Consider the following 228,041-nt stretch of genomic DNA (forward strand, 5'->3'; position numbering starts at 1 on the left):
GCCGACTTGCCAGAAAAAGCCAAGGCAGGTTAGGCTTTGCCTCCCTTCTGACGCCCGGGATGACCGCCGACGTGAACGACTAAGCCTTCCAAAATGTATCTGCAACGAGCCGCCTGGCGTGCTTGTTGGCCTGTCCGACATTTTTTTGGAGGTGCTGATGACTGACGTCAACCGGCTGCCCGTCCTGGTTTCACTGCAACACCTGAGCTTCCAATTCGCCAATGGCGAAACCTTGCTGCATGACCTGTCCCTGTCCATCGATCACACCCCCACGGGGATCGTCGGGCGCAATGGCCGCGGCAAAAGCATCCTCGCGCAATTGATCGCCGGGGTATTGCCACCCTCCTCCGGTTCGCTCGACTGTTCGGCTCGCGTGGCTTATGTGCCGCAGGCCGTGGTGGTGAATGCTGGGCAAACCGTCGCCGCTATCACCGGCACCGCCGAGCCCCTTGCGGCCCTGGCGCGTATGGCGGCGGGCGTGGCGCGGGTCGATGATCTTGAGGTGATCGATGATCGGTGGGACCTGGCCGAACGTCTGCGCACCGCCCTGGACGCCGCAGGCCTGGCCGCGCTTGGTTTTGACACGCGCGCCGATCAGCTCAGTGGTGGCCAGCTGGCGCGGGTCGCGGTGATCGGTGCGATGCTCGCGGAACCGCAACTGCTGGTACTCGATGAACCTACCAATCACCTCGACGGCGACGGCCGCACCTGGCTGTTGCAGGTGCTGCAGGCATGGCGCGGCGGCCTGGTGGTGGTCAGCCATGATCGGCAATTGCTCAACACGCTCGGGCGCATCATTGAGCTGTCGCCGCTCGGTACCCAGGTGTATGGCGGCAACTATGCTGCCTATCGCCTGCAGCGCGACACCGAGCAGCACGCCGCCATCGCCGCGCTGGAACACGCGCGCCTGGAGCGCAGCCGCGAACGCCGGCGCCTGCAAAAGGATCATGACAGCCTGCAGCGCAATGCCGCGCGCTCGCGCAGACATGCCGAGACGGCCAATGTCGACCGCTTTACCAAGGCGCGCTGGAAAGGCGCCGCCACCGAAATCGTCAGTACCGTGCGCAGCGCGCATCACGCGCACAAAAGCGAGCTGGATGATCAGGTGCGCGAGGCCTACGCACGCGTCGCGGACGAAACACCGACCCTGCTGGCCTTGCCCGGCTCGGCAGTGCCCAATGGCCGCCGTGTGATTGCCCTGGCCGAGGTTCAATTACCCTGGCTGGCACAGCCGGCGCTGACACTCGATTTGATCGGGCCGGTGCGCGTGGCGGTGCAAGGGCCGAACGGCTGTGGGAAATCCACTTTGCTCAAAGTGCTGGCAGGCCTGTGGCAGCCGGTCAGGGGCGAATGTTCAGTGCGGGTACCCAGCGCCTACATCGACCAGCATCTGGCGCTGCTCGACGACCAACGCTCGATCATCGACCAACTCAACCTGCTCGACACCCCCTTTGCCGAAGCCCAGTTGCGCACGCGCCTGGCCTTGTTGCAACTGGATGCATTACGGGTCACCCAGCCGGCCGGCCAACTCAGCGGCGGCGAGCGCTTGAAGGCCGCGATGGCGATTGCCCTGTGGCGAGCAACGCCCGCGCAACTGCTGTTGCTCGACGAGCCTACCAACCACCTTGACCTGGAATCGGTGCTCGCCTTCGAGCAGGCGCTGCAGGGGTTCGACGGCGCGATGCTGGTGGTCTCGCATGACCCGGCGTTCGTGCAGGCGATCCGGCCGACGCATCATTTACGCTGGCAGCCGGAGGGGTGGCGGCTGGAGAGTGTCTGAGGTCATTGCATGGCGCCGCAAAGCGTCCTACGGTAGTGGCCGGATAATCTCACCGAGGAACCCGGCCCCATGCTGCCTTCGCCGCGCAAGCCCTTCGCCAATGCCGCACTCGCCCATCAACAGCGCTGGCGGGGTCGCGTCGGCCTGATGCTGGTGGCCAGCCTGTCGGTACTGGCGGGCATGACCGACGCCATCGGCTTCATGGCCAGCGGTGACTTTGTGTCGTTCATGAGCGGCAACACCACGCGCCTGGCGGTGGCGATCAGCGCCGGCGATCTCGGCTTGACCGCACGCCTGCTGTTGCTGGTTGCGACATTCGTGGTGGGCAACGCCTTGGGCGTGGTGGTCAGCCGCCTCAGCCGGCGGCATGCCTTGCCTTTGCTGTTGTGCATTGCCGCCTTGCTCTGCGGCGGCGCGCTGCTGCCCTTCGCCGACACGTTGCCCGCGCTGCTGGCGGCGATCATCGCGATGGGCATGCTCAATGCGGCAGTGGAAGAGGTCAACGGCTTGCCGGTGGGCCTCACCTACGTCACCGGAGCGCTGTCACGCTTCGGGCGTGGGCTGGGTCGCTGGATGCTCGGCGAACGCCGCAACGGCTGGCGGGTGCAACTGATTCCATGGGCGGGAATGTTTATCGGCGCGGTGATTGGCGCGCTGCTGGAACAACAGCTGGGCCTACGGGCGCTGTGGGTCAGCGGCGCATTGGCGGGGGTGCTGGGGTTGGTGTCGCTGAAGATTCCCCGTCGCTGGCACCTGGGTTTTATGCCGCGCTAAGGGTTGAAAGGATGCTCGCCCGACGTTTAGGCCTCGACGTCCGTGTACTGGTAAAGAGCCATCATGTCGGGCGAGCGCGTGCATCATAAGCGAATGTCCGGCGGCTGTCCCGCCGGGCGATTCCTAAAAGCACTAAGGCAATGGATTACAGACAGGTCGCGAGGGCCGCCAGGCGGCGTTTGGCCGGCATGTTGTCTTGCGCTGCGTAGTACTTGACGGTCGAGCCGGCGCCGGCGCTCAGCACGTCGACAAAGTAATCGCCAGCGGTGGTGTAGACGGTAAAACCACCCGCTCCGGTGGGCTCCTTGAAGCCGCCGGCGTCGACGCCAAACACACTTTCATCCTGCCAACCGAACTGAATGCACTCGGCAACCACCAGGGTGGCCTTGTCCGAGGCCATGGTCTTGTAGGGGTTGCCGGCGCGCGCCTCTTTCATCTTCGAGCCCGCGCAACCGGCCAGGGCGGCCAGTACCAATGCGCCTATTACGACCTTGTGCATGCCATCGTTCCTTGGGAAAAAACGCGACTCTACCATTAGCGGAACCGTCGAGGCGAAAGCCAGGCAGAAACCTGCCCCGCACGCAGCATGAATTTAGTTTCACTGTGAGGGGCGATCGCGCCGCCTATAGTCGGCAGGCTCATTTTTAAGAAGTCTCCCTTCTGCCCGCTCTCCCGCGGGCTTTTTTTCGCCTGTGCGTCAGAGCCAACAACGAAACAGGTAGAACAACGCCATGCTCAGCAGCACGGTGATCAACACGTTACGCGTCCAGAACATCAGCCCTACCGCGCAGATGGCTGCCAGCAGGTAAGGGTTGGACGGGCTCAGGTTGAGCTGGTGGTCGGCGAGAAAAATGATCGGCCCGCAGATCGCCGTGAGCATGCCCGGCACCGCAAACCCCAGGAACTCGCGCGCCCCGCGATTGAGGCGCACCGGCAAGCGCGGCTCGATAAACAGGTAACGGTTGAGAAACACCACCAGGCCCATGGCCACAATCATCAGGTAGATCATCGCTGCCCTACTCCCAGGCGTTTGCACACAAACCCGGCACTCATGCCCAGCACGCCGGACACCACCACCGCCGATTCCCAGTGCAGGAAGCTCAACCACACTGAACACAACAATGACACGGCCACACATACCACCGTCGGCACGTCGCGCACCACCGGCGTGATCAAGGCAATAAAGGTGGCGGCAATCGAGAACTCCAGGCCCAGTTGATCCAGGCCGGGGATGCTTTTGCCGAGCACGATGCCGGCCAGGGTGAACAGGTTCCAGGCGATGTAGAACGTCAGGCCGACCCCCAGCGCATACCAGCGATTGAAGGTTTCGCGGTCGTAGTGGCTGACCAGGGCGAAGAATTCGTCGGTCAACAAAAAGCCCAGGCTCATGCGCCAGCGGCTTTTAAGCGGGGAAATAATCGGGCGCAGGTGCATGCCGTAGAGCAAGTGCTGGGATGTCAGCAGCAGCGTGGTCAGCACGATGGAGATCAGGCTGGCGCCGCTCTTGACCATGCCGATGGCGACCAACTGCGCCGCGCCGGCAAACACGATGGCGGACAAACCTTGGGCTTGCAGAGGGGTGAATTGCGCATCGATGGCCATCGAACCGGCCAGCAGGCCCCAGGGCGCACAGGCCAGGGACAGGGGAATGACGGCGATCGCGCCGCGAGCGAAGGCGTAATGAGGTAAGGCAGTAGGCATGGAGACGGCTCATCGACAGACAGTCGACAAGCATGCCAGCGCAACGAGGGGCTTGTCTTGAACGATCTTGCTCAGGCCAGGCGTACCGACACCTGCTCCACCGAATCCCGCGCTTCGCGCAGTTCGTGGGCATCCTGGTTGAGGCGGTGGATGGTATTGAGCAGACGTTGGCGCAGGACTTCATCGCCGAGTTTTTCGACGGCACGCATCAGGTCGAACGCCGCGGTTTCGTTATTTTCCGCGACGGAATCCAGGGTCTTGCGCAGGTTGCGAGTGGCACGGGTCACGCGGGGTCATCCTTCATCAGCAATGGGCAGGCACTTTAGGACATTCTTGTTTCATTTTAATTTCAAACACTTGTGGCTGATTTCCGCGGATTTGATCCACGTCAATTGAAACAAGGTTTGACCAAAATATATGGATATCCGTATATTCGAATTTCCATATATTACAAACAGGCCTGCGCATGTCGGACCTCTTCTCTCCACCCACATTGTTCAAATGCCTGGCTGACGCTACCCGCGCGCGCCTGACGTTGTTGATCCTGCGCGAAGGCGAACTTTGCGTCTGCGAACTGATCCATGCCTTGGACGACAGCCAGCCAAAAATTTCCCGCCACCTGGCGCAATTGCGCAGTTGCGGGCTGGTGCTGGATCGTCGCCAGGGCCAATGGATCTACTACCGCCTCAACCCGGCGCTGCCTGGCTGGGTGACCGAGGTGTTGCAGACCACCCTGCAAGCCAACCAACCCTGGTTGCACAGCGACGCACAACGCCTGGCGGCAATGGGCGACAGACCACAACGGGCCAGCGCCTGCTGCTGAGCCAACGGAGCGTTTATTCATGCTTGTCGCAGTTGCTATTTTTATCCTCACCATCGTGCTGGTCATCTGGCAGCCCAAGGGCCTCGGCGTGGGCTGGAGTGCCACGCTGGGCGCGATCCTGGCCCTGGCCTGCGGTGTGATCAGCCTGGCCGACATCCCGGTGGTGTGGCACATCATCTGGAACGCCACCGCCACGTTTGTCGCACTGATCATCATCAGCCTGTTGCTCGATGAGGCCGGCTTCTTTGCGTGGACCGCCTTGCATGTGGCGCGCTGGGGCCGTGGACGCGGCCGGCGCTTGTTTGCCTATATGGTGCTGCTCGGTGCCCTGGTCTCGGCGTTGTTTGCCAACGACGGCGCGGCGCTGATCCTCACGCCGATTGTGATGTCGATGCTGCTGGCGCTGCGTTTTTCCCCGAGCGCGACCCTGGCGTTTGTCATGGGGGCAGGCTTTATCGCCGACACGGCGAGCCTGCCGCTGGTGGTGTCGAACCTGGTAAACATCGTCTCGGCGGATTATTTCAAGATCGGCTTCAACGAATACGCCGCCGTCATGGTGCCGGTGAACCTTGTCAGCGTCGCCGCGACCTTGGCGGTGTTGCTGTGGTTTTTCCGCCGCGACATCCCGCAGACCTACGACCCGGCCGACCTGGAAGACCCTGCAAGTGCCGTGCACGACCGCGCCACTTTCCGCGCCGGCTGGTGGGTACTGGGCATCCTGCTGGTCGGTTGCTTTGCCCTCGAACCGCTGGGCATTCCGATCAGTGCCATCTCGGCGGCGTGCGCCGTGCTGCTCCTGGTGATTGCCGCCAAGGGCCACAAGATTTCCACGCGCAAAGTACTCAAGGAAGCGCCCTGGCAAATCGTGATCTTCTCCCTGGGCATGTACCTGGTGGTTTATGGCCTGCGTAATGCCGGGCTCACCACCTACCTGGCGACCTGGCTGGATACCTTTGCGCAGCACGGCGTATGGGGCGCCGCCATGGGCACGGGCGTGCTGACCGCGTTGTTGTCGTCGGCGATGAATAACCTGCCCACGGTGTTGATCGGCGCGCTGTCCATCGAGTCCAGCCATGCCGTGGGCGTGGTTAAGGACGCGATGATCTACGCCAACGTGATCGGCAGTGACCTGGGTCCGAAGATCACCCCGATCGGCAGCCTCGCCACGTTGTTGTGGCTGCACATCCTGGCGCGCAAAGGCATCACCATCACCTGGGGCTACTACTTCAGGGTCGGGATCGTGCTGACCCTGCCGGTGCTGTTGATCACCCTCGCCGCCCTCGCCTTGCGCCTGAGTCTTTGAAGGAATCGAGTCATGAAAGTCCTGTTCATGTGTACCGCCAACAGCTGCCGCAGCATCTTGTCCGAAGCCGTGTTCAATCACCTGGCGCCGCGCGGGTTTGCAGCGATCAGCTCCGGCAGTTTCCCCAAGGGCCAGGTGCTGCCACGCAGCCTCGGCACGTTGCAGGCGGCGGGCATCAGCACCGAGGGGCTGTACAGCAAAGGCAACGAGGCCTTTGAAGGCAGCCCGCCGGACGTGGTCATCACCGTGTGTGACAAAGCCGCCGGCGAGGCCTGCCCGGTGTATTTCGGGCCGGCGGTGAAGGCGCATTGGGGTCTGGAGGATCCCTCCGACGTGCAAGGCGATGAAGCCTCGATCCAAGCCGCATTCGATGCCACGCTGGCGATTATCGCCGCACGCTGCCGTGCATTGTTCGCCCTGCCTGTCGCCGACCTCAGCCCTGCTGAACTGAAAACACAACTTGAGCGCATAGCGCAGTTGTCACCGCAGAACCCATGAGCCCCCTTGCCAAACCTGGATGTATCGCCGCTCCCGCCCGGCCCACTGGATTCGACCCAGGCCCCGCGCATCCTGCTGCTATACGGGTCGACCCGCGAACAATCAACGGTCGATTTGAACCGCGCTGCCAGCGTATGCTGAGGCCCTCACTCCTAGCGAGCCACCTCGATGAGCGCCATGCAACACGCCTGGCTGGGCAACTACGAACTCAGCAGCACGACCTGCACCGGCCTGACCTTTGCGCGCCACAGCCATGATGAGTGCGTGATCGGCGTGAACCTGCTGGGCGAGGAAAAAGTCTGGCTGGACCGCCGCGAGTTTGCGGCGGGGCCGGGCTCGATCACCCTGTATAACCCCGGGCAGATTCAGGGCGGCGGCGCTGCCGAGGGGGCACCTTGGCAGTTTGTCAGCCTGTACGTGAGCGCCGACCAATTGGCCGGTGATCTGGGGCTGGCACAGGTGGAGTTCGACCGCTCGCTGTGTGTCCAGCCGGACCTGGCCCAGCGCCTGGCGATGGCGGTGAAAGGCGCATTGAGTGGCGATGCGCGGGTGCGCGAGTTGCACGAAGAGGCTTTGCTGCTGTTGCTCGGCGAAGTGGTCGGCCTCAGTGGTGTGCGCCTGCCCGGCACCGCGGCCACCGGCAAAAGCCTGATCGGCCGCGCCCAGGAGCTACTCGCCGAACAGCTGCATCAGTCCGTACCCCTGGAGCAGTTGGGCGATGAGCTGGGGTTGTCCAAATTCCATCTGCTGCGCACCTTCCAGAAAGAAACCGGGCTCAGTCCCCGGCAATGGGCCATGCAATTGCGCACTCGCCGTGCCAAGGGCCTGTTGCGCAACGGCGTGGCGGCCAGTGAAGTCGCGCACACGCTGGGGTTTGCCGATCAGAGCCACCTGAATCGGCATTTTCGCGCGGCCTACGGCATCACTCCCGGCCGCTACCAGAGCGTAGTGAAGCGCTGAACAGCGCAATCTGGTTCAAGACTGCACACCCATCCCTGCGCACACTGCCCGGCATCATTTGAAGGAACGCGGGCATGCTGACGATCTTCTTTTACGCGCTGGTATTCGGTTTTGTGTTTTGCCTCTCTCCCGGCGCGGTGCTGGCGGAAACCCTGCGCCGTGGCCTGTTGCACGGTTTCACCCCGGCCTTGCTGGTGCAGGTCGGTTCGCTGGTGGGCGATGCCGTCTGGGCGGTGATCGGGCTCACCGGTATCGCGTTGCTGATCCAACATGACGCGGTGCGCGTGCCGCTGACGGTGGTCTGTGCGCTGTACCTGGCCTGGCTGGGCGTGCGCAGCCTGCTCGACGCCTGGCACCTGCCCGAAGCCGACAGCAACGTAGCCCGCTCCGGTAACAATGCGCTGGCGGTAGGCGCGGCGATTTCGTTGGCCAACCCGAAGAACATCGTCTATTGGGGCGCGTTAGGCAGCGCCTTGTCCGGCATCGTCGGCGCGACACCCAGCCACGGGCAGACGCTGATGTTTTTTGCGGGGTTCATGCTGGCCTCGGTGTTGTCGTGCTTTTTGATTGCGACGTTGGTGAACCTATTGCGCCAGAACGCTTCGCCGTTGTGGCAACGCATCAGTTACGGCGCCTGCGGCGTGGTCTTGATCTATCTGGCTATTCTCGCGGCACAGGGCATATGAAGTTATATAACCGGCAACTTCAGAGTGCCTCTTATCTGAATGAACTCTGAACCGCGGGTTATTTAATTAATCATGCGTTGACATTTTGTAACTGCCTGAGTAGATTGCCCGTGCCCGCTACTGGGGCCTTTTTTAAACCTCACAAAAGAAGCCAATGGACACAGTATCTAGTCGCTGTCCGAGCACCGCGTTTGCGGGCATCGGGCGCCAAACCCAGAATATGACAGGACTCGCCTTCCAGGTCCGGTAAGCTGCGCTAGAGCTTGATGCTCCTCCGTAACTGCCTCGCCGGATGCGTATCCGGTCCCGAGGTGTGTTATGACCTTCCAAACCTTTGTTTTACCTGATGTACGCACACTGGCCGCCGCCCTGCGCGCCAAGCTGTGCCGCGAGCCCGTGGGTTTTTCGCCGACCCGCTCGCCGCTTGCCGTACCCTCCCCTCAAGTGCGCCCGGCCCACCCGCTGGCGCACTGGCGTATCTGCCCAGCCACTGGCCAATTGCAGCAGCACTGGGATCACGCCGACCCTCAAGACCCACAGAGACCGACCGTTTCCCGCCTGGCGCAAGCTGGCTTGATGCTCGGTCTGTATGTGAGCGCTCGCGCAGCTTAACCCCGCTGGAAACAGCAACTATCTGATCAATACCCTGGAGTTCCTCATGAACACTTCCAGATGTAATCGGCTGCGCGTTAGTTAACTAACGCCGCCATCAAAGTTAGGTAAACACCTTATTTGAACCGATCGCCAAGTTAGCGGCTCGGCCGGCTTTCACTCGCCTGTATGCAGGCAAGTAACGGGCCTGTTTTGTCGACAACTGGCGACAGGAGTACACACCATGAGCGCCGTAAAATACACGCCACTGCAGAAGAAAAAGGGCACCGACGCCGACACCAAACTGTCGATGCGTGCCGCCCGCGAAGCCCACAACGGCTTATCCGCCACCCTCGCTAACGTTCGCGCCACCCAGGATGGCCTGACCGAACTGGACGCCGCTGCCCGCCTGCAACGCGAAGGCTACAACGAAGTGGCGCACGACAAGCCGCCTCACGCCATCGTCCAGTTCCTGCAGGCCCTGAACAACCCGTTCATCTACGTGCTGCTGACCCTGGGCGGCATCAGTTTCTTCACTGACTGCTGGCTGCCGATGCAGGATGGCGAAGAGGCCGACCCCACCAAAGTCATCATCATCATGACCATGGTGCTGCTCAGCAGCCTGCTGCGCTTCTGGCAGGAGCACCGCTCGGCCAAGTCCGCCGAAGCCTTGAAGGCCATGGTGCGCACCACGGCGACCGTGCTGCGCCGCGAGCAAGTGGGCAGCCAGCCCGCCCTGCGCGAAGTGCCGATGCGTGAACTGGTGGCCGGCGACATCGTGCAGTTGTCGGCCGGCGACATGATCCCCGCCGATATCCGCCTGATCGAGTCCCGCGACCTGTTCATCAGCCAGGCCGTGCTCACCGGCGAAGCCTTGCCGGTGGAGAAATACGACACCTTGGGCGAGGTCACGCAAAAATCCGCCAGCGCCTTGGCCGCCAACCAGGGCAACCTGCTGGACCTGCCGAACATCTGCTTCATGGGCACCAATGTGGTCAGCGGCCGCGCCAAAGCCGTGGTAGTCGCCACTGGACCACGTACTTACTTTGGCTCGCTGGCCAAGGCGATTGTCGGTTCGCGGGTGCAAACCGCCTTTGATCGCGGGGTGAACAGCGTCAGCTGGCTGCTGATCCGCTTCATGCTGGTGATGGTGCCGATCGTGTTCCTGCTCAATGGTTTCTCCAAGGGCGACTGGGGCGATGCGTTTCTGTTCGCACTGGCGGTGGCCGTGGGCCTGACCCCGGAAATGCTGCCGATGATCGTCAGCGCCAACCTGGCCAAGGGCGCCACGGCCATGGCCAAGCGCAAGGTGGTGGTCAAGCGCCTCAACGCGATCCAGAACTTTGGTTCGATGGACGTGCTGTGCACCGACAAGACCGGCACGCTGACCCAGGACAAAATCATCCTCGAGCATCACGTCAACGCCTTTGGCCAGCGGGATGACGCGGTGCTGTCCCTGGCCTGGCTCAACAGCTACCACCAGAGCGGCATGAAGAACCTGATGGACCAGGCCGTGGTGCAGTTCGCCGAGCAGAACCCCAAGTTCCAAGTGCCATTTGCCTACAGCAAGGTCGATGAATTGCCCTTCGACTTTGTGCGCCGTCGCCTGTCGATCGTGGTCAAGGACGCCGCCGACGACCACCTGCTGGTGTGCAAGGGCGCTGTGGAGGAGATGCTGGGCATTTCCACCCACGTGATGGAGGCAGGCAAGGCCGTGCCGCTGGATGAGCACCGCCGCGAAGCGTTGCTGGCGATTGCCAACGACTACAACGAAGACGGTTTCCGGGTGCTGGTGGTGGCCAACCGTCACATCCCTAAATCGCTGGCGCGCCAGCAGTACACCACCGCTGATGAGCGCAACCTGGTGATCCAGGGCTTCCTGACCTTCCTCGATCCACCGAAGGAAACCGCCGGCCCGGCGATTGCCGCGCTGCAACAAATCGGCGTGGCGGTCAAAGTGCTGACCGGCGACAACCCGGTGGTCACCAGCAAGATCTGCCGCCAGGTCGGGCTCGATCCAGGCCAGCCGCTGCTGGGGGTGGAAATCGAAGCGATGGACGACGCGACCCTGCTGCGCCGCGTGGAAGAGCGCACGGTGTTCGCCAAGCTCACGCCACTGCAGAAATCCCGTGTGCTCAAGGCTTTGCAGGCCAACGGTCACACGGTCGGTTTCCTCGGTGACGGCATCAACGATGCACCGGCGCTGCGCGATGCCGACGTGGGTATCTCGGTGGACAGCGGTACCGATATCGCCAAGGAATCGGCCGACATCATCTTGCTGGAAAAGAGCCTGATGGTGCTTGAAGAAGGCGTGCTCAAGGGCCGCGAAACCTTCGGCAATATCATGAAGTACCTGAACATGACCGCCAGCTCCAACTTCGGCAACGTGTTCTCAGTGCTGGTCGCCAGTGCGTTCATTCCGTTCCTGCCGATGCTGTCGATCCACTTGCTGCTGCAGAACCTGATGTACGACATCTCCCAGCTGGCCTTGCCGTGGGACAAGATGGACAAGGAATACCTGGCCAAGCCGCGCAAGTGGGATGCCAAGAACATCGGCCGCTTCATGATCTGGATCGGGCCGACCTCGTCGATCTTCGACATCACCACGTTTGCGCTGATGTGGTACGTGTTCGCCGCCAACAGTGTCGAGATGCAGACCCTGTTCCAGTCCGGCTGGTTTATCGAGGGGCTGCTCTCGCAAACCCTGGTGGTGCATATGCTGCGCACGCGCAAGATCCCGTTCTTCCAGAGCACAGCCGCGTGGCCGGTGCTGATGATGACCGCCGTGGTCATCGGGCTGGGGATCTACGTGCCGTTCTCGCCGCTGGGCACCCTGGTCGGCCTGCAACCGCTGCCGCTGGCGTACTTCCCGTGGTTGGTCGGCACCCTTCTCGCCTACTGCTGCGTGGCCCAACTGATGAAAACCCTCTACATCCGCCGCTTCAAGCAGTGGTACTGAGTTTCACCCTGCCATGCCTCGTAGGAGCCGGCTTGCCGGCAAGCCGGCTCCTACACCCAGGCAGCGTTTGCATTGCAAGGAAATTTCTTATGCGCGTCTTGATCTGTGCAGGTCGTCATTACGCCGACACCAAAAGTCCCGCCAGGTGCTGGACGCTTACCACCGCCTGCGCCCGGTGCAGGTATTGATCCACGGCGGCAACCAGTTCCTCGGCAGCGACATCGAGGAATGGGCACGCGAGCTGGGCATCGACGTGGTGCGCTACCCGCCCAACTGGCAACACCACGGCAAGCAGGCGGAACGCCAACGCAACCATTTCATGCTGACCGACAGCCGCCCCGATGTGGTCATCGCCCTGCCCGGTGGCGATGACACCTTCGAGCTGGTCAGCCAGGCCAACGCCAGCGGTGTCTCGGTACTCACCGTAGAAAGCTGAATTCACGCGAGGTGCATCATGCACAAAAAACACACCCCTCAACGCCCCGACGGGTTTGCCAAATACCGTGCGCGCCACTATCGCGGTGCGCGCAATAGCCTGCTGCTGTTGCCACCGGCGAAACGTCGGGCGCTGCGGCGCAACTTGATCTTTATCGGCCTCACGCTGGGCCTGATCCTGCTGGTGGCCCTGGTGTCGAAAGCCCACGCGGCCGGCGGTGCCTACGTGGTCGACGACGGCGCGATCAATGCGCCAGGAGCATGCAACATAGACGCCTGGTACAGCGCCAATCGCCACGATGGCAGTACCCACAGCGAGACGCTGTCGCCGGCCTGCACCTTCGCCGCCATGCCCTCTGTGCAATGGGGCGCGGCGCTGTCACGGGCCGACCATGAGACCCAGGTCAACCCGCAACTCAAGGCCCAGGTGCTGTCCCGACAAGACCTGGGCGTGGAAATCGCCGTTTCCGCTGGCGCGCACCTGGCGCTGGATCGACAACACGGGTTTGATGGCGCTGACCTGAACGTCCCGTTCACCTGGCAAGTCCTTGAAGCCTTGCGCCTGAACCTCAACGCCGGCTGGACTCATGCCTACAACGACGGCGATCAGCAACATCGCCTGACCTGGGGCAGCGGCTTGGAGTACGAGCTTGCGCACGCCCTGACGCTGATCGCCGAGCGCTATGGCCAGGCCGGCGGCGACCAGGCCTGGCAGGCCGGACCGCGCCTGCACCTGGGGGAATTTGTCGACGTCGACCTGATACTGGGGCGCAACCTGACCGGCACGCGCGACCAGTGGCTGACCACCGGTGCGACACTGCGGTTCTAGGCCTTGGCCTGTTGCTCCAACCGCAACTGCAACTGCGGGTCGATCTGCAACTGCCCCGCGAGGTCATCCAGGTAGTTGCGTTCGGCTTCCTGCTGGTCATCGACCAGCAGCACACTGGCCAGGTACATCTCGGCCGCCACTGCCGGATCTTTGGCAAACTCGGCAAAATCCGCCGCATCCAGGGGCTTGGCGATTTCGGCGTCGAGCCACTGTTGCAACTGTGGGTCGTCGGTATGTTGGAGTACTTCATTCGAGATCAACTGCTGCTCTTTTTCGTCGATCTTGCCGTCGGCCTTCGCGGCCGCGATCAATGCACGCAAGACTGCGTGGCTGTGGGCTTCGGCTTCGGGGCCGTCGAGCTGGTCGACGGTCTGGAATGCAGCTTGCGGCTTGGCCGCCTGCTGGCTCTGCCAGGCCTGATACGCTTGGAAAGCCATCATTCCCAGGGAGGCCAACGCCGCATAGTTCATCCCGCCAGAACGTCCTTGGGCCGGGCGCGCGGCAGCTCCACCCCCGAGCATGCCGCCCAAGCCACCCAACAACCCACCCAGGCCGCCACCCGCAGGCGCATTGGCGCTGCTGGTGCCTTTCAACAGACCACCAAGCAGCCCGCCCAGGCCGCCGCCTGCGGCGCCACCGCCCGGCTGCCCGGCGCGTAGCAGTTGTTCAAGTAAGTCGCTGGTGTTCATGGTTTCACCCTCCCAGGGCGTGGTGTTGGCGTCTAACAACCATAGCCCGCCACTGCGGGAACACCATGACCGCCGGGCGGCCACGCCTTATGATGGCGCGACCCCGCCAACAAGAGACACACCCCGTGAACCGTATCGAACAGATCGCACTGATGGCGACCTACAACCAGTGGATGAATCGCAAGGTCTATGACGCGGCCGGCACCCTGGACCACGCCGCACTGCTGGAGGACCGCCAAGCGTTTTTCGGCTCGATCTTCGGCACGCTGAACCACCTGGTGCTGGGCGATACGGTCTGGCTCAAGCGCTTTGCGCTGCACCCTGTCGGCTTTTCGGCACTGGCCCCGTTGAGCGCCATCGAGGCACCACGCGACCTCAAGCACCTGGCCTTCGCCGATCTGTGCGCACTCGCGTCCCGGCGCGTCTGGCTGGATGAGCTGATCATCGAGTGGGCCCACGGCTTGAGCGATGGTGACCTCGACCATCGCCTGCACTACCACAACATGCGCGGAGTCGCGGCGGACAAGCCGTTTTTCAGCCTGCTGGTGCATTTCTTCAATCACCAGACCCATCACCGCGGCCAGGTGACGACGTTGCTGACCCAGGCCGGCGCGGATGTGGGCGATACCGATCTATTGGCGCTGATCGACTAGCCGTGGCCGCGTACCTATCCGTTTGGGGGGATAAACGAACGTCACACCACCGATGGGGTCGTAACTTCAGGTGCCGGGATTTTTCCGCTCCCGCCCTCCCCGCGCGCATCGTGGGTCTACCGATGCGCGTACCCCATAAGAAGGAGACGCTTACATGGTCATTCACTTCAAGGTCGCCGGGCATCTGGCTTGCGGCCATCACGGCACCAACCTCCCGTCCAGCACCGAGTTGAACCGGGTCAAATGCCGCACCTGCCGCAACACCGAAGCCTACAAGGAAGCGCGCCGCACCCAGCGCAACGCCGCTCGCCGCGCGTCACGCAAAGCCAAGACTCACACCGCAACCGACTGGCGCAGCGCGTGGACACAACGCCTGACCGACTTGCCAGGCCTGCAGCGCCTGCCACGCGGGTTCAGCGGCCAGCCTTTCGTCTAGGCTGCCCATGCAAAAGCCCCGGCCAGGCCGGGGCTTTTTTGTTGCACTCAATCATCATTGGACACCGGCCGGTTGCGTGCCTTGTACCCTGGCAAGGTAGCGGCATACGCAAATGCCTGTTCGCGGGAATTGAAGGTCGCCAACCGGTCCTGGGGCGTACATACCCGCCACGGTCCATGGTTGACCTGCACGATGTCGTAGCCATTCAGATGCAGCTTCGTCAGCATTGGAGCGCTCATAGTCACCTCGCTTTCCTGAGATTTTCTGGCGTTGCAGCCCCACCTTACACCCGCTACGGGCTCAGGGGTCGACCATGTGTCGTACCGAAATGGCTGCATTCATGAACACCAAACAGCCGCTGACTCACTGTCTGGCCGGCGAGTATGGCAAGTAGCCAAAGCTGTCATTTATGGCTCTTGTTCTGACGCCAGCGGAATCGTCCGATTAGCCTCAATACCCCCTGTAGATCACTGATCTGCCGAGCTTTTTCACTCAAGCCTTCAGCAAGAAAGCTGCCCTTCGACCTTGCGCCCGAGCGTGCGGATCTATATATTCCCAACCCTGCTACAACGCGCTGCCGCCCGAATGGCGAAACTGGTAGACGCATGGGACTTAAAATCCCCCGCTCGTAAGGGCGTCCCGGTTCGATTCCGGGTTCGGGCACCAAAGATATCAAGGGCTTGCATGATGAACTTCATGCAGGCCCTTATCTTTTTATGCTCCGCAATTCCCATCTCCCGGCCTTCTGCCGACTCAAATCAAAGTCCCTGTTTCACCACCTGCTACGCTGATACATCCACGGAGAATCAGCCATGCCAAACTCAGATCTATTGCCCTCCCTGCTATCAAAACTCTACGAGAACCAACTGGCCCTCGAGGCTTCTGTCATGGAGCTATCGAACTGGGTCGAGCAACGCGGTTCCGCTGAAGTGGCAGAAAACGTGCGCAGCGCTTTGCACACCATCGACGAAAACGAAGAGTTCATTAAGCTCACCCTGGCCGTGCTGATGTCACCGGAGTGATCCTGCGTATCAGGCCTTTACTGAGTTCTTGATCACCCAAATGCCAAGCGCAACAAATACAGCTGATTTAGCCACGGCAAACAGGGTGTCTCTTCCCGCAAACAACTCGAACGCCGAAAACAGCAGTGAGAAGGTGCCTACTATCGCCAAACCATAGCCAACCGGGCGTACGTACCTGTGGAACATTTCTTTCATCTCCCTGAAAAAACAAAAAGTGTAGATTTTACCGCCCCATACGCCATCAACCGTCATGCCTCAGCGTGAAATCACCGATGCGCTCTGGCAGGGGCCGGCACACCTTAACAGGCCGCCCGCTGTCTCCGGCTAATAAACCAACCCCACACATTGATCTTTTTCAGTAGGGAAAAACTTCAGGAGAAGCGTTTTAAGGGGGTAATGCTGCGATTTCACTTCATAAACAACGTTGGTAAAGCTGTCTGCATCAGATCCATTACCCGCGTTTGATGCCTCAGACACCTTTACCAATTTAACTTCAGAAATATCACCCACCAGCGAACGCATCTGATTCCACCCCGTCAGCGGGTCATCAACAGATTCAAGGCATAACACTGACTGCCATCGCTCTTTATCGCCTCGCTCATACGCTGAAATTGCCTGTTGCGCGAGCTTGAGCGTGCCTTGTGCACCCGCAAGATTCGGCAATGAATGTGAGTCTTTGTGCGTTGAACACCCGGTCGCGAGCATGCACATGAATAAGACGGCTTGCCCCGTCAATATCAACGACGTTTTAGAGTACATATGATTCGCTATCCTTTTTGAATCCGATCCTAGCCTGCCCTCAGGCTGCGATGCGTAGTCAGCACCCCGCTCTTATCGAACAGGAAAATCATCTGGTTTCCCCCACCATCCTGGCAAACAACGCCTTCGGTTTCTCCGTCGATGATTCCTTGGCAAGCCATGTTCCATACGTATGGACGGATTTGGCACTTGAGGGTTTTGCCATCCTGGATAATCAGCTGGTGAGTGGCGGAGACGTCTTCAGGGGCTGGTTTGGGGCAGCTGCCCTCCCCCCAATTGACACCTTGGTGATTGGGTTGCGAAGCGCAACCGGCCAATAGTAGAAGGGAAAACACGCATTTGAAATTCATGATTACCGTCCTTAGTCATGAAGAGGGAGTGGCACTACATCCGTATAGGCGCGGTTTATTGTGCGTCACTTCGCGCGGATATTTAAGATCGGGGTAGCAGTTTTCGACAACAGGCACGTTAAAACGTCTAGCGATGGATGACGGATTACCATCACCCGCCCCGGCTTGAGGGCTCAGCGTCTCTATCGAGTTGGCTCAAGAGTGGCCAGACCACACCGTCACCCAGGATTTGGTCGATAGTGCCAACCTGTGAAAAGGCTTGCTCAAGGTTGAAGTCTGCGCCGTTGCTGAACGCCTCGGCCTCATTATGCAGTGCATACGCTATGTGGGCTGCAGCCCGTACTTTCATCGGGGCATTCATGTCACTTCCAAAGCAATTGGACATCAACGCGCGGTCCGCAATTAATCCCAGCGCCAAAGCCTGTTCTGTTGTGACTGCATAATGCCCTCGGCAGTGAACGAAGCCCCTTAGCCTCCACGAACCTCGCTTCCGAGCCCGGACGAGACGCTGGTCAGCCAGGAAAGTTGGGAGCCAAGAATTATTTCGTCAACCGGTGCATCCACTTTGATCGCTGGCTCGTAGATTCAATACCCTCACCCGGAGGGCATAAGAGCCAAGGAGATACATCATGCACGCTTTTTACAAGAAACTTGCAGCAGCAGCCTGCTTCGCGATTCTCTCCGTCACCGCAACGCTCAGCTTTGCCGCCAACACAGTGATGGTCGGAGGTGCAGCGATGTACCCAAGCAAAACAATTGTCGAGAACGCAGTCAACTCCAAGGACCACACGACACTCGTCGCAGCCGTCAAGGCTGCCGGGTTGGTTGATACACTCAACAGCAAAGGCCCCTTTACGGTGTTCGCGCCAACCAACGAAGCCTTCGCAAAGCTTCCAGCCGGTACCGTCGATACTCTGGTCAAGCCGGAGCACAAAGCCGATTTGACTAAAATCCTGACCTACCATGTCGTGCCCGGCACTCACACATCGGCACAGCTCATGGCCGACGCCAAGAAGAACGGTGGCACCGTAGTATTGAAAACAGTTCAAGGTGAGTCGCTGAACATCAAGCTGCATGACGGCAAGCTTTGGGTAGTCGATGCCAAGGGCGGCAAGGCCAGTATCAGCATCGCAGACGTGATGCAGTCCAACGGCGTGATCCACGTTGTCGACTCGGTCTTGATGCCTTAAACACTCGTCATTCCCGGCAGACGCGCGGTTTGCCGGGTGTTGAGGCCGCCAGAGCCGCTGGGGTCTGAGCAATAGAGTGCGGAAATCAGCCTAGTTTTCGTAGAAATACCAAATGACCGACACCACGGCGACTACCCAGCCGAGGGTCAGCAGAAACGAGAGACCTGCAAGTCGCTTATCCATGACGTCCTGTCATCTTGTTGAAAGTCCATAATCCTTCAAACAAAGCGTAGCAGCTGCGCCCGAGATGGGCGGTGGGTCGCTGAGACTCAATGAATCAGCTCCCTGGCCTTCTCCAGGCATTCGGTGGCGCTGTCCAACGCTTCGACGGCTTTCAGGGAATCATCAGCGCCGCTCTGCGCGCGCTGCCCGGTGATGACGAACAGTACATCAACCCCGGCTTTTGCCACCTCGGCCAGGTAATCCGCGCGTGGGTGGCGGATGCCGTTCTCGTAACGCCCCTGGGCGTTCACTTCGACGCCGCCGATTTTTCCAATCTCTGACTGCGATAGACCCAGCCTCAGTCTCTCCGCCTTCAACCTTGCACCAATGCTCATGACTCATCCCAATCGAAAACATAAAACTGAGAGCGTGGCGGTGGATTTTTAGTTCCAGAGTGGCGCTCGCGTCGTCATGGCCGCCTGGGCGGACTTCAGCAGCAAAACCTGTCGCCCCAGGAACCAAGATCAAGCGAGCACGCGTCGAGCCGTTTTATCGTCGCGGGTTGAACCACGGCAAGGCCCTACGGATGCTGCTTTACTGAGGCGCGTGCTGGATCAAATCAATAGTCGCACGGCACGCGCAGATCGCACTTCATCGCTCGACCCACACCCACTCGCATTGCACTTAAGGATGAGCATCATGACCGATGATTTGAAGCAATCAGGTTCGACCACGACGTCCCAGCCCACCACCACGCTGGAGCAGGTCAAGACCGGAAGGGTGCTGGATTTCACTTGGGCGCCTAACGCGAATACGACCACCACCGTCGTTTCGGCGGACTTCATCGACTACGAGGTCGATACTTCCCAGGGCAGCCCTACCGGGGACAGTCACTCCATCGCACGGTTCACCTATGCCCAGGGCAAGGGCGGTGGCCAGATCAGCCAATTGTTTCTCGAGGAGATGCGTGCCGGTGTGCGCGCCAGCACCCAGATCGGGCTGATGGTGGGACGTAAATGGGCACTGGACGCCGACGCCGACGTCTCCGGCAGCATCGGCACCTACGTCATCGAGCAATTTGATGACATGCGCGCCAGTGTCAATTACGTCGGGACTTTCAGCCGCGTCTTTGCAGACCCCAGGATGGTCAGCTACCACGCGGGGGGACACGTGCACACCAATGTCTCGATCACCGCCAGCAGGGCCCTGACCATGGCCGACTCGGGCAAGTCGATCCTGGTCATCAGCGACACGGACGTCACGCTGACGCTGGGCGACGATGTGATTGAAGGGTTCAAGGCTACATTGATCCAGGCGGCGGCCGGCAAGATCAACATTGCGGTGTCCAGCAGCCATGTTATCTACAGCAACGCCGGGGCCCGAACGCACACACTCAACCCGCTGGACGAGCTGGAAGTCAGCACCTTTCCCTACGGCCCGGTATTCCTGGCCTTCCGGGTCAGGCCGACGGCCTGAAGCCAGCGCCATTTTTCCTGCAGGACGGGGGGTGAACACACGGGCACACCCCTTATCAATGGCCTCTACATCACGCTTTTGACCCGCCAGGCCTTGCCTCACGCAATCTTGCGGGCGATGTCATACACCGAATGTTTGGCCTTGCAATGCAGGTACGAGCGCCATTCCTTGAAGGCGCGCTGTTGCCTGGCAAAAGCCTCCAGCCACTCATCTCCGCCCACCAATTCGATGGGAATGGACATCATCAATTCGGTCGCAAGATCGAGTTCCTCAACGAGCTCGCGTCCATTCGGCATATCAAGAATTAGGGATCGCATAGCCACCTGTGATTATTCTTCGCAGTACATCGACCGCTCCAACTCTCTGATAGTGCTCATTTTCCGACGAGCGGTAACATCTGGTAACGGGTAAGGGAAACTGTCTGCACTGCAACCTACTGTCGGGTCACCAATGCGTGTACTCCCTCTATGGCAGCAGATCCGGCGCACACAGGCGTTTTTAGCCTCCAGTGGAAACCGTTAAATCCCGCCACTGAAAAAATGCTGTTTCCTATCAATGATTTGCGATGACCCAATGCGTCAGTTTTTGAGGGTTTTACGTCAAAATTGTTAATAGCACCGTGATTTGTCGCCGCCTAAACTCCAGATCGAAACATTCTGAATCATCCCGCTCGTCCCCCGCGCCGCCCCTGTTGGTGTGAGTGTCGCAGGCATAAAACCCTGCGGGCGCTGCCGTGTGCGCACGGGAAACGCGCCAGACTCGCAAAGGAACCTTCATGCAGCGCAGAGACTTCTTATCTTCGGCCATAGCGCTGGCGGCCGCCTCGACATTGCCCGCCGCCCGCGCTGCGGAAATCACCGGCGGCCAACCCTGGGAGCCAGGCACTGCCAGCCTGCCGACCCTGCCCCCGGTCCGCCAGGGTGGCCTGGCGTTTTTCAATCAACACGAGTTCCAGACCGCCGAAGCCATCGCCGAACGGCTGATCCCCACCGACGCGCTGTCCATCGGCGGCAAGGACGCCGGCTGCGCGACCTTTATCGATCGCCAGCTGGCGGGCGACTACGGCAAGGGCGCCACGCTGTACCGGCTGGGCCGCTTCGTCAAAGGTACCTTTGAACAAGGCACCCAATCGGCACTCACCCCCGCCGAGCGCTGGCGCAAAGGGTTGGTCGCGATTGACGCGGACAGCCAGGCGCAATTCGGCAAGCCATTCGTGCAGCTGCAAGGCGAGCAACAGGACCAGGTACTGACCCGCTTCGAGAAGAACGCCGTGCAGGTGGGAGCCGAGTTTGATGACGGCGCCAAGGAGATCTTCGAACAAGTGCTGGCCAACGTGCGTGAAGGCTTCCTGTCGGACCCGCTCTACGGCGGCAACAAGGGCATGGCGAGCTGGAAGATGCTCGGCTTCCCGGGCGCGCGGTATGACTTTCGTGACGTCATCGCCAAGAAGGGCCAGAAGCTCAACATCATTCCCACCAGCTTGATCGACAACACGCTTTGAGCCCCCAGAACATTTGAGCGATGAGGCCTGGCCATCATCGCCGACTGACCGTGATTTGCTGTAACGAAGAGGAATTCCCGAATGGCCAATGTACGCCCCAAAGTCGACGCAGTGATCGTCGGCCTCGGCTGGTGCGGCTCGCTGATTGCCGAAGAACTGACCCGCGCCGGCTTGAATGTTGTCGCCATTGAACGCGGTCCGTGGTTTGAGACCGCCACCGATTTCCCGCCCTCGGTGGATACCGATGAACTGCGCTGGGACACCCGCCGCAGCATGCTGCTGCCGCCCGCGATCGAAACCACCACGTTTCGCAACAATCGCTCGCAAACCGCGCTGCCGACCCGCGACTGGAGCCTGAACGAGTTGGGCTACAACGTCGGCGGATCGGGCACGCACTGGGCGGGCATGGCCTGGCGATTCCTGCCGTTCGACTTCGAGCCCTACAGCTTTACACTCAAGCGCTACGGCCAGCAGCAAATCGAAAAAGGCCTGATCGTGCAGGACTGGGGCGTGACGTATGACGACCTCGAACCCTTCTACGAGCGCTTCGAAAAAATCGCCGGCGTATCGGGCAAGGCCGGCGTATTGAATGGTGAGAAGATCGACGGTGCGAACATCTTCGAAGGCAACCGCAAGAGTGAATTCCCGCTGCCACCACTCGCCACTACCCGCCTGACCGACCTGTTCACCGAAGGCAGCAAAAAGCTTGGCTTGCACCCATTCATGGTGCCCGCAGGCCAGGCCTCGCAGGCCTACACCAACCCGCTGGGTGTGCGGATGGGGCCCTGCACCTACTGCGGCTACTGCCTGTATTACGGCTGCGGCAACTTCTCCAAGTCGAGCCCGAATGCCTGTGTGATTCCCGCGTTGATGCAGCGCAGCAATTTCACCGTGCTGACCGAATCGGCCGTGCTGCGCGCCAACCTCGCCGAAGACGGCAAGACCGCCACCGGCGTGAGCTACCTCGACCGCAACAAAATGGAGTGGGAGCAACCGGCGGACATCGTGATTTTCTCCGCCTTCCAGATGCAGAACGTGCGGCTGTTGCTGCTCTCGAAAATCGGTAAACCCTACAATCCCGAGACCCGCCAAGGCGTGGTGGGCCGCGCCTACAGTTTCCAGACCGTGTCCGGCGCCAACCTGTTTTTCGAGGACGAGCAGCTCAACCAGTACATCGGTGCAGGCGCCCTCTCCGCCCAGGTGGACGACTACAACGGCGACAATTTCGACCACACCGGCAAGGGCTTCATCGGCGGCGCCGGGATCCTCGTGGTAGCCCGTGGCGCACGTCCGATCGGCAACGCAGACGCTGTCCCACCAGGCACTCCACGCTGGGGCAGCGAATGGAAAAAAGCCTATACCCACGCGTTCCAGAACGGCACGTTCATCTTCAACCAGGGCACCAGCTTTTCCCATGACGAGTGCTACCTGGACCTGGACCCGGAATACAACGATGCCAATGGCGACCCGTTGATTCGCGTGACCTTCGACTACAACGAGAACGACCGGCGCATGGCCAAGTTCACCGAAGACAAAGCGGTGGAAATCGGCAGGGCCATGGGTGCAAAAATCGTCAACGGCTTTGACTCGGCAGCCGTGAACTATGGGCCTTACCTGCCCTCCAGCGACCACACCATCGGCGGCGCGGTGATGGGCCTGGACCCGAAAACCAGCGTACTCAACCGCTATCAGCAGAGCTGGGACGTGCACAACGTCTTCGTCCTGGGTGCCTCTTCATTCCCGAACAACGCCGGCTATAACCCGACGTCGACCATTGGCGCGCTGAGCCTGTGGACCGCCAAGGCGATCATTGACCAATACCTGGCCAAACGCGGCCCACTGGTGGAGGTACCGGCATGAATGCGCGCTTTCGCATGGCCCTGACGGCCACCGCCGTATTGTCCCTGGGTTCCGCCATCGGCCTGTATGGTGCATTCGGCATTGCCGATGCAGCGGACAGCATTGCGCAACCCGGGCAGCAATCTGCTGACGGCGCCGGGGTCAAGGCGCCTGCCACCCAGGCACAGGAAGACCCGGCGGTGACGCGCGGGCGCTACGTGGCGATTGCCGGCGACTGCGCGGCCTGTCACACCGATCCGCATCACGGCAAGCCGTTCGCCGGTGGCTACGCGCTGGAAACACCGTTCGGCAAGTTGCTCGCCAGCAACATCACCTCCGACAAGAACACCGGTATCGGCGCCTGGACCGAGCAGGAATTCACCCGCGCGGTGCGCGAAGGCAAAGGCCGGCATGGCGAAAACCTCTACCCGGCGATGCCCTACAACGCCTACGTGAAAGTCAGCGACCAGGACATGCATGACCTCTGGGCCTACATGCAGACCGTCCCGGCGGTGGACAACGAGGTGGTATCCAACCAGTTGCCATTCCCGTTCAACATCCGCCTGATGATGATGGGCTGGAACCTGCTGTTCTTTGATAACACACCGTTCCAACCGCAGGCTGAGGCGTCTGCGCAGGTCAACCGGGGCGCGTACCTGGTACAGGGCCTGGGCCACTGTGCCGCGTGTCACACGTCAAAGAACTTCCTCGGCGGTGACAAGGGCGGCGCGTTCCTGCAAGGCGGCGAGTTGGCTGGCTGGCACGCACCGGAAATTACCGGCAACCCCTACGTCGGTATCGGCGGCTGGAGCGATGCGCAACTGGTGCAGTACCTCAAGACCGGCAGCAACCACGTGGCCGTGGCGTCGGGCCCGATGGCCGAAGCCGTGACCAACTCCACCCAGCACCTGCGCGACGAGGACCTGTACGCCATCGCGGCTTACCTCAAGACCTTGCCTGGCTCGGACACCCGCAGCCCGCGGCCGCTCAAGGCCTCCGGCACATTGATGCAGCAAGGCGCGAATGTGTACTCGGCCAACTGCTCGGCGTGCCACAGCAGCGACGGCAAGGGCATCAACCAACTGGCGTCGAGCCTGGCCGGCAACCCCGGCATCCAGGCAGAAAATCCACAAAGCCTGATCACCACGGTGCTCGAAGGCGGCCGTGGCGCGGTGACCGTCGACAACCCCACCAGCGGTGCGATGCCGAGCTTTGCGTGGAAATTGTCGGACCAGCAAATCGGGGCGACGCTCTCGTATATCCGCAACAGCTGGGGCAACACCGCCCCCGAGGTGAGCGCCAAACAGGTCGCCGCTGTACGCGAAGACCGCAAGCTGCCAGCCCAACTGAGCGCCGACGGCACCTCCCGCTGAACCCGTGACGCGGCCTGCTCCAGGCCGCGTCCCTGCCTTTGAAGGAAAAATCAGATGCTACGTTTTCCACTGCGCTGCCTGGCGGCCTGCGTTGCCATGGGCGTACCTGCGACACACGCTGCGGATGCGTTCGCCAGCGACTCACCCTGGATGAGCGGCGATTGGGGCGGCCTGCGCAGCGCCTGGCTGGCCCAGGGGGTGGATATCAAGTTGGGTTACACCGGCGAAACGTCGACCTTGCTACGCGGCGGTTACCAGCACAAAGACCGCTCGACCCGCTACGCCGACCAATTCAACGCAGGCGTCGACATCGACCTGCAAAAGCTGCTGGGCTGGCAGGACGCAGCCTTTAGCCTGGGGCTGACCAACCGCAACGGCGTCAATAACCTTAATCAAAAGATCAGCGCACCCGGCGCCGCAGGCATGGGCTCGACCCAGGAGATCCAGGGCCGTGGCAGCGTGACCCGCCTCAGCGAACTGTGGTTGAGCAAGGGCTGGCTTGACGATGCGGTGAACATCAAGCTGGGCCGGTTCGCCGTCAGCGATGACTTCGCCGTGGAAGACTGCCTGTTCCAGGGGCTGGCGTTCTGTGGCTCGCAACCGGGCAACTACGTGAACAGCATCTACAACGGCCCGATCAGCCAGTGGGCCGCGCGGTTGCGCTACCGCTTGAGCCCGACGGTGTATGCACAGGTCGGCGCGTTCAATGTGAACCCGTCGAACCTGGAGAATGACAACGGCCTCAAGCTCAACACCCACGGCACCACCGGCACCTTCACGCCGCTGGAACTGATATGGAGCCCGACTATCAACCAACTGCCCGGCGAATACCGTGTGGGTTATTACCACAGCACCGCACAGGCCGAGGATGTGTACAAGGATCAGTTCGGGCAAGCGGCGGCCACCCGTGGCAACGCCTATCGCACCGATGCCACACGGCATGGCGAGTGGGTCGTGGCCAAGCAGCAGCTGACCTCGGTCAACGGCGACACTTCTCGCGGCCTGACCCTGACGGCCAGCGCCACGTTCCAGGATCGCAACACGACGGCGATCGACAGCTACCAGAAACTCAGCCTGGTCTATAAGGGCCTGTGGGATGCGCGTCCCACCGACACGCTGGGCGCCGGCATTGCACGTGTTCACGCCAGCTCGGTATACCTGCGCAATGCCCGCGCGGTAAACGCCGCTGGCGGTGACTTGCCCGAGCAGCACAGCGAATATGTTGCCGAGCTGAACTACGGGATCCAGGCCACACGCTGGTTGAACATCATGCCGAACCTGCAGTACGTGAAGGACCCGGACGGCGTTCGTCAGGTCAAGAATGCCCTGGTACTGGGCCTGCAAGTACAATCGCAGTTTTAACCGGCCACAGGATACGCACGCAGCATGGGCAACACCCTCAAGCGTCACGGCCTGATCAAGGTCGCAGAATTGGCCGGCGTCAGCCTGAGCACCGTGGACCGGGTCCTCAATGATCGCGGGGGCGTGTCCGACACCAAGCGGCGCAAGGTCCTGGCGATGGCGCGTGCGCTGGGTGTGCGTCGCGGCCTGCCCGCGCCGTTCACCGGCCCGATGATCGTCGATGTACTGTTGGCCGACAGCGCCACTGACCATTTCAAGCGCCTGGATGCGGCGTTCGAGCGCCAGGCACAACGCCTGCGCTCGGACCTCACGTTGCGCCGCCAGCGCTGGCCGGAAAACGCCCCCGGGCAACTGCTCGACGCCCTGCGCAAACCGCGTTCGCGGCGCCATGGCATGATCGTCGTCGCGCCCGACACGCCGGACGTGCACCAGGCGCTGAACACCATCGTGCAGAACGGCACGCCCACCGTCTTGCTGACCACCAACCTCAGCACAGTCGAGGGCGCGGTGTATGTCGGCATCGACAATCACGCCGCCGGGCGCAGTGCCGGGCGCTTGATGAGCGAATGGATCGGCCAACGCCCCGGCGCTGTGCTGCTGACGGTCAATTCGCTCGCCTACAGTGCTCATCAGGAGCGCGCCAGAGGCTTCATCGACGTAATGACGCAGCGTGCACCGGCTACGCGCATTGTCGGCCCGGTCGAGTGCTTTGATGACGATGAACTGACCCGCGCGGCCGTCGCGCAGTGCCTCGCCGTCGGGCCCTTGGCAGGACTGTATGACACCGGCAGCGGTTCGCAGGGTATCTATGCGGCGTTGGCGCACAGGCAGGTCGATCCGGTATGGATCGGCCATGAGGCCACCCCCCAGCACGCCGCGCTGCTGCGCCAGGGCGTGATGTCACTGGTACTCGATCAGGACCCGGAAGGTCAGGTGCAGGCCAGCATCGACTATCTGCTGCACACCCACGGCATGATCGACACGCCTGCGCTGCTGCCACTGGCGATGAAAATCATCATCGAGGAAAACCTGCCCGGCGCCTTGTGACCGCCGCGTGTGATTGCAGGCGTGCGCAGCGCCTCGGCCTTTGTGTGATGTCGATTGAACGATGCGTTGGCGCACGGGCTCTATTCACTAGAGCAGCGCGCGCAGCAGAACTTCAGCGCGTCGCGTCCACGCCCACTCACAAAAGGTCAGTCCATGTCTTACGATTACCAGGGTACCGCCAGTGTCATCACGGCCTCTCGTCATCTGGGCACCGCTTCAGATGAACACCTCAATGAGTCGGTGGAAATCCAACTGACCAGCAGCGGCAAGCCGACAATCGCGCGCCTGAACTTCGACCGGCCCCTTCAATGGCCTGGGCACCCGAATTTTGTCGCGGTCAGCCTGCCCGATGGCTCATCCGTAGGCGGGGTGATCGTCGAGATCGAACGAACCACGGACGGCCCTGGCTGGGTGACGTTCACCGTGGACGACTGACGGGTGTGCCGTCGTCAGGCATCCGGGTGTTCACTCGCGACCGAATCGGCGGCGTCCACGTCCGACATGTCTTCTTCAAGCGGCGCACCGTCTTCCGGCGGCAGCGGGATCTGACCTTCCGTGCGCTTCGGGTCCGGGCCGGTTTCGTTGTCGGTTGTGCGCGTTACCACCTGTTGGGATTGGTTGCCCGGCGCTTTTTCGTCAATGTGCATGCTGTTTCTCCAGTCTGGCGCGCGGGGAATCCGGGCTTAAACATGAGAGGCAGAGGGTGCACGAGAGTGCCGGGCAATGGACGAACGGCGAGACGCGCACTGCAGTCAAACAAATCCAGCCTCCGGCCCGCACTTGATCTACGATTAAAAGCCCACCGCCCGCCTCTCGGAGAATCCGCATGAACCCGCACACCACCGCGCTTGTGTTGATCGAATTCCAGAATGATTTCACTACCCAGGGTGGCGTGTTCCATGACGCTGTCAAAGACGTCATGCACGCCACCGACATGCTCGCCAATACCGCCACCACGGTGCAGCAAGCCCGCAAGCTCGGGGTGAAGATCGTGCATTTGCCGATCAGCTTCGCCGCGGGGTACCCCGAACTGACCACGCGCGACTATGGGATTCTCAAGGGCGTGGCCGACGGCAACGCCTTCAGTGCGGGCACCTGGGGCGCCGAGATCACTGCGACGCTGTCCCAGGACAGCAGCGATATCGTCGTTGAAGGCAAGCGCGGGCTGGATGGCTTTGCCACCACGGGCCTGGATCTGGTGTTGCGCAACAATGGCATCCAGACGCTGGTGGTGGCGGGTTTCCTGACCAACTGCTGCGTCGAGGGCACGGTGCGCTCGGGGTATGAGAAAGGCTACAACGTCGTCACCCTGACCGACTGCACGGCGACGTTTACCGAGGAACAACAGCAGGCGGCGGAAAACTTCACACTGCCAATGTTTTCGCAGACGCTGAAACACACGCAGTTTCTGCAGGCGCTGACGGCCCCATGAAAAAAACCGGCGACTCCTGGATGAGTCGCCGGTTTTTGCTTATTCGGTCGGTGCGTACTGCATTTCACCGTTGCCGAACGACCAGTCCTCGCGCTTCACGTCCACCAGGCTGATCCACACATCCTCCTTGCGCAGCCCGGTCTTGGCGTGAATGCCTTCCGCGATGAATTGATAGAAGGCCTTTTTCACCGCCACGCTGCGCCCGGCATTCCAGGTGACCTGGATAAACACGATGCTGGGGGTGTAAGTCACGCCCAGGTAGCCAGCGGCGGGATACACCAGTTCATCGCGAGCATGCCGATTGATGATCTGGAATTTGTCGTGCTCGGGCACATTCGCAACGCTGGTCATCGCCGCGTACACCACGTCGCCAATGGCGGCAGCGGTTGCTTCGGTAGTGTCGGCGGCGAGGTCGATTCGAACTAAAGGCATGGCAGAATCCTTGGCAGGTCGGTGGCCATTCCACAGCGGCGGCCCGTGATCACTACCCTAGGCCTGTGCGAACAATTCATCAATCGCATATTCAGCAATAATAGATATGATTATTACGCATATTGAAGCCGCATGACCTGTGACACTTGCATGAACCGAACGCGAAAAAGCCGTAACATGCGGCCTTCGTTCAACACCTCATGGAAGACATCACGCATGAACAACCTGTCTGGCGCGCTGCGCCTGGTAGTCTCCCTGCCGATTTACGCCGCGTCCATCCTCGCATCCCTGCTCACTCTCAAGCCGCTGTTCGATGCGGGGATGATCTTGCTGGCGGGCTTCCTGACCCCTTATCAAATTGGCCGCGTGCTCGGCTATTTACTTGCCAGTGCGATATTGACCACGATTGCCGCCGGTCTGTGGATGCTGGCTCGGTACGTGCGCACGTCGCGTTTTCGCAAACAGCCGGCGCCGGTGGCCAACCCGTTGCCGTGAGGCAGGTGCTTAGTTCGACGGGGCTTTGACTGTCGCGCTCTGCCCCGTCTCGACATCACGAATGTCATAGCTCCAGCGGCCTTTCGACGCCTCGCCATACAGCCCATAGGTTCGGCCACCGACCAGGCTCACCGTGGTTGCGAGGGGCGCGGTTCGGCCCTCCCCAATCGACCAGGTAGCTTGCAGGGTGTGGGTGCCGGCGCCGAGGCGGTATTCGTTCTGACGACCCAGCCAGAACAGCGTCCCGTTGTTATCAATACGGGTGATCGTCAGGTGTTTGTCGAACTGCTGGATCACCGCAACCTGGTCCGCAGGTTTTCCTTCTGCGCTCTGGTGCTCGTAATGAATACAGCCGGTCAGCGCCAGGCTGAAGCCCAGCATCGAGAATGCGCGAACGTGTTTGGCAAGCATGCTTTCAATCCCTTGAAAAGGGCGTGATCCTAAAGACATTCAGCACGTGCATCAACCGCCAATCAGGCCCGCGCGCCAATCAACACAACCACCCCACCCCATTGCCGCACCTTGATCGGCAGGCTCTGCTCGAGGGCCTCGAGGGTCTGCCGCGCATCATCCAGGGGAAAGCGCCCGGTCACGCGCAGACCGGCTACAGCGGCGTCCAGGCGCACGATGCCGTTGCGATACGGGCGAATTGCGTCGACCACGCTGGCCAGGGTCTGGTTGCGCACCACCAGCCAGCCGTCAAGCCAGGCGGTATCAGTGGCGGCCATGGGCACCTGGGTAAGGATGCGTTGATGATCGAACAGCGTGCTCTGGCGCATCGCCACCCGCTGCTGCGTGCCGCCTTCGAAGTGCAACACCGCGTCGGCATCCAGGGTCACCAAGCGTATCGCAGCGCCCTGCTCGCTCAGCATCAGGCGGCCGGTGCTGGCGCTGATGCGGCCGGCGCGGGTGTCGACCTGCAGCGGGCGCAGCACATTCACCAGCATTTCCCCGGCGCGCAGCTCCAGGCTGCGCGGCTCCCCCTTCAGCGTGGCGAGCACCTGGCTGCGCGCATTCAGCTTGAGTGTGCTGCCATCCGCCAGTTGCCAGGTACGCCGCTCGGCGGTACCCGTGGCATAGGACTGCCCCGCGTCGTCGAAACGCGAGACCCAGCCCGCGCCCGCCGCCAGGCCCACCGCACACAGGCTGGTACGCAGGAACGAACGCCGGCTGCTCGGCTGCTCCAGGCTGCGCAACAGCTGCGCGCTGGAGCGTCCACGCCACGGCGAGGCCTTGAGTTGGTCGAGGCCGGCGATCAGTTGCGCGTACACCTGGCGATGGTGCGCCGAGGTACTGCGCCATTCATCCAGCGCTTCTTGCTGCGCGGGGCTGAAGTCGCCGGACTGGATTTGCACCAGCCAGCCGATGGCCTCTTCGGCCACCGGGTCGTTCAACGGGTGTTTGCTCACTCACTCAACCCCAGGTAACAGGCTCGCAGGGCCTGGGTCATCAATTGGTGGATGCGCCCCAGGGACAGGCCCAGCCGTTCACTGATCTGTGTGTAGGTCATGCCATCCAGCTGGCTGTGCACGAACACCGCCTTGGCCTGCCCCGAGAGGCCATCGAGCAGCCGGTCGATGGCCAGCAGGCTCTCGATCAGGATCAACTGTTCCTGCGGCGACGGGTGCACGTGTTCGGGCACCTCGGCGAGGATCTGCAGGTACGCCCTCTCCAGGTCGCGACGGCGCCAGCTCTCGTACATCAGGCGCTGAGCGATGGTGGTCAGCAGCGCGCGCGGTTCGCGGATCGCAGTGGGGTCGGGCAGCATCCACACCTTGAGGAACGTCTCGGCGGCGATATCCTCTGCGCTGTGGCTGCAGCCGGTGCGGTAGGACAACCGCGCGCACAACCAGCTGTAGTGCTGCTGGAAAATCTGGCCGATGAGGCGGGTCTTGAGCAAAGCATTCGGGTCCATAGGTCCATAATCTTCATGGACTGCACACGCCAGCGGACAAGTGGTGGTGGGCCTGTCGGTTTGAGGTAGACCTGCATCCGGGCAGGTGAATCCAGTTTGCCCCAGTGGGCATCACCAGATAAAAGAATAAAAAAAGCCATCAAACTGCATTTTTTGCATAACCCTGGATAACCTTCCAGGCACGCAAAGTCACCGCCCGCAACCATCGCGGGCAGTGTGAAACTGCGCTTACTGAGCGGCGAGTTGCGCCTCGCTGCGTTCCTGTTCACGCAGTGGCCGTACCAGCCAGGTCACCACCACCGTCAACACCAGCAGGATCAGCGCCAACACCCACAGCACGCCGTGGAAGGCACTGTCATAGCCGCCGATAAACAGGCTGTGCACAGTGTCGGCCTGCTCGGTGCCCAGCGCCTGCAGCGAACCGGTGAGGTTGCCGGCGGCAACCTCGTCGATCCAGCGCTGCAGGGTGCCGGGGTCCGGTGCCAGGCGGCTCAAGGTGGCGCGCAATTGGCTGTCGAGCAAGGTCGCCAGGAGTGAGCCGTACAAGGCCACGGCAATCGCCTCACTGCCCAGGCGGAACGTGTTGAGCAACCCGGCGGCCATCCCGGCTTTTTGCTCCGGGACGGTCTTCAGCGCCAGCCCATCCACCAGCCCCGCCGACAGGCCCATGCCGATGCCCACCAGCAGCAAGGGCAGCGCCAATTGCCACAGCGCCACACCCACCTGGCTGACCAGCGCCAGCGCGACCACGCCGACCAGCAAGGCAATCAGGCTGGCCTTGAGGATGCCGATCGCCGACACCCCGCGCGCCGCCCACTTGCCGGCCAGGATCGGGCAAAACAGCATCGGTACCGTGAGCAGCAACATCGCCAGGCCGGCGTGGGTCGCGCTCAGTTGCAGCACGCCGAACAAGTAGCTCGGCAGGTAGGTCAGCAACGTCACGAAGCCGAACGACGCCGCGACCGTCACCAGCGCCAGGCCGACAAAGGGCCCGCGCGCCAGCAGCGACAGGTCGAGCATCGGCTGGCGATGGCGCCGCTCCTGCCAGGTGAATACCGCCAGCAACACCGCCGCCACGGCCACCAGGCCGAGTACGCCCTGGCTGCTCCAGCCCCATTGCGAGCCCTGCACGATGGCAACCATCAGCGCCAGCAACGCCAGCACGAACAGCGTCGCCCCCGGCACATCGAAGCGCGCGGTGCGCTCCGCCAATGCCCCGTCGCGGGTAATCAGCGGGCTCCCCAACAGCACAATCACCAAGGTCACCGCATGCGCCCAGAAAATCGCGCGCCAGCCGACACTGTCCAGCAACAGGCCGGACAAGGTCGGCCCCAGGCTGACGCCCAGCCCCGCCACCGTGCCGAACAAGGCAAATGCGCGCAGCCGCGCCGGGCCGCTGAAGTGGGTGGACAAAATGGCGATGCCGCAGGAGAAAATCGCTGCCGCGCCGATGCCCGCCAGCCCCCGTGCCGCGTCCAGCAGCCAGGCACTCTCGGCCACCGCAGACAGCACCGAAGCGACCACGTACAGCGACGCACCGGCGACGAAGCAGCGCTTGCGCCCGAGCCGATCCGCCAGCGCGCCCCAGGCCAGGGTGAAGCAGGCGAACGCCAGGTTGAAGGCGTTGACCACCCATTGCAGACTGGTCAGCGGTGCCTGGATATCCGCGCCGATGGCCGGCAGCGCGAGGGCCGTGCCGGAAATGGAACTGGGCACGACAAATATCGCCAGCAGGATGATGCTCAGTAGCGCCGTATCGGCAAAGGTCGTTTTCATGGGTCCTTCCAGGTCAGGTTGAAGTAAAGCCGAGCACCGGTAAACGGGCCGGACGGCGCAGGATGATGCCGTCGATCCAGGGCACCTGGTCCGCCGGCACCGCCAGGCGCAGGTTGGGAAAGCGTTGCACGAGGATCTGCAACACCGTGGTGATTTCCAGCCGGGCGAGTGCCGCGCCCATGCAGTTGTGCATGCCATAGCCGAACTGCAAATGCCGCGCGCCCTTGCGGTCCAGGCGAATCGCCAGCGGCTCGGGGAATGCCGCCGGATCGCGGTTGGCGGCAAACGCATCGGCGTAGATGATGCTGCCCTCGGGGATCAGCCCCCACGGCCCTTCCAGGTCGACACTGGCCAGGCGCGGAAAGGTCGAGATAGTGCCCAGCGGGATCAGCCGCAGCAGTTCTTCGACGGCCTCCGGAATCAGCCTCGGGTCCTCCACCAATTGCTGCCACAGCTGGGGCGCCGCCAGCAAGGTGTACACCGACTTGGTCAGCACAGTGAGGATGTTCTGGTCGCCGCCGATCAACACGCCGAGCAGGATGCCCACCAGTTCCTTGTCGTTGAGCGGCGGTTCGCTGTCGGCACGGCTGGCGACGAAACGCTGGATCAACCCATCGGGATAGGTTGGCCGCGCGCCGGTGACCAGGTCCGTCAGGTAGTTGTAGACGCCCCAGAACTGGTTCAGCAGCTCCGGCACATCCGCGTCCGACGCCACCTGCACGGTATGGCTGAGGGGTCGGTAGTACTCCCGGTCGCTCAAGGGAATGCCGAGCAACTGGCAATCCACCGTCGCGGGAATGTGGTCGAGCACCTGGGCAAACAGGTCGGCACCGGGCGCCTGGCGTTGCAGCACGTCCAGGCGTTCGTGGGTGGTTTGCTCGACCTTCTCACGCAGCACCGCCACGCCGCTCGGGCTGAAGTCACGCGCGACCACTTTGCGCAGGCGGCCGTGGTCGGGAATGTCATTGTTGAGCAGCAGTTCGGGCGGCGTAATAGTCGGCAAAAAGCTCGCGCCGTCTTCTTCGTTGCACGGGGCACGAATCGCGCGGTTATCCAACAGCAGCGCCTGCACGTGTTCATATCGAGTCAAGTGAAAGGCCAGGTGGCCGCTGGGCAGCAGGATCCTCGGCAAGCCATTGGCCGGGCTTGCAGGTTGATAAGCCGGCGGCGCATCCAGGTGCGGGATGCGCGCCACGGTCACTTCAGGTGTGGCGGTCACGGCGATATTCATCAGGCAGGCTCCACGGCAGGTTGCAACAGGCTTACACCGGTGACGCGCTGCAGTTGCGCGAGGGCCTGGTGGTTGTCGGTGAAGTGCAGCACTTGCCAGCCCAACGCTGCAGCGGCGTGAATATTTTCCGCCACGTCATCGATCAACAGGCTGTGCTGCGGCGCCACGCCCGAACGTGCGGTGGCCACCTCAAAAAACGCCGTGTCCGGCTTGCGGGTGCGCTCCTGGCTGGAGTCGACGATCAAGTCCACGACCTCATCCAGGCCGACCATCGCGCGCCAATGCAGCGACCACTCGACCACGTTGTTGGTGAGAATACCGACGCGAAAACCGCTACGTTTCAACGCGCGCACGGCGGCCACCAGTGGCGCATTCGCGGGCACCCCGGCGAACCATTGCTCGCCGAAGCCTTGCAGGCGCGCACGCGACAGGTCGATCTGCGGATCGCGGCGACGCAGCGCCTGCTCCAGCCGTGCGCCCCACTCGCGCTCGGTCAGCAAGGCGTTCTCCACCGGTGCGAGCATCGGCACGCCCAACTCCTGCGCCACGTCGCTCATGGCCTGCTGCAACACGCGCGGGGCCAGGCCGGTCTTGAGCTGGTATTGCTCGAACAATGCCGGGATCGGCGGCGACAGCACGCCGCCGAAATCGAACCAGATAAACTCCGGCGCGCTCATCGCACACCCCCTGCCACCAGGGCCAAGGGCTGGCTGGCAGCCACCGGCAGCAACTCCAGCTCGGCGGTGGCAATCACCACGCCGTCCTGCTCGACATCCAGCGCGAGGGTGATCTGGCCGTGTTCATCACGGGACAAGGAGGCGAGATCTGCACGCACTCGCGTCGGCAGACCGAACTCGCCGAACCGCGTGAACACCACATGGCAGCGCGACAGCAACAGTTGCTCGGGGGCGACCTGCAGTTGCCGGTCAGCCGCCACCAGCGCGACCTGGCGAAAGCCTTCGAGCAACAGCATGCCGGGGATATGATCCAGCGGATGGTCGAAGATCGCCGGGTTGTTGAGGTCGACGATCAGCGGCGCGACCAGGCTCTCGGCGCCCTGCTCCAGGTCCCGGCCGAGCACCACGTTATTCAGCCAATGACGCCCCACCGCCGAAGGGCTCAAGGGCGGCGGCAGTTGTGCCAATGGGTCGGCGTCCAACGGAATGGCCGCCAGTCCACGGGCACGCATCTTGTTCCAGGCCGCGCCGCTCATCCAGCGAATGCTCATGCGTTCGTGGCGCGCGGCGACTTCGCCATTGATGCTCAGCGACATGTTGAGGGTGACGCCGCTGCGCTCGCCATGGCGCAGGTATTCATCCACGACATACACATCGATCGACGCTGACGCCGGGCGATCGCCGACCACCAGCAAATGCCGTTCGGTCACGCGAGTGACACTGTCCAGGTAAATAAACTTGTCCTGGGCATTCACTTGCAGAAACGCGTGGGAGATATAAATCGACGCCTGCCGGAACACTTCAAGCAATAACAACATGTCGTAGTGCGCGGCACGGTGCGTATGTTCACTGAAGTAACTGTGGGTGCGCGGTAATTGCGCACTGCAGCGAAAGTGTCCGTCCTTGATGCGTTCGGCGCCGGTCAGGAATACTTCGCTGACGGCGGCACGGTGCACCATGCTGCGCGGAACGGTGTTTTCGCAATGCAGGCTCGGCACCGAGCCAAGCGGGTTCAAAACTGATACGTCAGACATGGGCATCTGTCTCCTGATGAGCTTTTCCGTAAGCGTGCAGACCGCCGTACATGTTCACATCGGTGAACTTTGTATGCTGTGCGCGGACAACCCGATCTGGCTGTCAGTACCCTTGTGCGAATACTCCCTTATATTTTCAGTGCGCACTTAGATCAGTTTGATCGAAGCTTATGCGCACAACAAAATCATCTAGACACCCAACTAATCGTTCTAACTTAGTGGTGAAAATCCGCCCGCGAAGTTGCTCAAGGTCGTAAAGAACATCACGACCCGGAGCAGATTTGCATGTTGAAAACAGGATTCACCCTGGCGCCGCTGGCCTGCGCATTGGCCCTCGGCGGGCTGACGCTGCCGACCCTGGCGTTGGCTCAAAACGAGGCGACGTCGGTACAGACGGTGATTGATTTCAATATCCCCGCAGGGCCGCTGGATGAGGTGCTGCTGAGCATCTCCCAGCAAAGCGGCCACCCGATTGCGTTTGACCCGCCGCTGGTAGAAGGCCGCGCCAGCCGCTCGATCCAGGGCCGCTTGAGCCAGGAACAGGCACTGGGCATTGCCTTGAGCGGCTCCCAGTTGGGCTTCAGCCAGACCGCCAGCGGTGCGGTGTTGATCCACCGACTGGCCAGCACCGCCGCCCCCGCTGCCGCCATCAACAGCGAGCCGCAGGCACCGCGATTGAAATCGGTCGAAGTGATCGGCACCCGCCGCAGCGACGTCACCGCCCTGCAAAGCGCGGCGCCGGTGGATGTGATCAGCAGCGAACAGCTGGAACGCGCCGGCACCGATAACCTCGCGAAGGCCCTGGAAACCCTGGTGCCGTCGGTGAACTACCCGCAAGTCAACGGCACCGACGGCGTGTCGTCACAGCGGCCGGTGTCGTTGCGCGGGCTGGCGGCCGACCAGGTGCTGGTGCTGGTCAATGGCAAGCGTCGGCATGCCTCGGCCTTCGTCAACACCAAGGCCACCCTGGGCCGTGGCTCCCAGGCGGTGGATCTGTCGACGATTCCGGTCAGCGCGGTCGACCATATCGAAGTGCTGCGCGACGGCGCCTCGGCGCAGTACGGCTCGGACGCGATTGCCGGGGTGATCAACATCGTGCTCAAGGAGCAGGACCACGGCGGCGCGGTGCAGAGCACTTTTGGCCAGTACACCAAGGGCGATGGCTTTCGTCGCTCGGTAGGCGGCTGGACCGGCTTCACCTTGCCCGGCGACGGTTTCCTGACCCTAAGTGGCGAAGGCCTGCGTAGCGAACGCACCTCCACCGGCGGCACCGATGGCCGGCAGTTCTACCCCACCGGCGATGCCCGCGAAGCGGATGCCGACCGTCACTGGCGCTACGGTTCCCCGGGCCTTGAGGATTGGAACCTGGCGCTGAACAGCGGCCTGTCACTCAACGACGCGGTCGACTTGTACGGCTTTGCCACCTACCAGGACCGCACCGGTGAATCCCAGGCGACTTTTCGCCGCCCCATCGACCCCAACAACCTGGTGGCCGTGTACCCCAACGGTTTCCTGCCACTGCTGGATGTGCGCTCGCGGGATGCCTCGGTCACCGGCGGCGTGAAGATCCGCGATGAACAGCTCGGCAGCTTCGACCTCAGCGCCAACTACGGGCGCAACCGCATCGACTATCACCTCAGCGATTCGCTGAATGCCAGCCTCGGCCCCGCCAGCCCGACGAGCTTCAACGCCGGGGCGCTGGTGAATGAGCAGACCAACGTCGGCCTTGATCACGTCAAGGAATTCAAGGTCGGCTGGGGCGCCGGCCCCCTGGTGTTTTCCAGTGGCCTGGCCTGGCGCAACGAGTCCTATGAAGTGATCGCCGGCGACCTCGCCTCCTGGACCCACGGCACGGCCCTGCCCGCCCGCGCGGGTGGCGCCCAGGGTTTCCCTGGCACCCAGGACAGCGACGAAGGCCGCTATGCCCGCCACGTGTTCGGCGGCTACCTGGGCCTGGAGCAGCAGGTCACCGAAAAGCTGCAACTGGGCCTGGCCGGACGCAGCGAGCACTACGACGATTTCGGCACCACCACGACCGGCAAGTTTTCCGCGCGTTATGACTTCACCCCGCAGTGGGGCCTGCGCTCGACCCTGAGCAGCGGCTACCGTGCGCCGACCCTGGGGCAGATCGGCACCTCGGCGACCCAGACCGAATTCAAGGCCGGCGACCCGACCGCCTACCAGGTCGGTACCGTCAGCGTGAACACGCCCGTGGCGCGGGCCTTGGGCGCGACTGACCTGAAGCCGGAAAAATCCACCAGCCTGTCCCTCGGCGTGGTCTGGCAACCGATTGAGCGCGCCAGCGTCAGCGTCGATGCGTACCACATCCGCATCAAGGACCGCATCGCCCTGTCGGAAACCCTCAGCGGCACCCAGGTCAGCCAGATTCTCGCCAACCAAGGCTACGGCAATTACTCCGGGGTGAGCTTTTTCACCAATGCACTGGACACCAAGACCAGCGGCGTCGACGTCGCCGCCCACTATCGCCTGGACCTGGCCGATGCCAGCCAGTTGACCCTCAACGGCGCCTTCAACTACAGCAAGACCCAGGTCACCGACATCAAGGACAACCCCGGCCCCCTGGCCGGCACCGGCATCACCCTGATCAATCGTGAAGCCTTGAGCTACGTGGAAAGCGCCTCGCCCAACAGCAAGCTGATCCTCGGTGCCGACTGGCGCAAGGGGGCGTGGCAGGCAAGCTGGAACACCATTCGCTACGGCACCTACACCCTCGACTCCAACCTCGGCGAAGCCCGCGACCAGACCTTTTCGGCGCAATGGGTGAGCAACGCCAGCGTGTCCTACGACATCAGCCAGGCACTCACCCTGACCCTGGGCGGCAACAATATTTTCGACAGCTACCCGGACAAGATCGACGTCGCCAACCGCTTTGTCGGCGGGCGCGTGGCCTACCAGAGCATCTCGCCGGCTGGTGCCGAAGGCGCCTTCTACTACGTGAAAGCCGACTACCGCTTCTGACCCTCACAAGGAGTTCCCGATGAGCTTTGATCCTGTGCGTTTTACCCAAGTGTTCGAACACGAATTTGCCCTGGCCAAGCAGTTGCTGATCAAGCACCAGGCGCTGTCGAGCAACGAGGCAGGCAACATCAGCCTGCGCATTCCTGGCGAGGAGCGGCTGGTGATTGCCTCGCTCAGCGGCGCTGACAGTGGCGTGGCGGCCATCGTCGATTTCGACCTGCGCCACAGCCAGGGCAGCCTCACCGACAACCTCCAGGAAGTTGCCGCGCTGCATGTAGCGATCTACCGCGAGCGCCCGCAAGTCAATGCGGTGATCCACACCCACTCGCCGTACCTCACCGCCTTCGCCATCGCCGGGCGCCCACTGCGTGCTCACGCCGCACAGCTGCTGGGGATCCTGGCGGAAGATGAGGAAATCCCGCTGACCGCCTGGGGCCCGCGTTACGCGCCGGAGCCGGTGGTCGCGGCGCTGCGTGAGCATCCCCACGCGCCGGCGGCGTTGCTGGCCAATCATGGGCCGTTTGCCTGGTCGGAGCGTGATGTGCTCGCGGCGACGCGCTTGCTGGTGAACCTTGAAGAAGCCGCCTACCTGACCTTCCTGGCCCAGCAACTCGGCACGCCACAGCCCTTCCCCAGCGGCGCGGCGCAGCGTTCGCGGCTGGGCTGGAGTGCGACATGAGCCGGACGGTCGCCGCCCTCGCGCTCCTGGCAGTGTTCGCCGTGCCCGCCCATGCCGAGCCCCTGCTGGAACGTGCGCAATCGCGCGGCACGCTGAACGTCTGCACCAGTGACGAATTCCCGCCGTTCAAGACCCTGGACGCCCAAGGCAAACCCGCCGGCTTGATCATGGACCTGATCGTCGACCTGCAACAGCAGCTGTCCGCCGAGGTCGGCCAGCCGCTGAAGCTGCAACTGGTGCAGGTCAACCCGTTGAACCGTTTGCTGTTCCTCGACCAGGGGCGTTGCGAAGTGCTGGTCACTTCGTTGCTCGACACCCCGGCGCGGCGACGTGAAGTGGACTTTGCCAGCCCGGGTTTCTACAGCTCGGCCGCCACGGTATTCGCGCCGAAAAGCACCGCCGTGCCGGACTGGCAAAGCCTGCGCGGCAAAACCCTGTGCGCGCCTGCCACCAGTGTGTGGGTACGCCCCTTTGAAAGCCGCTATGGCGTGCAATTCGCCTCGTTCAACGGCACCGCCGAAGTGCGTAAGGCCGTTGCCGATAGCCGTTGCCTCGGGGCGATGGGTGACGATGCGTTGTACAGCGCCCTGGCGCGCCAGCCGGAATGGGCCGATTACGAAGTCAAGTTGCCAGGCCAGGATCCGGCGCCCTGGGGTATCGCCCTGCGCAAGGGCCAGCCGGCGCTGCTGGCCGCCGTGTCGGGCATCGTCGAAGGCTGGCATGCCCACGGCGTGATCATCGACCTGGAACAGCGTTACGGCCTGGCCCCCAATGCCTGGGTCGCGCAGCAGCATGCACGGGCCAGCCATGAGTGAAATCAATCTGCGCCTGTGGCTGGAACAGCATGGGCTGTCGCTGAGCATCCTGTGGGACCCGATGGACCGCCAGCGCTTCCTGCTCGGCCTGGGGCTGACCCTGTTGTTGTCGGTGGCAAGTATCGCGCTGTCGCTGGTCATGGGAATCCTCGGCGCAGCCGGACTGGGTTCGCGCCGCCCGCTGTGGCGTCACCTGAGTGCGGCGTACATCGCGTTGTTTCGCAATACGCCGCTGTTGGTGCAGCTGTTCTTTTTCTACTTTGGCGTCGGCGCATTGTTGCCGCTGGTGGACGGCGCCAGTGTGCGCCTGCTCAATGGCACGCAGTGGGCAATCATCGTGATTGCCCTGCACAGCGGCGCATTCCAGGCCGAAAACCTGCGCGCCGGCATCGACGCGGTGCCGCGCGCCACCCTCGACGCGGCCGCCGCCCTGGGCCTGCACGGGCGCACGGTGTTGCGCCATATCGTGCTGCCGCTGGCCCTGCGCAACAGCCTGCCGGCGATGGGTAATACGGTGGTGCAAACCATCAAGTCGACCTCGATCGCCTACGCGATTGCGGTGCCGGAACTGCTCTATGCGAGCAACCGGATCTGGTCGGACAACTTCAACGTCGCGGAAATGATGCAGGTACTGCTGCTGGTCTGGCTGCTGTTGATCGGCCTCAGCAGTTGGCTGCTGCGCCGCCTCGAAGACTATCTGCGCCTGCCTGGCCAGGAGCTGCCCGATGCCGCCTGAGTCGAGCCTTTTCCAACTGCTGTGGCAGTGGGCGCCGGCCCTGCTGCAAGGCTTCGGCCTGAACATCCTGATGGGCATCACCGCGATGCTGGTGGCGACGCTCGGCGGTGTGGCGCTCGGCAGCCTGCAGGTCAGCGCCCACCCCGGCCTGCGGCGTGGCGCCGGGCATCTGAGCCGTTTGCTGCGCAATCTGCCGTGGCTGGTGGTGATGTTCTATGTGGCCTACCTGCTGCCCTATGAAGTGCAGTGGGCCGGGCGTTGGTGGCAACTGCCGGACTGGCTCAAGGTCGCGTTGGGCCTGGCCATGCCTGCCATCGGCTACGTCTCGGAGATCGTGCGCGGCGCCGTGCGTGCAGTGCCGACCGGCCAATGGGAAGCCGCCCAGGCCCTGGGCATGCGCCACGGCCAGGCGCTGCGTCACGTGATCATCCCGCAGACACTGCCGAGCCTGGTGGCGCCGTGGATGAACCTGTATTGCGCGGTGACCATGTCCACCTCCCTCGCCAACCTGCTGGGGGTGGAAGAGTTGATGACCACCGTGCAGTCGCACCTCTCGACCCAGCTGCGCAACGACCTGCTGCTGCCCGCCTACGGCTTGGTGTTCATCGCGTTCTTTATCTACATCTACCCCCTTTCACGCTGGGCCAAGCGGCTGGAACGCGCATGAGCCCCTCCTGGAGTACGCCCCCCTTGCGCGACGATACCCGCCTGACTCACCTGGGCCGCGATCCGGCCAACCACGCCGGCACCGTCAACACCCCGGTGTACCGCAGCTCGACCTTTATCTGGCCCGACACCGGCACTCTCGAAACCCACCTGCAACAGGCCGACGACCCGCACTATCGCGGACACATCTACGGCCGTAACGGCAACCCCACCACCGCCGCCTTCGAAGACGCCGTGGCACAGCTGGAAGGCGGCTTTCGCGGGCTGATCATGCCCAGCGGGCTGGCGGCGATTGTCGGCGCGGTGCTGGCAGTAGCGCGGGCCGGCGACCATATCCTGGTGACCGACAACTGCTACTGGCATGCCCGCCAGGTGTTTGACCAGGTACTGCCGCGCTACGGCATCCAGGCCACCTATTTCGCGCCGATGCTCGGTGCCGACATCGCCGGTTTGCTGCGCCCCAACACCCGCCTGGTCTACGCCGAAGCACCCGGTTCGAGCACTTTCGAAGTGCAGGACATTCCCGCCCTCGCAGAGGCCGCGCATGCCCACGGCGCGCTGCTGATGCTCGACAATACCTGGGCCACGCCGCTGTTCTTCAAGGCGTTCGAGCACGGCGTGGACATCTCGATCCATGCCGCCACCAAGTACCTGGTAGGCCACAGCGACGCCATGCTCGGCGTGATCGTCACCACCGAAACGCTGTACGCGTCAGTGCGCGAAACCGTGCGCCAGCTCGGCTATATCGCCAGCGCCGACGATGCCTACCTCGGCCTGCGCGGCCTGCGCACCCTGGGTGTACGCCTGCGTCAGCACCAGCGTTCGGCACTGGCGGTCGCGCAGTGGTTGCAGCAGCGCCCCGAAGTCGCCCAGGTGCTGCACCCGGCCTTGCCCGAGGCCACCGGGCACGCGTTATTCAAGCGCGACTTTCTCGGCTCCACCGGGCTCTTCGGCGTGGTGCTCAAGCCCGTCTACGCGCCCCAGGCCAGGGCCTTTCTGGAAAGCCTGCAGCTGTTCGCCATGGGTGCCAGCTGGGGCGGTTTCGAAAGCCTGATCCGCCCGCAACAACGCCACCCTTCCGCGCACATCGAACCCGGCGTGTTGCTGCGCCTGCATGTGGGCCTTGAAGCGGTCGAGGACTTGATCGCCGACCTGCAACAAGGCCTGGAACGCCTGAGTGTCACCCCACCTGCCTCGAGGAATCTGTCATGAGCCAAACATTGCCCACCCACTACAGCATTTGCCCGTTGTTGGTCGCGTCGAACATCGCCGTGGAATTCGGCTGGCTGGATGAGGAATACCAGCGCGTCGGCGCCGACGCCATCTATCTGCGCTCACTGCCGGAAAACCTGGGCTGGTTGCCGCACTTCACCCATGGCGAATCGCGGTTGATTCGCGACGGCGGTGCTGTGCCGGCCTTGTGGGCGCGCGCCGACCAGGCCGACACGCTCCTGGTCGCCACGACTGCCACGCAGCGCGCCGGGCAGATTCTGGTGCGCGCCGAGGGCCGCATCCGCCAGGTCGCCGACCTGTTCGGCAAGCGCATCGGGGTGCCGGTCAGCCGCAATAAGGCGCGGATCGATGTGCTCAAGGCCCTGGCCGAACACGGCTTGTTCAATGCCCTGCAACTGGCGGGGCTGGAACCGTCGCAGGTGCGGCTGATCGAGCTTGAGGACGAAGGTGATCCGCAGACGTTGCAGCCGGCGATCCGGCCTTCGGCGTTCTGGTCGCAACTGCATGGGTTGCATGGCAAGCCTGGACATGAAGTCCAGGCGCTGGCCGAAGGGCGTGTGGACGCGGTGCATGTGGCCGCCGGGCACGTGCCGGCGCTGTTGGCCAGCGGCGAATTCACGGTGATCGAGGACCTGGAACGCTACCCGGACTGGACCTTGAAAAACCACAACGGCCCCTACGCCACCACCGTCAACCGCGCGTTTGCCGAAGAACACCCCGAGGTCGTCGTGGCATTCCTGCGCGCTGCAATCCGCGCCGGCCACTGGATCAACCAGCACCGCGATGCCGCCGCCGAGCTGTTCACGCGGGTGACCTTCCTGCCGGATGCCGGGTTTATCCGCCGCGCCATCGCCGAGCTGGATTTCGTGCCGCAACTGGCCGCGCAGAACCTCGCCGCCCTGGAGTTGAAAAAGGACTTCCTGGTGCAACGCGGGTTCCTGCAGAACGACTTCAGCGTGCACGAGTGGGCCCAGCCCGAGTTTCTCGCCAAGGCCCACGCCGGTTTTTGACGCCACCTCTTTGCCAAGGACAGACAATGATTGCTCAGTACCGTAAAACCCTGCTCGCCAGCCTGTTGGTGGCCGATTCCAGTTGGGCGGCGCAGGCCGCCAGTTCCACCGAACCGCAACTGAGCAAAGTCGAGGTGGTCGGCGCGCGCGTAACCGAGGCCAGCGCCGCCATCGGCGAAGACAAGATCAGCAATACCCTGACCATTTCACACCAGGCGTTGCTGTCGGCACCGGCCGGTACCTCGGGCCTGAAAATGCTCGAGGCGCTGCCCGGTTTCAATGTGCAGGTCAACGATGCGCTGGGCTTGTATGAGTTCGGCAACTCGGTGTTCGTGCGCGCGTTCAACCTGCAGCAGATCGGTTTTTCCATCGACGGTGTGCCGTTGGGGCGCACCGACCAGTTTGGCGGCAGCCCAATCTATCGCTATGTCGACAACGAAAACACCGAGCGGGTTACCGCCTCCACCGGCGCCGGCGATGTCTCGCAATCGGGCTACGCGTCCCTGGGCCCGTATGTGGATTACCAGACCAGCAACCCCGCGGTCGAGCCCGGCGCAAGCCTCTCCTACACCCTGGGCAGCGACAGCCTGCGGCGCAGTTTCGTCAAGCTGCAAAGCGGTGAGTACCAGGGCCTGTCGGCGTATTTCAGCCGCTCTAAAATCGACGGCGACCTGTGGCGCGGTCCCGGCACCATTGACCGCGAGCACCTGGAAGCCAAGGTGCGCTACCGCTTCGGTGATCGTGATGAGGTGTGGCTGCGCGCGGTGCACAACGCGTTCTACGACTATGACTCGCCGTACGTAAGCATCGCCCAGTACGACGGCAGCGCCAACGACCCGTTCGGCCGCTCGGGCCGTTACTTCGCCTACCTCGGCAGCCTGCCCGACTTGCCCGAGACCGTGCCCGGCGTCCGCTACAGCAACACCAACTACAACCAGTTCTACAAGCAGGCGGTCAACCAGCGGCGCGACACCTTGTACAGCCTCGGCGGCCAGTTCGAGATTCGCCCCGACCTGCTCAACTACACCACGCTGTACTACGAGGCCAAGAAAGGCTTTGGCGTATCCCCCGAGGCCTACGCCACTTCCCTGGCGCTGCACAACGCCGAAGGCAACGTCGATGGCCTGTTCGCACCTCGCGGCGTGCAATACGGGTTGTCTTCCCTCAGCGGCCATCGATTTGGCGGCCGCACCGGCCTGCAATGGGAGGTCGGCCAGCACCAGATCGACACCGGCGTGTGGGCCGAGACCGATGTGTTCAACCGTCAGCAGGCGCGCTACAACCTCACCGACGGCAGCCCGGCCGGCGAACCGTTGTTCAATGAGCCGGTGCACCTGCAAGGCGATTTCAGCTCCACTCGCGACTCACTGCAGTACCACCTCAAGGACACCTGGACACTGCTCGATGATCGCCTGCGCCTGCAGTACGGGTTCAAGAGCCTGCACCTGAAATACCGCATCGAGGGCTACCGCAATGCCGGCGACTACATCAACAACCGCCAGCCGCGTATCGCGACCCAGTGGAACGACGCGTTCCTGCCCCAGGCCGGGTTGGTCTACAACCTGACCGACGACACCCAGGTGTTCGCCTCCTACTCGGAAAACATGGCGCTGCCGCGTGGTGCCGACGATATCTTCCGCGCCGCCAGCCCCAGCGCACCACCGCCGGAAGCCGAACGCGCGAAGAACTATGAAGTCGGCTACCGCATCAATCGCCCAAGCTTCAACGCTGCGTGGGCGCTGTACCGCACCGACTTCGACAACCGCCTGCAAGCCTTCGCCTCGCCGGTCCCCGGCAGCAGCCAGGTCGAAACCTACTACCAGAACGTCGGCAAGGTGCAGGCCTACGGCAGTGAACTGAGCGGGCAATGGAAGCTGCCGTACCTGGCTGACAAAGTCGTGCTCAACGGCAACCTGACCTACAACACCTCGACGTTCCAGAACGACGCCGGCGGCCTTTCGATCAAGCACAACGAGGTACCCGACAGCCCGCGTTGGCTGGCCCAGGCCGGCGTCACCTATGAGTTGGCGCCGTGGGCAGTGCTGAATTTCTCGGCGCGTTATATCGGCGAGCGCTACAGCAACTTCACCAACAGCGAATCGGTACCCGGCTACACCCTCTACAACGCCTACCTGGACCTGGGTGGCGAGCGCCTGCATTACGGGCCGCTGAAAAATGTGAAGGTGCGCTTCAACGTCGACAACCTGTTCGACAAGGACTACCTGGGCTACATCCTCACCAGCACCAGCGGCCCCGCGGTCTTCCGCCCGGGCTCGCCGCGCACCTTCCAAAGCACCCTGAGCATGGAGTTCTGAACATGAACAAGCGCCTGCTGCTGCTCGCCTTGCTGCCGTTGTTGGCCAACGCCGACACCGTGGTCAGCCCCGCGACCCTGGCCCTGCACCAACGCCTGCTGGTACTCGACAGCCACCTGGATACCCCCCTGACCCTGACCCGCCCCGGCTGGAACATTCTCGAACGCCATGACTACCGCCAGGATGGCAGCCAGGTCGACTTGCCGCGCATGCGCGAAGGTGGCCTGGACGGTGGTTTCTTCGCGGTCTACACGCCCCAGGGCCCGCGCACCGAGGAAGGCCGTGCGTATGCCAGCGCCTATGGGCTGGCGACCCTGACCCGCATTCGCGATGTGATCGACCGCAATCCCGACAGCTTCGCCCTGGCCCTCACCGCCGACGACGCCCGCCGTATCGCCGCCGAGGGCAAGCGCGTGGTCTTCATCAGTATGGAAAACGCCGACCCGCTCAGCTCCGACCCCGCGTTGCTCAACACCTACTATCGCCAGGGTTTGCGCATGCTCGGCCTGGTGCATTTCATGAACAACGACCTGGCCGATTCCGCTACCGCACTGCCCGAATGGAAAGGCCTGAGCCCCAAGGGCCGTGATTTGGTGCAAAGGGCCAACCGCCTGGGCATCCTGCTGGATGTGTCGCATGCCAGTGATGCGGTGTTCGACCAGATGCTGGCGTTGTCCAGCGCGCCGATCATCGCCTCGCACTCCAGCAGCCGCGCGGTCAACCCGCACCCGCGCAACCTCGACGACGCCCGCGTGCGCCAACTGGCGGCAAAAGGTGGGGTGATTCAGGTCAACGCCTACAGCGACTACCTGATCCCGCTGACACCCAACCCGGAGCGCAACAAAGCCATGGCCGCGCTCGGCGCACGCTTTCACAACCTCGCCGCCCTCAGCCCGGAACAAATCAAGGACCTCTACCAGGAACGCGACACGATCAACCAGCGCTTTGCCCAGCCCAAGGCCGACCTCGATGTCTTCATGCAGCACCTGCTGCACCTGCTGGAAGTGGCCGGGCCGGATCATGTCGGTATCGGCGCGGACTGGGATGGCGGCGGTGGCGTGAGCGGATTGGAAGACGTCAGCCAATTGCCGGTGGTAACCCAGCGGTTGCTGGATGCCGGGTACAACGAGCAGCAGGTGGCGAATATCTGGAGCGGGAATCTGCTGCGGGTGTTGCAGGAGGCGCAGGCGCGCGCGCAACCCTGAAGGCGCAACGTGCTGGAGCGCTGTCGAGCGCGCTCCAGCCGTCCACTGGCGGGGCTCAGTAATGCCTCACCACGCTGTCCTCCAACGCGGCGCGGCCCACCTCGACAAAATTGGAGGCAGAATGCGCATCGGTATAGCCGAATGAAATGCCGAACATCAGCTTCAAGTCCTCACTCACCCCCAACACCTCCCTCACCGTATCGGCATACATCCCCAACAAGGTCTGCGGAATTCCGCCTAGCCCGCGCGCCTGCAACGACAGCAGGAAGGTCTGCGCATACATGCCGATATCGCCCGCCGAACGCACGTGATCGCCGATGTGCGGCATGAACAAGAAGGCCACGTGGGGAGCATCAAAGAACGTCAAGTTGTGGCGCAGGCAGGCCAGGCGCGCGGCGTGGTCATCACGGCCGATATCAATCGCCTCATAGCGGGCGCGACCACTGTCTTGCGCACGTTGGGCGAACACGCCGGTATAGGCGTCGATGTCGAACTCGAAATCGGCGGTGAAGTGCTGGCGGTTGTCGGCGTCGAGCAGTGCGGCCGAGAGACGGTCACGGGTGTGGCCACTGACGATGTGCACGTGCCACGGCTGCGTGTTGCAGTTGGACGGGCTGTGCTGGGCGTCGAGCAGCACGCGATTGATCTGTTGCTCGGTCAACGGCGTCGATAAAAACTGCCGCGTTACACGACGACTGCGGGCAATGTGCTGGAAGATTTCTGGCGGGTTCATCGGAGGTCTCCTGGAAAAGGTGCTAGCCTATTCGCCACCCTGATCAAGATAAACAGACCACTAATTGACACATTAACAACTGAAAGTGATGAATGATGGATAAATTTCGCGCCATGCACGTCTTCGTCACGGCTACCGATGCCGGCTCCTTCGCGGGCGCCGCCAGCACGCTGGGGTTGTCACCCCAGATGATCGCGCGCTACATCGATCACCTGGAACAGCACCTGCAAGTGCGCTTGCTCAACCGCACGACTCGGCGCCAGCAACTCACCGAGTTCGGTCGCGCCTACTACACGCGCTGCGTGCGCGTGCTGGCGGATGTCGAAGCCGCGGATGCGCTGGCGCTGGAGTCGCATGCCCAACCGATGGGCGCGCTGAAGATCAGCGCGCCGCAGAACTTTGGCGCGCAGAGCCTGATGCCGGTGATCAACCACTTCCTGGCGCAGCATCCGCGCGTCGAGATCGACCTCGACCTGACCGACCGCTACGTCGACCTGATTGCCGAGGGCATCGAGGCGGCATTTCGCATCGGCGATCCCGGCGTAGCCGACAGCACCAGCCTGGTGGTACGGCCATTGCGCCCCTACCAACTGCTGGTATGCGCGTCACCGGCCTATCTGCAGGCACACGGCACCCCCACACAGCCGAACGAACTGGCCGACCATGCCTGCCTGGGGTATGTGTTCACCGACCGCGTGATGGACAAGGAATGGACGTTCACCCGCCACGGCAAAGCCTACCCGGTGCAGGTCGGCAGCCGGTTGCGGGTCAACAGCGCCGACGCGCAGCTCAAGGCGGCGATTGCCGGCTTTGGCGTGATGATGGCAGCACTCGACCTGTTGGCCCCGGCACTCGCCAGCGGCCAACTGGTGCGGGTGCTGCCCACGTTTGAAGGGCCCTCCAAGCCCATGAGCCTGATTTACCCCGCCGACCGCCAGCGCACCGCCAAGCTGCGGCATTTCATTGATGAAGCGATGGCGGCGTTCGGGCCCTAGAGCATCGGCGAACTGCTGACCACCCGCAACGCCAGCCCCTCATACGCATCCAGGGTGATGGTGAACTCGCCTTCGGCAGTGAGATCGCCCTCCACCCGCTCGTTGATGATGTCCACCACCATCCCCGCCGCGATGTCGGGCAGGTGCAGGGTTTCGGTGATCGGCGTGGCGCCGAAGTTCAGCGCGGTAATCTGCGTGCCTTTACCCGCCGGCAAGTCGTGGACCATCACCAGCAGGCCGGGATGCTGCACGTCCGGCACCAGGATCTGGCGGCTTGCCGCGATGTCGTAGGCACGGCGTACGGCGAGGATTTTCTGCAGTTGCGAGGCGAATGACTCAGGGTCCTGCAACTGGCTGTTCAGGCTGCCGTAGAGGCTTTTCGCGCGCGGCATCTGCCCGGCGGACAGTTCGGCCTCAGGGTTCAGGTCCACCAGGTCATAGGCGCCGCGATGAATCCAGCGTGTGTCGCCGTCCTGCATCAAGTGCGCCACCTCATCGGCAGACAAGGGCAGCGCACCCACCAGGTCCCAACCCGACAAGGCAAATACCCCCGGCTGCATGGCGTTGTACATCACCAACAGCAAATGGATCTGGCGAATCTGCTGGATATCCGCCGGGGTAATCGCCTCCAAGTCACGAATGCCCAACGCCGCCGTGATGATGCTGGCGGTGGTACAGGACACCCCATTGGTGACGAACTTGAGGTTGTAGGGCGCATGCTCGCCGGCCAGGCGCTCGTACATCTGCTCGCGGATGTGCTCGCGCAAGATGTTGCCGGGGAAGGTCTGGCCCTGGTAGAGAAAGGTGTCGTGGGCGTGCAGGGTCCAGAAGTGCACCAGCTCGAGAGTCAGTTCATCGTGGTTCTGCAGCGCGTGGATCAGCGAGCCTGGGTCGATGCCCTGGCGATGCATTTCGCGCAGCATCAGGCGCAGGAATTCGGCATCGCCCATCAGCAGCGCATGCTGGTACGCGGGACGGGTGATGAAGTCATAGGACAGGTCGGCGCCGCCATGGGACATCGATGCGATGTCATCTACGGTGAGGTTCAATTCCTGGAAACTGAAGCCGCCCGCCTTGCGAATCGCGCCGCCAAGCAGCTGGTTGCCGGTGATCGACAGCGGATGGCTTTCCGACCAGGCCGTGCCATCGAGCTTGCGCTCCACCCCGAGGAAGCCGTTGGCATCCAGGCGCAGGATTTTCGCGCCCATCACGTCGATGGCGTGCAAGGCATCGCCAATGATCATCTGCTGGGCGGCGAAGGTCGGGTCGAGCCAGTTCAGCGATGGCTGGCCTTCCTTGAAGTAATGCAGGTACACCCAGCGACGCGGCTTGCCATCCACGCCGATCACCACCTGGGTAGCACTCCAGTCGGTCTCTTTCACACCCGGCTCGAAGAAGATCACCCGCTGCAACTGGCCGACGATGTAGTGCTTGTCGCGCAGCGCATCCACCTGCACGGGGCTGAGGTTCTGCGCATCGCGCCCTTCGGCCACGTCGGGCAGCAACGGCCAGTCTTCCTCGCGGATCTCGACCATGTGGTACAGGCCGGGATAATCCTCGTAGGCCATCTCGGCCAGGCGAAAGTCTGCGCCCTTGCCGGTGTGGGACGGAATCACATCGTCGATGATCACCGCATTGTGCGCCGCGGCCATGCGCGTCAACGCCTGCAACTGCGCCTCGGTGCCCAGCTGCGGGTCGATCTCGAAGCTGATGCGGTCGAAATTGCCGTCGATGGTCGGCGTGTGCGTGCTGCCGGTCAGGCCGCCGGATTTCTTCAGCGGGCCGTTATGAATGCCCTGGATGCCGATTTTCGACAGCGCATGCCACAGGCTCTCGTCCCCCAGCGCCTCCAGCACCGTACCGCCCTCGCGGGTCACGATCGACGCCGGGTAGGCGGTAAACCACACCGACGACAACGCCGACGCATCGCGCGGCCGGGTCTGCGCGTACGGCTGCTGCCACAACCGGCCCTGCCCCGAATAGAGCTTGGCGCGCTGGCGAGCCGCATGCAGCATCGATTGTTCTACCAGCCAGTTCACATGGTTGTTTTCAGCCGCCGTCATAAGCTTGGTACCTGTCGTCGTGAAACATTACTCGTAGACATATGAGGCGTACGCGGGCCATTCGTTGCATTGCGATGTTCGGGGGCTAATCCGGTCCGCCGGTCGCCTGCCGATACTGCCTCGGCGTAAACCCCGTCGACGCCTTGAACTGGCGGGTAAACGCGCTGTGGTCGGTGTAGCCACATTGCAGCGCCACCTCGGTAATCGGCATGTCCGAGTGCAACAGCCGGTGGGCGTGTTCCAGGCGCACTTTCTGGATCATCTGCCGGGGGGTGAGGTGGAACACGCGCTTGCAGTAACGCTCCAGCTGGGCCACGGAAATGCCGGCGATCCGCGTCAGTTCACCAAGGGTCACGCGGCGGTTGAAGTGCGCGCGGATGTGCTCGTCCACCGCTGCCAGGCGCTGGTAGGCCGGGTGGGTTTCGCTGGCCGATTGCAGGTCGACCGAGAGGCCGGCCAGGCCAATGATTTGGCCCGTGTGGTTGTACAGCGGCCATTTGTGCGTCAGGCACCAGCCCGGTTCGCGGGTGCCATAGAGGTGCAGTTCAAGCTGGTCTTCGAGCACAAACCCTTCTTGCAGCACGCGCCGATCCTGCTCGGTGTAGCCCGGCCCCAACTGCGCGGGGAACACCTCGGCGCTGGTCTTGCCCAGCAGCGGCTGCAGCTGCTTGAGGCCGCAGCGTTGCACCAGGGTGCGGTTGGCGAGGAGGTAACGGGCGTCCATATCCTTGATGAAGATCGCGGCGTTGGGGATCACATCCAGCATCGGCAGCAACTGGGCGACGCCGGCCAATAGCTGCTCGATGCTGTGCGGGCGGCTGGCCTCGCTCCCTTGGCAAAGGGTCGCAAATGCGCTGTGCAGCATGGTTTCTCTCCCCACTTTCTGACGCGGACGCCGAGCAGATTGCCGCATGCCCGGGGCGCTGTCGAGCGCGGAAAACTGTGCTGAATTCGTCATTCGCGCTTGCGCAAAACATCAATCGGCACCGTGCCGATGCGTTCACGATAGCGCCACTGCATGCCTATCCAATAACTCACAAGAAGGCGACGCTATGTCAGGTCAAGGCAAGTTCAAGAAGCAACTTTCGTTGATGGACCTCACCTTTATCGGGTTGGGTGCCATCTTTGGTTCCGGCTGGTTGTTCGCGGCCAGCCACGTCTCGGCAATCGCCGGTCCAGCCGGGATTGTCTCCTGGTTGATCGGTGGTTTCGCGGTGCTGCTGCTGGGCATCGTCTACTGCGAACTGGGCGCGGCATTGCCCCGCGCCGGCGGCGTGGTGCGTTACCCGGTGTACTCCCACGGCCCGTTGCTGGGCTACCTGATGGGCTTTATCACGTTGATCGCGTTTTCCAGCCTGGTCGCCATTGAAGTGGTCGCCTCGCGCCAATACGCCGCCGCGTGGTTTCCCGAGCTGACCAAGGCCGGCTCCAGTGACCCGACCACCCTCGGCTGGCTGGTGCAATTCGCCCTGCTGTGCCTGTTCTTCGTGCTCAACTACCGCAGCGTGAAGACCTTCGCCATCGCCAACAACCTGGTGAGCGTGTTCAAGTTCATCGTGCCGTTGCTGGTGATCGGCGTGTTGTTCACCTTCTTCAAGCCGGCGAATTTCCAGGTGCACGGCTTTGCACCGTTCGGCCTCTCGGGCATCGAGATGGCGGTGTCGGCCGGCGGGGTGATTTTTGCCTACCTGGGGCTGACGCCGATCATTTCGGTGGCCAGTGAAGTGAAGAACCCGCAACGCACGATTCCGATTGCGCTGATCCTCTCGGTGCTGTTGTCGACTGCCATCTATGTGCTGCTGCAGACCGCGTTTCTCGGCGGCGTACCCACCGAAATGCTCGCCAATGGCTGGGCCGGGATCAGCAAGGAACTGGCGCTGCCGTATCGCGATATCGCCCTCGCACTGGGTGTGGGTTGGCTGGCCTACCTGGTGGTGGCCGACGCGGTGATTTCGCCCAGCGGCTGCGGCAACATCTACATGAACGCCACGCCGCGCGTGGTGTACGGCTGGGCGCAGACCGGCACGTTCTTCAAGATTTTCACGCGCATCGATGAGAAATCCGGTATCCCGCGCCCGGCGCTGTGGTTGACCTTTGCCCTGTCAGTGTTCTGGACCCTGCCGTTCCCGTCCTGGGAAGCGTTGATCAACGTGGTGTCCGCCGCGCTGATCCTCAGCTATGCCGTGGCCCCGGTGACCGTCGCCGCGCTGCGTCGCAATGCGCCGGGCATGGCGCGGCCGTTCCGGGTCAAGGGCATGGCGGTACTCGGCCCGCTGTCATTCATCATCGCCGCACTCATCGTGTACTGGTCGGGCTGGAGCACCGTGTCGTGGCTGCTTGGCCTGCAGATCCTGATGTTCGTGGTGTACCTGCTGTGCGCCCGCTGGGTGCCGACCGCGCACCTGAACCTCAAGCAACAAGTGCGCTCGTCGGCGTGGCTGATCGGTTTCTACGCAGTGACCATCCTGCTGTCCAAGCTCGGCAGTTTCGGCGGCATCGGCGTGCTCAGTCATCCGTTCGACACCCTCGTCGTCGCGGTCTGCGCCCTCGGCATCTACTACTGGGGCGCCGCCACCGGCGTGCCGGCCCACCTGGTGCGCCTGGAACACGAAGCGGATGAAAGCGAAGCCGTCGACGAGTCCCCGTCCCACGCACCGCTGGCCCCGGCCACCCATTGATTGGAGCGTTTTATGAAGCGACTGCATGTGATCGACTCCCACACCGGCGGCGAACCAACGCGCCTGGTGATGAGCGGTTTCCCCGCCCTGAGTGGCGCCACCATTGCTGACCAACTGGAGCACCTGCGCAGCGAGCATGACCAATGGCGCCGCGCCTGCATCCTGGAGCCGCGTGGCAACGACGTGCTGGTCGGTGCGCTGTATTGCGCGCCCGTCACACCGGGTGCCACCTGCGGAGTGATCTTCTTCAATAACGCCGGCTACCTGGGCATGTGCGGTCACGGCACGATTGGCCTGATCGCGTCCCTGCACCATCTGGGCAGGATCACGCCGGGCGTGCACACCGTGGACACCCCCGTCGGCCCGGTGGCCGCGACGCTACACGCCGACGGCGCAGTGACCCTGCGCAATGTGCCCGCCTACCGCCATCGCCGCCAGGTCGCCGTGGACGTGCCGGGCCATGGTGTAGTGCCGGGCGATATCGCCTGGGGTGGCAACTGGTTTTTCCTGGTGTCCGAGCATGGCCAACGCCTGCAGATGGACAACGTCGACGCCCTCACCGATTACACCTGGGCGATGCTCAAGGCCCTGGAAACCCAGGGCATCCAGGGTGCGGATGGCGCGCCGATCGACCATATCGAACTGTTCGCCGACGACGCCGAAGCCGACAGCCGCAATTTCGTGATGTGCCCCGGCAAAGCCTACGACCGCTCCCCGTGCGGCACCGGCACCAGCGCCAAGCTGGCGTGCCTGGCCGCTGACGCCAAGCTCGCACCCGGCGAAACCTGGGTACAAGCCAGCATCACCGGCAGTCAATTCGAAGGCCGCTATGAATGGGACGGCGAGCGTGTGCGCCCGTTCATCACCGGCCGCGCCTACATCACCGCCGACAGCACCTTGCTGATCGACGCGCAAGACCCTTTCGCCTGGGGCATTTGAGCCCATCCCTTTTGATTGAACGTGGTTAGGAGTTAACCCAATGAGCGACAACATCTTCACCGGCTGCATCCCTGCCCTGATGACCCCGTGCACCGCCGCGCGCACGCCTGACTTCGACGCCCTGGTTGCCAAGGGCCGCGAGTTGATCGATATCGGCATGAGCGCCGTGGTCTATTGCGGCTCCATGGGTGACTGGCCGCTGCTGACCGAAGCCGAGCGCCAGGAAGGCGTCGCGCGCCTGGTGGCCGCCGGGGTGCCGACCATCGTCGGCACCGGTGCGGTCAACAGCCGTGAGGCGGTGGCCCATGCTGCCCACGCGGCGAAGGTCGGTGCCCATGGCTTGATGGTGATCCCGCGCGTGCTTTCGCGTGGTGCCTCCGCCACCGCGCAAAAGGCGCACTTCTCGGCGATCCTCAAGGCCGCGCCCAACCTGCCGGCAGTGATCTACAACAGTCCTTATTACGGCTTCGCCACCCGCGCCGAGCTGTTCTTCGAACTGCGCCGCGAACACCCGAACCTGATCGGCTTCAAGGAGTTCGGCGGCGGCGCCGACTTGCGCTACGCGGCAGAACACATCACCTCCCAGGACGACAGCGTGACCCTGATGGTCGGCGTCGATACCCAAGTGGTGCACGGTTTCGTCAACTGCAACGCCACTGGCGCGATCACCGGCATCGGCAACGCCCTGCCGCGCGAAGTGCTGCACCTGGTGGCGCTGAGCAAGCAAGCGGCCAAGGGCGATGCCAAGGCCCGCCGCCTGGCGCGCGAGCTGGAAGCTGCGCTGGCGGTGCTGTCGTCCTTCGACGAAGGCTGCGACCTGGTGCTGTATTACAAGCACCTGATGGTGCTCAACGGTGACCAGGGCTACGCCTTGCATTTCAACCCGAGCGATGTGCTCAGCGAAGCCCAGCGGCGCTATGCCGAGGCCCAGTACGCGCTGTTCCGCCAGTGGTACGCCGACTGGTCGGCCGAGCAGAACCGCGACTGATGCGTGACGCGCCGCCGTGATGCTCACGGCGGCCATCCTCTCTTTTTCCAGGAAAACCCCATGACTCTGACGGGCAAAATGCTGATCGGCCAGCAACTCCTTGGCGGTACGCGCGATGTGATCCGGGCCATCAATCCCGCCACCGACGCGCCCTTGGAGCCGGCCTACGCCGGTGGCAGCGGCGAGCATGTCGAGCAGGCGTGCGCACTGGCGTGGGCCGCCTTTGATCGCTACCGCGAGACTTCATTGGCGCAGCGCGCACAGTTTCTCGAAACCATTGCCGAGAACATCGAAGCCTTGGGCGATGCGTTGATTGAGCGCGCGGCGGCCGAAACCGGTTTGCCGGTGCCACGGATCCAGGGTGAGCGTGGCCGCACCTGCGCGCAGCTGCGCACCTTTGCACGGACCGTGCGCGCCGGTGAATGGCTGGACGTGCGCGTCGACACCGCGCAGCCGCAACGCCAGCCACTACCGCGTGCGGATTTGCGTCAACGCCACGTGGCGCTGGGCCCGGTGGCGGTGTTTGGCGCGAGCAATTTCCCCCTGGCCTTTTCCGTCGCTGGCGGTGATACCGCATCGGCACTGGCGGCCGGTTGCCCGGTGATCGTCAAGGCCCACGCGGCGCATCCCGGCACCAGCGAGCTGGTCGGCCGCGCGGTGGCCAAGGCGGTCAGCGATTGTGGCTTGCCCGAGGGCGTGTTTTCCCTGCTTTACGGTTCGGGCCGCGAAGTGGGCATCGCACTGGTGACCGATCCGCGCATCAAGGCCGTCGGCTTTACCGGTTCGCGCAGCGGCGGCATCGCGCTGACCCAGGCGGCGCAGGCGCGGCCGGAGCCGATCCCGGTGTATGCGGAAATGAGTTCGATCAACCCGGTGTACCTGTTTGCAACGGCGCTCGAAGCACGCAGCGCAGCCCTGGCCCAGGGGTTCGTGGCGTCGCTGACCCAGGGTGCCGGACAGTTCTGCACCAACCCTGGATTGGTGATTGCGGTTCGGGGCCCGGCCCTGGATCGGTTCATCCAACAGGCGGCAGACCTGCTGTCGCGCAGCGCAGCACAGACCATGCTCACACCGGGTATTTTCAGTGCCTTCCAAGCCGGTGTCGGTGCCTTGAGCCAGCACGCCAAGGTGGTGGCCCGCGGCGTACCGGCGCACGGTTCCAACCAGGGCCAGGCGCACCTGTTCGTGACCGAAGCCAGCGCCTTCCTGGCCAATGAACACCTGCAGGCCGAAGTGTTCGGCGCGGCGTCGCTGATCGTGGCGTGCGCTGACAATGAAGAAGTGCGCCAGGTGTCCGAACAGCTCGAAGGCCAGCTCACCGCCACGCTTCAAATGGATGAAGCCGACCTGGCAAACGCCAAGGCGCTGCTGCCGGTGCTGGAGCGCAAGGCCGGGCGCCTGCTGGTCAACGGCTGGCCGACCGGCGTGGAAGTGTCTGATGCCATGGTGCATGGCGGGCCATTCCCGGCCACCTCGGATGCCCGCAGCACCTCTGTGGGCACGGCGGCGATCCTGCGTTTCCTGCGGCCGGTGTGCTATCAGGACTTCCCAGACGCCTTGCTGCCGACCGCGCTGCAACAGGGCAACCCGCTGCTGCTGCGCCGCCTGCTCGATGGCCAACGGGAGGCCTGAACAATGCCAGAGCGTACAGAGATCGCCGTGGTCGGCGCCGGCATTATCGGGGTCGCTTGCGCGTTGCAGCTGGCGCGCCAAGGGCGCCAGGTCGTGGTGATCGACTCGCAGGCGCCCGGCATGGGCGCCTCTTATGGCAACGCCGGCCACTTGGCCACCGAGCAGGTGTTTCCGATTGCCGACGCGTCGATCCTCAAGCGCTTGCCCGGCATGCTGATGGACCCTATGGGCCCGCTGCGCCTGGACTGGAAATACCTGCCACGCGCCCTGCCCTGGTTTATCCGCCTGCTGCTGAACCTGCGCCCGGCCCACTACCGGCGTACGGTGGCGGGCATCCGCGCGTTGAACGAAGCCAGCCTGGTGGCGTGGCAACGCTTGCTGCACAGCATCGACCGCGCGCAACTGCTGCGCGAAGACGGCTCGCTGCTGGTATTCGAACGCCCGGAGTCGCGCGCGGCGCTGGAGGCGGTGCAAGAGCGCATGCGCCAGCAGCAGGTGCCGGTGACCTTCTGGACCGGCGATGCAATCCGCGAGGCGGCGCCGCAATTGAGCGATGCCATTCAGGGCGGGCTGTTTTTTCCGAGTACCGGGCACTTTCTCGATCCCTATCAGGTGGTCTGCGAGCTGGTCGAGGCGGCGAAAGCTGCGGGTGTGCAGTTTCTCCAGCGTCAGGTGCTGGACGGCCGCACAGATGATCAAGGCGTTACGCTGAGCACCGATCAAGGGCCATTGGCCGCGCGCCAGGTGCTGATCGCCTGTGGCGCCCACTCGGCCAGGCTCACTGCGGCACTGACGGGCAAAACCGTGCCGCTGGACACCGAGCGCGGCTATCACCTGATGCTGCCGCATGAGCATCAGCGCCTGCCTTTCGCGGTGACCTCCCTGGAGCGTAAATTCATCATGACGCCCATGACGGGCGGCCTGCGCCTGGCCGGCACAGTGGAATTCGCCGGGCTGGAGCGCCCGGCCAACATGCAGCGCGCCTGGCAGCTGCATCGACTGAGCAAAGGCCTGTTTCGTCAGGACCTGAGCCAGGAAGGTGCGACGCCCTGGATGGGTTTTCGACCGTCGCTGCCGGATTCGCTGCCGGTGATTGATCGAGTGTGTGACGGCAAGGTGCTGCTGGCGTTCGGTCACCAGCACCTGGGGTTGACGCAGGCGGCGGTGACGGCGGAGATGGTTGGCGCGTTGGCAAACGGCGATCAGTTGCAGTCGGGCTTGGCGCCCTATCGACTGGACAGGTTTTAAGCCGCCGGGTTGTCGGTGGAGGCCTTCAACAGTGCTTCCGCCATTTCCTCGATGTCGTCACGCATGCACAATTTTTCCAGCCAGCCGGCCGGAATTCCTTGCACGCCATAGTGGGCGCCGGCCAGTTGGCCGACGATGGCCGCCGTGGTGTCGGCGTCATCCCCCAGGTTGGCGGCCGCCAACACCGCCTCGGCGAAGCTGTCCGTGTTGAGTACGCACCAGAGCGCGGCTTCCAGCGACGCCACTGCGTAGCCGGAGCCGGTGATTTGCTCGCGGGTTTTTTCGCGGTAGCCGCCTTGGGCAATCGCCAGCACTTTGGGCGCCTGCAGCCCGGTACTTGGGATGGTCAGCCATTGCTCTTTGGCGGCGCCGCCTAACGCCCCGGCGATGGCCCGCGCGAGCACCACGCAACATTCGATCGCTTCCTGGGCGCCGTGTGTGGTCCGCGAGCTTTGGCGGGAAAAGTCCTCGATACGCTGAAGGTCTGGAAAGTAAAACAGCACCACTGGCGCCAGGCGCATCATCGAACCATTGCCGGCCGAAAACGGCGCGGTCGAACCGGCAAACGGGTTGCCGTGCTGTTGGAACGCCGACAGCGCCTCACGCACGGTCATGCCGATATCGAAACAATCACCCGTCGAACTCAAGTAGCCCCACGTCCACCAGTTCAGGTACCGGGCCATCTGGTCTGCCGCGTCAAAGCCGTTCTTGCGCAGGAGGCTCTCGGCCAGGCAGAGCGCCATGGAGGTGTCGTCGGTCCACTGTCCCGGCTTGAGCTGGAAAGGCCCGCCGCCGACCATATCGGTGACCGGCGCAAACGTGCCGCGCGGCATGAATTCAACTGTCGTGCCCACGGCGTCACCACACGCCAGCCCCAGCAAGCTGCCGCGATATCGATCGATAAGCGTGATGGTCATTAGCTCTCCTTGACTGAGCATTCGTGCGGATTTTTGTCTACCGCGCCCATGCTACTTGACCAAGCGCTTCTCCTTCGAGGGGCGATATCCGAAATACGCGCTGTAGCATTTGCTGAAATGGCTCGGCGAGACAAAGCCGCAGGCCACCAGCACTTCCACCTGGGACAGCTCGGTGTGCTGCAGCAAGCGCCGCGCTTCGGTCACGCGCAGTTCCATGTAGTAGCGCTGCGGCGTGGTGCCCAGTTGCTCCTTGAACAGGCGCTCGAGCTGGCGTCGCGAGCGCCCGGCGTAGACCGCGAGCTGGTCGAGTTCCAGCGGTTCCTCGAGGTTGGCGTCCATCAGTTTCACCACCTCACGCAGGGGGGCGCTGACGCTGACATTTTCGGTCGGCTTGATGCGCCGGTAGCGCGACTCTTCGAAGGCCAGGATGTCTTCGATGCCTTCGACCAGGGCCTTGCCGTGCAGGGCCTTGATCCAGTCCAGGGCCATGTGGAAGGCACCGGAGGGGCTGGAGGCGGTCAGGCGGTCGCGGTCGATCACGTAGGGTTCGCTGGTGACGTGGGTGGCCTTGGACACTTCGGCGAGGGCCGGTCGATGTTCAGGGTGGATGGCGCAGCGATAGCCTTGCAACAGGCCCGCACGCCCGAGGAACCACGCGCCGTTCCACAGCCCGGCGAGTTTTACGCCCTGCTCGGCAGCGCTGCGCAGCAGGTGGATGAAGTCTTCGCTGGCCTTGAGTTCGGTGCGAAAGCCGCCGCAGATCACCAGCAGCTCCAGATCCTGCAGCGCCGACGAGCCCAGGCGTGCATCAGGACGAATGACCAGCCCGAGGTCGCTGATCACTTCGTCATCCGCACAAGCAAAGGTGCGCGTGGCGAACAGTTCAGGCCGCAGCAGGTTGGCGGTGACGAAGGTGTCGAGGGTCTGGGTGAAGGCCGGCAGCGAAAAGTGTTCGAGCAGCAAAAAGCCGACGCGGGTGAGCGGCACCGGCTGCCGCGAGGTTTCGTTGAGGTAGCGCAGGTTCTTGCCTTGCATGCCACCGCTGAATTGGCGTCTTTCCATCGAGGGTTGGCCCACGTTTATTGTTGATGCAGTGGGCGCCATCTTAGGGGCAAATGCAGTGGCTGTCTCACGCGCTGATCTTGAGAAAAGCGCCCCCGATCAAAGCCCGTGGCAGAACGGCGGCACACGCATCTGATACGGTTTTTTCTTTGTTATCTGCATCTGTATCGAAAAGCCGCCTGGGCGGACAATAGCGCCATCCCCACTCCCTTCCCTTCGGAGGCCTTATGACCAAGATGGCACTTTTCCTGTTCGGCTTTTTGGTATTGACCATCGGCATCGGCCTGCTGGCAACCATCTCGCCGGTCTGATCCAGCCTCAATCGCGGCAGCGGCTATCTCAACCGGCAAACAGCATCGGGTACAGCGACAGCACCAACAGCCCCGCCATCACGCCGTTGAAGAGCCGCACCCAGCGCGGCTCACGCAGCACATTGCGCAAGCCCGTGCCACACCCGACCCACACGCATACGCTGGGCAGGTTGACGACGGCGAACACCAGGGCAATCACCAGCACGTTGGTGACATAGCCCTCGGCCGGCGTATAGGTGGTGATGGCGCCGAGCGCCATGATCCAGGCCTTGGGGTTGACCCACTGGAACGCCGCCGCGCCGAGGAAGGTCATGGGCTTGCCGCGCTCATCGTTGCTGTCGGACATGCCGCCTGCCGTGGCGATTTTCCACGCCAAGTACAGCAGGTACGTCGCGCCCACGTAGCGCAACACCGTATAGGCCCACGGAAAGACCTTGAATACCTCACCCAGGCCCAGGCCCACCGCAATCACCAGCAGCATGAAGCCGATGCTGATGCCCAGCGCATGGGGAATCGAGCGGCGAAACCCGAAGTTCACGCCGGAGGCAAGCAACATGGTGTTGTTCGGACCGGGGGTGATCGAGGATACGAAGGCAAACAACACAAAAGCTGACAGCAGGCTGGTAGACATGACCATGACGCGGCATCCAAACGGGGGTGGCAGGCCTGCGACAGTAAAGCCATCCGCGCGCCGCCGCCCCGTACAGCTAGGAGCGGATCGAGCTGTACACTTTGGCGCCGCCGAGAAAGTCCCGGCAATACTGCGCGGTCAGCTCGGGACATTCGACCATCGGCAAGTGCCCCACGCCGTCGATGATCTGCAGTTGCGCCTGCGCAAGGCCGGCGAGCCAGGTCTGCGCACTGGCGACAGGCACCATGCGGTCTTCGCGGCCCCACAGAATCAAGCTGGGCACGCGCACCTCGGGTAGCCACGGCTCCATGCGGGGGCTGCCTTCGAAGTCTGCGAAAATTTCTGCAAGCTCAGCACGCCGCTTGATATACACCGCCGCCTCGGCCGCCAGCAGCACCTCGGGAATCCACGGCGGCGACGCCATGGTCATGGCGAAGAACCGATCAAACTGCGCCCGCGTGTGAATCAGGAAAGGGTTGTCGCCGGCATTGACCAGCTCTTCCACTTCATTGGGCTGCGGCAATTGCACGCCGGCCGCGCCGATCAGCACCATGGACAGCACCCGTTCCGGATACTGCGCAGCCAGCCAACTGGCGATGTAGGCCCCCATAGAACTGCCGATCACGTGCACCTGCGCGACCTGGCACGCGTCGAGCAATGCCACCATGCGCCGCGCCTGGGCTGCGATGCTGTAGTCGCCGCCGGGCACAAAGGCGTTGCTGCCGTGGCCAGCGAGGTCCGGAATGATCACCCGGTAGTCGTCGGTAAAATACCGCGCGAAATCCAGCCATACGCCCTTGTCCGCGCTGAAGCCGTGGATCAGCAGCAGCGCCGGCGATTGGGGCTCACCGCCCTGCCAGGTGGCCAGCGTCATGCCCTTGATAGGCACCACCACGCCCTTCAAGCGCGCGCGCCGCGCCTGCACCTGTGCAATCAGCACAAACAGCAGATTGCCCACCCGTGGGTAGGTCAACCACACCCCGAGCCCCACGAGGGCGAGCAAGGCAACGATCACTAGCATCTACGCGTCTCCACCAGCAGAAATGGCTCAACGCTATAGTTGCCCAGCGTGCTTGAATCCGCGCTGAACGGATGATGAACGCCTACAGTGAAATACTTGTTGTCTTTCACGAACCTTTCACAGACGAGCGCCTATGGTCAATCCAGCTCCTAATGAACATCCCTTTAGCCCGTGCCCCCATCACGGGCTTTTCTTTGCCTGTGATTTATCGCGGGCAAAAAAAACAGGCAAGTCATGGTGCATGACTTGCCTGCCTTAGTGCCTATCGGTCAGCGCGGACCGCCACCTGGCCCACCCGGGCCGCCGCCTTGACCATGGCCACCGCCATGACCGCCACCACCACCGCCGCCTCCCGGTGGCATGAACATCCAGCAGCCCGACAGGCTCGACAACAGCGCGACAACCACTGCCGCCTTGGTTAGGTAACTCAACTTCATTCTGCACTCTCTTGCTTGACGTGATTAACTTCTCGCAGGCTATGACCGTGCAAAATGAAGTGCGTCATGACTATCGTGTAACACGTGGGTAAGGTTTGTATGCATGGCGATACAACCCATTGTTTTTCAATAGCTTGGGCTCTGTGACCGTGACAGGAAACACCCGTCGAGGCTAGCCCTTGCGCAGATAGGCAAACATAGGCGGCACGTAATCCGCCTTGCCCAACGCCGTCATCAGGTGAACGTAGAACGGCGGCGTTGCCCAGTCGACCGCGTACTCATTCAGCGCGCAGGTCCCGGTGCCGAACCAACCCCTCCAGCGTAAACCGTGCCTGCATCAGCACCACGTCCCTGACCAGTTCCATCTCCTTGACGCTGACCTCGGTCCACTTCAATGCCTCAAGCAGCTTGGGCTTCTGCACCCGGAAGGCCAGGCCCTGGGTAAACAGCGCCATCGAATGAATGACCGTGCGTTCATCCTCCAGCGCAAACCCGGCCAGGCGCGCGATAAGCAGCCGGATCACCCGGGCGATGCGTGCCTTGAAGCGCTCGTCGAACGCCGTGGTTGCACTTGCCGGGCATAACCCGGCCTGGTGGCGGTCGAGGAACGCCCGCCATGCGCTGGTCTGGGGGCTGTCCTGAATGGTCGAGACCACCGCGCCGAGGATGCCCAGTGACACCTCGATCAAGGCCGCATCAGCGGTATTTTCATCCGCAAGCGCCTGTTCAGCGGCCTCGACGGTTTCGCTCATCTTGCGCCAGAGCAAGGTGATCAAGTGCTCGACGCACGCCAGGTACACGCCTTCCTTGCCGTCGAAGTAATACTGGATCGCCGGCGCGTTGACGCCGGCCGCGGTGGCGATGTCGCGGGTAGACGCACCGTCGTAGCCACGCTCGCCAAACACCACGACCGCCGCCTCGACGATGCGCGCGCGGGTTTCTTCACCGCGCTGATAGCCACCCTCGGCGGCCGGTTTATGTCGTGCCATGTGCTGCTCCCTTCGAATACCCGAAGCAAAATATACCAGTTGACAAAAATTCGCGAAAAAAGGAATTTATTCCACCTGATATAAATTCTGGAGTGACCCGATGTCCGCCGCACCTCCCTCCCCTCAGGTCATGCCTGAAGACAGCGTCACCACCCAACGCGGCAAGGCCCGGCGGATCCTGCTGACACTGGCGACCGTGGCCGTGCTGGTCGGTGTGTCATGGGCCGCCTGGTGGTGGCTCACCGGGCGCTTCATCGAGACCACCGACGACGCCTACCTGCAGGCCGACAGCATCAGCGTGGCGCCGAAGATCAACGGCTACGTCGCCGAGGTGCTGGTCAGCGATAACCAGGACGTCAAGCGCGGCGACATTCTGGTGCGCCTGGATGCACGTAAATACCAGGCCGTCAGCGACGAGGCCTCGGCAACGATTGCCGCGCGCGAAGCCGATTTCGCCAAGGCCCAGGCCGACCTGGTGCAGCAGGATTCAACCATCGCCGAAGCCCGCGCGCAGTTGCAGGGCGCGCAGGCCGATGCCCAGCATGCGCAGACCGAAGTCGCCCGCTATGCACCGCTGGCCCGCTCGGGTGCCGAACCGGAAGAGCGCCTGGCGCAACTCAACAACCAATTGGCGCAGGCGCGCAGCACGGTGGCAGCCAAGCAGGCCGCCCTGCGTTCCAGCCAGACCCGCTATGGCACGCTGCAGGCCCAGCTCAAGCAGGCCCAGGCGCAACTCGGCGTGGCCAAGGCCAGCGAGGCGCAGAGCCAGCTGGATGTGGATGACGCGGTGATTCGCAGCCCGCGGGATGGCCGCATCGCCGATCGCGGCGTGCGTGTCGGCCAATACGTGCAGCCCGGCACGCGCCTGTTGACGGTGGTACCGGTCAGCGCGATCTACCTGACGGCCAACTACAAGGAAACCCAGATCGGCGCGATGCACCCCGGCCAGCGCGTGAACGTGCACGTGGACGCCCTGCCCGGCCATGACCTGCAGGGCCATATCGACAGCCTCTCCCCTGGCACTGGCGCGCAGTTCGCGTTGCTGCCGCCGTCGAATGCCACCGGCAACTTCACCAAGATCGTCCAGCGTGTGCCGGTGAGGATTTCCCTCGACGTGCCTGACGACATTCGCGCCGCCTTGATGCCCGGCCTGTCGGCCACCGTGGACGTGGACACCCGCACCCACGGCGCGGACGCCAACCATGGCTGAGGCACTCATGGCCGGGGTGGCCGCCGAGACACCGCGCAACGCCTCGCTGACCGACTGGATCGCCGTCGCCGCCGGGGCGCTTGGCGCGCTGCTCGCTACCCTGGACGTCTCGATCACCAACTCGGCATTGCCGCAGATCCAGGGCCAGATCGGCGCCACCGGCACCGAAGGCACGTGGATTGCCACCGGCTACCTGATGTCGGAAATCGTCATGATTCCCCTTGCCGCCTGGCTGACCCGGGTCTTCGGCCTGCGCCGGTTCCTGATCGGCACGGCGCTGATGTTCACACTGTTTTCGATGTTCTGCGGCCTGTCTTCCAGCCTCGGCGCGATGATCGCCGGGCGCATCGGCCAGGGGTTCGCCGGTGGTGCGATGATCCCCACCGCCCAGACCATCGTGCGCACCCGCCTGCCCCCGCATCAATTGGCGATCGGCACCACGATGTTCGGCATGACGGTGATCCTCGGGCCCCTGCTCGGCCCGGTGATTGGCGGCTGGCTGACCGAAAACATCAACTGGCGCTGGTGCTTCTTTCTCAACCTGCCCATCAGCATCGCGTTGATCACCTTGTTGATCACCGGCCTGCCCACCGAGCGCATGAACCTGCAACGTTTCATCAGCGCCGACTGGCTGGGCATTCTCGGCCTGGCCATGGGCCTGAGTTCGCTCACGGTGGTGCTGGAAGAAGGCCAGCGCGAGCACTGGTTCGACTCGCTGCTGATCAGTTGGTTGAGCATCGCCACGCTGGTTGGTTTTTTCCTGATCGCCGTCGGGCAATTTCGTTCGAGCACGCCGATCCTGCGCCTTCAACTGGTGCTCAACAAAAGCTTCGGCAGCGTGCTGCTGATCGGCACGGCAGTCGGCGCCGGCCTGTATGGCACGGCGTATCTGGTCCCGCAGTTCCTCGGCATTCTCTCCGGCTATAACGCCCAGCAATCCGGCGCGATCATGCTGCTGTCCGGTATTCCGGCGTTCCTGCTGATGCCGATCCTGCCGAGGATGCTTGGCCGCTATGATCTGCGCTGGATGGTCGGTATCGGCCTGTTGCTGTATTGGGCCAGCTGTTTTGTCGATACCCAGCTCACCGCCGACAGCGTCGGGCATGATTTTGTCTGGTCACAGCTGCTGCGCGGTTTCGGGCAGATCCTGGTGATGATGCCGCTCAGTCAGCTGTCGATGCGTTCGGTCGAGACCCAGGATGCCGGCGACGCGGCCGGGCTCTACAACATGTCGCGCAACCTCGGCGGCACCATCGGCCTGGCGCTGTTGGGCGTGCTGATGGACCGACGCAGCCACTTCCACGACGACCGGCTGCGCGAAGGCATCCTTGCCAACAGCCAATTGACCCAGGACCACATGGCGAGCAACGCCGCCAGCTACCTGGCGCAAACCGGCGACCCGTCCACCGCGCATTTGCAGGCGCTGACCCAACTGGCCAGCGACATCGCACGGCAAGCCTCGGTGATGGCCTACAACGACGCGTTTTACCTACTGGGCCTGGCAATGCTGGCGTGCCTGCCCCTGATCTTCATTCTGAAAAAGCGCACGGTACAACGATGATTGCTCGCTCGTTTCCCCTCCTCCTGACCGTCGGGCTGCTGTCCGCCTGCACCGTGGGCCCGGACTACCATGGCGCACCCGACGTTGCGCCGAAAACCCTCGCCGCCGCACGCTTGCCACATGCCGACAGCGGCGTGCCACACGCACCTGCCGTCGCGCAGTGGTGGCAGGGGCTGGGCGATCCGCAGCTCAACGCGCTGATCAGCCAGGCCCTGCAAAACAGCCCGGACATCGCCACCGCCCGGGCCCGACTGCGCCAATCGCGCGCCAGCCTCAGCGGCGCGCGTGCGCAGGCGATGCCCAAGGTCACGGGCGATGCGGCGATGCTCAAACTGCGCTCGCCTGATACCTCGGCGCTGGGCGGTGGTGGCGGTGGGCGCGGCCCGCTGAGCCTGTACCTCGCCGGCTTCGATGCCAGTTGGGAAGCCGACCTGTTCGGCGGCACGCGCCGCGCCGTCGAGGCCGCACAGGCCGAAGCCGACGCCGCACAGGCACAACTGGCGGATGCCCAGGTGCAACTGGCCGCCGAAATCGTGCAGGCCTACACCGACCTGCGCGACCAGCAGGCGCGCCTGGCGCTGGTAGAGGCGAGTGTCGACATCGAAAACCAGGCCCTGGACCTCACTCAACAACGCCGCAACCGAGGCGTGGCCTCCCAGCTGCAACTCGAACAAGTGCTCACCCAGGCCGAAAATACCCAGGCCCAGCGCTTGCCCTTGCAAGCCGCCATCGTCGAATCCCAGGACCAACTGAGCCTGCTGTGCGGCCTGGAGCCAGGCGAACTGGATGAGCGCCTCGCCACACCGCAGGCACTGCCGTCCATTCCCGCCCAAGTACCAGTGGCCGATCCCGCCGCCCTCTTGAAAGCCCGCCCGGACATCCGCGTCGCCGAACGCAAACTGGCTTCCAGCAACGCGCAGATCGGCGAGAAAACCGCCGACTGGTTCCCCAAGCTCAGCCTGATGGGGGACCTGTCCTTCTCAGCCGGCGACCCCGGCCACCTCGCCCGAAAGGACAACGGCACCTGGCTGATTTTGCCGCGCCTGTCCTGGAACGTGCTGGATTTCGGCCGCGTCGCCGCCAGCGTCAAAGGCGCCGAAGCCGGTCGCGATGAAGCGCTCGCGCAGTACAAGAGCGTGGTCTTGAGTGCACTGCGCGATGCCGACGTCGCCCTGGCGCGCTACGGGCATCAACGCCAGAACGTGGTGCTGTTGCGCAACGTCGAATCTTCAGCGGTACGCGCGGCGGACCTGACGCGCCAACGTTATCGTGCGGGCACCGCGAGCACCCTGGATTGGCTGGATGCGGAGCGCACGCGCTACCAGGCGCAGGAGAGCCGGATTTCCGGCGATGCCGAATTACTCAAGGACTTTGCCTCGCTGCACAAGGCCCTGGGACTGGGATGGAGCCTGTGACGACGGCGTTTACACGCCCTTGCTGCCTGAGACACACTGGCGACTCGGCAGCGCAATAAAGCGCGCCGGCGCGCCACTCAGGGAAGAACATGCTCACCATTCGGCAAGCGACCCAGGCCGACCTCGACGCCTTGCGCGAAGTCGGCTGCGAAACCTACCGGCAACACTTCTCGGCCATCTGGTCGCCCGCCGGCTTGCAGGCTTTTCTCGACCAGGACTTCTCAACCGGCGCGCTCAGCCGCTCACTCGCCCAGCCCGACCAGCATGCCTGGTTTATCGCCGCCGATGCCAGCGGCCACGTCGTAGGCTTTGCCAAGGTCAACCGGTCCACCCCTGCCCCCGTGACCGGTAAACCCGGCGCCGAACTGCAAAAAATCTACTTCCTCACCAGTGCCGCAGGGCGCGGGTATGGCAAGCAACTCCTGCAGTTCATTCGCCAATGGGCATTGCAACGTGGAGAACGCTTGCTCTGGCTGGATGTCCTCAAGAGCAATGCCAATGCCCGTCGCTTTTACGCCGCGTCGGGTTTCCAGCAGGTTGCAGAAATCCCCTTCAGCACCGACCTGGCAGAAATCGGCATGGTGGTCATGGCGCTTGAACTCACGCCATCGGAGTCATAGATGAAAGACTTGATACAAGGCCTCGATGGCCCCAGGACGGCACAGCAGGAACTGTTCTACGACCTGGAAGATGCGGCAGCGGTCATAGGCTGGTCCGTAGTCGAATTGACGGCCATGGCGGCCAACGCGAAAACCCCAGACGAAGCCGTGGCGCTGATGAAGATCAGCGCGTTACTCGCGGCTCAGCAGGCGAAAATTGGCGGGTACGCCGGGGAGGTGAAGGAGCAGCGTATTCTCAGGAGCGAGGGGCCGGCTTGATGAGGTGGGCATCGGTGCTGGGCGATCTAATCATGGCGTCTATGAACCCAGCGACGATGCACTTTTACTGCGCACGGAGTTCATTCCACGTAACGGAGCCACAAATGCGTCCGACCGGAGATCGCCTGTGCAACTGCGCAAACGCGTACTTGTAGGTCTTCCTCGCTAGTGTTGTAGAGCGCACAGAAGTCTTGCGCTACGACGTTAGCCAAGGATGTATCAAGCGGCTCAGCACGAATGAAGCCGATGTAAGAAGCACCTACGCCCATCAACTCAAAGCCATGCGCTTCCGAAAAATGACGCGCAACCGCAAAGTTCTTCGCTGGATCCAGGTCGGAAGTGAAATAGCCATTCGGAAAAGCCGCGAGTGCCTGGCAAGACTGCTGAACGGGCACCACGACAGCTGAAAGGGGTTGTTCCAGAAGAGAGACAGGGTTGTTCTGATAACCGATCCACTCCTGCAGGGCCTGCTCATCCAGCGTCAAACCATGAGCGCAAGCGTCTTCGAAAGACGTGGCTGCAACCAGGTTCATGAAATTGCGAAGACAGATTGCGAACTCCGCTTTCGTAGTCGGATAGCCTATGTATTCACCATTCTCGAAGCACTCTGGCGGTAAACCCGCTATGTCCTGCTCCGATGCATCGTCCATCCCTGAATTGTTGCGCGCATGTCCCGAGGTGTAGCGGGCCTGGTGCAGATCATCGAGCGAGAACAGAGGTGTAAACCCAGGGTGCGCCTCAGCAATCTTACGACTCGCTTCGGCGAGATCGTCAAAGCTGGTAATCCCGCTCACAGCGTACTCATCGCATGTACCTACAGACGGGTTGTCAGGCATGACATTACCGCGAAATTCAATCTCCATAACCTGTTGACTGCTCCATGTTGCTACTGAATTGAGTGAGTAATCCTAAGCGTTCCGCGCTCACCAGTGGAAGATACGCTTGCAAGCGACAACAGGCCTTGGGTTACCTCCCCATGAATGGCCGATACTCCTTTTCCTATTGATGAGTATCAGCCTCCTCTGCGGGATAAAACTCGCCCTCCTTCCCGATTTTTTCCAGCCGTTCGCGCACAATTACCTCAACGCTGGCCACGGCGGCTTGATCGTCAGAGTTGACCAACTGCACGCACAGGCGTCGGACATTCTGATCGTGGGTGCCCTCGCTCATCATCTCGTGAGTGAAGACCTGTTCGCCACGCCATAGGCATAACTGGGTATGCGTCCCGACGAGCCATATTTCGTTGATTGATCTAAGGTCGGTGGTAGCTAGTTGAACGACGGTGATTGTCTTATCCATTGCGCTGTACCTTACCCATGAGTAGATACAGGTAGACTTACAGGCATAGCGGGTCGTTCCACGCGTTGGCAGTCCAACCGGGCTAATGGTGGTTGAGTACGTTCCGGTTAGAGCCAGGACGATTGACGATTGGAGGCGGACAGTACGAGCCGACAAGGGCAATCACGTGACTGATTCTGCTGTTTCACATGCAAATGTCCGCATCAAGATCAATCCTTATCTCCCCTCCTCGGGCCATTGCTGCCAGCTAAACAAATGGCGGGCAGACTACGGAACGACCGACAGCTATCAGCCTAATTTGTTGACCAAAGCTCTTCATACTCCACTTTGAATCACGACTGATGACACCACCTGCACGGTCCGTGAATTTCAGTTTCATACCCTGGTTGGCTACTGCTTTCAGCGCAGCCGAAAACAGTGAGCCACTATCCTTGTCAAGGTAGTGAAATGATTCCTTTGCCATGGTTCTACTTCCTGGCGGCCACGAGGGTGCGAAGAGTAACGGCATTATGCTATCTCCTTAAGGGTTATGTGAAAAATGGGTTTCCCCGTAGATCTTCAACACCACATAGCCGCTCACACGCATCAAGTCGCAGGAGAGTCAGCAAGCCTGGCATCGTAATTTCGGGTATTGACCAGCAACCATATGGAGCTGATCAAACAAAGAATTATGACGGCAATAGAGGCGGGCAAATGAAACTGATGCGCGCCAGCCAGAGCGAGTCCGGCATGAATAACGAATGTCAGCGCACCTAAACCAGCGCAGATCTTGGCAAAGAGCGACGCGCGACTCGTGTCCAGTAAAACATGCCGATACCCAATCAGTAACACGGGTATGGCTAAGGCATTGAAGAGCAGAAAGCCTTGAACACCACCGGGCAAGAAAAACAAATCCCACTCGCGCCAAAAGGCAGCATCTATCTGATGAAGAACCAGTAAAAGCATCGTCAAAAAGTAGCTTCTTTCCATTTAAGCAGCCCCATTGGGATTGTGATGATCGTCCATGCGTACGCCTCTTGGATGATATTAGCTACCTAGGCAAAACGCTAATGCCCCCTCTGCACCTCTACACGTCAGCACTCCTCCCCCGCGCCCATCGGCAACCAGCGGGAGGCATGAGTGTTGACGAATACAGGTGAACAACCCGCCACCTTGGAGGCGACCATGAACGCAGCATTGAAGATTTGCCAGGAGCGTTTCGACGCTAAGCTGCCTCCAGAGGTCAGCGATAGCGACGAGGTGACGGACTGGCTTGGGCATTCGGCGGAGCGCCTGGTGTGCGGCGTCGACATCAAGTGGAAGCGGCGGTACGGCCACGCAGGTGGTGACGTTCGACCGGTTCTGCACTTACCTGCAGGGCCACCTGAACCCTTCCACTGCTGTTTCGGTGTAGGAGATACAACCACCGGTGATGGTGACCATCAGCGCTAATCCTAATACTCGCAATACCCGAGCTATCGACATACCGGCCTCCAAATCCATGTGGATGAGCGCAGCATTCAACCCCAACCCAAACCAAATTGCCACCACTGGTAACGGAGGTGACAGGCTTCGGTTGCTGATCCCTGCCCTGAGAAATGGCGAGCGTGTCGGAGTTGCACCCAATCCGTCGCAGAGCCACAGCTATCGCATTTCATGTCGCAGAAAATTGAGCACCTGCGACAGACTCGCACGACACCGCAAAGCTTTACCCAGCGGTGCGAGCGAATCGTCGCATAACTCAGGAGTTGAGCGATGACAGCGCTTGGCCGAGACTGTGTAAAAAGGCTTCCATCGTGCTTAGATCTGCAGCGTTAAATCTTCCAACCTTAATCAGTCACAGGAGCGTTCGTGGCTGGGTTTATCCTAATTATCTTGTGAGGAAAGTAATGGAGGCTCTTCAACTTGCTCCCATTCCAAATACCACTCGTATGTTTCGTTGTCAGCCTTGAGTTCATGTGTAACAGTCCTGCCAAGTCTCACTAGCTTTCGAGCCATGTGAGAGGAATGTGTCTTAGTCATTCTCGGCGCTTTCATAAATGTCATCGTGTGTATGATTGCTGGAGATTTTAACGCAGGAACTGCCTGATGAAATGCTTCATTCAAGGCGAATATCGCGTCAAAGCGGACAAGATCCTGAAATGTTGGTTGTTCGATAATGCGTGTTGGAAAGTCAGCTCACTGATCGTGCCATAGGCCAGTGGAGCGTAGTCGTCTACTCTCCCTGGCCACCATCGACGGGTGTTCTGGCAGTTGAATGGCGCAGGCGTCTTCAGAACTGGTACTTGAGCCCCACCATCACGTTGCGCGGATCACCGCTGTAGTAGCTGTTGTAGAGGCCGTAGCCTGTGTAGTACTCGCGATCAAAGATGTTATTGAAATTAAGCGAGGCACTCAGGTGCTTATCGATGTCATAACGTGCCAACAAACCGACCACGGCAAAACTACCCTCCTTGGCCTCCGATTCCAGTGACTCGTTGACGAAGTATGTCTTGCCCTGCCAGATAACGTTGCCGCCAACGGTCAGGTCCTTGAGCGCACCGTTGAGCTTGTAGGTGCTTGCCAGCTTGAACTGGCGCTCAGGGCGCTGGGAGTCGATACGGTTGTGCTGCTCATCACGCGGCTGGGAATAGGTGAACCCGGTCAGTACCTGCCAGCCCGGCAATACTTCGCCGGAGGCCTGCAACTCAAAGCCCTTGGTAGTATTGGTCACACCCTCGTAAGCATCACGACCGTCGTCGGTGCTGCCTACGTACTGCGCAAAGTTGTCCTGCTTGGTCTTGAACACCGCGATGCTGGTGTTCAATGCACCGCCGTAGAACTCGGACTTGAGGCCAGCCTCGTAGTTCTTGCCGGCCATGGGTTCCAAGACTTTGCCGCTGATATCGATGTTGCTTTGCGGTTCAAAAATGTCGGTATAGCTGACATAGACCGAATGCTGCTCAGTCAGGTCATAGACCACGCCAGCGTAGGGGATGACCTTGCCGGTTTTCTTGGCATCATCATGGTCAGGGTTGGCCGGGTCAGAGTTATAACCCAGCTCGCCTTCGCGCTTGTAGTTGACGACGCGGCTACCTAGGATAACGGACAGATCGTCCGTAGGTTTGAGGCGCACCGCGCCAAAAGCGCCGACTTCCTTGATGTGATAATCCTGGGAGCTCCAGGTTACGTAGGACGTAGGGCGAGGTGCATTATTACCCCAGTTGTCAAAGTCCACGCTCGGGCGCGCAGAGGTTGCATCGGCATTTTGCGAGAAGTAATCCGAGCGGCGGTCGCTGACATTAAGCCCCAGGATCAAGTCGTGGGTGCGACCGAGCAAGGAGAACGGCCCGGTGGAATAAGCATCCACCGAATCGGTGTTGATGACGTAGGTCTTGTGGCTACGGAACAACTGGGCTTGACGGGTCGTTTGGTCTGGGTAAGGGCCCCAACCGATCAGGTTGCCTTGCAGTTGCTCGGTGGCGCCTTTCCAGTGGCTGGCTTCGACACGCAGCATCCAGTCATTGTCGAAATGATGCTCGACACCGCCAAAGTACTTGGTGCTTTCACTGTCGGCATAGGCCCATCTGGCCGCCGGGTTTTTCGAGCGGGAAAAATCGGTACGCGTGCCATCGGCGTAAAACAACGGCAACTGGCCAAAGCTGGAACCGTTGGAGTTGATCTTTTGATAGTCGATACCGCCATACACCATGGTGTTGTCGCTGATGTCGGCTTCACCGATGGCGTAGAACACGTTTTTCTTCGACGAGTAGTAATCGATGAAGGAGTTGGAGTCGTCGTACGCCGCGACGACCCGACCCCGCACTGCGCCGTTTTGCGTGAGGGGCCCGGACAGGTCCATCTCAGTGCGATAGCGATCCCAGCTACCGCCACTGCCAGACACGTACCCCTGGAATTCCGTGGTAGGACGCTTGCGCACTAAGTTGACCACGCCCGCCGGGCTGCCGACGCCGCTCATCAATCCAGTGGCGCCGCGTACGACCTCCACCCGGTCATAGATGGCCATGTCCCGCACACCCAGGCCGTTGGTGTTAGTGGTGAAATCTGAAGTAGGCACGCCGTCGTACTGGAAGCTATTCAGCGCGAAACCACGGGAATAGAAGTTGAAGCGCTCGCTGTCGTCATGCATCACCGACACACCGGGGGTTTGCCCCAATACTTCAGAGATTGTGCCCAAGCCCTGATCAGTCATTTGTTGGCGGGTGATCACCGTCACTGATTGTGGTGTTTGGCGCAGGGTAAGCGGCAACTTGGTTGCCGTACTCGTCGCGCCCGTAGTGTAGGACCCGGAGTTCTCCGTCGTCACACCCAGCGCGTGCCCCTGAATCGTGGTTGCGCCTAAGTTGAGCGCGTCATCGCTGGCGGATGGGGCGATCAAATAACTGCCGTCGTCGACCTTCTGCACCTGCAGGCCGCTTTGGCCGATCAGGCTTTGCAGGGCCTGCTCCACGGTCATCTGGCTGTGCAGCGCCGGGGCTTGCCGGCCCTCGGCGATATCCGTGGCGAACAGCACATGGCTGCCGGTTTGTTGCGCCAGCGCATTGAGGGACTTATCCAGCGCTTGCGCGGGAATATCCAAGCGGTAGGTGGCGGATTGCGCATTGGCGGCCCCCGCCAGTAACAGGCTGGAAGCCAGTAATGCCAGACGTTGCACTCGCGTGTTCTTACCCATTGTGATCCCCAGTGATGAAAGTACTCTCTATGGGCAATGGCGTATGACGCTGTAGGAATCTTGATGTCGTTTTGAAAATAATTCTTGTCTGTTAGCGAGTCTTGTTAAGAATCACGCGGCCATCGGCGGTACGTATCAGGCTCACCGGTAGAATCCGCGGCAGCATTTCGATCAGTGTCTCGACGCTTTTGCTGTCGAACTCCCCCGACAGGCGCAGTTCACCGGTGGCTGTGTTGGCCACTTTAATACGCTGCTCGCGGTACTGCTGAAGGTCGCGCACGACCTCACTCAGTGGCGTACCGTCGAAGCGCAACTTACCCTGCTGCCAGGCCGTCAGCGCCTCGCGGCTTGCCGGTGCCACCGTGCCGACCCCTTCAGCGGTGGCACGCACCTGCTCGCCCGCCTTCAGCAGGCGTGGCGCGGTGTGGTCATTGTTGACCTCGACACTGCCCTCGATCACACCCACATCCACCCCACGCTCATCGCTGCGTAGATTGAATATTGTGCCTATGTCCCGCACTCGTACGCCCTGGCTACGCACAATAAACGGCGAATCGCCATGTACCACGGTGAACATCGCTTCGCCGTTCAGCAATTCCAATTGACGGCTGCGCAGGCGTTTTTCGATACGCAGATGAGCGCCGGAATTGAGCATCGCCAAGCTACCATCCTGCAAACGCACTTCCTGACGTTGGCCGATGGCGACCTGCACATCCTCCGTCTGCCAGGCCGGATCCAACTGCCACAAGCCACCTGCCAGCGCCAGGACCAACAATCCGGCACCCAGGGATTTCTGTTTGCTGCGGCGGCTTTTGGTGAAGGCTTTACCTTCGGCCAGCAAGGTTTCCTTGGACGGCACGCGCTCACGCAAAGCGTCCGCGAACGGCTGCAGCAGATCGTTTTTGGGGTCACGGGAAGGCGAGGAATTCATGGGTTTTTCCGAAGGGCTCGGCGCGCCGGCTCCCAATGCTGACCGATGGTCTTCATGGCCCGCCCGAAATGCTGGGTCACCATGTTCACCGAAATTCCCAGCTCCTCTGCGATCTCCCGTTGCGACATGTCATGGATGCGATGCAGCAGGAATACCTGCCGCTGACGCACGGGCAACGCCTGGATGATGTCTAGCAACGCCGCCAGCTGCTGCTCGAAATCCAGCGCCTGGGCGCCGTCCCAATCGTCGACGCTCAGGTACTCGGGCACATGGCCATTTAAATGAGCCTGCCGCGTACGCTCGGCGCGAATACGGTCGATGGCGCGGTTGAACGCCGTTTTACGCAGGAACGCCAAAGGCGAGGCGATGGGGTCGCGGGGTGGTTTCTCCAGCATCTGCACGCACACTTCATGCATCAAGTCGCGTGCGAAGTCTCGGCCGTGGAAGCGACGCTTGATGTAGTCAACTAGGTCGTCGTAATGGAGAGCCAGGGCGGCCATCAGGGGGTGATGTGTGGGCATTCCGAGAACTGGCGTTTATGAGAATAGATCTCATCATAAAGGGTTGAGGGGGAGATAGCGAGGGGGAGTTCAAGGCTACTGCTGACGTGCCGATAAATTTCAGATTTAACGTAGACGCGCACACTTCAATTTTGGCGAAGCGTTTTTACACACTCTGGGCCGAAAGCTGTCGCTCCTAAGAACCTAATCTGAATGCAGCTATGGCTAGGGAGCGAAGGCAGCTCATAACAAAAACGGTGAAAGTTCTCTGTCAGCTCGATGCTAAAAACAGGCTACTTGTGGAAGCGATCCAAAAAATTGCGGAAGTGATTGCCCAAATCCCAGGCAATAAAAAACCCCGTAGACGTTAATCTGCGGGGTTTCTAAGAGTGGAGGCCGAGGTCGGAATCGAACCGGCGTAGGCGGATTTGCAATCCATGAGTAAAATCAATACTTTCAATGACTTATGCTAAAATCAGTTCCGCTTAGCCAAACTTTTTACCTCGCTGGATCCCCCTGAAAACGGCAGGTTCTATTTCAGTTGCGGAATGGATTTTCTATGCTTCGCTGGTTAGAGCCGGATAACCAACCGACTGCCTATCTTCAGTGGTACGCGTTCGGCCGGGCTATCGGCAATAAGTGAAATCAGAGCCCGGAGCTGTTTAAGCCTGCCGCCCCCTCTAGAGATCGCCAATCAAGCGAAAGGGCTATCCGACGTTGACGCAAGCTAGTTTGAAAAGACAGACGTTCCATGCTTCTTCTCGGCCTCATGCGCCTTTGCATCGGCCCTAGCCTCTTGGTATGTAGAGCGGTACGGCCCCATCCAGTTTTTCACACACTGAGCCCAATAGCGGGTAGCAGTTGTTACCGTTCCGTTCACAGCCTCCGTTCCAAGGTCCTTATCATTGGTGTTACAGCCACAATCGTGCTCGGAGGTATTCATAAAGCTCCTCGTTAAAACGATTATTTTTATGTTTGCGATATGAGAGTAGAAGCCAACAACAAGATGTCAATTCGACACCCTTCCAGTTGCTCCTGCTGAAGCACCTCCAGCTATACACCAGTTATGGATTGGACATAGCTCTCCTCGAAACCACCGCCAGCTATGCTTACCGGGCATTGAGCGGCCGGCCTTGTAGTAACTTCTAAGCAAGCATCAATTTGGCAGGCCCCTGCTATGCTTAGGCCTTTTCTATGAGATTGCACACATGTCAGGGGAATACTCACTTCCGGATTTGCTTGAACGAATGTATGAGAATCAGCTCGCGTTAGAAGCGGCTCTGATGGAATTGGCTCTCCAAAGCGAAAAGCAAGGCCTGGATGACGTTGGCAATAACGTACGTGGTGCGCTATTCGTGATCGGCGAAAACGCTGGGCACATCAAGCAGGGGCTGGCGAGGTTACGTATCAAGCGTCACTAACAAAGCACACCCCAATTGTGCTGGAGTATTTCGGTCATTAAGCCCCAACACCATGTGTTTATTGAGGCTCAGCGCATATCACTACTGCATCCACAAATGCATGGTGGGTATTGAATGGCATGGATTGGCGTACGGTTTGCCCCATTTTTGCCCCACCCTCGCCAGATCTTCCTCCCGGACGTACGGTCCGGCCAGTAATCTTAACGATGGTCAAACCAATCCCTCTGACAGGCAGTATTCGGCCAAAGCGAACCTGAACTTAGCCATGGCTAAGGCAACATCCATTAGCGATAAAATACGTTCTCGTTAGTTTTTTGCAGGGGCTGTCATGGGCACGACCAAACCGTTTGAAGTCCGCGATAACTGGGTCTTAGTCGATTCCATGGTGGACACCTATTGTGAAATCGCGGAGGAGGCATTCGGATCTTTTTTGTTCGAAAAGGGCAATCCCCTCCCAAAGCAAGAATGGCCCGGCGATTCGACAGCCTACGACGACCAGAAAACTAGAAAAAACGTCGCAGCTATAAAAACAATCGTCTTCTCCGCGATGGCGTTGGAAGCTGCGGCGTTCGAATTTGCCACCCTCCAGCTGGGAGAGCGCCTGGCAAGAGATTATCTGGATAAGCTGGATGTGGTGGGTAAATGGCTCGTCGTCCCACGCTTGGTCTGTGGTCGATCGCTGAAAGCGAATGGCCCCGCCATCAATGGGCTGAAGGGCCTGGTCAAGGCACGTAACGCTTTGGTGCATCACAAATCCAAGGAATGGAATGGCAAGCACGCGCAGCTAGATGAGATGGATGTCCACAGAAAACAGCTCGAAGAAATCCAGGCTCCTAACGCATACAAAACGCTGATCCTGCTTTCGTTGGAATTGAATGCGGTGCTGGAGACCGATGGGCCGCTCCCACCTTTTGAGGATGGTTGGATCCACGCCACCCCACGTAATTCGCTGGTAGAGCAAGTAGTCCATCGGTGCCGCGAGGTTCATCGGAATAACTGGCGAGGGGATTGACCTAACGGGGCTTATCACCCGGCAGAAACGCCAGCTAACCGCTGCGGATTTTCAGAACCTTGCTGCCGGCCGGCGGCGATCAATTGGTTAGCCCGTTCCGACATAAGGACCGACGACTTTGAGTCGAATACGGACATTGGAAACCAAATAGAGTATAGGGATTCGAACCCGACCTGCTCACTCCATAGCCCGCTACAGGCCGCAATTACCGGCAGTTTCTGGGCGACTGCAAGGCCAGAAACGGCTTATGGCGGGCTACGATTTGCCCTAAACCTTGCAGCCGGTCTCGGAGCACATTCATGGCGCAAATTAAAGTAGCGTAGTAGCCTGAGGCCACCTTTACCTATAGAGAGCTACGATGACGAGACCTATCAAGCTTGGCGAGACCCCCTTTTCAGGGCAGCCCTTCTTGTGCCAATTATGTCTGGCGCGCTGCTATTTGTTGCGTCATCTATTTCAAACAATAACTTTACCATGTGCTTTTCATCAGGCTGCATTAACAATTTCTTCGAATTATATAAATTCCCTTTATCAATCATAGGCCTTTCTGTTCCACTAACAGCAATCGTAGCAGCACTTCATCGGTCAGATGAGGCGCATCTACAAATTGAAGAAACACTCAAACAGAACACGTTCAACAACTACATAAAACACCAAGAAGAATTTTTCAAGCTATTAGAAAAAATCGAATCAAAATGCTCTTGCCGATTTACCGACCCACTAACCTTATATCGACGCATATTTCCAAAAAACAACTATTCATATTTCACGTTCGCTGCACATTCCAAACAAGAAACCGTCGATCCCAACACCAATAATTTTCTCGAATTATTACGAATACAGACATTCGACTTCAAGACTATTTTGTATAATCCTGCTACGGATGAAAGTGCGCTAATTGCCCTCTTAATCGATATTCAAGAGCTGGTGCAAATCTTACACCTGCAACCATCGACCGAAACACTAGAGCAATTCAAAAACACCAAATACGTGTGGCCTGAAGACGCTGCACGAAGCGCCACCGACAACTTAAAGACTATACAAAGAGAACTCTACTCATTCGGATTCTATAAATCTAACGCTCGCAACGATAGAGAGGTGCTAGCGACGTACACTCGACTACCAAACTCTCACACTACGTATATGAACAACACTAAACACGCGGCTCAACTCGCCCTAGAAATTGAAAATGATATTTAGGCACTTGTACAAGCAGCGATATTAGAACCCCCCTGAAGCGGAAGGCTCCCAGTTCATAGAGGCCACAAATTGACAAGCATATACCCACACGCAACTGCAATAAATGCATTCATTCCTGGTACTAACAGGAAGTGCTCTATTCATGCAGAGGGCCGAAGCATAATCATCACAGGAATAAACGGTTCTGGAAAAACCCAGCTCCTTAAAAGCTTGCACGCTTACTGCGAACAGACCTTAACCAATCCCGAGCCTCTGAGCTCTTTACAATCACACGTAGATGCCATTAATAGATACCTCGACGCTCACTCCCCCGCACACCAAGCTTACCAAGGGCATGTAGATGCACTTAAATTCGCCCTCGCAAAACTTGAAAATGCAAAAAATCCACTTATAGCTTTTTTTAATCACGAAAAATACATTGATGACTACGCCAAGGGAAAAGCCGTACTGGTACTTTTTGAAGCGACTCGCCAGGCAAACTTTAGAGAGGCAACATCAGCGATAAGCAAGGAAAAAATAATACAACAAGCAGCACATTCAAATGACACCTCAAGCTTCTTTGAGGATTATCTAGTAAGCCAAATAACACTACAAGCTTATGCAGAATCTCCAAATATAGGTAATGATCCGATTTCTGCGACTGCTATCTCAAAATGGTTCGAGAAGGTTGAAAACGACTTTAAAAGTCTTTTCGAGGATCCGACCCTGCATATCAAATTCGATGCAAAAAAGCAGTGCTTTTTCATACACCAAGACAATAAAGATTCTTACCGACTTCAAAATCTCTCATCGGGCTTTTCTTCCCTTCTCGCCATCTATACAAACTTAATAATGAAGGTAGAATTACGCGACATTCTACCTTCCGAAATGTATGGCTTAGTATTCATCGATGAAATTGATGCCCACCTTCATGTTTCATTACAACGAAAAGTTCTCTCCTTCTTGATTGAAGCATTCCCTAACATCCAATTCATAATAACTACTCACTCTCCATTCGTCGTATCTTCAGTCAGCAACGCCGTGATCTATGACATATCTACACTTGAACAGGTTGACGACCTATCAATGTACTCTTATGAGTCAATATTACGGGGTTTATTCGACACACCTCCTGTTTCTCAGATAGTTACAGACATGGTGGAAAAACTTTTTGAAATTCTTGAAATGGAATCTCCAAACATCTTAGAACTACAAAAAACACTCAGTATTGTTAGCAAGCATGAGTCGGACTTAGACCCTGAATCAGCTATGCACATTAAACGCGCGCGAATTCTTTTAAACAAGAGCCTGCGAGGTGACACCAATGTTTAATGCCATTCGGACCTACCCCGCACCAGAGTCCCTAGCTGAAGCCAGAGCCTATGATGGAGACGATGTCTACACCGCGCTTAGAAATATTTTTTTTGATAAATGCTATATCTGCGAAACAAATGACCCGCACGACATAAATGTAGAACATTTTTTTGCGCATGAGGGCAGTGCAGATTTAAAGTACAACTGGAACAATCTTTACTTTGCCTGCAGCAGATGTAACAACATTAAGAGCAATGCATTCAATGAAATCATTGACTGCTGTGATTCTGCGCAAGATGCCTTCCGATCAGTAAAGCTTTTACCACCGATGTCACCACGTGGAAAGCGGGTGATTATCACTGCCACAAATGATCACCCTCGCACAATCAAAACGACAGAACTTCTTACAAAAGTATTTAATAGCGACCACACAGTTAACAAAAAAATCTCCAGCGAATTTCTAAGGGCTAGAGTTTTCAAGCAATACAACTTGCTTCTGGATCAAATTGACTCCTATTTTGACCCAATTGCTACACCAGATGACAAAGAGCGCTCGATTGAGCGCATGAAAATACTTATTCAAAGAAGCATGCCATATTCTGCTTTTATTCGATGGTGTATTTTGGAAGACGACGTGCTAGCTCCTCTCTTAGCAGAATACATGGATTGATTCAGCGCCTTATATTGATTGACTCCAAGGGAACAAATCGACACAACAGCACATTAAATAAATGTATAAATCGTGTTCCTTTTTCGGCCTTTTTTAAGTCGCACACCCAATCTTCAACAGCAGAAGACAGTCCATAGTTGATCGAGCCGAGTTGTAAAACTTTGGCTCATCATCTCGCGCCGCATACCCCAGTGAGGAACAATCGGCACACTGGCCGAGCGAAGCGTGCCTCTACCCCACCGTTCGTTAATCTGATCCAACACCGTCATAACCCTTGAAGCTTCTTCTGGCTGTGAAACCGCGAACAGATCGTCGGTGTACTCGCCTGGTTGGCATAAACTCAGCAACATCACCTCAGCCTTGCTGTACCTAAAGCCTGGTCGAAATATCCGGTCAAGCGCACCGACGGCTGCCTGAGTAAGCAGCCGCACGTCGTCGGTGGGATATGGCATCTCCACCACCACCCCGTTGGCATACTTCGCCTCCTCCGGGTTGAACATGCCTGTGCGGATGCACACGCGAACCTTCTTGCATAGCGAGTTCTGAGCACGCAGCTTCTCAGAGGCACGCATCATATAGGTGGCCACCGCCTCTTTGATGGGCGGCAGCTCCGTCAGCCTCATGCCGAACATGCGGCTACAGCAGATCTCCTGCTTCGGCGGATCCGGCTCATCTAGCTCCAGGCAAGGCGTGCCGCCCAACTCCCTGGCCGTCTTCTCGATCACAATGCTGAACTTCTTGCGGAGCGTCCACGGATCGGCCTTAGCCAGGTCCATAGCCGACTTGATACCCATGGCATCAAGATGGAGTTTCATCTTGCGGCCGACGCCCCACACCTCCGCCACGTCCGTATTGCGTAGCACCCAGTCACGCTTAACCGGATCGGTGATGTTGACCACCCCACCGGTTTGGGACTGCAGTCGCTTCGCGGTGTGGTTTGCCAGCTTCGCCAGTGTCTTTGTGTGAGCAATGCCTACGCCGACAGGGATACCGGTGCAACGGAGCACCTGGGCGCGAATCTGCCGGCCCAAGAGATCCTGCCCACCAATACCAGTCAGATCAGCGAACGCCTCGTCGATGCTGTACACCTCAACTGCCGGCACCATCGCCTCGATCAGGCTCATCACGCGCTCGCTCATGTCGCCGTACAGCGCATAGTTTGAAGAGAACGGGACAATGCCATGCTGCTTGAGCTTGTGCTTGATCTGGAAATACGGCTCGCCCATCTTGATGAAAGGTTTGGCGTCGTAGCTACGGGCAATGACACAGCCGTCGTTATTGCTCAGCACCACGATGGGCACCTTCGCCAGGTCGGGCCGGAATACCCGTTCGCAGCTGGCATAGAAGCTGTTGCAGTCGATTAGTGCGAAGGTCGGCTGTTGCTTAGACATGGCTGCGCACTGTGCTGGTGATCACGCCCCAGATCGACAGCTCGTCGCCCTCAAGAACGTAGCGAGCCGGGAACTTGGGGTTCTCGGAAAGCAGGACCACTTCCCGGTCGCGCTTACACAAGCGCTTGCAGACAGGCTCATTGTTCAGCAGTGCCACCACTACATGCCCATGGACCGGCTCAATGGCACGATCCACGACAGCCAGATCACCATCGAAGATCCCAATGCCCTGCATGCTCTCACCGGTGATTGCTACCAGGTACACGTGGGGCGCACGGATATTCAGGACCTCATCCAATGAGATGTGCTGCTCGATGTGGTCCGCTGCCGGCGACGGAAAACCGGCCGGAACCTGGAACGAGCACAACGGCAACTTCGCGCCGACCTCAGCGATGGGACCTAGAATGGTGAAGCTCATGATGCGGCCTTTTACAATTACTGTATGAATGTACAGTTAACTTTGTAGGACGCTTGCGGTCAATTTTTCTGTAGGGGATTTCGACAAGCGGAGAGGTGTCGTATGTGTGGGCGATTCGTGCAGTACGAAGGGATGGCAATCTTCATTGAAGAGCTAAGCCCGCAGATAGAGCTGTTCAGTGGGTATGACGCTCAGCGAATTGATCGCTACAACGTCGCACCGTCAACGCGGGTGCAGGTTCTACACACAACTGAGGACGGGCTGCATATCGATGCAGTGAAATGGGGATGGGCGCCGTTCTGGGCGAAGGGTAAGCGCCCGGATCCGATCAACGCCCGGGTCGAGACGGTCACCACAGGGAAATTCTTCAAACAGCTCTGGCCGAATGGCCGAGCCCTGGTGCCAAGTGAAGGGTGGTATGAGTGGGTCAAAGACCCTGACGATCCGAAGAGAAAGCAGCCCTACTTCATTCGCCTGAAGAGTCACAAGCCTATGTTCTTTGGCGCGCTCGCTCAAGTTCATCCTGGCCTGGATCCCCACGTGGACGACGGATTTGTGATCATCACCGCCGCCAGTGATCAGGGCATGGTGGATATCCATGACCGCAAGCCGTTGGTACTGACACCTGAACATGCCAGGGAATGGATCGACCCCAGCCTTACTCCTTGCCGGGCCGAGGAAATAGCAAAAACGTGTTGTCAGCCAGTAGATGACTTTGAGTGGTTTCGGGTTGGCACCCCGGTAGGCAACGTTCGAAACCAAGGTGCAGACTTGATTACGCCGATAGCAGGCTCAGAGCAAAAATAACACAGCCAATCCCAGCACAAACAGAAGAACTGTGCGAGGGCACCTAAAGCGTAACTGTTGAATGTAACAAGGACGTTCACGCAACATTAATTAAGATATCCTTTTAGTAGCTAGTGGATATCCACTAACTACCCCTAAGATATCTTTAGATAGTTAAAAGCCAAACCTTCAAGAAAATTACGTATGTACGTAAGTAAGCAACTACGTAACTTATATAGCCTACGTAACCTAGATAACCTGTATAGCCTTAACAGCTGAGAAACTTCCATTCCTATGCCCCCCTTGACAACGTAGGGCTGCGGCTTAGCGCGCAGCCCTCATAAAAAATACTGAAGATCATTGACAGCCAAGTCGAAGTATCTATTTAATCTCCACGTCTTTTAAATCTAACCACAGCCGACGCCAATTAACGCGCCGGGTAGCCAAGCTCAGCCTGGAGAAAAATATAATGATAAAACTTATTGAACGCGTCCTCACCTTGGCCATTGAGATCGTCAGACTAATTCAAATGTTAGTGCGAGATTAAAACAGGCCACCGAGTTCAGAGGGTATCCAGTTCATGATGACAAGTTCAGCAGTTACCTCAGCCTTTCCTTGGCGTTGATTGGTGTTGCTATAACGAATGTCGAGGCACTCGAAATGAAAGCCCTCAAACACCTGCCGGATGTCCGGGTGATCGTTGATGCTGACCATCACCTTGCCTTTACACCGACGCATGAAATCAGCCATACGCTCGTAGTTTTCAAAGGAGAAATCCACGCCATAGCCTGCCGTCTTCCAGTAAGGCGGATCCATATAGTGAAAGGTGTGCGCACGGTCGTAGCGTTCAGCACATTCAAGCCAAGAGAGGTTTTCGACGTAGGTGCCGGACAACCGCTGCCACGCTGCAGAGAGGTTCTCCTCGATCCGAAGCAGGTTGATGGCCGGGCCTGTAGTCGCGGTACCAAAAGTCTGCCCCGTCACCTTGCCGGCAAAGGCATGATGCTGCAGGTAGAAGAACCGGGCGGCGCGCTGGATGTCGGTGAGGGTTTCAGGGCGGGTCATCTTCTGCCATTCGAAAACCTGGCGAGAGCTCAGCGCCCATTTGAACTGGCGCACGAATTCCTCCAGGTGGTTCTGCACCACGCGGTACAGCGTAACTAGATCGCCGTTGATGTCGTTGAGGACTTCAACCGGTGCGGCCTGGGGCCGCATGAAATAGAGCGCGGCGCCGCCGGCAAAGACTTCGACGTAGCATTCGTGAGGCGGGAAGAGCGGGATAAGGCGGTCGGCCAGGCGGCGTTTGCCGCCCATCCAAGGGATGATGGGTGTGGACATATAAAAGCAAGACCTTTGCTGTATGGATAAACAGTGCTAGGCTCGCTCCGCTTTGTGCACGAAGCGGGAGCCTTGGCTGGACTTGCAGGGGCAATCTGCAGGGAAGGTGGCCGGGCTGGATGTTGAAGCATCCGGCCCGGCCGCTCCTTTATTTCGGTGTAGAGACTTCTTTTGCGTAGGCCTGACAGGCCCGCAGGGCGATCAATCCTTGGTCGCCGGCATCGGTGATCCCGATAATTCGTTGAGCATGCGCTGGGTCAAGTTGGGCTCGACGGGTTGCATGAACCACGCCGACGGCGCCGGGGGTTGTGGGCATGTTGCAGCCACTGGCTGAATCCGTGGCGTCGAGAAGGACTGACAGCCGCACATCAGCAGTAGCAAGGCGGTCACGCAGTAAAGCCTGATTGCGCTGGGCATCGGATAATTCCTTGGTGTGTTGTTGGTCGGAGGCGGCCAGCTGCTGCTCGGTGGCCAGCCGCTTGTCTTGCTCGGTACGGGCCTGGGCTGCTGCGGCATTGCTGATCGCGGCCAGGTCCGCCTCGAACTGGGCGCCCTGCTCTGCCAGCATCTTCCCGAGGCGCCAGTCCTGCACCTGCCAGGCAGCGCCGAAGCTCGCGGCCATAGCCACCAGTATCAGCAGCACGAGGCCGGCCAGCTTCCGCACGGGCGTCATGCCAGCACCCGCAATGCCGTCTGATACAGCGCCAGGCGATCTGCCGCACCATTCGGGATCTTCCCTTTGCTACCCGTATTGATGAGGCTCCCGATGTTCTGGATGTCGCCGGCGTCGGCCAACGTGTTTAGGCCGTTTACGGACCAGTACCAGGCCGCCGACAGCGCTGCGTATTGCGGCTGCTCCAGCAGCTCGGGGTGATTGATCAGGTCGACGCCCAGGGCTTCACCGCACGCACGATGGTTGTCCTTGCCAGTAATCTGGATCAGGCCGCGCCCTCGGTAGATATAGCCCTCGCCCGACGCCTCAGGGCCGTTGCCCATACGGCCGCCATAGACGGCATTCCCCATACGTGCCGAACTGCCCGCCAGTTCGGCTGCACGCGGCACCAGGGATCGCCAGCGGGAACCTGGGCTTGCGGCATTACCCAAGGCTACGATTCGGTCCGCTCTGTAGTTGAGGCTCTCGACCAGGCGCGTCAAATGGCCGGATTCATGCCCGACTTGGGCGATGAACGCCGCGATTCGCTTGGGCGTGACGATGCCGTACTTGCTCATTGCAGTATTCAAGACACCGACAAAAAGCTCGGCCTGACGGCCAGCGTTCGGGAGGATCAACAGCAACTGCTGCAGGGTGATAGACATGTTTTCTCCAGGCAAAAAAAAACCGCCAAATGGCGGCGGTTTCTAGTTAAACGGGGGTTTCAGTGAGTCACGTCAAAGCTCCAGAACCTTGACCTCCTTGGTTTTTTTCGTTTTCTTGCTTTTGGCCTTGGCCTTACCCTTTTTGCCGCCATTGCACTCGACGGTGGTCGACCAGCCGGCTTGGGTGAATACCTGCTCAACCGAGTCGACCAGGTACTCGCCATCGATGCCGACCTTGAAGCCGGTGGCGTTTACCGAACGCTCGGCAAACAGATCGGTACGCCCAGGCATTTCAAGACGAACGCCTGCAGAAGATCGATTGAACGCGGTCAGGCGAGCCTTGGCGGCCTGGGCCGCTGCGGTCTTATTGGGGTAGATATGACGGTCTATATGCACCGCCGGCAGCCCGTCGGGCGCATCCGTGTTGTCCAGGCTGATCAGCTTCAGCTCACCGCTTTTCTTGTCCTGGTGCTTGGTGGCCACCGCCTTGTGCGTGTTCCGATCCCCTAAGCGGAATTGCCACCGACTGACATCGGCCGGCGTGATGGTGACGGCGCCCAAGGCCTCGCCGCTCGCACTGGTGCCGCCGTCGCGGGTCATGACAATCAACTTCCCATCGGCCACCTTGGCCGTGCAGTCGTGCTGCTTGGCAATGCGGGTGATGAAGTTGAAATCAGACTCGCTGAGCTGGTCAGCCCGGGGCACGTTCGTGGAGACGTTGCACACCGGCGTCCAGCCGTTGCGGGCAGCCACGTCGGCCACGATCTTGGACAGCGGCACGTCTTCCCAGCTACCGCTGCGCACCGTCTTTCCGGTACCGCGCATGTCGCCGGCCTTGCCGCGCACGACGATGGTGTTAGGCGGGCCGGATATCTCGACCTCATCCACCATATAACGGCCCAGGCGCACCATGGACGTTTCGGCATAGCCCAGGTAGATCTCAATGCCGGCGCCGCGCTTGGGCAGCGCCACGGCGCTGTCGCGGTCATCGATGCGCAGCTCGAAGTCGTCCGACTCCATGCCTGGCTTGTCAGTGGTTTTCAGCAATAACAGGCGGTCATTGATCAGCGCGGTAATATCTTTACCGTCTGCAACGACACGAAAACGAGGGGTCATGGTTCACCCAGTTACCCCGCCAACGCGGGGGAATGTTGGCGGCCGTTACGCGTAACGGAAGGAAAGGACAGCCAGGCCTGGCTAATCCCAAAGCATCACAAGTTCCTCAGTGGGTGCCGGCATGTCCGGCAGGACAATCAGCACACCAGCTCGGTACGGCTGAACCTCATCGGCCAGCCCTTGATTGGCATGGAGCACGGCCTCCACCGTGCCGCTCAGATGGCCGTAGTAGTTGTGACAGATGGTGTCCAACAGATCCCCGTCAGACGTTCTGCATGTCGTCGCCATAGCGTACAAACTCCAGGGTAAAGCCTTGCTTACGCGGGATGCCGCCGCCCAGCAGCGCGCTTTGTTCTTCCTCGACGCTGGCCATGCACCAGGTGCCCAACACGTCGCCGTAGCCGGTGGTCAGCGTCATGGGCTGCAACTTGCCACCCAGGGTTCGCAGGGTGTCCAGTTGCTTGATGCCGCCCCTGAAGCCCGGGAAGACGGCGCCCTTCAATGTCAGCTTTTCGTCCCCCATACCGATAGCCTGCTGGGCTGGTCGACGCGTCAGGCGCTCCTGAGAGGCCCAGCGGAAAGCTGTCGAGCGCCGCAATTCATCGAAGGCCGCCGTGTCCAGGTTGAAGAAGTACGGCTGCTGTTTCGGATCACGCGGCTGCATGATCATCAGGTGCGGGAAGGGTTTCACCGCCTCCGGCGCCGGTGTGGCATCAGCAGCAAAGGCCCCGGTCGGGAGAATGCCAGACAGCGAGGGGCTGACCTTGCCGGCGATATTGTTGATCGCCGTCGCAGCCCGCCCGGCCTGCTCGCTCAGCGCACCCAAGCGCTCATCAATCTGAGACGCCGCCCGGGTGGCTGCGCTGTACACCGAGACCACTTGGCCAACCTTTGCCTGGGCCGCTGTCACCCCACGCATAACGCGCTGCAGCTTCTCGCCAATGGCCGGCCCCACAAAAGGGACGCCCTCCAGCTCAGAAGCCGCACCGCTGAGTTCACTGATTGCGCCGTCGACCGGCCCAATCATCCCATCCAGGCTACGGCGGCCAGTCTCACCTGCCGCCGCCAGGGACTTCACACTTGCTTGCAGCTGCTCCATGTAGCCCATAAGTCCCCCAGGTCAAAGGTGCGCATCGTCGTAGAGCTTGCGGCTCTCCAGTTGCTGAGTGATTTCCCGCTGTTGCTGCTCGATGTACGGGCGAAGCTCTCGGGCCAGTTGCGCCGGATCCTTCACGTCCCCTTGCACGGTCACCTGAATGGGCGCGCTGATATCAACCTTCTGCTCGATCTTGGGTGCCAGCGGTTTTGGCGGTACCGCCATCAACGAAACCGCAGCGGGTGTGCTCGATGCCGGCGGCGAAGCCAGCGAACGAACCACGTCACCACCCACCGGCCCCGGCGTCTTGACGGCGCCAGGCATCAGCAGAGGGCCAGCGCCATTGGCTTTAGGCGCAAAAGACGCCGCGATATCAGCCATCACAGGCGGGATATCCTTGCCGGCATTGGCCATCATCAGCGGCCCCGCATCGGGCATTTTCTTCAGCCCGTCGTCACCGCCAAACACCGCTTTCCCCAGGTAGCCGCCCAGCGCATCGCCGCCCATGCTGCCCAGGTACGCGCCCAGCAGCCCGCCGACAACAGTGCCGATCACCGGTATCGCCGAGCCAATCGCAGCACCGGCCGCAGCCCCGGCAAGCGTGCCTGCCAAGCCCCCGGCCGCCTCGCCATACCCTTCGGCTTTTCCGTCCCGTGTGGTGGCATTGTCGTAGGTATCTTTGATCTTGAAACCGGCCTCAACGACTGCCAACGCGGCGATTCCCTTCACCGCCATACCGACCTTGCCACCCTTCCCGCCCTTCCCTCCTTTACCGTCTTTGCCACCACCGTCCACACCGCCATCCAGGCCACCCAAACCGCCTGCAGGAAGGTTGGTCACGATGACCTTTTGCGGGATATTCGGGTTGCCCATCAGCGATCCACGGCCGATGTTCAATAAACCCTTACCGATCTTGAGCGCGCTCAACGCCGCGCCCAAGGTGACAGCACCGGCCGCCACACCGGCAATCACCGCCGTTACGGGCTGGTACTTGTTGGCCAGGTCAGCCAGTGCATAGCCAACTTTGCCCAGACCATCCGCGACCTTGTCAGTCAGCGGCCGCAGGCCATCGCCCAGGCTGATCATGGACGCCTCCATGCCTGCCGTAGCCGTCGACCATTTGCGGTTAGACGTCTCGCGCGCCTTGGCCGCGTCCGCCTCGATCTTGGTCTTGCCGTCGGTGTGCTTGATCGTGACCATATCGGCCTTGATCTTGTCGCCGTATTTGATTTGCGCGAGCAAGCCCGCACTAGCGCTCTGATCGCTGACGATGTTGGCCAGCCCGGCCGCCTCAGTCAGGGCCACCATGGCCTGCTGTTCCTCGGCACTGCCGTCGGCGGCCGCCTTGATCTTGGCCTTCAGGGCCTCGATCTTCTTGGCCTTCGCCGGATCCTGACGCTTGATCATTTCCTGACTGAGCATGATGAACGCGTCGACCGGGTTGGCCGCCTTGCCGCTCTTGGTCGCGGCAATGATCGAGCCGGCCAGGTCGTAGCCTTCCTTGGCAAAACGTTCCTGGCTGGTGCTGCTGATCACCGCGCTCAGCAGGTTATTCATATTGGTCGCAGCGGCCGCCGAGTCCTGAGTTTGCGAGTACTGCGATTGCAAGCTGGCACCGAGGAAACGCACCGCTTCGGGACCTTCCATGCCCAGGCGCTTGATGTTGCCGAGCATGGCCGGCAGATACCGGGCCATGTCCTTGGGACCGAAGGCGCCGATATCGCCCGCCGCCGCAACTTGGCCAAGCATGCCGGCCATGTCCTCTTTCTTAACACCCGCCTCTTTGAAAGAGTTGATCAAGGTGGCAATGGTCTCGGCTTCCATGCCCTGGCCGTCGATCAGGTCAGCAATCTGGCCGGCGTATTCGCTGGCCTCCTGCCATTCAACGCCCTTTTCAATCAGGCCACCGACCGCCTTGGCCAGCAGCTGGCGACTCATGCCTTTGTCGTCCGCAATGGTCGAGACCATTTCGGCCATCTTGCCTTCGTCTTCAGTGCCGGCGGTGTGCGCCCACAGCGACATCTGGCGCACTTGCGCCTGATAGTCACCGGATATCTTGGTAGGAATGGCGACGGCCGCCGACAGCGCCGTGGCCTGGCCGAGCGAGCTTTTCAGCCCATCCTTACCCTGCTTGAGTTGTGTGTGGCCGAGCGCCTTAAGCTCAGCCCCACGGGCCACTTGGCCGAGTTTCTGGTACTCGTTTCGCAACTTGCTGACCTCAACGCCCTGATCCTTGAGGGTTCTGAGGTTTGATTCCAGCTTTTTCAGCAGACCGTCCGCCGAGGCCGATCCGGTGTCATGGGCTTTTTTCCACTCATCACGCAAGCGAATGGTGTCGCCGATAGTGCTTTGCAGTACCCGGGCCTTGGTGCCCTGATCACTGAGTTTCTTGATTCGCCCTTCAACGTCCTTGAAGGCCGCGCCAACGGTTGAACTGATAGCGCCGCCGATGACTACGCCAAGCGCCAGGTTGTTCGCCATGGGGGGTCACTCCGAAAAGGTCCAGGCGGCTCACTCCTTGAGCCACCAGATCATCGTCGAGAAAGACATGGCTTCGATTTCGCTGGCCGAGAAAGACATTTCCCGAGCCAGCCGCTGAGCCAGCTTTCTCTGTATTTCTTCGTTAAACCCGGTCCTCGCGCACCAGGCGAAAATAGGCGGCCTGCAGGCGCTTGTAATCACGCACGCTCAGCTCACACAGATCATTCGCACCTGCATCGGTCAGGCTAGCGAACAGAATCATTTCGCTTTGATCTTCATCGTCCGGGCAGGCCTTGGTCGCGTGGCGGACCTCTCGGACGGTTGGGGAGCGCATGACCAACTGATCGGTGTCGACCTGATTCACTTTGACGATCTTGGACAGCTTGATGGTTGCCGAGTCAACGGTGATCGTCAGCCACTCTGGAATTATGTCGATTTCTTTAGCCATGGGTACTTTTCCTTAAAGGCCGAGGTCACGGCGAACAGCCGCGAGTTGGTCAACGCCGTTGATGACGCGTACCGCGTTGACAGGGTCGATTTCGAACATCCGAACGCCAGCGACTTCCAGCTTGTAGTAACTGACACTGACGGCGTACTTGAACTCAGCGTCGCCGCCTGGCTTCCACTCGCCCGGGTCCAACTCCGAGACCATGCCGCGAATGGTGGCAACCACCGCGGTGGTGGCCCCCTTCTGCCCCTTGAACGAGCCACGGAAAACGGCGTTGAACGCCGTCTGATCCGCCAGGCCGAAAAACTTCATCGACTCACGGCGCACGCCCTTGGTGCTGAAAGACGCCTCGAGCTTTTCCATGCCCTGATCCATATCAATGGGGGCATCCATGCCGCCGCCCTGGTACTCGCCGGTTTTGATTTTCATCTTGGGCAAGCTCAAAGTCGGCACGTCGCCGGCAAAGCTCATGCCGTCGACAAACATGTTCATCATGAACAGCGTTTGGGGAATCATGGACATTGCGAAGCCTCCTTAGGCTTTGGTTTCGATGACTTCGGTGATCCACTGATTCGTGACTTCAACGAGGAAAGTGGGGTTCTCAGCCGGCGGCACGTCCGTGAAACGGATGCGCCAATAGACTTTGCCCTGCTCCAGCTGACTGGCAGTGTTCAGCTCGTCGTCCGGGAACACTTCGAAGTTGATCACCGCGCCCTGCTTTTTCAGGTCGCGCATGAAGTTCTCCAGGCCTTCAGTCACGTCGCTGACGTAGGTCTTGGTGATCGAGCGGTCAACCGCCCACTTGTGCCCGTAGAGGATCGCGTCCATGACGATATCCTGGGTACGCACACGCGTGACAAAGGCCCACTTTGGATCGCTGGAACAGGTACGGTTGCCCCACAGGCGGTAGCCATCGTCGCGAATGATCGTGGTGATGTTCGCGTTGTTGAGCAGGTTGGCCCGGCACGTTGCGTCGCCGTCCAAAAATTCAATCGGGCGCGTGGTACCGGTGATGCCGACAAACTCCTTGTTCGACGGCGAGGCCCAAAAACCGTATTCGTTATCGGTCCAGGCGAACAGGCCAGCCACCCAAGCCGACGCTGGTGCGTCCACGGTTTCACTGAGACCGGTGTCCCAGGCCTGCACGCCAGGATCCACCAGAAACACGCGCTTGCTGCCGAAGTTTTCGGCGTAGGCAATAGCCGCCTCGTCGGTGGTGTTCGGGCCATCAACGATGGCGAGGCCGCGCAACTTGCCGGCGAGCGCATCGAGCGACGTGGCCACGGCCTGGGTCGCGCTGTGGCCCGGGGTAATCAGCAAACGGGGCTGAGCATTGAAACGGCTCTTACCGTCAAGCAGCGCCTGCATGCCGGTACGCTGACCATCCGCCAGAACGCCACCGATGATGGCCGAGGTCTGCAGCGCGGGCGTGGCCAGCTTCTCGACACCGCACGCGACGATCACCGCCTTGGCCCGCATGTAGATCGCCTTGATGGATTTGGTGATCGCCGCGTCCTCACCCCAGGCCGCCACCGCTTCGCTTTCGCGAGTGATCATCAGCACCTGGTTAGGCTTGGCCGTCACCTTAGGCCCTGGGGTAAAGGTGTCGCACAGACCGATGATCGAGGACGACGGCACCGCGATAGGCCGCGCGCCGGTGTCCACGTTGGTGACGGTCACACCGTGAAAGAAACTCATAGGGCAATCTCCAGAAACGAAAAAGCCCCGCATAAGCGAGGCCGTGGGTTGTTCGTGTTACGCGTAACGGAAAAGAAAACGCCCCGTCAGTGCGGGGCGTTTATTGGGTTTGCTCGGCAATCCAGGCCGGCGGCACTGGCCGCTGCTCGATGTCGGGAAAGTCCGGCGATTGTGGCCAGTCGCGCAGATCCTGCATGTACTCCAGCAGCTCAGTGAAATGCTCAGCTGAGAGTGTTGTTTCGCGGCCGATTTCCAACTGGTCACGGTGCCGCTCACGCAGCCACATGAGACTCGCCAGTTCCCCATCACGCCACGAACGCTCGGCATCAACATCAACACCAACCGAAAGCAACGGGACATAGACCTCAGAAAACACCTCGCCGGGCAACAGCTCCTCAGGCCCACCGATAGACCGGCAGCGGTAAACGCCGTCATTACGAACAGCAAAACTCATAACCCGTCCTCCCAGCCCATGACCTGTGCAACAGCCGATGCTGCGGTTGCGCAATACAGGAAGCTCATACGCCGCAAAATAAACTCACCCTGCGCCGTAGGAACAGGGCCTGAAGCGTTGTAACCCCCAGCAAACGGGAACCCGTTCAACTGCGCCGGGCTCAGATAGCCAGTGCCAGGCGTTGAGGCGAAAGCCCCCTCAGGCGCAAAGCCCACGTAGCCACCCGTGCACCCCGCAACCAACGAAACCTTACGGGCTGTTGGCGGCACGAGGTTTGCGAGCGAAACAGACACTGGCGCACTTGCGACACCCGACACAGCCATCGGGTAATTGAGCGTATTCGACGCCGCTGTCGGATCGAAAAGGAGAAGGCTGTCGATCTGCGTGTAAGCATATGGCACCCCGTTCGTCGCCGTCAGAAACATGCCTACGCGCGCCTTTGACGTGTATCCAGCAGGCATCACCGGCTCATAGACGAAGCGCAAAGATGCCGCCGCAGTCGTAGTCAACGCCAGGGCGCTCACATTGATTTGAGACGGCGAATCAATGCTTTGCACAACCGAGCCGGCAGGGAATGCCGAACTCGACAGCTGCATGCCAACTCGCAGTGACGCGGTACTGGGCAAACCGGTAACAACCGCAGAACCCGCAGTTGTCGCCCCTGCCAGGACAGGGCACAGCGCAGCGATGAACGCCTGGGCTGCGCCGTTGACAGCCCACAACGAGTAAAAGCTCGACGCCGCCAATACCCCGACATCCAGGCCATTGGCTCCAACGGTAGCCAGATTGATCGCAGCAGAAAGCCCGCTGATACGACGCGCCACTCCGGCCCCATCTTTGACAATCACCTGATCAACGCGGCCCGAGATTATCGATCCGACGCCGGGCGCAGAGAGAAGGATTCCCCGGTAAGCACCTTGAATCGAGAGGTTTCGGGTCTTCTCGACTTCGCTGGCCAGGACCGCTACGTCGATATTCCCCTGATTGATCGGTGCGTTCCAGGCTTTGATACACCACATAACCGAAAGGTTTCGAGGTCGCGTTACCCCATAACTAATCTCAACCCGACTTGGCCTTTGTACGCCCTGACCTGTCCCCGACTGGTTAAATCGAACGTAGGGGTAAAGCGCAGGATCGACATCATCCAGACCCATTTCGGTAAATGCTTTATCCCCTGAAATTTCAGCGTAATCCGTAATGGTGTCGACTGTCGGTCCTGCACCGATGTTGTGGAACGTACCTTTTTGCCAGCTACCAACAGCACGCCCCGCATCAACCCCGCGCCCATGATCCCAGCCCCGCAGGAATTCCCCTCGCGACTCAGGCAGGCGGAAGTTGCCGGCGCCCTCGTCGCCCTTGTTGAATGCACCGCCCAGGAACGTCGCCAGGTCTGGATACGTCGCAACGCTTTTGACGCTACCGTCCAGCTCCAGAAAGCCCGGCGCGACTTTGTCTACCGGGAATCCGATCATCGAGCCAACCGGCAGAGCCGAGGCCTGGGCGATCATTGCCGTGATTTGGTCCTTGGTATACGTGTCGGTGATGCCATACCCCGCCAACGTGGTCGGGTTAGATCCAGAAACGAAAACGCCGCGATCATTGACCGTCACCTTGGTGTAGGTGCCAGCAGGCTTGTTTGCCGGCAGAAGGCCGTTAACCGCCTCATCGACATACTGACGCGTAGCCAGCACCACCGCCGGGTCGATTTTCAGCTGAATGTTCGAGGTGCCGTTGGTGATGATGTGCATACGCACCACCTGATTGCGCCCCGAGCCCTGGGCCAGCACTGGCTTGTAACTCGGCGGCGCGTTGGCCACCGCAGAAAACACGCCGTCCTTGTCCTCTAGGGCCAACTCGCGCACCCACCAACCGCCCACGTCGGGCGGCAACACCACCTCGGCAATCAGCACATTGGCATCCGTCGGAGATACCCGCAGCTGATTGATCTGCGCGCGATAAACCTGATTGACCAGCTTGGTCTGCGAAGGACTGGGCACCGGATCGGTGCCGTTGGCATCGCCGATCAACATGTAACGCGGCTCCCACGGAATACCGAGGGCATCGCAGTTGGTCTTCTTGGCGGCCCCCTGCGTGGTGATCATGCCGCCAAAAATAGAATTCTTATCAACCATGTGAGTACACATCCAGTTCGTCGAGGGTGTATTCGCTTACGCCTGCATGGCCTTGAATCACCACGTCGATATCGGGGTTGGCCCAGGGGTAAACGTCGATTTCATCACCGTCATAAACAGCGAAGCCGGTATAGGCGTTAGCGCGAGTTTCGAGCGTTATGTCGAGCCCGGTCAGATGCCGGCTCACGGGCTTGGCGTCGTCAATCAGGCGCTCCAGCTCACTGAACATTTCTTCAGTAATGCCGGTGTCAAGTACGCCGACCCTCAGGGCGAACGTCGCCGGCGGTCCTTCGGGCACCGTCTGCCACCACTCGATCACCTCCAGCAGATAGCCAAGCGGCTCCACCACGCGGCGCAGCGCGCCGATGGTTCCCTTGCGTGAGTGGATATAAAACGACGCCCGTACCGCATTGCGCTTGGCCGCCTCCGTCCAACGATCATCCCAGCGATCGACAGACCAGGCCCACGCAAGGTGGGGGAGCAAATGAACGGGGCAAGTCATGGGGTTGTAGAGCGAGCGCAGGGGAATCACGGTTTGATCCGTGCTTGCCGCCTCAATCGCCCGCTCCAGCTGAGTGCTATTGATCGGCAGTAAGCTCTTCATGTCACTCCCCCAGCGTGACGCTGTAGCCAGTGCAGAAGGCCGCCTGCGCCTCTGTAGGGGCAAGATCCTGCCACCCGGGCAGCTCAACGCGTGAAACCCCAGGAACGTGCACCTGCGCGTCCACAGCTGAACGCGCTACCTCGACACCCAAGCGGCGGCGCGGGTTGATCCAGGCGGCGAGCCGCCTTTCCGCCTCAGCGAGCGCCACGGCGCTTTCAGGCCCTGGGCCTTTCATGTACAGCACCGCGTCGACGCGGTACAGCAACACCTCGGCGCTTTGCACCGTGACCCGATCACCCAGTGGCCGAACGTTTTCATCGTTGACCGCTGCAGCGACCACCGCCAGCAATTCAGGGCTGACCGTCCCATCACCCGACAAGCCCAGCACCGTTACCGTAACGCATGCCGGCGCCGGGCTTTCAGCGGACGCATCCGCCACCAGGGCCGAAGCGTTGCGGGCATGCAACTTGTAGCTGTTACGCGGGCCGGCCGTCGTCAAGCCCTCGTAGGCCATCTGGATCCGTTCGCGGTAGGCATCGTCACCTTCTGTGATCTTCTCCACCGGCGGCACTGCACGCAGGTCTTCCGCCTGGATCACCAGGCGCGGCGTGTTGACGTTCGCCCCCAACTGATCGAGGTCGCCACGAATCGCATGCGCGAGCATCAACGCCTTGGCTGCATCGTTTACCCGGGCGCGATCACCAATGCGCGCATAAGCACCGGCTTCCAGCAACTTGACCACCGGATCACTCTCAAGGGGTGCACTCCAGTTGTCGCCCATGAAGTCACGAAAGACACCGAGCGATTCCGTGTAGACCTCTTCAAAGTCCAGGGGCTCAAGCACGTCCGGTGCCGGTAACTCCGACAGGTCAACGATACTCATACACTTACCTCCAGCAGTACGCTTTCGCCCAGGTAAACACCGGTGACTTGAATCTTGACCAGGCCGCCCAGGACAGAAATGGCCTGCACGCGTTCCAGCTTCAGACGGGGCTCCCAGCGGCTTAACGCCCTGCTTGCCTCGGCCTGAACAGCCCCTTTCCAGCCCTCGTTAACCGGCAAGTCCACGTAGCGGCGCAACTTGCTGCCGTACTCTGGCCGCTGCCGGCGACTGCCCAGCGGAGTGCTCAAAATGTCCCCGATGCATTGCCGCAAATGAGCAAGACCCGAAATGGGCTGGCCGGTGTGGCGGTCCATTCCGATCATCTAGGTCACTCCTGCAGTAGTTCGAATTCCTCATGGGCCTTGAGGTATTCCAGCGCCTCGGCGTCCGCCGCTGGTACCGACACCTGCGCCTTGAAAACCGCCAGAGGGCGGCCGCTTTCGGGCAGGATCAGGGTGCGCGAGGTATAGAGCTTGTCGCGAAACGTTGAGCCAGGCCCAGCGCCGGCAACGGGTATTTCAGAAGTCTTGGCCATGGTTTCCCCCGGGCACAAAAAAGCCCGCACGCGGCGGGCCAGTGAAATTGAACGGCTAGTGTTTGTGGTTCGCGCTGTTGCCGCCGGCGTCGATGATCTTGCCGGCACTGGTGATGTCTTTCACGGCATGCAAAGCACCCTGGATAGAGACGTCTTTCGTTACGGATAACGAACCTTCAATTGCAACGTCTGCAATCAACTTGATGTTGGTCGTTGTGACCGTCACCGAGTTATCCGTAACGACCGCCTCAGTCGCCCCTACCTTGATGCGCACCGTGCCCGTGGGCAAGGTGATGGTGTAGCTCTTGGCCTCCCAGTCATAGACCAGGGAGCCGCCATCATCGAACCGCCACACCTCAACGTGATCGCGGTTATCCGGTGGAGCACCGGCGCCACCGTACAACCCTGGAACAAACGTGCCCATCCCGGCCTGGCCGCTGGGGTTGAACAGGATTCCCTGCTCGCCCAGGCTCGGCGCGCGCCAGTGCCGGGCTTTGCCTGCCGCCTGGCTGTGCCAACGCACCCAGGCGCTGACCCAGTCACCCGACTTGACCCGCACCGCTGGGGCCATTAGATCCACCCCGACCACCACGCATGGCATCACCAACGCCGCGATCATGCGGTCGTGTTCACCCAGGGCCCAGCTCATGGCGCACCACCCGGGTGATCACCCGCACGGTATGCCTCCAGGTTGAGTTTGAGCATGCTCGGCTTCTCTTCGGGGAAAGGCCAAACTTCCACCCCCAAATAAACCTGCTGGGTCCACTCGACCACCCACACCACATAGCCATCCAGTTCAGGCTTGGTCCAGTCCTGGGTAGCGCGCTCAAATTGCGCGACGTTGACGTCAAGCCCCCAGCTTTGCTGCCGGAGCAGCACTGCCAGTTGCGACACCAGGTGCACCGCCTGCTCATGATGATTGGGCTGGATCGGGTCAACGATGATCCGGGCCTCAAACTTACAGACCAGGCTGGTTTCGCCGGTACCGACATCGATACCCGGTTCAAACTCAGCCATTTCGAGAAACACCGAAGGCAAAGGGATGCCTTGGTTTTCCGGGATATCGGGCCAAAACACCACCGCCTGAATACCCGACAGACGCTCCGTCAGGTGTTGCTCGATAGCCTGGTACAACTGGCTCAGACTGAACGCTTCATCGGACATTAGCGCTCCCCTTCAGGTACTTCTGCAGTTCGTAGTTGAGCTCTTGCTCGAGGACTACCAGCAACTGTTTATCGGCGCGTTTCATCCACGCCTCAAAGTGCGGCCGGGCCTGCTCCAGCGATACCTTGGCTTTCGCCAGAGGAAAGCGGTTGTGGTTTTCCTCAACGAAACCACTGCGCCGACGGCCCTGAGTCGCCTCAGGGTAATCATCGCTGTTGAAGTGCTTGCTCGCAGTACGGATCCAGATATCGGCGCTGCCGCCGTACACCTGCTTGTAAAATGCACCCTGATAGCGACGCCCCGCCACCGACACACCCCGGCCGGTCTGACGCACCCGACCGATGCGGCTGGCCTCAATCGCGTTGAGGCCGAACCACAGCTTGCCGCGCATCGCACCGCCACTGGTGGGGTAAGCCCGCAACCGTTGCCGGACCGCGCCAATGGCGATGCGCTCTTGCTTACCCACTGCCCTGGCGATGTGGGTACGCAGCCACCCGAGGGTTTTGTTGATCGCTCGCCGCTGTGCAGCAGCTGCTGCCTTTGGCACCAGTCGGCCGAAGTCCTGAAAGCGCTTTAGGTCTGCCAGCGAAGGCTGAATATTGATCAATCCGCCGTCGCGCTTCTGCTGTGCGTAGCTGCCGACACTCATGGACGCTTCCTCAAGATCAGGGCCACCAGACCATCACCGCCGGGCTCCAATTGCAGCAGATCGTACTCGCCGCCGCCGTCCAGTACCGGCAGATCGACGTTGACCCGCAGGCCCTTGCTGAGACCGCTCGAATCACGCACGCGGATCTCAAACCGAGGTTCCCGGATGGCGGTTTGGGTTTTGCCAAACTGCGGCGCCTTCCATGGCGCCACGAACATGCCCAGCACCGGCTCGTCGCGGCCTTCGATCTGGGCGGAGTCGCCCAGGGTTTCGAAGACCACGTCGTCGATGTCCTCGATCAGATCGCGAAACGCCACGATCAGAGTTCCAGCAGGATCTGCGCCAGGGGACGCGTGCACAGATGCAGCGGATTGGACTGGGCTTCACCTGCTACACCCTTGTTGAAGGGCAGCGGCTCGATCTTGCTGTAGTACGGGATGCCTTGAGTGTTGACCGTTTCCATGTAGTCAGCCGGTGCGAAGGACGAGATGTACAGATCAGGAACACCTTCGGGAATCAGCAGAGCCTTATCGTCGTGGACGAACGAAATGCCCGCCACCTTGCCGCGATAGCGCTCCCAGACGATCCCGCCGAACTCGAAGCTTTCCCGGGCATCGCCACGCAGGGCGGCGGCCTGCATAGTATTGAGATAGGTGTCTTTGACCGACTTGTGGACGATCAGCTTGTTCCAGAAGTTCTTACCGCAGAAGGCGCGAGAGCCAGTGCTGGTAATGCTGCCCAGCGCCTCTTCTTGCATGTCGAGCGCTTCGCCGGCGCGCACACGCAGCTCAGTGTCCGGGTTGCCCAGGCCCATCGGCAATTTCTTGCGCTGGACGCCGAAGGTTTTATAGATGTCCAGCAGCACGGTCTTACCGTCAGCATCCAACACCTGGCCGTTCAAGGCCCCCATGCGCTGGAATTCGTGAGTGGCATCCAGCTGACGGCGAGCCTTTGCCAGCCGCTTGTTGACCACATCCTGTACAGACTGCAACTCGGTACGCGAGCCAAAAGCGCGAATGCCCTGGATCTCATCAGCCTTGATGGTGAAGCGTTCCGGCAGGTGCACAGTGTTGAAAGGGATCATCTGACGCTTGGTCGCGCCGACCACCAAGCCAGAAGTACCGCGCTCACCCGCTGGCACCAGGGCCAGGGTGTCGCCGTCCTTCTCGATCTGAACGGTGATCGTGCTGATGCCCTCTTCGCGAAACAGGCCCAGGCTGCTGATGCGGCCCGGCAAGTATTCCTGATCATTGATTGCTGCGGTAAGGGAGGAAACGCTGAACGCGTCATCTTCAAAAATGGCGATATCGGCCATGGGGTACTCTCCAGAAACGAAAAATCCCGCACTCGGCGGGATAAATAAACAGGGTGATCGTCTTAGCGGACGATGATGTGATTGACGCCCAGGGCCTTCTCGGCTGCGGGATCGAGGCCGGTCAAATGCGCTTCGCTGACTTCGGCGAGCCGCACAATGGCACGACCGCGCCTTACCACATCAGATTCGCTCAACGGCCCGTAGAGGATCGCGATGGCGTTTTCAGTACCATCCTCTGCGGTTGGCTTATACGGCGCAAATTCGCTGGTCGAGGTGATCAGGCCCAGGATCTGGCCCGGTTCGAGGGCACCGCCGGCGGCAACATTGATCGCTTCGCGGGAAATGTTGCCGTTACCTTCAGACAGCAGGAACTCGCCCGCGTGCATCGATTCAGTTTTCATGCTCTTGCTCCTTTCGAGGATCCGTTCTGAGCCGCCTGACGACTGCTCCAGATTGCGTGGGTATCGACCTGCTTGGCCTTGATCGTGGGTTCGGGGTCATTGTCCAGCGGCAGGCTGTTGTTGATTTCAAAGCCGCCGCCACTGCCCACCAGCTTGTCGAACAGTCGCGCCCTGACTGCAGCCTCGTCCAGGCCGGCGGTGATGAACTCACCGGTCAGCTCTGGCAGGCGGGCTGCAACGCAGAGGCCGTGCAACGCTTTCGCATTGGTAAGTGCCGCCTGGATCACCGCTTCGCTTTCGAGCTTGGTTGATGCCAGCAGCGGTTCCACCAGGTTGCTGATGCCTGCTGCAGCGCACCCTTGCGTGACCATCAGCGCCAGTTTTGCCGCGTCCAGCACGGGAGCCGGCGCTGGTAGATCGTTCGGCTCTGGCAGTTCAACCTCTGGCTCTTCATCGAGCTGGGCGAGCAACTCAGGCGGGGCATGCTGGAAACGCTGCAATACACTTCCCTGGCCGAGACAGGCGCTAACCTTCAGGCCGTCACCCACCTCATCAGCAAGGCCCAAGGCCACCGCTTCATTGGCCGTGAGCCAGGTTTCAGCGTTAACCATGCGCCTCAGTTCTGCCTCGTCGATGTCCGGCGCCTTGGCCTTGTAGGCCGCGATGATCGCTTCCAGCGTCTGGTCCAGCACATCGGCAACGCGGCGGAAGTCTTCCGCATCGCCACCGGTGAAGGTGTAGGGGTTGTGGATCATCAACATGGCGTTGGCCGCGATAACCACCCGGTGAGCGCCGCACACTGCGACACTGGCCGCACTAGCTGCCAGAGCATCAATGCGACCGGTGCAGCGTTCGCCCAGGCGTGACAGTGCGTTGTGGATCGCCAGGCCGTCGAACAGATCGCCGCCGATGCTGTTGAACGCAACGATCACCGGCGACACGCCGTCATCCATGGCGCGCAGATCCTGCACGAACTGATTGGCCGTAACGCCCCAAGCGCCTATCTCGCCATAGACGAAGATCTCGATGTTGCGCTGCTCGGCTTCGCCGCTGGCCTGGAGCGTGTACCAGCTCTTATCTGCGACGGTGACCTGCTTACCAGCTTTGTCGTAAACGCGAGGTTTTGATTTTTTGCTCATGGTTGTTCCTTGTCATCAATCGTCTCGATGGCTTCAAGAGTCGTGTAGTTGAGTCCGAGGTGTGTCGCCCTGGCGAGATCGGCGGCGTTTTCCGCGTCGACCGTTTCCGCGTCGTAACCCGTGCGCAGCACCATCTCGCTGCGCGACGCAAACCCTGCCTTCACTTCCATGCTCCGCGCCTGTACGTCCTGCACCGGCTGGATGTAGGCCCAGCCTTGCGGTACCCAACGGGTGCGCAAGTATTCGCGACGGCGTTGCGCGTAATCCTCCAGCACCAGGGCGCCGGACAGCACCGCCATGTCCATCCATGCAGCCCGTACCGGGCGACACAGCTGATGCACGTACACGCCGAATTGCAGCTGCTCCAGTCGGCGCCGGAACTCATTAAGTACAACTCGCAGCGCCCGGTCGTTGACCTCGCGCATGTCGCCGGTGAGGATCTCGTAAGGCGTGCCCGAACCCGCCGCCGCAGCCATCAGCTGCTGCCGCATAAAATCCGGGTAGTTGTTGCCGGCATCTGGTGGCTTGGAGAATTCCACCTCTTCACCTGGCCCCAGCTCCTGCATGGTGCCGGGCTCCAAGGCGACCATCGGCGTGAAGCCGTCGCGGTCGACATTCAATGGCATGCCAGTAACGGGATCGCGAGGCTGCTGCGTTGCCTCCGGTGCCGGGCGCTTGATGAAGCCCGCGAACAGGTTCGCCACTTCCTGCCGAAACAGCACCGCGTCGTCGTAGTTATCCAAGCTGCGCAGGCGCTTCAGCACCGGGGCCAAACGTGGGACGCCGCGCAACTGCCCGGGCTCCATCGGTTCGAAGATATGCAGCACCTGTGTTGCCGGTACGCGCACCAGCTGGTTGTAACCAGCGTTCAACGACGACGAGTCGCGGGGATGCGATAGGTACATGTAGTACGCCACACGCTTTCCCGCCGGATTGAACTCGATACCGGCGCGGATCACGTTGCCGTTTTTGGCCATCTCGAATTTGTCGTGAGGGACAAATTCAGGGGCCAGCGCCTGCAGCTGAAGCGGCACAGCCAAACCTTCACTTGGGCTGCGCGGTCGCAACCTTACAAAGCATTCACCAGCCGTCTCCACGGTGCGTGCCACCAGGGCCTGCATGCCGTAGAAGTCGGTAAGCTCGTCGGCATCCGCCTCATCCACCCAGTCGTCCCACAGCTGCTGCTTCAGCTTGCGCAGTGCCGCATCGTCCGTCGTTGGCCTGGGTGTAATGCCGGTGCCGATCAGGTTGCTGACGCGCTTGTCGATGACATTGAACGCATACGGGTCATTGCGCACCGCCGCCCGCGAGCGAGCCCGCAGGTTGCGCAAGGCCGGGGTGTTGATGCTGTTGATGCCGTTGTCGGTGGCCTCCCAACTGGCCGAACGTCGGCCCTCCCCGGCGCCTTCGTAACTGGCCTTGATGTTCGACGGCAGCAAGAATCCGTTACGGGTCAGCGTCGGATAATGTCGGGCCATTAGAGTCCCTTGCCTCCGTGAGTAAGCCGAACTACGCGAGAGCGCGGCCCGGCGGCGTTGGTCAGCGAGGTGCGGATCTCGTCGCGTGCCTTGAGCAGTTCGTCGATGGAGCGGTACTCCACCGTGCGGTCGCTGTAGCGCACGGTCTTTTCACCGCGTGCAATGGCGCGCTCGATGACTTCGAGGTGCTTCGGGGTAAACGACATATCAGCGTCTCTTCAGGTAACCGCTGGTGGAGCTGCGGCGTTGTTGTGGTGCAGCGGGTCGCGGTTGGGCCTCAGACGCTGCAGGTGACGGCGCAGGTAACGACTGACGCGCCGCGACCGGTGCAGGTGTTTCGTCAGCATTGACGCGCTCGCCTTGTACGGGCTTGACGCCCAACACATCGTCGAACAAACCAGACTGAGCCAGCGCTTGGCGGACCCGCTCCCAGTCGTGTTCCTGATAGCGATTGATGCCCAGGTAATGCGCCATCGCCAGGCAGTACACCATCAGGTCGAGCGCTTCGTTACGCTCGGCCTTGCCCTTGACCCACTCGATACGCTTGTAGCCTTTGACGTACCGGGCGACCTTGCGCTCGGCCACGCATTGGGCGAAGAACTCGTCCGGCAGGTCATTGGCAAAGTGCAGCGAACCGGGTCCGTCCTCGAAGGCGTAGCGGTTGTAGATCCAGTCCTTCGCGGTGTCGGTACCGACAAACCAAAGCTCGGCGCCGCCGCGCTCGGTCTGCCCTTTCCACGTCACGTCAACCATGGATGGCCGCTGAGCGATCACCGGCTTACCGGGCTTGCTCGCCCCCTTGAGCGCGAATACGTTGCGCCAGCGCCGCACGCGGCAGAACTGGTACACCTCATCGGTGTGGTGACCACCAGAGTCGACGCCCGTCGCCAGGATCGCCAAGGCAACACCGCAGGGATGCCGGTATCGGGCTTTGAGCTTTTCATCCAACACCGCCCATGTGCGCTCGTCGGCCGGATCGCCCCAGATCACCTGGTGATCAACCACCCAGCGCTCCATACCGACGCCGAAGCCCATCACCATCAGCTCCAGGCGGTTGGCCTGGACATCGACTGCGCCGGTCAGCATCAGCACGCCCACCGGCATACTGCCAAGGGTGTAGGTCTCCAGTCGTGCCCGAGCGATCAGCACTTCAGCCTTGGTTTGCTCTTGCGCGCTGTCCCAGACTTTGGCGAGACGGGTGTTGTAGAACACCTGCATCAGGCCCATGTCGCCCTTGGCCTGGGCCTTCTTGGCGTCTTCGAACTCCTCGGCAAGCGAGGCCCAGTCCTTCCAACCAATCGGCGAGTAGAGGGCATTCAGGTGGAAACCCACCGTCTTGCCATCGCCGCTGCCATGGGCACGCCACTCGCCACGGGCGAGCATGTCGGTTTTGTGATGCTCCTCGATCAGGACGTCACATTCAGGCGCGGCGCACTGGTAGTGAACCGTGCGGTAGTCCTTGCTATAGAGCAGCCGCTCCCACTCCAAGACCTGCATATGCCCGCATGAAGGGCACGGCACGTAGTAGTAACGCTGGTCGCTGGACTCGAACAAGTCCGCGATCCGCGAGGCGCCCTTGATCGTCGGCGAGCTGGAAAAGTAGATCTTGGCATTGCGCCCGAAGTTGGTCGCCCGCGTCTCTGCCAGCACGATGGGATCACCCTCCTGGCCGACGTCATTCTCCCAACGGTCGACCTCATCGCCGTAGATGTAGCGTGCCGACAATTCGGAAAGGTTCGCAGCCGAACCCGCCGTGGTGACGTACAAGGCGCCGCCCTCAAACTCCTTTGTATCCATGGTGTTGCGGGCATCCCGCGAGCGGCTGGCCGCTACTCGCTTCGCCAGTTCTGGGGTCGCCTTAATCGTCTTGCTGATCCGTCCGGAAACCCGCTTGGACAGGCTCAGACTGGGCAGCAGCGCCAGGATGTTGGACGGTGCCATGTGGATCAGTCCGCCCATCCAGTTCAAGGCGATCTGGGTTTTCATCAGCTGCGAGGCCACCATGGTGATGACTCGCCGGCAAGGGTGAGCCGGTGACAGGCAGCGCATGGGTTCGCGAGCGTACGGCGTCCGATCCGTGCGGTACTGGCCGGGCTCAGGGGCGCCGGTATCGCGCGGGATGCGCATGTACTCGTCGGCCCATTCGTCGATCCAGAGGTCAGGGTCAGGACGTAGTCCACGGAAATACGCCTCACGGTACGCACGGTCACCGTCAGGAAATTCCGTGGTCATAGGTCAGCTCGTTGTCATTGCTCGTTCAAGGTCGGACGAGGACATGCGCTCAGCCTCTTCCAGTGATTTACGAAGTGTCGCCGCCAGGTGTTTCTCGATGTCCCAGGGATCGGTCATGGCTGCAACCTTGTGGGACAGCTGGGGCAACAGGCCGAACAGCTGGTCGCGCAGATGGCGCCCCGCGTTGTACGCCCCCATCTCGACAGCATCCCTGGCTACCAGTGAGCCCTGCGCCTTGTGCAGCTCGATCTCGGCCAGCTGCGCCAGGTTGTGTTCGCGCATGGCGCGAGCCTTCTGGAAGTCGTGGCCTTTGGCGCCGACAGCAATAGGCTGCTGCGGCGCAGCCGTGTTAGTCGGCTCGACCAGGGGGGACAGTTGGCTGTAAACGTCACGCTGGATCCGGTCCTGCTGGTGTCGAGCAGCGACGGCGGCCTTGCTGGGGTCGGCGGTTTCGACGATCAGCGCTTCAGTTGCCAGCACGTCGACCATCTTGCCGTCCGGCGACAGGACCAGGCGATTGTTGCCTTTGAGCCAGGTGATGTAACTCGGCGTCCTGCCGATGCGAGCCGCGAAAGCGCTTTTAGACAGAAACAGTGGATCCGTCATAAGCCCTCCTTTTCAACGGCTTTTCAATGGAAACCTTTCAATTTCAATGGATTGAATTTCAGTAAGCTGGCAGCCCACCCGCTAACGCTTTCCCGCGGGTTTCATGCCCCGTACCCCTCGAATTTCGCCAGGGTCCCCGGCGACTTTTCGGCGCTCCATTTTGGTGCAGTCCACGTATTCCATAGCCTCTAGCACATCACGCCTGACCATTGCCCGAGGGGGCACATCGCACACGCCCAACCGCTTGGCGGCCCAGCGTTCGTACAAGCCGATGGCTACATCAGCGCCGGCCATTGCGGTGAGGCAGCCGATGCTCCCTGCCGCCAGGACCGACATGCCCGAGGCGTGCAACAACATCATGGTGGAAAGCCCGCAGACCACGCAGGCCCCGGACCGCAGCAGCAAGCGACGGACCAGGGACCAACCGCTCACCCCCGCCTTGTCGGCCCGCCATGCCTCGCCGGAAATCCCGCCGACCAGGGACAGTAGGATCACCATCCAGACCGGCATCTCAATAAGCGCTTGCTGCTCGTTCGTCATCGCCCTACCCCATAAACGCAAAAACCCGGCGCAATGGCCGGGTTCAGTGTGGTGGTGAGTTCCGCTGCTTGCGGTCGCACCTATCGAAGATGGGTACTTTTTACAGGTCGATTCCGGTGGCAGCAAGCGGGTTTTAATGCCATGGCGCAATACGGGTGCAATACAGGTATGACGCAGGTGCAACGCAGGGACAACGCATTCAGTCGGCTATCGCTTCTGGTGCCCTGTCTGACCTGTCCCACTATTCTTGATCAAAGTAGGACAGCTACAGGCGCCTAGATTAGGGGCTCTGCCCTACTGTCCTACCTTTTTTACTTTTTTCTTGTGTATAGAGAGAAAGCTAAAATCACGCGTGCGCGCCATGGGCGCGATTACGTGCCCGCTATGCTCATGTGTGCGTGGGGCGGGTAAAGGTTGGACGGTAGGACAGGCCAACAACGGCGCGGCCTGCGCCTGTCCAACTGCGCTAAATGGCAGTCGGACAAGGGCGGACAGTAGGACAAAGGCACGCGGAGTGACGCCGAGGGTCATGCAGCCTTCCCCATCAGCATGCCGGCGATGTGCAGGTGGGCTTCGTGCAGACGCTGGTAGTAGGTATCCCGACCGCATCCGCAGTGGGTGTACTTCTGCGACAGGAAACTTTCGTGGTTGCAGTAGTGCTCGCGCACGACAACTGACAGCTGCGGCGGCAAGTGTTTGTTGACGATTAGCTCGATGTCGGCCGATTCATCCAGCAGCACCCGACTACCACGCGTGCCACGTATCAACTCTCCTTTGCACTCCATCAGCATGGCGATCATGTTGCCGCCACTCGGGCCACCTACGTTTTCCGGCACAGGCGAATGCAGATCCTGCGCCCATAGTTTGAGCATCTCGTCGATTCGCTTAATCATCGAAGCATGGCTCCTCGATCTCCGTTTGCTGCAATGCCGACGTCCGTCCCCAGGTCGTGGGCTTCTGGTAGGACCAGGGCCGTACACCACTCTTTGCCAGCGCGGGCATGCGCTTCTTCCGCCACCCCAGCCGGTGCATGATCGCCCCGACACGCATCTGCTCGGGCTTGCCCCAATGGCCGAAGTCCAGCTTGAGCGCCTGGGTCAGGATCTCGTTGCCGGTGGCGGTTTCGCCGAGCTGCGACTCTTCCAGCCAGTTCAGGATTGGGCCTTCCCATTCGTCCACCACGAAGCGTTCGTCCTGGGCCTCTGCGAACATCCACGATTCGTCCTTGGTCACCCACCAGATATCGCCGGCCTCGAAGCAAAACAGTGCCTCGGCCCACAGCTGGTCGCGGATCTCGCGTAGTTGCTCTAGATCCACCTTGTTGCAGAACACCGGCCAGTAGCGACGGTTGCCCGTGGCGTCCTTGAGGTATTCCTCTTGGTTTGTGGTGCCCACGAAAACACACTGGCGTGGCACGTCGTTCGTTCTGCGGCCGTAGCTCTCGCGGTAGGTGTCGGTGGACGCGGAGAAGAACTGCTTGGCCTTGGTACTTTCGGCCTTGTTGAAGCTGTCCAACTCCCCCAGCTCGACAATCCACTTGCCGCGAATCGCCTGGAAGCTGTCCTTGTCGCCGAGGGCAAAAGGAGTGTCCATAAACCACTCGCCGCCGAGGACGCCCATGGCCGTGGATTTACCGGCGCCCTGCCCGCCTTCAAGGATCATCACCGAGTCGGCCTTGCAGCCTGGGCGCATCACCCGCGCAACAGCTGAGATAAGCCAGCGTTTGCCGACCTTGGCCGAGTACTCGCTCGTCTGGACGCCCAACACGTCGGTCAGCCAGGTTTCAATGCGGGGTACGCGGTCCCATTCCAGCTTCTCCAGGTACTCGCGCACCGGATGGAAGGCGTGATCGTGGGCAACCACGCTGACCGCTTCGATCACATGGGAGGCTTTGACCCGCAGGTTGTACTGCTGCGCGAGCCACTTCATCACGCGCATGTCGTCAATGTCGGCCCAATCGCCGGCACCGCCACCGAAGGGCGCAGACCGCAGCTTTACGATCTTGGAGCTGAACACGCTGTAACCGATGACCCCGGCCCAGCGTTCGTCATTGCCCAGGATCAGCTCGACGTTTTGCATGTGCGAGATAAGGGAGCCGTTTTCGGTGCGGGCCAGTTGGTCTTTCCAGCCACCCGCTGCAGGAGGTTTGACCACCGCCAGCACCTGGCGGCGGACGGCCTCCAGTCCCTCGGCGATGTGCAGGTCATTGAAGTCGGTCCACTTGATCTCGCGCTCGCCGGAGAACACGGGGGCAACCACCTGGCCACCTACGATCAGCGCGGCATTGGCGGCCTTCTCCTCGCCTGGGTTCCAGGGTTCGCCGTTGGGGCGCTTGGTCTTCCAGTCATCGTCGCGACAGATGATCAGCGGGCAGCCGGGAAAGCGCTCGCGCATGGCCTTGGAGACCGGCAGCAGGTTGCCCGCGTCGAAGGCAATGGCGACAGTAAGCGACGTCGCCATGTGCAGGCTGGCGCCCGTGGCGTAGCCCTCACACACCAGCACTGGCTCGCCGGGTTCAGGGTGAGGGCCGATCAGGTGGAAGGCGCCCTCCTTCGACATGCCGTAGGGCCAGTAGGCTTTATCGCGTCCGGTATCCTCTTGCTTGCCCGGAAAGATCACCTGCAGGCCGACGATCTGGTCGCGCACGTTGCACATGGGCACTAAAAATGCGCCGGTGCGTGGCGCATAGCGAACCTTGAAGCCGACGATCTGCTTTCGATCCAGGTACGCGCTCTTGCCCTTTTCAGGCATGCGTTTGAACAGACTGGAAGCACGGCTGGCCGCTCGACGAGACGCGTTGGCCGCTATCTCAGTAGCCTTGCGTTTGGCGTCCTCCTGCCGAGCGCGCATGACCTCTCGCTCCTCGGGGCTCATACGGCCGGCCTTGACCTTGATCTTCTGAGTGTCGCCGGAGCGCCAGTCACCGAAGCTGCCGAAGATCAGCGTCTCGTTTTTCTCGGTGCGGTGTTCGTGGACGACATACCAGCCGTTTTTTTCTTTGCCTTTGTCCTGCGTGGTTTTGCAGCGGGTTAGCTTGCCGAACAACAAGGGCTGATCGGGCTCCAGGCCGTAATCGGCGAACTGATTCAGTACCTCATCGAGCATGGCGGGCCTTCCTGGCTTCGTCGATGGATTGGCACATCACACATTGGGTGCAGCCAGGAATGGCAAGGCGGCGCTCCAATGGGATTGGCGTCTCGCACCCTTCACAGAACATGAATGAATGCAGAGCAACGGCGGGTTTATTGGCATTGCGTGCAGCAAGTGCCTGATCCAGACGCTCCTGCACCAGGTCGTTGGCAAAGTCAGCGATATCAGCCACGTTCCACCCCGCGAGTCGTCTGGTTGACGTACCGGGCGCGGTTGTACATGCCCAACAATCCCTGAATGCCGCGAAACACCAACTGGCGGATTTCAGCCAGCTCGCCGTCGTCGACCTTGCCGTCACCAATGTGCTTGGCCCAGGTTTCAGACAAATCCGCGACTTGGCGGAAGAACTGAGCAATTCCCGTGGTGAGGGTTTCGGGCATGTCATTGGTGTACGCCTCAGCCAGCTCCTGCCAGATCGTGTCGCCGACAAGGCCGTGCACCGCATCGAGAATGCGACGGTCCTTGGTCAGTTCGAGGATCTCGCCAAACTCCTGGATGTTGACGGTGTGCGAGGGATGGGTGGGAGACAACTTGTGCTGCAGCGTGGTGGCATTTCGACCGGTGGTGGCGGCGATTGCAGCCGCACCACCGGGATAGTCCCGTGCGGCGTGGTACAGGGCTAATTCGAGCGTCAGTACTTCCTTTTGCGCTCTCTCAACACAGCTTAAAGCTACTCGGCTCATGGCATTAATCCTACAAAGTTGCCAGTGCCCCGCGACATGCAGTGGTGTTACATTTGCCGCGTGGCTTGAAAGGGCCCAAACGCCGGCCAGATCTTAGGGATCGAAACCGGCACCGTGCCGAGGCGAACAATCCGTTGCTCACCTCTGGCGCAACAGCTGCCTAATCTGTGGTGGAAAAGGCAGCAACCCAAGACATCCGTGTCTTGGCAGCGCGATAAAGGCAGGTGGTTTGCATGTGGTGTGCCCTCCTACCTTCGTCGCGACCCGACAGCACTGTGGTGGTGTGTGCCGGGAGGAACTGGGCGACCCTTGGGTCGCCTTTTTTCTATCTACACTGCAGCTTTCTGCGGGGCCGATGCATTGAGCAACCAGGCAGCGTCAAACGCGTTGCCCTTCTGCTCAGCAGCGGTCGCTAGAAGTTTTGCGTAGTGGGTTTCACCGGTGTAATCGGTGCGGGGAAGGCTGGCAGCCAAGCGCCATTTGTTGAGCGCCTGATAACTCCTTTCACACACCTTGGCAGCGGCACCAATGCCGCCTACTGCTTCAAATGCGAACGCAATGGCGTTCGGAAAATCTGCGGGGTCCAGCATGGCAACCTCCATTTATCAACTCGCGGTTGATATTAACATCAACTGACTATTGCGCAACCCCTGTGAGAGTATCAACTCATGGTTGATAAGAACGAGCTACGGGCAGCTTTCACGGCGCGCCTTCACGAAGCACTCGACGACGCCGGTGTACGCACCCGGGGACGTGGCGTGGATATTCATAAGCATTTGGTGAAGGTTGGGGCTGAAAAAAGCACTCAGGCCATCAGCAAGTGGCTGAATGGTGAATCCATACCTGAGGCAGACAGCATGGTTATGCTGTGCTCATGGCTGAAGGTGCGGAGGGAGTGGCTGGAGTATGGCGTGCTGCCTAAAAAGCAGGAAAACGATAGCGGTATGCACAGCCACGCAAAAGGGCATGAAAGCAATGTTCACGAAGTCACCCGGATCTTTGGGAAGGTGCCATTAATTTCTTGGGTACAGGCAGGCGCGTGGTGCGAGGCCAACTTTGAAAATCATGACGGCGAAACGTGGCTATCTTGCCCTGTAGCAATTAGCGATAGCGGGTACGCACTTAAAGTACAAGGCGACTCCATGACAAATCCAGGACCAGGGCGCAGCTATCCTGCTGGGTGCATCATATTTGTGGATCCCGAAGCAGAAACAAAAACAGGGGATCGGGTGATAGCGAGAGTCCCTCGCACAAACGAGGCGACTTTTAAGGTTTTGGTAGAAGATGCGGGACGTCAATTTTTACGCCCTATTAATCCGCAATACCCAATCATTGATATTACGGAAGAAACGCACATCTGCGGAAAAGTCGTTGGAACCTTTCTTCCCGAGTAAAATTATTCAGTAGCGATCAAGATTAAATTCAGCAAGTAATTTTAGAACATCTTCCCACCGCTTACGGCGCGAATACGTTTTAAGCTCTCTCAAATGTCTATATTGCAAATGCACTTTACGAGCACTCCATTGCCGGTAAGAGTTATGGGATTGGCCCATTCCACGACCAATATAAGGTGCCAGCCGGTTAAACGCATGTGCTATTTTCTGAAAAAGAGCAGGGGGCACATTTGTATCTGCGTAGGCCATCATAACATCCAGAATAACCGTCAAACACTCCGAATAACCCTGAAACTGCCCATTACCACTGGACCGAATAAATGCTTGATCCACACAGCGTTCAAAGAAAGGAATAAAACAGTGAATCAAGCTTGCATGATTCATCCTCAACAAGCCGAGTATTTCTGTACGTCTAGCTTGATCATCTAAAAAAAGTTCTACAGCTGATGCTGTATTAGTATTGATATAACGCTCAAGTGCAGTCAGATTCTCATATGCAAGCCGATCCTTCTCTTTACGCTCCCGAATGAAAGGCATTAGCTCTTCAAAAAAAACCTCCAGGCTAGGAGTCTCCAAAACCAAAACGCCATTACCCGTTCTGTAAGGCCTATCTCTAGGGCTCGCTGCTCTTACTATTTGAATCACAGCATGAGGATAGGTTTCTGATTGGTAATCATATACATTTCGAGACCAATCATACGCAGTAAGAACGTTGTCATCTCCCAACCCATAACCCAAGAGCAATGTCGTTGACTCTTTCAAAGTCAATGCCAGCTTAATTTGCCGATACTCATTAGGACGAAACAGAACGGTGTAGTCTTCACGAGCAATTACGATCCCCTCAGGATCAGTTCTAACTCCGTGCAAATGGTAAACAGGAATTCTTCCCTTGGGGAATACCAAGGGCTCACTCGGACCTATCGTAACCGACGCAACATGCAAAAGACTTTCAAGTACGAGATCATAGTTAGTAGTAACTATCCACGACGGCGAGATCTCCATCAGTTTATCAGCATAAAAACTTTTTCTATCTTCATCCGGGTACCAAGACGTCAACTCTGCAACTTCTCGCTTAAGAGCTGAAAGAGACGCCTGATAGGAAATTGAGTTCATTTGAGAATGTTGCAAACACATCAACGATGCGACTTCTGGGTAACCGACCCCAATCATAGAATTATGTGAAAAATCAAAAGCGATTCCCATTTGAAGGGCTGCCTGTTGCAACAGAGCCCCCCATGAGAGTGCATCAGCTCCCACTAGCTCTTTAGAAAAGCCAGCACCGACAAATAGACATAAATTCCCATAAGCGCTTGAGAACCCAAGATAGCGTAGGACTTCTTCTCGCCCTGGCTGAACTTGTAACCCCATCACTGCCTCTCCATGACTTTAAAATTCCATTAGCGTTTTGAGCCGTCGTACACTTCACAACTCAGTCCTAAGACACTCCAAACGCTACTGAAATGCCATCACGCTGTCCAGCATCGTACGTCATGCAAAAAAACATCAACCATCAGTTGTTGACATAAAACAACCATTGGTTGATATTTGCCTCACTCTTCCACCACAGAGCGAGGCAACACCATGCACACCACCGCCACCCTGCACGTCCACCCGGCCGCTGCTAACCCCTCCCGCATCTTCGAAATTCGCCGCATGGCACAAGACTGCGGCTGCGCCTTCATCGCGTCCAAACCCAAGCTGAAACAGCGCTCCGCGCCTGCTCCGTTCGATCCGAACGACGGAGGGCAAGCGGCATGAGCAAGTACCAACTCGACAACCGCACCCTGGCGCTGCTCAAGGCCCAGGTCAGCCTAAGCGAAACTTTCAACCACCTCCTGCGCACCGAGACACAGCGCCAGGTTCTGTCCTTTCGCCTGAAAGTCGAACGCCGCATTGCCGACACGCACTTCAACGTTGAGTTGGGTAGCGAACGTCACACGCTGACCCTGACCAACAGCAAGAAGATGCACCTCAAACTTGCGGACTTCATTGAAGAGATCGTTAACGGGCCCTCCAACCCTGTTGAGACACCTGCCACTCCGCATGCAGATCGGCGCTACGGCGTGTTTGAAACCGAACACAAGCAACAGGTGTTCGATCTGGTGCGAACCGGCGGCGCACTCAGCCTCGATATGGGGTTTGAGCAACCGATCAACCTGGCGATCCACCGCAACAAATCCCGCGCTGGCATCACCACCATCATGAGTATCGGCGTCAGAAAGCCCCGCTCTAAGTGCTTCACGGTGTACGGCAGCGACGTGGAGATCTATTCCATGGTCGCTGAATCCATCACCCACCTGGCTGCCGTGGCGACTCCCGCCGCGCATGCAGGCTAGGAGGTCGCGATGGAACGTAGCCTCGAAAAAGCCGCCAAGTACTTCGGCCTGACACGCCCAAAGCTGATTGCACTAATGCGCGAAAAAGGTCTGCTGAACGACCGCAACCTACCGGCCTTCCCGGTGCGGGATCGCGAGTACCTGCGCGTCAAGGACAGCAACTGGTTCCACGCGACCGCCGGCATGCAGTACAGCCAGTCGACCAAGGTCCGACAAGCCGGCATCCGCTGGCTCGCCGACCAACTGGGGCTCGAGCTGCCAGCCATCCCGGCAGACAACCGTGAAGTGGCCTAGGGAGTACGCCCGCCAGATCGTCGCCATGCAAACACGCGAGGAGCGCAACGCTGCGCTCCTCGAAGTGCCGGAACATCTGCGGGAGCTGACCAAACGCCATTGCCTGAATGCCTGGAACCACCCCTCACGACTCAAACGCAAGGAGGCCGCAGCCCATGAGCAACACCAGCCAGACGCCGCTACGACTGCAACCCGCTGCGGATAGCGCCACCGTCGAGATGCTGCACCAACTCTTCGGCGACGTGCTTATCCCCCTGGAAAAGCTGCGCGTGCATTACTTCAAGAACCTCAACGAAAAGACTTTCACCGAGGCGATCAACAGCGGCCGGATTCAACTGCCAGTCACCACCCTTGATCACAGCGTTAAGGCGTTGCGGTACGCGCACATCAAGCACGTCGCGGCACTTATCGACATCCGCGCCTACAGGGCAGATGAAGACATGCCGCGACCGCAAAACGATTCAACGGAGCAGGACTAGTAACCAGACGGCTGCCACCACCAGCCAACGTAACTACCAGGAGCACACCACATGACTTCAATTCAAATCTGCGCATTGATCAGCATCGTAATCGCCGCCGGAATCCTCTACTGGGTCGGCTATCGAGGCGGCCTCACAGACGGCAAAAATGATGGCTACGACGAAGGCCATTCCGGCGGGTACATCTTGGGCCGTGACGAAGCTTCAGCCGCATACGCTACCTCTCTCAAAGAGATGTCAGATCAATGCATGCGCACCGAACTCCTATTGAGCCGGGAACCACAAAACCGTTACACCCTTCTCGCCATTGCCGAGAAGCTGAAGCTCGCCGCAGACACCTTCCGCGCCGTTAGATCCGAAAGCCAAGCAGCGCAGGCACTTGCCCTACGTGACAAGGCACTGAATATGGCTGCGCTGATGGACCGTTTCGAGCTGAAGGAGGATGTCGCATGAGCCAAGCCATCCCCATGCTGCGCCTGACACCCCAAGCCGCCGGCACACTGCAGCAACAACACGCTAAGGCCACCGAGGAACTGCGCGCACTGACCCGCTACAGAAAAGAGTTCGAACGTCAGTTGAAAGCCGTGATCGGTTATGAAGCTCTGCGCCAATTGCACAAGGCAACCGACGACGCCTTGCTGCTGGCCGACCTTGTGAGGGAAGCCGCATGAACTGGATCATCACTTCCACCGGCAAGCGCTTCGACTTGTTCGAGCCTGACGCCGACATGATCGACCCACGGGACATCTCGCACACACAGGCCCACCTGTGTCGATTCAACGGTCACACATGCGAGTTCTACAGCGTGGCCCAGCACAGGTGCATCGTCGCCGAGCTGGTGCCGGAAGAACACAAACTCGCGGCCTTGCTTCACGACGCGACCGAGGCGTACCTGGGTGACATGACCCGCCCACTCAAGCAGTGGATGCCCGACTACCGAGGTTTCGAAGACGTGATCTGGATGCGCGTTTGTGAGCGCTTCGACCTGGCCCTCTATCTCCCTGCCAGCGAGCACCATGCCGACCTGATTGCACTGGCAACCGAACGCCGCGACCTCATGCCAACCGATCCGGCTATCTGGGATTGCTTGGTCGGCATCGAACTCATGGTTGAAACCATTCGCCCATGGCCGGCCGCCGAAGCCCGGCTCACTTACCATCAGCGGCTGATGGACCAACTCGCAATCGAACACCGGAGGAAAGCGGCATGAAAAATCAACAGGACAACTCCAGCGCCCTGCCCGCTTTGCTCCGCATTCCAGGTAGCGTCGACACGCTAGAAACAAACAGTCTCTGCTGCGCAGCAGCAGGCATTATTGCTCCTTCCAGCGACACCGCCGAGGCACTTATACCCCACGAAAAGCTGCGCGGGGCAGCGCTTGCTGATGCAACGCTAAACGCTCAGGAACGCCCGCTCGCGCAGCCTGCTTTTGAGGAGAAAACACTTTCAATACTTGACGATCAACTTCATCTCGGCCAGTTGGCGAGCCGCAATAGAAATTGTTTGCGAATTGTGCGCGAAGACAGTGGCACACCTCATTCCATCTTTATTCGTACCATCAGAAAGCAAGCGCGCAAAAACTACACTTTGTTCGAGTGCCCCCCGAATTACCAAAAAGGGTTCGACCATTTCTTGAAGTGGCAAATCCACGGGATTGATCCCCTTCAAAGCCATCAACTGTGCTTCAACAGTGGTAATAATTTCGGTCTTAAGAGCTATATCGCCAGACTGAACATCTCCAAAACTTTTGAAGAGAAGGCTGCTTACGGTTGCTGCGCGTTCGGTCACACTACAAACAAGCTTGAAAATCACTTCGTGACGCTCACGGCGAGCAACCATCGCATCCCGCGTTTGCTTATTGCCAATGTAAAAGGCAGCTCCTACAGCTGCAATGCCTCCAAACGCCTGCAGCCATGCAGCAGCATCTCGCTTTGCATCAAATGCATCGAGAACAATAAACAGCGACCAACCCAAAGCGCCTACAGAGAGAAAGAACCAAACCATCCACAAGCTTGCGATTTTCAAACGTTGCAAAATTTTGAGCCCCATGAATACCAGCGGCCCACTGCCACTAGTTTCTCAAGGAGCTTGACCGGTTTTGAAATCGGCGTCCACGGAGGTGCAATTTGACCTCCTTCGCTCCCACCCCCATCACATCAGCAGTCAAAACCCAATTCGGCCTCGACTTCGCTGGCGAGATCCGTGTCGACCTCTTCGCCGGCGGCGGTGGCGCGACCATGGGCCAGGAGATGGGCACCGGCATACCAGTCGACATAGCCATCAACCACAACCCCGACGCCATCAGCATGCACAAGCGCAACCACCCGAGCGCTGAGCACTACATCACTGATGTCTACGACGTGTGCCCGCGTGTGGCAACTCGCGGCCGCCCAGTTGCGCACCTGCATGCCAGCCCTGAATGCACCCACCACAGCCTTGCTGCCGGCGGTCAGGCGCGCAGCACCACCAGCCGCTCCCAATCGTGGGTCATCCTTAAATGGGGGGGCCAAGCCAGCCCTCGCATGATCACCATGGAAAACGTCGTGCAGATCCTCCAATGGGGTCCACTGATCGCAAAGCGCTGCACCAAGACTGGACGAGTGATTCGCCGGGATATGACCATTGCCGCTGCCGGCGAGCGTGTCCCGGTGCAGGATCAGTACCTTGTGCCCGATCCAAAGCGCAAGGGACAGACCTGGCGTCGTTTCGAAAGCATCCTGCGGGCCATGGGTTACGACCTGATATACGGCAAACTCAAGGCTTGTGACTTCGGCGCCGCGACCACCCGCGAGCGCTTGTTCCTGATCGCACGTCGTGACGGACAGCCGCTGCGCTGGCCGGAACCGACGCACTTCAAGAACCCAGGCAAGGGACAATCTGCGTACCGAACCGCCGCCAGTTGCATAGACTGGTCGATCCCGTGCCCGAGCATTTTCCTTACCAAGGAAGAAGGCCGTGCTGCAGGCGTCAAGCGACCACTGGTGACCAACACGATGGAGCGCCTGCGCAAAGGCGCCAAGCGCTACGTCATCGAGCACAAGAACCCGTTCATCGTCAGCGTGAACCACACTGGCAACGACCTTGCACGCTGCCAATCTGTGGACGACCCATCAAAGACCATCACTAGCGCTCAGGGCTTTGCACTGGTAACTCCGCAGCTCGCGCCCTTCATCACCGAACATTCCAATGGCAGCAGCCAACGCAACATGCCGGGGGATGATCCCCTACGCACCATCTGCAGCGGTGTTAAAGGCGGTCACTTCGCGCTGGCCGTTGCCTATGTTGCACAGCACAACGGCGGGTACAACGAGACGCCCGGACATCATCCCGTAAAGCCCCTGACTGCCATCACCACCACAGGCAGCCAACAACAGATCGTCACCGCCCACCTTTCGACGCTTCGCAGGAACTGCGTAGGCAAGAGTATGGACGATCTGGTGCCCACCATCACGGCCGGCGCCGAACATCACGCCCTGGTCGAGTACACGCTCGCACCAGAAGTCGAGGCCGGCGCCATGCGTGTCGCCGCCTTCCTGATGGGTTACTACGGCAGCGACAACCTTTACGATCTGCGCGACCCGGCCGCGACCATCACCACGCGGGACCGCCTTGCTCTTGTAACAGTGACAATCGAGGGCATGCCGCATGTGATCGTCGATATCGGCATGCGCATGCTCACGCCGCGTGAGCTTTACCGTGCGCAGGGTTTTCCCGACAACTACGTGATCGACCGTGGGCACGACGGCCGTAAGTTCAGCAACAAGACACAAGTGCTCATGGTTGGCAACTCTGTTTCACCTCAACCGATGGCCGCTCTCATACGGGCGAACATGAGTGGGTGTAACGCTGAAAAGTTGGAGGCCGCATGATGGAGTTCCAAAGTGAAACACTGAGCGACGAAGAGCTGTCCACCATCACCGGCTATCAGATCCCTTCGAAGCAAATCCAGTGGCTGACCGACAACCACTGGGAGCACGTTCTGACCGGTGCCCGCCGACCTATCGTAGGCCGGGTATACGCACGAATGAAACTGGCTGGCGTCACGCCTACTGCCGTCAACCCAGCGGCCGAAACCTGGACGCTCGACCTGGCGAATGTGAGCTGACCAATGCGCAGGAAGAATGCAGCCAACCTGGACCTGCCACCTCGCATGATCCGCCGCAATGCAACACTCAAGAGCGGCAAGATCTGGACGGGGTATTACTACAATGGCAGGGACGCCAACGGCAAACGTAAAGAGATTCCCCTGGGAGGCGACCTTGACCAGGCTAAAGTGGAATGGGCCAGGCTGGAGCGACGAGCACCACCGAAGCCCAACCACTTGCTGGGCTCTCTGTTTGACAGGTACGTGAAAGAGATCATCCCAACTAAGGGCTTGCGTACCCAGTCCGACAACATGAAAGAACTCAAACAGCTCAGGAAAGCGTTTGAAAAAGCCCCCATTGACTCGATCACACCCCAGGTAGTGGCGCAGTACCGGGACGCACGGACTGCAAAAGTCAGGGCCAACCGTGAAATCGCGCTGCTATCGCACATGTTCACGATCGCCCGTGAGTGGGGCCTGACCAGCAATGCCAACCCTTGCTTCGGGGTTCGGCGCAACAAAGAAAAGCCTCGGGACTATTACGCCGGCGAAATCGTTTGGAATGCGGTGTACACCGAAGCGGTGCAGGAACTCAAGGATGCCATGGACCTGGCCTATCTGACGGGGCAGCGCCCGGCCGACGTGCTCAAGGTAGCCACTACCGACCTGAACGCCGACTTCTTGATGGTTAAACAAGGGAAAACAGAAAAGAAACTACGCCTTCGACTTGAAGATGCTGGAGTGCAATCAGCGCTTAGTGCCTTTATCAATGACCTGCAGGAACGCCGCGCCTTGGCCGGCATCAAGACATCAACGCTCATCACAAACACCTCCGGCCTTCGAATGAGTCAGCAGATGTTGCGCAACCGGTGGGACGAAGCCCGCGAGAAAGCCGCTATTAAGGCGGGCGCCGATGGCGATTCATCCCTGGCAGTGCTGATCCGTGAGTTCCAATTCAAGGACATCCGCCCGAAAGCAGCCAGCGAGATCGAACTTACACATGCCAGCCGTTTGCTTGGACACTCAACCGAAGAGATGACCAAGAAGGTCTATCGACGAGTAGGGGAGATCGTGAAACCAACCAAATAACGAGTTTGCCGCCCCTCACGCAGGGGCGGCCAGGTCAGTAATGCGGCTCAAGCTCTGTTGCGTACAACAGCACCAGGAGATACAGATGTCTCCCCACTAGTAGTAACCAGCACGCCAGAAATCACACCCAAAACTTCTAACTTACCGCCTTCATTCGTAGCATCGCCGCGTACCGTTCCTCTCAAACTTACGTCCGCGCCGTTCTGGACGATTAAGTTGGATACCATCCCGTTCAAAGTCAAAATGCCTCCCGCCTTTACGATCACAGTGCCAGTCACCAATCCGTTAAGGGTAAGCAGTTCCGTGACAATCAGATCACCGTCGACTGTTCCATTCTCAGTGCGCATCTATCTATTCCTTTATCGCTCAGGTTCGGAACTACGCTTATAACCACAAGCGAGCGTGACATCAATATGCCCCCGGAACAGACTCCAGCCATCAATGAGCGTCTCAAAACGAGCATCACCACGCCTCAAATTTTAGGTAATTGCGGAAACGATTGTAAAAGTTGCGGAAACGATCATAAATCGCAGGCAATAAAAAACCCCGTAGACCATTGATCTACGGGGCTTTAAGAGTGGAGGCCGAGGTCGGAATCGAACCGGCGTAGGCGGATTTGCAATCCGCTGCATAACCATTTTGCTACTCGGCCTCAAACGATCAATGCCCTTACCACTGACATTCACCGCATAAAAACTTGAGTGGGCTATAAAACCCTGCCTCTACTCTAACTCATTGAATACATTGAAGTTTTTAATGCTTCGTTGCGTTCGATGGGCGCCATTATGTACTCATTTGCTTTTGCCTGCAACCCCTTGATTTCAAAAATATTTCGCATGGGGATCAAGGGGTTGCGTGCCTGCCCTACTCCTGCACGCGCCGTTCCTGATACGCCGGGTCGGCCTTGATCTGGGCGTCGGTGAAGGGCAGCGTGCGCAGTTTTTGCTGTGAGAACAACTGTGTCTGGTCTTTGGAATGCGCGGACGCGGGGTTGCTCGACAGAGAGAATGCCAGCACGCCTTGTGCATGGGGGCCCCGGTCGTCGAAGGTGACGATTTGCAGGTAGCTGCTGCCGCTGACCACTTCGCGCTTGCCGTCGGCGCGAGGCACGGTTTGCATGGCGTTGTAGATCCCCAACTCCTGCGGGCCACCATGCACCGGGGTCTGGCCGGACACCTGGATATCGCCCCATCGGCTGTCGGCGCCCAGGCCGAGTTTGGCGACCGCTGCGCTGGAAGCCAGCATGGCTTCGCGCAGGGCTTGGGCAACAGGCGCGCGGTCGATGGCCAGGCCGCGTGGTGTGGTCAGCGGCTGGGTCGGGTCGAAAGGCACGCGCCAGGCGTCGGGGATTTGCTGCAGGTGTTCGACCAGATCGATGAAGTGCACCAGGCCCAGGCCGCTGTCGAGGTTGGCGTGCCGGTCCCAGGTGCTCAGGCGGCTGCACAGCGGTTGCAACGTGGTGGCGTCGGCGCCGAGTTGCTTGGCGCAGAATTCAAGCAGGTCAGGCATGACCTGGCCGGCGAGGTAGACCTCATTGTCCATGACCATGTTCTGCAGGTCGACAACGCGGATCCGTTGCTTCTCCAGGGACTGCAGCCGCTGCAGGGCAAAACGCGCACGCGGTCCAAGGCCGATGTGGTCCTGGCTGATCACCGGTGAGAAGCCGGTCAGCGGCGCCTTGGGGTTGGCCATCCAGGCCGAGTCGTTGGAGTGCTGAACGTAGTCGGTGCGCGCAAGTTGTGGCAATTGGTCGGCGGCGAAGATGCCAGCCTGGGCCGCGCGCGGATCCACATCCCAGGCGCAGGCACTGTGGGCGCCGTCGAGCATGATCATCTGCAGGCCGGCACGCGGGTCGCTGCATTGCGCCAGTTTCGCCGCACTGACGTTGGGCACCACCGACAGGTTCATGTACAGGCTTTGGCCCTGGTCATCGACGGCCACGGTGTTGACCCATGGAATGCCTTGCAGCGTATGCACCGAGGTTTGCAGGGCCTGGAGGTCGCTGGCCTGGTTCATCGCGTACCACTGCTGCAGCACGCGGTCGTTGCCCAGGTTGGCATCGCGCAGGCTGAATGCGTAGTGGTTGTCCCAATCGAGCTTGCCCGGCCATTGCACCACCGGGCCGAACTGCGAGCTGTAGACCGGATGCACCACGGGTTGAATGCTGCCGTCCGGCTGTTTGACCTGCACGGTCACCGTGGTTTTTTCCAGGGCGATGGATTTGCCGTCGAGCAGGTAGCGCGTCGCGTCCTTGGGATCCAGCGTCAGGCGATACAGCGTGAAGTGCTTGGAGGTATCCACCGTATGGGTCCACGCCACATGTTGGTTGAAACCGATATTGATCACCGGCAGGCCGGGCAATGCGGCGCCCATCACATCCAGCTGGCCGGGAATCGTCAGGTGCATCTCGTAGAAACGCATGCCGCCCACCCACGGGAAATGCGGGTTGGCCAGCAACATGCCACGGCCATTGAACGAACGCTCTCGGCCGACCGCGACCGCGTTACTGCCGCGGTCCAGGCTAAAGCGCTGTTGCTGGGCGTCAGCCAGTGCAAAGGCCTTGGCAGTCGGCCGCACGCTGGCGGTCGCCTGAGGCGGCGCCGCGCCTACCAGGGCTTCGGCAAACTGGCCGACACCGCCTTCGACCAACAACCTGCGCGTCAGCTTCACCAGGTCGCCAACCTCCAGCGGCCGCACCCATGCCGCCTGGCACTGCGCGGGAGCGCCCTGCTCTTTCAGGTATCGGTTGTAGCCGGCGACGTAGCCTTCCATGCGCTGGCGGATCTGCGGGCTTTGCGCGTTCCAGAACGCGGCGACGGCCTGCGGCGTGTTCAGCCAGGTGAAAAACACGTCACTGGCCAGGTTGTTGCGTTCCTCCAGGGTCGACTGCTCGGGACCGAAGAATTTGGCGCGCTGGCCATTCACCGTCACCACCTCATTGGCCAGCAGGCACAGGTTGTCCTGGGCATACGCGTAACCAATGCCCAAGCCCAGGCCGCGCTCGTCGCTGGCACGAATATGTGGCACGCCGAAACTGGTCCGCCGAATATCCGCCGACGCTTGTGTCGACTGTTCCCGCGCCGATGCGGCCAGGCTCAACCCCAGCAACAGCCCCGCCACGCACACCCTGGACAACCCGTTGGAAATAATCACGCAGACTCCACAGTCAAATTGAACACCCTCACCAGGGGTAGCTACCCCACCGTAAGGACGCAAAAAGCCGCGGACAATTTAGCGCGCGCCGAGGTTTATTTAAGGCGGCGCGACTGTGACAAAACCGATACCGACAAAATTTCTACATCCGAGACTTCATGATTTTGCTCGCTCGTACGTCTTATTAACTAAGAGCGCCATCATTTTCCTGATCAGGCTCTGATAAGGAGTTTTGCATGTACAACCCGCAAGTGCCCACGGACGGACATTCACCGGCAGCCGACGCCCATTACGGCAGCGGCGCACAGACGTTCGGCAAAGCGCCCGAACAGCAAGGCAACCAGCGTATTCGCCATTTGCTCAAGTGTTTCGGTTTGCGCACCAGCCTGATTCGGCTGAAGGTCATCGACGCCCTGCTCACCGCCGCCGACAACCAGCGCACGCTGGGCGTGCGCGGCGTGCACAGCCATTTGCTCGAACTGGGCATCCCGCTGTCGTTTCTGAGTGTGCGCGAGGTGCTCAAGCGCCTGTGCAGCGAGGGCGTGATCACCCTCAATGCAGATAAAAGCTACAGCCTTCATGAAGAGGCTGCGAAGGTACTCGAAGGTCGCGCCTGACGTCGCGTCGCAGGCTTAGAGCTTGACCTTGCGGCGCATGATGCCGTTGATCACCACCACGACCACTGCAACGGCAATGGCGATGGTCTGGAACGTCTTCTCACTGATCGCCCCGATGTTCTGCAGATAGGACAGGCCAAACATCGTCGCCAGTACCGCCAGGGCGATCAGAATCGAGTATTTCAAACGTTGCTTTTGGGTCATGACGGGTTCCTGAACCTGAAAAATGTATCCACTTTGTATCGCCGAACATGCCAAGTACATACCCGGCAACGGGGATGGACGCGGGTCGGCAGGGTCCTATGTTACAGGCGATGAAAAGCTTTGGCTTGTCTGACGCCTGATTGATCCTGTAAGCCCCCGGAGGACTTGGACATGCTTCGTCGTATCGCACTGCTGATCCCCTTGCTGGTCATGTTGAGCATGAGCGGCTGCTTCTTTTTCCCGCACGGAGGCGGCTGGCACGACCATCGCTATTCAGAAGGCGGGCCGGGGTACTACCACCGCTGACGCCTGAGCGGTATCAGAAAATTCTCTGATTCACCGACACTCGGTCTTACACACAGCAGTCCCCTCAGGAGGAACCTCGGCGGGTGTTTTCCACACCCAAAGAGGCGCCTGAGGAACAGGGAACCTCCTAATGACAGGCGCTTTTCTTGGCAAGTCAAAAAGGTACCCACCGATGTCAATATCTGCCTATACACCTCCCCACCAGCCCAGCGCTGAAACTCTCCCGCTTCCCACTCCCGCTGCGACACCCGCATTATTGGTCAGCCCTGCGCCGACACCTCAGCCTTCAGAGGACGCCGACCAGACACCTACAGGGCGCCAGCGGCGCTCACCCACCGACACCAGCCATACCGGGCTGGCACGGTCCCTGGCGGACAAGCAGAACCTGCGGACCCTGGGGCAAAAGCTCAACGAGATAGCCGCCCGCCTGGGGGTGAACACCACGCCCCAGGCCATCATCTCCGCGCTGACGACCGCTCTCATGGATATTCATCCGGCCTCAACCTACGCCTCGCAAGTAGACACCGCATCGACGCTTGAAGACTTCATCACCGACTACGGGTTGAAGATGCCCAACAGCCATTTTTCCCTGACCGCGCTGGCCGACGCGGTGCTCGACCGCGCCATGGAACACCCACTGGGCAACTTTGGTGGCGCGCTGTCCTGGCCAGTGCCGTTGAGTAGCCAGGCGCAGCGCTCGCTGATGGAAAACGCGCGGCTCTATGTGACAGAGCATCCGAATCCCCCACCGATGGTGACAAGCCAGGGGCTTCTGGAGTACTTGAACAGCAACCAGCCACTGTCTGCCGAGGCCCTGAAGGACCCGGCAAAGGCACTGGAAGCACTCCTTGGCACCGCGCGTGCGCAAGGGTTGGGCCACGCCTTGCAGACCCAATTGAACGGGATTGCGACCGATACCAGCGTAAACGACTACACGTTGGCGGCGATGAATTTGTTTCTGGACCCGACATCGATTGCTGAGCCCAATAAAACCAAGGTTGCTGGCTTCGATCTGGTCCAGCAAAGTCATTGGGGCAAACCCGCTTCCACGATAGTGGACAACCTCAGCAAGCATTTGGAGACCAAACGCTACACCACATCTGGAATGGCCAAGGTCGGTGCTTACCTGCTACTGGCCAGGACAGCCCCTGAACTGCTGATCAAAGATATCCCCGCCAATGTCACCTATGGCAGCCCTGCCTGGGTCAGCCTGTCGATCGCAGCGGCCACGATAGAACACCAGGCACCTGGTAAGGTGCCCAATATGACCTTTGCCCAAGTCATGCTGGAGGCCGAAAATGCCGGCCTGCAAAACCTTGCCATGACCCAACAGGCACAGACCGCTGCGCTGCGAGTCTGGGGGGTGGTCAACGGCGTGCTTTCTGAAACAGAGGCTGGCCGTTACAACACCACCGACGTTGAGAAGGTCAGGAGTGCCTTCAATCAGCAGGCACGCATGCGCGTCGACGCCAGCAGCCAGATTGAGGCCCCTATTCCCAGCCGCAAGGAAATCGCGCTGGCCCAGCTGAAAGAAAGGTTTGGCGAGAACGTACCTTTTGAAGAGAAACTCCTGACCGTCAAGCAGACCACGCAGCCGTACGCCCAGCCCCTCTTCGACCCCAATCGCGCGCCCGCCGGCCGGCATTCGCTGCTGGATATCGCCATGAGCGGCCTGCACCAGTATGAATGGGAGTCCACCGACGATCGGATCGTTGAGGCGACACGAGGCAAGTCCCTCAATCTGGAGGTGAAAACCGAGTTCGACACTCAATTCACCGCTGCCATCGACCAGCGCAAACAAGGCCTCAAGACGGCCGTCAAACAAATGATTGCCCAGCTCCCTCTGCCTGACAGGGAACAATTCGAATACGGCAAGCTTGAGTTCTTTCAAAATCATACCTACCAGTTGGGCCTGGGCTTTACCGATCGAACCCTCGCAGAAAAAAACCAGGCGTTGCTGGTCAAAACCACGGGGGTAGACGGCGAAAAGGTCTATGAGATCGACTTTAAACGGGGTTCCATCACCGCGGTGCCGAACACCGTCCTGACTCAAGAGCGCGAGCGCGAAGCCAACCGTGTCTTTCCGATAGAGTCGTTCAAACCCTCCAATACCGTTGCCGCAGCCCTGGCTTCAGGCGGTCAAGCGAGCGAGCCACGCGCCACCCCCAACAGCTTTGCAAGCACGCGAACCCAGGCCATTGCCGATGCTTTTGTCGAACACCTGGATATTGATAACAACGATGTGGTCAAGCAGGCCAAGGGCACCACGACGTTCGACAAGCAAATGGAAACCGAGGGGAAACTGGCGGATTTTTTTCTCGACCTGATTCCCCTCAGGTCGGCGATCGTCAACTTTCAAAACGGTAACCACCTGGACGGCGCAATCGACCTGGGCATGGATATCTTCGGGTTTGTCACCGCCGGCGCGGGGAAGGTTGCCAAGGTCGGCGCTAAAGCTGCCGGCGCGGCGAGCAAGGCCTTGAAGGTCGCGAAAATCCTCGGGACCACCGTCATCAGTGAACTCAACCCGCTGGGTGGGCTCGGCGACCTGGTGGAAGGTGGCGCCAAGCTGATCGGCAAGGGTGTGGACAAGATCAAGGGCGCGACAGACTCCTTGAACCTGGCCAATGCGATGAGCCGCGAACATGGGCTCCTGACGTACGGTTCGTTCAAGTACGGAGGCCAGACCTACGAGGCCGACACCATCCTGTCGAATGGCCAACGCTATGCCTACGATCCGGTCCAGATGAGGCCTTACGGCACCCCGTTGGACGACTTCAACCCTCTGGATGCAATGATGCCGCCCTCGCCGAGGATGGAGGGCGCCATAGGACGGCCAGGTAACGCCCGGTATAACCCCATCGACCGGCAGGGCCGTCACGTCCACACCGCGCCCAAAACCGACCACTTGCCTGACGCAGAGTACGTAACGAGCATCAACGGTGCGCGCAATGACGCCCATTTCACCCCCAGCAGAAAAGCCGCAACCCGCGAAAAGTTTGGTCGGGAAATGGACGCCTTCTACCAACGCATGGCCTCTGGCGAACTGCCAGCGCGCCCGACCATTCCCGAGATCCCCAAAAGTGTCACACCTTCACAACTGATCGAAAAAGCGCTGGACGCGGCAGATGGGGTGGTCTTTGGTGACGTTCACAAAGACCTGGCGAGCTTCCAGACACTGTTCGACAACGTGGACACCTTCAAGCAAAAAGGCGTGAAGAAGCTGTATATGGAAGCCACGTTTTATGACGCACAGATGAAGCTCGTCGACGACGGCATCGGCTACCTTGGGGATGGCATAACCCCACGGTTTCCCTCTTTCAATCAACTGGTTAAAAAGTTTTCCGATGCAGGCATAGAAGTCGTGCCGCTGGACCATTGTTACTTGACCCGGCACAAGGATGAACGCGAGCTGTACAAGCAAGCGATGAAGGCCGAGGACTTTGTGCCAAGGCTAAAGGAATTCAACTACTACGCCGCGCAGACCATCCGGCAAAACTCCGCGGGCGAAAAATGGATTGCCTTGGTGGGCAACGCCCACATGAAAACCAGCCAAGGTATCCCGGGCGTGGCAGAGTTGACGGGCAGCATCGGTGTCGGGGTGTTTAAAAGGACCGATCCGGGGCCAAGCCTCGGGCTCAGGAAAACCAATCACGTGCCTGATCCAGCCCAGCGTTTGAAACCCGATGATCTGCCTGGTGACCTGCACATCTTCAAACAGGAAAAAGCGTCACCCAGGAATTCAGTGGCGGCGTAAGCCGGGTCGATGAGCCGACCCACGAAAGCCCGGCGAAATGCCGGGCTTTCGTTTCAGAGCCTGTCAGCCCGCATGCACCCATCGCTGATGCAACCCGCGTGCAAGCGCGTCCAGCGCGAACCCCAACACCCCGATCAACAGCACCATCGCCATCAGTTCCGAATAAGCCAACCGATCACGCGTATCCAGGATGTAATACCCCAGCCCCGCACTGACCCCGAGCATTTCGCACGGCACCAGCACGATCCACAGGATCCCGATGGCCAGGCGCACGCCGGTCAGCACATGCCCGACCACCCCGGGGATGATCACGCGGCGCAAGGTTTCCCAGCGCGTGGCGCTCAGGCTCTGGCTCAATTGCAACCAGCGCGGATCCAACTGACGCACGCCGGCTGCGGTATTGAGCATAATCGGCCACACAGCGGCAAAGGCCAGCAGGAAGTAGATCGGCGGGTCCCCTACCCCCATCAGCATCACCACGATGGGCATCCAGGACAACGGCGAGATCATCCGCAGGAACTGGAACGCGGGCGTGGTCGCCGCCTCCAGGTTGCGCGAACTGCCCACCAGGAGCCCGAGTGGCACCCCCACCAGCAAGGCCAGGAACAGCCCGACAAAAATGCGCTTGAGGCTGACGGCGATGTGCAGATACAGCTCACTCCGCCCGAGCAATTCCCCCAGGCTGGTGAACGTCGCCGCCAGCGAAAAGCGCGCGGACAGGCCGTCCGCGTCGCCCAATACCTTCACCCCCAGCCACCAGAGCACCAGCAAACCGGCCAGGCCACTCAACCCGAGCAACCAGCCCGGGACTCTGCGGTTGTTCAAACGCCAATCTCCTCGGTCCGCTCAAAGCCGTCCGGCAAGCCAAAGGTCTTCATGCCGCCCACCGCCTCGATGGCGTTGCGCACGAAGCGGTCGTCCACCAGGTCCTTGGCAACGAAGGCAGGGTCGAGGTCAGCGAGGAATTGCTTGTCGCCCTCGATCAGCGTGTCTTTCAAGCGCCGCACCAGTTCCTCGGTGTAGCTGGGGAACGGATAGGGTTGGAAGTCGATGCGGTGCTCATCCCAATTGGCGTGCTGGATAGCGCCATCGGCCAGGTAGGCCGCGCGGTCGCCGGCCGCCGGGGCGAGCACCTTGCTGAGCACCGGTTCGGCATGCGGCGTGTAGCGGTTCGGGCCGTCCTTGGACAGCAGTTTCACCGCCTCCTCGCGGTTGTCGCGGGTCCAGACCTGGGCCTTGACGATAGCGTTCACCACCTTCTGCGACCATTCCGGGCGGTTGGTCAGGTCATGTTCATGCATGAACACCACGCAGCACGCATGGTTGCGCCACACGTCACCGGTAAAGCGCTGCACACGACCGACCTTGAGGTTCTCCGCCAAGGCGTTGAACGGCTCGGCGACGATGTAGCCATCGATGCGCTTGCTGGCCAGGGCCGGCGGCATGTCCGACGGCGGCAGCACGATCAGGTTGACCTCGTTCGCGGCAATCGCACTGCCGGCCGCACGGGCGACCGGGGTCAGGCCGTTGTCGCGAAACAGCTGCTGCACCACCACGTTATGGATCGAATACCAGAACGGGATCGCTACCGACTTGCCACCCAGTTGCTTCACCTCAGTAATGCCCGGCGACACGGTCAGGCCCGAACCGCCGACGTGGTTCCACGCCACCACCTTGGCCGGCACCTTGCTGCCATAGCGCGCCCACACGGTCATGGGGGACAGCAGGTGGATCACGTTGACCTGACCCGAGATAAACGCCTCGATCACCTGCGCCCAACTGCGCAGCAGCACCGGGCGTTCGGCCTTGATGCCTTCGGCTTCGAACAGGCCATTGTTGTGGGCGACCAGCAACGGCGTGGCGTCGGTGATCGGCAAGTAGCCGATGCGTACCGGCGCATCCGGCTCGCTGGCGGCGCGCGCCTGCAGGCTGCTCAATAGTGGCAACGCGCCGGCGGCGCTGAGTACGGCGGACAGTTTGAGAAAATCACGGCGCGAGTGAGTCAGGTCATCCAGGCACATGGCAGGGCTCCGGCAGGTCAAGGGGGTTGGGTTGGGGGCGGCTCGCCTGCCGTAGGGTTTTGAGAATCTCGATGCGCAGCGTGCCGATGGCTTCCACCTGTTCTTCACGCGGCTGCGGCAGGTCGATCAGCCATTCGCCCAGCGTCCGCGCCGGGCGGTTGCCCAGTAGCAGGATGCGGTCGGACAGCAACAGCGCTTCATCAATGTCATGGGTGATCAGCACCGCCGCCGCGCCTTGCTCGCGATTGACCTTGAGCAACAGGTGCTGCATGTCCGCGCGGGTAACCTCGTCGAGGGCGCCGAATGGCTCATCCAGCAGCAATACCTGCGGCTGGCGTGCCAGGCAGCGCGCCAACGCCGTGCGCTGCGCCATGCCACCGGACAACTGCGCCGGAAACTGCTGGCGCGCGTGCTCCAGGCCTACCGCTGCGATGGCGTGGTCGACGCGGTGGCGGCGCTCTTCAGGGCTGAGGTGCGGCTGGCGAGCGAAATCCAGGCCGAAGGCGACGTTCTTTTCCAGGCTCAGCCAAGGCAACAGGCTGGGGTCCTGGAACGCCACCGCGACGCGTGGATGCGGGCCGTTCAATGGTTCACCGAGCACACGTACGCTGCCGCCTTGAGGCGTTTGCAAACCGGCCAGCACACGCAACAGGCTGGACTTGCCAACACCACTGGGACCCAGGATCGACACTACTTCGCCAGGCTGCAACTGCAGGTCGAATCCCTGCAATACCGGGCCACTCGCGTACCCCAGGCAAATCCCCTGGGCCGTCAATACCGCCGGGCTCATAGGTTGGCCTGACGCTGCAACTCGGTGCGCAATTGCACCAGGCTTGGCGTGACGATCGGCACGAAAGCCGACTCACGCCAGCGTCGCGCAAACCCACTGCCATGCGCGGTGAGATAGGCCTTTCCACCGCTGGCCTGCAACTCCAGCTGCACAGCGCTGGCGGCGGTTTCGGCCAAGGCGATGCGCAGCTTGAACAACGGCACCGGCTCGGCGGCAAAGCGCCCGGCCAACAGGCCGCTCTTCAACTCGCTGACTAAATGATCGAGGGTCACGCGCAATGTCTCGAGTTCTTCACGCAACACCGTACGGCTGGCCCCCAGATGGTTGGCGACTTCGGCCAGTGAGCGCCGCGCCAGGCCGATCGACATGCCGCACTGCAGGCCAAGGAACGCCGGGCGTACCGCTGGCAGAAACTTGCGCGCATCGTCATGCAGCAACCAGTCGCGGCTCAGCTCCACGCCTTCCAGGCCCAACGCCGCGGTGTTGCTCGATTGCAGGCCGAGCAGCTCCAGGTCGCGCGAGCGCTGCAAGCCGGCCACTGAATCCGGAATCGCCAGGATAAACGGTGCGCCACCGCCGGCATGTTCAATCGCCGCAGCGGCAACAAAGCCGTTCTTGCGCAGGTTGGTCACCCAGTGCAGGCGACCGTTGAGGGTCCAGCCGTGGTCGTTGGGCTCGGCGCTGATCTGCAACGTCTCGATGCCCGACAAAAACTTCATCGCATTCGACAATCCGGTCGCCCCCGCCAGCTTGCCGCTGAGCAGGTCCGGCAGCAGTTGCTCGCGCAGCCGCGCATTTGGGCTTTGCAGCAAATACTCGATAAACGAACGCTGGCCCCAGCACACGAAGGCCGCCGCCAGCGAATGGCTGGCGACATTGGCGATGGCCTCCACGGCGCCGGCCACATCCCCGCCCAGCCCGCCGAGTGCCGTGGGCACACCGATACGCAATACATTGGCTTCTGCCAGCCGTGGCAGCACTTCCTGTGGATCGCAACTGCCCACATCCAGGGCCTGCGCTTGAACATCGAGCCAACGGCTCAAGATAGGGTCAAGCATTCATGTTTCTCCTTGTTAACGCAGAGGGACCATCGCCACTTCAGCTGGCCGGTTTTTCCCAACGGTATTGCGCCAGCTCCGGGTTCAGCGGGGTACGGGCAAACACGTTAGCGAAGTTGCACAGGGTTGCCAGGCTGACGCCCAAAATAACTTCCAGGGCCTGGCCTTCGGAGTAGCCTGCCGCACGGAACGCGTCATAACCGGCATCGCTGACATCGCCGCGGGTGGCGATCACTTCACGGGTGAAGGCGGCGAGTGTCTCATACCGCGCATTGGGTAATTCGCCACGCTGGCGCAGGGCCTCGATCACCGCCTCCGGCAGCTTGGCTTTGTTGCGCGCCACGGCGGTGTGACCGGCAACGCAGAAGTCGCAGCCATGGGTCGTCGCGGCAATCAATTGCACCACTTCACGATCAGCCAGGCTCAGTTCGGCCTTGGCGTTCAGGCCGGAGACGGTGATGTAGGTTTCCAGCGCCGCCGGAGCATTGGCCAGCACCGCCAGCAGATTAGGGATAAAGCCCGAGCCTTTCAGTGCGTTTTCGAGGAAGGGTTTGGCCGCATCCGGGGCGGTTTCGGGGGTGAGCAGCGGTACACGGGACATGGAGTGGTCTCCTGGGGGGTTGGTGTAACCAGTCTGTTGGTTATAAAAAAACCCCTCAATAGGCTAAAGTAGCGATTACTTGCTCTTGAGTCTTTCCATTAGATGAATTCGTCCAGTGCACTTGTCGATTGGTTATTAGACAGCCTCGAACTCAACACCAGCCTGTTCCACGTCGGGCGTTATTGCGGCGACTGGCACGCCAGTACCCACGGCCTGGCCCGGGCCAGTTTCCACCTGATCGTGCAGGGTCAGTGCTGGTTGCACATCGATGGCGAGCCCACGCCGGTGGCGCTGGACAACGGCGACGCGGTGTTCCTGCTGCGTGACCTTGAGTATCGACTGTCGGGTGAGGCCACGGCGGCGGGCGCGCAGGAATGCCCGCGTCGCCCAATGGAGCCGCTGGACAGCAGCGCCACCGACGGCGTGGGCTTGGTCTGCGGGTTCTTCCATTTCCAGTCCGGCCTGTCGGCGATGATTGTCGACACCCTGCCCGCCTGGATCGTGCTGCGAGCCGGCGATCCGTCACTCACGGCTGCGCGCAACCTGTTCGACCTGATCCTGCAAGAATGCGCACGCACTCCGCCCTCTTCCGCCTTGCTGGAACGCCTCTGCCATCTGCTGTTCCTGTATGTGCTGCGCCAACAGGTGCTGGATAACACCGAACTTGGCGGCCTGGCCGCGCTGGCCCGGCAGCCGACATTTGCGCATTTGCTCGAGCAATTGATCGCCCACCCCGAGCAACCCTGGAGCCTGGAAAGCATGGCCGCCTGCACCGGGCTGTCGCGCTCGGCGTTTTTCAAGCGGTTCAATGAGCTGTGCGGGCAATCGCCGGGGCAAGTATTGCTGATGATGCGCGTGCGCCATGCCTGCCAACTGTTCAAGCAGGACCAGACCGTGGCCGATGTAGCGCTGGCGGTGGGGTATCAATCAGTGGCGGCGTTTACGCGCGCGTTTCATAAGGTCACCGGGCAGCAGCCCGGCGCTTACCGCAAGGGTTTGGCGTCGAAATAAAATGCAAGTGTGTAGTTTTACGCCAATCAAGCTGTAAGAAAATATGGAACTGTTTTTCCGGCGCTCTCACACAAGGAGTACATCTTCGGCAAACAGTGGAACTTTTCACCCATGATCAACCCCGCAGCACCTCCGACAAGCCGCCAAAACCATGATCCGCTGCGCGATGCAAAACCTTCAGCGCCCGAGGATTCCATCTACGTCCAGCCGCGTTTGGACCCGAGCAAGGGCCCGATGCAAACCAAGACCGAGGTTTTGCACAACGACGATTACTCAAAGATTTCACGGCAGGCCAAGTGGGACTTCCTGAGCAGACCGCCGGAGTTAAAGCAACTCACACTGGTGATGGAAACGGGCAATGCTGCCGACGCGGTCCATGTCGGCAAAAACCCTGATGGCCGTCTCAAGGTCCAGATCAATGGAAAGTCATACGCGCTCGATGACAAGGACCGAGACGGGAAGCCCCTGCATTTGCTGATCAAAACCCACGGCGGAAACGACCAGGTAACCGTCAGTGAAGACGTGAAAAACCCGCTGACGATTGAAGGGGGCAAAGGGGATGACACGCTCACTGGCGGCGGTGGCATCACTCGGCTTCTGGGCGGGCCGGGCAACGACACGCTTAAGCTGCGCTCGCATGCAGGCTATGCCGAAGGCAACGACGGCGACGATACAATCATCGGCGGCCCCGGCAATTCAGCCATGTACGGGAACAACGGGGATGATCGGCTGTATGCGGGCGCCGGCCCCGCCACAAAACAGAGCTATCTGGATGGGGGAGCAGGCAACGACCGGCTGTACGCCGGTAATGGGCATACGGTACTCCATGGTGGCAAAGGTGACGACGATTTGGTCGGGCACGATCGAACGACGTTCTACACCGGTAAAGGTCAGGATCGAGTCTGGAACAACCAGCAAGGCGATCATATATATGCCAAGACCGGCGATGTGTACGACCGGTCGCAAGGCTCAACATTGACCCCGGTGCAACCCAGCACTGCTGGCGGTGCGGGATTTGGGGTCGTAGGCACGCCACAATTCAAACAACGCGTAGAGGATGATCTCGAGTTTCTGCGCGGCTCTCCCACTGGGCAAAAGATGCTCACGGATATGGACAGGGAAGCCGCCGTGGCAGGGGGAAAAGTCACTATCGAGGAACAAACAGACAGAGGCAACGCTTACAATTTCGGGAGTTTGGAACTGGATAAGGCTTGGGAAAACGGTCGCCGTATAGACGGTGATGACCCTAAAAGGGGCAAGATCACCGACAATAAACCTGGCTCGCGCGCCAATAAGGGGGTGATCGCTTACGACACAAGCACTACGGTCGCACCGGATGGACGCACCTTTGGATTTCCACTCATCGGGCTGGTTCATGAAGTGGGGCATTCCTACAACGGTGCGACGGGAACAAACCTGCCAGGCACAACCATAGAGCACCCGCCAGCACGCCCTGACATTTCAATTCCTATCAGGAACACTGAGTTCCAGGTCGTCGGTTTGCCGAGCAGCGCGTCGCCTTTCGATTTCGATAACGATCCATCCACCCCGCCCACCCGCATCAACCCCGAGCATTTCACGGAGAATGGCATGAGGCGCGAAATGGGTCTTCCAGAGCGCAAAACCTACCTCACCTGAGACGCTGACGTTGCAGCCCGGTGCCGGGTTGGGCGCATAACTCCACCAGCCAATCGACAAATACCCGCACCCGCTGCGACAGCTGCCGGTGTGGCGGGTACAGTGCCGTGAGCGCCATTTTCGGCACTGCAAGCTGCCCCAGCACTTCCACCAGGCTGCCCTGCGCCAGGCGCTGCATCGCGTGGTAGTACGGCGCCTGGATCAACCCGTAGCCCGCTTCACAGGCACAGAAGTAGCCGTCGGCACTGTTGACCGCAACCACCTTGGGCAGGTTGACCGCACGCAGTTCAGCGCCGAATTGAAACTCCAGGCCAAAGCGTTTGCCGCTGGCACTGGAAACGTACTCGACCATCTGGTGCCCGGCCAGGTCATCAAGACTTGCCGGCACGCCCTTGCGCGCCAGATAACCGGGGCTCGCCAAGGTGATTTGATCCATCATTGCCAACGGCCTCGCCACCAGCGATTCGTCCAAGGCGAGGCCACCGCGCAACACGCAATCCACGCCCTCGCGGATCAGGTCCACCGGGCGGTCGTTGAGGCCAATTTCCAAATCAATGTGCGGGTATCGAGTAGTAAATGTCGGCAAGGCGGGAATGACCAGAAAGCGGCCGATACCCGAGGGCATATCAACGCTCAAGGTGCCGCGCGGGTTCTGCCGGCGCGTGGAAAACACCGCCTCGGTTTCTTCAAGGTCGGCAAGCAATTGCACGCAGCGCTGGTAGTACGCCGCACCGTCCAGGGTCGGGCTGACCTGGCGCGTGGTGCGTTGCAGCAATTGGACGCCGAGGTGCGCTTCCAGCTGCTTGATCAGGATGGTCACCGAGGCGCGCGGCAATTGCAGGCTGTCGGCCGCCTTGGCAAACCCGCCCAATTCGACGATCCGGGTGAAGACACGCATCGCATTAAAACGGTCCACGGGCCGGCTCCTGATTGATTATTTAGAAATTACGAATAGTGATAGTGCTTTTAGCCGGTTTATCAAGGTTTTGTCGAGGATGACAATGGAGCCCTTCCCCACCCAGGAGCTTTACCCATGCACACTCGTCAACTCGGTAAAAACGGCCCGCACGTCTCCGCCATCGGCCTCGGCTGCATGGGCATGACGGATTTCTACACCACCGGCAGTGATACCCAGGAGGCCGTCGCCACGTTGCATCGCGCGCTGGAACTGGGGGTCAACTTCCTCGATACCGCCGACATCTACGGCCCGCACACCAATGAGGCACTGATCGGCAAAGCCATCGCCGGCAAGCGCGACCAGGTGTTCCTGGCGAGCAAGTTCGGCATCGTGCGTGACCCGGCGAATCCGGCAGTGCGCGGGGTCAATGGCCGGCCCGAATACATTCGCAATGCTATCGACGGCACCCTGCAACGGCTGGGCATCGACACCCTGGATTTGTACTACCAGCACCGTATCGACCCCGACGTGGCCATCGAAGAAACCGTCGGCGCCATGGCCGATCTGGTCACACAGGGCAAGGTGCGTTACCTGGGGCTGAGCGAAGCGTCTGCCGTCACACTGGAGCGCGCCCATCGCGTGCACCCCATCAGCGCCCTGCAAAGCGAGTATTCACTGTGGAGCCGCGACCAGGAACTCAACGGCTGCCTGGCTGCCTGCCAACGCCTGGGCATCGCCTTTGTGCCGTACAGTCCATTAGGCCGGGGGTTTCTCACCGGCGCGCTGAAAAGCCCGGATGATTTCGCTGCCGATGATTACCGCCGTTTCAGCCCGCGCTTCCAGGGCGACAACTTTGCGAAAAACCTGCTGCTGGTCCAACAGGTCCAGGCACTCGCTGCCGAAAAAGGCGTAACGGCCGGGCAACTGGCACTGGCGTGGGTGTTGGCACAGGGCGAATTCATTCTGCCGATCCCCGGCACCAAGCAGCGCAAGTACCTGGAAGAAAACGTCGCCGCCGTCTCGCTGACCCTCAGCACCCGCGAGCTGGCCGCGCTGGAGGCGATCTTCCCGGCCGATGCCACCGCCGGCCTGCGTTATCCCGAGGCGGTAATGGCGATGCTGGATATCTGACCGCCAAACCCACGGGGCGCCTGGAGGGAGGCGCCCCCACGACGAAACGTTTGGCACTCAATAGGCCCCGGGCGGAGGAACGTTTGCAGGCGCGATGCCACGTAAGAGCAGCCCTGATGCGTCATCAGGGGCGCCTCAAGAGTCGATAAAAAGGACCTGTCATGATATCCACGCCATCCAACCCCTCGGCCACCCAGCCTTACGCCCAGCTACCCAAGCCTCCCGAGACAGCCACCTCGCCCTACACCCCACCGACCGACCTCAAGCCAGACATGGTTAACCGCCGGACACAGGTGCTGTTTGACGAAGGTGGCACCAAAATCAGCCGGTCAATCGACTGGGACCCCAGTGACCCGAAAAAGCCGCAGATCCTGAACAATTTCCTGCACGTAGAAACCGGTGATCGCGCTGACCGGGTCCATGTGCGCAATTTACCGAATGACAAGATGCAGATCACAATCAACGATAAACCGCATGTATTCGACGTCAAAAGCAAGGAAGACCGCGAGCAGGAGCTGGCGATCGATACCCACGGCGGCGACGACACGGTCATCATCGACGATGACGTCAAGCTTCGTACAAGAGTGGAAGGCGGTGATGGTGACGATCGCATCCAGGCTGGCGGCGGTCGCAGCAGGCTGTTCGGAGGGCGTGGCAACGATGCCCTGGTGTTGGGCAGTGGTTTGGGTTATGCCGCCGGCGGCGAGGGCGACGACACGATCATCGGCGGCAGCGGCAACGGCGTGATGTACGGCAACAAGGGCAATGACCTGCTCATTGCGGGCTCTGGCCCCGCCACCAAGCAAACCTACATGGACGGTGGAGACGGCGACGATGTGCTCTTCTCCGGCAGCGGGCACACCGTTGCACATGGTGGCAATGGCGATGACAACTTGGTCGGGAACGCACGCACGACGTTCTACACCGGCAAAGGCAAAGACAGCATTTGGAACAACCAGCCCAATGACCGTATCTACGCCAAGGCCGGGGATAGTTTCGACCGCACCCAAGGATCGGCTTTCACCGAAGTCAAACCCAGCAATGCCGGCAACCGCGGCTTCAGCGTGGACGTCCCACCAGAAGTCAACGAGGACCAGGCACAGGAGTTCAAGCAGAGCGTCGCCGACGATTTTGAATTTCTGCGCAGTTCACCCACGGGGCAACAGGCACTCAAGCGAATGGATGAACTTGCGGCAATAAACGGCGCCAAGGTCAGCATACGGCCGATCAACCACGGCGGTAACGAATACCTGTTTGGCAGCACTGGACTGGAAAACATGACACCTGAGGAGTCCGAAAGCGCAGGCGAAGGGGCCTTCGGGACGATCACCAATGGCGTGCCCGGTGCCCGCGCCGATCGCGGCATCATTCACTTTGACTCGCCGGCTACGCTCGAAAACGCCGACCGCACCAACACACGGGTACCCGCCACCGCTCTCTTCGCTCAGGTGGCCTCCGCCTACAATGGCGCAACCGGTACATTCCTGCCGGGGGAAACCCGCGAAGCGCCGGGAGAATCGGGTCTCGCCAGGAATGAAGTACGTCAAGCCATTGGCCTGCCCAGCGATGCCGAACCTTTTGATTTCGACAATGACCCCTCGACACCGCCGAGCACCGTCAATCCGAGACCGTTCACCGAAAACGCCCTGAATGAAGAGATGGGCAAACCCTTGAGGAAGACCGTTTTATGGTCACCTAGCGATCAAGGTCGTGGGACGTAGAGCGGCGCCTCAATATCGGTTCTGACACGGAGCGCGGCGGGTAGTCGGCCTCGCTCTGGTCAGCCCCAGCTATTTAGCACCATCGTACCTAAAGCTCCGCCCATCCACGCCGATAGCCCTACGAAGCTCCAAAAAGCCGCGTCGACAATAAACGCTTCGTAAGGACGAATCCCATGCCCCCACTGCGCTCCATCCAAACTCGCTACACCCTGTTTCTGGTGCTGTTCGTCCTGGTGTTATTGGTCTTGACGGTCGTGGGTATCGGCCAGTTGGTTGCGCCCAAGCTGCAGTACACCGAAGAACAGGTGGTGCTCAACCGCATCAGTGAAGTGGCCGAGCAGATCCAGGGCGAACTGAACAAGGTCCAGGCCCAGCAACGCAGCATCACCCAGACCATTGTGCTGCTCGACAGCGATGCCATCGACAAGGTCCTGCCCGGCCTGGTGGACCAGTACGGCGAGCTGAAAGTCTTCGGCGGCGGCATCTGGCCGCTGCCCAACCAGCGCACCCCGGGGCGCAACAAGCACAGCACGTTCTGGCACCGCGATGCGTCGGGCAAGCTCGTAGTGAACACGTTCTGGAACAGCGACCCTGCCCCCAATTACTACGACCAGAGCTGGTACAAGGGCGGCCTCGCCGCGCCGCGTGGCCAATGCGCCTGGGCTGCCGCCTACAAGGACGACGCCAGCCAGGAGCCGCGCACCAACTGCGCCATGGCGATCCAGCGGGACGGTGCGGCGTATGGCGTCGCCACCATTGACGTGACCCTGGGCTTTTTCAACGCGCTGGTGGCCAGCAAGGAAAAAGACATCGGCGGGCAGATGCTGATCGTCGAAGGCGACGGCAAGATCATCAGCAACAGCACGCGCCTCAGTGGCCCGGTGGTGTTGAAGAACATCAGCGAACTCACCGGCACCTCGGCATTTGCCGCCCAGGTCAGCAAAGCCCTGGCCCACCGTGACCAGGCCTTGCAGCGCAGTGAGTTCGACAACCAGGGCGTGGCCAGCACGTTCTATATGCGCCCCATCGAAGGCACGCCGTGGTTCCTGGCGACCGCCCTGCCCACCTCGTTGATCACCGCCCAGCGCGACGACGTGCTCGGCAGCCTGGCCCTGGTGCAAATCCCCATGGTGCTGCTGTTGGTGCTGCTGGCGGCCTATGCGATCCGCCAACTGGTGCAACGCATGAACACGCTGAAAGCCAATATTGACGCGTTGTCCGCCGGTGACGCCGACCTGACGCGACGCATCACCATCCGCGCTGAAGACGAACTCGGCGCCATCGGCCACTCGGTCAACCGCTTTATCGTGTACCTGCAAAACATGATCGGCGAGGTCACGCAGGCCACCGGCGCCATGTCGTCGGGCCTTGAACAGCTGCAGAAAACCTCGGCGCACACCAACCAGATCCTGGTGCGCCACGCCTCGGAGACCGACCAGACCGTCACCGCCATCACCGAGATGAGTTCCACCGCCGACACGGTTGCGCAGAACGCCGCAGAAACCGCCTCGTTCACTCAACGCGCCAACGAACACGCCGACCGTTCCCGCGTGGTGGTCGGCGAAGCCTCCAGCAGTGTCAGCGCCCTGATCGGCGAAGTGGCCAGCGCCACCCACACCGTGGAGAACATGCGCCAGGACGCCGCGCGCATCACCGAAACCCTGGGCGTGATCGGCGCAATTGCGGGCCAGACCAACCTGCTGGCGCTCAACGCCGCAATCGAAGCGGCACGGGCCGGCGAACAAGGCCGGGGGTTTGCCGTGGTCGCCGACGAAGTCCGAGCACTGGCCGCGCGCACCCAGGCCAGCACCTCGCAGATCAACGAGATGCTCGCGCGCCTGACTACCGGGGTGAGTTCGTCGGTGGCGGCCATGGAAAACACCCAGGCCAGTTGCCAATCGGCGGCGGATGCCACCGCGCGGGTCAACACCGGCCTGGACGAGATGGCAGGCTCGGTCAGCCATATCAACAACCTCAGCACGCAGATCGCCACGGCCGCCGAGCAGCAAAGCGCGGTGACCGAGGAGATCAACCGCAGCATGGTGCAGATCCGACAGATGGTCGAGGAACTGGTGCAGAGCGGCCATGCCACGCAAACCAATACGCAGACCCTGCTGGACGCCAATGGACGCGTGATTGCCTTGATGGGGCGTTTCAAGGTGAGCTGATAAATGGCCGGGATACTCCCGTGCAATGCGCGGGAGTCGGACTATTCTGACAGTTCACAGCCACACAGGAGGTGTGCCATGCGCGCTGCAGAGCAGTCAGTCCGCTTGGAGCGGATCAGTCAGGAACGCTTTATCGAGGCCCCCATCGATGCCGTCTACGACTATGTGACCCAGCCGGATCGCTGGCACGAATGGCACCCCACATCCCTGAGTGCCGACACCGGCACCACCGGTTCACTCCCCGTCGGCACGCGCTTTACCGAAATGATCGACCTCTTGGGCGTGCGCGTGCCCATGAGTTACCGCGTACAGGTCGCCCGCCGCCCCGCCGAATTCAAGACCGTGTTTACCTCTCTCGCCGTCGATGGCTCCATTCACTACTTCCTGCAGCCGTTTCGCGGCGGCACGCTGTTCAAGCGCGTGCTGACCTATGAGACCGAATTGCAGCTGGCCACCCTGCATGAGCGCATGATCGAGTTGTCCGCGATTGCCCTGGACCAACTCAAGCATCGGCTGGAAAACCCGCCCTTCGTATAATTTTGAAACATTACCGCGAAGGTTGCTCGCCGGTAGGCGCTGGCTTGCCTGCGATGACGTCGTCATGATCGCCGCCATCCCAATCGCCACTTCCTGCTTGCGAGCCTCCTGATGAAAACCACCCTGCGCCTGGCACTGCTGTCGGCCCTGTTCACCACCACGCTGGCCCAGGCCGCCGACCTGATCCCCATCGACGTACACCGCGACGCTAACTGCGGTTGCTGCAAGAAATGGATCAGCCACCTGGAAAGCAATGGCTTCAAGGTCAATGACCATGTCGAAGCCAATATGAGTGACGTCAAGCAACGCCTTGGCGTGGCGCCGCGCCTGGGCTCATGCCACACCGCCGTGATCGACGGCAAGTTCGTCGAAGGCCATGTGCCCGCCGAGCAGGTCCTGGCGCTGCGCAAGCGCAACGACCTGCTGGGAATCGCCGCACCGGGCATGCCCATGGGTTCGCCGGGCATGGAAGTCGAAGGTCGCAGCGAGGCGTATCAGGTCATCGGCCTGACCCGCGACGGCCAGGATGTGGTGGTGGCCGAGTACCCGGCACACTGACCGATGCTTGCCGGTTACCTGGGGCTGTTTCTCGCCGCGTTTGGCGCCGCGACCCTGCTGCCCCTGCAATCCGAAGCCGTGCTGGTAGGCCTGCTGCTCAGCGGGCATTACAGCCTGTGGTGGCTGCTGGTGGTCGCGACGCTGGGCAATGTGCTGGGGTCGGTGCTGAACTGGCTGCTCGGGCGTGGGGTGGAGCGCTTCAAGCACCGGCGCTGGTTTCCGGTCAGCGACCCGCAACTGGCCAAAGCCCGGCACCATTACCAGCGTTGGGGGCACTGGACGCTGCTGCTCAGTTGGGTGCCGATCATCGGTGACCCGCTGACGCTGGTCGCCGGGGTGATGCGCGAGCCGTTGTGGCGTTTCCTGCTGCTGGTGACCCTGGCCAAGGGCGTGCGTTACGGGGTGCTGGCCGCCCTGACCTTACAGTGGGTGTTAATCCCCACTTAATCGCCTCCCAACAGCATCCGAGACATCTTGTCTGGAGCCCCGCCCATGCCTCTGATCCGCACCTTTTGCCTTGCCGGCCTGCTCACCGCCAGTGTCACCCCGGTGTTTGCAACCACTGAAGGCCCTGCCTACGGGCCAGAACTGCAAGGCTTTGCGTACCCCTATCCACTTGAGCACTTCAACTTCCAATCCCAGGGCAAGTCCCTGCAGATGGGCTACATGGACATCCCCGCCACCGGCAAGGCCAACGGGCGCAGCGTGGTGCTGATGCACGGCAAGAACTTCTGCGGCGCTACCTGGGAAGGCTCGATCAAGGCCTTGAGCGAGGCCGGTTACCGGGTGATCGCGCCCGACCAGATCGGCTTCTGCACCTCCAGCAAGCCTGATCACTATCAGTACAGCTTCCAGCAACTGGCGCAAAATACCCATCAACTCCTGGAAAAGCTCGGCATTCACCAGGCGACCATTATCGGCCACTCCACCGGCGGCATGCTCGCCACCCGCTACGCCCTGCTCTATCCGGCCCAGACCGAGCAGCTTGGGCTGGTGAACCCGATTGGCCTGGAAGACTGGAAAGCCCTCGGCGTGCCCTACAGCAGCGTCGACCAGTGGTACCAGCGCGAGCTTAAACTCAGCGCCGAAGGCATTCGCAAGTACGAACTCAACACCTACTATGTAGGGCGCTGGAAGCCCGAATACGACCGCTGGGTCGATATGCTTGCCGGCCTCAATAAAGGTCCGGGCCATACCCAGGTGGCATGGAACTCGGCATTGATTTACGACATGATCTTCACCCAGCCGGTGTACTACGAGTTCAAGGACCTGCAGATGCCGACCCTGCTGTGGATCGGTACCGCGGACAACACCGCGATCGGCAAGGACCTGGCGCCGCCGGAGGTCAAGGCCAAGCTCGGCAACTACGCGGTACTCGGCAAGCAGGTGGCCAAGCTGATCCCGCATTCCACCCTGGTGGAATTCCCGGGCCTGGGCCATGCACCGCAAATGGAAGAACCGGCACAGTTCAATAAAGCATTGTTGCAGGGCTTGAACGCCCTTTAATCCAACCTTTTTCGAGGCACGCGTGAATGTCGGTACAGATCGCAGTCATTGATGATTGGCAGAAGGTAGCCAGTGGCGTGGTGGACTGGTCGGTGCTGGAGTCGGTAGGCCAGGTGCATTTCCTTCACGACTACTCGGCGGACACCGCCACCCTGATCGAGCGGTTGCAGGGGTTTGAGGTGATTTGCGTGATGCGCGAGCGCACCACTTTCGACAAGGCCCTGCTGCAGGGCTTGCCCCAGCTCAAACTGCTGGTGACCGGCGGCATGCGCAACGCGGCCATCGACATCCCGGCGGCCAAGGCGCTGGGCATCCAGGTGTGTGGCACCGACAGCTACAAACAGGCCGCGCCGGAACTGACCTGGGCACTGATCATGGCCTCCACGCGCAACCTGGTGGCCGAAGCCAACTCGCTGAGAGCGGGCGGCTGGCAGGTGGGACTGGGCGGCGACCTGTATGGCAAGACCCTGGGGATCCTGGGGCTGGGCAGCATCGGCCAGAAAGTCGCGCAGTTCGCCCAGGTGTTCGGCATGCGCGTGATTGCCTGGAGTGAAAATCTCACGCCGGAACGCGCAGCCGCCTCGGGCGTGACGTGGGTCAGCAAACGCGAGTTGTTTGAACAGGCCGACATTCTCACTATCCACCTGGTGCTCAGCGACCGCAGCCGCGGCCTGGTGGATGCCGAGGCGCTGGGTTGGATGAAACCCAGCGCACGCCTGGTGAACACCGCGCGCGGTCCGATTGTGGATGAGCAGGCACTGGTGCGGGCCCTGCAAAACGGCCAACTGGCCGGCGCCGCGCTGGATGTGTTCAGCGAAGAACCGCTGCCCGCCGACCATCCGTTTCGCCAACTGGACAATGTCCTGGCCACACCACACGTGGGGTATGTCAGCGAGCAGAACTACCGGCAGTTCTACCAGCAGATGATCGAGGACATCCAAGCCTGGGCCAATCAGGCCCCCTCCGACCGCTCAACTGACAGCGTGGGGAGCAGCAATTCTCCCCTAGCAAACACACTCGATGAGGGAACCGTTCCTCCCTTAGCAAGCAAACTTCATGAGGGAACCCCTGCCCCTTAGCAAGCCGCTCCCCCTGTGGCGAGCAGGCTTGCCCTGCGTTGGGCTGCGCAGCAGCCCCAAAACCTGCCCCCCGCCCAACCTGATGCACCCCACGCACCATATTGGAGCGCTTCACCGTCATACCCCCTGCAACCCTACCTCCGCCTACCCCGCCCACCACCCCGCCCCCGTTTTCCCAGCTTTGCATATCGTTACAAGTATTTTGTCCTACAAAAATCCCCCACAAACCCTACAGGCTCTAGGATCTGTCCTAGACTGATGACCGATGGGTCCGTTTCAAAACAAAAACCCCGCGAAAAAATCGAAACTTTCCAACTCTGCCATAGGTCAGGTTTAGGGTAAGGCGCGCACAAGCGGTTCACACCAGATGCCGTCTATCCATTCTTTTTGAGCTAACCGTGCAACTGGCATACGCCTTGCCAGTTTGTCATTGCGCTTGTGCGCCTGGCCGCAGGATGCGGTCAACGGAGCTAGTGGCAGCGGGCCACTAGCCGACCAACACGTGGAGAGAACTATGATCAGTGCCGCTGCAAGTATTCAAGGAGAGCGTGTTAGTCAGCCAGTTGGCGGGTCGACAGCTTTAGTCGACCTCAACACGGTGCGGCCGGTCCCGAGTCATAATCCAAATCGCAAGAAAGTCCTGTTCGTCACCTCCGAATTCGCCGACCTGGTCAAGACCGGCGGCCTGGGCGACGTGTCTGCCGCCCTGCCCCGTGCCATGGCGCACCTGCACGATGTGCGCGTGCTGATCCCCGGCTACCCGCAGGTGATGGAGAGTGATAACCCGATCCATATCATTGGTGAACTGGGCGGCCATGCCGCGCTGCCACCGTGCAAGATCGGGCGCATGGACCTCAAGGACGGCCTGGTTATCTATGTACTGATCTGCCCTGAGCTCTATGAGCGCGAAGGCACGCCCTACGGCGCCAATAACGGCCGTGACTGGCCCGACAACCATATTCGCTTCGCCCGCCTGGGCCTGGCCGCCGCCGACATGGCCGCCAACCTCGCACAGATCCACTGGTGCCCGGACCTGGTGCACGCCCATGACTGGCCCGCTGGCCTGGCCCCGGCCTATATGCACTGGCGTGGGTCACGCACCCCGACCTTGTTCACCATCCATAACCTGGCCTACCAGGGTGTGGTCAGCCTGGCCTCGACGCCGGAGCTGGGCATTCCACCCCACGCGCTGCAACAGGAAGGCATGGAGTTCTACGGCAAGATGTCGTTCCTCAAGGCCGGCATGGCCTACTCGAGCCATATCACCACCGTGAGCGCGACGTACGCCCAGGAGATCACCACCCCGGAATTCGGCTGCGGCCTCGACGGTTTCCTTGCCGCCAAGACCCAGCAAGGCCTGCTCAGTGGCATTCCCAACGGCATTGATGAAAGTTGGGAAACCTCCACCGACACGCACCTGACCCACAACTTCAACATTGGCGACTGGGAAGGCAAGGCGATCAACGCCGGCCACGTGCGCGAATTGTTCGGCCTGCATGACTCCACCGGCCCGCTGTTCGCCGTGGTCTCGCGCCTGGTCTACCAGAAAGGCCTGGACCTGACCGAGGCCGTGTCGAGCTTTATCGTCGAAAACGGCGGCCAGATCGCGATCATCGGTCGCGGCGAGCCCGAAGAAGAGCAAGCCATGCGTGAATTGGCGCTGCGCTTCCCTGGGCAGGTCGGCGTGCGTATCGGCTTCAACGAAACCGACGCCCGCCGCATGTTCGCCGGCAGTGACTTCCTGCTGATGCCTTCACGCTACGAACCCTGCGGCCTGAGCCAGATGTACGCCCAGCGCTTCGGCTCGCTGCCGGTGGCACGCAACACCGGCGGGCTGGCGGACACCATCGAGAATGGCGTCACCGGGTTCCTGTTCAATGAATCCACGGTAGAAAGCTACGAAGAGGCGCTGAGCCGCGCGTTCCGCGTGTTCGCCAACAAGGGCCTGCTCAACGCCATGCGCAGCCGCGCCATGACCCAGCCCTTCAACTGGTGCCAGGCGGTAGAACCCTACGCCGAACTGTATGAACAACTGGTGGCCAAGGCCTTGGGGAAATCGACTAAATAATCAAGGGAGGTCTTCATAGATGCCGTTACGGACTTTGGAAACCTGGCCCCACGGCGCAATCATGCTGGACGCGCAACACACGCGTTTTGCCTTGTGGGCGCCAGACGCGTTTTATGTCAGCGTTGAATTGGAAGACGGCAAATCCATCGCCATGCTGCCGCAGGCAGAGGGATGGTTCGAGACAGAAGTGAAGTGCCCCGCCGGCACCCGCTACCGCTTCAACATCGATGGAGAAATGGATGTACCCGACCCCGCGTCCAGGGCCCAGGCTGCAGACGTGCATGGTTGGAGCGTAGTCGTCGACCCACTCGCCTACCCGTGGCGTCACAGCCACTGGCAAGGCCGCCCTTGGCACGAAGCGGTGATCTACGAGCTGCACGTGGGTGCGATGGGGGGCTACGCCGAGGTCGAAAAACACCTGCCACGCCTGGCCGAGCTGGGCGTCACCGCCATCGAATTGATGCCATTGGCGCAATTTCCCGGCGAACGCAACTGGGGTTATGACGGCGTGCTGCCGTATGCGCCCCAGTCCTCCTACGGCACCCCCGAACAGCTCAAGCACTTGGTCGATTGCGCCCACGAGCATGGCCTCGCGGTGATCCTGGATGTCGTCTACAACCACTTCGGTCCCGATGGCAATTACCTGGGCCAGTACGCGGCCGGCTTCTTTCAGGAAGACGTGCACACGCCGTGGGGCGCCGGTATCGACTTCGACCGCCGTGAAGTGCGCAATTTCTTCCTCGACAATGCGCTGATGTGGTTGCTGGAATACCGCTTCGACGGCCTGCGCCTGGATGCCGTGCACGCCATCGACAACCCAGGCTTCCTGCAGGAGCTCGCGCAGCGGGTGCGCCAGCAGGTCGACACCGGTCGGCATGTGTGGCTGGTGCTGGAGAACGAACTCAACCAGGCCAGCCTGCTCAAGCAGGATTTCGACGCGCAATGGAATGATGACTTTCATAACGTGTTGCACGTACTGCTGACCGGCGAAACCGACGCGTACTACAGCGACTTTGCCAAGGAACCTACCGCCCAACTGGCGCGTTGCCTGGGCGAGGGTTTTGTCTACCAGGGCCACACCACCCGCCACGGCCATGAGCGCGGCGAACCCAGCGGCGATCTGCCGCCCACCGCCTTTGTAGCCTTCCTGCAGAACCACGACCAGATCGGCAACCGCGCGATGGGCGAGCGCCTGCACCAGTTGTGCCCGCCCCAGGCGCTCAAGGCGGCGACCGCCCTGCTGCTGCTGTCACCGATGATCCCGCTGATGTTCATGGGCGACGAAGTGAATGCCAGCGAGCCGTTCCTGTTTTTCACCGATCACCACGGCGAACTGGCCGAAGCGGTGCGTGAGGGCCGGCGCGGCGAATTTGCCGACTTTGCCGCCTTCCAGGACCCGGAGCGTCGTGACCGCATCCCGGACCCGAACGCCCTGGCCACTTTCAAGCAATCCTCCCCGGCGCTGGCCGATCACCCCCACGCCGAGCTCTACCGGCACCTGTTGAACCTGCGCCACACGCATATCGTGCCGCACCTGCCCGGCACCGTGGCCTTGGGTGCGCAGGTATTGGCCGACGGCGCCGTCAGTGCGCGCTGGCGCCTGGGCAACAGCAGCCTGTTGCAGATCGACCTGAACCTGAGCACCACCGCCGTGGACCACCCGGCGGCCGCCCACGTTCTGTTTCAAACGCCTGCCGAGCACGGCGCACAACTGCCGCCGTACAGCGCACGCGTGACCCTATCCCCTGTTGGAGAGCACCCTTGAGCGAAGCGAACCTGGAAATCCTCGCCAGCCGCGCGGGCCTGGCCGTCGATTGGATCGACGCAAACGGCCGCCCGCAACGAGTGAAACCCGACGCCCTGCGCGCCGTTCTCAAAGGCCTGGGCCACCCGGCCGACACCGATGCCGAGATCGACGCCAGCCTGCTTGAACTGGAGCAGGTGCAACACGACAAACACCTGCCCCCCTTGATGACCATCGACACCGGCGAAGGCCTCGACCTGGCACGTTACTTCGAGCCCGATACCCTGTGCCGGGTCAACCTCGAAGGCGGCGAAAGCCTGGAGCTGCGCCTCGACGGCGACGCGGTTCTGCCTGGCGTGATTGCCCTGGGGTATCACCAGGTGCATATCAACGACCAGAGCTTTACCCTGGCCGTCGCGCCCACGCACTGCTACAGCGTGGCCGAAGCGGTGGACACCCAGCCCGCGCGCGCCTGGGGCCTGAGTGCCCAGCTGTACGCACTGCGCCGCCTGGGAGATGGTGGTTTCGGCGACACCCTGGCCCTGGAGCACCTGGCGCGCTCCGCTGCAGAACGTGGCGCGGACGCCCTGGCGATCAGCCCGATGCACGCGATGTTCAGTGCCGACACCGGCCGCTACAGCCCGTACTCGCCATCCAGTCGCCTGTTCCTCAACAGCTTGTATGCCTCCCCGGCCTGCATCCTCGGCGAACGCGAAGTGCGCAGCACCATCGAGGCCCTTGGCCTGGAAGATGAACTGCACACGCTGGAGCAACACACGCTGATCGACTGGCCCGCCGCCGCCAACGCCAAGCAACGCCTGCTGCGCGCGCTGTATGAAGATTTCCGCCACGGCCAGCACCCGCAACAGGCCGACTTCCTCAGCTTCCGCCAGGCCGGTGGCGAAGCACTGGAGAACCACTGCCGCTTCGAAGCTGTGCAGGCGCAGCGTGCCGCCGCCGGCGAGGACCTCGACTGGCGTCACTGGCCCCAGGAGTGGCGCAATCCGCAAAGCCCGGCACTGGTACAGTTCGCTGAAGCCAACCGCGAGGAAATCGGCTACTACGCCTTCGCCCAATGGCTGATCGCGCGCTGCCTGGAGCGTGCCCAGCAAGCTGCCCGAGGCAGCGGCATGGGCATCGGCCTGATCGCCGACCTGGCGGTAGGCGCTGATGGCGGCGGCAGCCAGGCCTGGAGCCGCCAGGATGAACTGCTGGCCGACCTGACCGTGGGCGCGCCGCCGGATATTCTCAACCGCTCCGGCCAAGGCTGGGGGATTTCCGCGTTCTCACCCGAAGGCCTCAAGCGCAACGGTTTTCGTGCATTCATCGAAATGCTGCGCGCCAACTTCGCCCACGCCGGCGGCTTGCGCATCGACCATGTGATGGGCCTGCAGCGCCTGTGGGTGATTCCCATGGATGCCTCGCCGCGTGAAGGCGCCTATCTGTATTACCCGGTGGATGACCTGTTGCGGCTGCTGGCCCTGGAGTCTCACCGCCACAAGGCTATCGTCCTCGGCGAAGACCTCGGCACCGTGCCCGACGGCCTGCGCGAAAAACTCAGCGGCCGCTCGATCCTGGGCATGCGCGTGCTGCTGTTCGAACAAGGCCACGATGGCCAGTTCAACCCGATCCTCGACTGGCCGGACAACGCCCTGGCCACCACCAGCACCCATGACCTGCCGACCCTCAACGGCTGGTGGCACAGCCGTGATATCGACTGGAACATCCAGCTCGGCCTCATCGATGCGCCCACCGTGGAGCAATGGAGCGAACACCGCCTGCGCGAACGCCAGGCACTGCGCCAGGCCTTGAGCCAGGACCCGCAGAATTTCGTCGAAGAAATTCGCAATGAAACCGACCACATGATCGACGCCAGCGTGCGCTACCTCGGCCACACCCGTGCGCCGCTGGTGCTGCTGCCGCTCGAGGACGCGCTGGGCATTGAAGAACAAGCCAACCTGCCCGGCACCACCGATACCCATCCCAATTGGCGCCGCCGCCTGGCGGGCGAGGCTTCCAGCCTGCTCGACAATGCCGGCGCCGCCCGCCGCCTCGAACTGCTGGCCGTCGCGCGCAACCAAGCCTATGAGCGTGACCGATGAAAGCACTGCCCCTGCGCGCTACCCAGCGCCTGCAATTCCATAAAGGTTTCACCCTCGATGACGCGGTGCCGCTGGTGCCGTATTTCGCCCAACTGGGCATCAGCCACCTGTATGCCTCGCCGCTGCTCAGCGCACGTGCCGGTTCCATGCACGGCTACGACGTGGTCGACCCGACCAGCGTCAACCCCGAGCTTGGCGGTGAAGCCGCGCTGCGCCGTCTGGTCGCGGCCTTGCGTGAGCACGGTATGGGGCTGATCCTCGATATCGTCTCCAACCACATGGCCGTGGGCGGCGCCGACAACCCCTGGTGGCTGGACCTGCTGGAATGGGGGCGCCTGAGCCCCTACAGCGAGTTCTTCGACATCCAATGGCACTCCCCCGACCCGCTGCTCAAGGGCCAATTGTTGATGCCGTTCCTCGGCAGCGACTACGGCGAAGCCTTGCAGACCGGCACCCTGACCCTGCATTTCGATGCAGCTCATGGCGTGTTCTACGTCGAGCATTACCAACACCGCTTTCCGATCTGTCCACGCGACTACGCGTTGATCCTCGGCAACGACCCATTGCTCAAGCCGCTGGCCGACCGCTTCAGCGCCCTCGCCTATCAGGACGACGCCTACGCCGAAGCCGCCTGGCTCAAGCAGGCGCTGGCCGAGCGCGCTACCGAGGTGATGCCCGCCATCGAAAGCCGGCTGGCCGAGTTCGACGGGCGCCAGCCTGAAGGCTTCAAGCGCCTGCACCAGTTGCTCGAGCAACAGACCTATCGCCTGGCCAGCTGGCGCACCGCGGCGGACGACATCAACTGGCGGCGCTTCTTCGACGTCAACGAACTCGGCGGCCTGCGCGTCGAGCGCAGCGCCGTGTTCGAAGCCACCCACGGCAAGATCTTCGAGCTGATCAGTGAAGGCCTGGTGGACGGTTTGCGCATCGACCACATCGACGGCCTCGCCGATCCTCGCGGCTACTGCCGCAAGCTGCGCCGGCGCGTGGATTCGCTATCGCCGGAGCGGCACCTGCCGATCTTTGTCGAAAAGATTCTCGGCGAAGGCGAAACCCTGCGTGAAGACTGGCGCGTGGACGGCACCACCGGCTACGAATTCATGAACCAGCTGTCGCTGCTGCAACACCACCCGGAGGGCTTTGCGCCGCTGGCCGCGTTATGGACGCAGCACAGCGAACGGCCCTCGGCGTTTATCGAAGAGGCGCGGCTGGCACGTCAGCAGATCCTCAATGGCTCCCTCGGCGGCGATTTCGAAAGCGTGGCGCGAGCCCTTCTGCAGGTCGCGCGCGACGATGTGATGACCCGCGACCTGACCCTCGGTGCAATTCGCCGTGCCTTGCAGGAGCTGATCGTGCACTTCCCGGTGTACCGCACCTACATCAGCGCGCTGGGCCGCAGCGCGGCTGACGACAAAGTCTTCCAGCACGCCATGGACGGTGCCCGCAGCACCCTCGGCGAAGGCGACTGGCCGGTGCTCGAACACCTGGAAAAATGGCTTGGCGGCCAGCCTTGGCGCCATCGCCCGGTGGGTCGCGAGCGCAAGATGCTCAAGCATGCGTGCGTGCGCTTCCAGCAACTGACGTCGCCGGCGGCCGCCAAGGCCGTGGAAGACACTGCGTTCTATCGCTCGGGCGTGCTGCTGTCGCGCAATGACGTGGGTTTCAGCACCGAGCAGTTCAGCGCGCCGCTGGCCGAGTTCCATGCGGTCAACCAGCAACGCCTGCAGACCTTCCCCGATAACCTGTTGGCCACGGCGACCCACGACCACAAGCGCGGCGAAGACACCCGTGCGCGCCTGGCGGTACTCAGCGAGTGCGCAGCGTGGTATGTCGAGCAGGTCGAGCAGTGGCGCAGGCTCGCCGCGCCGCTGCGCACTGACGCCAGTGCGCCGTCGGCCGGCGATGAGTTGATTCTTTACCAAGTGCTGCTCGGCAGCTGGCCGCTGGACCAGGCCGATGACTTCGAGGACTACCATCAGCGCCTGTGGCAATGGCAACAGAAAGCCCTGCGCGAGGCCAAGCTGCAGAGCGCCTGGAGCGCGCCCAACGAAGCCTATGAACAGGGCGTCGAAGCCTTCCTGTCACGCCTGTTGCTGAGCGAGGAAGGCCGTCCGTTGCGCACGGCAATCGGCAACGCAGCCCAGGTGATCGCCCCCGCCGGTGCGGTGAATGGCCTGGCGCAATCCTTGCTTCGCATCACCGTGCCGGGTGTGCCGGACTTGTACCAGGGCGACGAGTTCTGGGACTTCAGCCTGGTGGACCCGGACAACCGTCGCCCGGTGGATTTCAACGCACGGCAACGCGCGCTGGATACCCCACCGGATCCCGGCGAACTGCTGTTCAACTGGCGAGACGGGCGCATCAAGCAGGCCGTGATTGCCCAGGCGCTGGCCTTGCGCAAGGCCGATCCCGGACTGTTCCGCGCAGGCAGCTATACGCCGCTGGAAGTGCTTGGCCTACACGCCGGGCGGGTGGTCGCGTTCCACCGCGAACACCAGGGCCGCCACCTGTTGGTGGTGGTGCCGCGCTGGCCGTTTGACCTGCTTGAAAACGGTGTGCATCCCCAGATCAATGCGCAGGTTTGGGGCGATACACGGGTGAAATTACCGTTCGCCGCGCCAACTCAAAACTGGAAGGGACTTTTTCATACAGGCGCAGTCACACCAGACAAGGAGCTGTTGATCAGCGCTGCCCTGGGGGATTTCCCGGTCAATGTCTTTATCAATCCTGATGATCAAGAAAGCTGAAAATTTTCTGTGAGGAGCATTGTGATGAGTACTGAAGACAAACGCATACGCGAGCTGGCGCATCAGATCTGGGAATCTGAAGGCAAACCCCATGGGGAGGACGCACGTCATTGGGAAATGGCGCGCAAGCTTGCCGAAGCCGAAGCCCTGACGCCGAGCAAGCCCAAGGCCTCGGCCAAACCCAAGACCGCGCCCAAACCGCCGGCCAAGGCCAAGCCTGCGCCACCGGCCGCGAGCAAGCCGGCAGCCCCGGCGGCGAAGAAGCCAGCGGCGCCGAAAAAGCCCAAGCCTTGACCCCGCACCGCTTGCCGGCCCTGCCGGCAAGCGGTGATTTTTCCACCCCGATTGTCAGCTGAATATTCGTCAGCACGGCCGCGTTCGGCCCGAAAAAAGACCCTTGCAGGAGCAACACCATGAGCAAACCCCATAAAACCCCTTCGACGCCGGGCAACGAGCCGTCGCGGATTCGTGAAGGTTTGCCCTTCCCCCTCGGCGCCACCTGGGATGGACTGGGCGTCAACTTTGCGCTGTTCTCGGCCAACGCCACCAAAGTGGAGCTGTGCCTGTTCGACGACGCCGGCGAAGTTGAGCTGGAACGCATCGAACTGCCCGAATACACCGACGAAATCTTCCACGGTTACTTGCCCGACGCCCACCCAGGGCTGATTTACGGCTACCGCGTGTACGGTGCTTATGACCCGGCCAACGGTCATCGCTTCAACCACCACAAATTGCTGATCGACCCCTATGCCAAACAGCTGGTGGGCGAACTCAAATGGTCCGAGGCACTGTTCGGCTACACCATCGGCCACCCGGACGACGACCTCAGCTTCGACGAACGCGACAGCGCGCCTTTCGTGCCCAAGTGCAAGGTCATCGACCCCGCGCACACCTGGGGCAACGACCAGCCGGTACGCGTGCCGTGGGACCGCACGATCATCTACGAAACCCATTTGCGCGGCATCAGCATGCGCCACCCTTCGGTCGGCGAATCGGTGCGCGGCACCTGCGCCGGCCTGATGGAAGATGACGTGCTCAAGCACATCCGCCAGTTGGGCATCTCGTCGGTCGAACTGTTGCCGGTACACGCCTTTGTCAACGACCAGCACCTGCTGGAAAAAGGCATGACCAACTATTGGGGCTACAACAGCATCGCGTTTTTCGCCCCCGACCCGCGCTACTTGGCCAGCGGCAAGATCGCCGAGTTCAAGGAGATGGTCGCGCACCTGCACGAGCAGAAGCTGGAAGTGATCCTCGACGTGGTCTACAACCACACCGCCGAAGGCAACGAGCGCGGCCCGACCCTGTCCATGCGCGGCATCGACAACGCCTCCTACTACCGGCTGATGCCCGATGACAAGCGCTTCTATATCAACGACTCCGGCACCGGCAACACCCTCGACCTGAGCCACCCGTGCGTGCTGCAGATGGTCACCGACTCCCTGCGCTACTGGGCCACCGAGATGCACGTCGACGGCTTCCGTTTCGACCTGGCGACCATCCTGGGCCGCTACCGCGACGGGTTTGACGAGCGCCACAGCTTCCTCGTGGCGTGCCGCCAGGACCCGGTACTGCGCCAGTTGAAAATGATCGCCGAACCCTGGGACTGTGGCCCAGGCGGTTATCAGGTGGGCAACTTCCCGCCGGGCTGGGTCGAATGGAACGACCGTTTCCGCGACACCGTACGTGCCTTCTGGAAAGGTGATGACGGCCAGTTGGCGGACTTCGCCGGGCGCATGACCGCCTCGGGCGAGATGTTCAACCATCGGGGTCGCCGCCCCTACAGCTCGGTGAACTTCATCACCGCGCATGACGGTTTCACCCTGCATGACCTGGTGTCGTACAACGACAAGCACAACGAAGCCAACGACGAGAACAACCAGGACGGCAGCAACAACAACCTGTCGTGGAACCACGGCGTCGAAGGCCCGACCGAAGACCCGGAAATCAACGCGCTGCGTCTGCGCCAGATGCGCAACTTCTTCGCCACGTTGCTGCTGGCCCAGGGCACGCCGATGATCGTCGCCGGTGATGAGTTCGCCCGCACCCAGCACGGCAACAACAACGCCTATTGCCAGGACAGCGAGATCGGCTGGGTCAACTGGGAGCTGGACGATGACGGCAAGGCGTTGCTCAAGTTTGTCAAACGCCTGATCAAGCTGCGCCTGGCCTATCCGATCCTGCGTCGTGGCCGCTTCCTGGTGGGCGACTATAACGAAGACATCGGCGTCAAGGATGTGACCTGGCTGTCGCCGGATGGCAACGAGATGACCACCGAACAGTGGGAAGACAGCCATGGCCGCTGCCTCGGCATGCTGATGGATGGTCGCGCGCAGGAAACCGGGATTCGACGTGCCGGTGCCGACGCCACCTTGTTGCTGGTGGTGAACGCGCATCACGACATGGTCAATTTCCGCCTGCCGTCGGTGCCTGAAGGTGAGTTCTGGACCTGCATGCTCGACACCAACCAGCCGGCGGTACGCGGCCAGGAACGGTTTGATTTTGATCACGAGTACGCGGTGACCGGCCGCTCGCTGCTACTGTTCGAACTGCAGCGTGACGAAGAGGTGTGACATGGCACTGCATGGATTCCTTCAGAGCTTCCAGGGCTACGCGGACACGCAAGACCTGGGCAAGGCGCTGAAGGCACTTCAGGAAGAAGGCCTCGACCAACTGCCGCTGCCTGGCAGCGGCGAGACCCTGGCGCGATTCAGTCGCCTGGCGCAGGTGGCAGGCCACGACCTGCGCTTGTGCAAGTTGTTCGAAGGTCATACCGATGCATTGGCGATCATTGCCGAACTCGACAGCCCACTGCCGCCTTTGGGCAGCACATGGGGCATGTGGGCGGCCGAACCGCCGACCGCCAGGGTCCAGGCGCGCCAGGACGGGCATCGCTTGCGCTTGGACGGGCGCAAAGCCTGGTGCTCAGGCGCGGCAGTGGTCAGCCATGGCTTGTTGACGGCCTGGGATGAACAGGGCCGTCAGCAGTTGGTGGCGGTGCAGATGGATCAACCGGGCATCACCGTCACCAACGAAGGCTGGAATGCCGTGGGCATGGCGGCCACCGGCAGTGTCGAGGTGCTGTTTGACGGGGCCCTCGGGATTGCCGTGGGCGGCCCCGGCGATTACCTCGCCCGTCCGGGTTTCTGGCAGGGCGGCGTGGGCATCGCCGCGTGCTGGTACGGCGCCGCGCAACGCCTGGCCGAGTCCCTGCGCGAACACTGCAGCAAACGTCCGGAACCACATGCCCTCGCCCACCTCGGCGCCGTCGACAGCGCTTTGAACGGGGCCGCCTGCGTACTGCGCGCCAGCGCCGAACAGATCGACCGCGACCCCAAGGCTGACGCCCAGCAACTGGCCCAGCAGACCCGCGCGTGTATCGAGGAGGCTGTCGAGCAGGTCATGCGCCATGTCGGCCGCGCCGTGGGCGCGGGGCCTTACTGCAAGGACCCGCACTTTGCCCAATTGATGACGGACCTGCCGGTGTATGTGCGCCAGAGCCATGCCGAGCGCGACCTGGCCGGCCTGGGCGAATTGGTGGCCGGCGAACCCACAGGGAGGTGGCAGTTATGAGACCCAACCCGATCGTCGGCCAGGGCACGCCGCTGCAACATTGGCAGGCCTCGAGCCTGATGGCGGAGCTGCCGCACATCAGTGTCGAAGAGCTGGTGCCCGAGGGCCATCGCGCCGTGATCATCGCTCCGCACCCGGATGATGAAGTGCTCGGCTGTGGCGGCCTGCTGCAAGGCCTGGCTGCGCTGGGCCGGCCCATGCAGCTGATTTCCGTTACCGATGGCAGCGCCAGTCACCCCGGATCCCGGCGTTGGCCGGTAGAACGCTTGAGCGTGGTGCGCCCGCAGGAATCGGCGCAGGCCCTGCACCGCCTGGGGTTGCCACTGCACAGCCTGAAATGGCTGCGCGCCGGCTTCAGCGACAGCCAGGTGGCAGCACGCGAGGACGAGCTGACTGCGTTTATCCAGCGCTACCTCAAGCCGACCGACGTGGTGTTCACCACCTGGCGCGAAGACGGCCATTGCGACCATGAAGCCGTCGGTCGCGCGAGCGCCCAGGCGGCCCAGGCCGTGGGCGCCACGCTGTATGAGCTGCCAGTCTGGACCTGGCACTGGGCGTCTCCCGAAGACAGCCAAGTGCCGTGGCACCGCGCCCACAAGATTCCGCTGACCTGCGAAGCCGTGGCCCGCAAGCGCCACGCCATCCATGCATTCGCCAGCCAGTTGGAAGGCGATCCGCAGATCGGCTTGCCGCCTGTATTGGCGCCGTACGTGGTCGAGCGGCTGTTGCAACCTTTTGAAGTGGTGTTTGTATGAGCGTGGCCACGCCGTATTTCGATCAACTGTTCGCTGATAACGATGACCCGTGGGCTTTTCGCCAACGCTGGTATGAGCGCCGCAAGCGCGCGCTGACCCTGGCGATGCTGACGCGCCCACGGTATGCCTCGATCTTCGAGCCCGGTTGCGCCAACGGTGAACTCAGCGCCGAACTGGCACCGCGCTGCGATCGCCTGTTGTGTTGCGACACCGCTTCGGCCGCCGTGGCCCTGGCCCGTGGTCGCCTGCTGGGTTTTGCCCATGCCCAGGTGCAACAGAGCCGCCTGCCCGAGCAATGGCCGCAGGGCCAGTTCGAACTCATCGTGCTCAGCGAGCTGTGCTACTACCTCGACGCCGATGACCTCGGCGGCCTGATCGACCGCGCCCTCACCAGCCTCGCCCCCAACGGGCAAGTGCTCGCCTGCCATTGGCGCCCGCCCATCGACGGCTGCCCGCAGACCGCCGAGCAGGTGCATGCGTTGCTGCACGAACGGCTGGCGATGCCGCTGGTTGCCCGGCATCACGAACACGACTTTCTCCTCGACCTGTGGAGCCGCGACGCGACCTCGGTCGCCACACTGGAGGGCCTGCGATGATCGGTATCCTGATCCCGGTACACAATGAAGAAGCATTGCTCGGCGAGTGCCTGGACGCCGCGCTGATCGCGGCCAGCCATCCAGGCCTGGCGGGCGAAGCGGTGCAAGTGCTGGTGGTGCTCGACAGTTGCACCGATAGCAGCGCCGCGATTGCCGAAGCCTTCCAGGTGCAGCGTCTGGAAGTGCAGGCACGCAATGTCGGCCACGTACGCGGGGTGGGTGCGCGGCATCTGCTCAACCAGGGCGCGCGCTGGATCTCGTGCACCGACGCCGACAGCCGCGTGGCCCCGGATTGGCTGGTCGCACAGTTGGCCCTGGGTACCGACGCCGTGTGCGGCACGGTCACGGTGGACGCCTGGAGCGAAGGGTTCGACCCGGCCGCGCAGATCCGCTACAACCAGGCCTACCAGGCCCGCGACGGCCACCGGCATATCCACGGCGCCAACCTGGGCATCAGCGCTGGGGCCTATGTGCGGGCCGGCGGTTTCGAACCGCTGGCCTGTCATGAAGATGTGCAACTGGTGCGCAACCTGGAGCGCTGCGGCGCCTCGATCGCCTGGAGCCACTCGCCGCAGGTGATCACCAGTGCACGCCTGGAAGCGCGGGCCCAGGGCGGCTTTGGCGATTATTTGAAGAGCCTGATGCTGGCCTCTTGAAAAAAACGCCATTACTGAATGTAAAAGCGACCAAACCTTGGCTATGCTGAGGACGCCTTGCTGGCAATCCAGGGTTGGATTGCCATGCAACCACCACGACGGAGCCTGTGGTGGGTAAAAAGAGCGTCGTCCCGTCAACGGAGCACGACCCAGCATCAATTGACAAGGATCTGTCACCCATGAAGCTTGCCTCATTAGGCGACGGCCGCCGTGGCCCCGCCCAAATCTGGAACAGCGCACCGCAGTTGGCGCAAATCCCGCCGATCGCCCCTCATTCACTGGTGCCTCCTGGCGCACGCGTGGTCATTATCGCCCCCCATCCCGGCGATGAAGTGCTGGCCTGTGGCGGCTTGCTGCAACTGCTCAGCACCCTGGAACACCCGCTGCAACTGATCTCCATCACCGACGGCAGCGCCAGCCACCCCGGCTCGAATGTGTGGCCGGCCAGCCGCCTGAGCGTGGTCAGGCCCCAGGAAAGCGCCGAAGCACTGCGCCGCCTGGGCATGCCGCTGCACAGCCTCAAGTGGATTCGCGGTGGCTTTTGCGATAACGCCCTCGCCGCCCGCGAACCGCAATTGAGCCAGTTCATCGCCCGCTACCTGCACCCCGGTGACGTGGTGTTTTCGACCTGGCGCAACGACGGCAATGACGACCATGACGCCGTCGGCCGTGCCAGCGCCAAGGCTTGCAGCCTGGTAGGCGCGCACCTGTATGAAGTACCGATCTGGGCCTGGCACTGGCCCGCCCGCGAAGGAGCGGTGATCCCCTGGCAGCGCGCGCGCAAGGTACGCCTGGATACGTGGAGCGTGGCGCGCAAACTCCACGCCGCCCACGCGTATGCCAGCCAATTGGCCGGCGACCCACAGATCGGCCTGCCGCCGATCCTCGCCCAGGTGTTGTTGGAGCGAATGCGCGAACCCTACGAGATCGTGCTGCCGCCATCCTTCTGACTCGTCTATACCTGTTATTTCTAACAGTGGCGCCCTGTCCATACACGGCTATGCTGCAACAGGACTGTGCCGCTTGAAGCGCAGTCGAGAAAGCCATGCCAACCTGTTGCATTGGCCGGTGTTTTCGAACAGGTGACCGGTATTTCCTGATCTGTATCGTGCATTTCGTTGTCATGGTCTGGCCCGCGCCTGCCGTTGCAGGTGCCGGGGCAATTATCCCCTCAATCGAGGACGGATCATGCGCACACGGACCTTTGCCTGGCTGTACCTGGTCGCCTTGGCAGCGACGCCACTGAGCTCTTACGGGGCCTGCGTCATCAATAACACCGCCGGCGACGACACCTCTGCCTGCGACAGCGGCACCGCGCCGGGCTTTACCGACACTGGCGGCAACAACACCCTGAATCTCACTGCCACCGGCCGTATCACCGGGGCGGTGACCTATGGCGCCGGCAATGACCTGGTGGATGTGGAAGGCCCGAGCGCCGGGATCGACGGCAACTTGAACCAAGGCGACGGCAGCAATATCTTCCGCCTCAACCTGGGCAGCATCACCGGCTCGGTGACCCAAGGCTCGGGGAATGATGTGGCGCAGGTCACCGGCGGCCTGGCCGGCGCGATCATCCAGGGTGCAGGCATCGACAGTTTCTCCATGAGCGGCGGCACCATTGCCTCATTGGCCCAGGGCGACGGGCGCGATCAGTTCTTCATGAGCGGTGGCACGATCACCGGCGCGTTCGAGGACGGCGACCAGGCACTGATGAGCGGCGGCACCATCGGCCGGGTGGACATGAAGCTCGATAACAACATTTTCGATATGCGCGGCGGCACGATCATCGGCAACCTGGTGACCGCCTTTGGCCAAGACACCATCCTGGTCTCGGGCACCAGCCTGATCGGCGGCAACATCAGCACCAGTGGCGGCGCGGATATCATCACGGTGACCGGCGGCACCATCAACGGGCAGATCCTGGCCAGTGCCGGCAATGACCTGTTCAGTTGGATCGGCGGCGGGCAAATCCGCGGGCCCATCCTGATGGGCAACGATAACGACACCGCCCTCCTGCAAAACCTGACTGAAACCCAGCTGTCATCCACCGCGTTGATCAATGGCGGCACGGGCACCGACACGCTGACGTTCGACAATACCCAGGCCAGCACGCCCGGGCGCTATGCCAACTGGGAACAGGTGATACTGGACAACAATGCCCGCTTCACACTGGGCGGCACTTTCGTGCTGGGCGATGCCGACACCGGCACCGGCACGATGTCGGTCAACGGCAGCAGCACGCTGCTGGTCAATACCGGGGTTATCAGTGCGTTCACCGCTGGCCAGCTGGTGACCGTGAACAACCGTGGCCTGATCGACATGACCAGCGGCAGCGCCATCGCCAGCGACACGCTGACCGTGAATGGCAACTACAACGGCAACGGCGGCGGGCTCGCGCTGCAAAGCGTGCTCGGCGCTGACGGTTCCCCCAGCGATAAACTGGTGGTCAGCCAGGGCACCCTCGGCGGCACTACCGCGATCAGCGTCAGCAACCTGGGTGGGGCCGGCGGCGCTACGCTGCAGGACGGCATCCAGGTCGTCCAGGCCATCAACGGCGCCAGCGGCAGCGGCACCGCGTTCAGCCTCGCAGGGCCGGTGTCCGCCGGGGCGTTCGACTATCGCCTGTTCAAGGGCGGCGTATCGGCCGGTACGGCAGAAAACTACTACTTGCGCTCTACCGTCCCCGTGGCGCCGGCCGATCCCGTCCTCGTGCCCGTGCCGGGCCCCGGTGAGCCGCCCCTGCCATCCAACCCCGGGCTGACGCCGATCCCGATCTACCGCCAGGAAGTGCCGATCTATGCTGCGCTGTTTCCGGCTGCCGACCAGATCGTGCGGGGCATGCTGGGCACCTACCACCAGCGCATGGGGGACCAGGACCAGCCACAACCGGTCGGTACGTTCCCGGCGGGTTGGGGACGGGTGTACGGCAGCAGCAGTCGCCAGCATTCCGCCGGGACCGTCAGCCCAACGCTGGACAGTTCCGTTACCGCCTTCCAGGTCGGCAGCGACGTCTACGCCAGCAGCGGCGACAGCGGCCAGACCCAGCGCGCCGGTTTTTTTGTCGGCCACAGCACCCTCAGGGGCAACGTCAAAGGCTTCAATGGCGGCTGGGAAGGCCGCGACGCCGGCAAGACCACCTTGCGCGGTGACAGCCTGGGGGTCTATTGGACGCTGATCGGCGCCAACCAGGCTTACCTCGACCTGGTCCTGATGGGCACCCGCTTCGACGGCAACAACGCGTCGGATCGCGGGGTGAAAATGGACACCCAGGGCCACAACGTAAGCGCATCCGCCGAAGTCGGTTGGCCGTTCGCGCTGGTCAACAACTGGGTGGTCGAGCCCCAGGCCCAGGTGATCGTCGGCAAGACCTGGCTGGACAAGCAAAACGACGGCATCGCCGATGTTTCGTACGATGCTGACACCCGCATTACCATGCGCCTGGGCGTGCGGCTGCGCGGCCAGTACACGGTCAGCGGCCTGCCACTGCAGCCCTATGTGCGCGCAAATGTCTGGCACTCACGCGCCGGGACTGACACCGTCACCTTCAATGACGTCACGGATATCGACACCGAGCAGAAGTCCACCACCCTCGACCTGAGTGCCGGCGCCACGCTGGAGGTGGCCAACGGCGTGAACCTGTATGGCGAAGTCGGCTATGACCGCAACCTCGACAGCAACCTGTTCAACGGGCGCCAAGGCACGTTGGGCGTGAAGGTGGCCTTCTAGCAATGTATCGCACTGTGTACGGAACCGGCGGCGATACACAGCGTTTGATTCGACGGGTTTCCTGAAACAACCCAGATACAGCGCAACGTTCAACTGAGCATCAGGCACACATCAAGCCGTAGGAGGCTCGCCATGCACGCTCAGTTGAACCGTCGCCCCACACGTCACCCGCTGTTCCTGGCCCTGGCCCTGTTGTCCTTCGGTGCCAGTGGCCTGGCGCAGGCCGAAATGCCCGAGCCGCCCGCGCGCGCGCCGGTTGCGAGCCCTCAGGCAGGCTTGGGTGCGCTCAAGCACATCAAGGCCGGGCAACTGGAGGTGGCCTACGCCGAAGTCGGCCCGGCCACTGGCCCGGCGGTGATCCTGCTGCACGGCTGGCCCTACGATATCGACAGCTACGCACAGGTTGCCCCGCTGCTCGCCGCCAAGGGCTATCGGGTGTTGATCCCTTATGCGCGAGGTTATGGCGGCACACGCTTCCTCTCGGACACGACCCTGCGCAACGGCGAACCGGCGGCCTTGGCCCGCGATGTGATCGACTTCATGGACGCCCTGCACATCCAGCAAGCCGTGCTCGGTGGCTATGACTGGGGCGCGCGCTCGGCGGATATCGTCTCGGCCTTGTGGCCAGAGCGGGTCAAGGCGCTGGTCTCGGTGAGCGGCTACCTGATCGGCAATCAGGCCGCCGGCCAGACCCCACTGCCGCCCAAGGCCGAGCTGCAGTGGTGGTACCAGTTCTACTTCGCCACCGAGCGCGGCGCCGCCGGCTACCAGAAAAACACGCACGATTTCGCCAAGCTGATCTGGCAACTGGCCTCGCCAAAATGGGCGTTTGACGACGCCACGTTCGCACGCAGCGCCAAAGGCCTGGACAACCCCGATCACGTCGCCATCACCGTGTTCAACTACCGCTGGCGCCTGGGCCTGGTGCAGGGCGAAACCCAATACGCCGGGCTGGAGCAGCAACTCGCCCAGGCCCCCGCCATTGGCGTGCCGACCATCACCCTCGAAGGCGACGCCAACGGCGCCCCGCACCCGGCGCCCGAAGACTATGCCAAGCGCTTTACCGGCAAGTATGAGTTCCGCCTGGTCAAGGGTGGGATCGGCCACAATCTGCCGCAGGAAGCCCCGGAGGCATTTGCCAGGGCGGTGATCGATGCGGACCACCTGTGAGGCGCAACCTTTCGCTATCGCCTTTACGACATCGCGAAGGGTGATGACCTACCGCACCTGTAACGCGCCCCCGACGGCCAGACCGTGCCGACGCCCAAGGCCATAGACTTTCGGCCCGGCACGTTGCCTGGCAGTACTTGCGGCGAAGTGGGCCTGGGCAAATACCTTGAGCAACAGCGTCGCCGAGCATCTGGTGATGAGCGTACTGGCGCTGGAGCTCAACTACCTGCCATCAACCCCAGTGGGTGCTCAAGGGTGGCTGGAACACCGCCGAGTGCGTGGTCGTTCCTACGACGTGGAACGCATGCATGTGGGCACCGTCACCGCCTGCCGGACGCCGTGGAAAAAGAGCTCAAGCTGATCGATCACGAAACCTTGGAAAGTCTGGCCAAGGCCTGCGATGTGGTGACCCTGAACGGTCCGCTGCACCCGGAAACCGAGCACATGACCAACGCCGAGTCGCTCAAGCACTTCCAGCGCCGCGCTTACTTGATCAACACCGCACGCGGCAAGCTCATAGCGCCGCAGCCCCATTCACCTGTGCCTTGTTGCGCTGACGAAAACGCGACAGTTGATAGGCAATCCCCAGCCAGATAAACCACGCGGGCATCACGCACAGCGCCAGGCGCGTGTCCGGGCGCAGCGCCAACAGGCAAAGCACGAACCCCAGGAATCCCAGGGAAAACCATGCCATCGGTACACCACCGGGCATCTTGTAAGTGGATTCGGCATGCAGGTCCGGGCGTTTTTTGCGGTAAGCGATATAGGACGCGAGGATAGTCGACCAGGTAAAAATCACCAGGATCGCCGACACCGTCGACACAATCGTGAAGGCCGTCATCACCTCCGGCACCACAAACAGCAGCACCAGGCCGAGCAGCATCAACACGGTGCTGAAGGCCAGGCTGATAAACGGCACGCTGTGCGTCGACAGTCGCCTAAAGATGCCCGGTGCATCGCCCAGGTCGGCCAGGCCGAAGAGCATGCGGCTGGCGGAAAACACCCCGCTGTTGGCCGACGACGCCGCCGAAGTCAGCACCACGAAATTCACGATGCCTGCGGCCGCGGGAAAACCAGCCACCAGGAACAGCTCCACAAACGGGCTTTTGCTCGGCGATACCTGCTGCCAGGACGTCACCGCAATGATGCACGCCAAAGCCAGCACGTAGAACAGGATGATGCGCAACGGAATCGAGTTGATCGCCTTCGGCAAGGTCTTCTCCGGCGCACGGGTTTCGGCGGCTGCGGTGCCGATCAACTCGGTGCCGGCAAAGGAAAAGATTGCCATCTGGAAACCGGCGAAAAAGCCGAACAGCCCATTCGGAAACGCTGCCTGTCGATCCAGCAAGTGGCCCAGGGAGGCTGTCACACCCGTAGGCGAGACAAACGCACTGGCAATCATCACCACGCTGACACTGATCGGCGTGACCACGGCGATGATCTTGATGATCGCGAACCAGAACTCCACTTCGCCAAACAGCTTGACCGTCAGCACGTTCAGCGCGAACAGCGTCAGCAGCATGCCCACGGCCGGCATCCAGGCGGGCACGTCCGGGAACCAGTACTGGAAAAATCCGCCGACCACCACCGCATCCCCGACCACCGCCACGCTCCAGCTCAGCCAGTACGACCAGCCCAGGAAGAACGCCGCACGCGGGCCCAGGTACGCGCCGGCAAAGTCGGCGAAGCTCTTGAAGTTGAGGTTCGACAGCAGCAGCTCACCCATGGCGCGCATTACGAAATACACGAACAGCCCGATGATCATGTAGATCAGGATGATCGAGGTGCCGGACAGCGCGATGATCTTGCCGGAACCCATGAACAGGCCGGTGCCGATCGCACCGCCCATCGCCATCAGCTGGATATGGCGGTTGTTCAGGGTGCGTTGCAACGCAGGCTTTTCGTCCAGCCCGGGCGTGGTTGTTTTCATCACAAAACCTCTTGTTATGTTTTTGAGTTTTGGCAGAAAAAAAAGTCGAGCAGCGAGGGTTGTTGGAATCAGGCGGTCGCGCTTTCGAACCCGTGCAGCACGTTGACGGCGTTGATGCCGATCTCATCGACCATGTAGCCACCCTCCATCACGAACAGCGTCGGCACGCCCACGCTGGCGATGATCTCGCCCATGCCGACGAAGTCCTGGCTGTCGAGCAGGAAGTGGCTGATAGGGTCGTCCTTGAACGTGTCGACGCCGAGGGAGATCACCAGCACCTCGGGAGCGAAGGCGCGCAGTTGGCGGCAGGCGTCGAGCAACGCGACCCGGTAGTCGGCCCACGTGGTGTTTTTCGGCAACGGGTAGTTCAGGTTGAAGCCCTCCCCCGCGCCGGCCCCGCGCTCACTGCTGGCGCCGGAAAAGTATGGGTAGGAGACGGCCGGGTCGCCGTGCAGCGAGATGAACAGCACGTCCGGCCGCGAGTAGAAAATGTTCTGCGTGCCGTTGCCGTGGTGGAAGTCCACATCCAGCACCGCCACGCGCTGGGCCCCCTGGGTGATGGCCTGTTGCGCGGCAATCGCGGCGTTGTTGAGGTAGCAATAACCGCCCATGTACTCGCGGGCGGCGTGGTGTCCCGGCGGACGGCACAAGGCGAAGGCGCTGTGATGGCCTTCATCAATCAGGGCCAGGCCGGTGAGTGCGATGTCAGCGCTGGTTTTCACCGCGTTCCAGGTGGTACGGGTAATCGGTGAGCCGGCGTCCATGGCAAAGAAGCCGAGCTTGCCATCAATGAATTCCGGCACCTGTTGATTGGCCAGGTCACGCACCGGCCATACCAATGGCAGTGCGTCGTGGCTGCGGCCGATGGCGGTCCATTCGGCCCAGGCATGTTCAAGGAACGCCACATAGCGTTCGCTGTGCGCGTTGACGTAGCAGGCCCGATCAAAATGGCGCGGCACGATGATATCGCCCAGCCCGACATGCCGGACGCGGTCACGCACGGTGTCGGCGCGGCTGGGTTGTTCGAATGAGGGCTTGAGCACGCCGTCCTTGAGTTCGGTGCCATGGTGCAAACGGTGGTCATCACTAAAAACAGTCAGCATTTGTCGGTATCCGCCAGTAAAAGACAGCTCTATTTTGTTCTGGCAGAGCCGGGCTTTCTTTGCTTTTACTTGCGCCACTGTTAGGTTTATCGGGAATTTTTACCTCTTCGGCTACCCATCATGAAAAATAAAACCAAACAGGTCGCTCTCGACGACACTGATCTCGCCATCCTCGCCCTCTTGCAGGAGGACGCGAGTATTTCCAATGCGCAACTGAGTGAGCGCCTGTCGCTGAGCCTCACGCCCTGCTGGCGGCGCCGCAAACGCCTGGAAGAGGAAGGCGTGATCAAGGACTACCAGGCCAACCTCGACCGCAAGATGCTCGGGCTCGACATCCTGGCGTTTGTGCATGTGCGCTTCGCGATCCATACCGACCATGCGCCGGACGCCTTCGAGGCGGTGGTCAGAGACCTGCCCGAAGTGCTGTCGTGCCACAAGATCACCGGCGATGCCGATTACCTGTTGCAGGTGCTCGCCGCGGATCTCGACAGCTACAGCGAGTTCGTCGAAAGCGTTTTGCGCCGGCAATTGGGGATTGCGTCGATCCAATCGAGCCTGGCGCTGAGGGAAGTCAAGGCAACCAGCCGAGTGGCGATCGCGCGACGCGACTGACCCCTCGCCCAAAGGTCACTGCTGCAGTGCATAGCCAAATGCCATCCGCTGCAGATGTGAAAAATTCGTTAACCAATTCTCCCCAATGGCTTTTTTGCGACAGAAGCTTCTGGCACACTGATGCGAATAATTATCAACATCTTTATTATTCGCCATGGAGGGCGCTCGGGGAGAGTCAGCTTCATGTCTGTGCAACAACACGGCGGTAACGGTTTTTCATTCAACCTGATGGCCCTGGCAGTCTGCCTGGCCAGCTCCCAAGCGGTCTTTGCGGCCGACACCGAAGCGCCAGCGGCCACGCTCGAGCTGGGTGCCACGCAAATCTCCGGTGACAGCCAGCTCGGCGAAACCACTGAAGGCACGCAGTCCTACACCACCGGTGCGATGAAAACCGCGACCAAGCTGCCATTGACGATGCGTGAAACGCCACAGGCCGTCACCGTCATCACCCGCCAGCGCATGGACGACCAGGCCATGACCAGCATCAACGACGTGGTCAACGCTACGCCGGGGTTGTTCCTCAATTACTCCAGCGGCCCTGGCCGGCAGTCCTACACCTCACGCGGTTTCGACATCGACAACCTGATGTACGACGGCATCCCGAGTGGCTACAACGGCGTTAACGTGGGTGCCCAGCCGAACCTGGCGATGTTCGATCGCGTCGAGGTCGTGCGCGGTGCCACCGGCCTGGTGACCGGCGCAGGCAACCCTTCAGCCGCCATCAACCTGATCCGCAAGCGCCCGCTGGATGAGCAGAAAGTCACCCTCACCGGTGCCGCCGGCAGTTGGGACGACTACCGTGGCGAGCTCGACGCCTCCAGCCCACTGAATGACAGCGGCACCCTGCGTGGCCGGGTCGTCACCTCCTACCGAGACGCCAACAGCTTCATCGACAAGGTCGAGGAAGATCACGGCCTGTTCTATGCCGTCACCGAAGCCGACCTCAGCGAAGACACCACCCTGACCCTGGGTTTCTCCAACCAGAAGGACAAGACCAACTACTTCTGGGGTTCCTCGATGATCGGCCAGGACGGCCACCACCTGAACCTGCCGCGCTCCTACAACCCCGGCACCGACTGGGAAAACAAGGACCAGGAAATCAACACGGTCTTCGCCGAACTGCGCCAGCGCCTGGCCAATGACTGGAACCTCCAGGTTAACGCCAACTACGCCCAGCAGAACGCATTGTTCTCCGGTTCCTACCAGTCGCGCTGGGTCAACAACACACCGGCACGGACGGTCTACCAGGCCGCCTTCGATGAAGACCAGGCCGGCGTCGACGCCTTTGCCAGCGGGCCTTTCCAGGCCTTCGGGCGCACCCACGAACTGGTAGTGGGAGCCAGCAAGCGGGTCTACGACCTGACCACCCACAACTACAGCCCGTACGACACCAACTGGCCGCTCACGGCCGGCAAGCCGGACTTTGTGCACACCAACAACGACCACGAAGTCACCACCCAGGATGGCGTCTACGTGACCACCCGCCTGAGCCTGGCCGACCCGCTGAAGCTGATCCTCGGCGCGCGCCTGGACTGGTATGACTACAACAACCGTGATGGCGACGGCGACTACCATGTCACCCGTAACCTGACCCGCTACGCCGGCTTGATCTACGAGCTGGACGACCATCACTCGGTCTATGTCAGCTACAGCGACATCTTCACGCCGCAGAGCGAAAAAGACACCGCGGGCACGCCGGTCAAGCCAATCGTCGGCAAGAACTATGAAGTCGGCATCAAGGGCGAATACCTCGGCGGTGCGCTGAATGCGAGCCTCGCGCTGTTCAACGTCGACCAGGAAAACCGCGCCGTCCAGATCTTCCCGCAAACCTGCCCACAGGCCACGTGCTACGAAGCCTCGGGTGAGATTCGCAGCCAGGGTATCGACGTCGAGCTGCAAGGCGCCCTGACCGAGAACTGGCAGGTCGGCGGGGGCTACACCTACGCGCGAACCCACACCATCAAGGACGACGCCAACCCGCAGAAAGTGAACAAGCAGTTCGACACCGACACCCCGGAGCAGCTGTTCAAACTGACTACCCGCTACAACTTCCAGGGCCCGCTGGAAAAACTCCGGGTCGGCGGCAACATTTCCTGGCAGAGCCGCATGTATAACGACGTGCCGCTCAATGACGGTGGCAACTACCGGCTCAAACAGGGCGCCTACGCGGTCACCGACCTGATGGCCGGCTATAAGGTCAACGAGCACCTGGACCTGCAGCTCAACGCCAACAACATCTTCGACCGCCGCTACTATTCGTCCATCGCCAACTCGGTGAGCTACGGCGGCGACGCCTACGGCACCCCGCGCAACATGATGATGACGGCCAAGTACAGCTTCTGATCCAGGCTGGACGCCCACGGCGTGCCCCAATAGGCCTTGTGGGTCACGCTGCTCGCCGCGCTTAAAGTCCCCCACAGGGATGCCGATAAACTCTTGGCATCCCTGATCCTGCAAAAATCCTGATACCTGCTTTGCTCTACCTGCGGGCCCACGTGGCACGCCGCATGCTTTGTTCCTGGCCAGTCCACATGGAGTAAGAGTGAATGCCCGTCCGCACGCGTTTCCTGGAGCACTACCGCAAGGCCGACCGCATCATGCTGGCGTTGATCTGGCTGATGTTCCTGTTCTCGCTGGGCCTGGCGTTCTGGCACGACACCCTGCTGCAGGCGGTGATCGTGGGCGGCGGCACCAGCGTGGTGCTCACTGCGCTGTATCGCGCCGTTGGCGGCCGCCGCGCCATGCGTTGCGCGCTCGGGGCCGGACTGATGGTGATGGCCGCGCTGCACATCAACCAGGCGCAGGGCGTGATCGAATCCCACTTCGGCATCTTCGCGCTGTTAGCGGTGCTGACGTTTTACCGCGATTGGCTGCCGATCCTGATCGCGGCGCTGACCATCGCCGTGCACCACGTGGTCTTCCATGCGCTGCAGCATCAGGGTTTCCCGGTGTTCGTGATGGAGCATCACGGCGGCTGGGGCATGGTGTTCGTCCACGCCTTCTATGTGGTGATGGAAACCATCGCCCTGCTCTACCTGGCCGTGCACAGCCAGGCCGAAGCTGTTGAAAGCCAGGAAATGCTCGAGAAAATGCTCGCCGTCACCTCCCAATTCACCGTGGCAACCGCCCAGGGTGAAGGCAAGGTGCACGTGTCCCTCACCCAGCGTTTCGACCACTTCCTGCAGCAGATCACCCATCTGATCGACGGCGTCGCCCGCGACTCCCACGGCCTCGGCCAACTCGGCCAGGCCCTCGCCAGTACCAGCGGCACCCTGGAAACAGGCGCGCGGCACCAACTGGCCGAAATCAGCCAGATGACCGGCTCGATGCAACGCATGGAAGACGCCATGGGCCACATCGCGGTGCACGTCGAACACGCGGTGGAACACGCCGGCAAGGCCAGCCAACAGATCATTCGCGGCCAGGAAAGCGTCGGCCGCGCCCAGCAGGAAATCACCCAACTGGCCTCGCGCCTCAGCGGTGCCAACCAGACCGTGGAAGGCCTGGCGGTGCAAGCCGAGCAGATCGGCACGGTGCTGGAGGTGATCAACAGCATCGCCAACCAGACCAACCTCCTGGCCCTCAACGCCGCCATCGAGGCAGCCCGCGCGGGCGAGCAAGGCCGTGGTTTTGCCGTGGTCGCCGACGAAGTCCGCAGCCTGGCGCAACGCACCGCCGTCTCCACCCAGGAGATCAAAACCATCATCGAAAGCCTGCAGCAAGGCAGCCGCGAAGCCGTCGAGGCCATGCACGACAGCCGCCAGGGTGTGGAGCGCTGCGTACAAGACAGCCAGGTCGCCGTGCAAATGCTGCAGGCGGTCGGCCTCGACATCGCGCAGATCGACCAGCTCAACGGCCACATCGTCAGCACCACCCGCGAGCAGACCTCGGCGAACCTGGAGATAGTCGGGCGATTGCAGGCCGTGCAGAGCATTGCGCAGAGCACCGCCAATGACGTGGAAACCTTGGCGCGCAGCAGCGAGCAGTTGCCACCGATTGCGGTGCGGCTGGATGCGCTGGGGCGCAAATTTCACGCTTGAGGCCCGAGCGCTCATGAACCCCAGCGTTGCCCGCGTAATCGATAGGGTCCAGGCATCGGCGGATACGTTACACTCGCCGCCCTAAACATCTGCCAGGGAGGCGACCATGAGCGTTCGCGGTAAAGACCGACAAATCGACAATATCGAGTTCAACGTCGGCGACATTGCACGCAGCAAAGCCTTTTACGGTGGCGCATTCGGCTGGACGTTCGTCGACTACGGGCCCACCTATACCGAGTTCACCGACGGCCGCCTCACGGGTGGCTTCACCACCGGCGAACCGGTTCGACCGGGTGGTCCCTTGATCATCCTGTATGCGGACAACCTCGCTGAGACACAACAGCGGCTGCACACCCTCGGCGCGGTCATCACCCGCCAGACCTTCGCCTTCCCCGGCGGCAGCAGGTTCCACTTCACCGACCCCGACGGCTATGAACTGGCCGTATGGACGGCACACGAGTAAGCCTGCCGCGTCCCTTCATCGATCATCGACTGTACTTTCTGACATGGATTCAGGTTTTTTCATGCGCAAAATTGCCCTGCCGTTTTTGACCCTGCTGTGCCTTCAAGGCTGCGCCGAAATGCCGGCCTACTCGAATGTGGATTCCAGTGAACCGCGCGATGAGTCTCGCTACACCATCGTCGAAACCGACACCTACGCGGGAAGGCCCGACCGCAGCTTCCTGGACCTGCAGCCGGACCTGAACATCATCCGGGTCAACGATAAAAAGGTCGGCAATATTCCGTTCTCGACCTACTACTACAAAAATGACTCACCGCAACGCGCCGTGCTGGTGCCGGGCAGCTACACAATTCAACTGGAGTACCGGCTGCCGCGGTACTTCATGTTTGCGGACTTGGAATTCGAGGGAAAACCCGGGCAGAAGATCATCGCGCGCTCGCAGTACATTGGACTGAATCGGCTGAAGATCTGGCTGGAGGATTCGGCGACGGGGGAAGTGGTGAGCAAGGGCATGCACTAAGGCTCCAGGCCCCCGAAAGGATCGAGCATTGCCTGGCTATTTCGGGCGTTAGCAGCGAGGGCGCATGCCTGCAGCGCCATGCGTCCACCTGATGCTCACGGCGTGGCGCTGGTGATCGCCGTGCGCGCAACGCGCTCCCAGGCCCGCACGGCGGAGGTGGCTGCCGCTGGAAACTCAATCGTGCGTTAATCCGGGGCCAGGCGCAGCGACAACGCCTCAATGACCTGCGCCACCAGGCTGTCGGTGCTGTGGGTCCCGTCAACCTGCAGCACCGCAGCGCTTTGACTGGCCAGCCATCGCGCGTGCCAGGCTCGATTGCGGCCGCCAAAGTGCGGATCGTCGTACTGCGAGGCCCATTCGCGAAAGGCCACATGGATCGCGTGCATGTCGCCGCCGGGTGCGATCCGGTCGCCAAAGCGTTGCTGTTCACGCGCGGCCAGGCGTTGAAGGCGGACTGGCGTTGCAGTGTCCACGAAGACGATCAGCTCGACCTGGGTGATCAATTCGTCGCCCCAGTTCATACACGAGCCCGTCAGCACCCAGTCTTCGTCGCCGAGTCTTTGCTGCATCAATGACACGCGCTCAGGCGCGGCACGCTTGGTGGTGAACGGCGGGTCCGTGGGCATCCAGTAAAAATCATCGACATCGACATGGAGCACGCCCAGCCGCGCTGCGAGGTTCTGGCCCAGCGTGGTCACGCCCGCGCACGAGGCACCGGTGATGTAAATGCGCATTTTTCCTCCCTGGAGACACATCGATTTCGAGGCCCGCACGATAGCCTAAATCCACCCTGATTGAATAAAACGACATCCTTGCACCTTCGCGACAAACACGTTACAAAGCCTCAGCAAGTTGTACGACGTCCTAACAATAAATCGCCGTCCCCGATGATGGCGCCCACTGTTCGAGCCCCCATCATGACTGCGCCTGCCCCCATTCAAACCACGCCTGCCCTGTTCTCGCGGCACATCGCCGTGTTGATTCTGCTCTGCATGGGCTGCGCCTTTGCCGGTAACCACATTGCCGCTCGCGTGGCGTTTGATGATGGGGCCGGCGTGCTGCTGGCGATTCTGATGCGCTCGGGCGGTACCTTGTTGGTACTCGCCGTGCTGGTGCTATGGCAACGCCAAAGCCTGCGCCTGCCGTCCGGGGCATGGCGCTGGCAAGTGCTGCTGGGCCTGCTCATCGCCACTCAAAGCCTGTGCCTGTACTCGGCCGTGGCCCGCGTGCCGGTCGCGCTGGCGTTACTGGTGGCGAATGTCTTTCCGATTTTGCTCGCGCTGCTCACCTGGGCATTCGGCGGCCCGCGCCCCACTGCTCGCACCGCACTGCTGATGGGTTTGATCCTGGTAGGCCTGGTGTTCGTGCTGGACGTTCCCGGGCGCCTCTCAGCCAGCGCAGAGATCGGCCCGCAATGGCTGCTCGGTGTCACCCTGGCGTTCTGCGCCGCCTTTGTATTCGCCTGCGCCCTGTGGATCACCGACCACAAGTTGTCGCAGGTACGCGGTTCCGTGCGCAGTCTGCTGACGATCTTCATTGTGTTCAGTAGCGTCAACCTTGCCGGCGTGAGTGGTGCCCTCGCCGACGGCCTGAACCTGCCGGCAACCAGCACCGGCTGGCTGGCACTCGCCACACTGGTCGTGCTCTACGGCACAGGCTTCATCGTGTTGTTCATTTCGGTGCCGCGCCTGGATATGCCGCGAAACGCGCCGGTGATGAACATCGAGCCGCTGGCGACGCTACTGATGGGCTGGATCGTGCTCGATCAAATGCTCAGCGCCGGGCAGATCGCCGGTGGCATCATCGTGGTAACCGGGATTGTGCTGCTGACGTATCGCAAGTCTGCGCAGCCTGTCGCCAAGGCCGCGTAAGGCTTGATGCAGGCCTGAACGGCGTGTGTTGTCAGATCGACACAGGCCGTTTTTTCGTCACGCCTGCGCGTCAACATCATCCAGCTTCGCCCATCGATAGTCCCCTCGCGGCACCTGGCCCAATTCCTGCGTTCTCCTGCGTCGACACGTCGCTGTTGACTACGCGGACGACTCTTTTGAGCCCCGCCGCGCAAGCCCCTCCCCCGATAATCAAGCATCCCCGATCCCATCCCGAGGCCTTCCCCCATGACGAGCCCCTCCACCGAACAGGTCAGCCCCCACACCCTGCGAAAGGTCATCATCGCCGCCGGCATCGGTAACTTCGTCGAGTGGTTCGACTTCGCCGTCTACGGCTTCCTCGCCACCACCATCGCGCAACAGTTCTTCCCCAGCGGCGACACCAGTGCTGCGCTGCTCAAGACCTTCGCGGTATTCGCCGTGGCCTTCGCTTTCCGGCCCCTGGGCGGGGTGTTCTTTGGCATGCTCGGCGACCGCATCGGGCGCAAACGCACGCTGGCCATGACGATCCTGCTGATGGCCGGCGCCACCACCTTGATCGGCCTGCTCCCGACTTACGCCGCCATCGGCGTTGCAGCGCCGATTCTGCTGTCGCTGATCCGCTGCGCCCAGGGTTTCTCCGCTGGCGGCGAATACGCCGGGGCCTGCGCCTATCTGATGGAACACGCGCCCAGTGACAAGCGCGCCTGGTACGGCAGCTTCGTGCCGGTGTCGACGTTTTCCGCGTTCGCTGCCGCCGCCGTGGTGGCGTACGCCCTGGAGGCGTCGTTGTCCGCCGAAGCGATGGGCAGTTGGGGCTGGCGCCTGCCGTTCCTGATCGCGGCGCCGCTGGGGCTGGTCGGGCTTTACCTGCGCTGGAAGCTGGATGAGACGCCCGCCTTCCAGGCCGTCAAGCAGGAGCATGCGGTAGCCCACTCCCCGCTCAAGGAAACCTTGCGCAACCATGGTGCGGCGATCTGCTGCCTGGGCGCTTTTGTGTCACTCACGGCGCTGTCGTTTTATATGTTCACCACCTACTTCGCGACGTATCTGCAAGTGGCCGGCGGACTGAGCCGGGCGATGGCGTTGCTGGTGTCGCTGATTGCGCTGATTTTCGCCGCGGCGATTTGCCCGCTGGCCGGGCTGTACTCGGACCGGGTGGGGCGCCGGGTCACGGTGATGACCGCCTGTGCGCTGTTGATCGTGGTGGTGTATCCGTCGTTCCTGATGGCCAGTTCCGGCTCGTTCGCAGCCTCGGTGGTCGGGGTGATGTTGCTCGCGGTCGGCGCCGTGCTGTGCGGCGTGGTCACCGCCGCCTTGCTCTCGGAGACCTTCCCGACCCGCACGCGCTACACCGCTTCGGCGATCACCTACAACATGGCGTACACGATCTTCGGCGGTACCGCGCCGTTGATGGCGACCTGGCTGATCAGCACCACCGGCAGCAACCTGTCACCGGCGTTTTACCTGATAGCCGTGGCATTGCTCGCGCTGGCCGGCGGACTGGCACTGCCGGAGACCTCGCGGATTTCCCTGCATGATGTAGGCCCACAGGAAAAAGCCCCCGCGCCGCTGCTCTCGCGCTAAGCCAACCCCAACCCCACAGACAACCCCAATCCCCTGTAGGAGTTGTCGAGCCCCAGCGAGGCTGCGAAGAAGCCCTGTCAGCCGATGAAGATGTCGACTGTGAGTCCGCCTTCGCAGCCTCGCCTGGGCTCGACAACTCCCACAGGGGGCTTGCGTTTTGCCAGCAGGCTATTCCGCCAAATACCAAAAAGCCCCGGCCCCGCCCCACCATCAAGCCAACCCCAATCCCACAAACAACCCCAATCCCCTGTGGGAGTTGTCGAGCCCCAGCGAGGCTGCGAAGAGGCCCTGTCAGCCGATAGAGATGTCGACTGTGAGTCCGCCTTCGCAGCCTCGCTAGGGCTCGACAACTCCCACAGGAGGCTTGCGTTTTATCAGCAGACTATCCCGCCCCATGAGAAAAATCCCAGGCGCCGCCCCACCATCAAGCCAACCCCAACCCCACAGACAACCCCAATCCCCTGTAGGAGTTGTCGAGCCCCAGCGAGGCTGCGAAGAAGCCCTGTCAGCCGATGAAGATGTCGACTGTGAGTCCGCCTTCGCAGCCTCGCCTGGGCTCGACAACTCCCACAGAGGGCTTGCGTTTTGCCAGCAGGCTATTCCGCCAAATACCAAAAAGCCCAGGCCCCGCCCCATCATCAAGCCAACCCCAACCCCACAAACAACCCCAATCCCCTGTGGGAGTTGTCGAGCCCCAGCGAGGCTGCGAAGAGGCCCTGTCAGGCACTAAAGATATCAACTCTGAACCCACCCACCCCATCATGAGGAGGGCTAACGCTTCAGTGAAATCAATTCATTATCTCTAACTCTAACCCCCGGCCTAAACTACACCTCTAAGACAGATCATATAAAGACTACTGAGCCAAAACCAAACAGGCCGGCGGAATAGCACTCATCAGTGCATTTCATGTCGCCGGTTTTATCTCAGGCATCAGGGTGTCAGATCAAAATGAACAACGAGTTTACATTTACGCTTAAGCGCCTTCGCTTCGACGAGCACTATCACCCCTCGGAAAATACACGCATCACCACTAATTTCGCCAACTTGGCCCGGGGCCAGAGTCGTCAAGAGAACCTGCGCAATACACTAAGGATGATTGACAATCGCTTCAATGCCCTGGCGCACTGGGACAATCCAAAAGGCGATCGTTACACCGTTGAACTTGAAATCATCTCGGTTGAAATGGGCATTGATGTCGAACACAGTGGCCGTGCCATTCCGCTGATTGAAGTATTGAAAACCACCATCGTCGACCTGAACACCAACGAGCGAATCGACGGCATCGTAGGCAACAACTTCTCCTCCTACGTGCGCGACTATGATTTCAGCGTGGTACTGCTGGACCACAACAAGCATCAGCCCACCTTTGGCACGCCAGAGAATTTCGGAGACTTGCACGGCAAGCTCTTCAAACACTTCGTGAACTCCAGCACCTACAAGGACAACTTCAATAAACCGCCGGTGATATGCCTGAGCGTTTCAAACACCAAGACTTATCACCGGACTGAAAACCAGCACCCGGTACTTGGGGTTGAATACCAGCAAGATGAACACTCCTTGACCGACGACTATTTCAGGAAGATGGGTTTAAAAGTCCGTTATTTCATGCCGTCAAACAGTGTTGCTCCGTTGGCGTTTTATTTTTCAGGCGACCTGCTGGGTGATTACACCAACCTTGAACTTATCAGCACTATCAGCACGATGGACACGTTCCAGAAGATTTACCGGCCCGAGATCTACAACGCGAACTCTGCAGCCGGAAAGTCCTATCAACCGAGCTTGAAGCACCAGGACTACTCCTTGACGCGCATTGTTTATGACCGTGAGGAACGTAGCCGACTGGCGATTGAGCAGGGCCAGTTTGTTGAAGAGAACTTCATCAAGCCGTACCACGCCATTCTTGAACAATGGTCCGCCAACTGCGCGCTTTGACTCAGCCAATACAAGGTTATCCCGAATGAAAAAATTGTTACCCACCTCCACGGCTGGCAGCTTGCCGAAACCCTCCTGGCTCGCACAACCAGAGACACTGTGGTCACCCTGGAAGCTGCAGGATGAGACATTGATCGAGGGCAAACAGGATGCGTTGCGTTTGGCGCTGCAGGAGCAACAACACGCCGGCATTGACATCGTCAGTGATGGTGAACAAACGCGCCAACATTTCGTCACGACGTTCATCGAGCACCTCAGCGGCGTAGATTTCGAGAAACGCGAGACAGTCAGGATTCGTGATCGTTATGACGCGAGCGTGCCGACGGTGGTGGGCGCGGTGAGCCGCCAAAAGCCGGTGTTTGTTGAAGATGCCAAGTTTCTGCGCCAGCAGACCCAGCAACCGATCAAGTGGGCGTTGCCAGGCCCGATGACCATGATCGATACGCTTTATGACAACCACTACAAGAGTCGCGAAAAACTCGCGTGGGAATTCGCCAAAATCCTCAATCAGGAAGCCAGGGAGCTGGAAGCGGCTGGCGTCGACATTATTCAATTCGACGAGCCGGCTTTTAACGTTTTCTTTGACGAAGTCAACGATTGGGGAGTGGCAACCCTGGAAAGGGCCATCGAAGGCCTCAAGTGCGAAACCGCTGTGCATATTTGCTATGGCTACGGCATCAAGGCCAATACCGATTGGAAAAAGACCCTGGGCTCGGAATGGCGTCAATATGAAGAGGCCTTCCCCAAGCTGCAAAAATCCAGCATCGACATCATCTCGCTGGAATGTCACAACTCTCATGTCCCGATGGAGTTGATTGAACTCATCCGGGGTAAAAAGGTGATGGTCGGCGCCATCGACGTGGCAACCGACACCATTGAGACACCCGAGGAAGTCGCCAACACCCTGCGCAAAGCCCTGCAGTTTGTCGATGCCGACAAGCTCTATCCGTGCACCAACTGCGGCATGGCGCCCCTACCGCGTCGCGTAGCGAGAGGCAAACTGAACGCACTCAGTGCAGGCGCAGAAATCGTTCGACGAGAACTCTTGAACGCGTGAGTTCATGGCTCCAGCCATAGGCTGGGTGATCCAGGCCGGTGAAGGTTTCACGGAGATTCTGAAAAAGACTCCCTGAAGCCTGCAGCCCGCCAAACATCCAGTCGCCCCCAGGCTTTTCTCACCACGATCAAGCTGCCGCCCTTATCCAGGACCTACCATGTCACTCGCCAACATGGCTCTCGAGCCATTGAGCTTTCGCGAAGCGCTCGGGCACTACGCATCCGGTATCACCGTGATTACCTCACACGTGGATGGCGAGCCCATTGGCTTCACTTGCCAGTCGTTCTACAGCGTGTCGGTGAGCCCACCGCTGGTGTCTTTCAGCGTGATGTCGAGTTCGGCCAGCTACCCCAGAATCCGCAAGGCGGGCCGGTTCGCCGTGAATATCCTGTCCGGTGAGCAAGTCACGATTTCCAACCAGTTCGCTCGCCGAGGCACCGACAAATGGCACGGCGTCGAATGGCAGGCATCGCCGCTGGGCAATCCGCTCCTTGGCGGCAGCCTGCAATGGCTTGATTGCGAAATTCACGCCGAATACGCCGCAGGTGACCACCTGATCGTGATCGGTGAAGTGAAAGCGTTGAACCTGCAAGAGACCGCTGCCACGCAGCCATTGCTGTATTTCAAAGGACAATACTGCAACCTCGCCACGCACACCGAGGTGTGAGTGTCTACGACGGTTACCCTTGCGCTGGCTCAACCGCACCGACTGCCGTTATCCTCCTTCTCCCCAGACCCGAGAACCGGAGCCGCCATGGACCTCGCCACCCTCGCCCTTTTCCTCCCCGCCTGCTTCGCCCTGAACATGGCGCCTGGCCCGAACAACCTGCTGTCCGTGAGCAACTCCACCCGCTACGGCTACCGCACCTCGTGCCTCGCTGGGATCGGCCGCTTGCTGGCCTTCGCCGGGATGATCGCTCTCGCCTCCGCCGGTCTTGCGGTGGTGCTGCAAACCTCGGAGTTGTTGTTCTACGCGATCAAGATTGTGGGTGCGGCGTATCTGTTCTACCTGGCGTTTCAGCTGTGGCGGGCGAATCCCGAGGCAGAGGCGCAATCGACCGCGGCCAAGGTGGGATTGTGGGCGTTGGCGCGCCAGGAGTTTCTGGTCGCGGCCGGTAATCCGAAGGCAATTTTGATCTTCACCGCGTTCCTCCCGCAGTTCGTGGTGCCGGGGCAGCCGATCACGCCGCAATTTGCGCTGCTGGGTGCGTTGTTCCTGATGCTCGAATGGATTGCTATCAGCGCCTACGCCTATATGGGCCTGCATATGCGCCGCTGGTTCGCCGAGCCACGCGGCAAGCGGATCTTCAATCGTTGCTGCGCGGGGCTGTTGTCGGCAGCGGCGACGGTGTTGTTGATGGCGCGTCGGGCGTAAGCTTGCTCGCCTCAGCGGATTTCCCAGTCAAGGAGACACTCAATGAAAACCATGGTGGTCGGCGCAAGCAAAGGGTTGGGCAAGGCCCTGATCGAGGGGCTTGGTGAGCCTGGGGACACGCTGATCGGCGTGTCCCGCTCCCATCCCGGACACCTGGAGCAACGGGCCGGCGTGCAGGTGCGCTGGGTCGAGGCCAACCTCGCGGAGCCGGCCAAGGCGGCGCAAGTCATCGCAGACGCAATAGCCGATGACGGCCTGGACACGCTGATCTACAACCTCGGCATCTGGGAGGTACTGGCGTTTGACCCGGCTTACGCGTTCCTGGCTGACGACGATGACCAGTTGGAAGCCATCGTCAATTGCAACATCACCTCGACGATCCTGCTGATCAAGCGGCTGTTGCCGGTGCTGCTGAAGAGCAGAAATCCACGCATCATCCTGACCGGCTCCACTTCCGGCCTGCCGCAAAGTGGCCGGCCTGAGGTTGCCTTCGGAGCTTCCAAGTTCGCCTTGCGCGGTATCGCCGATGCCTTGCGTGAAGGCTATCGCCAGCAACGCTTGGGCGTCACCTGCCTGAACCTCGGCTACCTCAACACCGAAGACCCCTTGAGCACACCGCGTGCGGTGGCCGAGCAACGCGGTGAAGGCCACTCGATCCCCGTGCACGATGTGGTGCAGGTGGTGCGCATGACGCTGAGTCTGTCTTCCGCCAGTTTCGTCAAGGACATCACCCTGCCGGCGATTCTGGACGAGCGCTTTTGACCGAGGAGCCTGCGCATGACCCGCAACGAACTCGCCGACCTTTACCGAGGCTACATTGACTGCCTCAACCAGCAGGACTGGGAGCGCCTGGGCGACTTCGTCCACCCGGACGTGACCTACAACGCCACACGGGTCGGCCTCGGCGGTTACCGCGCGATGCTGGAGCGTGACTTCCGTGAAATCCCCGACCTGGTATTTCGCATCCAACTGCTGGTCGCCGACCCGCCCACGGTGGCCAGCCGGCTGAATTTCAACGTCACGCCCAGGGGCGAATTCTTCGGGCTGCCGATCAATGGCCGGCAGGTGAAATTCGATGAAAACGTGTTTTATGAAGTGCTCGACGGCCGGTTTGCGCACGTATGGTCGGTGATCGACAAGGCGGCTATCGAAGCGCAGCTCGGCGTCTAGACTCCATACACCCGTCACCTGTGGAGACCGACCATGAAAAGCAAGAACACCCTCTGCCTCTGGTACCACGGCGCCGCCGAGGAGGCTGCCCGCTTCTATGCCAGCACCTTCCCGGACAGCACGGTCGATGCCGTGCACCTGGCACCCGGCGACTACCCTTCCGGCAAGCAGGGTGATGTGCTGACCGTGGAGTTCACGGTGATGGGCATCCCGTGCATCGGCCTGAATGGCGGCCCGATCTTCACGCACTCCGAGGCGTTTTCCTTTCAGGTGGCCACCGATGATCAGGCGGAAACCGACCGGTACTGGAATGCAATCATCGACAACGGCGGCCAGGCCAGCGTCTGTGGTTGGTGCAAGGACAAATGGGGGCTGTCGTGGCAGATCTCGCCGAGGGTATTGACCGCCGCCGTCTCCAATCCGGACCAGAAGATCGCCAAGCGTGCCTTCGACGCGATGATGACCATGACCAAAATCGACATTGCCGCCATTGAAGCCGCCATCAAGGGCTAAGCAACGGCGGGCCTTGGGGTTAGGTCCCTAAGGCCCCGATGCGATAACCTTAAAGATTGACACTCCCCTGCCGTCACCCTTACATCCCCGAATGGACTCAATGAGGCTCTTGTGCGCGTTTTAACTTCCCTATTGCTTGCCGGTGGCATCGCCACCTTGTCCGGTTGCGCCACCCAGGCCAACAGAGTCGACCAAATGTTCGCCGTTACCTTGGGCCAACCGCTGGTCGAGAACAGCATCGTGCGCGAAGGCGACCTGCTGAGTTTCGAATTGCTGATGCCCGAATTCAAAACCGGCATGCGCCCCACCATGCAGTTCGAGGCCGCGTGCTCGTCGCCACAACTGTACCTGCTGTACATCGACGGCTCGCAGCGTGTCTATCCGCTGAAAGCCGGGCGCTACAGCAAAGCGCGCGAGCTGTCCGCCGACCTGTATGCAAAGTTGGCCGCCAACCCGACCTTCGTGCGTGCCTGTGCCGAGACGCCCAAGCCTGACTGGCGCCTGGTCAAGAGCGACGATCGCGATAACTGGGTGCTGATCGACGCCGCCAGCGTCAAGACCGTGCAGGGTGAAACCCGCTTCTGGGCGGCGTTCGATAACCCCACGGTACTCAACGACCTGCCCTACGACGCGCCATACGCGCAAAAACGCGAGCACTTTGCGGTGTCCTGCGCAAACGGCACCTACAAGGAACTGGCCGGGTATGACCTGGACGCACGCAATCGTGTCAGCGACGGCCGCGTCGACAGCTTCCCGACGCCGCGCGCGATGGCCGGCAGCAATGACGACTACGAGTTGCTGTTCAAGCATGTCTGCGCCACCCCAGAGAAAATCGCCGCACTGCCGGTGTTCAAGCCGCGCCTGAAAGCCCCGGCCAACATCGCCTTGACCTCGGTGCAGCCACAAGTCCTCGCCGCGTTGGCGCCGTTCAAGCAGGACAAGCCGGCGCGCACCCTGAAGTACGTGCACTTCACCGGCACCTCGACCATGAAAGGCAAGACCAGCAATTCGACCAGCGAGCAGTTCATCAGCCAGGACGCGGCGAGCGGCCAGCAGGCGATCGCCCTGCGTGGCGATGGCTACGAGTCGCAGTCGGTGAGCTGGCGCAACCTGATCGAACTGGTGTCCAAGTCGACCTTCTCGAGCATGGCCGAAAGCTCGACACTGACCCAGCTGAGCCTCACCGGTAACTGGAAGGAACTGCCGGTCGGCGACACGGTGGTCTACCAGATCAACCGCTCGACCCTCAACAGCTTGCTCGGCAGCTACAACAAGCAACAGGTCACGCGCTGCGTGGTCGAGCGCGAATTGCCGGCGAGTGAACTCAATCCCAAGCTGCTGGGCAGCGCCAAGGCCTTGTCGTGCCGTACCGACGACGACAAGTACAACCGCGTCAACCACCTGTTCTACCTGACCGACTATGCGTATTTCCACGAGTCCAGCACGGACAAGAATGAGTTTTTCTACTCCGATTCGCGCATCGATCGATTCGAATAACAGCGCCGAATAAACATCGTTGACACACCCTGTAATATTCCATGAAGATGGAGGCCTTATTCAGGGTGTGTCAGTCAATGTCCGCAATGTCCTCCGTTAACCTTTCCGTCATTGGCTTGATTGCCAAGGCGCAAGGTTGCGTTGCGCACGCCCTCAAATCGAAGAAACAGTCGCTCATGTGACCGGGGCGCGCTGTCCCGTCAGATGAGCTGACAGGACATTGAGCGCGACGGACTCCCTCCCCTTTGCACAATTCCCCATGCCCTTCTGACGGTGACTCAAGCGGTCAATCATCAGGAGAAAATGCATGTCCTCGTTTCAAGGTATCTGGGTTCCCGTAGTCACGCCGTTCCATGACGGCGCCATCGATTTCATCGGCCTGCACCGACTGGTCAACCACCTGCTGGAACAGCACGTAGCCGGAATCATGGTGTGTACCACCACCGGCGAAGCGGCGTCGCTGAGCCGGGCGGAACAATTGGCCGTGCTCGATGCGGTGTTGCAATGGGTGCCGGCGCACCGCGTGGTAATGGGCCTGGCGGGCAATAACCAGAGTGAATTGCTGCAGTTCCAGGGCGAGGTCCTCAAGCGCCCGGTGGCTGGCCTGCTGGTGCCCGCGCCGAGCTACATCCGCCCGTCCCAGGCCGGCCTTGAAGCGTTCTTTCGCACAGTGGCCGACGCATCCAGCGCGCCGATCATTCTCTACGACATTCCCTACCGCACCGGCGTGACCTTCGAGCAGGCGACCTTGCTTACTATCGTCGCGCACGAACGCATCGTGGCGATCAAGGATTGCGGCGGCAACCTGGACATCACCCTCGCGCTGCTGGCCAGTGGTGCGGTGGATGTGTTGTGCGGCGAGGATATCCAGATCTTCAATGCGCTGTGCCTGGGTGCCAGCGGTGCGATTGCGGCATCGGCGCATGTGCGTACCGCAGAGTTTGTGGCGCTGTGTCAGCAGGTGCGCGATAACCAACTGACCGAGGCCCGGGCGACGTTTTTGGGATTGGTGCCGTTGATCAACACGATGTTCATGGAGCCCAACCCGGCACCGGTGAAGGCAGCGCTGGCCCTTGAAGGTTTGATCAGCGACGAGCTGCGCGCGCCGATGCAACGGGCCAGCGAGGCGGTGGTGACACGGTTGCGCGAGCTTCCAGGAGTTCGCGCATAAGCGCTGATAAACAGGCCTCTTGTTGCCAGGGCCCGCATTTTTCTGGTGAGTGGGCTTTTTTTGTGGTGAGCAGGCTTTTTTGTGGTGAACCGGCTTTTTTTGGTGAGCAGACTTTTTTGTGGTGAACCTGCTTTTTGTGGTGAGCGGGCTTGCCCCGCGTTGGGCTGCGCAGCAGCCCCAAAACCATCCACCGAGAATTGCCTGACACACCGCATCTGGCGGACTGGGGCTGCTTCGCAGCCCAACGCGGGGCAAGCCCGCTCGCCACAACAAGCGCGCTCACCACAAAAAAGCTTGCCTGCCACAAAAAGGCCTGCTTGCCACAAAAAGGCCTGCTTGCCACACCCCCCACTTGCCACAACAGCTCAGCCTGATTCAGAACCTCAACCCTGCCTCGCCATATGCAGCCTGTGCAGCGTGATCTCGCGCACGGCCTGTTTACTCAGTTCAATATGGCGCTTGAGCAGGTGCTGCGCCTGATCGGCCTGGCGTTGCAGGATGGCCGCGAGGATTTGCCCGTGCTCCTCGTACGTCGCCGCAATGCGTGACGCCTGGGTAAAGTCGAGCCGGCGGATGATGCGGATTTTTTCAGTAATGGCGTAATGCATACGCGCCATTTCGCCATTGCCCGTGGCATGCACCAGGTCACAATGAAAACGCTCATCCAGCGCCGAGACGGCCTGGGTGTCCTGCAACCGCTCCGCCGCTTCCACCTGCCAGGTCGCCTGCAAGGCCTGCAATACAGGGCTCGGTTCGTCCATCGCGCACAAGCGGCTGACCGCTGCCAGTTCCAGCACAATGCGCACGTCATACAGCTCTTCGAAATACGCGAAGTCGAACGGCTTGACCTGCCAGCCGCTGCGAAAATACACCTGCACGTACCCTTCCTTCTCCAGACGATAAAGCGCCTGGCGCACCGGGGTACGGCTGGCCTGCATGCGCATGGCCACGTCACCTTCGCTGAAGCGATCGCCCGGCAGCAGGCGGAACTCGAAAATATCCGCCTTGAGCTGCGCATAGACCTGTTCAGCCAGGCTGTGCGGCCGTGCCTTGGCGGTTGTCATCGTCGCCAGTTGCATGCCTACCCCCGGCTCGCAATAAAGGCGCGCCAGCCGCCAAACTCGGTGATGTCGAGGGCGTCGGCCAGGGCCCAAGGCTCGCAGATAAAACCTTTGACGCTGCGCCCATCCGCCAGCAGCAGATTGCCGATTCCCAAGGGCGCCGGGATCTCGGCGACGAATTCACCGAAGCGCGCAATCGGCAGGTCCCACAGCTCGACAACAATCGCACGGCCGCTGTCTGCCCTGGCCAGCCCAGGCTTGGGCGGCACAGTGCCCGGCAGGGCATAGAGCCGATAGTTGTCGGCCGTCAGGGTTTGCTCCACCAGCACCGCGTTACGCGAGGTCAGCTGCACGTTCAGCGGCATGCCGGTCAGATGCGCGCCCACCACCGCCACCCGCACGCTGCCAGGCGCCTGCAGCGCGGTGGCCGGCGCGGGCAAATAACGTTCGGTGGCACCCAAGGGCAGGTCCAGGCTGGCCTGCCAGCGTTTGCCCAGGTGGGCCAAGGCCGTGTCGTGCCAGGCCGGTGCCAGCAAGGTAATACCGCTGGGCAACCCATCGCTGCGCAGGCCCGCCGGGAGCGCCAGGGCCGACAGGTCGGCGAGGTTAGTGAAGTTGGTGTAATAGCCAAATTGCGAGTTGTAGCGCACCGGCTCCTGGGCCATTTCCGCCTGGGTGCGAAGGGTTGGCGACGTGGGCACCAGCAACGCGTCGAAACCCGCCAGCGTGTCGTTGATGCGCCGGCTCAGCTCGGCCCGCAAGTATTCAGCCTTGTAGGCGTCGCACGCGCTGTACTGGCGACCACTCTCGACAATGCCGCGCACCACCGGGTTGATCGCCTCCGGTTGCTGCTCCAGCATGCGTTCCAGGGCAACGGTACGCTCGGCGACCCACGGGCCGAAGTACAACTGGTCCGCAAGGGCCTTGAACGCGCTGAAGTCCACCGGGGTGATCACCGCGCCCAGGGCCTTGAAGCCTTGTACCGCGTGCTCAAACACCGCCTGGTTGAGGGTATCGCCAAAAAACTCCAGGCTCGCCGGGATCGCCAGCTTGATCGCCGCCCCCACCGCGACCGGTGCGGTATGCGGGTTCACACGCGAATAGGCGTCGCTGGCATCGTAGCCCTCAGCAACGCGCATCACGCTTTCGGCGCATTCGACGGTCAACGCAAACACCGAGATGCAATCCACGGTGCGGCACGCCGGCACCAGCCCGGTATTGGACAGGCGGCCCTTGGTCGGTTTCAACCCGACGATATTGTTGAACCCCGCCGGCACGCGCCCGGAGCCTGCGGTGTCGGTGCCCAGGGAAAACGCCACCAGCCCACGCGCCACCACCGACGCCGAGCCTGAGCTGGAGCCTCCGCTGACGTAATCCGCGTCAAAGCTATTGCCCACCGCGCCGTAGGGCGAGCGTGTGCCCACCAGGCCCGTGGCGAACTGATCGAGGTTGGTCTTGCCCATCAGGATCGCGCCGGCTTCGCGCAGCCGTTGGACTACAGATGCATCCTGCGCCGCCGTGTAGGCAAATTCGGGACAGGCCGCCGTGGTCTCCCAGCCGGCCGCATCGATATTGTCCTTGATTGCGAATGGCACGCCATACAGCGCCAGCTGGGTGACATCACCGTCCACCGCCGCCAGGCGCGCGCTCAACTGCGCCAGTTGTTCGGTCAGCTGCGCCGGGGTCGCACGGGCGATCCAGGCGTTGTCATCGCCGGGGTACTCAGCGGCGAGGGTCAGCAGAATATCCGGGGTGATGCTGCCGCTACGGTAGCCGTCAAGCCACTCGCCGAGGGTCCAGCCAAACGCGTTGTGCATGGGAAACTCCATCTTGTATCCAAGTTTGGATAAGTGGAAGCAAACCCCAGGCCAACCTCGAAACCCAATGAATGCGCGGGCATGCACTCAAACCCTGCCCGCTGATAGCGCACCCACCCATCGCCCATGCGCCAAAAAAAGACATTCAGCGGACCGCGCGGTTGCGACCCGCCCGATACCGGCCTATGTTCCAAGCCATGCCGTGCATTTTGCTGTCCATCCCATTCGCAATCAGGTGAAGACATGCCCACGCTTTCCCGCCCCGCCGTCCTCGAGCTGATCGGCAATACGCCGCTGGTTCGGGTCAGCCGTTTCGATACCGGCCCCTGCACACTCTTTCTCAAACTTGAATCACAGAACCCCGGCGGCTCCATCAAGGACCGCATCGGCCTGGCCATGATCGACGCCGCCGAACGCGACGGCCGCCTGCGCGAGGGCGGCACCATTATCGAGGCCACCGCCGGCAACACTGGCCTGGGCCTGGCGTTGGTCGGCCGGGCGAAGGGCTATCGGGTGGTGCTGGTGGTGCCCGACAAGATGTCCACGGAAAAGGTGCTGCACCTCAAGGCCATGGGCGCCGAAGTGCATATCACCCGCTCCGACGTGGGCAAGGGCCACCCCGAGTACTACCAGGACGTGGCCGCGCGCCTGGCCAAGGATATTCCCGGTTCATTCTTTGCCGACCAGTTCAACAACCCGGCCAACCCCCTGGCCCACGAAACCAGCACCGCGCCGGAAATCTGGGCGCAGACCCAGCATGATGTCGACGCAATCGTGGTGGGCGTCGGCTCGGCCGGCACCCTCACCGGCCTGACCCGCTTCTTCAAGCGCGTCCAACCGGAACTGGAAATGGTCCTGGCCGACCCGGTGGGCTCGGTGATGGCCGAATACAGCCGCAGCGGCCAGCTGGAAACTCCCGGTTCCTGGGCCGTGGAAGGCATCGGCGAAGACTTCATCCCCTCTATTGCCGACCTCTCCAGCGTGCGCCACGCCTACTCCATCAGCGATGAAGAAAGCTTCGACCACGCGCGCCAACTGCTCAAGGCCGAGGGCATTCTCGGCGGTTCCTCCACCGGCACCCTGCTCGCCGCCGCCCTGCGCTATTGCCGCGAACAGACCGAACCCAAGCGCGTGGTGACCTTTGTGTGCGACACCGGCACGCGCTACCTGTCGAAGGTCTACAACGACCAGTGGATGAACGACGCCGGCTTGTTGCAATACAAACACTACGGCGACCTGCGCGACCTCATCGCGCGGCGCTTCGAAGATGGCCGCGTGATCAGCGTGAGCCCCGACGACACCCTGCTCACCGCCTTCCAGCGCATGCGCCTGGCGGATGTCTCGCAACTGCCGGTACTGGTCGACGGCCAGACGCTGGTCGGCGTCATCGACGAGTCCGACATCCTGCTCGGCCTGCATCACGACGCGGCAGATTTTTCCATGGTCGTCGCCAGCGCCATGACCGATCACCTGCAGACCCTGGCCCCCAGCGCCAGCCTCGCCGAACTGCAGGCGGAACTGGATCGCGGCCTGGTCGCAATAATCGCCGACGCCTCGGGCTTCCACGGTCTGATCACGCGCGTCGACCTGCTTAACCACCTGCGGAGATCCCTTGTATGAGTCAGCCCGATAAAAGTGCATTTGCCACCCGTGTGATCCACGCCGGGCAATCACCCGACCCGACTACGGGCGCGCTGATGCCGCCGATCTACGCCAACTCCACCTACCTGCAAGACAGCCCCGGCGTACACAAGGGCTTCGACTATGGCCGCTCCCACAACCCCACGCGCTTTGCCCTGGAACGCTGCGTCGCCGACCTCGAAGGCGGCAGCCAGGCGTTTGCCTTTGCGTCCGGGCTGGCGGCGATTTCCACCGTGTTGGAACTGCTCGACGCCGGCGCTCATATCGTCTCCGGCAATGACTTGTACGGCGGTACCTTCCGTTTATTCGACAAAGTGCGCCAACGCAGTGCCGGGCATCGTTTCAGCTTTGTCGACCTGAGTGACCTGTCGGCTTTCGAAGCCTCGTTGCAGGACGACACGCGCATGGTCTGGGTCGAAACCCCGAGCAATCCGCTGCTGAGCCTCACCGACCTGAGCGCGATCGCACGTATCTGCCGCGACCGCGACATCATCTGCGTGGCCGACAACACCTTCGCCAGCCCGTGGATCCAGCGTCCGCTGGAGCTGGGCTTTGATGTGGTGGTGCACTCCACCACCAAATACCTCAATGGCCACTCCGACGTGATCGGCGGCATCGCCATCGTCGGCGACAACCCCGCGCTCGCCGAACGCCTGGGCTTCCTGCAGAACTCGGTCGGCGCCATCGCCGGCCCCTTCGACGCCTTCCTGACCCTGCGCGGCGTGAAAACCCTGGCGCTGCGCATGGAACGCCATTGCAGCAACGCCCTCGACCTCGCCACCTGGCTGGAACAGCAACCGCAAGTGGCGCGGGTGTATTATCCGGGCCTCACGTCCCACCCCCAGCATGAACTGGCGCGCAAACAGATGCGGGGGTTTGGCGGGATGATCTCGGTGGACCTCAACAGCGACCTGGCCGGCGCCACGCGCTTCCTGGAGAACGTCAAGATCTTCGCCCTGGCCGAAAGCCTCGGCGGCGTTGAGAGCCTGATCGAGCACCCGGCGATCATGACCCACGCCAGCATCCCCGCCGCCACGCGCGCGCAGTTGGGGATCGGCGATGGGTTGGTGCGGTTGTCGGTGGGGGTTGAGGATGTGGAGGATTTGCGCGCCGACCTGGCCCAGGCGTTGGCGCAGATCTAACCGAGGAAACGGGCCTTTGTGGGAGCTTGGCCGGCGATGCAGACACCGCGGTGCACCAGGTGCTTCGCGGTGATGCAATCGCCGGCCAAGCTCCCACATAAGTCCATCAGCTTGACGTTACATTGGCCCGTGCGCTGTGCAGTTTCTTGTAGCTGTCGATCAGGCGCAGATGCCGGTCCAGCCCTTCCAGCTTCATGCTGGTGGGCGTCAGCCCGTAGAAGCGCACGCGGCCCTCGACCGAGCCGATCACCGCGTCCATCCGCTCATTGCCAAACATGCGGCGGAAGTTGGCCTCGTAGTCCGCCAGCTCCAGGTCTTCGTCCAGTTCCATCTCCAGCACCGCGTTCACTGCCTGGTAGAACAGCCCGCGTTCGACGGTGTTGTCGTTGTACTGCAGGAACATCTCCACGCACTCCTTGGCCTCTTCGTACTGCTTGAGGGCGAGGTAGATCAGCAGCTTCAGCTCCAGGATGGTCAACTGGCCCCACGCGGTGTTGTCGTCGAACTCGATGCCGATCAAGGTGGTGATGTCGGTGTAGTCGTCCAGCTCGCTTTCCACCAGGCGCTCGGCCAGTGCCTGCAGCGCCTCGTCGTCGAGGCTGTGCAGGTTGAGGATATCGGCGCGGAAAAACAGGGCCTTGTTGGTGTTGTCCCAGATCAGGTCATCCACCGGGTAGATTTCCGAGTAGTCCGGCACCAGGATGCGGCAGGCCGTGGCGCCGAGGTGTTCGTACACCGCCATGTAGGACTCTTTGCCCATACCTTGCAGAATGCCGAACAACGTCGCGGCTTCTTCGGCGTTGGAGTTTTCCCCCTGGCCGGAGAAGTCCCACTCGACGAATTCATAGTCCGACTGGGCACTGAAGAAGCGCCACGAGACCACGCCGCTGGAATCGATGAAGTGCTCGACGAAGTTGTTCGGCTCGGTCACTGCGTGGCCTTCGAAGGTCGGCTGTGGCAGATCGTTCAAGCCTTCGAAACTGCGGCCCTGGAGCAGCTCGGTGAGGCTGCGCTCCAACGCGACTTCCAGGCTCGGGTGTGCGCCGAACGAGGCGAATACGCCGCCGGTGCGCGGGTTCATCAGGGTCACGCACATCACCGGGAATTCACCGCCCAGGGACGCGTCCTTGACCAGTACGGGGAAGCCCTGGGCTTCCAGGCCCTGGATACCGGCGAGGATGCTCGGGTATTTGGCCAGCACCTCGGCCGGCACATCCGGCAGGGCGAATTCACCTTCGATGATTTCGCGTTTCACCGCGCGCTCGAAGATCTCCGACAGGCACTGCACCTGGGCTTCGGCCAGGGTGTTGCCGGCGCTCATGCCGTTGCTGAGGTAGAGGTTTTCGATCAGGTTGGAGGGGAAGTACACCACTTCGCCGTCCGACTGGCGCACGAAGGGCAGCGAAACGATGCCGCGTTCTTCATTGCCGGAGTTGGTGTCGTACAGGTGCGAGCCGCGCAACTCGCCGTCGCGGTTGTAGATCTTCAGGCAGTAGGCATCGAGGATTTCGCTCGGCAGCTCATCCTTGCGACCCGGCTGGAACCAGCGTTCGTCCGGGTAATGCACGAATGGCGCGTTGGCCAGCTCTTCACCCCAGAACTGATCGTTGTAGAAGAAGTTGCAGTTGAGCCGCTCGATGAATTCGCCCAGCGCCGAGGCCAGTGCGCCCTCTTTGGTCGCGCCCTTGCCATTGGTGAAGCACATCGGCGAATGCGCATCGCGGATATGCAGCGACCAAACGTTGGGCACGATATTGCGCCACGACGCGATCTCGATCTTCATCCCCAGGCCGGCGAGGATCGCCGACATGTTGGCAATGGTCTGCTCCAGCGGCAGGTCCTTGCCGGCGATATAGGTGCCGGCTTCGGTGCCCACGCCAGGCATCAACAACGCCTGGGCGTCGGCGTCGAGGTTGTCGACTTCCTCGATCACAAACTCGGGACCGGCCTGCACGACTTTCTTCACGGTGCAACGGTCGATGGAACGCAGGATGCCCTGGCGATCTTTGTCGGAAATATCGGCGGGTAATTCAACCTGGATCTTGAAGATCTGGTTATAGCGGTTTTCCGGGTCGACGATGTTGTTCTGCGACAGGCGAATATTGTCAGTGGGGATATTGCGCGTCTGGCAATACAACTTCACGAAGTACGCCGCGCACAACGCCGATGACGCCAGGAAGTAATCGAAAGGCCCCGGCGCCGAGCCATCGCCCTTGTAGCGAATAGGCTGGTCGGCAATGACCGTGAAATCATCGAACTTGGCTTCAAGTCGGAGATTGTCGAGAAAGTTGACCTTGATTTCCATGCGGGCACACCAGAATAACGGGCTATATAAAAATGGCCGCCATTATGAAGTGTTTCACCGGGAAGTTTCAGGCTTTTGACCAGTGGCTGGCGAATTGTCGAATGTGCATTAACCTTTTGGCAGTTGGCGCCGATGGACTGAGTGCAACCAGGGAGTAGTCGGAATGCGCAACAACCAGCCTGTTACACAACGCGAGATTTCACTCGCGTCTTCGCAAAAACTCATCTCCGCCACCGATGTCCGGGGTGTGATCACTTACTGCAACGATGCCTTTGTCGCCATCAGCGGATTCAACCGCGCCGACCTGATCGGCGCGCCGCAAAACATCGTGCGTCACCCCGATGTCCCCCCCGCCGTGTTCGCGCACATGTGGAGCGCGCTCAAGCAAGGCCTGCCCTGGATGGGCATCGTCAAGAACCGTGCGAAAAATGGCGACCATTATTGGGTCAACGCCTATGTCACCCCCATCTTCGAAGGTGCCAATGTGGTGGGCTTCGAGTCGGTGCGGGTCAAACCCAGCGCCGATGAAATCCGTCGCGCCGAGGCGCTGTACCGGCGTATCAGCCAAGGCAAGCCAGGCGTGCCGCGCCAGGATGCATGGCTGCCGGCGGCCTTGAGCTGCGTACCCTATGTGGCGACCGCCGTTGCCGGCAGTGTTGCCGGGTTGTTCCTCAGTGCACCGCTGGCCCTCGCGTTGGCCGTGGCGGTCGCAGTGCCCGTGGGTGTGTTGTGCTCGCGCGTTCGCCAGGGCAGCACCTTGCGCCTGCTGGCGGGTGTCGAGCCGTCGACCTCGGATGCCTTGATCGCGCAGATGTACAGTGACGCACGCGGGCCTCAAGCCCGTTTGGAAACCGCGTTTCTCAGCCAGACTGCACGCCTGAAGACGTGCCTGACCCGCCTGCAGGACAGCGCCGAACAGCTCAGCGCCCTCGCCGGCCAATCCGATCAATTGGCCACGGCCAGTTCCAACGGCCTGGACCGTCAACGCGTCGAAACCGAGCAGGTCTCGGCCGCCGTCAACCAGATGGCCGCGACCACCCAGGAAGTCGCCAGCCACGTGCAACGCACCGCCGATGCCACCCAGCAAGCCAACGTGCTGACCGGGCGTGGCCGCGAAGTGGCGCGCGATACCCGCGAAGCCATCGAGCGCCTGTCTGCGGTGGTCGGCGAGACGGGCGTCACCGTGGCGCAGTTGGCCAAGGACAGTGACGAAATCGGCAGCGTGGTGGATGTGATCAAGGGCATCGCCGACCAAACCAACCTGCTCGCGCTCAACGCCGCGATCGAGGCCGCGCGCGCCGGCGACATGGGCCGTGGCTTCGCGGTGGTGGCCGACGAAGTACGCCAGTTGGCCCAGCGCACCACGCAATCAACCACCCAGATCCACGCGCTGATCACTCAGTTGCAGGCATCTTCCAACAATGCCGTGCAAAGCATGCAACACGGCCAGCGCCAGGCCGAGGAAGGCGTGGCCTGGGTGCTGGAAGCGGACCAGGCACTGGTGGGCATCAGCGAAGCGGTGTCGCATATCACCGACATGACCACCCAGATCGCCGCCGCGACCGAGGAACAAAGCGCGGTCGCCGAGGAGATCAGCCGCAACATCACCACCATCGCCGAACTGGCCGACCAGACCTCGATCCAAGCCCATCAATCCACGGACCTGAGCAAGGAACTGACCCATACCGCGTCCACCCAATACGCCTTGGTTGAACGCTTCAACCGCTGAGTGCGATGGGGTGGGCGGGCTTCCTGTGGCATAGGACATTCCTGTGGCATAGGAAGCCTTGGGCAAAGGACCCTACTATGGCAAAGGGGCCTCTGTGGCAAAGGTTCTTCTTATGGCAAAGGCGCCCTCTGTGGTAAAGGACCTTCCTGTGGCAGAGGCGCCCCCTGTGGCAAAGGACCTTCCTGTGGCAAAGGCGCCCTCTGTGGTAAAGGACCCTCCTGTGGCAAAGGCGCCCCCTGTGGCGAGCGGGCTTGTCGAATCGTCGCACCGCCCGCGTTGGGCTGCGCAGCAGCCCCAATTGAACTGGTCAAGTAATCTTGGACACCGATTAAGGTTTCACGCCACCAGCTTCTCCCTGGCGACTGGTGACCGATAGTCGTTGTAGCTATGCGGCCTGGTGATGTTGTAGCGCGATACATAGCGCTGCACATCCGCTCGGGCCTCATGTTCCGACCCGTAGCCTGCTTCTGGCACCCACTCTGATTTCAAACTTCCAAAGAAACGCTCCATCGGAGCGTTATCCCAGCATTCGCCTTTACGGCTCATGCTTTGTCGGAGTCCATGTTCCAGCAGTTCATTTCTGAATTTATGGCTGGTGTACTGGCAACCTTGGTCGGAGTGAAACAGTACGTCTTTTGGGCGACCGCGCAGTTCAATCGCCATGCGCAGGGCTTCGCAGGTCAGCGTGGCATCAGAGATCATCGAAAACGACCAGCCCACAATCCGGCGAGCGAACAAGTCCAGAACCGCCGCGAAATACAGCCAACGCTTGCCGACTTTGATGTACGTCACGTCCCCACACCACACCTGATTGACCGTCGCAACATCAAACTTGCGTTTGAGCACATGCGGTGCCACCAAAGCCTCCACGCCAGGTGACTTGTACTTATGGCGCCGGCGTTGACGGCTGACAATGCCTGCTTCTCGCATCAAGCTGCGAGCCATGAACCGCCCGACATCATGCCCGCCGGCTTGCAGCTGTTTAGCCAAGGTACGAGCGCCCGCAGACTCTCTCGACGCCCTGTGGTGCTTGACCAGCATAGCCTTGAGTTTCTCTCGCTTAGGGCTCACCTTGCCTTGGCGCTGACGCCATGCGTAAAAGCTACTGCGGTTTATTCCGAACACACGACAGCAATCGTTAACGCCGTACTGCTCGCCCAGCTCACAGATCAACGAGAGTGATCTTTGGCGTCCAAAAGCAGGAGAGCACTGGCCTTTTTTAGGATTTCGATATCCCGGTCTCTTTGCCTGAGCAAGGCTTTAAGTTCCTGGATCTCTCGCTGATCCGCGGTAATCGCCTTGGCTCCCACCGGAGTCGAGCCCAAGCGTTCCTTGCGAACTTGATCGACCCAGCGGCGCAAGGCCGTAGGGCCAATATCCAAGCTGGCACAGACCTCGGGAACCGACTGCCCCTCGTCCAGCACCATGCTGGCAGCCTTGAGTTTGAACTCACATGAATAAGATTTACGCATATCCAAACACCTCAGATTTGGACGCCATCATAGCGCCCGATTGAGGTGTCCAAAATCATTAGGCCAGTTCACAATACCCTCGCCTGACATTGCACATTCTGCTTGATTACGGCCCCTGCCCAGCCCAACTCGAGCAGTGCAACGACTCGACAAGCCCCCACCCCAGCAGCGCTATCCCCCAGAAGCTACCCACGCCTTTGCGACCTGGACCTGCTTGAGGTAACGTCCACCCACGCGCCCTCATGAAGCCCCTCGCCATGTCCATTGCCGATAACCTCATCGCCTTTACCTTCGCCGCCACCCTGCTGACGCTCACGCCCGGGCTCGACACCGCACTGGTGCTGCGGACCGCCACGGTAGAAGGCAAACGCCAGGCGCTGCAGGCCACCCTGGGGATCAACGCCGGTTGCCTGCTGTGGGGCGCGGCGGTGGCCTTCGGCCTGGGTGCGTTGATTGCGGTGTCCGAGGTGGCATTCAACCTGCTCAAGTACTGTGGCGCGGCCTACCTGGCCTGGCTGGGCTTGAACATGCTGCTGCGTCCACGTCGCTCACTGGCACCGGCTTCGCCCGAAGCCAAACCCGGCGGCAACTGGTTTATCAAGGGCATGCTGGGGAATGTGCTGAACCCAAAGGTGGGAATTTTCTACGTGTCCTTCCTGCCGCAATTCATTCCGCAAGGGCATTCGCTGATCGCCTGGACATTCGGCCTGGTGAGCATCCACGTGGTGCTCGGGCTGCTGTGGTCGCTGGTGCTGATCGGCGCCACGCAGCAACTGTCCGGCTTTCTGCGTCGCGAGCAAGTCATCCAGTGGATGGACCGCACCACCGGCGTGATCTTCGTGTTGTTTGCCGCGCGGCTGGCGTTCAGCAGGCGCTGAGCCATTGGCTATCCGAACCACGCGCAACGCCAACATGACTGAATTCTCCGGGTGAGACAAGGCCCCCCCTTGTGGGAGCCGTCGAGCCCCGGCGAGGCCGCGAAAGCGGTGGGTCAGGCACTAAATTCATTGGCAATGCCGCCGCCTTCGCGGCCTCGCTGGGGCTCGACGGCTCCCACATTTTGATCTTTGGGGCGGCGGATTATGGGGTGTGACTCAAGGCTGCTTGCGGTAGGCCGGTATCGAGGCCTACACCGCCGTTCCCCTGTGGGAGCCGTCGAGCCCAAGCGAGGCCGCGAAAGCGGTGGGTCAGGCACTAAATTCATCGGCAATGCCGCCGCCTTCGCGGCCTCGCTGGGGCTCGACGGCTCCCACATTTGATCTTTGGGGCGGCCGATTATGGGGTGTGACTCAAGGCTGCTTGGGGTGGGCCCGTATCGAGGCCAACACCGCCGATTCCCTGTGGGAGCCGTCGAGCCCCGGCGAGGCCGCGAAAGCGGTGGGTCAGGCACTAAATTCATTGGCAATGCCGCCGCCTTCGCGGCCTCGCTTGGGCTCGACGGCTCCCACATTTGGTTTTTGGGGCGGCGGATTATGGGGTGTGACTCAAGGCTGCTTGGGGTGGGCCCGTATCGAGGCCAACACCGCCGTTCCCCTGTGGGAGCCGTCGAGCCCCGGCGAGGCCGCGAAAGCGGTGGGTCAGGCACTAAATTCATCGGCAATGCCACCGCCTTCGCGGCCTCGCTGGGGCTCGACGGCTCCCACATTTGATCTTTGGGGCGGCGGATTATGGGTGTGACTCAAGGCTGCTTGGGGTGGGCCGGAATCGAGGCCGACACTGCCGTTCCCTGTGGGAGCCGTCGAGCCCTGGCGAGGCCGCGAAAGCGGTGGGTCAGGCACGAAATTCATTGGCAATGCCGCCGTCTTCGCGGCCTCGCTGGGGCTCGACGGCTCCCACATTTGATCTTTGGGGCGGCGGATTATGGGGTGTAACTCAAGGCTGCTTGGGGTGGGCCCGTATCGAGGCCAACACCGCCGATTCCCTGTGGGAGCCGTCGAGCCCCGGCGAGGCCGCGAAGGCGGTGGGTCAGGCACTAAATTCATTGGCAATGCCGCCGCCTTCGCGGCCTCGCTGGGGCTCGACGGCTCCCACAGGAGGGGATCGGGGCGCTTGCTCGGACTCGTTTAATGCCCACGACAATCCGTGTAGCGCCAGCGAGGCTGCGATGGCGGTGGCGCTGTCTAGAGCAAGACCCGCTGAAGGTAACCCTCAAGAACGTCAACCTGCGCGGATGAAACAATCGCGGCGATATACCCGTCAGGGCGCACCAGCACCCAGTCACCGAGCGCCAGTTCATAAGCGCGCTGAAAGTGCCCCTGCGCGTCGATCATGTCGCCTTGCAGGCCGAACCGATGGATATGCAGCCCCGGCCGCGCGGCCACCGAGCCGCGTTTTACTCCGTACCCGAGCAATGTCCAATGCGTGCCCTGGAAGAGGTTGAACAGTCGCAACGATTGGCCTGCCGCCCCCCGGATCGGTGCATCCGGTGCCCGGTCGCCGGCGCGCAGGCTGGCAGTACGTGTCGGCTGCACCAGGGCCAGCGAGGACTGCGGGTAGCCGATATCCAGCTGGTGCACTTCCCTGCCCCGGCGCAAGTCGCCGTTGGCCATCGCGCCCAGCAGTTGGGTGGCCAGGCCGAGTACGGACGCGGCGACGGGACGGCGTTCTGCCTCGTAGCTGTCGAGCAGATCATCGGACGCGCCGTGAGCCTCCGCGGCGAGTTTCCAGCCGAGGTTGTAGGCGTCCTGCACGCTGGTATTGAGGCCCTGGCCGCCGGTAGGTGGATGGATATGGGCGGCGTCGCCCACCAGCAACACACGGCCAACGCGGTAGTGGTCGGCCAGGCGCGCATTCATGCTGTAGGCCGATGCCCAGGACACGCAATGCACCTCAATATCCTCACGCCCGGTGCGCTGGGCGATGAGCGCCGTCAGCCCTTCTGCACTCATGTCGACATCAACCTCCAGAGGAATCGGGCCCTGGATCTGGAACAGATCGGTGCCGGCCAACGGGCATATCGCGACTTGTCGCTGCACATCGCCCTCGCCAAAACGGTGCCAATGGTCACGCGAAAGCCCGGTGAGCACCACGTCCGCCACCAGCGCGCGTACGCCCAGCGTCTTGCCAGGGAAGCCAATCTGCAGCGCATGCCGCACAAAACTGCGACCGCCATCGGCGCCCACCAGCCAGCGCGCGCGAACGGTGTCGGCGCCCGTCGGCCCCATCACCTGCGCCGTGACGCCGTCGTCGTCTTGAACAAAGTCCAGCAGTTCACAGCCGAATTCAGGCCGATGCCCCAGCTCCAACAGACGCTCGCGCAGCACTTGCTCAGTCAGAAATTGCGGCACCATCAGCGGCTGTTGATAGGGCTCGGCCGGTGTCGCAGGATGCTGCGCGATAGAATTGCCGTCACTGAAGCTGCCATCGTCGCGGTAGCGCCGTTCAGTCGGATAGACTCCCCCCATTGCCACCAGGCGATCGAGAACCCCCAGGTCTTCGAAGACTTCCTGTGACCTTGGCTGGATGCCCTTGCCGCGCGAGCCATGGAACGGCTGTGGGCTCTTCTCGATCAGACGTAAGGTGATGCCCCGTCTCGCCAAGTCGATCGCGAGGGTCAAGCCGGCAGCACCGGCACCGCAAATCAGTACATCGACAGCGCATCGCTCGTTCATACGGGCCACCTATATGTGCAATACGCACATATTAAGAGGGAGAAGCACAGTGTCAATTAAAAATGTGCAAAGCGCACATATATCCGCCCAACTGCGCGACCTGCATGGATCGCTGGTGGAAATCGTCGGCGTGATGAATCGCCCGCAACGCGACGAGGCGATGGTGCGCGAAGCCGGGATTTCCCTGGATCGCGCGCTGTTTCCGCTGCTGGTGCTGGTGGAGCGGCTGGGCCCGATTGGCGTGGTTGAACTGGCCGATCGTGTTGGCCGCGACTACACCACCGTAAGCCGGCAGGTGGCGAAACTGGAAAGCCTCGGCCTGATCCTGCGCCAGGAAAGTGCAGCGGACCGCCGCGTGCGTGAGTCGGTGATTACCGACAAGGGCAAGGCCATGACGGACCGTGTCGATGAGGCGCGGGAGAGGATCGGCCAGTCGATCTTCTCGACCTGGGACGAGGGTGATTTCGACAACCTCGTGCGGCTGATGCGCAAGTTTGCCGAGGACATCAAGGACGATTCAGTGCGGGCGACGAAGGGGATGAAATGAAGCCGTGCACTGCGCTCTGGTGAGCCAAGCTGAGTTGTTGAGGCAAGCGGGCATCCTATGAGCGGGATTGTTGTGGCGAGCGGGCTTGCCCCGCGTTGGGCTGCGCAGCAGCCCCAAACCCAACCCCTCGGTTTACCTGAAACAGCGCAGTGATCTTGAGAGGGGCCGCTGCGCGCCCCAACGCGGGGCAAGCCCGCTCACCACAACAGGCCCGCTCACCACAGGAAGCCCCACTAGCCACTGGAAGCCCACTCACCACAACAAGCCCACTAGCCACAGGAAGCCCCACTAGCCACTGGAAGCCCACTCACCATAACAAGCCCACTAGCCACAGGAAGCCACTCACCACAGGAAGCCCACTAGCCACTGGAAGCCACTCACCACAACAAGCCCACTAGCCACTGGAGGCCCACTCAACACACCAAGCCCCACTAGCCAAAGGAAGCCCCACTCACCACAACAAACCCGCCAGCACATAGGCACAACCGCCCCGCGCGCTATCAATCCACCGCCAACTCCACCACCCCGCCGTTCAACCGCACCGGCCATACCCGCAATCGCTGCTCCGGCGCCTCAAGGCATTGGCCGTCCTGCAGCCGATAATGCTGCTTGTAGATCGGCGCAGCCACCACCAGCTGGCCCTTGATGCTGCCGACCAGGCCACGGCCGATGACGTTCGCGCCGGACTGCGGGTCATGGTTGTCGATGGCGTACAGCGTCTGGTCCGGCGCCTGCGGCAGGTAGAACAGCGCCACCTGCACGCCGTCGACCCATACCACCACGCCGGAATTGCTCACCAGGTCTTGTTCGGTACACACGCGTTTCCAGCTGGCCAGGTGTCGCTGGCTGTTGGGCTGGCTCATCAGGCAATCTCCTCGGTGACGGCAATCAGGTTGAGTTCGGCGGCCATGATCGGCCGGCGCTGGCCGCGTTCCTGCACAAAGTGAATGTCCGGGTCGGCGCGCTTGTCGTTGACGAACGTGCGGAAGCGCTTGAGTTTCTCCGGGTCCTTGAGGGCGTTGGCCCACTCGCATTCGTAGCGGTCGACCACCCGTTGCATCTGCGCTTCAAGTTCCGCGCCGAGGCCCAGGCTGTCGTGCACGATCACGTCCTTGAGGAACTCCAATCCGCCCTCCAGGCTTTCGCGCCACACCGAGGTGCGTTGCAGCTTGTCGGCGGTGCGGATGTAGAACATCAGGAAGCGGTCGATGTACTGGATCAGCGTGGCGTCATCTAGGTCGGTGGCGAACAGTTCCGCATGGCGTGGGCGCATGCCCCCGTTGCCGGCGATATACAGGTTCCAGCCCTTCTCGGTGGCGATCACGCCGACGTCCTTGCTCTGCGCTTCGGCGCACTCGCGGGTGCAGCCCGACACCGCGAATTTGAGCTTGTGCGGCGAGCGCAGGCCCTTGTAGCGGTCTTCGATCAGCAGCGCCATTTTCACGCTGTCCTGCACTCCGTAGCGGCACCAGGTGCTGCCCACGCAGGACTTCACCGTACGCGTGGACTTGCCATACGCATGCCCGGTTTCAAAGCCGGCGGCGATCAGCTCGGCCCAGATGTCCGGCAGCTCATGCAGTTGCGCGCCGAAAAGGTCGATGCGCTGGCCGCCGGTGATCTTGGTGTAGAGGTCGTATTTCTTCGCGACCTCGCCGATCACGATCAGCTTGTCGGCGGTGATCTCACCGCCCGGAATACGCGGGACCACCGAGTAGGTGCCGTTCTTCTGCATGTTGGCCATGAATGTGTCGTTGGTGTCCTGCAGCGGCACCAGGGACGGGTCCATGATCGGCTGGTTCCAGCAGGAGGCGAGGATCGAACCCACCGCCGGCTTGCACACATCGCAGCCGGTGTGGCCACGCCCATGCTTGGCCAGCAGCTCCTCGAAGGTGCTCAGCCCTTCCACCCGCACCAGCGCATACAGCTCCTGCCGGGTGTGGGCGAAGTGTTCGCACAGGCTTTTATCGACGCTGACGCCACGCGCGATCAGCTCATGCTCGAACACCTGCTTGAGCAACCCGGCGCAGCCACCACAACCGGTGCACGCCTTGGTCTGGGACTTGAGCACGCCGAGGTCGCTGCAGCCGCCGTCGATGGCCGAGCAGATCGCGCCTTTGGTGACGTTGTGGCACGAACACACCGTGGCCGATTCCGGCAACGCGCCAGGGCCGAGTGTCGGTGCGCCGCTGGACGACGGCAGAATCAGGCTCGCCGGTTCCGCCGGCAACGCGATGCGGTTCTGCAGGTATTGCAGCAAGGTGTCGTAGTAGCTGTTGTCACCGACCAGCACCGCGCCGATCACGTGCTTGCCGCTCGCATCCACCACCAGGCGACGGTAGCTGGCGCTCGCCTCGTCGATAAACTGGTAGCTGCGCGCGCCGGGTGTGTGGGCATGCGCATCGCCGATGGAGCCGACGTCGACGCCAAGCAATTTGAGCTTGGTCGACATATCGGCGCCCACAAAAGGCTCGGCGGCCTCCCCGCTCAACAACGCAGCCACGCCGCGGGCCATCTGGTAGCCCGGCGCGACCAGGCCGAACAGGCTGCCGTTCCAGGATGCGCACTCGCCAATCGCGTAGATGTTCGGGTCGCAGCTCAGGCATTCGTCGTTGATCACCACCCCGCCGCGCGGGCCGATCTCCAGCCCGGCCTGACGGGCCAAGGCGTCCTGGGCGCGGATACCGGCGGAGAACACGATCAGGTCGGTCTCCAGATACGCCTCACCGGCGAAGTTCATGCGGTAGCGGTACTGCTCGCCCGCACTGATCGATTGAGTGGCGCGCGACAAATGCACACCGACGCCGAGGCGCTCGATCTGGGCCTTGAGCGCCAGGCCGCCAAAATCATCCAGTTGCACCGGCATCAGGCGCGGCGCGAACTCCACCACATGGGCTTCCAGGCCCAGGCTCTTCAAGGCATTGGCGGCTTCCAGGCCCAACAGGCCGCCGCCGACCACCACGCCGCGCCGTGCATTGGCTGCCGCCGCCCGAATGGCGTCGAGGTCTTCAAGGGTACGGTAGACCAGCCGCGAATCGCCTTCGGCGCCTTCAATCGGCGGCACAAAGGGGTAGGAACCGGTAGCGAGCACCAACTTGTCGTAGGCCACGCAACCATTGGCGGTGATGACCTCGCAACGGGCGCGGTCGATTTCCAGCACCGGCACGCCGAGGTGCAGGGTAACGCCCGGCGTCTGGTACAGCGACGCCTCGGACAGCGCCAACGACTCGGCATCGCGGCCGGTGAAGTATTCGGAAAGGTGCACACGGTCATAAGCACGCATCGGCTCTTCGCTGAACACGTGCAACCGATAATGCGCCAGCACGCCGCGCTCGATCAGTTGCTCCACACAGTGGTGGCCGACCATGCCATTGCCGACGACGATCAGGGTTTTCATCTGTTTATTCATTCCAAGCACCCGGCAACGTTCATCACGGTTTTAAAAGCAAAAAAAAACGCCTGAAACCTTGCGGTTCCAGGCGTCTTTGCCTGTTCTTCTGCGGGATCGGATCGGCGACTGCGCCGGCTCTGCCGCGATTGCCCCTGGTGTCGATCGTCGTTGACCGAGATGGGTTGAGGATGAACTTGCAGGCGGCGTGCCAACCCGCCCAGGTGCCCGTGACAGCCACACCCGGCGCCTCCTCTGCCCCTCCAACACGCCGAATCCCGCCTCCAACTGGTGCGCCCTGCTTCATAACTGCGCACTGGAGCGTCTGTGTGGCGAGGGTGCTGGCTCCCGTTGGCGGGCGTAGCGCACCGAGGATTTTGGCGCCGCTGCGCAGCCCGGCGGGAGCCAGCGCCCTCGCCATGACACGTGAGCCCGCCTGCGTTCAAACCTGGCGCGTGACTTGCTAGGAACCCCACATACAGCAGTCAACGCTGACTGCCCAATCACGACAAAGGCGCCGTGCAATCCCCGTTTCCAACGGAGGGTTGCAGGGCGCTTTTTTTATGCCGGGCACAAAGCAGTCGAGGGGTACGGATGGCAATTCAAAGCGTGCGCAGCGTGTGCCCTTATTGTGGTGTGGGCTGCGGCATCGTCATGCAGGTCGAGCACAACAAGGTGGTCAAGGTGATCGGCGACAAGGCCCACCCCACCAATTTCGGCCGCCTGTGCACCAAGGGCACTACCTGCGGGCAAGCCATTGCCGAGTCCGGTCGCATGGAAAACGCCTACGTGCGTCAGGCGCGCGATCACGACCCGGTGCGCATCGGCATCGACACGGCCATCAGCGACACGGCCAGCCGTTTGCGCCACATCCTCGACACCCACGGGCCCGACGCGCTGGCGTTCTACGTGTCCGGGCAAATGTCCCTGGAAGCCCAATACCTGGTCAACAAACTCGCCAAGGGGTTTGTGCGCACCCAGCACATCGAATCCAACTCGCGCCTGTGCATGGCCAGCGCCGGCAGTGGCTACAAGCTGTCCCTGGGCGCCGATGGGCCTCCGGGATCCTATGCAGATTTCGACCGCGCCGACCTGTTCTTCGTGATCGGCGCGAATATGGCCGACTGTCACCCGATCCTGTTCCTGCGCATGATGGACCGGGTCAAGGCCGGGGCGAAACTCATCGTGGTCGACCCCCGACGCAGTGCCACGGCGGACAAGGCCAACCTGTTCCTGCAGATCGCCCCCGGCACCGACCTCGCCCTGCTCAACGGCCTGTTGCACCTGCTGGTGAAAAACGGCCACACGGACCCGGCCTTTATCGCGGCCTTCACCGAAGGCTGGGACGCCATGCCCGGTTTCCTCGAGGACTACCCGCCGGCGCGGGTTGCGCAACTGACCGGCCTGGCTGAAGCCGACATCCGCCAGGCCGCCGCCTGGATCGGCCAGGCCAGCGAATGGATGAGTTGCTGGACCATGGGCCTCAACCAGAGCACCCACGGCACTTGGAACACCAACGCGCTGTGCAACCTGCACCTGGCCACCGGCGCGATCTGCCGCCCCGGCAGCGGGCCGTTTTCCCTCACCGGCCAGCCCAACGCCATGGGCGGGCGCGAAATGGGCTACATGGGCCCGGGCCTGCCGGGGCAGCGCTCGGTGCTGGTCGAGGCCGACCGCGCCTTTATCGAAAACCTCTGGCAACTGCCCGCAGGCAGCCTGCCGCGCCAGGTCGGCGGCGGCACCGTGGCGATGTTCGAGCAGATGGCCGCCGGGCAGATCAAGGCCTGCTGGATCATCTGCACCAACCCGGTGGCCAGCGCGCCGAATCGACGCAAGGTCATTGAAGGTTTGCAGGCCGCCGAACTGGTGATCACCCAGGACGCCTTCCTCGACACCGAGACCAACCGCTACGCCGACATCCTGTTGCCCGGCGCACTCTGGGCCGAAGCCGAAGGCGTGATGATCAACTCCGAGCGCAACCTGACCCTGATGCAGAAAGCCGTCGACGCCCCCGGCGAGGCCTTGCCCGACTGGCAGATCATCGCCCGGGTCGCCTGCGCGATGGGCTTTGCCGAGGCCTTCACCTACACCTGCGCCGCCGACGTATTCGAGGAAATCAAGCGCGCCTGGAACCCCAAGACTGGCTATGACATGCGCGGCGCCAGCCATGCACGCCTGCGCGAAACGCCCTTGCAATGGCCCTGCGCATCCGCCGATGGCGCCGACCGCAACCCGATCCGCTACCGGCATGGCGACACACTCAAGTTCGCCACCGAAACCGGCAAGGGCCAGTTCCTCGCCCGTCCGCACATGCCGCCGGCGGAGATGCCCGATGCGGCGTTTCCCTTTGTGCTCAACACCGGCCGTCTGCAGCACCAGTGGCACACCCTGACCAAGACCGGCAAGGTCGCCACGCTGAACAAACTCAACCCCGGTCCGTTCGTGGAACTGCACCCCGAAGACGCCGCGCAACTGGGCATCAAGGACCAGGACCGGGTCGAAATTCGCTCATCACGCGGGCATGCCGTACTCCCTGCGGTGGTCACCGACCGCGTGCGGGCGGGCAACTGCTTTGCGCCGTTTCACTGGAACGATGTGTTTGGCGAACACCTGGCGATCAATGCAGTGACCAACGACGCCGTCGACCCGATTTCGCTGCAGCCGGAATTCAAGTTCTGCGCCGTGGCCCTGACACGGATCGAGCTGATCGACCATCAGTTCCTCGACGCGCCCAAACCCGCAACCTGCGTTATCCCCCCTTCAGCAGAGGACCTCACCATGTCGCGCCTCGACGCCTTCGCCGATCTCGCGGGCCTGCGCAACGTGCCGGCGCCGGCACTCAGCGACAGTGAACGCACCTACCTTGCGGGCTTTCTCAGTGGCCTGCGCGCCAGCAGCGGCCACGAAACCGGCGTACCGGTGATGCCGGCGCAGGCCCCCTTGGCCAAAGACACTCGGTTGTGGCTCGACGGCCTGCTGGGTGGGCTGTTCAGTCGTGCGCAAGCGGGCGAAGCCAGCGCCCTGCCCGGCCCGGCCGTCACCCTGCTGTGGGCCTCGCAAACCGGCAACGCCGAAACCCTGGCCGAGCGCTTTGCCCAACGCCTGCGCGACGCCGGCATAGAGGTGGTGCTCAGCGCCATGGCTGACTTCCCCGCCAGCAGACTCGCCAGTACCCACACCCTGGCCCTCATCAGCAGCACCTTCGGCGACGGCGACCCACCGGACAACGGCGAAAGTTTCTGGCACAGCCTCAGCAGCGCCGACACCCGCCTCGAATCGCTGCGCTACGCGGTGCTGGCGCTGGGCGATCCCAATTACGACCAGTTCTGCAAGCACGGCAAACAGCTCGACCAGCGCCTGCAGGAACTGGGCGCCACTCGCCTGCTGGAGCGCGTCGACTGTGACACCGAGTTCGAAAGCCGTGCCGACGCCTGGCTGGCGCAATTGCAGCAAACCCTCAACCCGGCAAAACCTGCAGCGCCCGCCACACCCGCCGGCAAAACCAAGCTGTTTGGGTCACGCCTGCTGCTCAACCGGCACTTGAACCCGCAGAGCGCGCACAAGGAAACCCGCCAGTTCGCCCTCGACCTGGCCGACTCCGGGCTGAGCTATGAAGCCGGCGATGCGTTAGGGGTGATGCCGCGCAACTGTCCGGAACTGGTCAGCGAACTGCTCGACCTGACTCGCCTGCGCGCCAGCACCTGCGTGAATGTCGACACTTTCGGCGAGGTTGCCCTGCAACAGGCGCTGACCCAGCACTTCGAAATTGCCCGTCCCAGCAGCGACACGCTTGCGTTTATCGCCGAGCGCAGCGCCAATCCGGGCCTCAAGCAGTTGCTCGAGCCCGAGCGCAAAGCCGAGCTGAAGGACTGGCTGTGGGGCCGACAGCTGGCGGACGTGCTGCACCACTACCCGATTGAATGCACAGCGCAGGAGCTGCTCGGCACCCTCAAGCGCCTGCAACCGCGCCTGTATTCAATCGCCTCCAGCGCCAAGGCTTACCCGCGCGAAGTCCATCTGACGGTGGCCGCGGTGCGTTATGGCCGGCGCAAAGGCGTGTCGTCGACCTTCCTCGCCGACCGCGCCGGCGACGCCGAGGTGCCGGTGTTCGTGCAGCCGTCGCGGCACTTTCGGACACCCAGCGACGGTAATGTGCCGATGATCATGATCGGCCCCGGCACTGGCGTGGCGCCGTTCCGCGCGTTTTTGCAGGAACGCCGGGCACAGGGGCATCAGGGCCGCAACTGGCTGTTCTTCGGTGAACAACATGCGGCCAGCGATTTTTACTATCAGGAGGAACTGCAAGGCCTGCAGCACGATGGCCTGCTGACCCACCTGAGCCTGGCGTTTTCCCGCGACCAGACACAGAAGGTCTACGTGCAGGACCGCCTGCGCGAACACGGTGCCGAGCTGTGGCGCTGGTTGCAGGAAGGCGCGCAGCTGTATATCTGCGGTGACGCCAGCCATATGGCCAAGGATGTCGACCAGGCACTCCGTCAGATCGCGCAAACCCACGGCGGGCTTGGCGCGGAGAGCGCGGTGGAGTACTGGCGCGCGTTGAGCGAGCAGAAGCGTTATCTGCGTGATGTGTACTGATTGGATACAGAACAATAAGCACTTTGTATTGTGTACAAAAAACCCTAAAGATTTATCCGACCCAGGCCGAAACAGCAGGCATAGCAAATCGCCGCCACTCTAGGCTGGACGGCGTCGATTTGGCCGCCCTCCACGCTGATGGTCGTCTCGATGAAAATAAAAAATAAGCTTGTACTCGCGTTTGTCTCGGTCGCATTTATCCCGGTAAGCCTGGTCGCCGTGATTTCGGTGATGAACACGCGGACCCAGGCCGTCGATCAGTTCATCGACGGCAGCACGCGGGAAATCCGCCAGATCGATGGCAACATCCGGCAGTTCTTTGATGGCACGCTGCAGAACGTCGATCAAATGGCCATGGATCCTGTATACACTTCCGTAAACACCCTGAAGAACTATCAACCCGCCGATGCCGCCAGCCAGCCTATGCCGGCCGAGGCCCAAGCGATGATCGAGGGCTTCGCGCGCTTCGGTGCCACGCACCCGGCGGCGGCCATCCTGTCCATCGGCCTGGAAGACGGCACCTACGTGAAATGGCCGGATGACCCGCAGCTGGCCAAGTACGATCCGCGCACGCGCCCCTGGTACAAGGCGGCGATGGCCAGCCCCGGCAAGACCGTGCGCACCCCCGCGTACTATTACGACAAGGACGACGTGGCCCTGGTCGGCACCGCGCGCGCATTGCTGGATAACAGCGGCAAGGCCAAGGGCGTGTTCGTGGTCAGCGTGTCGCTGAAGAACCTCACCGAGTTGGTCAAGAGCATCAAGCTCGGCGAAAGCGGCTACGTGATGCTGATCGAAGACGGCGTGGTGCTGGTCGACCCGCGCGACGCCGCCCACAGCTTCAAGCCACTCAAGGACCTCGGCGCCGCTTATGCGCAACTGGCCGCGACGCCCCAGGGTTCCACCGAAGTCGAGATCGACGGCGTGCGCTATATGGCTAACGTCTGGACTTCCCCGGGCCTGGGCTGGCGCTACATCGGCCTGATCGAACATCGCGAAGTCATGGCCGAAGCCATGCGCATGACCTACCTCACCGCCGTCATCGTCGGTGTGCTGGTGTTGATCTTCGGGCTGATCGCCGCGGCGTTCTCCAAGGTCATCGTTAAGCCCATCGGCCAGGTCAGCACCGGCCTGCAGTCGATCGCCCAGGGCGAAGGCGACCTGCGTCATGAACTGCAGGTGCAGGGCAAGGATGAAACCGCCGAACTGGCCGGCTGGTTCAACAAGTTTCTCGCCGCCATTCGCCAACTGATCCAGCATATCGGCGCGGCGTCGGCCAACTTGCAGAATGCCTCGAAGGTCAACAGCGAAGTCGCGCACAACATGAACGAGGCCGCCGGGCGCCAGCGCGAAGCGGTGGAACTGGTCTCCACCGCGTTCAACGAAATGGTCGCCACCGCCAACGAAGTCGCGCGCTCCTGCAGCGGCGCCGCGGAGTCTGCCGAGAACGGCCACCGCCGTGTCGCCGAGGGCAAGCAGCAGATCGAAGTCACCACCGACAACGTCAACCGCCTGGGCCGCCGCCTGACCGAATCGTCGCAGGCGATGGTCGAGCTGGAAGCCGGCAGCCGCAGCATCAATCAGATCCTCGGCACCATTCGCGCAATTGCCGAACAGACCAACTTGCTGGCGCTGAATGCTGCCATCGAGGCCGCCCGCGCCGGTGACCAGGGCCGTGGTTTTGCCGTGGTTGCCGACGAGGTGCGCGCGTTGGCCAAGCGCACCTCCGACTCCACCGGCGAGATCGAGCAACTGCTCGGCACCCTGGAAAACAAGACCCAGGAAGTCACGCAAAAGATGGGCAGTTGCCTGGACCTGTCACGCGCGAGTGTGTCGTCCATCGAAAGCGCGCGCGACAGTTTTGAAGGCATTCAACTGTCGGTCAACGAGATCCGTGACCAGAACCTGCAGATCTCCGCCGCCGCCGAGGAACAACACAGCGTCGCCGAAGAGATCAACCGGCATATCCAGCAGATCTACGACGAGGCGCGGCTGGTGGAAAGCCTGGCCAACTCGGCGCAGGACGACTCGGGACGGCTGTCGAACCTGTCGGATGAGCTGAATGGGCTGGTGGGCCGCTTCAAGTCCTGATGAACGCCGAGATCTGTTGCCACATGGCACGCGGGTTGGAATACATCGGGAAGTGCCCGCACTCGGAAATCGGTGCGAGGCGCACACCGTGTGCCTGGATATGCGCGAGGTAGGACAGCCCGGCGTTCTGCTCGCCGTACATGAACAGACGCGGGCACGGCAGGTCGAGGAACTTGTCCATCAGCGCGGCGTTATCCGACAGCTCCACCATCGACTGGAAAATCCCGCGCACCGCGCCGGCCCGTACCTTGTGGCGCAGGCTGGCCGAGTACAGCGCACTGGCATACGCCGGGGCCTGGCGGGAGCGCTCGATGAAGGCGCGGAAAAACACCTCGGGATCGTCCGCCGGGTAGTCGATGATCTGGCGGCTGAGGAAGCAGTCTTCCGGGGCGATGTTGCCCTCTATGTCGGTGAAGCTCAGCACACGCCTGGGAAAACGGTGCGCCAGCATCAGCGCCGTCAGGCCGCCCATGGAGTGGCCGACCAAATGAAAGCGCTCGATCTGGAAATGCGCCAGCACCTGCAACGCGGTGTCGAGCAGGAACGGGATGCTGATCTTTGTCAGGTCGGCGCACTGGCTTTCACCGCAGCCGGGGGCGTCGTAGGCAATGAACGGGTGCCCGTCGAACGCCGGGTGCAGGTCGATATCGGCGTAGTCTTCCTTGGTCGAGCCAAACCCGTGCAGGAACACGATGGGCGCGCGGTCGCCAGCGCGATGGATCGCGGCGATGTCCAGCGATACGCCGTCTACCGTCAGCGGCAAGTGGGTGTGAGTGAACGACATGATGGGGTTTCCTGGAACAGACAGCCCGGCAATTTCAGCGGTTTCCTGCCTGCTGTAAATGACGGATAACGGAACGCATTCATACGCCAATCGTATGGGTCTGGAAGTGCTCGATCAGCTCGCTGACCAGCGGGTTGGGCCGGTCGGTGTTCCAGGCGACTGCGGTGGTCACCACGTTGAGTTTCTGCGTCAGGGCGCGCAAAACCACGTTGTCCGGCGCCAGTTTTTTCAGCGCTGCCGGCACCAGCGCAATGCCCTGGCCGCAACTGACAAAGGCGATTTGCGAGGCCACCGAACGCACTTCGTGCAGGACCCGGGGCGAGAAACCACTTGCACGGCAGGTGGCGATGAGGTTATCGAAGTACACCGGGCTGACCTTGCGCGAAAACATCACCAGCGGTTCGCTGGCCAGGCTCGACAGCCTGATGCGCGTGCGCGACGCCAAGGGGTGATTGCTGGGCAAGGCCACCATCAGGCGATCCTCGCGCAGCGGCAGCGACTGGATCGCCGGGCCGAGGTCGCCGTCCAGCCGGGCGAAGGCCAGGTCGATATCACCCGCTTCCAGGGCCGGCACCGCCTCGACGCTGTCGATCTCGCGCACCGACACGGTGAGGTGCGGGTAGCGTTGTTTGAGCTGGTCGATCAAGCCAGGCAACACATCGAACATCGCCGTGGAAATCGCACCGATGGTCAGCATGCCGGACTGCCCCGCTACCGCCTCTTCGACCGCCAGCTCCAGGCGCTCCAGCTGCTCGGCAAACTTGCGCACCGCCGGCAGGATCGCCGCGCCCACCGGCGTCAACTTCGCCCCACGCCGCGAACGTTCGAACAAGGTGACCTTGAGCGCCTGCTCCAGCACCTGGATCTGCTCGCTCAACGGCGGCTGCGACATCCCGAGACGCTTGGCGGCGCGGCCGAAGTTCTGCTCTTCGGCAACAGCGAGGAACAGCCAGAGGTGGCGAATCAGGCGGAAGTTGATCATGGGCGGTCCATAGGCTGTGCGTATGTAATGATGCGTTGATCGCCAATATACCTATCATTGGTGTCGACCGGCATGGGTGTTTTGATCACCGGTTTCCTCGGGCGCGTTAAGGGGCTCGGATCCAGCCACCCCACCGCCCAACTGTGGGAGTTGTCGAGCCCCAGCGAGGCTGCGAAGGCGGCGGCACTGACTGCCCATCTGTGCCTGACCCACCGCCTTCGCGGCCTGGCTAAAGCTCGACGGCTCCCACAGGAGGATGAGTCACCATCCAGTCCAGGAACGCCTGCAGCCGGGTACAGAACGGGTCGCCCGCCGCACTCGGGTTCCTGGCTTCAAACAGAAAGAACGCCACGTGAGTAACCCTGGCCGGGTACCGTTGGACGAACAACGCCACATATTCTTCCAGCGTCTGCGGCCATGTCACTGCCGACTCAGCACTCAAGACATGCGTCGCCCTGATCAACTTGCGCGACGCCTCGCGCTGCAAACGAAGGCGCTCCAGCTCGGTGCCGGCCTGTGCGATGCGGGTGAGGTAGGCACCCAACACCTCGGCGAAGTCCGCATTCACCGCTGACGCAATCTCACGGCAGGGCCGAAACCGCTCGAACTGCAGCGACAGGTCGTCACCCCACAGGCAGCGGCAGTGATGCTTGAGCCAGAAACCCCAACTGTTGCGGTGTTCAGCCGACAACACCTGCGCACGGCTGCCGATATCGAAATCTATCTTGATGACCTCAGGATGCCGCCGCTCCAGCGCAAGGCGCAGCACCTCCAGTTGCTGCACACTCTGCGCAGTCGGCGGCTCGCGCAGCACCAGCGTCAGGTCCAGGTCGCTGACACCCGGCGTGGCCTCGCCGCGCGCGACACTGCCATACAGGTAAATACCGTCCAGCCCCAACGCCGGCAGCGACAACGAGCTGCACACATCCGCCAGCAACGCCTGGAACGCCGGCTGCACAGGCACCTGGCCTACCGTCAGGATAAAGCCCTCGGCATCAAGGCCGGTTGAATGCACAGTACTCACGGACGATGCACCTCAATCACCAGTCCTTCCTCCGCATTCGGCACACAGAAATGGCGGGTGATCAGCTCAAACTCGGCATCGGTGGCGGCGAAGTCATGCTCGCCACGCGCATTGCGTGCGTGCAGCCGCGCGCGGCAGGTGGCGTCATCGAGTTCCAGGTAATGCAGGCAGTGCGGCGCCCCGGCGGCCTGCGCCAACCCCAGCAGTGCTGCGCGATTGGCCAGGGTGTTGGCGGGAAAATCCAGTACCACATTGACGCCAGCTCCCAGCAGATCAACCACCAGCGGCCCCAACACCGCTTGAATCCGCTGGGCGCAGCGCAGGTAGTCGGCGATCGACAGCACTTCACCCGGGTATAAGCGGGCAAGCCAGGCATCTTCACTGAGCAGGATGGCCGCGTGCTCGGCCGCCAGGGTCTTGGCCAGCGTCGACTTACCGGCGGCGATCTTGCCGCACAGCAGGTGCAGGGTAGGCATGGGCACAGCTCCATTGTCTGAATCAAGGACGCCAACGCTGCCACATTTTTGCCCCGCGTGTCGAAGCACAGCGATGCACGCTCGATCAATTAAGTTGAATTCCTGCGTTTACAGGGCGGTCACCTATAAGGACGACAGCGAGACGACAACGCAATGGAGGTGGTTATGAACCTTGCAATGACACTCTTCAGCCTGTTTGCCGGTTGGATGGCTATTGTGATTTCAATGATGTGGGGCGTACTGCGGGTGCTGCGCTGGCACCATGATTAGCACGCCGGATGGGCGCTACTTTGTGGTCAAGGGCCAACTCTGGCGCTGCACGGACCCGGCGCTGGATGACGCCACGCGACAACGCTGGGTCAATGACTTGATGGACGCCCGCCGCGCGGTCAAGACGGCCAAGGCCAGCGGCGATCCACAACAACTCAAGGCAGCACGCCAACAGGTGCAGCGCGCCAAGGTCGCCCTCGGCGAGCGCGGCCCCGTGTGGTGGACCGATGGCAGTCCGGATTTCAATCGGTGCCAGGTTGCCAACACGCCCTATGCCGCCTGGTTCGAAAAACATCTCGACACGAAACCCCACTGAACTTTCTTGCAAACGGCACGTTCCTTTCCTATGCGAAGTCATCGCGCCCCCATGGGCGCAGAACGATAAGGAGCCGCCACCCCCATGACCACCCTCCCCACCTACCGCTATACCCCAGGGCCGCTGCATGCGGCGTTGCTCGCCGGCAGCGTCCCGCTGTTTTTCGGGGCCTTGCTCAGTGATATTGCCTACGGGCAGACCTACCAGATTCAATGGGCCAACTTCGCTTCCTGGCTGATCGCCGGCGCGTTGGTGTTCAGCGGTTTTGCCCTGCTGTTCGCACTGGTCAATCTGCTGCGCGCCCGGCCCAAGGCTGGGCGCCCGACCGTGTACTTCCTGCTGTTGCTCGCGGCCTGGGTAGTGGGGCTGGTCAACGCCTTCCAGCATGCCAAGGACGCCTACGCCATGATGCCCACGGGCCTGGTGCTGTCGGCGATCGTCACGCTGCTGGCGGTGGCGGCGACGTGGACCGGCCTGACCAACCTGCGCTCGGGAGATGCCCAATGAAAACGTCCAGCACCCTGACCGTATTGAGTGCAGCGCTGCTGCTGAGCGCCTGCGGTGGCGAAGGTGACAAGACCCAGGCCCGCGGCCCCGACCCGAAGTTGCCGGAGCAGCAAAGCAGCCTGCTGCCGAGCATGAAGATCGCCGAACCGACGCCATGGGGCGAACAGAAACCCCAGGTCCCCGAGGGCTACAGCGTCACCGCCATTGCCACCGACCTGGCCATCCCGCGCCAGACCCTGGTGCTGCCCAACGGCGACATCCTCATCGCCGAAGGCCGTGGCGGCAGCGCGGCCAAGCTCAAGCCCAAGGACGTGATCGCCAGCGTGATCAAGGCCCAGGGCAACACCAAGGTCAAGGGCGGCAACCGCCTGACCCTGCTGCGGGATGCCGACGGTGATGGCACCTACGAACTGAAGACCGTGTTCGCCGACAACCTCAACGCGCCCTACGGCCTGGCGTTTGCCGACGGCAAGCTCTACGTCGCCAACCAGGACGCGCTGGTGCGCTTCGATTACGTCGACGGCCAGACCAAAGCCAGCGGGCCGCCGACCAAGGTCACCGACCTGCCGGCGCAGATCAACCACCACTGGACCAAATCCCTGGCCGTGAGCGCCGATGGCCGCCAGCTCTACGTGGGCATCGGCTCGAACAGCAACATCACCGAACGCGGCATGGAAGTCGAAATCGACCGCGCCATGGTCTGGCAGATCGACGCGCAAACCGGCGCCCACAAGCCCTACGCCACTGGCTTGCGCAACCCGACGGCGTTGACCATCCAGCCTGATTCCGGGCAACTGTGGACGGTGGTCAACGAACGCGACGAGCTGGGCCCGGACCTGGTGCCCGACTACCTGACTTCAGTACGCGAAGGCGCCTTCTACGGCTGGCCCTACAGCTACTGGGGCCAGAACGTCGACCCGCGCGCCCAACCACAGAACCCGGCCAAAGTCGCTGCCGCGATCAAGCCGGACTACAGCCTGGGCTCCCACGTGGCGGCACTCGGCGTGGACTTCTCCATCCCGGCCCTGGGCGAGAAATTCGCCGACGGTGTGTTTGTCGGCGAACACGGCAGTTGGAACCGCGACAACCCTGTGGGCTACAAAGTGATCTTCGTGCCGTTCAGCAATGGCAAGCCTTCCGGCGAGCCGATCGACTTCGCCACCGGTTTTCGCGGCGACGACGGCAAGACCCGCGGGCGCCCGGTGGGCGTGACGGTGGACCCGAAAGGTGCGTTGATCATCGCGGACGACCTGGCCAACACCGTTTGGCGGGTGACGCGTAACCGCTGAGTAAAATGTTTGACTTGGTTGCCTGAAGCAACAATATAATTGCTTCAGGCAACCATTCGAGCATCCGCCATGTCTACACCCCAGCTTGTCGAACGCGCCGGCATGGTGCGCGGCTTCAACCGCTTCTATACCCACCAGATCGGCGTGCTGCAGGAACACCTGCTGCAGAGCGATTTCTCCCTGACCGAAATCCGTGTGATGTACGAGTTGTCATCGCGAGGCGACCTGACCAGCGCCGACCTGTGCCAGATGCTCAGCCTCGACGCGGGTTACCTGAGCCGGCTGACCAGCGGCCTGGAAAAAAACCGCCTGATCCAGAAAGTCCGCTCGCCCACCGACGCACGTGCGGTGCTGTTGCACCTCAGTGATCTGGGCCGCGCCGTACTGGCCCCGCTGGAGCAGCAGACGCAGAACGAAGTCATCGCCCTGCTCGATGCCCTGCCCGACGCCCAGCAACGCCAACTCACCGGCGCGATGCAACGCATCCAGTCCCTCCTGCAAGGCACTGCGCCGACCTACCTGCTGCGCGACCCGCAACCTGGCGACATGGGCCTGGTGGTGCAACAGCAATCGGCCTTGTACGCGCGTGAATATGGCTGGAACTGGGAGTTCGAAGCGCTGGTGGCGGAGATTGTCGCCAAGTACCTGCGCGAGTTTGACCCAACGTGCGAGCGCTGCTGGATTGCGGAAAAGGATGGCGAGGTGGTGGGTTCGGTGTTTGTGGTGCGCCATGACGCCACCACCGCCAAGTTACGCATGCTGTATGTCGACGCCAGCGCCCGAGGCATGGGGATTGGCCAGCGGCTGGTGGATGAATGCCTGCGTTTTGCCCGGCAGGCCGGCTATACAAGCATGCTGCTGTGGACGGTGAACATCCTCACCGACGCGCGCAAGCTGTATCAGAAGGCGGGCTTCGAACTGACCGAGGAGGAACCCACCGTCAGTTTCGGCAAGACCCTGGTCAGTGAGACGTGGGTACGCGCCCTGTAGAAAAATACCTCCCGCGCTGTACTCGGCGCGGGAGGCCAGGCGTTACAAATCAGTGATTTCCTTGTGGCGCGGCACCAGCGCTTTCATCACGCTCCACGCTACCAGGTAGGCCAGTGCACAGATCGCGAACATGATCATGTAGCCGGTATGGATATCGTTGATCGACTTGTAGTAATCAAATACCCAGCCGCCGATCTTGGTCATCACCACCCCGCCGATACCGCCGGCCATACCGCCGATGCCGACCACCGAGGCCACGGTTTTCTGCGGGAACATGTCGGACACGGTGGTGAAGATATTGCACGACCACGCCTGATGCGCCGACGCCCCCACCCCGATCAGCAACACCGGCACCCAGAAGCTGATATAGCCCAGCGGCTGCGCCAGCAATACCACCAGCGGGAACAGTGCGATCACCAGCATGGCTTTCATGCGACCGTCGTACGGTGCGTCGCCGCGCGCCATGAAGTAGCTGGGGAACCAGCCGCCGCCGATGCTGCCGACCATGGTCATGCTGTACAGCACCGCCAGGGGCATGACGATGTCGGCGCCTTTCATGCCGTATTGCGCGGACAGGTAGGTGGGCAGCCAGAACAGGAAGAACCACCACACGCCGTCAGTCATGAACTTGCCGAAGGCGAAGGCCCAGGTCTGGCGGTAGGTGAGCAATTTGAACCACGAGACTTTTTTCTCCGGCGTGCCGGCCGGCGCCGCCGTGAACGGCTGGACGGTCTGGTCGCTGCGGATATACGCCAGCTCTTCGGCGGACAGGCGTTTTTGCTGGTCGGGTTTTTCGTACAGCGCCGACCACACCGCCACCCACACGAAGCCCAACATGCCGATCACCATGAAGGCGGCTTCCCAGCCCCACAGGCCGGCAATCAATGGCACGCAGATGGGGGCCAGGATCGCGCCTACGTTGGCGCCGGAGTTGAAGATACCGGTGGCCAGCGAGCGTTCTTTCTTCGGGAAGTACTCGGCAGTGGCTTTGATCGCGATCGGGAAGTTACCCGCCTCGCCAATCGCCAGTACCGCGCGGGAGAGCATGAAGCCGGCAATCGACACCGGAATCACCGCCAGCCCGATCGCCCCGCTGACCGCCGCGATGCCCTCGCCCATCGGCACCGCGAACGCGTGCATGATTGCGCCGGTGGACCAGATGCCAATCGCCACGACATACGCGGCCTTGGTGCCGATCTTGTCGACGAAGCGCCCGGCGAACAGCATCGAAATCGCGTAGACGAACTGGAACACAGCGGCAATGTTGGCGTAGTCGGTGTTGCTCCAGCCAAATTGCGTCGACAACTGCGGCGCCAGCAGGCTGAGCACCTGGCGGTCGAGGTAGTTGACGGTGGTCGCGAAAAACAACATCGCACAGATGGTCCAGCGATAGTTGCCTACCGCCTGGCCAACGCGGTGGGCGTTGATGGGCTCATTCAAGTTCATGGCATCACTTTTTATTTTTGTTAGTCAGGACATATGTAACGTCATATGTCGTCGTACAACTGTGACTTTTATAGCGGGCTGCCTGACGGCTGTCAATCTGAAAGATTGCGGTTTTTGTGGGGTATCACACCGGTGTCAAAACTGTCAGGCGCGAGAAGTTGTAGGATGACGCACGCACATGACCACGCTCGGGGCTTGGCCAGGTACATCATCGAGTTCTCCGAATGGCTGCATGCCGACTTTCTCCAGCACGCGAATCGAAGCGGCATGGTCCGGCCGCACCAAACCGAACACGGCGGGTAGCCCCAGGGTGTCAAACGCCAGCCGCAACGCATCACGCGCAACTTCAGTGGCATAACCCTGCCCCCAGGCCTCCACGGCAAAGCGATAACCCAGGTTGATGCGCGGTTGCGTGAGGTAGTTCAGCGGCGCAATACCGCCGAACCCGATGATGTGCGCCGGCGCTTCGCGCCGAGCAATCGCCCACCAGCCATAGCCATGCGCCGCCCATTGCTGCAGCCAGTGATCGAGCAGGCGCTGGGCCGCTGCCAGGTCTTGCATCGGGCCGGCCGGATTGAAGAGGTTGGTTTGCGGGTCACCGAAGATCGCGAACAATCGCGCCACATCCGTGGGCTGGGGCTGGCGGTAGGTAAGGCGTGGGGCGGTCATCGGCTAGCTCTCGTTTCTGTTTGTAGATAGTAGTGTGGCTGTTTGCGGCGCACCGACCTGTGGTGAGCTGACTTATGCTGAGCAGGCTTATGGTGAACAAGCTTAGAGTGAGCAGGCTCTTTTGTGGCGAGCGGGCTTGCCCCGCGTTGGGCTGCGCAGCAGCCCCCATAAGTACCCCCTTTAAACATCAGGTATACCGTGGCGCCTGGTTTTGGGGCTGCTGCGCAGCCCAACGCGGGGCAAGCCCGCTCGCCACAAAAAATCCAGTTCACTACAAAAAAATCCAGCTCACTATAAAGAAAGCTAGTTCACTACAAAGAAAGCCAGCTCACTACAAAAGAAGCCAGCTCGCTACGAAGAAAGCCAGCTCACCCCAAACCAATCCCCCCATAAAACCCAATCGGTTTAAAACCAGTTTCCCTGCCAAGCAAAAAAACACAAATAGTGGTGAATTATTTCGTGTCCCCTTGTATCTGAAGTGACAGAGCGGTGCCATCGCAACGATGGCACCACCCCTGTTCTGCTTTAGAGTGGCCCGCATGAAATTACGTAAGAAAAGCGTCAAACCCATCGGATTGAAAGACATCACCATCGTCGACGACACCAAGATGCGCAAGGCGATCACCGCCGCCGCCCTGGGTAACGCCATGGAATGGTTCGACTTCGGTGTCTACGGGTTCGTCGCCTATGTGTTGGGTAAAGTGTTCTTCCCGGACGCCTCGCCCAGCGTCCAAATGATCGCCGCCCTCGCCACCTTCTCCGTGCCTTTCCTGATTCGTCCGCTGGGCGGCCTGTTCTTCGGCGCGTTGGGGGATAAATACGGGCGACAGAAAGTCCTCGCCGCGACCATCGTGATCATGTCGCTGAGTACCTTCGCCATCGGCTTGATTCCAGGCTATGCCTCCATCGGCATCTGGGCACCGATCCTGTTGCTGCTGTGCAAGATGGCCCAGGGTTTCTCGGTGGGCGGCGAGTACACCGGCGCGTCGATTTTCGTTGCCGAATATGCGCCAGACCGCAAGCGGGGCTTCCTCGGCAGCTGGCTGGATTTCGGCTCGATTGCCGGCTTCGTGCTGGGTGCGGGTGTAGTGGTGCTGATTTCCAGCGTGCTCGGCGAAGCGGACTTCGAAGCCTGGGGCTGGCGCCTGCCGTTCTTCCTGGCCCTGCCCCTGGGCATCATCGGCCTGTACCTGCGCCATGCGCTGGAAGAGACCCCGGCGTTCCAACAACATGTCGACAAGCTTGAACAAGGCGACCGCGAAGGCCTGACCCACGGCCCGAAAGTGTCGTTCAAGGAGATCGCCACCAAGCATTGGCGCAGCCTGCTGACCTGCATCGGTATCGTCGCGGCCACCAACGTGACGTACTACATGCTGCTCACGTACATGCCCAGCTACCTCTCGCACAACCTGCACTACGCCGAAAACAGCGGCGTGCTGATCATCATCGCGATCATGGTCGGCATGCTGTTCGTGCAGCCGTTCATTGGCTTTGTCAGTGACAAGATCGGCCGCAAGCCTTTCATCATCGCCGGCAGCATCGGCCTGCTGTTCCTGGCCATCCCGGCGTTCATGCTGATCACCAGCGGCAAGACCGGGCTGATCTTCGCTGGCCTGCTGATCCTCGCGGTCGTGCTGAACTTCTTTATCGGCGTGATGGCTTCGACGCTGCCCGCGATGTTCCCCACCCACCTGCGCTACAGCGCCCTGGCCAGTGCGTTCAACGTGTCGGTATTGATCGCCGGCGTGACGCCAACCGCCGTGGCCTGGCTGGTGGAAAGCACCAATGACCTGTTCATGCCCGCCTATTACCTGATGGTGTTTGCCGTGATCGGCCTGATCACTGGCCTGACCATGAAGGAAACCGCCAACAAGCCTTTGCGCGGCGCAGCCCCGGCCGCCTCGGACATGGAAGAAGCCAAGGAACTCCTGCAGGAGCACCACGACAATATCGAGCAGAAAATCGAAGACATCGATGCCGAGATTGCCGCCCTGGAAGCCAAGCGCCAGAACCTGGTGCAGCAGCATCCACGGATTAATTAAGCCCTTACCCGGCGTGGCGGCCCCGGCCGCCGCGCCATTGGAGTGTCAAGCATGGTTTCAAGCGTCACCGCTGCACAATCGCTACTCAGCGCCGATGAACGCGCTGCCATCGCCGAAATAGAAGCCACCACCAGCATCCTGCAATTGGTCACCCGCCTGACCGGCATGCGCTTTGCCGGCATCGCCAAATTCACCGACCTGGAATGGATCGTCTGCTCCGTGCATGACACGGTCGACATGGGCATCCACGTCGACGACGTCCTCGACCTCGAAACCACCCTGTGCAGCGAGTTCTGCATCGACCCCCAGGCCCTGTTCATTCCGCAGATCAGCGACAACGGCCGCTTTGCATCGCGCCCGGTGGTCAAGCAATACGCGATCGAGAGCTACGCCGGTGCGCCGATCTTCCTGCCCGATGGCCGCCTGTTTGGCGCGCTGTGCGCACTGGATTCGCGGTCGATGCTGTTTGATGACCCCAACCTGCCGGAAACCCTCAGCCTGTTTGCACGCCTGATCGGCTGCATTTTCTACGCTAATCTGACCCCCGCAGATCAGTGACCGCCGCCTTGCCACGCAACGCGGCCATGTCGCGTTTGGGTGGTACTCCAAACAGTCGGCTGTATTCGCGACTGAACTGCGACGGGCTCTCATAGCCAACCTTGAACGCAGCACTGGACACGTCCTGATGCTCGTTCAACATCAGGCGCCGCGCCTCGTTCAAGCGCAGCCATTTCTGATACTGCAATGGACTCATCGCCGTCAGCTGGCGAAAGTGATGGTGAAAGGTCGCGGCACTCATCTGCACGCGCGCGGCCAATTCATCTACGCGCAAAGGGCCGTGGTAATTGAGTTTCAGCCAGTCGATTGCCCGGGCAATCCGGTAACCCTGGCCGTCCACCGAACAGGTCTGTCGAAGCGCGCCGCGCTACCTGAAAAAATGACTCGGCGTCTTGCCAAACTGTTTCTTGAACATGCTGGTAAAGGCGCTCGGGCTGTCGTAACCCAGCTCCAGGGCCACGTCGATGATCTTCTCTCCCACTGCAATACGCTCCAGCGCCAGCAGCAGCCGTGCCTGCTGGCGCCACTGGCCGAAAGTCATGCCGGTTTCCTTGCGGAACAGGCGCTGGATGGTTTTCTGGTCCAGGGCCAGGCGCTCGCTCCAGTCGGCCACGGTGGAGGCATCACCCGGATCCTCCTGCCACGCCTCGCAGATCTGATTGATGCGCGCGTCTGCGGGCTGCGGCAACGACAGCGGCAACGCTGGCAGCAGCGCCAGCTCGTCGAGGATCAGGTGCATGATCCGCGCATCCCGCGAATCCTCGGCGTACGGCGGCTTGAGGCTGACCGAGGCCTTGATCAGTTCGCTCAGCAGCGGCGAAATGCTGACTGCCTTGGTCTCGGTCGGCAGGTTGGGAAAACTGTCGGGGCGCACAAACACGCTGCGCATTTTCAGCGCACCCACGCAACGCAGGGAATGCACCTGCCCGCTGGGCATCCAGAAACCGCGATTGGGCGGCACCGTCCACTGGTTATGCGCCGAATGCACCACCATCACGCCTTCGGTGGCGTACAACAGCTGGTGCTTTTCGTGTCGGTGGTCGGGGATCACCCAGTTTTCCGGGTAGTCGGTGGCCGAGCTGATCACGGCCCAGTCGCCCGCATCGATCTCCTGCAGAAAAACATCGAGTGATTTAATCATTTCGCCCTTTTTGCGATGGTTGCTTCCCGAATTACGCGAGACAGGCATTTTCGGCGACTCTAGCATAACCATCGAAACAATTTGAAATGGACAGCCTGCTCAAGTACGGGCTGTCCCTGATCGCTGCCTTGTATGGAATGCCTGCATGTCGACCTTGACCGCATCACCTGCTGCCACCTCGAGTCCGCCTCAAGTAAGCCCGTTAGTCATGCGTATCCTCGGCGCCTGCGCCCTGGCGCATCTGATCAACGACCTGATCCAGGCCGTACTGCCCTCGATCTACCCGATGCTCAAGGCCAATTACGGGCTGAGCTTCACCCAGGTCGGCCTGATCACCCTGACATTCCAGCTGACCGCCTCGCTGCTGCAACCGTGGATCGGCTACCACACCGACCGTCATCCCAAGCCGTGGCTGCTGCCGGCCGGCATGGTGTGCACGCTGATCGGCATCCTGATGCTGGCGTTTGTCGGCAGCTTCCCGGCGATTCTGCTGGCGGCAGGCCTGGTGGGCGTCGGCTCGTCGACCTTCCACCCGGAAACTTCGCGCGTCGCGCGCCTGGCTTCCGGTGGGCGCTACGGCCTGGCGCAATCAACCTTCCAGGTCGGCGGCAATACCGGCAGTGCCCTCGGCCCGTTGCTCGCGGCGGCGATCATCATTCCCTACGGCCAGGGCCATATCGCCTGGTTCGGCCTGTTTGCGGTGTTCGCGATCCTGGTGCTCTATGGCTTGAGCCGCTGGTACCGCAACCACCTCAACCTGTTCAAGCTCAAGCAAGGCAGCAAAGCCACCCACGGCCTGTCGAAACGCCGGGTGACGTTTGCCCTGGTGGTGCTGGCGGTGCTGGTGTTCTCCAAGTACTTCTACATGTCCAGCCTGACCAGCTACTTCACCTTCTACCTGATCGAGAAATTCAACCTGTCGGTGGCCAATTCGCAGCTGTACCTGTTCCTGTTCCTCGGTGCAGTGGCAGCCGGCACGTTTTTTGGCGGCCCGATTGGCGACAAAATCGGCCGCAAGAAGGTCATCTGGTTCTCGATCCTCGGCGCCGCGCCCTTCACCCTTGCCCTGCCCTACGTCGATCTGTTCTGGACCGCCGTGCTCAGCGTGGTGATCGGCTTTATCCTGGCCTCGGCCTTTTCGGCCATCGTGGTGTTCGCCCAGGAACTGGTGCCAGGCAACGTCGGCATGATCGCCGGGGTGTTCTTCGGCCTGATGTTCGGCTTCAGCGGGATCGGCGCGGCCTTGCTCGGCCTGCTCGCCGATAACCATGGCATCGAGTATGTCTACAAGCTGTGCTCGTTCCTGCCGCTGGTGGGCATCCTCACCATCCTGTTGCCGTCAACCAAAGGCGTCTAGACCGCCGGTCATCGGATGGCTGTGTGCCATCACCCTAAGTGTTCTGAAAAACCTGCGTGTGCGCTTACAATCCCGGTTTAAACGCACACCCAGGCAGACCCGGCACGAAATGACGCTCGACCCTCCCACGATCTTGGCACTCACCGTTGCCCTGGCAGCCGCTGCCGCCCTGTACCTGGCCGTTGAATGGCGCAGCGTACGCGAACCTTCGCTGCTGTTCTGGAGCGCCGGTTTCGCCACCATTACCCTCGGTTCAACCCTGGCCCTGCTGCGCAGCAGCGGTTTCCTGATGATCGGCATCTGGTTCGCCAATGGCCTGCTGGTGGCTGCGCACCTGTTGTTTTTACTCGGCGTGGCGCGGTTCACCCAAGTGCGCCTCTCGCGCCTGTGGTGGCTGCTGCTGGTGGTCTGGCTCGGGATGCTGATGCTGCCGGCTGACCTGCCCTGGTCCAAGGCCATGCTCGGCGTGCAATCGCTGCTGGTGGCGCTGCCGACGCTGCGCGCGAGCTTCCTGCTGCGTCCGCACGGTAAATCGCTGAGCATCGGCGCGGTGCAACTGCGGTACGTGCTGCTGATTCATGGCGTGTTCTATCTGACCAAGGCGCTGTCGGTGCTGATCCCCGGCACGTTGATCGACCTGGCCGCGTTCAAGGGCGAAATCATCCAGGTGTCGCTGGTGGAAGGCGCCATGGCGATCATGCTGATCGCGCTGTCGATGACCGGCTCGGAACGCTACCGGCGCGAACAACAGATCGCCCGCCTCGCCGCCCGCGACCCGCTGACCGCGCTGTACAACCGCCGCGCCCTCGACTTGCGCGCGCCACGCCTGCTGGCCCAGGTATCACCGGCGCAACCGGGTGCGCTACTGCTGATCGACATCGATAACTTCAAAGGGGTCAACGACCTTTACGGCCACACGGCCGGCGACCGCCTGCTGATCGCCCTGAGCGAGATGATCCGCAGCGTGGTGCCCCGTGGCGCATTGGCCGCACGCCTGGGCGGTGACGAATTTGTGATCCTGCTCACCCCGGCGTCGAGCGAGCAGATCATCGAACTGGGCAGCAGCCTGCGCGACCAGTTTTATCAACTGGCCGCGCAGACCGTGCCTACCCCGCAGCCGGTGACCCTGAGCATCGGCGCCAACCTGTTCGACCAACCGCCGGCGAGCCTCACCGCATTGATCGAGCAAGGCGACACCACGTTGTATGAATCCAAACGTGGCGGGCGCGATAGCATCCGGTTGGTGGACCGCCGGGCGATGCAGGCGCCCTAGTGACGCCGCAATCGACCCGGTGTTGACGCGTCAGCGCCGGTAAGCCAACGCCTACAGGTCGTAGTTAACGGCCACGCTGCGCCCGGTCTGCACCGAAGCCAATGCGCAATCGGCCAGGTGCAAGGCGTACAGGCCGTCGCGCATGCTGGTGGGCAGTGCGTGGCCGTGGTTCAGCGCCTCGATGAACTGCGTCAGCTCATTGCGATAAGCATCGGCGTAGCGCTCCAGGAAGAAGTGCTGCAGCGGTTCCAGCGCCTCGGTGTGTTCGGCGCTCCAGTGGCGCACGGTGCTGGGACGATGGTTATCGGTGAGCAACACGCCGTTGGCACCGGAAACTTCGACCCGCTGGTCGTACCCGTACACCGCCTGGCGGCAGCAGTTGATATGGCATTGCTTGCCCGAGGCGGTGCGCAGCAGGACCATCACACTGTCGTAGTCGTCGATCGCTTCCAGACTCGGGTCCACCAGGCGGCTGGCGATGGCGCTGACTTCCACCGGCTCTTCGCCGAGCAAGTGGCGGGCGGTGTCGAAGTCGTGGATGGTCATG

General features: G+C 61.3%; 218 protein-coding genes, 2 tRNA genes and 10 pseudogenes (2 of these 230 only partly in view). 128 read left to right on the forward strand and 102 right to left on the reverse strand.

The window, feature by feature from the left end:
* The 3 genes from JFU04_RS14725 to JFU04_RS14735 all read left to right on the forward strand — a co-directional run.
* Positions 1-33: the end of a DNA topoisomerase IB gene (locus JFU04_RS14725; protein ID WP_065905461.1), read on the forward strand. Its footprint begins 1,017 nt before the window's first position; only the last 33 of its 1,050 coding nucleotides appear in the window; its start codon lies beyond the left edge, outside the window; it ends in the stop codon at positions 31-33.
* Positions 34-157: 124 nt separating this feature from the next.
* Positions 158-1,780, forward strand: a complete 1,623-nt coding sequence (locus tag JFU04_RS14730) for an ATP-binding cassette domain-containing protein (RefSeq protein ID WP_201144574.1) — start codon at positions 158-160, stop codon at positions 1,778-1,780.
* Between the two features lie 69 nt (positions 1,781-1,849).
* A complete protein-coding gene (locus JFU04_RS14735; RefSeq protein ID WP_201144577.1) occupies positions 1,850-2,554 on the forward strand; it encodes a YoaK family protein in 705 nt (234 codons plus the stop codon).
* Positions 2,555-2,699: 145 nt separating this feature from the next.
* On the opposite strand, the gene JFU04_RS14740 is transcribed toward JFU04_RS14735, so the two are convergent.
* The 4 genes from JFU04_RS14740 to JFU04_RS14755 form a co-directional block, all read right to left on the reverse strand.
* The gene (locus tag JFU04_RS14740; RefSeq protein ID WP_201144579.1) at positions 2,700-3,053 is read right to left on the reverse strand and encodes a hypothetical protein; all 354 of its coding nucleotides are present in this window, start codon (positions 3,051-3,053) and stop codon (positions 2,700-2,702) included.
* Positions 3,054-3,251: 198 nt separating this feature from the next.
* Positions 3,252-3,563, reverse strand: coding sequence for an AzlD domain-containing protein (locus JFU04_RS14745; RefSeq protein WP_201144581.1), 312 nt, complete (start codon positions 3,561-3,563; stop codon positions 3,252-3,254).
* A complete protein-coding gene (locus JFU04_RS14750; protein ID WP_065905465.1) occupies positions 3,560-4,255 on the reverse strand; it encodes an AzlC family ABC transporter permease in 696 nt (231 codons plus the stop codon). Before JFU04_RS14750 ends, JFU04_RS14745 begins: the two co-directional genes overlap by 4 nt.
* Before the next feature lie 71 nt (positions 4,256-4,326).
* Positions 4,327-4,542, reverse strand: coding sequence for a hypothetical protein (locus JFU04_RS14755; RefSeq protein WP_025856028.1), 216 nt, complete (start codon positions 4,540-4,542; stop codon positions 4,327-4,329).
* Positions 4,543-4,721: 179 nt separating this feature from the next.
* On the opposite strand from JFU04_RS14755, the gene JFU04_RS14760 reads away from it, so the two are divergent.
* From JFU04_RS14760 to JFU04_RS14800, 10 genes and pseudogenes are all read left to right on the forward strand, one after another.
* Positions 4,722-5,078, forward strand: a complete 357-nt coding sequence (locus JFU04_RS14760) for a metalloregulator ArsR/SmtB family transcription factor (RefSeq protein ID WP_201144583.1) — start codon at positions 4,722-4,724, stop codon at positions 5,076-5,078.
* A gap of 19 nt (positions 5,079-5,097) precedes the next feature.
* Positions 5,098-6,381: an arsenic transporter gene (locus tag JFU04_RS14765; RefSeq protein WP_065905467.1), complete on the forward strand. Its 1,284-nt coding sequence runs from the start codon at positions 5,098-5,100 to the stop codon at positions 6,379-6,381.
* Between the two features lie 12 nt (positions 6,382-6,393).
* Complete coding sequence (locus tag JFU04_RS14770) at positions 6,394-6,879, forward strand: arsenate reductase ArsC (RefSeq protein ID WP_201144585.1); 486 nt, start codon at positions 6,394-6,396, stop codon at positions 6,877-6,879.
* A gap of 6 nt (positions 6,880-6,885) precedes the next feature.
* Positions 6,886-6,984 (forward strand): annotated as a pseudogene (locus JFU04_RS30650) (arsenical resistance protein ArsH); the annotation flags it as partial.
* 63 nt (positions 6,985-7,047) lie between these two features.
* Positions 7,048-7,839: an AraC family transcriptional regulator gene (locus JFU04_RS14775; protein ID WP_201144587.1), complete on the forward strand. Its 792-nt coding sequence runs from the start codon at positions 7,048-7,050 to the stop codon at positions 7,837-7,839.
* 74 nt (positions 7,840-7,913) lie between these two features.
* Positions 7,914-8,525: a LysE family transporter gene (locus JFU04_RS14780; protein WP_201144589.1), complete on the forward strand. Its 612-nt coding sequence runs from the start codon at positions 7,914-7,916 to the stop codon at positions 8,523-8,525.
* A gap of 318 nt (positions 8,526-8,843) precedes the next feature.
* Positions 8,844-9,137 carry a hypothetical protein gene (locus tag JFU04_RS14785; RefSeq protein WP_201144591.1) on the forward strand — a complete coding sequence of 98 codons (294 nt, stop codon included), beginning with the start codon at positions 8,844-8,846 and terminating at the stop codon, positions 9,135-9,137.
* Positions 9,138-9,360: 223 nt separating this feature from the next.
* On the forward strand, positions 9,361-12,075 hold the full coding sequence (mgtA, locus tag JFU04_RS14790; RefSeq protein ID WP_201144593.1) for a magnesium-translocating P-type ATPase: 2,715 nt from the start codon (positions 9,361-9,363) through the stop codon (positions 12,073-12,075).
* 89 nt (positions 12,076-12,164) lie between these two features.
* A pseudogene (locus JFU04_RS14795) lies at positions 12,165-12,511 on the forward strand (SLOG family protein).
* An 18-nt stretch (positions 12,512-12,529) separates the two neighbouring features.
* Positions 12,530-13,339: a hypothetical protein gene (locus JFU04_RS14800; protein ID WP_201144595.1), complete on the forward strand. Its 810-nt coding sequence runs from the start codon at positions 12,530-12,532 to the stop codon at positions 13,337-13,339.
* Here JFU04_RS14800 and JFU04_RS14805 read toward each other — a convergent pair.
* The gene (locus JFU04_RS14805) at positions 13,336-14,028 is read right to left on the reverse strand and encodes a tellurite resistance TerB family protein (protein ID WP_201144597.1); all 693 of its coding nucleotides are present in this window, start codon (positions 14,026-14,028) and stop codon (positions 13,336-13,338) included. The genes JFU04_RS14800 and JFU04_RS14805 overlap by 4 nt on opposite strands.
* A gap of 125 nt (positions 14,029-14,153) precedes the next feature.
* On the opposite strand from JFU04_RS14805, the gene JFU04_RS14810 reads away from it, so the two are divergent.
* Positions 14,154-14,681, forward strand: coding sequence for a DinB family protein (locus JFU04_RS14810; RefSeq protein ID WP_201144599.1), 528 nt, complete (start codon positions 14,154-14,156; stop codon positions 14,679-14,681).
* A 154-nt stretch (positions 14,682-14,835) separates the two neighbouring features.
* Positions 14,836-15,117 carry a hypothetical protein gene (locus JFU04_RS14815; protein WP_065905476.1) on the forward strand — a complete coding sequence of 94 codons (282 nt, stop codon included), beginning with the start codon at positions 14,836-14,838 and terminating at the stop codon, positions 15,115-15,117.
* A 47-nt stretch (positions 15,118-15,164) separates the two neighbouring features.
* On the opposite strand, the gene JFU04_RS14820 is transcribed toward JFU04_RS14815, so the two are convergent.
* Positions 15,165-15,356 (reverse strand): DUF2188 domain-containing protein, encoded by a 192-nt coding sequence (locus JFU04_RS14820; RefSeq protein ID WP_065905477.1) that lies wholly within the window; start codon positions 15,354-15,356, stop codon positions 15,165-15,167.
* Between the two features lie 340 nt (positions 15,357-15,696).
* Between JFU04_RS14820 and JFU04_RS14825 the strand changes: the two genes are divergently transcribed.
* Both JFU04_RS14825 and JFU04_RS14830 read left to right on the forward strand, forming a co-directional pair.
* Positions 15,697-15,783 (forward strand) — tRNA-Leu (locus JFU04_RS14825).
* A gap of 146 nt (positions 15,784-15,929) precedes the next feature.
* A complete protein-coding gene (locus JFU04_RS14830; protein ID WP_065908355.1) occupies positions 15,930-16,139 on the forward strand; it encodes a hypothetical protein in 210 nt (69 codons plus the stop codon).
* A gap of 9 nt (positions 16,140-16,148) precedes the next feature.
* On the opposite strand, the gene JFU04_RS14835 is transcribed toward JFU04_RS14830, so the two are convergent.
* From JFU04_RS14835 to JFU04_RS14845, 3 genes are all read right to left on the reverse strand, one after another.
* Entirely contained in the window at positions 16,149-16,391 is a 243-nt protein-coding gene (locus JFU04_RS14835) for a hypothetical protein (protein ID WP_065908353.1), read from the reverse strand.
* A 72-nt stretch (positions 16,392-16,463) separates the two neighbouring features.
* Positions 16,464-16,898: a hypothetical protein gene (locus JFU04_RS14840; RefSeq protein WP_201144601.1), complete on the reverse strand. Its 435-nt coding sequence runs from the start codon at positions 16,896-16,898 to the stop codon at positions 16,464-16,466.
* Positions 16,899-16,927: 29 nt separating this feature from the next.
* The gene (locus JFU04_RS14845; RefSeq protein WP_201144603.1) at positions 16,928-17,248 is read right to left on the reverse strand and encodes a hypothetical protein; all 321 of its coding nucleotides are present in this window, start codon (positions 17,246-17,248) and stop codon (positions 16,928-16,930) included.
* Positions 17,249-17,877: 629 nt separating this feature from the next.
* On the opposite strand from JFU04_RS14845, the gene JFU04_RS14850 reads away from it, so the two are divergent.
* Entirely contained in the window at positions 17,878-18,438 is a 561-nt protein-coding gene (locus JFU04_RS14850) for a fasciclin domain-containing protein (protein WP_201144604.1), read from the forward strand.
* A gap of 368 nt (positions 18,439-18,806) precedes the next feature.
* On the opposite strand, the pseudogene JFU04_RS14855 reads toward JFU04_RS14850, so the two are convergent.
* Positions 18,807-18,995, reverse strand: a pseudogene (locus JFU04_RS14855) (helix-turn-helix domain-containing protein); the annotation flags it as partial.
* Between the two features lie 304 nt (positions 18,996-19,299).
* Here JFU04_RS14855 and JFU04_RS14860 point away from each other — a divergent pair.
* Positions 19,300-20,076: a hypothetical protein gene (locus JFU04_RS14860; RefSeq protein ID WP_201144606.1), complete on the forward strand. Its 777-nt coding sequence runs from the start codon at positions 19,300-19,302 to the stop codon at positions 20,074-20,076.
* 98 nt (positions 20,077-20,174) lie between these two features.
* Here the strand turns inward: JFU04_RS14860 and JFU04_RS14865 are convergent, their stop codons facing one another.
* A complete protein-coding gene (locus tag JFU04_RS14865) occupies positions 20,175-20,399 on the reverse strand; it encodes a hypothetical protein (RefSeq protein WP_371920651.1) in 225 nt (74 codons plus the stop codon).
* A gap of 452 nt (positions 20,400-20,851) precedes the next feature.
* Here JFU04_RS14865 and JFU04_RS14870 point away from each other — a divergent pair, with 452 nt between their 5' ends.
* The 6 genes from JFU04_RS14870 (at position 20,852) to JFU04_RS14895 (ending at position 27,633) form a co-directional block, all read left to right on the forward strand.
* Positions 20,852-21,577: a gluconate 2-dehydrogenase subunit 3 family protein gene (locus JFU04_RS14870; RefSeq protein ID WP_120448692.1), complete on the forward strand. Its 726-nt coding sequence runs from the start codon at positions 20,852-20,854 to the stop codon at positions 21,575-21,577.
* An 81-nt stretch (positions 21,578-21,658) separates the two neighbouring features.
* On the forward strand, positions 21,659-23,437 hold the full coding sequence (locus tag JFU04_RS14875; RefSeq protein ID WP_201144608.1) for a GMC family oxidoreductase: 1,779 nt from the start codon (positions 21,659-21,661) through the stop codon (positions 23,435-23,437).
* Positions 23,434-24,789, forward strand: coding sequence for a c-type cytochrome (locus JFU04_RS14880; protein ID WP_242485905.1), 1,356 nt, complete (start codon positions 23,434-23,436; stop codon positions 24,787-24,789). Before JFU04_RS14875 ends, JFU04_RS14880 begins: the two co-directional genes overlap by 4 nt.
* A gap of 54 nt (positions 24,790-24,843) precedes the next feature.
* The gene (locus JFU04_RS14885; protein WP_201144610.1) at positions 24,844-26,151 is read left to right on the forward strand and encodes a carbohydrate porin; all 1,308 of its coding nucleotides are present in this window, start codon (positions 24,844-24,846) and stop codon (positions 26,149-26,151) included.
* A 24-nt stretch (positions 26,152-26,175) separates the two neighbouring features.
* Positions 26,176-27,198: a LacI family DNA-binding transcriptional regulator gene (locus JFU04_RS14890; RefSeq protein ID WP_201144612.1), complete on the forward strand. Its 1,023-nt coding sequence runs from the start codon at positions 26,176-26,178 to the stop codon at positions 27,196-27,198.
* A 153-nt stretch (positions 27,199-27,351) separates the two neighbouring features.
* Positions 27,352-27,633, forward strand: coding sequence for a hypothetical protein (locus tag JFU04_RS14895; RefSeq protein ID WP_201144614.1), 282 nt, complete (start codon positions 27,352-27,354; stop codon positions 27,631-27,633).
* A 14-nt stretch (positions 27,634-27,647) separates the two neighbouring features.
* Here JFU04_RS14895 and JFU04_RS14900 read toward each other — a convergent pair whose 3' ends face one another.
* Positions 27,648-27,845, reverse strand: a complete 198-nt coding sequence (locus JFU04_RS14900) for a hypothetical protein (protein ID WP_201144616.1) — start codon at positions 27,843-27,845, stop codon at positions 27,648-27,650.
* A gap of 179 nt (positions 27,846-28,024) precedes the next feature.
* Between JFU04_RS14900 and JFU04_RS14905 the strand changes: the two genes are divergently transcribed.
* Positions 28,025-28,630, forward strand: coding sequence for a cysteine hydrolase (locus JFU04_RS14905; protein WP_106803756.1), 606 nt, complete (start codon positions 28,025-28,027; stop codon positions 28,628-28,630).
* Positions 28,631-28,669: 39 nt separating this feature from the next.
* On the opposite strand, the gene JFU04_RS14910 is transcribed toward JFU04_RS14905, so the two are convergent.
* A complete protein-coding gene (locus tag JFU04_RS14910; protein ID WP_065908326.1) occupies positions 28,670-29,062 on the reverse strand; it encodes a tautomerase family protein in 393 nt (130 codons plus the stop codon).
* Between the two features lie 216 nt (positions 29,063-29,278).
* Here JFU04_RS14910 and JFU04_RS14915 point away from each other — a divergent pair, with 216 nt between their 5' ends.
* Positions 29,279-29,557, forward strand: a complete 279-nt coding sequence (locus JFU04_RS14915) for a hypothetical protein (RefSeq protein WP_065908324.1) — start codon at positions 29,279-29,281, stop codon at positions 29,555-29,557.
* A gap of 9 nt (positions 29,558-29,566) precedes the next feature.
* On the opposite strand, the gene JFU04_RS14920 is transcribed toward JFU04_RS14915, so the two are convergent.
* From JFU04_RS14920 to JFU04_RS14950, 7 genes are all read right to left on the reverse strand, one after another.
* Entirely contained in the window at positions 29,567-29,968 is a 402-nt protein-coding gene (locus JFU04_RS14920; RefSeq protein ID WP_106803753.1) for a hypothetical protein, read from the reverse strand.
* 62 nt (positions 29,969-30,030) lie between these two features.
* Complete coding sequence (locus tag JFU04_RS14925; RefSeq protein WP_201144618.1) at positions 30,031-30,966, reverse strand: FecR domain-containing protein; 936 nt, start codon at positions 30,964-30,966, stop codon at positions 30,031-30,033.
* On the reverse strand, positions 30,963-31,472 hold the full coding sequence (locus tag JFU04_RS14930; RefSeq protein ID WP_105696888.1) for a sigma-70 family RNA polymerase sigma factor: 510 nt from the start codon (positions 31,470-31,472) through the stop codon (positions 30,963-30,965). The genes JFU04_RS14925 and JFU04_RS14930 overlap by 4 nt, the downstream gene beginning before the upstream one ends.
* 228 nt (positions 31,473-31,700) lie before the next feature.
* Positions 31,701-33,248, reverse strand: a complete 1,548-nt coding sequence (locus tag JFU04_RS14935) for an MFS transporter (RefSeq protein ID WP_201144620.1) — start codon at positions 33,246-33,248, stop codon at positions 31,701-31,703.
* Positions 33,249-33,261: 13 nt separating this feature from the next.
* Positions 33,262-34,479 (reverse strand): cytochrome P450, encoded by a 1,218-nt coding sequence (locus JFU04_RS14940; protein ID WP_201144622.1) that lies wholly within the window; start codon positions 34,477-34,479, stop codon positions 33,262-33,264.
* The gene (locus JFU04_RS14945; protein ID WP_201144624.1) at positions 34,479-35,156 is read right to left on the reverse strand and encodes an HAD family hydrolase; all 678 of its coding nucleotides are present in this window, start codon (positions 35,154-35,156) and stop codon (positions 34,479-34,481) included. The genes JFU04_RS14940 and JFU04_RS14945 overlap by 1 nt, the downstream gene beginning before the upstream one ends.
* Positions 35,153-36,190: a ScbA/BarX family gamma-butyrolactone biosynthesis protein gene (locus JFU04_RS14950; protein WP_177410334.1), complete on the reverse strand. Its 1,038-nt coding sequence runs from the start codon at positions 36,188-36,190 to the stop codon at positions 35,153-35,155. Before JFU04_RS14950 ends, JFU04_RS14945 begins: the two co-directional genes overlap by 4 nt.
* 285 nt (positions 36,191-36,475) lie before the next feature.
* Between JFU04_RS14950 and JFU04_RS14955 the strand changes: the two genes are divergently transcribed.
* From JFU04_RS14955 to JFU04_RS14995, 9 genes are read left to right on the forward strand one after another with little or no spacing between them, the layout of a single operon-like run.
* A complete protein-coding gene (locus tag JFU04_RS14955; protein WP_201144626.1) occupies positions 36,476-39,169 on the forward strand; it encodes a TonB-dependent receptor in 2,694 nt (897 codons plus the stop codon).
* Between the two features lie 19 nt (positions 39,170-39,188).
* Entirely contained in the window at positions 39,189-39,848 is a 660-nt protein-coding gene (locus JFU04_RS14960; RefSeq protein WP_065908315.1) for a class II aldolase/adducin family protein, read from the forward strand.
* A complete protein-coding gene (locus JFU04_RS14965; RefSeq protein WP_201144628.1) occupies positions 39,845-40,663 on the forward strand; it encodes a transporter substrate-binding domain-containing protein in 819 nt (272 codons plus the stop codon). Before JFU04_RS14960 ends, JFU04_RS14965 begins: the two co-directional genes overlap by 4 nt.
* Entirely contained in the window at positions 40,656-41,399 is a 744-nt protein-coding gene (locus tag JFU04_RS14970) for an amino acid ABC transporter permease (RefSeq protein ID WP_201144629.1), read from the forward strand. The genes JFU04_RS14965 and JFU04_RS14970 overlap by 8 nt, the downstream gene beginning before the upstream one ends.
* Positions 41,389-42,066 (forward strand): amino acid ABC transporter permease, encoded by a 678-nt coding sequence (locus tag JFU04_RS14975; RefSeq protein ID WP_065908310.1) that lies wholly within the window; start codon positions 41,389-41,391, stop codon positions 42,064-42,066. The genes JFU04_RS14970 and JFU04_RS14975 overlap by 11 nt, the downstream gene beginning before the upstream one ends.
* Complete coding sequence (gene metC / locus JFU04_RS14980; RefSeq protein ID WP_201144631.1) at positions 42,063-43,277, forward strand: cystathionine beta-lyase; 1,215 nt, start codon at positions 42,063-42,065, stop codon at positions 43,275-43,277. Before JFU04_RS14975 ends, metC begins: the two co-directional genes overlap by 4 nt.
* Positions 43,274-44,308 carry an ABC transporter substrate-binding protein gene (locus JFU04_RS14985; protein ID WP_201144633.1) on the forward strand — a complete coding sequence of 345 codons (1,035 nt, stop codon included), beginning with the start codon at positions 43,274-43,276 and terminating at the stop codon, positions 44,306-44,308. The genes metC and JFU04_RS14985 overlap by 4 nt, the downstream gene beginning before the upstream one ends.
* Before the next feature lie 26 nt (positions 44,309-44,334).
* Positions 44,335-46,623: a TonB-dependent receptor gene (locus tag JFU04_RS14990; protein WP_201144635.1), complete on the forward strand. Its 2,289-nt coding sequence runs from the start codon at positions 44,335-44,337 to the stop codon at positions 46,621-46,623.
* Between the two features lie 2 nt (positions 46,624-46,625).
* Positions 46,626-47,828, forward strand: a complete 1,203-nt coding sequence (locus JFU04_RS14995; protein ID WP_201144637.1) for a dipeptidase — start codon at positions 46,626-46,628, stop codon at positions 47,826-47,828.
* 55 nt (positions 47,829-47,883) lie between these two features.
* Here the strand turns inward: JFU04_RS14995 and JFU04_RS15000 are convergent, their stop codons facing one another.
* Complete coding sequence (locus tag JFU04_RS15000; RefSeq protein ID WP_201144639.1) at positions 47,884-48,561, reverse strand: nitroreductase; 678 nt, start codon at positions 48,559-48,561, stop codon at positions 47,884-47,886.
* 95 nt (positions 48,562-48,656) lie between these two features.
* Here JFU04_RS15000 and JFU04_RS15005 point away from each other — a divergent pair, with 95 nt between their 5' ends.
* On the forward strand, positions 48,657-49,556 hold the full coding sequence (locus JFU04_RS15005; RefSeq protein ID WP_201144641.1) for a LysR family transcriptional regulator: 900 nt from the start codon (positions 48,657-48,659) through the stop codon (positions 49,554-49,556).
* On the opposite strand, the gene treS is transcribed toward JFU04_RS15005, so the two are convergent.
* Positions 49,553-51,619, reverse strand: a complete 2,067-nt coding sequence (gene treS / locus JFU04_RS15010; protein WP_201144643.1) for a maltose alpha-D-glucosyltransferase — start codon at positions 51,617-51,619, stop codon at positions 49,553-49,555. The genes JFU04_RS15005 and treS overlap by 4 nt on opposite strands.
* A gap of 85 nt (positions 51,620-51,704) precedes the next feature.
* Positions 51,705-52,484, reverse strand: coding sequence for an AraC family transcriptional regulator (locus JFU04_RS15015; protein ID WP_065908295.1), 780 nt, complete (start codon positions 52,482-52,484; stop codon positions 51,705-51,707).
* Between the two features lie 187 nt (positions 52,485-52,671).
* Here JFU04_RS15015 and JFU04_RS15020 point away from each other — a divergent pair, with 187 nt between their 5' ends.
* From JFU04_RS15020 to JFU04_RS15040, 5 genes are read left to right on the forward strand one after another with little or no spacing between them, the layout of a single operon-like run.
* On the forward strand, positions 52,672-54,297 hold the full coding sequence (locus tag JFU04_RS15020) for an APC family permease (RefSeq protein ID WP_120448710.1): 1,626 nt from the start codon (positions 52,672-52,674) through the stop codon (positions 54,295-54,297).
* A 12-nt stretch (positions 54,298-54,309) separates the two neighbouring features.
* Positions 54,310-55,236 carry a 4-hydroxyproline epimerase gene (locus JFU04_RS15025; RefSeq protein ID WP_201144645.1) on the forward strand — a complete coding sequence of 309 codons (927 nt, stop codon included), beginning with the start codon at positions 54,310-54,312 and terminating at the stop codon, positions 55,234-55,236.
* 40 nt (positions 55,237-55,276) lie between these two features.
* The gene (locus JFU04_RS15030) at positions 55,277-56,224 is read left to right on the forward strand and encodes a dihydrodipicolinate synthase family protein (RefSeq protein ID WP_065908289.1); all 948 of its coding nucleotides are present in this window, start codon (positions 55,277-55,279) and stop codon (positions 56,222-56,224) included.
* Between the two features lie 60 nt (positions 56,225-56,284).
* Positions 56,285-57,856, forward strand: coding sequence for an aldehyde dehydrogenase (NADP(+)) (locus JFU04_RS15035; protein WP_201144647.1), 1,572 nt, complete (start codon positions 56,285-56,287; stop codon positions 57,854-57,856).
* A 3-nt stretch (positions 57,857-57,859) separates the two neighbouring features.
* Positions 57,860-59,104 (forward strand): NAD(P)/FAD-dependent oxidoreductase, encoded by a 1,245-nt coding sequence (locus JFU04_RS15040; RefSeq protein ID WP_201144649.1) that lies wholly within the window; start codon positions 57,860-57,862, stop codon positions 59,102-59,104.
* Here JFU04_RS15040 and JFU04_RS15045 read toward each other — a convergent pair.
* The 6 genes from JFU04_RS15045 to JFU04_RS15070 all read right to left on the reverse strand — a co-directional run bounded on the left by JFU04_RS15045 (position 59,101) and on the right by JFU04_RS15070 (position 64,472).
* Positions 59,101-60,021 carry an ADP-ribosylglycohydrolase family protein gene (locus tag JFU04_RS15045; RefSeq protein ID WP_201144651.1) on the reverse strand — a complete coding sequence of 307 codons (921 nt, stop codon included), beginning with the start codon at positions 60,019-60,021 and terminating at the stop codon, positions 59,101-59,103. The two genes, JFU04_RS15040 and JFU04_RS15045, sit on opposite strands and share 4 nt — an antisense overlap.
* Before the next feature lie 51 nt (positions 60,022-60,072).
* On the reverse strand, positions 60,073-61,056 hold the full coding sequence (locus JFU04_RS15050; protein WP_177410371.1) for a GlxA family transcriptional regulator: 984 nt from the start codon (positions 61,054-61,056) through the stop codon (positions 60,073-60,075).
* Between the two features lie 366 nt (positions 61,057-61,422).
* Entirely contained in the window at positions 61,423-62,031 is a 609-nt protein-coding gene (locus tag JFU04_RS15055; protein WP_201144653.1) for a LysE family translocator, read from the reverse strand.
* 70 nt (positions 62,032-62,101) lie between these two features.
* Complete coding sequence (locus JFU04_RS15060) at positions 62,102-63,046, reverse strand: alpha/beta fold hydrolase (RefSeq protein ID WP_201144655.1); 945 nt, start codon at positions 63,044-63,046, stop codon at positions 62,102-62,104.
* A 269-nt stretch (positions 63,047-63,315) separates the two neighbouring features.
* Complete coding sequence (locus JFU04_RS15065) at positions 63,316-63,483, reverse strand: hypothetical protein (protein ID WP_201144657.1); 168 nt, start codon at positions 63,481-63,483, stop codon at positions 63,316-63,318.
* 278 nt (positions 63,484-63,761) lie between these two features.
* Positions 63,762-64,472: a CerR family C-terminal domain-containing protein gene (locus JFU04_RS15070; protein ID WP_065908270.1), complete on the reverse strand. Its 711-nt coding sequence runs from the start codon at positions 64,470-64,472 to the stop codon at positions 63,762-63,764.
* Positions 64,473-64,572: 100 nt separating this feature from the next.
* Here JFU04_RS15070 and JFU04_RS15075 point away from each other — a divergent pair, with 100 nt between their 5' ends.
* From JFU04_RS15075 to JFU04_RS15095, 5 genes are all read left to right on the forward strand, one after another.
* Entirely contained in the window at positions 64,573-65,682 is a 1,110-nt protein-coding gene (locus tag JFU04_RS15075; protein WP_201144659.1) for an HlyD family secretion protein, read from the forward strand.
* Positions 65,675-67,243, forward strand: coding sequence for a DHA2 family efflux MFS transporter permease subunit (locus JFU04_RS15080; RefSeq protein WP_201144661.1), 1,569 nt, complete (start codon positions 65,675-65,677; stop codon positions 67,241-67,243). The genes JFU04_RS15075 and JFU04_RS15080 overlap by 8 nt, the downstream gene beginning before the upstream one ends.
* Entirely contained in the window at positions 67,240-68,658 is a 1,419-nt protein-coding gene (locus JFU04_RS15085) for an efflux transporter outer membrane subunit (RefSeq protein ID WP_201144663.1), read from the forward strand. The genes JFU04_RS15080 and JFU04_RS15085 overlap by 4 nt, the downstream gene beginning before the upstream one ends.
* Positions 68,659-68,747: 89 nt before the next feature.
* Positions 68,748-69,278 carry a GNAT family N-acetyltransferase gene (locus JFU04_RS15090; RefSeq protein WP_201144665.1) on the forward strand — a complete coding sequence of 177 codons (531 nt, stop codon included), beginning with the start codon at positions 68,748-68,750 and terminating at the stop codon, positions 69,276-69,278.
* A complete protein-coding gene (locus JFU04_RS15095) occupies positions 69,279-69,536 on the forward strand; it encodes a hypothetical protein (protein ID WP_120448722.1) in 258 nt (85 codons plus the stop codon).
* A gap of 80 nt (positions 69,537-69,616) precedes the next feature.
* On the opposite strand, the gene JFU04_RS15100 is transcribed toward JFU04_RS15095, so the two are convergent.
* From JFU04_RS15100 to JFU04_RS15115, 4 genes are all read right to left on the reverse strand, one after another.
* Positions 69,617-70,399, reverse strand: a complete 783-nt coding sequence (locus JFU04_RS15100) for a DUF4253 domain-containing protein (RefSeq protein WP_242485906.1) — start codon at positions 70,397-70,399, stop codon at positions 69,617-69,619.
* Between the two features lie 136 nt (positions 70,400-70,535).
* On the reverse strand, positions 70,536-70,835 hold the full coding sequence (locus JFU04_RS15105) for a hypothetical protein (protein WP_201144667.1): 300 nt from the start codon (positions 70,833-70,835) through the stop codon (positions 70,536-70,538).
* A gap of 247 nt (positions 70,836-71,082) precedes the next feature.
* Positions 71,083-71,298, reverse strand: coding sequence for a hypothetical protein (locus JFU04_RS15110; protein WP_201144670.1), 216 nt, complete (start codon positions 71,296-71,298; stop codon positions 71,083-71,085).
* Positions 71,299-71,420: 122 nt separating this feature from the next.
* Entirely contained in the window at positions 71,421-71,804 is a 384-nt protein-coding gene (locus tag JFU04_RS15115; RefSeq protein ID WP_201144672.1) for a DUF6713 family protein, read from the reverse strand.
* A gap of 195 nt (positions 71,805-71,999) precedes the next feature.
* Here JFU04_RS15115 and JFU04_RS15120 point away from each other — a divergent pair, with 195 nt between their 5' ends.
* Complete coding sequence (locus JFU04_RS15120; protein ID WP_242485907.1) at positions 72,000-72,266, forward strand: hypothetical protein; 267 nt, start codon at positions 72,000-72,002, stop codon at positions 72,264-72,266.
* 820 nt (positions 72,267-73,086) lie between these two features.
* Here the strand turns inward: JFU04_RS15120 and JFU04_RS15125 are convergent.
* The 3 genes from JFU04_RS15125 to JFU04_RS15135 all read right to left on the reverse strand — a co-directional run bounded on the left by JFU04_RS15125 (position 73,087) and on the right by JFU04_RS15135 (position 76,917).
* On the reverse strand, positions 73,087-75,486 hold the full coding sequence (locus tag JFU04_RS15125) for a TonB-dependent siderophore receptor (protein ID WP_207200658.1): 2,400 nt from the start codon (positions 75,484-75,486) through the stop codon (positions 73,087-73,089).
* A 91-nt stretch (positions 75,487-75,577) separates the two neighbouring features.
* Positions 75,578-76,417, reverse strand: a complete 840-nt coding sequence (locus tag JFU04_RS15130; RefSeq protein ID WP_003210519.1) for a FecR family protein — start codon at positions 76,415-76,417, stop codon at positions 75,578-75,580.
* Entirely contained in the window at positions 76,414-76,917 is a 504-nt protein-coding gene (locus tag JFU04_RS15135) for an RNA polymerase sigma factor (protein WP_201144674.1), read from the reverse strand. Before JFU04_RS15135 ends, JFU04_RS15130 begins: the two co-directional genes overlap by 4 nt.
* 1,208 nt (positions 76,918-78,125) lie before the next feature.
* Here JFU04_RS15135 and JFU04_RS15140 point away from each other — a divergent pair.
* From JFU04_RS15140 to JFU04_RS15160, 5 genes are all read left to right on the forward strand, one after another.
* The gene (locus tag JFU04_RS15140; RefSeq protein WP_201144676.1) at positions 78,126-78,338 is read left to right on the forward strand and encodes a hypothetical protein; all 213 of its coding nucleotides are present in this window, start codon (positions 78,126-78,128) and stop codon (positions 78,336-78,338) included.
* Between the two features lie 328 nt (positions 78,339-78,666).
* Positions 78,667-79,350 (forward strand): hypothetical protein, encoded by a 684-nt coding sequence (locus JFU04_RS15145; protein ID WP_201144678.1) that lies wholly within the window; start codon positions 78,667-78,669, stop codon positions 79,348-79,350.
* Between the two features lie 420 nt (positions 79,351-79,770).
* The gene (locus JFU04_RS15150; RefSeq protein WP_201144679.1) at positions 79,771-80,550 is read left to right on the forward strand and encodes a hypothetical protein; all 780 of its coding nucleotides are present in this window, start codon (positions 79,771-79,773) and stop codon (positions 80,548-80,550) included.
* A gap of 69 nt (positions 80,551-80,619) precedes the next feature.
* Positions 80,620-81,861 (forward strand): AAA family ATPase, encoded by a 1,242-nt coding sequence (locus JFU04_RS15155; RefSeq protein WP_201144681.1) that lies wholly within the window; start codon positions 80,620-80,622, stop codon positions 81,859-81,861.
* The gene (locus tag JFU04_RS15160; RefSeq protein WP_201144683.1) at positions 81,854-82,513 is read left to right on the forward strand and encodes a hypothetical protein; all 660 of its coding nucleotides are present in this window, start codon (positions 81,854-81,856) and stop codon (positions 82,511-82,513) included. The genes JFU04_RS15155 and JFU04_RS15160 overlap by 8 nt, the downstream gene beginning before the upstream one ends.
* A 113-nt stretch (positions 82,514-82,626) precedes the next feature.
* Here JFU04_RS15160 and umuC read toward each other — a convergent pair whose 3' ends face one another.
* Positions 82,627-83,904: a translesion error-prone DNA polymerase V subunit UmuC gene (gene umuC / locus JFU04_RS15165; protein ID WP_201144685.1), complete on the reverse strand. Its 1,278-nt coding sequence runs from the start codon at positions 83,902-83,904 to the stop codon at positions 82,627-82,629.
* Positions 83,897-84,322, reverse strand: a complete 426-nt coding sequence (locus tag JFU04_RS15170) for a LexA family protein (protein ID WP_201144687.1) — start codon at positions 84,320-84,322, stop codon at positions 83,897-83,899. Before JFU04_RS15170 ends, umuC begins: the two co-directional genes overlap by 8 nt.
* A 102-nt stretch (positions 84,323-84,424) precedes the next feature.
* On the opposite strand from JFU04_RS15170, the gene JFU04_RS15175 reads away from it, so the two are divergent.
* The gene (locus tag JFU04_RS15175) at positions 84,425-85,129 is read left to right on the forward strand and encodes an SOS response-associated peptidase family protein (protein WP_201144689.1); all 705 of its coding nucleotides are present in this window, start codon (positions 84,425-84,427) and stop codon (positions 85,127-85,129) included.
* A 522-nt stretch (positions 85,130-85,651) separates the two neighbouring features.
* Here JFU04_RS15175 and JFU04_RS15180 read toward each other — a convergent pair.
* From JFU04_RS15180 to JFU04_RS15340, 33 genes and pseudogenes are all read right to left on the reverse strand, one after another.
* Positions 85,652-86,446 (reverse strand): DNA adenine methylase, encoded by a 795-nt coding sequence (locus tag JFU04_RS15180; RefSeq protein ID WP_201144691.1) that lies wholly within the window; start codon positions 86,444-86,446, stop codon positions 85,652-85,654.
* A gap of 148 nt (positions 86,447-86,594) precedes the next feature.
* Entirely contained in the window at positions 86,595-87,119 is a 525-nt protein-coding gene (locus tag JFU04_RS15185; RefSeq protein WP_201144693.1) for a lysis system i-spanin subunit Rz, read from the reverse strand.
* A complete protein-coding gene (locus JFU04_RS15190) occupies positions 87,116-87,763 on the reverse strand; it encodes a glycoside hydrolase family 19 protein (RefSeq protein ID WP_201144695.1) in 648 nt (215 codons plus the stop codon). The genes JFU04_RS15185 and JFU04_RS15190 overlap by 4 nt, the downstream gene beginning before the upstream one ends.
* A gap of 72 nt (positions 87,764-87,835) precedes the next feature.
* Positions 87,836-88,879 carry a phage late control D family protein gene (locus tag JFU04_RS15195; protein ID WP_201144697.1) on the reverse strand — a complete coding sequence of 348 codons (1,044 nt, stop codon included), beginning with the start codon at positions 88,877-88,879 and terminating at the stop codon, positions 87,836-87,838.
* Positions 88,880-88,960: 81 nt separating this feature from the next.
* On the reverse strand, positions 88,961-89,167 hold the full coding sequence (locus JFU04_RS15200; protein WP_201144699.1) for a tail protein X: 207 nt from the start codon (positions 89,165-89,167) through the stop codon (positions 88,961-88,963).
* Positions 89,142-89,987: a phage tail protein gene (locus JFU04_RS15205; protein WP_201144701.1), complete on the reverse strand. Its 846-nt coding sequence runs from the start codon at positions 89,985-89,987 to the stop codon at positions 89,142-89,144. The genes JFU04_RS15200 and JFU04_RS15205 overlap by 26 nt, the downstream gene beginning before the upstream one ends.
* 12 nt (positions 89,988-89,999) lie before the next feature.
* Positions 90,000-92,456, reverse strand: coding sequence for a phage tail tape measure protein (locus JFU04_RS15210; protein ID WP_201144703.1), 2,457 nt, complete (start codon positions 92,454-92,456; stop codon positions 90,000-90,002).
* Between the two features lie 142 nt (positions 92,457-92,598).
* Complete coding sequence (locus JFU04_RS15215; protein ID WP_201144705.1) at positions 92,599-92,904, reverse strand: phage tail assembly protein; 306 nt, start codon at positions 92,902-92,904, stop codon at positions 92,599-92,601.
* Between the two features lie 12 nt (positions 92,905-92,916).
* The gene (locus tag JFU04_RS15220; protein ID WP_098480928.1) at positions 92,917-93,420 is read right to left on the reverse strand and encodes a phage major tail tube protein; all 504 of its coding nucleotides are present in this window, start codon (positions 93,418-93,420) and stop codon (positions 92,917-92,919) included.
* 18 nt (positions 93,421-93,438) lie between these two features.
* Positions 93,439-94,602, reverse strand: a complete 1,164-nt coding sequence (locus tag JFU04_RS15225; RefSeq protein ID WP_201144707.1) for a phage tail sheath subtilisin-like domain-containing protein — start codon at positions 94,600-94,602, stop codon at positions 93,439-93,441.
* Between the two features lie 100 nt (positions 94,603-94,702).
* On the reverse strand, positions 94,703-95,056 hold the full coding sequence (locus JFU04_RS15230) for a phage tail assembly chaperone (RefSeq protein ID WP_201144709.1): 354 nt from the start codon (positions 95,054-95,056) through the stop codon (positions 94,703-94,705).
* Positions 95,053-97,188, reverse strand: a complete 2,136-nt coding sequence (locus tag JFU04_RS15235; protein ID WP_201144711.1) for a phage tail protein — start codon at positions 97,186-97,188, stop codon at positions 95,053-95,055. Before JFU04_RS15235 ends, JFU04_RS15230 begins: the two co-directional genes overlap by 4 nt.
* The gene (locus JFU04_RS15240; RefSeq protein ID WP_201144713.1) at positions 97,181-97,792 is read right to left on the reverse strand and encodes a phage tail protein I; all 612 of its coding nucleotides are present in this window, start codon (positions 97,790-97,792) and stop codon (positions 97,181-97,183) included. The genes JFU04_RS15235 and JFU04_RS15240 overlap by 8 nt, the downstream gene beginning before the upstream one ends.
* Position 97,793: 1 nt before the next feature.
* Entirely contained in the window at positions 97,794-98,675 is an 882-nt protein-coding gene (locus tag JFU04_RS15245) for a baseplate assembly protein (protein WP_201144715.1), read from the reverse strand.
* Positions 98,672-98,998: a GPW/gp25 family protein gene (locus tag JFU04_RS15250; protein WP_098480154.1), complete on the reverse strand. Its 327-nt coding sequence runs from the start codon at positions 98,996-98,998 to the stop codon at positions 98,672-98,674. The genes JFU04_RS15245 and JFU04_RS15250 overlap by 4 nt, the downstream gene beginning before the upstream one ends.
* 5 nt (positions 98,999-99,003) lie before the next feature.
* On the reverse strand, positions 99,004-99,210 hold the full coding sequence (locus JFU04_RS15255; RefSeq protein ID WP_201144717.1) for a hypothetical protein: 207 nt from the start codon (positions 99,208-99,210) through the stop codon (positions 99,004-99,006).
* A gap of 55 nt (positions 99,211-99,265) precedes the next feature.
* A complete protein-coding gene (locus JFU04_RS15260; RefSeq protein WP_201144719.1) occupies positions 99,266-99,859 on the reverse strand; it encodes a phage baseplate assembly protein V in 594 nt (197 codons plus the stop codon).
* Positions 99,856-100,374, reverse strand: coding sequence for a hypothetical protein (locus JFU04_RS15265; RefSeq protein ID WP_201144721.1), 519 nt, complete (start codon positions 100,372-100,374; stop codon positions 99,856-99,858). Before JFU04_RS15265 ends, JFU04_RS15260 begins: the two co-directional genes overlap by 4 nt.
* Positions 100,364-101,023, reverse strand: a complete 660-nt coding sequence (locus JFU04_RS15270) for a hypothetical protein (RefSeq protein ID WP_201144722.1) — start codon at positions 101,021-101,023, stop codon at positions 100,364-100,366. Before JFU04_RS15270 ends, JFU04_RS15265 begins: the two co-directional genes overlap by 11 nt.
* The gene (locus JFU04_RS15275; RefSeq protein WP_201144724.1) at positions 101,020-101,340 is read right to left on the reverse strand and encodes a head-tail joining protein; all 321 of its coding nucleotides are present in this window, start codon (positions 101,338-101,340) and stop codon (positions 101,020-101,022) included. The genes JFU04_RS15270 and JFU04_RS15275 overlap by 4 nt, the downstream gene beginning before the upstream one ends.
* 2 nt (positions 101,341-101,342) lie before the next feature.
* The gene (locus JFU04_RS15280) at positions 101,343-102,338 is read right to left on the reverse strand and encodes a major capsid protein (protein ID WP_201144726.1); all 996 of its coding nucleotides are present in this window, start codon (positions 102,336-102,338) and stop codon (positions 101,343-101,345) included.
* 62 nt (positions 102,339-102,400) lie between these two features.
* Positions 102,401-102,739 (reverse strand): head decoration protein, encoded by a 339-nt coding sequence (locus JFU04_RS15285; RefSeq protein WP_201144729.1) that lies wholly within the window; start codon positions 102,737-102,739, stop codon positions 102,401-102,403.
* A complete protein-coding gene (locus JFU04_RS15290; RefSeq protein ID WP_201144731.1) occupies positions 102,736-103,878 on the reverse strand; it encodes a head maturation protease, ClpP-related in 1,143 nt (380 codons plus the stop codon). The genes JFU04_RS15285 and JFU04_RS15290 overlap by 4 nt, the downstream gene beginning before the upstream one ends.
* Positions 103,875-105,356: a phage portal protein gene (locus JFU04_RS15295; RefSeq protein WP_201144732.1), complete on the reverse strand. Its 1,482-nt coding sequence runs from the start codon at positions 105,354-105,356 to the stop codon at positions 103,875-103,877. Before JFU04_RS15295 ends, JFU04_RS15290 begins: the two co-directional genes overlap by 4 nt.
* Positions 105,356-105,562 (reverse strand): phage head-tail joining protein, encoded by a 207-nt coding sequence (locus tag JFU04_RS15300; RefSeq protein WP_098480164.1) that lies wholly within the window; start codon positions 105,560-105,562, stop codon positions 105,356-105,358. The genes JFU04_RS15295 and JFU04_RS15300 overlap by 1 nt, the downstream gene beginning before the upstream one ends.
* A 1-nt stretch (position 105,563) precedes the next feature.
* Complete coding sequence (locus tag JFU04_RS15305; protein WP_201144734.1) at positions 105,564-107,588, reverse strand: phage terminase large subunit family protein; 2,025 nt, start codon at positions 107,586-107,588, stop codon at positions 105,564-105,566.
* Positions 107,589-107,591: 3 nt separating this feature from the next.
* Positions 107,592-108,194: a hypothetical protein gene (locus tag JFU04_RS15310; protein ID WP_034106739.1), complete on the reverse strand. Its 603-nt coding sequence runs from the start codon at positions 108,192-108,194 to the stop codon at positions 107,592-107,594.
* A gap of 213 nt (positions 108,195-108,407) precedes the next feature.
* Positions 108,408-108,734: pseudogene (locus JFU04_RS15315) on the reverse strand (phage holin family protein); the annotation flags it as partial.
* Between the two features lie 527 nt (positions 108,735-109,261).
* Positions 109,262-109,627 (reverse strand): PA0613 family protein, encoded by a 366-nt coding sequence (locus tag JFU04_RS15320; RefSeq protein ID WP_034106743.1) that lies wholly within the window; start codon positions 109,625-109,627, stop codon positions 109,262-109,264.
* Positions 109,620-111,839, reverse strand: coding sequence for a VapE domain-containing protein (locus tag JFU04_RS15325; protein WP_201144736.1), 2,220 nt, complete (start codon positions 111,837-111,839; stop codon positions 109,620-109,622). Before JFU04_RS15325 ends, JFU04_RS15320 begins: the two co-directional genes overlap by 8 nt.
* Positions 111,829-112,056, reverse strand: coding sequence for a TraR/DksA C4-type zinc finger protein (locus JFU04_RS30265; RefSeq protein WP_201144738.1), 228 nt, complete (start codon positions 112,054-112,056; stop codon positions 111,829-111,831). Before JFU04_RS30265 ends, JFU04_RS15325 begins: the two co-directional genes overlap by 11 nt.
* Positions 112,049-112,567, reverse strand: coding sequence for a phage regulatory CII family protein (locus JFU04_RS15335; protein ID WP_034106750.1), 519 nt, complete (start codon positions 112,565-112,567; stop codon positions 112,049-112,051). Before JFU04_RS15335 ends, JFU04_RS30265 begins: the two co-directional genes overlap by 8 nt.
* A 329-nt stretch (positions 112,568-112,896) precedes the next feature.
* Positions 112,897-113,157 carry a hypothetical protein gene (locus JFU04_RS15340; RefSeq protein WP_068932952.1) on the reverse strand — a complete coding sequence of 87 codons (261 nt, stop codon included), beginning with the start codon at positions 113,155-113,157 and terminating at the stop codon, positions 112,897-112,899.
* A gap of 78 nt (positions 113,158-113,235) precedes the next feature.
* Between JFU04_RS15340 and JFU04_RS15345 the strand changes: the two genes are divergently transcribed.
* Positions 113,236-113,961 carry a LexA family protein gene (locus tag JFU04_RS15345; protein ID WP_201144740.1) on the forward strand — a complete coding sequence of 242 codons (726 nt, stop codon included), beginning with the start codon at positions 113,236-113,238 and terminating at the stop codon, positions 113,959-113,961.
* Between the two features lie 6 nt (positions 113,962-113,967).
* Here JFU04_RS15345 and JFU04_RS15350 read toward each other — a convergent pair whose 3' ends face one another.
* Complete coding sequence (locus tag JFU04_RS15350; protein WP_201144742.1) at positions 113,968-115,329, reverse strand: SIR2 family NAD-dependent protein deacylase; 1,362 nt, start codon at positions 115,327-115,329, stop codon at positions 113,968-113,970.
* Positions 115,330-115,542: 213 nt separating this feature from the next.
* Here JFU04_RS15350 and JFU04_RS15355 point away from each other — a divergent pair, with 213 nt between their 5' ends.
* The 11 genes from JFU04_RS15355 to JFU04_RS15405 all read left to right on the forward strand — a co-directional run bounded on the left by JFU04_RS15355 (position 115,543) and on the right by JFU04_RS15405 (position 122,243).
* Positions 115,543-115,719: a hypothetical protein gene (locus tag JFU04_RS15355; RefSeq protein WP_201144744.1), complete on the forward strand. Its 177-nt coding sequence runs from the start codon at positions 115,543-115,545 to the stop codon at positions 115,717-115,719.
* Complete coding sequence (locus JFU04_RS15360; protein ID WP_201144746.1) at positions 115,716-116,297, forward strand: hypothetical protein; 582 nt, start codon at positions 115,716-115,718, stop codon at positions 116,295-116,297. The genes JFU04_RS15355 and JFU04_RS15360 overlap by 4 nt, the downstream gene beginning before the upstream one ends.
* A 9-nt stretch (positions 116,298-116,306) precedes the next feature.
* A complete protein-coding gene (locus tag JFU04_RS15365) occupies positions 116,307-116,591 on the forward strand; it encodes a phage antirepressor KilAC domain-containing protein (protein WP_201144748.1) in 285 nt (94 codons plus the stop codon).
* A gap of 155 nt (positions 116,592-116,746) precedes the next feature.
* Complete coding sequence (locus JFU04_RS15370; RefSeq protein WP_201144749.1) at positions 116,747-117,070, forward strand: pyocin activator PrtN family protein; 324 nt, start codon at positions 116,747-116,749, stop codon at positions 117,068-117,070.
* A gap of 51 nt (positions 117,071-117,121) precedes the next feature.
* Positions 117,122-117,523, forward strand: coding sequence for a hypothetical protein (locus tag JFU04_RS15375; protein ID WP_201144751.1), 402 nt, complete (start codon positions 117,122-117,124; stop codon positions 117,521-117,523).
* Positions 117,520-117,741, forward strand: coding sequence for a hypothetical protein (locus tag JFU04_RS15380; RefSeq protein WP_201144753.1), 222 nt, complete (start codon positions 117,520-117,522; stop codon positions 117,739-117,741). The genes JFU04_RS15375 and JFU04_RS15380 overlap by 4 nt, the downstream gene beginning before the upstream one ends.
* The gene (locus JFU04_RS15385; protein WP_201144755.1) at positions 117,738-118,280 is read left to right on the forward strand and encodes a phosphohydrolase; all 543 of its coding nucleotides are present in this window, start codon (positions 117,738-117,740) and stop codon (positions 118,278-118,280) included. Before JFU04_RS15380 ends, JFU04_RS15385 begins: the two co-directional genes overlap by 4 nt.
* Positions 118,277-119,200 carry a hypothetical protein gene (locus JFU04_RS30270; RefSeq protein ID WP_242485908.1) on the forward strand — a complete coding sequence of 308 codons (924 nt, stop codon included), beginning with the start codon at positions 118,277-118,279 and terminating at the stop codon, positions 119,198-119,200. The genes JFU04_RS15385 and JFU04_RS30270 overlap by 4 nt, the downstream gene beginning before the upstream one ends.
* Positions 119,197-120,939, forward strand: coding sequence for a DNA cytosine methyltransferase (locus JFU04_RS15395; protein ID WP_242485909.1), 1,743 nt, complete (start codon positions 119,197-119,199; stop codon positions 120,937-120,939). The genes JFU04_RS30270 and JFU04_RS15395 overlap by 4 nt, the downstream gene beginning before the upstream one ends.
* The gene (locus JFU04_RS15400; RefSeq protein WP_201146411.1) at positions 120,939-121,175 is read left to right on the forward strand and encodes a DUF4224 domain-containing protein; all 237 of its coding nucleotides are present in this window, start codon (positions 120,939-120,941) and stop codon (positions 121,173-121,175) included. The genes JFU04_RS15395 and JFU04_RS15400 overlap by 1 nt, the downstream gene beginning before the upstream one ends.
* 3 nt (positions 121,176-121,178) lie before the next feature.
* Positions 121,179-122,243: a tyrosine-type recombinase/integrase gene (locus JFU04_RS15405; protein ID WP_201144757.1), complete on the forward strand. Its 1,065-nt coding sequence runs from the start codon at positions 121,179-121,181 to the stop codon at positions 122,241-122,243.
* Between the two features lie 47 nt (positions 122,244-122,290).
* Here JFU04_RS15405 and JFU04_RS15410 read toward each other — a convergent pair whose 3' ends face one another.
* The 3 genes from JFU04_RS15410 to pvdQ form a co-directional block, all read right to left on the reverse strand.
* Positions 122,291-122,590 carry a hypothetical protein gene (locus tag JFU04_RS15410; RefSeq protein ID WP_201144759.1) on the reverse strand — a complete coding sequence of 100 codons (300 nt, stop codon included), beginning with the start codon at positions 122,588-122,590 and terminating at the stop codon, positions 122,291-122,293.
* Between the two features lie 231 nt (positions 122,591-122,821).
* Positions 122,822-122,895: transfer RNA gene (locus JFU04_RS15415), tRNA-Cys, on the reverse strand.
* Positions 122,896-123,107: 212 nt separating this feature from the next.
* Positions 123,108-125,396, reverse strand: coding sequence for a bifunctional acylase PvdQ (pvdQ, locus tag JFU04_RS15420; RefSeq protein ID WP_201144760.1), 2,289 nt, complete (start codon positions 125,394-125,396; stop codon positions 123,108-123,110).
* A 236-nt stretch (positions 125,397-125,632) separates the two neighbouring features.
* Between pvdQ and JFU04_RS15425 the strand changes: the two genes are divergently transcribed.
* On the forward strand, positions 125,633-126,013 hold the full coding sequence (locus tag JFU04_RS15425; RefSeq protein WP_065908163.1) for a fe2+ zn2+ uptake regulation protein: 381 nt from the start codon (positions 125,633-125,635) through the stop codon (positions 126,011-126,013).
* Positions 126,014-126,028: 15 nt separating this feature from the next.
* Here JFU04_RS15425 and JFU04_RS15430 read toward each other — a convergent pair whose 3' ends face one another.
* Positions 126,029-126,217, reverse strand: coding sequence for a hypothetical protein (locus tag JFU04_RS15430; protein WP_016978057.1), 189 nt, complete (start codon positions 126,215-126,217; stop codon positions 126,029-126,031).
* 171 nt (positions 126,218-126,388) lie between these two features.
* Between JFU04_RS15430 and JFU04_RS30415 the strand changes: the two genes are divergently transcribed.
* Together JFU04_RS30415 and JFU04_RS15435 are read left to right on the forward strand one after the other, a co-directional pair.
* A complete protein-coding gene (locus tag JFU04_RS30415) occupies positions 126,389-126,523 on the forward strand; it encodes a hypothetical protein (RefSeq protein WP_256595088.1) in 135 nt (44 codons plus the stop codon).
* 172 nt (positions 126,524-126,695) lie between these two features.
* On the forward strand, positions 126,696-130,280 hold the full coding sequence (locus JFU04_RS15435) for a membrane-targeted effector domain-containing toxin (RefSeq protein WP_201144762.1): 3,585 nt from the start codon (positions 126,696-126,698) through the stop codon (positions 130,278-130,280).
* A gap of 63 nt (positions 130,281-130,343) precedes the next feature.
* Here JFU04_RS15435 and JFU04_RS15440 read toward each other — a convergent pair whose 3' ends face one another.
* Genes JFU04_RS15440 through JFU04_RS15460 form a run of 5 tightly spaced genes read right to left on the reverse strand, consistent with a single transcriptional unit; the run spans position 130,344 to position 134,750 of the window.
* The gene (locus tag JFU04_RS15440) at positions 130,344-131,105 is read right to left on the reverse strand and encodes an ABC transporter permease (protein ID WP_201144764.1); all 762 of its coding nucleotides are present in this window, start codon (positions 131,103-131,105) and stop codon (positions 130,344-130,346) included.
* Positions 131,102-132,301, reverse strand: a complete 1,200-nt coding sequence (locus JFU04_RS15445) for an ABC transporter substrate-binding protein (RefSeq protein WP_201144766.1) — start codon at positions 132,299-132,301, stop codon at positions 131,102-131,104. The genes JFU04_RS15440 and JFU04_RS15445 overlap by 4 nt, the downstream gene beginning before the upstream one ends.
* Entirely contained in the window at positions 132,288-133,091 is an 804-nt protein-coding gene (locus JFU04_RS15450; protein WP_201144768.1) for an ABC transporter ATP-binding protein, read from the reverse strand. The genes JFU04_RS15445 and JFU04_RS15450 overlap by 14 nt, the downstream gene beginning before the upstream one ends.
* Positions 133,088-134,149, reverse strand: coding sequence for an acyl-CoA dehydrogenase family protein (locus JFU04_RS15455; RefSeq protein WP_106803717.1), 1,062 nt, complete (start codon positions 134,147-134,149; stop codon positions 133,088-133,090). The genes JFU04_RS15450 and JFU04_RS15455 overlap by 4 nt, the downstream gene beginning before the upstream one ends.
* A gap of 40 nt (positions 134,150-134,189) precedes the next feature.
* Positions 134,190-134,750 (reverse strand): carboxymuconolactone decarboxylase family protein, encoded by a 561-nt coding sequence (locus JFU04_RS15460; RefSeq protein ID WP_065908152.1) that lies wholly within the window; start codon positions 134,748-134,750, stop codon positions 134,190-134,192.
* Positions 134,751-134,852: 102 nt separating this feature from the next.
* Between JFU04_RS15460 and JFU04_RS15465 the strand changes: the two genes are divergently transcribed.
* The gene (locus JFU04_RS15465) at positions 134,853-135,761 is read left to right on the forward strand and encodes an AraC family transcriptional regulator (RefSeq protein WP_065908148.1); all 909 of its coding nucleotides are present in this window, start codon (positions 134,853-134,855) and stop codon (positions 135,759-135,761) included.
* 111 nt (positions 135,762-135,872) lie between these two features.
* Complete coding sequence (locus tag JFU04_RS15470) at positions 135,873-137,399, forward strand: M91 family zinc metallopeptidase (protein ID WP_242485910.1); 1,527 nt, start codon at positions 135,873-135,875, stop codon at positions 137,397-137,399.
* Here the strand turns inward: JFU04_RS15470 and JFU04_RS15475 are convergent.
* On the reverse strand, positions 137,392-138,315 hold the full coding sequence (locus tag JFU04_RS15475) for a LysR substrate-binding domain-containing protein (protein ID WP_201144770.1): 924 nt from the start codon (positions 138,313-138,315) through the stop codon (positions 137,392-137,394). The two genes, JFU04_RS15470 and JFU04_RS15475, sit on opposite strands and share 8 nt — an antisense overlap.
* Positions 138,316-138,432: 117 nt before the next feature.
* Here JFU04_RS15475 and JFU04_RS15480 point away from each other — a divergent pair, with 117 nt between their 5' ends.
* From JFU04_RS15480 to JFU04_RS30665, 24 genes and pseudogenes are all read left to right on the forward strand, one after another.
* Positions 138,433-139,428 (forward strand): aldo/keto reductase, encoded by a 996-nt coding sequence (locus tag JFU04_RS15480; protein WP_120448737.1) that lies wholly within the window; start codon positions 138,433-138,435, stop codon positions 139,426-139,428.
* Positions 139,429-139,589: 161 nt separating this feature from the next.
* On the forward strand, positions 139,590-141,149 hold the full coding sequence (locus tag JFU04_RS15485) for a M91 family zinc metallopeptidase (protein ID WP_201144772.1): 1,560 nt from the start codon (positions 139,590-139,592) through the stop codon (positions 141,147-141,149).
* Positions 141,150-141,322: 173 nt separating this feature from the next.
* Positions 141,323-142,456 (forward strand): annotated as a pseudogene (locus JFU04_RS30655) (cache domain-containing protein); the annotation flags it as partial.
* Positions 142,457-142,798: 342 nt separating this feature from the next.
* Positions 142,799-143,317, forward strand: a pseudogene (locus JFU04_RS30660) (methyl-accepting chemotaxis protein); the annotation flags it as partial.
* Between the two features lie 78 nt (positions 143,318-143,395).
* Positions 143,396-143,854 carry an SRPBCC family protein gene (locus tag JFU04_RS15495; protein ID WP_201144776.1) on the forward strand — a complete coding sequence of 153 codons (459 nt, stop codon included), beginning with the start codon at positions 143,396-143,398 and terminating at the stop codon, positions 143,852-143,854.
* Positions 143,855-143,965: 111 nt separating this feature from the next.
* Positions 143,966-144,412, forward strand: coding sequence for a DUF411 domain-containing protein (locus JFU04_RS15500; protein ID WP_065908136.1), 447 nt, complete (start codon positions 143,966-143,968; stop codon positions 144,410-144,412).
* A gap of 3 nt (positions 144,413-144,415) precedes the next feature.
* Positions 144,416-144,859: a YqaA family protein gene (locus JFU04_RS15505; RefSeq protein WP_106803710.1), complete on the forward strand. Its 444-nt coding sequence runs from the start codon at positions 144,416-144,418 to the stop codon at positions 144,857-144,859.
* A 45-nt stretch (positions 144,860-144,904) separates the two neighbouring features.
* Positions 144,905-145,918: an alpha/beta fold hydrolase gene (locus JFU04_RS15510; RefSeq protein ID WP_201144778.1), complete on the forward strand. Its 1,014-nt coding sequence runs from the start codon at positions 144,905-144,907 to the stop codon at positions 145,916-145,918.
* 26 nt (positions 145,919-145,944) lie between these two features.
* Positions 145,945-146,880: pseudogene (locus JFU04_RS15515) on the forward strand (D-2-hydroxyacid dehydrogenase family protein); the annotation flags it as partial.
* A gap of 631 nt (positions 146,881-147,511) precedes the next feature.
* The gene (glgA, locus tag JFU04_RS15520) at positions 147,512-149,065 is read left to right on the forward strand and encodes a glycogen synthase GlgA (protein WP_065908128.1); all 1,554 of its coding nucleotides are present in this window, start codon (positions 147,512-147,514) and stop codon (positions 149,063-149,065) included.
* A 19-nt stretch (positions 149,066-149,084) separates the two neighbouring features.
* Positions 149,085-150,830, forward strand: a complete 1,746-nt coding sequence (gene treZ, locus JFU04_RS15525) for a malto-oligosyltrehalose trehalohydrolase (protein ID WP_201144780.1) — start codon at positions 149,085-149,087, stop codon at positions 150,828-150,830.
* Positions 150,827-152,911 carry a 4-alpha-glucanotransferase gene (gene malQ, locus JFU04_RS15530; RefSeq protein WP_201144782.1) on the forward strand — a complete coding sequence of 695 codons (2,085 nt, stop codon included), beginning with the start codon at positions 150,827-150,829 and terminating at the stop codon, positions 152,909-152,911. Before treZ ends, malQ begins: the two co-directional genes overlap by 4 nt.
* Entirely contained in the window at positions 152,908-155,658 is a 2,751-nt protein-coding gene (locus JFU04_RS15535) for a malto-oligosyltrehalose synthase (protein ID WP_201144784.1), read from the forward strand. Before malQ ends, JFU04_RS15535 begins: the two co-directional genes overlap by 4 nt.
* 24 nt (positions 155,659-155,682) lie before the next feature.
* Positions 155,683-155,952 (forward strand): DUF2934 domain-containing protein, encoded by a 270-nt coding sequence (locus JFU04_RS15540; RefSeq protein WP_065908120.1) that lies wholly within the window; start codon positions 155,683-155,685, stop codon positions 155,950-155,952.
* 119 nt (positions 155,953-156,071) lie between these two features.
* Positions 156,072-158,231 (forward strand): glycogen debranching protein GlgX, encoded by a 2,160-nt coding sequence (gene glgX / locus JFU04_RS15545; RefSeq protein WP_065908119.1) that lies wholly within the window; start codon positions 156,072-156,074, stop codon positions 158,229-158,231.
* 1 nt (position 158,232) lies between these two features.
* Positions 158,233-159,231 carry an acyl-CoA dehydrogenase family protein gene (locus JFU04_RS15550; RefSeq protein WP_201144786.1) on the forward strand — a complete coding sequence of 333 codons (999 nt, stop codon included), beginning with the start codon at positions 158,233-158,235 and terminating at the stop codon, positions 159,229-159,231.
* Entirely contained in the window at positions 159,228-159,986 is a 759-nt protein-coding gene (locus JFU04_RS15555) for a PIG-L deacetylase family protein (protein ID WP_065908115.1), read from the forward strand. The genes JFU04_RS15550 and JFU04_RS15555 overlap by 4 nt, the downstream gene beginning before the upstream one ends.
* On the forward strand, positions 159,983-160,582 hold the full coding sequence (locus tag JFU04_RS15560; protein ID WP_106803703.1) for an SAM-dependent methyltransferase: 600 nt from the start codon (positions 159,983-159,985) through the stop codon (positions 160,580-160,582). The genes JFU04_RS15555 and JFU04_RS15560 overlap by 4 nt, the downstream gene beginning before the upstream one ends.
* On the forward strand, positions 160,579-161,238 hold the full coding sequence (locus JFU04_RS15565) for a glycosyltransferase (RefSeq protein ID WP_106803702.1): 660 nt from the start codon (positions 160,579-160,581) through the stop codon (positions 161,236-161,238). The genes JFU04_RS15560 and JFU04_RS15565 overlap by 4 nt, the downstream gene beginning before the upstream one ends.
* Positions 161,239-161,417: 179 nt before the next feature.
* Complete coding sequence (locus JFU04_RS15570; protein ID WP_201144788.1) at positions 161,418-162,188, forward strand: PIG-L deacetylase family protein; 771 nt, start codon at positions 161,418-161,420, stop codon at positions 162,186-162,188.
* 238 nt (positions 162,189-162,426) lie between these two features.
* Complete coding sequence (locus tag JFU04_RS15575; protein ID WP_201144790.1) at positions 162,427-164,964, forward strand: autotransporter family protein; 2,538 nt, start codon at positions 162,427-162,429, stop codon at positions 164,962-164,964.
* Between the two features lie 132 nt (positions 164,965-165,096).
* Positions 165,097-166,134: an alpha/beta fold hydrolase gene (locus JFU04_RS15580; protein ID WP_120448747.1), complete on the forward strand. Its 1,038-nt coding sequence runs from the start codon at positions 165,097-165,099 to the stop codon at positions 166,132-166,134.
* A gap of 166 nt (positions 166,135-166,300) precedes the next feature.
* On the forward strand, positions 166,301-166,495 hold the full coding sequence (locus JFU04_RS15585; protein ID WP_201144792.1) for a hypothetical protein: 195 nt from the start codon (positions 166,301-166,303) through the stop codon (positions 166,493-166,495).
* Entirely contained in the window at positions 166,474-166,731 is a 258-nt protein-coding gene (locus JFU04_RS30665) for an NAD(P)-dependent oxidoreductase (protein ID WP_201144794.1), read from the forward strand. Before JFU04_RS15585 ends, JFU04_RS30665 begins: the two co-directional genes overlap by 22 nt.
* Here the strand turns inward: JFU04_RS30665 and JFU04_RS15595 are convergent.
* On the reverse strand, positions 166,649-168,064 hold the full coding sequence (locus JFU04_RS15595; protein ID WP_201144795.1) for an amino acid permease: 1,416 nt from the start codon (positions 168,062-168,064) through the stop codon (positions 166,649-166,651). The two genes, JFU04_RS30665 and JFU04_RS15595, sit on opposite strands and share 83 nt — an antisense overlap.
* A gap of 68 nt (positions 168,065-168,132) precedes the next feature.
* A complete protein-coding gene (locus JFU04_RS15600) occupies positions 168,133-169,167 on the reverse strand; it encodes a histone deacetylase family protein (protein ID WP_120448749.1) in 1,035 nt (344 codons plus the stop codon).
* Positions 169,168-169,287: 120 nt separating this feature from the next.
* Here JFU04_RS15600 and JFU04_RS15605 point away from each other — a divergent pair, with 120 nt between their 5' ends.
* The 5 genes from JFU04_RS15605 to JFU04_RS15625 all read left to right on the forward strand — a co-directional run bounded on the left by JFU04_RS15605 (position 169,288) and on the right by JFU04_RS15625 (position 174,802).
* A complete protein-coding gene (locus JFU04_RS15605) occupies positions 169,288-169,779 on the forward strand; it encodes an Lrp/AsnC family transcriptional regulator (RefSeq protein ID WP_065908104.1) in 492 nt (163 codons plus the stop codon).
* 183 nt (positions 169,780-169,962) lie between these two features.
* Positions 169,963-172,122 carry a TonB-dependent siderophore receptor gene (locus JFU04_RS15610; protein WP_065908103.1) on the forward strand — a complete coding sequence of 720 codons (2,160 nt, stop codon included), beginning with the start codon at positions 169,963-169,965 and terminating at the stop codon, positions 172,120-172,122.
* 203 nt (positions 172,123-172,325) lie between these two features.
* On the forward strand, positions 172,326-173,819 hold the full coding sequence (locus JFU04_RS30420) for a methyl-accepting chemotaxis protein (protein WP_201144797.1): 1,494 nt from the start codon (positions 172,326-172,328) through the stop codon (positions 173,817-173,819).
* Positions 173,820-173,925: 106 nt separating this feature from the next.
* Positions 173,926-174,282, forward strand: coding sequence for a VOC family protein (locus tag JFU04_RS15620; RefSeq protein ID WP_065908096.1), 357 nt, complete (start codon positions 173,926-173,928; stop codon positions 174,280-174,282).
* 61 nt (positions 174,283-174,343) lie between these two features.
* Complete coding sequence (locus tag JFU04_RS15625; RefSeq protein WP_201144799.1) at positions 174,344-174,802, forward strand: hypothetical protein; 459 nt, start codon at positions 174,344-174,346, stop codon at positions 174,800-174,802.
* Positions 174,803-174,987: 185 nt separating this feature from the next.
* Here the strand turns inward: JFU04_RS15625 and JFU04_RS15630 are convergent, their stop codons facing one another.
* On the reverse strand, positions 174,988-175,536 hold the full coding sequence (locus JFU04_RS15630; protein ID WP_201144801.1) for an adenylate kinase: 549 nt from the start codon (positions 175,534-175,536) through the stop codon (positions 174,988-174,990).
* A gap of 183 nt (positions 175,537-175,719) precedes the next feature.
* Here JFU04_RS15630 and JFU04_RS15635 point away from each other — a divergent pair, with 183 nt between their 5' ends.
* The 11 genes from JFU04_RS15635 to dapA all read left to right on the forward strand — a co-directional run bounded on the left by JFU04_RS15635 (position 175,720) and on the right by dapA (position 186,973).
* Positions 175,720-176,673, forward strand: a complete 954-nt coding sequence (locus JFU04_RS15635) for an EamA family transporter (protein ID WP_201144803.1) — start codon at positions 175,720-175,722, stop codon at positions 176,671-176,673.
* A 246-nt stretch (positions 176,674-176,919) separates the two neighbouring features.
* Entirely contained in the window at positions 176,920-178,257 is a 1,338-nt protein-coding gene (locus tag JFU04_RS15640) for an MFS transporter (RefSeq protein ID WP_065908086.1), read from the forward strand.
* Positions 178,258-179,206: 949 nt separating this feature from the next.
* Entirely contained in the window at positions 179,207-180,190 is a 984-nt protein-coding gene (locus JFU04_RS15645) for a DUF1852 domain-containing protein (protein WP_065908084.1), read from the forward strand.
* Positions 180,191-180,215: 25 nt separating this feature from the next.
* On the forward strand, positions 180,216-181,247 hold the full coding sequence (locus JFU04_RS15650) for a methionine synthase (protein WP_201144805.1): 1,032 nt from the start codon (positions 180,216-180,218) through the stop codon (positions 181,245-181,247).
* A gap of 157 nt (positions 181,248-181,404) precedes the next feature.
* Positions 181,405-181,914, forward strand: a complete 510-nt coding sequence (locus tag JFU04_RS15655) for a flavin reductase family protein (protein WP_201144807.1) — start codon at positions 181,405-181,407, stop codon at positions 181,912-181,914.
* Positions 181,915-182,001: 87 nt separating this feature from the next.
* Positions 182,002-182,622 (forward strand): LysE family translocator, encoded by a 621-nt coding sequence (locus JFU04_RS15660; protein ID WP_065908079.1) that lies wholly within the window; start codon positions 182,002-182,004, stop codon positions 182,620-182,622.
* A 42-nt stretch (positions 182,623-182,664) separates the two neighbouring features.
* Positions 182,665-183,384: an SDR family NAD(P)-dependent oxidoreductase gene (locus JFU04_RS15665; protein WP_201144809.1), complete on the forward strand. Its 720-nt coding sequence runs from the start codon at positions 182,665-182,667 to the stop codon at positions 183,382-183,384.
* Between the two features lie 15 nt (positions 183,385-183,399).
* Positions 183,400-183,792, forward strand: a complete 393-nt coding sequence (locus JFU04_RS15670; RefSeq protein WP_201144811.1) for an ester cyclase — start codon at positions 183,400-183,402, stop codon at positions 183,790-183,792.
* Between the two features lie 33 nt (positions 183,793-183,825).
* The gene (locus tag JFU04_RS15675; protein WP_065908073.1) at positions 183,826-184,305 is read left to right on the forward strand and encodes a VOC family protein; all 480 of its coding nucleotides are present in this window, start codon (positions 183,826-183,828) and stop codon (positions 184,303-184,305) included.
* A gap of 111 nt (positions 184,306-184,416) precedes the next feature.
* Positions 184,417-185,802: a hypothetical protein gene (locus JFU04_RS15680; RefSeq protein ID WP_201144813.1), complete on the forward strand. Its 1,386-nt coding sequence runs from the start codon at positions 184,417-184,419 to the stop codon at positions 185,800-185,802.
* Positions 185,803-186,109: 307 nt separating this feature from the next.
* Positions 186,110-186,973, forward strand: a complete 864-nt coding sequence (dapA, locus tag JFU04_RS15685; RefSeq protein ID WP_201144815.1) for a 4-hydroxy-tetrahydrodipicolinate synthase — start codon at positions 186,110-186,112, stop codon at positions 186,971-186,973.
* 383 nt (positions 186,974-187,356) lie between these two features.
* Here dapA and JFU04_RS15690 read toward each other — a convergent pair whose 3' ends face one another.
* Positions 187,357-188,052, reverse strand: a complete 696-nt coding sequence (locus tag JFU04_RS15690; protein WP_201144817.1) for a GntR family transcriptional regulator — start codon at positions 188,050-188,052, stop codon at positions 187,357-187,359.
* 2 nt (positions 188,053-188,054) lie between these two features.
* On the reverse strand, positions 188,055-189,851 hold the full coding sequence (gene atzF, locus JFU04_RS15695) for an allophanate hydrolase (RefSeq protein ID WP_201144819.1): 1,797 nt from the start codon (positions 189,849-189,851) through the stop codon (positions 188,055-188,057).
* Between the two features lie 243 nt (positions 189,852-190,094).
* On the opposite strand from atzF, the gene JFU04_RS15700 reads away from it, so the two are divergent.
* On the forward strand, positions 190,095-191,471 hold the full coding sequence (locus tag JFU04_RS15700) for a pyridoxal-phosphate dependent enzyme (protein ID WP_106803684.1): 1,377 nt from the start codon (positions 190,095-190,097) through the stop codon (positions 191,469-191,471).
* A complete protein-coding gene (locus JFU04_RS15705; protein ID WP_120448767.1) occupies positions 191,468-192,634 on the forward strand; it encodes a cystathionine gamma-synthase in 1,167 nt (388 codons plus the stop codon). The genes JFU04_RS15700 and JFU04_RS15705 overlap by 4 nt, the downstream gene beginning before the upstream one ends.
* A 106-nt stretch (positions 192,635-192,740) precedes the next feature.
* Here JFU04_RS15705 and JFU04_RS15710 read toward each other — a convergent pair whose 3' ends face one another.
* Positions 192,741-194,939, reverse strand: coding sequence for an OsmC domain/YcaO domain-containing protein (locus tag JFU04_RS15710; protein WP_201144821.1), 2,199 nt, complete (start codon positions 194,937-194,939; stop codon positions 192,741-192,743).
* Between the two features lie 163 nt (positions 194,940-195,102).
* Here JFU04_RS15710 and JFU04_RS30670 point away from each other — a divergent pair.
* A pseudogene (locus tag JFU04_RS30670) lies at positions 195,103-195,369 on the forward strand (PAS domain-containing protein); the annotation flags it as partial.
* Between the two features lie 201 nt (positions 195,370-195,570).
* Positions 195,571-196,668, forward strand: coding sequence for a methyl-accepting chemotaxis protein (locus JFU04_RS15715; RefSeq protein WP_446739699.1), 1,098 nt, complete (start codon positions 195,571-195,573; stop codon positions 196,666-196,668).
* Between the two features lie 336 nt (positions 196,669-197,004).
* On the opposite strand, the gene JFU04_RS15720 is transcribed toward JFU04_RS15715, so the two are convergent.
* Complete coding sequence (locus JFU04_RS15720; RefSeq protein ID WP_065899479.1) at positions 197,005-197,841, reverse strand: IS3 family transposase; 837 nt, start codon at positions 197,839-197,841, stop codon at positions 197,005-197,007.
* Positions 197,838-198,140: an IS3 family transposase gene (locus tag JFU04_RS30280; RefSeq protein ID WP_065899480.1), complete on the reverse strand. Its 303-nt coding sequence runs from the start codon at positions 198,138-198,140 to the stop codon at positions 197,838-197,840. Before JFU04_RS30280 ends, JFU04_RS15720 begins: the two co-directional genes overlap by 4 nt.
* A gap of 257 nt (positions 198,141-198,397) precedes the next feature.
* On the opposite strand from JFU04_RS30280, the gene JFU04_RS15725 reads away from it, so the two are divergent.
* The gene (locus JFU04_RS15725) at positions 198,398-199,018 is read left to right on the forward strand and encodes a LysE family translocator (protein ID WP_201144825.1); all 621 of its coding nucleotides are present in this window, start codon (positions 198,398-198,400) and stop codon (positions 199,016-199,018) included.
* Positions 199,019-200,260: 1,242 nt separating this feature from the next.
* Here the strand turns inward: JFU04_RS15725 and JFU04_RS15730 are convergent.
* On the reverse strand, positions 200,261-201,751 hold the full coding sequence (locus JFU04_RS15730; RefSeq protein ID WP_201144827.1) for an FAD-dependent oxidoreductase: 1,491 nt from the start codon (positions 201,749-201,751) through the stop codon (positions 200,261-200,263).
* 49 nt (positions 201,752-201,800) lie between these two features.
* Here JFU04_RS15730 and JFU04_RS15735 point away from each other — a divergent pair, with 49 nt between their 5' ends.
* Positions 201,801-202,298, forward strand: coding sequence for a MarR family winged helix-turn-helix transcriptional regulator (locus tag JFU04_RS15735; protein WP_318300332.1), 498 nt, complete (start codon positions 201,801-201,803; stop codon positions 202,296-202,298).
* 500 nt (positions 202,299-202,798) lie between these two features.
* Here JFU04_RS15735 and nirD read toward each other — a convergent pair whose 3' ends face one another.
* On the reverse strand, positions 202,799-203,161 hold the full coding sequence (gene nirD / locus JFU04_RS15740; protein ID WP_106803677.1) for a nitrite reductase small subunit NirD: 363 nt from the start codon (positions 203,159-203,161) through the stop codon (positions 202,799-202,801).
* Positions 203,161-205,704 carry a nitrite reductase large subunit NirB gene (gene nirB / locus JFU04_RS15745; RefSeq protein ID WP_201144829.1) on the reverse strand — a complete coding sequence of 848 codons (2,544 nt, stop codon included), beginning with the start codon at positions 205,702-205,704 and terminating at the stop codon, positions 203,161-203,163. Before nirB ends, nirD begins: the two co-directional genes overlap by 1 nt.
* A gap of 573 nt (positions 205,705-206,277) precedes the next feature.
* Here nirB and JFU04_RS15750 point away from each other — a divergent pair.
* From JFU04_RS15750 to JFU04_RS30680, 3 genes and pseudogenes are all read left to right on the forward strand, one after another.
* Positions 206,278-210,279 carry a bifunctional nitrate reductase/sulfite reductase flavoprotein subunit alpha gene (locus tag JFU04_RS15750; RefSeq protein ID WP_201144831.1) on the forward strand — a complete coding sequence of 1,334 codons (4,002 nt, stop codon included), beginning with the start codon at positions 206,278-206,280 and terminating at the stop codon, positions 210,277-210,279.
* Positions 210,280-210,510: 231 nt separating this feature from the next.
* A pseudogene (locus tag JFU04_RS30675) lies at positions 210,511-211,515 on the forward strand (cache domain-containing protein); the annotation flags it as partial.
* A gap of 87 nt (positions 211,516-211,602) precedes the next feature.
* Positions 211,603-212,370: a methyl-accepting chemotaxis protein gene (locus JFU04_RS30680; protein WP_371905347.1), complete on the forward strand. Its 768-nt coding sequence runs from the start codon at positions 211,603-211,605 to the stop codon at positions 212,368-212,370.
* Here the strand turns inward: JFU04_RS30680 and JFU04_RS15760 are convergent.
* From JFU04_RS15760 to JFU04_RS15775, 4 genes are all read right to left on the reverse strand, one after another.
* Complete coding sequence (locus JFU04_RS15760; protein ID WP_201144835.1) at positions 212,360-213,154, reverse strand: alpha/beta fold hydrolase; 795 nt, start codon at positions 213,152-213,154, stop codon at positions 212,360-212,362. The genes JFU04_RS30680 and JFU04_RS15760 overlap by 11 nt on opposite strands.
* 79 nt (positions 213,155-213,233) lie before the next feature.
* Complete coding sequence (locus JFU04_RS15765) at positions 213,234-214,136, reverse strand: LysR family transcriptional regulator (RefSeq protein ID WP_201144837.1); 903 nt, start codon at positions 214,134-214,136, stop codon at positions 213,234-213,236.
* Positions 214,137-214,365: 229 nt separating this feature from the next.
* Complete coding sequence (locus JFU04_RS15770) at positions 214,366-215,160, reverse strand: nucleotidyltransferase domain-containing protein (RefSeq protein WP_201144839.1); 795 nt, start codon at positions 215,158-215,160, stop codon at positions 214,366-214,368.
* Positions 215,157-215,636, reverse strand: a complete 480-nt coding sequence (locus JFU04_RS15775) for an AAA family ATPase (RefSeq protein WP_201144841.1) — start codon at positions 215,634-215,636, stop codon at positions 215,157-215,159. The genes JFU04_RS15770 and JFU04_RS15775 overlap by 4 nt, the downstream gene beginning before the upstream one ends.
* Positions 215,637-215,898: 262 nt before the next feature.
* On the opposite strand from JFU04_RS15775, the gene JFU04_RS15780 reads away from it, so the two are divergent.
* From JFU04_RS15780 to JFU04_RS15795, 4 genes are all read left to right on the forward strand, one after another.
* Positions 215,899-216,222, forward strand: a complete 324-nt coding sequence (locus tag JFU04_RS15780; protein WP_201144843.1) for a hypothetical protein — start codon at positions 215,899-215,901, stop codon at positions 216,220-216,222.
* A gap of 84 nt (positions 216,223-216,306) precedes the next feature.
* The gene (locus JFU04_RS15785) at positions 216,307-216,729 is read left to right on the forward strand and encodes a DUF2231 domain-containing protein (protein WP_201144845.1); all 423 of its coding nucleotides are present in this window, start codon (positions 216,307-216,309) and stop codon (positions 216,727-216,729) included.
* The gene (locus tag JFU04_RS15790) at positions 216,726-218,018 is read left to right on the forward strand and encodes a PQQ-dependent sugar dehydrogenase (protein ID WP_065908033.1); all 1,293 of its coding nucleotides are present in this window, start codon (positions 216,726-216,728) and stop codon (positions 218,016-218,018) included. The genes JFU04_RS15785 and JFU04_RS15790 overlap by 4 nt, the downstream gene beginning before the upstream one ends.
* A 69-nt stretch (positions 218,019-218,087) precedes the next feature.
* Complete coding sequence (locus JFU04_RS15795) at positions 218,088-219,008, forward strand: bifunctional helix-turn-helix transcriptional regulator/GNAT family N-acetyltransferase (RefSeq protein WP_201144847.1); 921 nt, start codon at positions 218,088-218,090, stop codon at positions 219,006-219,008.
* 42 nt (positions 219,009-219,050) lie between these two features.
* Here JFU04_RS15795 and JFU04_RS15800 read toward each other — a convergent pair whose 3' ends face one another.
* Both JFU04_RS15800 and JFU04_RS15805 read right to left on the reverse strand, forming a co-directional pair.
* Positions 219,051-220,454 carry an MFS transporter gene (locus tag JFU04_RS15800; protein ID WP_120448779.1) on the reverse strand — a complete coding sequence of 468 codons (1,404 nt, stop codon included), beginning with the start codon at positions 220,452-220,454 and terminating at the stop codon, positions 219,051-219,053.
* Between the two features lie 144 nt (positions 220,455-220,598).
* Positions 220,599-221,123, reverse strand: a complete 525-nt coding sequence (locus JFU04_RS15805) for a GNAT family N-acetyltransferase (RefSeq protein WP_201144849.1) — start codon at positions 221,121-221,123, stop codon at positions 220,599-220,601.
* Between the two features lie 539 nt (positions 221,124-221,662).
* On the opposite strand from JFU04_RS15805, the gene proP reads away from it, so the two are divergent.
* The gene (proP, locus tag JFU04_RS15810; RefSeq protein ID WP_065908025.1) at positions 221,663-223,165 is read left to right on the forward strand and encodes a glycine betaine/L-proline transporter ProP; all 1,503 of its coding nucleotides are present in this window, start codon (positions 221,663-221,665) and stop codon (positions 223,163-223,165) included.
* Between the two features lie 51 nt (positions 223,166-223,216).
* Positions 223,217-223,723, forward strand: a complete 507-nt coding sequence (locus JFU04_RS15815) for a GAF domain-containing protein (protein ID WP_065908023.1) — start codon at positions 223,217-223,219, stop codon at positions 223,721-223,723.
* Here JFU04_RS15815 and JFU04_RS15820 read toward each other — a convergent pair.
* A pseudogene (locus JFU04_RS15820) lies at positions 223,698-224,087 on the reverse strand (helix-turn-helix domain-containing protein); the annotation flags it as partial. The gene JFU04_RS15815 and the pseudogene JFU04_RS15820 overlap by 26 nt on opposite strands.
* 3 nt (positions 224,088-224,090) lie before the next feature.
* Entirely contained in the window at positions 224,091-224,912 is an 822-nt protein-coding gene (locus tag JFU04_RS15825; protein ID WP_065908017.1) for an AraC family transcriptional regulator, read from the reverse strand.
* A 97-nt stretch (positions 224,913-225,009) separates the two neighbouring features.
* Between JFU04_RS15825 and JFU04_RS15830 the strand changes: the two genes are divergently transcribed.
* On the forward strand, positions 225,010-226,221 hold the full coding sequence (locus JFU04_RS15830; RefSeq protein WP_065908015.1) for an MFS transporter: 1,212 nt from the start codon (positions 225,010-225,012) through the stop codon (positions 226,219-226,221).
* A gap of 109 nt (positions 226,222-226,330) precedes the next feature.
* Positions 226,331-227,494 carry a GGDEF domain-containing protein gene (locus tag JFU04_RS15835; protein ID WP_201144852.1) on the forward strand — a complete coding sequence of 388 codons (1,164 nt, stop codon included), beginning with the start codon at positions 226,331-226,333 and terminating at the stop codon, positions 227,492-227,494.
* A 51-nt stretch (positions 227,495-227,545) separates the two neighbouring features.
* Here the strand turns inward: JFU04_RS15835 and iolG are convergent, their stop codons facing one another.
* A protein-coding gene (gene iolG / locus JFU04_RS15840; protein ID WP_120448782.1) for an inositol 2-dehydrogenase crosses the window boundary here: on the reverse strand, positions 227,546-228,041 show its 3' end. It continues 509 nt past the right edge of the window; the window shows 496 of its 1,005 coding nt (coding positions 510-1,005); its start codon lies beyond the right edge, outside the window; it ends in the stop codon at positions 227,546-227,548.

It is taken from the genome of Pseudomonas sp. TH21 (genome assembly GCF_016651025.1).
Taxonomy (GTDB): Bacteria; Pseudomonadota; Gammaproteobacteria; order Pseudomonadales; family Pseudomonadaceae; genus Aquipseudomonas; species Aquipseudomonas aylmerensis.

Coding starts and splice junctions, on each gene's coding strand:
- umuC (WP_201144685.1), bottom strand. CDS start 83,904: ATGTCTAAGCAACAGCCGACCTTCGCACTAATCGACTGCAACAGCTTC.
- JFU04_RS15105 (WP_201144667.1), bottom strand. CDS start 70,835: ATGGATAAGACAATCACCGTCGTTCAACTAGCTACCACCGACCTTAGA.
- JFU04_RS14955 (WP_201144626.1), top strand. CDS start 36,476: ATGTTGAAAACAGGATTCACCCTGGCGCCGCTGGCCTGCGCATTGGCC.
- JFU04_RS15785 (WP_201144845.1), top strand. CDS start 216,307: ATGACCACCCTCCCCACCTACCGCTATACCCCAGGGCCGCTGCATGCG.
- JFU04_RS14965 (WP_201144628.1), top strand. CDS start 39,845: ATGAGCCGGACGGTCGCCGCCCTCGCGCTCCTGGCAGTGTTCGCCGTG.
- JFU04_RS14745 (WP_201144581.1), bottom strand. CDS start 3,563: ATGATCTACCTGATGATTGTGGCCATGGGCCTGGTGGTGTTTCTCAAC.
- JFU04_RS14910 (WP_065908326.1), bottom strand. CDS start 29,062: ATGCCTTTAGTTCGAATCGACCTCGCCGCCGACACTACCGAAGCAACC.
- mgtA (WP_201144593.1), top strand. CDS start 9,361: ATGAGCGCCGTAAAATACACGCCACTGCAGAAGAAAAAGGGCACCGAC.
- JFU04_RS15060 (WP_201144655.1), bottom strand. CDS start 63,046: ATGCTAGTGATCGTTGCCTTGCTCGCCCTCGTGGGGCTCGGGGTGTGG.
- JFU04_RS15295 (WP_201144732.1), bottom strand. CDS start 105,356: ATGGCCCGACATTATCCGACGCTGACCCGTAACGGATTCTTGCTGCCG.
- JFU04_RS30415 (WP_256595088.1), top strand. CDS start 126,389: ATGCTTCGTCGTATCGCACTGCTGATCCCCTTGCTGGTCATGTTGAGC.
- JFU04_RS15220 (WP_098480928.1), bottom strand. CDS start 93,420: ATGATTCCCCAAACGCTGTTCATGATGAACATGTTTGTCGACGGCATG.
- JFU04_RS15710 (WP_201144821.1), bottom strand. CDS start 194,939: ATGGAAATCAAGGTCAACTTTCTCGACAATCTCCGACTTGAAGCCAAG.
- JFU04_RS15385 (WP_201144755.1), top strand. CDS start 117,738: ATGAACTGGATCATCACTTCCACCGGCAAGCGCTTCGACTTGTTCGAG.
- JFU04_RS15305 (WP_201144734.1), bottom strand. CDS start 107,588: ATGACCACGGAATTTCCTGACGGTGACCGTGCGTACCGTGAGGCGTAT.
- JFU04_RS15610 (WP_065908103.1), top strand. CDS start 169,963: ATGTCTGTGCAACAACACGGCGGTAACGGTTTTTCATTCAACCTGATG.
- JFU04_RS15075 (WP_201144659.1), top strand. CDS start 64,573: ATGTCCGCCGCACCTCCCTCCCCTCAGGTCATGCCTGAAGACAGCGTC.
- JFU04_RS15210 (WP_201144703.1), bottom strand. CDS start 92,456: ATGGCGAACAACCTGGCGCTTGGCGTAGTCATCGGCGGCGCTATCAGT.
- treS (WP_201144643.1), bottom strand. CDS start 51,619: ATGACGGCGGCTGAAAACAACCATGTGAACTGGCTGGTAGAACAATCG.
- JFU04_RS14920 (WP_106803753.1), bottom strand. CDS start 29,968: ATGCTTGCCAAACACGTTCGCGCATTCTCGATGCTGGGCTTCAGCCTG.
- JFU04_RS30680 (WP_371905347.1), top strand. CDS start 211,603: ATGAACGAGGCCGCCGGGCGCCAGCGCGAAGCGGTGGAACTGGTCTCC.
- JFU04_RS15645 (WP_065908084.1), top strand. CDS start 179,207: ATGAACAACGAGTTTACATTTACGCTTAAGCGCCTTCGCTTCGACGAG.
- JFU04_RS15135 (WP_201144674.1), bottom strand. CDS start 76,917: ATGGCCGCCCTGGCTCTCCATTACGACGACCTAGTTGACTACATCAAG.
- JFU04_RS15020 (WP_120448710.1), top strand. CDS start 52,672: ATGTCAGGTCAAGGCAAGTTCAAGAAGCAACTTTCGTTGATGGACCTC.
- JFU04_RS15000 (WP_201144639.1), bottom strand. CDS start 48,561: ATGAACCCGCCAGAAATCTTCCAGCACATTGCCCGCAGTCGTCGTGTA.
- JFU04_RS15090 (WP_201144665.1), top strand. CDS start 68,748: ATGCTCACCATTCGGCAAGCGACCCAGGCCGACCTCGACGCCTTGCGC.
- JFU04_RS15470 (WP_242485910.1), top strand. CDS start 135,873: ATGATCAACCCCGCAGCACCTCCGACAAGCCGCCAAAACCATGATCCG.
- JFU04_RS15540 (WP_065908120.1), top strand. CDS start 155,683: ATGAGTACTGAAGACAAACGCATACGCGAGCTGGCGCATCAGATCTGG.
- JFU04_RS14935 (WP_201144620.1), bottom strand. CDS start 33,248: ATGAAAACGACCTTTGCCGATACGGCGCTACTGAGCATCATCCTGCTG.
- JFU04_RS15175 (WP_201144689.1), top strand. CDS start 84,425: ATGTGTGGGCGATTCGTGCAGTACGAAGGGATGGCAATCTTCATTGAA.
- JFU04_RS15100 (WP_242485906.1), bottom strand. CDS start 70,399: ATGGAGATTGAATTTCGCGGTAATGTCATGCCTGACAACCCGTCTGTA.
- JFU04_RS15650 (WP_201144805.1), top strand. CDS start 180,216: ATGAAAAAATTGTTACCCACCTCCACGGCTGGCAGCTTGCCGAAACCC.
- JFU04_RS15605 (WP_065908104.1), top strand. CDS start 169,288: ATGAAAAATAAAACCAAACAGGTCGCTCTCGACGACACTGATCTCGCC.
- dapA (WP_201144815.1), top strand. CDS start 186,110: ATGTCCTCGTTTCAAGGTATCTGGGTTCCCGTAGTCACGCCGTTCCAT.
- JFU04_RS14785 (WP_201144591.1), top strand. CDS start 8,844: ATGACCTTCCAAACCTTTGTTTTACCTGATGTACGCACACTGGCCGCC.
- JFU04_RS15620 (WP_065908096.1), top strand. CDS start 173,926: ATGAGCGTTCGCGGTAAAGACCGACAAATCGACAATATCGAGTTCAAC.
- JFU04_RS15350 (WP_201144742.1), bottom strand. CDS start 115,329: ATGGGGTTACAAGTTCAGCCAGGGCGAGAAGAAGTCCTACGCTATCTT.
- JFU04_RS14900 (WP_201144616.1), bottom strand. CDS start 27,845: ATGCACATTGACGAAAAAGCGCCGGGCAACCAATCCCAACAGGTGGTA.
- atzF (WP_201144819.1), bottom strand. CDS start 189,851: ATGCACAACGCGTTTGGCTGGACCCTCGGCGAGTGGCTTGACGGCTAC.
- JFU04_RS15825 (WP_065908017.1), bottom strand. CDS start 224,912: ATGCCTGTCTCGCGTAATTCGGGAAGCAACCATCGCAAAAAGGGCGAA.
- JFU04_RS15120 (WP_242485907.1), top strand. CDS start 72,000: ATGAACGCAGCATTGAAGATTTGCCAGGAGCGTTTCGACGCTAAGCTG.
- JFU04_RS14815 (WP_065905476.1), top strand. CDS start 14,836: ATGGTCATTCACTTCAAGGTCGCCGGGCATCTGGCTTGCGGCCATCAC.
- JFU04_RS15205 (WP_201144701.1), bottom strand. CDS start 89,987: ATGGGCTACATGGAGCAGCTGCAAGCAAGTGTGAAGTCCCTGGCGGCG.
- JFU04_RS15410 (WP_201144759.1), bottom strand. CDS start 122,590: ATGCGCACTGAGAATGGAACAGTCGACGGTGATCTGATTGTCACGGAA.
- JFU04_RS14945 (WP_201144624.1), bottom strand. CDS start 35,156: ATGAGCGCGCCGGAGTTTATCTGGTTCGATTTCGGCGGCGTGCTGTCG.
- JFU04_RS15360 (WP_201144746.1), top strand. CDS start 115,716: ATGAGCAAGTACCAACTCGACAACCGCACCCTGGCGCTGCTCAAGGCC.
- glgA (WP_065908128.1), top strand. CDS start 147,512: ATGATCAGTGCCGCTGCAAGTATTCAAGGAGAGCGTGTTAGTCAGCCA.
- JFU04_RS14880 (WP_242485905.1), top strand. CDS start 23,434: ATGAATGCGCGCTTTCGCATGGCCCTGACGGCCACCGCCGTATTGTCC.
- JFU04_RS15325 (WP_201144736.1), bottom strand. CDS start 111,839: ATGCTCGATGAGGTACTGAATCAGTTCGCCGATTACGGCCTGGAGCCC.
- JFU04_RS15815 (WP_065908023.1), top strand. CDS start 223,217: ATGGTTTCAAGCGTCACCGCTGCACAATCGCTACTCAGCGCCGATGAA.
- JFU04_RS15455 (WP_106803717.1), bottom strand. CDS start 134,149: ATGCTTGACCCTATCTTGAGCCGTTGGCTCGATGTTCAAGCGCAGGCC.
- JFU04_RS15290 (WP_201144731.1), bottom strand. CDS start 103,878: ATGAGCAAAAAATCAAAACCTCGCGTTTACGACAAAGCTGGTAAGCAG.
- JFU04_RS15160 (WP_201144683.1), top strand. CDS start 81,854: ATGTTTAATGCCATTCGGACCTACCCCGCACCAGAGTCCCTAGCTGAA.
- JFU04_RS15835 (WP_201144852.1), top strand. CDS start 226,331: ATGACGCTCGACCCTCCCACGATCTTGGCACTCACCGTTGCCCTGGCA.
- JFU04_RS14740 (WP_201144579.1), bottom strand. CDS start 3,053: ATGCACAAGGTCGTAATAGGCGCATTGGTACTGGCCGCCCTGGCCGGT.
- JFU04_RS15400 (WP_201146411.1), top strand. CDS start 120,939: ATGGAGTTCCAAAGTGAAACACTGAGCGACGAAGAGCTGTCCACCATC.
- JFU04_RS15145 (WP_201144678.1), top strand. CDS start 78,667: ATGGGCACGACCAAACCGTTTGAAGTCCGCGATAACTGGGTCTTAGTC.
- JFU04_RS15660 (WP_065908079.1), top strand. CDS start 182,002: ATGGACCTCGCCACCCTCGCCCTTTTCCTCCCCGCCTGCTTCGCCCTG.
- JFU04_RS15185 (WP_201144693.1), bottom strand. CDS start 87,119: ATGACGCCCGTGCGGAAGCTGGCCGGCCTCGTGCTGCTGATACTGGTG.
- JFU04_RS14990 (WP_201144635.1), top strand. CDS start 44,335: ATGATTGCTCAGTACCGTAAAACCCTGCTCGCCAGCCTGTTGGTGGCC.
- JFU04_RS15355 (WP_201144744.1), top strand. CDS start 115,543: ATGCACACCACCGCCACCCTGCACGTCCACCCGGCCGCTGCTAACCCC.
- JFU04_RS14765 (WP_065905467.1), top strand. CDS start 5,098: ATGCTTGTCGCAGTTGCTATTTTTATCCTCACCATCGTGCTGGTCATC.
- JFU04_RS15005 (WP_201144641.1), top strand. CDS start 48,657: ATGGATAAATTTCGCGCCATGCACGTCTTCGTCACGGCTACCGATGCC.
- JFU04_RS15675 (WP_065908073.1), top strand. CDS start 183,826: ATGAAAAGCAAGAACACCCTCTGCCTCTGGTACCACGGCGCCGCCGAG.
- JFU04_RS15365 (WP_201144748.1), top strand. CDS start 116,307: ATGGAACGTAGCCTCGAAAAAGCCGCCAAGTACTTCGGCCTGACACGC.
- proP (WP_065908025.1), top strand. CDS start 221,663: ATGAAATTACGTAAGAAAAGCGTCAAACCCATCGGATTGAAAGACATC.
- JFU04_RS15670 (WP_201144811.1), top strand. CDS start 183,400: ATGACCCGCAACGAACTCGCCGACCTTTACCGAGGCTACATTGACTGC.
- JFU04_RS14850 (WP_201144604.1), top strand. CDS start 17,878: ATGCACGCTTTTTACAAGAAACTTGCAGCAGCAGCCTGCTTCGCGATT.
- JFU04_RS14730 (WP_201144574.1), top strand. CDS start 158: ATGACTGACGTCAACCGGCTGCCCGTCCTGGTTTCACTGCAACACCTG.
- JFU04_RS30420 (WP_201144797.1), top strand. CDS start 172,326: ATGCCCGTCCGCACGCGTTTCCTGGAGCACTACCGCAAGGCCGACCGC.
- JFU04_RS15025 (WP_201144645.1), top strand. CDS start 54,310: ATGAAGCGACTGCATGTGATCGACTCCCACACCGGCGGCGAACCAACG.
- JFU04_RS15505 (WP_106803710.1), top strand. CDS start 144,416: ATGCTTGCCGGTTACCTGGGGCTGTTTCTCGCCGCGTTTGGCGCCGCG.
- JFU04_RS15830 (WP_065908015.1), top strand. CDS start 225,010: ATGTCGACCTTGACCGCATCACCTGCTGCCACCTCGAGTCCGCCTCAA.
- JFU04_RS14995 (WP_201144637.1), top strand. CDS start 46,626: ATGAACAAGCGCCTGCTGCTGCTCGCCTTGCTGCCGTTGTTGGCCAAC.
- JFU04_RS15180 (WP_201144691.1), bottom strand. CDS start 86,446: ATGTCCACACCCATCATCCCTTGGATGGGCGGCAAACGCCGCCTGGCC.
- JFU04_RS15560 (WP_106803703.1), top strand. CDS start 159,983: ATGAGCGTGGCCACGCCGTATTTCGATCAACTGTTCGCTGATAACGAT.
- JFU04_RS14895 (WP_201144614.1), top strand. CDS start 27,352: ATGTCTTACGATTACCAGGGTACCGCCAGTGTCATCACGGCCTCTCGT.
- JFU04_RS14890 (WP_201144612.1), top strand. CDS start 26,176: ATGGGCAACACCCTCAAGCGTCACGGCCTGATCAAGGTCGCAGAATTG.
- JFU04_RS15790 (WP_065908033.1), top strand. CDS start 216,726: ATGAAAACGTCCAGCACCCTGACCGTATTGAGTGCAGCGCTGCTGCTG.
- JFU04_RS15200 (WP_201144699.1), bottom strand. CDS start 89,167: ATGGCGACGACATGCAGAACGTCTGACGGGGATCTGTTGGACACCATC.
- JFU04_RS15805 (WP_201144849.1), bottom strand. CDS start 221,123: ATGACCGCCCCACGCCTTACCTACCGCCAGCCCCAGCCCACGGATGTG.
- JFU04_RS15225 (WP_201144707.1), bottom strand. CDS start 94,602: ATGAGTTTCTTTCACGGTGTGACCGTCACCAACGTGGACACCGGCGCG.
- JFU04_RS15035 (WP_201144647.1), top strand. CDS start 56,285: ATGACTCTGACGGGCAAAATGCTGATCGGCCAGCAACTCCTTGGCGGT.
- JFU04_RS15500 (WP_065908136.1), top strand. CDS start 143,966: ATGAAAACCACCCTGCGCCTGGCACTGCTGTCGGCCCTGTTCACCACC.
- JFU04_RS14870 (WP_120448692.1), top strand. CDS start 20,852: ATGCAGCGCAGAGACTTCTTATCTTCGGCCATAGCGCTGGCGGCCGCC.
- JFU04_RS15570 (WP_201144788.1), top strand. CDS start 161,418: ATGAAGCTTGCCTCATTAGGCGACGGCCGCCGTGGCCCCGCCCAAATC.
- JFU04_RS14770 (WP_201144585.1), top strand. CDS start 6,394: ATGAAAGTCCTGTTCATGTGTACCGCCAACAGCTGCCGCAGCATCTTG.
- JFU04_RS15595 (WP_201144795.1), bottom strand. CDS start 168,064: ATGAAAACAACCACGCCCGGGCTGGACGAAAAGCCTGCGTTGCAACGC.
- JFU04_RS15375 (WP_201144751.1), top strand. CDS start 117,122: ATGACTTCAATTCAAATCTGCGCATTGATCAGCATCGTAATCGCCGCC.
- JFU04_RS15775 (WP_201144841.1), bottom strand. CDS start 215,636: ATGCCTACCCTGCACCTGCTGTGCGGCAAGATCGCCGCCGGTAAGTCG.
- JFU04_RS15565 (WP_106803702.1), top strand. CDS start 160,579: ATGATCGGTATCCTGATCCCGGTACACAATGAAGAAGCATTGCTCGGC.
- JFU04_RS14835 (WP_065908353.1), bottom strand. CDS start 16,391: ATGACGGTTGATGGCGTATGGGGCGGTAAAATCTACACTTTTTGTTTT.
- JFU04_RS15130 (WP_003210519.1), bottom strand. CDS start 76,417: ATGAATTCCTCGCCTTCCCGTGACCCCAAAAACGATCTGCTGCAGCCG.
- JFU04_RS15115 (WP_201144672.1), bottom strand. CDS start 71,804: ATGGAAAGAAGCTACTTTTTGACGATGCTTTTACTGGTTCTTCATCAG.
- JFU04_RS15460 (WP_065908152.1), bottom strand. CDS start 134,750: ATGTCCCGTGTACCGCTGCTCACCCCCGAAACCGCCCCGGATGCGGCC.
- JFU04_RS30280 (WP_065899480.1), bottom strand. CDS start 198,140: ATGCGTAAATCTTATTCATGTGAGTTCAAACTCAAGGCTGCCAGCATG.
- JFU04_RS15405 (WP_201144757.1), top strand. CDS start 121,179: ATGCGCAGGAAGAATGCAGCCAACCTGGACCTGCCACCTCGCATGATC.
- JFU04_RS14970 (WP_201144629.1), top strand. CDS start 40,656: ATGAGTGAAATCAATCTGCGCCTGTGGCTGGAACAGCATGGGCTGTCG.
- JFU04_RS14860 (WP_201144606.1), top strand. CDS start 19,300: ATGACCGATGATTTGAAGCAATCAGGTTCGACCACGACGTCCCAGCCC.
- JFU04_RS15655 (WP_201144807.1), top strand. CDS start 181,405: ATGTCACTCGCCAACATGGCTCTCGAGCCATTGAGCTTTCGCGAAGCG.
- metC (WP_201144631.1), top strand. CDS start 42,063: ATGAGCCCCTCCTGGAGTACGCCCCCCTTGCGCGACGATACCCGCCTG.
- JFU04_RS14845 (WP_201144603.1), bottom strand. CDS start 17,248: ATGAATTTCAAATGCGTGTTTTCCCTTCTACTATTGGCCGGTTGCGCT.
- JFU04_RS15485 (WP_201144772.1), top strand. CDS start 139,590: ATGATATCCACGCCATCCAACCCCTCGGCCACCCAGCCTTACGCCCAG.
- JFU04_RS15085 (WP_201144663.1), top strand. CDS start 67,240: ATGATTGCTCGCTCGTTTCCCCTCCTCCTGACCGTCGGGCTGCTGTCC.
- JFU04_RS15245 (WP_201144715.1), bottom strand. CDS start 98,675: ATGAGTATCGTTGACCTGTCGGAGTTACCGGCACCGGACGTGCTTGAG.
- JFU04_RS14805 (WP_201144597.1), bottom strand. CDS start 14,028: ATGAACACCAGCGACTTACTTGAACAACTGCTACGCGCCGGGCAGCCG.
- JFU04_RS15260 (WP_201144719.1), bottom strand. CDS start 99,859: ATGAGCTGGGCCCTGGGTGAACACGACCGCATGATCGCGGCGTTGGTG.
- JFU04_RS14940 (WP_201144622.1), bottom strand. CDS start 34,479: ATGAATATCGCCGTGACCGCCACACCTGAAGTGACCGTGGCGCGCATC.
- JFU04_RS15450 (WP_201144768.1), bottom strand. CDS start 133,091: ATGAGCCCGGCGGTATTGACGGCCCAGGGGATTTGCCTGGGGTACGCG.
- JFU04_RS15535 (WP_201144784.1), top strand. CDS start 152,908: ATGAAAGCACTGCCCCTGCGCGCTACCCAGCGCCTGCAATTCCATAAA.
- JFU04_RS15095 (WP_120448722.1), top strand. CDS start 69,279: ATGAAAGACTTGATACAAGGCCTCGATGGCCCCAGGACGGCACAGCAG.
- JFU04_RS15030 (WP_065908289.1), top strand. CDS start 55,277: ATGAGCGACAACATCTTCACCGGCTGCATCCCTGCCCTGATGACCCCG.
- JFU04_RS15300 (WP_098480164.1), bottom strand. CDS start 105,562: ATGTCGTTTACCCCGAAGCACCTCGAAGTCATCGAGCGCGCCATTGCA.
- JFU04_RS15065 (WP_201144657.1), bottom strand. CDS start 63,483: ATGAAGTTGAGTTACCTAACCAAGGCGGCAGTGGTTGTCGCGCTGTTG.
- JFU04_RS15285 (WP_201144729.1), bottom strand. CDS start 102,739: ATGAAAACTGAATCGATGCACGCGGGCGAGTTCCTGCTGTCTGAAGGT.
- JFU04_RS30270 (WP_242485908.1), top strand. CDS start 118,277: ATGAAAAATCAACAGGACAACTCCAGCGCCCTGCCCGCTTTGCTCCGC.
- JFU04_RS15015 (WP_065908295.1), bottom strand. CDS start 52,484: ATGCTGCACAGCGCATTTGCGACCCTTTGCCAAGGGAGCGAGGCCAGC.
- JFU04_RS14985 (WP_201144633.1), top strand. CDS start 43,274: ATGAGCCAAACATTGCCCACCCACTACAGCATTTGCCCGTTGTTGGTC.
- JFU04_RS15750 (WP_201144831.1), top strand. CDS start 206,278: ATGGCAATTCAAAGCGTGCGCAGCGTGTGCCCTTATTGTGGTGTGGGC.
- JFU04_RS15045 (WP_201144651.1), bottom strand. CDS start 60,021: ATGACCATCACGCTTATCGATCGATATCGCGGCAGCTTGCTGGGGCTG.
- JFU04_RS15125 (WP_207200658.1), bottom strand. CDS start 75,486: ATGGGTAAGAACACGCGAGTGCAACGTCTGGCATTACTGGCTTCCAGC.
- JFU04_RS15730 (WP_201144827.1), bottom strand. CDS start 201,751: ATGAACGAGCGATGCGCTGTCGATGTACTGATTTGCGGTGCCGGTGCT.
- glgX (WP_065908119.1), top strand. CDS start 156,072: ATGAGCAAACCCCATAAAACCCCTTCGACGCCGGGCAACGAGCCGTCG.
- JFU04_RS15040 (WP_201144649.1), top strand. CDS start 57,860: ATGCCAGAGCGTACAGAGATCGCCGTGGTCGGCGCCGGCATTATCGGG.
- JFU04_RS15510 (WP_201144778.1), top strand. CDS start 144,905: ATGCCTCTGATCCGCACCTTTTGCCTTGCCGGCCTGCTCACCGCCAGT.
- JFU04_RS15690 (WP_201144817.1), bottom strand. CDS start 188,052: ATGCAACTGGCGACGATGACAACCGCCAAGGCACGGCCGCACAGCCTG.
- JFU04_RS15425 (WP_065908163.1), top strand. CDS start 125,633: ATGTACAACCCGCAAGTGCCCACGGACGGACATTCACCGGCAGCCGAC.
- JFU04_RS15110 (WP_201144670.1), bottom strand. CDS start 71,298: ATGGCAAAGGAATCATTTCACTACCTTGACAAGGATAGTGGCTCACTG.
- JFU04_RS15070 (WP_065908270.1), bottom strand. CDS start 64,472: ATGGCACGACATAAACCGGCCGCCGAGGGTGGCTATCAGCGCGGTGAA.
- JFU04_RS14750 (WP_065905465.1), bottom strand. CDS start 4,255: ATGCCTACTGCCTTACCTCATTACGCCTTCGCTCGCGGCGCGATCGCC.
- JFU04_RS14830 (WP_065908355.1), top strand. CDS start 15,930: ATGCCAAACTCAGATCTATTGCCCTCCCTGCTATCAAAACTCTACGAG.
- JFU04_RS15320 (WP_034106743.1), bottom strand. CDS start 109,627: ATGATTAAGCGAATCGACGAGATGCTCAAACTATGGGCGCAGGATCTG.
- JFU04_RS15780 (WP_201144843.1), top strand. CDS start 215,899: ATGATTAGCACGCCGGATGGGCGCTACTTTGTGGTCAAGGGCCAACTC.
- JFU04_RS15795 (WP_201144847.1), top strand. CDS start 218,088: ATGTCTACACCCCAGCTTGTCGAACGCGCCGGCATGGTGCGCGGCTTC.
- JFU04_RS15555 (WP_065908115.1), top strand. CDS start 159,228: ATGAGACCCAACCCGATCGTCGGCCAGGGCACGCCGCTGCAACATTGG.
- JFU04_RS15345 (WP_201144740.1), top strand. CDS start 113,236: ATGGTTGATAAGAACGAGCTACGGGCAGCTTTCACGGCGCGCCTTCAC.
- JFU04_RS15370 (WP_201144749.1), top strand. CDS start 116,747: ATGAGCAACACCAGCCAGACGCCGCTACGACTGCAACCCGCTGCGGAT.
- JFU04_RS15190 (WP_201144695.1), bottom strand. CDS start 87,763: ATGTCTATCACCCTGCAGCAGTTGCTGTTGATCCTCCCGAACGCTGGC.
- JFU04_RS15310 (WP_034106739.1), bottom strand. CDS start 108,194: ATGACGGATCCACTGTTTCTGTCTAAAAGCGCTTTCGCGGCTCGCATC.
- JFU04_RS15265 (WP_201144721.1), bottom strand. CDS start 100,374: ATGTCCGATGAAGCGTTCAGTCTGAGCCAGTTGTACCAGGCTATCGAG.
- JFU04_RS15250 (WP_098480154.1), bottom strand. CDS start 98,998: ATGATCGGAATGGACCGCCACACCGGCCAGCCCATTTCGGGTCTTGCT.
- JFU04_RS15080 (WP_201144661.1), top strand. CDS start 65,675: ATGGCTGAGGCACTCATGGCCGGGGTGGCCGCCGAGACACCGCGCAAC.
- JFU04_RS15055 (WP_201144653.1), bottom strand. CDS start 62,031: ATGGTCATGTCTACCAGCCTGCTGTCAGCTTTTGTGTTGTTTGCCTTC.
- JFU04_RS15280 (WP_201144726.1), bottom strand. CDS start 102,338: ATGGCCGATATCGCCATTTTTGAAGATGACGCGTTCAGCGTTTCCTCC.
- JFU04_RS14975 (WP_065908310.1), top strand. CDS start 41,389: ATGCCGCCTGAGTCGAGCCTTTTCCAACTGCTGTGGCAGTGGGCGCCG.
- JFU04_RS14775 (WP_201144587.1), top strand. CDS start 7,048: ATGAGCGCCATGCAACACGCCTGGCTGGGCAACTACGAACTCAGCAGC.
- JFU04_RS15195 (WP_201144697.1), bottom strand. CDS start 88,879: ATGACCCCTCGTTTTCGTGTCGTTGCAGACGGTAAAGATATTACCGCG.
- JFU04_RS15235 (WP_201144711.1), bottom strand. CDS start 97,188: ATGGTTGATAAGAATTCTATTTTTGGCGGCATGATCACCACGCAGGGG.
- JFU04_RS14820 (WP_065905477.1), bottom strand. CDS start 15,356: ATGAGCGCTCCAATGCTGACGAAGCTGCATCTGAATGGCTACGACATC.
- JFU04_RS15430 (WP_016978057.1), bottom strand. CDS start 126,217: ATGACCCAAAAGCAACGTTTGAAATACTCGATTCTGATCGCCCTGGCG.
- JFU04_RS14950 (WP_177410334.1), bottom strand. CDS start 36,190: ATGTCTGACGTATCAGTTTTGAACCCGCTTGGCTCGGTGCCGAGCCTG.
- JFU04_RS15600 (WP_120448749.1), bottom strand. CDS start 169,167: ATGCTGACTGTTTTTAGTGATGACCACCGTTTGCACCATGGCACCGAA.
- JFU04_RS14800 (WP_201144595.1), top strand. CDS start 12,530: ATGCACAAAAAACACACCCCTCAACGCCCCGACGGGTTTGCCAAATAC.
- JFU04_RS14735 (WP_201144577.1), top strand. CDS start 1,850: ATGCTGCCTTCGCCGCGCAAGCCCTTCGCCAATGCCGCACTCGCCCAT.
- JFU04_RS15445 (WP_201144766.1), bottom strand. CDS start 132,301: ATGTGCCTGGATGACCTGACTCACTCGCGCCGTGATTTTCTCAAACTG.
- JFU04_RS15700 (WP_106803684.1), top strand. CDS start 190,095: ATGCCCACGCTTTCCCGCCCCGCCGTCCTCGAGCTGATCGGCAATACG.
- JFU04_RS14960 (WP_065908315.1), top strand. CDS start 39,189: ATGAGCTTTGATCCTGTGCGTTTTACCCAAGTGTTCGAACACGAATTT.
- nirD (WP_106803677.1), bottom strand. CDS start 203,161: ATGAGCCAGCCCAACAGCCAGCGACACCTGGCCAGCTGGAAACGCGTG.
- JFU04_RS15215 (WP_201144705.1), bottom strand. CDS start 92,904: ATGGCTAAAGAAATCGACATAATTCCAGAGTGGCTGACGATCACCGTT.
- JFU04_RS14885 (WP_201144610.1), top strand. CDS start 24,844: ATGCTACGTTTTCCACTGCGCTGCCTGGCGGCCTGCGTTGCCATGGGC.
- JFU04_RS15380 (WP_201144753.1), top strand. CDS start 117,520: ATGAGCCAAGCCATCCCCATGCTGCGCCTGACACCCCAAGCCGCCGGC.
- JFU04_RS14780 (WP_201144589.1), top strand. CDS start 7,914: ATGCTGACGATCTTCTTTTACGCGCTGGTATTCGGTTTTGTGTTTTGC.
- JFU04_RS15335 (WP_034106750.1), bottom strand. CDS start 112,567: ATGAGCCGAGTAGCTTTAAGCTGTGTTGAGAGAGCGCAAAAGGAAGTA.
- JFU04_RS15170 (WP_201144687.1), bottom strand. CDS start 84,322: ATGAGCTTCACCATTCTAGGTCCCATCGCTGAGGTCGGCGCGAAGTTG.
- JFU04_RS15140 (WP_201144676.1), top strand. CDS start 78,126: ATGTCAGGGGAATACTCACTTCCGGATTTGCTTGAACGAATGTATGAG.
- JFU04_RS14875 (WP_201144608.1), top strand. CDS start 21,659: ATGGCCAATGTACGCCCCAAAGTCGACGCAGTGATCGTCGGCCTCGGC.
- JFU04_RS15625 (WP_201144799.1), top strand. CDS start 174,344: ATGCGCAAAATTGCCCTGCCGTTTTTGACCCTGCTGTGCCTTCAAGGC.
- JFU04_RS14760 (WP_201144583.1), top strand. CDS start 4,722: ATGTCGGACCTCTTCTCTCCACCCACATTGTTCAAATGCCTGGCTGAC.
- JFU04_RS14905 (WP_106803756.1), top strand. CDS start 28,025: ATGAACCCGCACACCACCGCGCTTGTGTTGATCGAATTCCAGAATGAT.
- JFU04_RS15050 (WP_177410371.1), bottom strand. CDS start 61,056: ATGCAAGGCAAGAACCTGCGCTACCTCAACGAAACCTCGCGGCAGCCG.
- JFU04_RS15255 (WP_201144717.1), bottom strand. CDS start 99,210: ATGGCCAAGACTTCTGAAATACCCGTTGCCGGCGCTGGGCCTGGCTCA.
- JFU04_RS15575 (WP_201144790.1), top strand. CDS start 162,427: ATGCGCACACGGACCTTTGCCTGGCTGTACCTGGTCGCCTTGGCAGCG.
- JFU04_RS15725 (WP_201144825.1), top strand. CDS start 198,398: ATGTCCATTGCCGATAACCTCATCGCCTTTACCTTCGCCGCCACCCTG.
- JFU04_RS15435 (WP_201144762.1), top strand. CDS start 126,696: ATGTCAATATCTGCCTATACACCTCCCCACCAGCCCAGCGCTGAAACT.
- JFU04_RS15495 (WP_201144776.1), top strand. CDS start 143,396: ATGCGCGCTGCAGAGCAGTCAGTCCGCTTGGAGCGGATCAGTCAGGAA.
- JFU04_RS15240 (WP_201144713.1), bottom strand. CDS start 97,792: ATGAAGAGCTTACTGCCGATCAATAGCACTCAGCTGGAGCGGGCGATT.
- JFU04_RS14930 (WP_105696888.1), bottom strand. CDS start 31,472: ATGGACCCGAATGCTTTGCTCAAGACCCGCCTCATCGGCCAGATTTTC.
- JFU04_RS15640 (WP_065908086.1), top strand. CDS start 176,920: ATGACGAGCCCCTCCACCGAACAGGTCAGCCCCCACACCCTGCGAAAG.
- JFU04_RS15340 (WP_068932952.1), bottom strand. CDS start 113,157: ATGCTGGACCCCGCAGATTTTCCGAACGCCATTGCGTTCGCATTTGAA.
- JFU04_RS15550 (WP_201144786.1), top strand. CDS start 158,233: ATGGCACTGCATGGATTCCTTCAGAGCTTCCAGGGCTACGCGGACACG.
- JFU04_RS15270 (WP_201144722.1), bottom strand. CDS start 101,023: ATGAGTGTCGGCAGCTACGCACAGCAGAAGCGCGACGGCGGATTGATC.
- JFU04_RS15465 (WP_065908148.1), top strand. CDS start 134,853: ATGAATTCGTCCAGTGCACTTGTCGATTGGTTATTAGACAGCCTCGAA.
- JFU04_RS15480 (WP_120448737.1), top strand. CDS start 138,433: ATGCACACTCGTCAACTCGGTAAAAACGGCCCGCACGTCTCCGCCATC.
- JFU04_RS15230 (WP_201144709.1), bottom strand. CDS start 95,056: ATGAGTTTTGCTGTTCGTAATGACGGCGTTTACCGCTGCCGGTCTATC.
- JFU04_RS15580 (WP_120448747.1), top strand. CDS start 165,097: ATGCACGCTCAGTTGAACCGTCGCCCCACACGTCACCCGCTGTTCCTG.
- JFU04_RS15765 (WP_201144837.1), bottom strand. CDS start 214,136: ATGATCAACTTCCGCCTGATTCGCCACCTCTGGCTGTTCCTCGCTGTT.
- JFU04_RS15665 (WP_201144809.1), top strand. CDS start 182,665: ATGAAAACCATGGTGGTCGGCGCAAGCAAAGGGTTGGGCAAGGCCCTG.
- JFU04_RS15800 (WP_120448779.1), bottom strand. CDS start 220,454: ATGAACTTGAATGAGCCCATCAACGCCCACCGCGTTGGCCAGGCGGTA.
- JFU04_RS14915 (WP_065908324.1), top strand. CDS start 29,279: ATGAACAACCTGTCTGGCGCGCTGCGCCTGGTAGTCTCCCTGCCGATT.
- nirB (WP_201144829.1), bottom strand. CDS start 205,704: ATGAATAAACAGATGAAAACCCTGATCGTCGTCGGCAATGGCATGGTC.
- JFU04_RS15630 (WP_201144801.1), bottom strand. CDS start 175,536: ATGCGCATTTACATCACCGGTGCCTCGTGCGCGGGCGTGACCACGCTG.
- JFU04_RS14840 (WP_201144601.1), bottom strand. CDS start 16,898: ATGTACTCTAAAACGTCGTTGATATTGACGGGGCAAGCCGTCTTATTC.
- JFU04_RS15150 (WP_201144679.1), top strand. CDS start 79,771: ATGTCTGGCGCGCTGCTATTTGTTGCGTCATCTATTTCAAACAATAAC.
- JFU04_RS15760 (WP_201144835.1), bottom strand. CDS start 213,154: ATGTCGTTCACTCACACCCACTTGCCGCTGACGGTAGACGGCGTATCG.
- JFU04_RS15705 (WP_120448767.1), top strand. CDS start 191,468: ATGAGTCAGCCCGATAAAAGTGCATTTGCCACCCGTGTGATCCACGCC.
- JFU04_RS15635 (WP_201144803.1), top strand. CDS start 175,720: ATGACTGCGCCTGCCCCCATTCAAACCACGCCTGCCCTGTTCTCGCGG.
- treZ (WP_201144780.1), top strand. CDS start 149,085: ATGCCGTTACGGACTTTGGAAACCTGGCCCCACGGCGCAATCATGCTG.